We start from the raw sequence: 204,111 nt of genomic DNA, 5'->3' as shown, positions 1-204,111 counted from the left end.
GGGGAAAGGAAACCCTCGCGCCTCAACCCACTCCACCGGCGAGAATGACCCCGTGCGGTACAGAATCCTGGGCGCCACCGAGGCGTACCGTGTTTCACGTGAAACACGACGCCCCGCCGAGCTCCTACTGGGGAAGTCCGCGCCACCCCTCCGGGTCCACCCCGCCCGGCACGGGAGCGCCCGTGTCGTACGGCTCCCGCGTGAAGAAGAACGAGCCGAGGTCGAGATGGCTCACGGACCCGTCCGGCCGCCGCACCGCCCGCAGGATCTCCCCCGCGAAGTAGCCGTCAAGGCCCGTCCAGGTACCGTCGCCGTTCGGCCGGAACCGCGAGCCTCGGCCGCCGCCGGTAAGGGGCGCCAGCCCGACCGCCCCGTCGGCCGCCGGCCGCAGCACGAAGGTGTTCGTCCCCCAGTGCCAGGGCCCCGCAAGCTCCAGCAGAGCCTTGTCCAGCTCGGGCAGCGGCCGCCATGCATCCGGGATGCGTGGCTCGGCCTCGGCAATGATCAGGAGCAGCTCGGCGGCCAGCGAAGTCACGGCAGGGCCGGAGGTGCAGTTGGTCAGCGTGACCGCCACCAGACCTTCCTCCTCGATCGCCCACAGCCCGGCCATGAAGCCCGGCAGCGAGCCCCCGTGCCCGACCAGCGTGCGCCCGTCCACCCGGAGCACCTGCGCGCCGAGCCCGTACGTCGAGTTCCAGTCCCCCGGCGGCGTGGGCGCCGCCGGAGTCCTCATCTCCCGTACCGAATCGGCGGACAGGACACGGTCATCGCCCGCCAGGAGGAAGGCGCCGAAGCGGGCCAGATCCGCCGTCGTGGACCACAGCTGTCCGGCCGGTGCCATGAGACCCAGGTCCTCGGCGGGTTCGGGCATCATCACATCCGCCCACGGATGGACGGCCCAGCCGCCCGCGTGCGGCGCCTGCGGCTGTGCGCTCGTACGGTCCAGGCCCAGCGGCTCCAGGATCTCGCGGCGCAGCACGGCTTCCCAGGAATCGCCCCGGAGCGCCTCGATCAGCGAACCGAGCAGGGTGTAGCCGGGGTTGGAGTAGTGGAATCGGCGCCCGGTGGGGTGCTTGAAGGGCTGCTCACCGAGTACGTCCTCCAGCTCGGGACGCTGCGAACCGGGCGTACGCTCCCACCACTCCCCGGGGGTCTCGGCCGCCAACCCGCTGGTGTGCGCGAGCAGTTCCGCAATGGTGACGTCGCCCGCGGCCGTGCCCGGAAGGTGCTTCTCCAAGGGATCGGAGAGGTCAAGGGCGCCCTCGTCGCGCAGCCGCATCACCAGGACGGCGGTGAAGGTCTTGGTGATCGAGCCGATGCGGTACTGGACGTTCTCGTCCGGCGCGTGCCCCTCGACGCAGGTGCGGCCCTCGGTCCACACCAACTTGCCGTCCCTGAGCACCGAGGCGACAAGGGAGGGAGCCCGGCCCTCCGCCTGAGCGGTGGCGACGCGGTGCAGCAGGGCTCGGCGGGTGGTGGGCAACAGCTCTTCACGGGGTGATGTCATGGCCCTAGTCCACCTATGGAGAGGCCGCGCGTCGAGCGAATTCCACCGGCCGCGCTACGCGGCACGCGTACCCGTGGCCTTGAAGAACGTGTAGTGGAAGGTCCCGTCGTCGTCCGCGGTCCTGCGCAGGTCGGCGATCCCGCGGTCCCAGTCGGCCTCGGTGATGAGCGCCGCGGCCAGCGCGTCCTCCCTGACGGACTCGATCATGGCGGTGAACGTGCTGCGGGTGAAGCCGTCGACCAGCGCGGGGCGGGTCCGGTCCGCGTAGACGGTGCGCGCCCGCACCCGGACATCGTCGTATCCGGCATCCGCGACCAGAGGCAGCAGCTCCCGCCCGATCAGGCCGTTCCCACCACCATCCGCCTGCAACTGGACCAGACAGCCGATCGCCGCACGGGCGTAGGCACTGTCCGGGTGGAAGAACGCCGACGCGTGGTCACCCTCGATCACGGTGAGGCTCCCGCCGGGTCGCAGCAGCCTCCGCAACGCGGCGAGCGCGCGCCGGGGAGCGGCCAGGTGCTCCAGGACGAAGCACACGAAGATGTGGTCGAACGCGGCATCCGCGAAAGGAAGATCGAAGAGATCGGCGCGGCACCACGTCACGTTCGCGTCGGGCGCGTGGGCCTCGACACGGGCGCGGGCCTGTGCCAGCGAGTCCGCCGAGCGGTCGACGGCGACGACGTGCGCGCCGGGGCTGGAGTCGACGAGATGCACGGTCTGGGCGCCGACCCCGCAGCCGACCTCCAGGACCCGGCTGCCCGTGGGATACGCCGTGCCTTCGTGCAGCAGCGTGGCAAGGGTGTCCGCCTGGTCACCGAGCCTGCGGGCCTCGCGGTCCGAGTACCCGTGGACGTAGCCAACTGCCGGGAGGATGGCGGGAGATAAGGGCGTGGGGTTCGTGGTGGCTGTGTGCATGGCCTCAGCCTGCTGTCACTATGGCCCGGTGAACAGGTCCAATGACCATGCTGCCGACCAGTCCATAGCGCCGTCTCCCGGGGCCGACTTCCTCCAGCTGAACATGGACGATGCCCCGCCGGGCGGGCGCGCAGACTGGCTGGCCCGGCGGCTGCGCCTCGCGATAGCGGACGGCCGCCTGCCGGTGGGCAGCAGACTGCCGGCCACCCGGACCCTGGCGGGCGAACTGCGCGTGTCCCGCGGCGTGATCACCGAGGCGTACCAGCGCCTGAGCGAGGACGGGCATGTCGCGGGGCGGGGGCGCAACGGCACCGTGGTGGTCGCCGCGCCCGTGACGGTCCGGTCGGAGGGCGAAGGGGCCGGCGGCGTAGAGAGGGCACGCACGCAGCCGCATCCACCGCCGAGCACCCTCTTCGCCGCCGTGCCCGGCACAGACATCTTCGACGCGCTGCGGGTCGCACCGGCCCGGATCGACCTCTCGCCCGGGGTGCCCGATCTCGCGGCGTTCCCGCGCACCGCGTGGCTCCGCGCCGAACGCACCGTACTCAAGGAACTCCCGGCCTCCGCCTTCGGATACGGAGACCCGCGCGGGGCCCGGGAACTGCGCGTCGCCCTAGCCCACTGGCTGGCCCGCAGCCGGGGCATCCGCGCCGATCCGGACGAGGTCCTCGTCACCGCGGGCACGGCTCAGGCCCTCACCCTGGCCGGTCAGGTGCTGCACGACGACGGGATGCGCGCGGTGGCCGTGGAGGACCCCGGCGCGCTCGGCGCCCGGCAGCATCTGCGCAACGCGCGCCTGGACACCCCGCCCGTTCCTGTCGACGCCGACGGCATCCGCGTCGACGCACTGGAGACCACGGGCGCTCCCGCCGTCCTGCTGACACCGGCTCACCAGTTCCCGACCGGCGTCGTGCTCGGCGGCCGACGCCGACGCGCGCTGATGCGCTGGGCCACGGAGCACGACGGGCTGATCATCGAGGACGACTACGACGCCGAGCACCGCTACGACCGCGCCCCGGTCCCCGCCCTGCGTTCCCTGCTCACCGAGCACGTCCTGTACACCGGCAGCGTGTCCAAGCTGCTCGCTCCGGCGCTGCGCATCGGCTGGGCCATCGCGCCGCCCCGGCACCGGGACGCGCTCGTCGCCGCCAAGCGCTTCGCCGACCTCGGCAGCGCCGTGCTGCCGCAGCTCGTCCTGGCCCAGCTGATGGAATCCGGCGCGCTGGAACGCCAGTTGCGTCTTCTGCGCGGGCGCCATCGCCGCCGCAGGGACGCGATGATCGCCGCGATCAGGAGCCGGCTGCGGGACGCCGTCGTGCACGGCGCCGCTGCCGGCCTGCATCTGACGATCACCTTCGACGCGGCGTTCCGCGACACCGACCTCGCCGCGGCGGCCCTGCTGCGCGGCGTGAAGGTCCAGCCCTTGTCCTGGCACGGCCAGCGCCCGCACCGCCCGGGCCTCGTCCTCGGCTACGCCGCACCCACCGCCACCGACATCGCCGAGGGCATCTCGCTCCTCGGCGACGCCGTGCGGGACTTGGCCTGACTGCGGGTTCTCTGCAGCTGAGCTGCCCCTAGAGGGTTACTGCCGCCGCTGGCCAAGGATGCAGAACTCGTTGCCTTCGATCGCGCACCAGTGAGTTTTCCCCGCCGCGTCGGTCTGTACGTGTGAGACCGACTCACGGAAGGCTGGCGCCATGCGGAAACTGATCTACGGCATGAACCTGACCCTGGACGGCTACATCGCCGCGCCCGGCGACGACATCGGCTGGAGCGTGCCGAGCGACGAGCTGTTCCAGTTCTGGTCCGACCAGTTGCAGGCGACCGACCTGACGCTGTACGGGCGCAAGCTGTGGCAGACGATGAGCTCCTACTGGCCGACCGGCGACCAGCAGCCCAACGCCACCCCGGCGGAGATCGAGTTCGCGCGCCGCTGGCGGGACATGTCGAAGGTGGTGTTCTCCTCGACGATCGACAAGGTCGACTGGAACACCCGCCTGGTCACCGGTGACGCGGTCGCCGAGATCACCCGGCTGAAGGCCGAGGACGGCGGCCCGATGGACATCGGCGGCGCGACGCTCGCCGGGGCCGCCATGCGGGCCGGGCTGATCGACGAGTACGTGCTGGCCACCGCGCCGGTCCTGGTGGGCGGCGGCACGCCGTTCTTCACCGCGCTGGACAACTGGGTGAACCTGAACCTGGTGGAGACGCGGACGTTTCCCTGCGGCGTGATCCTGACCAGGTACGAGACGAGGCGCTGAGCGCCCGTCCGGGAGTCACGGGCCATATGCTCAAGGCGTTGCTGAGGTGCAGCGCCTGCAGCTGACTGCTGTTACGTCTGCGCCATGTCCACGAAGCGCGAGTAGTGGCCCTGGAAGGCGACCGTGATCGTGGCCGTCGGGCCGTTACGGTGCTTGCCCACGATGATGTCCGCCTCGCCCGCGCGCGGGGACTCCTTCTCGTACGCGTCCTCGCGGTGCAGCAGGATGACCATGTCGGCGTCCTGCTCGATCGATCCGGACTCACGCAGGTCGGAGACCTGGGGCTTCTTGTCCGTGCGCTGCTCGGGGCCACGGTTCAGCTGCGAGAGCGCGATGACCGGGACTTCGAGCTCCTTGGCGAGCAGCTTCAGGTTTCGCGACATGTCCGAGACCTCTTGCTGGCGGCTCTCGGCGCGCTTCGAACCACCGGACTGCATCAGCTGCAGATAGTCGATGATCACGAGCTTGATGTCGCTGCGCTGCTTGAGACGGCGGCACTTGGCGCGGATCTCCATCATCGACAGGTTCGGGGAGTCGTCGATGTAAAGGGGGGCGGCCGAGACCTCGGGCATACGGCGCGCGAGGCGCGTCCAGTCCTCGTCCGTCATGGTGCCGGAGCGCATGTGGTGCAGCGCGACACGGGCCTCCGCGGAGAGCAGACGCATCGCGATCTCGTTGCGCCCCATTTCCAGGGAGAAGATGACGCTGGGCAGGTTGTGCTTGATCGAACAGGCCCGTGCGAAGTCGAGGGCCAGCGTGGACTTACCCATGGCGGGACGGGCCGCGATGACGATCATCTGGCCCGGGTGCAGGCCGTTCGTCAGCGAGTCGAAGTCGGTGAAGCCCGTCGGCACACCGGTCATCTCGCCGCTGCGCGAACCGATCGCCTCGATCTCGTCGAGCGCGCCCTCCATGATGTCGCCGAGCGGCAGATAGTCCTCGCTGGTGCGCTGCTCGGTGACCGCGTAGATCTCGGCCTGGGCGCTGTTGACGATCTCGTCGACGTCGCCGTCGGCCGCGTATCCCATCTGCGTGATGCGGGTGCCGGCCTCGACGAGGCGGCGCAGGACCGCGCGCTCGTGGACGATCTCCGCGTAGTACTCGGCGTTCGCCGCGGTCGGCACCGTCTGCACCAGCGTGTGCAGATACGGGGCGCCGCCCACCTTGGTGATCTCGCCACGCTTGGTGAGCTCGGCGGCGGTGGTGATCGGGTCGGCCGGCTCGCCCTTCGCGTACAGGTCGAGGATCGCGGTGTAGATCGTCTCGTGCGCGGGCCGGTAGAAGTCATGGCCCTTGAGGACCTCGACGACATCGGCGATGGCGTCCTTGGAGAGGAGCATGCCGCCGAGCACCGACTGCTCCGCGTCGAGGTCCTGCGGCGGTACGCGCTCGAACGCGGTGCCTCCGCCGTCCCAGCCGCCGCCCTCGCGGCCCCGCTCGTGCTGTTCGTCGCGGCCGCGGCCGCCGTCGCGGCGCCGGGAGGCGGGCAGACGATCGCTGGGACCGCTGTCGGCCCAGGGGTCGTCCAAAGGCTCGGAAATACTCACCGGGCCACCTCCTCCCGTCCGCCGCGCGGACCTCGCCGTGCCCCTCTTTCTTACGGCACGACACTGACAAATGAGTCGCCCAACTCCGGTTCTGACGCGTCGGATCTACCGGGTTTCCGCAGTCGGAAGACGAGGGGGGCGCCGCACCACGGTAGGCCCGTGGCCACCGTCAGCCAATCTGGTTATCCACAGGCGGTGTGGATGACGGGCGCGATGCTGTGGAGAACCCCGCAAAACCTGTGCACGGCCCGGTGGACAGCCCTGTGAACAAGCCCTCAGCCCTCTCCGTAAACCGGCTCTGACCTGCAACGTTCCCATCCACCGGCTGTGCAGAAGAAAAACTTCCCCAGTCGGACCAAGATCGCGACAAACAGTGCGCCATCGAGCGCCCCATCGAAGGTCAAGTAAGGGTCCATTAGCCGTTGCATCTCTTACCTGTGGAAGATTACATTGGTGTCCATGACACAGGCTCCCGCGGCACCCAAGGCCGCACGGCGACGGCATGACCGAGAGATCGTCGCACTCGCCGTCCCCGCCTTCGGCGCACTCGTCGCCGAGCCTCTCTTCGTCATGGCCGACAGCGCGATCGTCGGCCATCTCGGCACCGCACAACTGGCCGGTCTCGGCGTCGCCTCGGCTCTCCTCACCACCGCCGTGAGTGTCTTCGTCTTCCTTGCCTACGCCACCACGGCCGCCGTCGCCCGACGGGTCGGCGCCGGAGATCTCCAGGCCGCCATCCGCCAGGGCATGGACGGCATCTGGCTCGCTCTCCTGCTCGGCGCCGCCGTCATCGCCGTCGTCCTGCCCACCGCACCCGCGCTCGTCGAGCTCTTCGGCGCATCGGACACCGCCGCCCCGTACGCGATCACGTATCTCCGCATCTCCTCGCTCGGCATTCCGGCCATGCTCGTCGTGCTCGCCGCCACCGGTGTACTGCGCGGCCTGCAGGACACGAAGACCCCGCTGTACGTCGCCATCGGCGGTTTCGTCGCCAACGGCGTCCTCAATGTGGGCCTCGTGTACGGCGCGGGCCTCGGCATCGCCGGTTCCGCCTGGGGCACCGTCATCGCCCAGTTGGCCATGGCCGCCGTGTACCTCTTCGTCGTCGTACGCGGAGCCAGACGCCACGGCGCCTCGCTGCGCCCCGACGCCGCCGGCATCAGGGCCTGCGCCCAGGCAGGCGCACCCCTTCTCGTCCGTACGCTCTCGCTGCGGGCCATCCTCATGATCGCGACCGCGGTGGCCGCCCGCCTCGGCGACGCCGATGTGGCCGCCCACCAGATCATCCTGTCCCTGTGGAGTCTGCTGGCGTTCGCCCTCGACGCCATCGCCATCGCGGGCCAGGCGATCGTCGGCCGCTATCTGGGAGCGAACGACGCCCAAGGCGCGCGTGACGTCTGTCGTCGGATGGTGCAGTGGGGCATCGCATCGGGGGTCGTGCTCGGCGTCCTGGTCGTCCTGGCCCGGCCGTTGTTCATCCCGCTGTTCACGAGTGACGCGGCCGTCGAGGACGCGGCGCTGCCCGCCCTCGTGGTGGTGGCCATCGCCCAGCCGATCTGCGGCATCGTCTATGTCCTGGACGGCGTCCTGATGGGAGCCGGCGACGGCCCCTACCTGGCCTGGGCCATGCTCGCCACGCTCGCCGTCTTTGTCCCCGTCGCCCTCCTGGTGCCCACCCTGGGCGGCGGGCTGACGGCACTGTGGGGAGCGATGACGCTCATGATGGCGGTACGGATGATCACCCTGTGGCTGCGATCCCGCTCGGGCCGCTGGATCGTCACGGGCGCCACACGCTGAGGCGTTTCACGACGCTGAGCCGTTTCACGTGAAACATGTGGGGCCGCACCCCGAAGGGTGCGGCCCCACATGTTCGTTCAACTCTGCCAAGCGCAGTGCTTAGGCGGAGACGACCTCGATGTTGACCTTGGCGGCAACCTCGGGGTGCAGACGCACGGACGTCGCGTGAGCGCCCAGCGTCTTGATCGGCGCGTTCAGCTCGACACGGCGCTTGTCGACCTTCGGACCACCGGCAGCCTCGATCGCCGAAGCGATGTCGGCCGGGGTGACGGAACCGAAGAGACGACCGGCGTCGCCGGAGCGAACGGCCAGACGGACCTTGACGCCCTCGAGCTGGGCCTTGACCTCGTTGGCCTGCTCGATGGTCGCGATCTCGTGGATCTTGCGCGCGCGACGGATCTGCGCGACGTCCTTCTCGCCACCCTTGGTCCAGCGGATCGCGAAGTTCCGCGGGATCAGGTAGTTACGGGCGTAGCCGTCCTTGACGTCTACGACCTCGCCAGCGGCACCGAGGCCAGTGACCTCGTGGGTGAGGATGATCTTCATTAGTCGGTCACCCTTCCCTTATCGCGCGGTGGACGTGTAGGGCAGCAGCGCCATCTCACGGCTGTTCTTCACGGCCGTGGCGACGTCACGCTGGTGCTGCGTGCAGTTGCCGGTCACGCGGCGGGCACGGATCTTGCCGCGGTCGGAAATGAACTTCCGCAGCATGTTCGTGTCCTTGTAGTCCACGTACGTGACCTTGTCCTTGCAGAATGCGCAGACCTTCTTCTTAGGCTTGCGCACAGGCGGCTTCGCCATGGTGTTTCTCCTGTGTGATCAAGAAGTGTGGGTACGGCCCACCCTTGGCCCTGAGGCCTAGAAGGGGGGCTCGTCCGAGTAGCCGCCGCCAGAGCCGCCGGAGCCGCCGGAGCTTCCGCCCCAGCCACCGCCGCCGCCCTGCTGCTGGCCGCCGCCGGCCGGCGCACCGGTCGCCCAGGGGTCGTCGGCGGGAGCACCGCCGCCACCCTGCTGCTGACCGCCACCGGAGCCGCCGCCCCAGTTGCCGCCGCCCTGCTGGCCGCCGCCACCGCCGCCGTATCCACCCTGGCCGCCGCGACCGGTGGTCTTGGTGACCTTGGCCGTGGCGTTCTTCAGGCTGGCGCCGACTTCCTCGACGTCCAGCTCGTAGACCGTGCGCTTGACGCCCTCGCGGTCCTCATAGGACCGCTGCTTCAACCGGCCCTGCACGACGACGCGCATGCCTCGCTGAAGCGACTCAGCGACGTTCTCCGCCGCCTGACGCCAGACCGAGCAGGTGAGGAAGAGGCTTTCGCCGTCCTTCCACTCATTGGTCTGACGGTCGAAGGTGCGGGGAGTGGACGCGACACGGAACTTCGCGACCGCCGCACCGGACGGGGTGAAGCGCAGCTCGGGGTCGTCGACAAGATTGCCGACGACCGTGATGACGGTCTCGCCTGCCATGGGGGAACCTCTCGGCGGGTTTGCTGCTGGCTGCTTTTGCTGCTGCTACTCGAAACCCGAGTGCCGCTGAGCTGGGAAGCTCAGTGGGTCTCGGGACGGAGGACCTTGGTCCGGAGGACCGACTCGTTCAGGTTCATCTGGCGGTCGAGCTCCTTGACGACCGCAGGCTCGGCCTGCAGGTCGATGACCGAGTAGATGCCCTCGGGCTTCTTCTTGATCTCGTACGAGAGACGACGACGGCCCCAGGTGTCGACCTTCTCAACCTTTCCGTTGCCCTCACGGACGACGGAGAGGAAGTTCTCGATCAGCGGGGAGACAGCGCGCTCCTCGAGATCGGGGTCGAGGATGACCATCACTTCGTAGTGACGCATGTGGAACCCACCTCCTTTGGACTCAGCGGCCACGGTCGTTCCGTGGCAGGAGGGTCGTGATGCGTACGCAACGGTATCGGCAGCCACTGACAATCGGGCTCCTCGATCGGAAGACCGAGCTGGAGCCCTGCCTGGAGCCTGGGCAGACACCGGTGCAGACGGTACAGAGTACCCGCACCATGGCTTCCGGTTGAAATCCGGCGCCCGACGGGCAGAATCTGTACACATCGGGTGTGTATGGCGCTACGATGCGCCGCCTTCCGCAGGAGGTGCCTCATGGCACAGGCATTGCGACCGAATACCGCCGGCTCTCTCTTCGCCACGGACGGCAAGGCCCATCCACTGCAGGACACGCTCCTCGGCGTGACCCTGGTCCTCGGTGCGATCGCCTTCGTCTCCGCGATGTTCCACAACCTCCACCTGCTCAGCTCCTGGGCCGGCCTGGTGGGAATCGCCACGGGCGCCTGGGGACAGTTCGTCTCCGAGACGACCCGTGAGCGCTTCGGCCTGATCGTCGGTCTCGGTGCGTCGGCGGTCGGATTCTTCCTGGGCATGGCCCACGGCGGCCTCTTCGGCGGGCTCTGGTGACCCGCCCTCGGCACCCCCGCCACACGTAGGCCGGGGGCCGAGTTCCGTACGCCCAGACGGGGCGCTCGCGGGGCACAGTAGGCTTCGGCGCGAGAGCCGGAGCCCCTGTACCCATGGGGACACACCAGCCCGAGGAGCGCCCCGAATGAGTCTGACCCTGAGGACCATCAGTCGCGAGCAGCATCTGGCGTACATCCAGAGCCTGCCGTCGGCAAGTCATTGCCAGGTCCCGGCATGGGCGGATGTGAAGAGTGAATGGCGTTCGGAGAACCTGGGCTGGTTCGACGACTCGACCGGCCAGCTCGTCGGCGCGGGCCTGGTGCTCTACCGCCAACTGCCCAAGCTGAAGCGCTATCTCGCGTACCTCCCCGAGGGCCCGGTCATCAATTGGTACGCCCCGAATCTGGACGACTGGCTGCAGCCGATGCTGGCGCATCTGAAGCAGCAGGGCGCCTTCTCCGTGAAGATGGGCCCGCCGGTCGTCATCCGGCGCTGGGACGCTCCCGCGATCAAGTCGGGCATCCAGAACCCGGACGTGAAGCGGCTGCGCGACGTCGAGGCCTCGCACATCGAGCCGCGTGCCTTCGAGGTCTCCGACCGGCTGCGCCGCATGGGCTGGCAGCAGGGCGAGGACGGCGGGGCCGGCTTCGGTGACGTACAGCCCCGTTACGTCTTCCAGGTGCCGCTGGCCAATCGCTCTCTGGACGAGGTCCTCAAGGGCTTCAACCAGCTGTGGCGGCGCAACATCAAGAAGGCCGAGAAGGCCGGTGTCGAGGTCGTCCAGGGCGGTTACGAGGACCTCGCCGAATGGCAGCGTCTTTACGAGATCACCGCGATCCGCGACAAGTTCCGTCCGCGGCCGCTGGGCTACTTCCAGCAGATGTGGCGGACCCTCAACTCCGAAGACCCCAACCGCATGCGGCTGTACTTCGCGCGGCACAACGGCGTGAATCTCTCCGCGGCGACGATGCTGGTCGTCGGCGGTCACGTCTGGTACTCCTACGGCGCCTCGGACAACATCGGCCGTGAGGTCAGGCCCTCGAACGCGATGCAGTGGCGGATGCTCCGCGACGCCTACGCGCTCGGCGCCACCGTCTATGACTTGCGGGGCATCTCCGACTCTCTGGACGAGACGGACCACCTCTTCGGACTGATTCAGTTCAAGGTGGGCACGGGTGGAGAAGCGGTCGAGTACATCGGCGAGTGGGACTTCCCGCTCAACAAGCTGCTTCACAAGGCGCTCGACATCTACATGTCGCGCCGCTGACCGCGCGGACCCGGCACAATTCGCACAGCCACAAATAGTCTTCATACCTCTGATACACCGCAGCCACGAGAAAGGTTCCGGGATCCGGCCATGGCGCTCACGCTCTATGTCGACACCGCGCGCTGGCGGGCACACCACAAGCACGTGCTGGAGCAGTTCCCGGGCATCGTCCCGGTCTGCAAGGGCAACGGCTACGGCTTCGGCCACGAGCGCCTCGCGGAGGAAGCGACCCGCTTCGGCTCCGACGTCCTCGCCGTCGGCACCACGTACGAAGCCGCCCGGATCAAGGACTGGTTCAGCGGTGACCTGCTGGTCCTGACTCCGTTCCGGCGGGGCGAGGAGCCCGTGCCGCTGCCCGACCGTGTCATCCGCTCCGTGTCGTCCCTGGACGGCGTACACGGCCTCGTGGGGGCCCGCGTCGTCATCGAGGTCATGTCCTCGATGAAGCGGCACGGCGTGAGCGAGCAGGAGCTCTCGCAGCTGCACGCGGCCATCGAGGACGTACGGCTCGAAGGCTTCGCGATCCACCTGCCGCTGGACCGCACGGACGGCTCGGACGCCGTCGAGGAGGTCATCGGCTGGATGGACCGGCTGCGTGCGGCCCGTCTTCCGCTGCACACGATGTTCGTCAGCCACCTCAAGGCCAATGAACTCCAGCGCCTGCAGCAGCAGTTCCCGCAGACGCGGTTCCGCGCACGTATCGGCACGCATCTGTGGCTGGGGGATCACGAGGCCACCCAGTACCGCGGCGCCGTCCTGGACGTCACACAAGTGTCCAAGGGCGACCGCTTCGGCTACCGCCAGCAGAAGGTCGCGTCCGACGGCTGGCTGGTCGTCGTCGCGGGCGGCACCTCGCACGGCGTGGGCCTGGAGGCCCCGAAGGCGCTGCACGGCATGGTGCCGCGGGCGAAGGGCGTGGCCCGTGCGGGCCTCGCAACCGTCAACCGCAACCTGTCGCCGTTCGTCTGGGCCGGCAAGCAGCGCTGGTTCGCCGAGCCGCCGCACATGCAGGTCTCCATCCTCTTCGTGCCATCGGACGCGCAGGAGCCGAAGGTGGGCGAGGAGCTGGTGGCCCATCTGCGGCACACCACCACGCAGTTCGACCGCATCGTCGACCGCTGACCACGTAGCTGACTAGACGACGCTGAACACACGAAGAAGGGCCGGGCGCGACCACATCGCGCCCGGCCCTTCTCGTACGTACCTGTTCGCTCAGGGTGAAATATCGGTCGTCGTCGACCCCCACCGCACGACGGGCCTTTCCGTGGAATGCACCGCGTGCCGGGATGGATGGGCCGCCGGACCGAGGACGAAGACGTCCTGCGCACCGTCCAGGACGCCCCCGGACGGATCGTCGTCGCCGGACCGCCGCACCGGGTCCCGCTCCGGCATGAGGATGTCGCGTACGACCATGGCGCACAGGTACAGGGTCCCCAACAGGTGGATCACGATGACCAGTTGGTAGCCCTCGGTCGGCAGTCCCTTGTGGGCGTCTCCGCTCGTCGTGTACGCGAGGTACAGCCAGATCCCCAGGAAGTACGCGACCTCGCAGGCCTGCCAGATCAGGAAGTCCCGCCAGCGCGGCCGGGCCAGCGCGGCGAGGGGGATCAGCCACAGGACGTACTGCGGCGAGTAGACCTTGTTGGTGAGGATGAACGCGGCGACCACCAGGAAGGCCAGCTGCGCGAAGCGCGGGCGGCGCGGCGCGGTCAGGCCGAGGGCGCCGATCCCCAGGCAGGCCAGGAGCATCAGGGCGGTGGCGAGGGTGTTGACCGTGTCGGTGGACAGCGGGTCGTCCATGCGCTGGGAGAGGATCAGCCAGAAGGAGCCGAAGTCGACACCCCGCTCCTGGCTGAAGGTGTAGAACTTCGCCCAGCCCTCGCGGATGTGGAAGCCCGAGGCATCGTGGTCGATCATCACCGGCAGGTTCACCACGAGCCAGGCACCCACCGCGGCGCCGGCCGTCATACAGAACGCCCGCCAGCGCCCCGCGCGCCAGCACAGGATGAGCAGCGGGCCGAGCAGCAGCACCGGATAGAGCTTCGCGGCGGTCGCCAGGCCGAGCAGAATGCCCGCGGAGAGCATCCCCTTGCGTGCCCACATCAGCATCGCCGCGGCCGTGAGAGCGACGGCGAACAGGTCCCAGTTGATGGTGGCCGTCAGAGCGAAGGCGGGCGCCAGGGCGACGAGCAGGCCGTCCCAGGGGCGGCGCCGGTGGGTGCGGGCGACGCAGACGGCGATGACCGCCGTGCAGGCCATCAGCATCCCGGCGTTGACCATCCAGTAGAACTTCTCCTGGTGCTGGATGCTGCCGCTGCCCGGTGTCAGCCAGGAGGCCACCTCCATGAACACACCGGTCAGCACCGGGTACTCGAGGTACTCCATGTCGCCGGGCAGCTTGTCGAAGTAGGGCACGAGCCCGTCGGCGAAGCCGCGCCCTTGGTAGAGATGAGGGATGTCGGAGTAGCAGGCGTGCGTGTACTGCGAGCTCGCGCCCTGGAACCAGGCGCCGTCGTAGCACGGCATCTTCTGCACCATGCCGAGCGCGAACATCCCGATGGCCACGAGCGCGATGACACGTACGGGAGTCCACCAGGTGGCCGCATACAGCACTCTGCGGCCGATGGGCCCGCCGATCAGCTCGCTGCCGGCCGCCGCGACCTCATCCTCCTTGGTCGGCCGTACGGGCTCCGGCTGCCGCCCGCTCGAGGGCTGGTGCACGCTCGTGCGCGTCGTTTCTGCACTGGGCATGCCGCACATCCTGCCGTACGCGCCTGAGAACACGGAGAGGGCCGCCACACCGTACGGGTGTGGCGGCCCTCTTCATGATCGGCTGTGCGTGTTTCACGTGAAACAGTGCGTTTCACGTGAAACATGCACGCGGGGTGCCTCGGTCAGCCTGTCGGGCCTCCGAAGATGCCTCCGTTGCCGTTGCCGTTGCCGTTGCTTCCCCCACCGTCGGTCGGCTCTTCTGTGACCGGTGGTGACGGTTCGCCGGTGCTGCCATCGGTGGTCCCGCCGTTCCCGCCACCACCGTTGTTGCTGCACTGCCAGTCCCAGTCGGCACAGGACTCACCGGGATCGGGGCTGCCCGACGGGCTCGGGGACGGTCCGGTCTCCGAGGCGCTCGGCGACGGCGACTCCTCCGGCTCCTCGGTCTCCGTCGGAGTCGGGCTCGGCGGCGGGGTCTCACCGACGACCTCACCGATCGGCTCCGGCACAGGGAAGTTCTTCACGGGCTGACCCTTGAGGGCCTGCTCCATGTAGTCCTTCCAGATCTGCGCGGGGAACGAGGCACCGTGGATCTTCTGCTCGCCACCCGTGCCGAACATCTCCAGGAACTCGCGCTTCTTGTTCCCCTCGTTGTCGTCGAGGCGGTACATGCTGATCGCCGTCGACAGCTGCGGGGTATAGCCGACGAACCAGGCGGACTTGTTGCCGTCGGTCGTACCGGTCTTGCCCGCCACCTGGCGGCCGCTCAGCTGGGCCGAGGTGCCGGTGCCCTTCTCGACGACGGTCCTGAGCACGTCGGTGACGTTGTTGGCGACGTCCGGGTCGAAGGCTCGCTTGGTCTGCGACTCGTGCTCGAAGACGGTGTTGCCCTTGTGCTCGACTTCCTTGACCGAGTACGGCTCGTTCTGCTTGCCGCTGGAGGCGAACGTGGAGTACGCGCCGGCCATGCGGATCGCGCTCGGAGAGGACGTACCGAGAGAGAAGGACGGGTAATTGGCGCTGGCCAGGCTGTTCTCCTTGATGCCGGAGGCGATGGCCGCCTCCTTCACCTTGTCCAGGCCGACGTCCATGCCGAGCTGCACATAGGCCGAGTTGACGGACTCCCGCATCGCCTCGCGGAGGTCGATCTGGTAGCTCGGGGCGTTGTAGGACGCGTCACCGTCGTTGGTCTGGAGCCACTCCTTACCTTCCTTGTCCGTCCAGATGCTGCCGTCGTAGTTCTTGATCTTGAGCTTGTTCTTGCCGCTGTAGAGGCTCTTGGGGTTGACGATGGTGCGCTCGCCCTCGCCCTGGTCCGGCAACCCGTCCTTGTTGCGCGTGCCGTCCTTGAAGGCGGCGGCCAGCACGAAGGGCTTGAACGTCGATCCGACCTGGGCACCGGTCTGGTCCGCGTTGTTGGTGAAGTGCTTGGTCGCGTCCTCACCGCCGTAGATCGCCTCGATCGCGCCGTCCTTCGGGTTCACCGAGGCGCCACCGAACTGGACGTGGGTGTCCTTGTCCTTACGCAGCTTGGGCTTGATCTTCGCCTTGCGGACCTTCTCCACGGACTTCTCGAGCTCCTTGACCTTCGTCCTGTCGAAGGTCGTGTGGATCTCGTAGCCGCCCTGCTGGAGGTCATTGGCCGTGATCTTGCCGTCGCTGTTGTTGATCACGTACGCCTTGGCCAGGTCGACCAGGTAACCGATCTGACCGCCGAGCTGGGCGTTGGACCGCGGGTTCTGCAGCTTCGGGAACTTCCTGTACTTGTCCCGCTCCGCGGAGGTCAGGTGGCCGTCCTTGACCTCTTCGTCAAGGATCCAACTCCACCGCTTCGTGGCCCGTGCCGTGTTCGCGTCGCGCGTGGCGGCAGGGTCGACCTCGGGAGAGCCGGCGGGGTCGTAGTACGTGGCGCCCTTGAGGACCGTCGCGAGAAGCGCGCACTGGCTGGGGTCCAGCTCAGTGGCGTCCTTGTTGAAGTACGCGTGGGCAGCGGCCTGGATGCCGTAGGCACCGCGACCGTAGTAGGCGGTGTTGAGGTACCCCGCCATGATCTCTTCCTTGGGGACCGTCCGGCCGACCTTTATGGAGATGAAGAGCTCTTTGAACTTACGCGTGACCGTCTGCGACTGATCATTGAGGCGCGCGTTCTTCACGTACTGCTGAGTGATGGTCGAGCCACCCTGGGTCTCGCCGCCCTTGGCCATGTTGACCAGGGCACGAGTGATGCCCATGGGGTCGACACCCTTGTCGTCCTCGAACGTCTTGTTCTCCGCCGAGATGACGGCGGTCCGCATCGCCTTGGGGATCTTCTCGTAGTCGATGATCTGGCGGTTCGTCTCACCACCGGTCGCGACCATCTGCTTGCCGTCGGCCCAGTAGTACACGTTGTTCTGTGCCTTGGCGGCCTCGTCGACCTTCGGCACCTCCACCAAGGCGTAGGCGATTCCGGCGACCGCCATCAGGCTGCCGAGGAAGCCGACGAACAGGCCGGTGACAAGACGCCAGGACGGGACCCAGCGCCGCACACCTTGCTTGTTCGCGCGCGGATAGTCGATGAACCGCTTCTTGGCCGGTCCCTGACCGCCGCGGCCCCTGCCGCGCCCCGGCCCGGCCGGCCCGCCGGGCCCACCACGCCGGCCTCCGCCACCACCGCCCGAGCGGCCGGCACCGGACCCGTCGGCCGCCCTGCGGCGGCCGCCGCCCGTACCGACGGCACCGCTGCGCTGCGCCGCGCGACGGGCCTCCGCCCGGCCGCCGTAGGAACGGTCCCCGTCGGGGGCACCCGATCCGTACGAGCCGGTTGAGGAAGTGGGCGATCCAGTGGCGCCACGCGGTGCCGCGCGGCGGCCCGACGAATCGCCGGAGACGCCGCGTCTGGTCGCGGCGCGTCCGCCGCCCTGCGGCTGCGGCGGTTTGCGACGGTGCTCGCTCATCGAACGACTACTCCTCGGGCAGGCGCAGATGTCCGCGCCTGGAAACGGCGGCTGGTTTCCGGTCCCCCCGAAGTACGGATGCGCCCATCCCCGCGCTCACCCGCACTACACCAGGGACGACGACGCCCTCAGGCGTCACTTGGTTCCCGGCGGTCTGCATGGCGCACAGACTACGCACCGTCAAAACCCTCGTAGGGCCGAAGTTCACCCCAAATCAGGCAAGTTACTTCCTACGAATCGGTGATGTGACGCCGTTCACCGTTTCCCCTCTTGCCCCGTGAGGAGCGCCGTTCTATCGTCTCGATGTATCGAGTCGATACATCAGCTCGGCATAAAGACCGTGCAGACAGACGCTGGCAGACGGGAGGCGACACATGAGCAGACGCTCCGGCATCCTCGAGTTCGCCGTGCTCGGCCTGCTGCGCGAGTCCCCGATGCACGGCTATGAGCTGCGCAAACGACTCAACACGTCACTGGGAGTGTTCCGCGCCTTCAGCTACGGGACGCTCTACCCCTGCCTCAAGACGCTGGTCGCCAACGGCTGGTTGATCGAGGAAACGGGGAGCACCCCCGAAGACACTCTCGCGGCTCCCCTCTCCGGGCGCCGCGCCAAGATCGTCTATCGGCTGACGGCGGAAGGTAAGGAGCACTTCGAGGAGCTGCTCTCGCAGACCGGCCCCGACGCGTACGAGGACGAGCACTTCGCCGCCCGCTTCGCCTTCTTCGGGCAGACCTCGCGGGACGTACGCATGCGGGTGCTCGAGGGGCGTCGCAGCCGCCTCGAGGAGCGCCTGGAGAAGATGAGCGCTTCCCTGGCCCGCACCCGGGAGCGCCTGGACGATTACACGCTTGAGCTGCAGCGGCACGGAATGGAGTCCGTGGAGCGCGAAGTGCGCTGGCTGAACGAGCTCATCGAGAGCGAGCGGGCGGGGCGGGACCATCAGCGGTCCACCCCAGACGGCTCTGCTCGGCAAGACAGCACATCTGGGGAGTCGGGCGGCCTGCCCCGGCGGCGGGACGTGAACCCGCCGCCGGATCCGTCCGATGACACCGCCAAGTGAGACCCCGCGTTCCGCAGGGTTTCATCCGGAATACACAGATCACACAGGGAGCAACCGGAATGGGTTCGGTTCGCGTAGCCATCGTCGGCGTGGGCAACTGCGCCGCCTCGCTGGTCCAGGGCGTCGAGTACTACAAGGACGCAGACCCGGACACCAAGGTCCCGGGCCTGATGCACGTCCAGTTCGGCGACTACCACGTCGGTGATGTCGAGTTCGTCGCCGCCTTCGATGTGGACGCCAAGAAGGTCGGCCTCGACCTCTCGGACGCCATCGGCGCCAGCGAGAACAACACCATCAAGATCTGCGACGTGCCGAACAAGGGCGTCACCGTCCAGCGCGGCCACACCTACGACGGCCTGGGCCTGTACTACCGCCAGACCATCGAGGAGTCCGCCGAGGCCCCGGTCGACATCGTCCAGATCCTCAAGGACAAGCAGGTCGACGTCCTCGTCTGCTACCTGCCCGTGGGTTCCGAGGACGCTGCGAAGTTCTACGCGCAGTGCGCCATCGACGCCAAGGTCGCCTTCGTCAACGCCCTCCCGGTCTTCATCGCCGGCACCAAGGAGTGGGCCGACAAGTTCACCGAGGCGGGCGTCCCGATCGTCGGCGACGACATCAAGTCGCAGGTCGGCGCCACCATCACGCACCGTGTGATGGCGAAGCTGTTCGAGGACCGCGGTGTCCGTCTTGAGCGCACCATGCAGCTCAACGTCGGCGGCAACATGGACTTCAAGAACATGCTCGAGCGCGACCGCCTCGAGTCCAAGAAGATCTCGAAGACGCAGGCCGTCACCTCGCAGATCCCGGACCGTGAGCTGGGCGAGAAGAACGTCCACATCGGCCCGTCGGACTACGTGGCGTGGCTGGACGACCGCAAGTGGGCGTACGTCCGCCTCGAGGGCCGTGCCTTCGGCGACGTCCCGCTGAACCTGGAGTACAAGCTCGAGGTCTGGGACTCCCCGAACTCGGCGGGTGTCATCATCGACGCCCTGCGCGCCGCGAAGATCGCCAAGGACCGCGGCATCGGCGGCCCGATCCTCTCCGCGTCCTCGTACTTCATGAAGTCCCCGCCGGTGCAGTACTTCGACGACGAGGCGTACGACAACGTCGAGAAGTTCATCAAGGGCGAGGTCGAGCGCTAAAGCTCAGCAGTCGCACTTGTGTTGAGGGTCCCCGGGCAATCCGCCCGGGGACCCTCCTCGTATGTGAGGCTGTGCCCCATGGGTGTCGTCGGTGACCTGCGCGTACTGATGCGCCTGCGGGACTTCCGGCGCCTGCTCGCCGTGCGGCTGCTCTCCCAGGGCGCCGACGGCGTCTATCAGGTGGCGCTCGCCTCGTACGTCGTCTTCTCGCCGGAGAAGCAGACCTCGCCCGGCGCAATCGCCGCCGCGATGGCGGTGCTCCTCCTCCCTTACTCGCTGATCGGCCCGTTCGCCGGCGTGCTCCTCGACCGCTGGCCGCGCCGCCAGGTCTTCCTGTACGGCAACCTGCTGCGGGCGGCGCTGGCCTCGGTGACGGCGGTGCTGATGCTGAGCGGCGTGCCGGACTGGCTGTTCTACGCCTCCGCGCTCTGCGTCACGGCCGTCAACCGGTTCGTCCTCGCCGGGCTCTCGGCGGCGCTGCCGCGCGTAGTCGACGCCGATCGGCTTGTCATGGCCAACTCCCTCTCGCCGACGGCCGGGACGCTCGCCGCCACCGCGGGCGGCGGCCTCGCGTTCGCCGTACGCCTGGTCGTCTCCGACTCGGACGCGGCCGTCGTCCTGCTCGGAGCCGCCCTATACCTCTGCGCGGCGCTCGCCTCGCTGCGCATGGCACGTGAACTCCTCGGCCCGGACCCGGAGCTGGTCCAGCCACGCCTCGGCGCGGCGCTCTCCGGTACGGCGCGGGATCTGCTGGCCGGCGTGCGGCATCTGTCGCAGCGGCGTCCCGCCGCCCGCGCGCTGCTCGCCATGACCCTCATGAGGTTCTGCTACGGCGCCCTGTCGGTCATGGTCCTGATGCTCTGCCGGTACGCCTGGTCGTCCACGGAGTCCGACGGGCTCGCCCTCCTTGGCCTCGCCGTGGCGATCTCGGGGGCGGGCTTCTTCATGGCGGCGGTGGTGACGCCCGCCGCGGTGAACCGGCTTGGCCCCGGCGGCTGGATCGTCGCCTGCGCCGGGGCGGCGGCCGTCCTGGAGCCGGCACTCGGCCTGCCCTTCGAGGCCGTCCCCCTACTCATCGCCGCGTTCCTCCTGGGCCTGACGACCCAGGGGGCGAAGATCGCCACGGACACGGTGGTGCAGTCCGAGGTGGACGACGGCTTCCGTGGCCGGATCTTCTCCATCTACGACGTCCTGTTCAACGTCGCGTTCGTCGCCGCGGCGGGAGCGGCGGCCCTGATACTGCCGCCTGACGGTCGATCGGTTCCGCTGGTGGTCACGGTCGCCGTTATCTACGCAGCAATTGCTGGGGCTATGGCCCATCTTAACTCGCAATAGTTTCTCTAGCTCCATTCTGGGCTTCAGAGATACTTCGCGATGCAACAGAATCGGCGCTCACCGTTTGGCGAGCGCCGAGACTTGGCTTCAACTTCGCGGCACTACTAGCGAAGGTCGAAGCGCCAACTACTCAGGTAGTCCTTTCCCTTACAGAAGGCCTTAGACGTCTTCAGCTTGGGCGTGCCCCAATCGCCGTACACGCTGTAGGCGTCACCGCGGTACGGGTCGCACACGGCTATCACTCGAAATTGCCCGGTACCCTTGCCGCAGGACGCATAGGCGTACATCGGGTAACCGTCGCGATCCCCTCCCACAAGGCAGTTACCCGGTGCCGCGTGCGCCGTCGCGGGAAGGGCAATCATTCCAGCAACCACGCCGATGGTTGCCACCCCCATTGCGAGTACCCTCTTCAACTGATCCTCCTTGAGCAAACGGTCAACTTGCCAAGTTCATCTTCCAATGGGCTAGAACTCGAAGGAGGAATTTTCCCAAAGTGAGGCCTAGATCACTCAATAGAGGTCCGCAAGGCGGTTCTTACTCGTCACCTGCCGCTCACTCCACTTTGAGGGTGAGCATGCGGTCGAGAGGGCTACTTGGCCCCTGCAAGGCTCGCCACTCTTGCCCGCCACCGCCGTGTCCCGCTCCATCACCCCGTCCTCAAGGCGCATCTCATGGCAGGAACTTGTTGGCGTAAGTGTGGTGATGGCCCTACTCATGCTGCCGCCTGACGGTCGATCGGTTCCGCTGGTGGTCACGGTCGCCGTTATCTGCGCAGCGATTGCTGCCGCTATGGCCATATTTGACGCGCAGTAAGTGTCACATCAGTGCCACAGAGCCCCTCTGGACTTCAGAGATCCCACTGCGTCCCTATAGCTTACGGACGTCGTATCCGCGCCATCGCGCTCTCGTTCGAGGGGGACCCCCAAACATGACTACTCCACCGCCCCAGGGCCAGAACCCCTATGGCCAGCCCCAGGGTGGCGCCCCGTATCCGCCCCAGCAGGGCCAACCGGGCGTTCCGCAGCAGCCCTACCCCGCCTTCAACCAGGGCGCCCCTGTCCCTCCGCCGCAGCCGCAGCGCCGCCCCATCAAGACGTACCTGCGCGGCGCGGCCGTGGTGCTCGGCATCATCGTCATCGCGGGTGGCTGGTGGGCGAGCCGGGACGACGCGGACACCGCGGCGGTCGGTGACTGCCTGAAGCCAGCCTCGTCCTCCTCGGACCGCATGGAGGTGGTGGACTGCTCCTCCTCCGAGGCAGAGTCCAAGGTCCTCAAGAAGATCGACGGCCACTTCACCCAGATCAGCGCAGAGACGGAGTGCCGCAAGGTCGATGGCGCCACCGGCTTCTACGCCGAGACAGGGGACGGCGAAGAGTTCCTGTTCTGCACGAAGGGCGCGTGACCTCACGCAGGCTTAGGCGAAAGGGGCACTGTTTCACGTGAAACAGTGCCCCTTCGCATGTCCGGACCCGGCTTCGCATGACCGGACCCGGTGCGATGTTTCACGTGAAACATCGCACCGAACCCCACCTCACTCCTGCGCGGCCCACCACTCCTTGAGCGCCGCGACCGCCGCGTCCCGCTCCATCGGGCCGTTCTCGAGGCGCAGCTCCAGCAGGAACTTGTAGGCCTGGCCGATGACAGGGCCCGGGCGTACGTCCAGGATCTGCATGATCTCGTTGCCGTCCAGGTCCGGGCGGATCGAGTCCAGCTCCTCCTGTTCCTGGAGGCGGGCGATGCGCTCCTCCAGGCCGTCGTACGCGCGCGACAGCGCACTCGCCTTGCGCTTGTTGCGCGTCGTGCAGTCGGACCGGGTCAGCTTGTGCAGCCGGCTCAGAAGCGGGCCCGCGTCGCGTACATAGCGGCGTACCGCCGAGTCCGTCCATTCGCCCGTGCCGTAGCCGTGAAAGCGCAGGTGCAGCTCCACCAGGCGGGAGACGTCCTTCACGAGCTCGTTCGAGTACTTGAGCTCCGTCATCCGCTTCTTGGTCATCTTGGCGCCCACCACCTCGTGGTGGTGGAAGGAGACCCGGCCGTCGTCCTCGAAGCGCCGCGTCCGCGGCTTCCCGATGTCGTGCAGAAGGGCCGCGAGCCGCAGCGTCAGGTCCGGCCCTTCCTCCTCCAGCGCCATCGCCTGTTCAAGGACGATCAGCGAGTGGTCGTAGACGTCCTTGTGCCGGTGGTGCTCGTCACGTTCGAGACGCAGCGCCGGGAGCTCGGGGAGAACGTGCTCGGCAATGCCTGTGTCGACAAGTAGAGCCAGTCCCTTTGCCGGGTACGGCGAGAGGAGCAGCTTGTTCAGTTCGTCACGTACGCGCTCGGCGGAGACGATGTCGATGCGCTCGGCCATCGCCTTCATCGCGGCGACGACCTCCGGAGCCACCTCGAAGTCCAGCTGCGCGGCGAACCGCGCGGCCCGCATCATCCGCAGCGGATCGTCGGAGAAGGAGTCCTCCGGGGTGCCGGGGGTGCGCAGGACGCGCTCCGACAGGTCCTCAAGACCGCCGTGCGGGTCGATGAACTCCTTCTCGGGGAGCGCCACCGCCATCGCGTTCACGGTGAAGTCACGGCGTACGAGGTCTTCCTCGATGGAGTCGCCGTAGGACACCTCGGGCTTGCGCGAGGTCCTGTCGTACGCCTCAGAGCGGTACGTGGTGACCTCGATCTGGTAGCCATCCTTCTGGCTGCCGACCGTGCCGAAGGCGATCCCCACCTCCCACACCGAATCCGCCCACGGCCTGACGATCTTCAGTACGTCCTCGGGGCGGGCATCGGTCGTGAAGTCCAGGTCATTGCCGAGCCGGCCAAGGAGCGCGTCTCTCACCGAGCCGCCGACCAGGGCAAGGGAGAACCCGGCCTCTTGGAAACGGCGGGCAAGGTCGTCCGCGACAGGGGACACGCGCAGTAGTTCACTGACTGCGCGGCGCTGCACCTGGCTCAGTGCGCTGGGATTCTCTTCATTGGCGTTCGGCACAACAGAAAAGGGTACGTGGCCCGCGCACCCCCGGCCGCCCGGTTTTCCGGGCTGCTCCAGCCCCGCGCGCCCCTCCCCGGCCAGGTCTTCCGATCATGTGGAGCAGTCCGCGGCACTTCGCCACAGCGCACCTCGTTACCATGCGTGGACGCACAACCGACGACCACTGACGACGACGAGGACGGGCAACGCGTGGCCGAGGCGGCAGACTTCCCGGGGACCAGTCCCTCACCTGCTCGCCGGTGGCTGCGGCGCACGGCAGCGCTGCTGGCTGGGGCCCCTTTGCTGGCAGGTGCGCTGCAGCTCCCTGCGGCGCCGGTCGCGGATGCCGCCGTGCCCGGCGCGGCGGCCAAGGCCACCGGTTCCAGCACCGTCGACGTCTCGCTGAACTCGCTGACCCCCACCGCCCCGACGGAAGACGACACCGTCACCGTCTCCGGCACGGTCACCAACAACGGCAAGCAGACGGTGACCGGAGCCGAGGTCGGCCTGCGCCTCGGTCCTGCCCTGACCGGCCGGAGCCAGATCGACGCGGCCGCCAAGCGCACCGGCTACCAGCCGGGGGCCGACGGAGCCGAGGTCGGCGGCAAGTACGTCGAGAAGGTCTCCAAGCTGGCGCCTGGCGTCCGCACGGACTTCAGCATCTCCGTGCCGGTCAAGGCGCTGGACCTCGGCATCGATGGCGTCTACCAGCTCGGTGTCTCCCTCACCGGCCGGACATCGGCCCAGCCGTGGTCCCAGGTGCTCGGCTTCGAGCGGACCTTCCTGCCGTGGCAGGCGGAGGACGCCGACACGAAGACGAAGACGACGTATCTGTGGCCGCTCATCTCCACCTCGCACCTCACGGCGGAGACCGGCTCGGACGAGCAGCAGACGCCCGTGTTCACCGACGACGACCTGGCCAAGGAGATCGCCCCCGGCGGCCGCCTCGACCAGATGCTGTCGCTGGGCCGCAAGCTCGACGTCACCTGGGTCGTCGACCCCGATCTGCTGGCCTCGGTCGACGCGATGACACGGAGCTACCGGGTGCAGACCGCCGACGGCAGGTCGACCACAGCGGGCAGGAACCAGGCGGTCGCCAAGCAGTGGCTGAACGACCTCGAGCAGACCGTGCAGGACGAGAAGGTCGTCGCGCTGCCCTTCGCCGACCCCGACCTCGCCTCGCTCGCCCACAACGGCAAGACGGTCAGCGGGTCCCTCGGCCAGCTCAAGGGCGCCACCGACGTCGGAGCCGAGGCCGTGGAGACGATCCTCCACGTCAAGCCGCGGTCGGACTTCGCGTGGCCGGTGAACGGCGCGCTCGACCCGTCGATCGTCGATGTCTCCACCTCCGCCGGCGCCCACACGGTGATCGCCCGCAGCGACAGCCTGCGCGAGACCGGCGGGCTGCCGTACACGCCCAACGCCGCACGGCCCATCGGCGGCGGCACGACCGCCGTGGTGGCCGACGACGGGCTCTCCACCGCCTTCCAGGGCGACATGACGGGGGCCGAGAACTCCACGCTCGCCGTGCAGAAGTTCCTCGCCCAGAGCCTGATGGTCACCCTGCAGGACCCGGACAAGCAGCGGAGCATCGTCGTCGCCCCGCAGCGCATGCCGACCGCCAGCCAGGCCCAGTCGATGGCGAAGGCGCTCACCGCCCTCTCCGAAGAGCGCTGGTCGGAGCCGCAGGACCTGACGGCGGCGGCGAAGGCCAAGCCGGACCCGGCGGCCACGACCAAGGTGCCGTCGGCCGGCTCCTACCCGGCGTCGCTGCGCAAGCAGGAGCTGCCGAGGTCAGCCTTCCAGGACATCCAGGACACCCAGAACAAGCTCAACCGCTTCAAGACGATCCTCAGCGAGCCCGACCGCGTGATCACTCCCTTCGGGCGGGCCATAGACCGCGAGATGTCCACGTCGTGGCGTGGCCGGGCCGCAGAGGCTGACGGGTTCCGCCGGGGCGTGCAGAACTACCTGACGACGCTCACCCAGCAGGTGCGGCTGATCCAGAAGTCCGACGCGAAGCTCTCGGGCCGCAGCGCGACGATCCCGGTGACGGTCCAGAACAACCTGGTCCAGGGCGTCGACCACATGGTGCTGCGCCTCACGTCGCAGAACCCGACGCGACTGAAGATCGGCGGCGAGGCCTACTGGGAACAGCCGGTCAAGATCGCGGGCGGCCACGCCCAGTCGGTGAAGTTCACCACGACCGCCAACGCAAACGGCCCGGTCCCGGTCTACGCCCAGCTCTACACCGAGGATGGCCAGCCGTACGGCAAAGCGGTCCGCTTCGACGTGAACGTCACCGAGATCACCCTCACCGTGATGCTCGTCATCGCGGGTGGCGTCCTGCTCCTCGTGCTCGCCGGGTTCCGGATGTACACCCAGCGCAAGCGCGCCGCCCGGAAGCAGGCCGAGGAGGCCGCAGCCGACGGCTCCGACCACGGACCCGACGACGGCCCGGACGGCGAGTCCGGGGCCGAGTCCGGGGACGACGACCCCGAGCAGCCGAGTGACCCGACACCGGACACCGCTCCGGAAAGCACCGACCCGTCGGACACGGGTGAGAGAGTGGACCGTTGAGCGATGTCGTGGCCGGTGGGCCCGGGGACGATGAGGTGGGGTATCCATGAACGCGCCGTACGACGGTGACCGTGGCCAGGGCGCGGGCGGTTCAGGCCCTCCTGAGAACGGGCAGATGCCACCGCAGCCTGCCCCGGACGTGTACCTCCAGGACGCCTACGACCAGGACCCCTACCGCGCGCAGGACCTCAGCGCCCAGGACCCGGTGACCGAGGCGCTGTACGACCGCGCCGCGCACCCCCCGCCGCCCCCCGGCTACTACCAAGACCCGCAGCCGCTCTACGCCCAGCCGCCATCCCCTCAGCACGCGCCGGACCCCCGCGTGTGGGCCCAGACCCCGGCTCCCGAGCCGGACGGTCCGACCCGGCACCTTCCCTACGGCGACGACGCCCGTACGACCCAGTTCGTGGGCGTCGACGACCTCGTCACCCAGGCCGGCGAGGAGCACCACGAGCCGGACGCCTTCGCCCACCTCTTCCGCGACCAGCAGCCGGGCGGCTACCGCGAACCGCAGGGCGCCGCCTACCAGCAGCCCGGCGGCTACCCGCAGGACGGCTACCCCCAGGGCAACCAGGACGGCTACCAGCAGGGCAACGGCCACCAGCAGCCCGATGGCTACCACCCGCCCGAGCCGCCGGGCGTCCCCGCCCCGGCAGCCCCGGCTCCGGCGCCCGCCCCGAAGTCGAGCAGCGGTGGCCGCGCGTCGAGCCTGCTGAAGTCCAGTGCGGTGATGGCCGCGGGCACCCTCGTCTCGCGTCTCACCGGCTTCATCCGTTCCGCCCTGATCGTCTCGGCGCTCGGCGTCGGACTGCTCGGTGACACCTTCCAGGTCGTCTACCAGATCCCGACGATGATCTACATCCTCACCGTCGGCGGCGGCCTCAACTCCGTGTTCGTACCGCAGCTGGTGCGTTCCATGAAGACGGACGAGGACGGCGGCGAGGCGTACGCCAACCGCCTGCTGACCCTCGTCATGGTGGCGCTCGGCCTCCTCACTGTCCTGGGCATCGTGCTGGCTCCGCAGCTGGTGCGGGTGATGTCCGTGCCGGTCGCCAACGACCCGGCGGCCACCGAGGTCGGTACGACGCTGCTGCGCTACTTCCTGCCCTCGATCTTCTTCATGGGAATCCATGTGGTGATGGGCCAGATCCTCAACGCGCGCGGCAAGTTCGGCGCGATGATGTGGACGCCGGTCCTCAACAACATCGTCATCATCGCCACGCTCGGCATGTTCATCTGGGTCTACGGATCGTCGGCGTCGTCCGGCATGACCGTGACCAGCATCCCGCCGGAGGCTGAACGGCTCCTCGGCGTCGGTGTCCTGCTCGGTCTCGTCGTCCAGGCCCTGGCGATGATCCCCTACCTGCGCGAGACCGGATTCAAGCTGCGTCCGCGCTTCGACTGGAAGGGCCACGGCCTGGGCAAGGCCGCCAAGCTGGCCAAGTGGACGATCCTGTTCGTGCTCGCCAACCAGGCGGGCGCGCTCGTCGTCACCCAGCTGGCCACCGCCGCCACCGTCGACCTGCCGTCGACGAGCGGCATCGGCTTCGCCGCCTACGCCAACGCCCAGCTCATCTGGGGACTCCCGCAGGCGATCATCACGGTCTCCCTGATGGCGGCCCTGCTGCCCCGCCTGTCCCGCTCGGCACAGGACGGTGACACCGGCTCCGTCCGCGACGACGTCTCGCAGGGCCTGCGCACGACAGCGGTCGCGATCGTGCCCGTCGCCTTCGGATTCGTCGCACTCGGCATCCCGATGTGCACGCTGATCTTCGGCTCCTCGGGCAGTGCCCAGGCCACGAACATGGGCTACATGCTGATGGCCTTCGGCCTCGGCCTGATCCCCTACTCCGTGCAGTACGTCGTGCTGCGTGCGTTCTACGCCTACGAGGACACGCGGACGCCCTTCTACAACACGGTCATCGTCGCCGCCGTGAATGCCGCCGCCTCCACGGCCTGCTACTTCCTGCTGCCCACCCGCTGGGCGGTGACGGGCATGGCCGCCATCTACGGCCTCGCCTACGCCATCGGCGTGGGCGTCGCCTGGCAGCGGCTGCGGAAGCGTCTCGGCGGCGACCTGGACGGCGCCAACGTCCTGCGTACGTACGCCCGTCTCGGCATCGCCTCGCTGCCCGGAGCGCTGCTCGGCGGCGCCGCCGCGTATGCCGTCACTCAGGGGCTCGGTCAGAGCGTCCTCGGCTCGCTGGCGGCGTTGATCGTGGGCGGTGCGGTGCTGTTCGGCGTCTTCTTCATCGCGGCGAAGCGCATGCGGATCGCGGAGCTCAACTCCATGGTCGGGATGGTGCGCGGCCGCCTCGGACGGTGAGTTCGGGGGGTCCGCACAACCATCACCGGCCACCGCGTGTCGTGCATAGCGCCGGACTGTGGGCACAATTGGCTTTGGCGTCTGACGAAGCGCAACGGATGGGGAGGCAGGAACGACGGTGGCGGAACGGAGCACGGCTGCCGTCGACGTGGCAGACAACAGCGGCGATGAGCCGCTGACCGCGAAGGCGGAGCAGGCCACGGCCGACGGGGTGGCCCAGACCCGGGAGCGGGAAACGGCAGAAGAAGGCGCAGCAGAGACCGGCGAGCCCACGAGCTCGGGGGCGGCATCACCCCCCGAGCTGCACAGCGGTCACAAGCTCGCCAGACGCTATCGACTCGAAGAGTGCGTCACCCGTCTGGACGGTTTCAGCAGCTGGCGCGCGGTGGACGAGAAACTCCGCCGGGCCGTTGGCGTACATCTGCTGCCCGCCGACCATCCGCGGGCACGATCGGTACTCGCCGCGGCGCGCTCCTCGGCGCTGCTCGGCGATCCCCGCTTTGTGCACGTCCTGGACGCGGTCGAGGAGAACGACCTCGTCTACGTCGTCCACGAGTGGCTGCCGGACGCCACGGAACTCACCGCACTGCTGGCCGCGGGCCCTCTCGAGGCGCACGACGCGTACCAGCTCGTCAGCCAGGTCTCCCAGGCCATGGCTGCCGCCCATCGCGAAGGCCTCGCACACCTGCGGCTGACCCCGAGCGCCGTCCTCAGGACGTCGACCGGCCAGTACCGCATCCGCGGCCTCGCCGTGAACGCGGCGCTCCGAGGCATCAGCTCGGACACCCCGCAGCGCACGGACACGGAAGCGATCGGCGCGCTCCTGTACGCCTCGCTGACCCAGCGCTGGCCCTACGAGGACGATGCGTACGGCCTCTCCGGGCTCCCCAAGGGTGTCGGCCTGATCGCCCCCGACCAGGTGCGTGCGGGCGTGCACAGGGGCCTCTCCGAGCTCGCGATGCGCGCGCTCGTCAACGAGGGTGCGACCGCATCCCGCCAGGAGCCTCCGTGCACGACACCGGAGGAACTGGTGAAGGCCATCGGCGAGATGCCCCGCATCCGCCCTCCGGAGCCCGCGTTCACCGCACCGCCCGAGTACCAGCGCACGACGTACCAGCAGGGCACCTACGGCCGCCCCGCGGCCCGCCCCGGCGTCACCCAGCCGGTGCCGACCCCGCCGCCCCCACTGCAGAGCCGTACGGGCAAGGCCCTCAAGTGGGCCGTGTCGGCGCTCCTCATCGCGGCGCTCGGCCTCGGCAGCTGGCAGCTGGCGGACGCGCTCATGGACCGGGGGAAGAACGACGACCCCGGATCGACGGACACCTCCGACGATGGCGACAAGAACAAGCCGAAGCCCGGGAATCCGCTCCAGATCCAGGACGCGGAGGAGTACGTCGCCGAGGGCCAGGCGCAGAACCCCGAGGGCGTCGACAAGACGCACGACGGCGACGACTCGACGTACTGGCGGAGCAATAGCTTCATAGACGGTCCCAGGCTCGCGCCCTACAAGCCCGGCGTCGGTATCGTCTATGACCTCGGCAAGGAGCAGGACGTGTCGACCGCGTCGATCGGGCTCCGCTACGAGGGCGACCACACGACGGTCGAGCTGTACGCCACGGACTCGATGTCCTCCTCGACGCCACTGAACGCGATGAAGGAGATCGGGACCGCCAGGACCACCGGCCACAGCTTGAAGGTCAAGGCGGAGAAGCCGGTCAAGACGCAGTACGTGCTCGTCTGGCTGACCGATGTACCGAAATCGCCCCGTGATGAGTTCAGCAGCGCGGGGTACAAGCAGGCCATCACGGACGTGAAGTTCACGGGCTGAGGGACTGGGCTCACCGGGGGGAGGGGGTTCGACGGTGGATGACACCACGCACGGCGAGATGAGCGACCAGGACCTCCTGGCCAGCCATGTGGCCGGCGACAAGGACGCCTTCGGTGAGCTCGTCCGGCGCCATCGCGACCGCCTGTGGGCGGTCGCCCTGCGCACGCTGGGGGACCGCGAGGAGGCCGCGGACGCCGTCCAGGACGCCCTGGTCTCCGCCTACCGCGCCGCGCACACCTTCCGCGGTCAGTCCGCCGTCACGACGTGGCTGCACCGGATCACGGTGAACGCCTGCCTCGACCGGGCGCGCAAGGCGGCATCGCGGAAGACCTCCCCCATCGACGACACCGAACGCCTCGAGCAGCTTCTCGAGCCGCACGAGTCGGCATCGGCGCCCGTCGAGCGGGGCGATCTGCACCGCCAGCTCATCGAGGCCCTCGGCACGCTGCCGCACGACCAGCGCGCCGCCCTCGTCCTGGTGGACATGCAGGGCTATCCGGTGGCCGAGGCGGCCCGCGTGCTCGATGTGCCCACCGGCACCGTGAAGAGCCGCTGCGCGCGCGGCAGAGCCAGACTGCTGCCGCTGCTCACCCACCTGCGTACGGAGACGCGTACGCCGAGCGGAGACGGCGGCGAGGACCAGAACGGCAAGAAGCCGGACCCGGGAAGGAACCGGACGCAGGGGACATCCGTCCCACCTGCAGCGGGGCCACGGGAAGCGGGACCAAGCGATTCAGCTGCTGTGAAGGGCGGAGGTGGGCGAGCGTGACGACCACGACCGACTCGGCCGGGCACCCAGAAGTCGCTGAGATCTCCGACCTCACGGAGGGGCTGCTCGCCCCTGCCCGCACCCTCGACGTGCGGCGGCATCTGGACGACTGCGAGCTCTGCGCCGATGTCTATGCGTCATTGGAGGAGATCCGCGGCATGCTCGGCACGCTGCCGGGTCCGCCGCGGATGCCCGCCGATGTCGCCGGCCGCATCGACGCGGCGCTGGCGGCGGAGGCGCTGCTGGACTCCATCACGCCTGAGTCGCTCCCGTCTCAATCCCTCACAGCCGTCACGTCCGACTCGCTCGCGCCCGAGACCGAGACCGATGCTCCCGACACCGCGTCGCCCGGCGCGCGTGTTTCACGTGAAACATCGCCCGGCTCCGCCGAGCCGGCGGTCACTCCCACCCCCGGTCCGTCCGCAGACCGGCCCGCCGGACACTCTCGTGCGGCCACCGGCCCTGGGCGTCGGAGCCGCTTCCGGGGCGCACGTCGGCGCACTGCCGTGCTCGGGGCCGTAGTCACGGCCGCCGCCATCGGCCTCGGAACGCTGTTGATGCAGAACCTGGGCGGCGGCTCGGGCGGGACAGCCGGCACCTCGTCGGACCACACCGACTCCGCATACGCCTTCTCCGAGGAGAGGCTCAAGGGCCAGGTGAACGATCTCCTCGCCAAGAACCCGGCCGCGGAGCCCGAAGGCGGCAAGCCGTCCTTCGACGTGCGATCGAGCCCGGAGTCCCCCAAGGAGAACTCACCGATGCGTGAGGCGGCGGCCTCGGTGCCGGAATGCGTCCAGCGAGGCCTCGGCGCCAGGACGCCGATCGCCGCCGAGGAGGGCACGTACAAGGGGAAGGACGCCTACCTCGTCGTGGCGTCCCATGACTCCGACAGCGCCAAGGTCTCCGCGTACGTCATCGACGCGACGTGCACCGACAAACCGTCGTCGTCCACCGCCGCGGGCAAGATCCTGCTGACGAACTCCTACGCCCGGCCCTGACCTCTCACCGCACCGGCAAGAGGAGCGCGGTCGTGCAAGGGCATGCCGCCGTCCCTGACATGCTTACGTGCGCCCGGACACGTCGGGAATGCAAGCCCCGTAGGATCCGTTGGGTGGGGTGAGAGACCTGAGACAGGCACCCACCAGCAGTACGCAGCAGTCTCCAGAGACGAGGAATCAAGCCGTGACCGACGTCCGTAACGTGATCATCATCGGCTCCGGGCCCGCCGGCTACACGGCGGCGCTCTACACCGCACGCGCGTCGCTGAAGCCGCTGGTGTTCGAGGGCGCCGTCACCGCGGGTGGTGCGCTCATGAACACCACCGAGGTGGAGAACTTCCCCGGCTTCCAGGACGGCGTCATGGGCCCCGAGCTCATGGACAACATGCGGGCCCAGGCCGAGCGCTTCGGCGCCGAGCTGGTTCCGGACGATGTGATCGCTGTCGACCTGAGCGGCGAGATCAAGACCGTGACGGACACGGCGGGCACCGTGCACCGCGCGAAGACCGTGATCGTGACGACCGGCTCCCAGCACCGCAAGCTCGGTCTGCCGAACGAGGACGCGCTCTCCGGCCGCGGCGTCTCCTGGTGCGCGACCTGCGACGGCTTCTTCTTCAAGGACCAGGACATCGCCGTGATCGGCGGTGGCGACACCGCGATGGAGGAGGCGACCTTCCTCTCCCGCTTCGCCAAGTCCGTGACGATCGTGCACCGCCGCGACAGCCTGCGTGCCTCCAAGGCGATGCAGGACCGCGCGTTCGCCGACCCGAAGATCAAGTTCGTCTGGGACAGCGAGGTCGCCGAGATCAAGGGCGAGCAGAAGCTCTCCGGTCTGACGCTGCGCAACCTCAAGACGGGTGAGACCTCCGAGCTGCCGGTGACGGGTCTGTTCATCGCGATCGGCCACGACCCGCGTACGGAGCTCTTCAAGGGCCAGCTCGAGCTGGACGACGAGGGCTACCTGAAGGTCGAAGCGCCCTCGACCCGGACGAACCTGACCGGTGTCTTCGGTGCCGGTGACGTCGTCGACCACACGTACCGCCAGGCGATCACGGCAGCCGGCACCGGCTGCTCCGCCGCCTTGGACGCCGAGCGCTTCCTCGCTGCCCTCACGGACAGCGAGACCGCGGCAGCGACCGTCTGACTTCCCTTCTTCCCCACCGCCCCACCAAGTTAAGGAGCCCGCCGTGGCCGGCACCCTGAAGAACGTGACCGACGCTTCCTTCGAGGAAGACGTCCTCAAGAACGACAAGCCTGTCCTGGTGGACTTCTGGGCCGCCTGGTGCGGTCCCTGCCGTCAGATCGCCCCGTCCCTCGAGGCGATCGCGGCCGAGCACGGCGACAAGATCGAGATCGTCAAGCTCAACATCGACGAGAACCCGGGTATCGCCGCCAAGTACGGCGTCATGTCCATCCCGACGCTGAACGTGTACCAGGGTGGCGAGGTCGCCAAGACCATCGTCGGCGCCAAGCCGAAGGCCGCTCTTGAGCGCGACCTCGCGGACTTCATCGCCGAGTAACGAGCGATGAGTGGCGGGCGCCGACCGACGAGCGCCGCCGCCGCGTGACGTTGTTTCACGTGAAACACGAATGGGCCAACCCTCCGGGGTTGGCCCATTCGTATGACAGGGCTGGGCTCAGAGCGGTCGGAGTACCGGCTCCTTCTGTACAGCGCCGAGCAGTCGGTCGAGCGCCATCTCGACGTCTTCCTTCCAGGACAGCGTCGTACGCAGCTCGAGCCTGAGGCGGGGATACGAGGGATGCGGGCGGACCGTCTTGAAGCCGACTGCCAGCAGATGGTCCGCGGGCAGTACACAGGCGGGCTTCTCCCAGCGGGCGTCGCCGAAGGCCTCGATCGCCTTGAAGCCGCGGCGCAGTAGATCCTTGGCCACCGTCTGGACGATCACCCGGCCGAGCCCCTGGCCCTGGTAGTCCGGCATGATCCAGGCGGTCATCAGCTGCACGGCATCCGGCGACACGGGGCTCGTGGGAAACGCCGTGGACCGGGGCACGTACGCCGGGGGTGCGTAGAGGACGTAGCCCACTGGCACCTCGTCCACGTACACGACGCGGCCGCAGGAACCCCACTCCAGCAGGACGGCGGAGATCCAGGCTTCCTTCTCCAGCTCGGGCGTACCGGCCTTTACCGCGGCCTGGCCGCTGACCGGATCCAGTTCCCAGAAGACGCACGACCGGCAGCGCTTGGGAAGGTCCGGGAGGTTGTCCAGCGTGAGCGGTACGAGCCGACGCCCCATGAAGGCGGTTCCTCACTTCCTTCGCCAGCGGCTTCGCGGGCGGCAGTCAGAGCGCTCCGTTCCTTCAGCAGGCTGCCGACGAATCCGCCGACCGCTCCCAGCCCAAGGCCCGCGGTCATCAGTCCGGTGCGGCTCACCGATCGCATGGCCCCCGCCTCCCCAATGAGGTGCCGTCAGCTGGATGCGCCATACCCGATCGCATCGTATCCACGATGCGATTCCATCGATACCGTAAGAAAGCAAAGAGCGGGCCGTGTTCCGGTACACACCGGACACGGCCCGCTCTGAAGCACGGTTGATGAGGCTCAGGCCTCGCTGTCCTCCGAGGCGTCGTCCTCGATGGCGTCCTCAGCGAGTCCGTTCCTCAGGACCGGACCCTCGCCCGGGGCGAGCGTCGACAGAATGCGCTCCAGGTCCTCCAGCGAAGCGAAGTCGACTACGATCTTGCCCTTCTTCTGACCGAGGTCCACCCGTACACGGGTCTCGAACCGGTCGGAGAGGCGGGTGGCGAGGTTCGTCAGCGACGGCGAAACCCGAGCACCCGCACGCGGCCCCTTGGACTTCGGGGCGCTCTGCGGCCGCGAGCCCATGAGGGTCACGATCTCTTCGACGGCCCGAACCGAGAGGCCCTCGGCGACGATCCGGTGCGCGAGGCGGTCCTGCTCCTCCGAGTCCTCGACGGAGAGCAGAGCGCGAGCGTGACCCGCGGACAGCACTCCGGCGGCGACCCGGCGCTGAACCGCCGGCGACAGCTTGAGGAGACGCAGCGTGTTGGAGACCTGCGGACGCGAACGACCGATCCGGTCAGCCAGCTGGTCGTGCGTGCAGTTGAAGTCCTTGAGCAACTGGTCGTAGGCGGCGGCCTCTTCCAGCGGGTTCAGCTGCGCACGGTGCAGGTTCTCGAGCAGTGCGTCCAGGAGCAGCTTCTCGTCGTCCGTGGCGCGGACGATCGCCGGGATGCGCTCGAGTCCCGCCTCACGGCAGGCACGCCAGCGCCGCTCGCCCATGATGAGCTCGTAGCTCGAGCTCCCCACCTGCCGCACGACGACGGGCTGGAGAAGGCCGACCTCCTTGATGGAGGTCACGAGTTCGGCGAGGGCGTCCTCGTCGAAGACCTCACGCGGCTGCCTCGGGTTGGGCGTGATGAAGTCGAGCGGCAGCTCGGCGAAGTGCGCGCCTACCGGGCTCTCCGGAGCGGCCTCGACCGTCCCCTTCGGCGGCTCCTGCGTTTCATGTGAAACGGAGCTCTGCGGGAGCGCAGCCACCTTCGCGGCCGCCACCCCCCGCTCGGCGGTGAGCACCGGTACTGCGGTGGGGGAAGCCGAAGCCCCACCCGCGGCCTGGGCGGCCGACTTCTCCGTCGGGGCCGCAGGGATCAGGGCGCCGAGGCCACGGCCAAGGCCTCTCCGTCGCTCGCTCACTGCAACCCCTCCGTCGTGCTGTGCTGGTCATTCTGAGCGCCCATGTGGGCGTGCTGTACGTCGTAGCGAATGCCGACGCCGCGGAGCGCGATCTCCCGGGCCGCCTCGAAGTACGAGAGGGCACCGCTCGATCCCGGATCGTAGGTCAGCACGGTCTGTCCGTAGCTCGGCGCCTCGGAGATACGGACCGAGCGGGGAATGCTCGTCCGCAGCACCTCTTCGCCGAAGTGGTTGCGCACCTCGTCCGCCACCTGTGAGGCGAGCCGGGTCCGGCCGTCGTACATGGTGAGCAGGATGGTCGAGACGTGCAGATGGGGGTTGAGGTGGCCCCGCACCAGGTCGACGTTGCGCAGAAGCTGACCGAGGCCCTCCAGTGCGTAGTACTCGCATTGAATGGGGATCAGGACCTCCGCACCGGCCACCAGGGCGTTGACCGTCAGGAGACCGAGCGACGGCGGGCAGTCGATGAGGATGTAGTCCAGCGGCTGCTCGTACGCCTGGATCGCCCGCTGCAGCCGGCTCTCCCGCGCGACCAGCGAGACCAGCTCGATCTCCGCACCGGCGAGATCGATCGTGGCGGGGGCGCAGAACAGGCCCTCGACATCAGGCACCGGCTGCACGACCTCGGAGAGCGGCTTGCTCTCCACCAACACGTCGTAGATGGACGGCACTTCGGCGTGGTGGTCGATCCCCAGAGCCGTGGAGGCATTGCCTTGCGGGTCGAGGTCGATGACCAGGACACGCGCACCGTGCAGAGCGAGCGAAGCGGCGAGATTGACGGTTGTCGTCGTCTTGCCTACTCCACCCTTCTGGTTGGCGACCACCATGACGCGTGTCTGCTCAGGTCGCGGCAGGCCCTCGCCTGCGCGGCCAAGGGCTTCCACCGCCAGTTGGGCAGCACGACCGATAGGGGTGTCGTCCATCGGGCTCGGTGTTTCACGTGAAACATCCTCCCCCGCCGACTCGGTACGGGGACCGGGGACCGGATCGGTCATCGGTCCCGCGATGTTGGCGTCGGACCGCAAGGATTCACTCTCCTCGACTTCAGGCTCGCAATGAACAGAGCCTCCCATGCTTTGAGGGTCGTGAACCAGCGAGGCCCGGTCTTCTGTGGACGAATCCACCTCTGTGGACAACTCGGTGCCCTTATCGAGGGATCCGAGCGGACGACGGTCGCGAGGTTCAGCAGCGCGGCCGCGACTGATGATGCCATGGAGCAGTGAGCGACGTTTCACGTGAAACACGATGCACGGCAACCGGGGTGCCGCAGCTGCGACACCCCGGTATGCGTACGTTTGGCAGGTTTTGTGGAGTACGGCTCGTCGTCAGGACGGATCAACTGCGGCGTAGCCGCCCACCTGCAGCAGCATCGCTCAGCGACGACGCCGGGCCCGTCCCGTGCGCGCCGCCTTGGCCCGCTTGGCGGCGAAGCGTACGCCGCCGGGGCTCTCGCCGACCTCGACCCGCACCACGGTGGACAGCGGATCCACCACGCCCTCTCCGACGTGAAGCACCGAGGTGTTCACCGCGCCGAGCTTGCTCAGGGCGGCCCCCGCGGCCTTGACCTCTTCCTCGGCGGTGTCGCCCTTGAGGAGCAGCATCTCTCCGTACGGACGCAGCAAGGGAACGCCCCACGCGGCGAGCCGGTCCAGCGGCGCCACAGCACGCGCCGTGACCACATGGACCGAAGGCAGCTTGCCGAGGACCTCCTCGGCGCGGCCGCGCACGACCGTCACATGATCGAGGCCCAGCAGCTCGACGACTTCGGTGAGGAAGTTCGTCCGCCGCAGCAGCGGCTCAAGGAGCGTGATCTTCAGATCCGGCCGGACGAGGGCCAGCGGAATGCCCGGCAACCCCGCGCCCGAGCCGACATCGCAGACCGTCACGTTCTCGGGCACGACCTCGGAGAGCACCGCGCAGTTCAGCAGGTGCCGCTCCCACAGCCGGGGCACTTCGCGCGGGCCGATCAGACCGCGCTGCACTCCCGCGTCGGCCAGCAACTCCGCGTATCGGACCGCGTCCGAGAAGCGCTCACCGAATACTGCCCGGGCCTGCTCAGGCGCCGGCGGGAGCTCCGCTGCCTCCGTCACGGGGACCGTCCTTCCGTACCGCACTGGGGTGGCTGACTATCAGGCTGACAAAGACCGGCCCCGCCTGCGAACAGACGGGGCCGGGAGAACGACGTGCGATCAGACGGGAAGCACGACGACGAAGCGCTGCGGCTCCTCGCCCTCCGACTCGCTGCGCAGACCGGCGGCCTTGACCGCATCATGCACGACCTTGCGCTCGAACGGCGTCATCGGCTTGAGGTTCACCGGCTCGCCGGAGCTCTTCACATCGGCCGCCGCCTTGGCGCCCAGCTCGGAGAGCTCCTCGCGCTTCTTGGCGCGGTAGCCCGCGATGTCCAGCATCAGTCGGCTGCGGTCGCCGGTCTCACGGTGCACCGCGAGCCGGGTCAGCTCCTGGAGCGCCTCCAGGACCTCACCGTCACGGCCGACGAGCTTCTGCAGATCGCGGCTGTTCGAGTCGCTGATGATCGAGACAGCGGCGCGGTCGGCCTCGACGTCCATGTCGATGTCGCCGTCGAGGTCGGCGATGTCCAGCAGACCCTCGAGGTAGTCCGCAGCGATCTCGCCCTCCTGCTCAAGGCGGGTGAGAGTGTCGCCGGCCTCGGCCTCGGCTTCGGCGGGGGCGGTGGTGCCTTCCGTCACGGATGGACTCCTTCTACTTCTTGGACGGGTGCTTGGGCCGCTGCTGGCCCTTGCGCTGCCCCGACTTGGCTTGGCGTGCGTTACCTGACCCGGACTTGCCGCCCCCGGCCTTGGGCTTGGCGTCCTCGGGCTCGTCCTTGGTCTTCTCCAGCGACGTCTTGGCGTCCGCGTCCTCGTCCGCGTCGCCCTCCGACTTGGCCGTGCTGTGCGCGGCCGCGGACTGGCGCTGCGACTTGCTCTGTCGCTTGGGCTGCTGCCGCTTGGGAGCACCGCCACCGGCGGCCGGAGTGCCGTCCTCGGTCGCGGTGGCAACCGCGCTCTCGCCCTCGGTCACGGAGCCGTCGGCCTGGGCCGCGAGGCCCGCCTTGGTCAGACCGTTGATGAACTTGCGCTCGAACTCGTTGCGGTCACGGCCCTTGGCGACGATCGCCTTGATGACGTTCGTGTTGCCACGACCCCGCACCTTCTTGTGGTGCGTGACCTGCTTCTGCAGACGCTCGAGGAACGCGGCCTGCGCCTTGGAGCCCGGAGTGGGGTTCCGGCGGATCACGAACATCTGCTGGCCCATGGTCCACACGTTGGTGGTCAGCCAGTAGACGAGGACACCGACCGGGAAGTTGATGCCGAACACGGCGAACATGACCGGGAAGACGTACATCAGCATCTTCTGCTGCTGCATGAACGGCGTCTTGACCGTCGTGTCCACGTTCTTCGTCATCAGCTGGCGCTGGGTGAAGAACTGCGACGCCGACATCAGGATGATCATGATCGCGGTGACGACGCGGACGTCGGTCAGCGAGGCGTTGAGCGAGGCGACCTTGTCGGCGCTGTCGGTGAACTTCGCGGCCAGCGGAGCGCCGAAGATGTGCGCTTTACGCGCGCTCTCCAGGAGCCCCTCGTCGATGACACCGATCGTCTTGCCGGTCGCGATGCTGTTGAGCACGTGGTACAGCGCGAAGAAGAACGGCGACTGCGCCAGGATGGGAAGGCACGAGGAGAGCGGGTTGGTACCCGACTCCTTGTACAGCTTCATCATCTCTTCGGACTGGCGCTGCTTGTCGCTCTTGTAGCGCTCCTGGATCTTCTTCATCTCGGGCTGCAGCGTCTGCATCGCCCGAGTCGCCTTGATCTGCTTCACGAAGAGCGGGATCAGACAGATACGGATCAAGATCACCAGGGACACGATGGCCAGGCCCCAGGCCCAGCCCGTGTCGGGACCGAAAATCTTCCCGTACACAGCGTGGAACTGGACGATGACCCAGGAAACGGGTGTCGTGATGAAGCTGAACAGACTGGCAATCGTGTCCACTAATCAGGCTCCTTGAGCATGGGACGGGGTCTCGGCGGCCGGGCTCGGGGTCTGGGGGGAGATCTCCCCGGAAGGCACGCCAGCGGCGGAGGGCCCGCCCTTGCGTCCGCGCCACTTGGCGCGCAGCATCTCGTGCCACCGCGGACGCTTGCGCGGCGGGACGTGGTCGACACCACCGAGCGACCACGGATTGCACCGCAGGATGCGCCAGGCAGTGAGCGCCGTTCCCTTGATCGCACCGTGCCGGTCGATGGCCAGGTAGCCGTAGCGGGAGCACGACGGGTAGTACTTGCACACCGGGCCGAGCAGCGGACTGATCGTCCACTGGTACAGCTTGATCAGAGCCAGCAGTGGGTACTTCATCGAGCGCCCCCTCCCAGCAGCCGCTGAAGAGCGGCATCCAGGTCTCGGGCCAGCTGTGCATGGTCGGCGTCGCCCGCACCGGGCAACGCTCGTACGACTACCAGGCTACCGGGGGGCAGCAGAGCCACCCGGTCACGCATCAGATGACGAAGCCTGCGCTTCACCGCGTTGCGCACGACAGCGCCGCCCACGGCCTTGCTCACGACGAAACCCGCACGCGTCGGGGGAATGCTCTCCCCAGGCACGTGCGGGTCCGTTGCGCCGCTACGCAGATGGACGACGAGAAGCGGGCGTCCGGCCCGGCGTCCTCGGCGTACCGCGGTCGCGAAGTCTTCGCGCCGCCTCAGCCGATGCTCGGTAGGCAGCACGACGTCATGACCTAATGCGATTAGGCGGAAAGGCTGGCGCGACCCTTGCCACGACGGTTCGCGAGAATGGCGCGGCCGGCACGGGTGCGCATCCGCAGGCGGAAGCCGTGGGTCTTGGCGCGACGGCGGTTGTTCGGCTGGAAGGTGCGCTTGCTCACTCGGGGGCTCCAGAAATGATTGTGTGGTGGCGGGACATCGCCTGGCTGTCACCGTGCGCCCACGAGAAGCTCGCGAATACGCACCGAGTGCACCGCTTCACAATCACAGATCGTGATCTTTGCCCATCGGAGGCAGGCGGCAGCAGCCATCGACAACTCGACCTGGTCACGGTACGCGGGGCTACGCCATCCGGTCAAACCGACCGTCAGGGAGGGACACTGTGCACAGCCTGTGGACAACAACTTGAACCGCAGCCGTTGCCCTGACTACCGTGGCCAAACTCCGATTCATTCCCTTCTCCCTGCCGATCCCGATTTCGGTCCCCAGAACCACACCATCGTGGGACCCCGTGAGAGAGCGTGCCCTGTGGCTGACGTACCTGCCGATCTTGCCGCAGTGTGGCCACGAGTGCTGGAACAGCTGCTGGGGGAAGGGCGTGGGCACGGCGTCGAGGCGAAGGACGAGCGCTGGATCAAGCGCTGCCAGCCGCTGGCACTGGTCGCCGACACCGCACTGCTCGCCGTGCCGAACGAATTCGCCAAGGGCGTGCTCGAGGGGCGGCTCGCCCCCATCGTCAGTGAATCGCTGAGCCGCGAGTGCGGCCGTCCGATCCGCATCGCCATCACCGTCGACGACTCGGTGGGCGAACCGGTGGGCCCTTCCGCGCCCCCCGCCCAGCAACAGCCCGGCCAGCAACAACAGCAGCCCCAGCAGCAGCGTTACGAAGAGCCCGAGCCGCACCAGGGCTCCGGTCAGGGACACGACGCGTACGACGGATACGGCCGCCGAAGCCAGGAGGAGCACCCCCAGGGCTCGCGGCCCGACCAGCTGCCGACCGCACGGCCCGCGTACCCGGACTATCAGCGCCCCGCGCCCGGCGCCTGGCCGCAGCCGCAGCAGGACGACTACGGCTGGCAGCAGCCCCGGCTCGGCTTCCCCGACCGCGACCCCTACGCGACGCCGGTCCAGCAGCCGCAGCACGACTACCGGACGCAGCCGCCGCAGAGCCACTCCCCGTACGAACAGCACCGCCCCGACCGGCAGGACCAGCAGGACCGCCACGACCGGCGTGAGCGGCACGAGCTCTCCGAGCCGTCGTCCGCGCCCGGCTCCGGCGGCCCGTCCGGTCACCGCGGCGGCGGCCACAGCAACGGTCACGGTGTGCACGGCGGCGCCCCCGGCCCGCTGGCCGCGCAGCCGGCCCCCGCGTCGGCTCCCGGCGAGCCCACCGCGCGCCTCAACCCGAAGTACCTCTTCGACACCTTCGTCATCGGTGCCTCGAACCGCTTCGCACACGCGGCCGCGGTCGCCGTCGCCGAAGCGCCCGCCAAGGCCTACAACCCCCTCTTCATCTATGGGGAGTCGGGACTTGGCAAAACGCATCTTCTGCACGCGATCGGGCACTACGCCCGCAGCCTCTACCCCGGCACGCGCGTGCGGTACGTGAGCTCCGAGGAGTTCACCAACGAGTTCATCAACTCCATCCGCGACGGCAAGGGCGACACCTTCCGCAAGCGCTACCGCGAGATGGACATCCTGCTCGTCGACGACATCCAGTTCCTTGCGAGCAAGGAGTCGACGCAGGAGGAGTTCTTCCACACCTTCAATACGCTCCACAACGCGAACAAGCAGATCGTGCTCTCCAGCGACCGGCCGCCCAAGCAGCTGGTGACCCTGGAGGACCGGCTGCGCAACCGCTTCGAGTGGGGACTGATCACCGACGTCCAGCCGCCGGAGCTGGAGACGCGTATCGCCATCCTTCGTAAGAAGGCGGTGCAGGAGCAGCTCAACGCTCCTCCGGAGGTCCTTGAGTTCATCGCGTCCCGCATCTCACGCAACATCCGTGAGCTCGAGGGCGCGCTGATCCGGGTCACGGCCTTCGCCTCGCTCAATCGACAGCCTGTGGACCTCGGTCTGACGGAGATCGTCCTCAAGGATCTGATCCCGGGGGGCGAGGACGCCTCTCCGGAGATCACCGCGCCGGCCATCATGGCGGCGACCGCCGACTACTTCGGCCTGACGGTGGACGACCTCTGCGGATCCTCGCGCAGCCGCGTCCTGGTGACGGCACGCCAGATCGCGATGTACCTCTGCCGCGAGCTGACGGACCTCTCGCTGCCCAAGATCGGTGCGCAGTTCGGCGGCCGCGACCACACGACCGTGATGCACGCCGACCGCAAGATCCGCGCGCTGATGGCCGAGCGGCGCTCCATCTACAACCAGGTCACCGAGCTCACCAACCGCATCAAGAACGGCTGACAGAGAGCCGACAGAGGACGGACAGAGGACGGACAGAGGTCTGACAGACGCTCTCAGCGCCGCTGAGACACACCTCCCGAAGGGCGCTCCGGATTGATTCCGGGGCGCCCTTCGCCGTTGTCCGCAGCCTGTGCACGCGCGCGTGGACCCCGTCGGGGCACGCGCGCTGTTCGATTTCCGCTGCTGAGAGGCCTGTTCTCCACAGATCTGCGGTCTTTTTCTCCTCCACACCCTGGGGACCGGGAAGTTGTCCAGATGCTGTCCACAGGGGAACCTGCTGAGGGATCATCAAGCCAGGTCAGGTGGCTGTGGATTCGTGGACGAAGACTCTCCACAGGGTGTGGATGAAAATCTCGTCCACAGGGTGTGCATGACGTTGTCCACCGGCCGCCCACAGGCGGGGGCCGGTTGTCCCCAGCTTTCCCCAGCTTCTCCACACCGCTGTCCACTGTTCGGCAACGCAACGCGCCCTCTCACCGTGCCGAGTGAAAGGCGTCACACCAAGGGGGTCGGTTGGCCTGTGGGGAAGGTGGGTAAAGCTGGGGACAGGGCTGGGGAGAAGTACCCCTTGCCTGTGCATCGGGTGTGTGTAACTTCCGCCCGTCCACAGAAACCCCCGGTTGTCCACCGGTCCCGCCCACAGGCGCAGTGGATAAAAAACCGGTGCTGACCTGCGCATTCGCGGTTATCCACGGTTTCCACAGGCCCTACTACTACTCCCACTTGGAGTCACCGGGGAATTCGCTTGGAAGGGGGTCCTGTGCACAACTTGCTCTCCGGACCTCCGGCGCCGCTCGTCACGACTTGACCCCGACGGGCACCCACTGTCAGTGCGGTGCGTCAGACTGGTCCCCAGTGCCAGCAACAGCAGGAGGGCGGCTAAGTGAAGATCCGGGTGGAACGCGACGTACTCGCGGAGGCGGTGGCGTGGGCGGCGCGCAGCCTCCCGGCCCGGCCACCGGCGCCTGTCCTCGCGGGCCTGCTGCTGAAGGCCGAGGAAGGCGCACTGAGCCTTTCCAGCTTCGACTACGAGGTCTCGGCGCGGGTGTCCGTCGACGCCGAGGTCGACGAGGAGGGCACGGTCCTCGTCTCCGGCCGACTGCTCGCCGACATCTGCCGCGCCCTGCCCAACCGTCCGGTGGAGATCTCCACAGACGGTGTGCGGGCGACGGTGGTCTGTGGCTCCTCGCGATTCACACTCCACACGCTTCCTGTGGAGGAGTACCCCGCGCTGCCGCAGATGCCGACCGCCACGGGCACCGTCCCTGGTGAGGTCTTCGCCGCCGCCGCGAACCAGGTGGCGATCGCGGCAGGCCGTGACGACACGCTTCCGGTGCTGACCGGCGTACGCATCGAGATCGAGGGCGACACGGTCACCCTGGCCTCGACCGACCGCTACCGCTTCGCGGTCCGCGAGTTCCTGTGGAAGCCGGAGGACCCGGAAGCGTCCGCGGTCGCCCTGGTGCCCGCCAAGACGCTCCAGGACACCGCCAAGGCGCTCACCAGCGGTGACACGGTCACGCTCGCGCTGTCGAGCTCCGGTGCCGGTGAGGGCCTGATCGGTTTCGAGGGTGCAGGCCGCCGCACGACGACGCGGCTGCTCGAAGGTGACCTGCCGAAGTACCGCACGCTGTTCCCGACGGAGTTCAACTCGATCGCCGTCATCGAGACCGCCCCCTTCGTGGAGGCCGTCAAGCGTGTGGCCCTGGTGGCCGAGCGGAACACCCCGGTGCGGCTCAGCTTCGAGCAGGGCGTGCTGATCCTCGAGGCCGGTTCCAGCGACGACGCACAGGCTGTGGAGAGGGTCGACGCCCAGCTCGACGGGGACGACATCTCGATCGCCTTCAACCCGACGTTCCTGCTCGACGGCCTGAGCGCGATCGACTCCCCGGTCGCCCAGCTGTCGTTCACGACGTCGACGAAGCCCGCGCTCCTGAGTGGCAAGCCGGCCCTGGATGCCGAGGCCGACGAGGCGTACAAGTACCTGATCATGCCTGTACGTCTGAGCGGCTGAGCCCACAGGTGTGAGCGAGGGTCCGGGCGTAGGCTCGGACGCGGGTACGAAGGTGCCTCCACGCCACATCGCTACTTAAGGAACCACTGATGGAGCTCGGTCTCGTCGGCCTCGGCAAGATGGGCGGCAACATGCGCGAGCGCATCCGCCGCGCAGGCCACACCGTCATCGGATACGACCGCAACCCGGACGTCGCGGATGTCCACAGCCTCGAAGAGCTTGTGGGCAAGCTCAAGGGCCCGCGGGTCGTGTGGGTGATGGTCCCGGCAGGGGCCGCGACCCAGTCCACCGTCGACGAGCTGGCCGAGCTGCTGCAGCCCGGCGACGTCGTCGTGGACGGCGGGAACTCCCGCTGGACGGACGACGAGAAGCACGCCGAGGAGCTCGCGGCCAAGGGCATCGGCTTTGTCGACTGCGGTGTCTCCGGCGGCGTCTGGGGCCTGGAGAACGGCTACGCGCTGATGTACGGCGGCGACGCCGAGAACATCGCGAAGGTCCAGCCGATCTTCGACGCCCTCAAGCCCGAGGGTGACTTCGGCTCGGTCCACGCGGGCAAGGTCGGCGCCGGCCACTTCTCCAAGATGGTTCACAACGGCATCGAGTACGCGATGATGCAGGCCTACGCCGAGGGCTGGGAGCTCCTCGAGGCCGTGGACTCGGTCACCGACGTCCGTGAGGTCTTCCGCTCCTGGCAGGAGGGCACGGTCATCCGTTCCTGGCTGCTCGACCTCGCGGTCAACGCCCTGGACGACGACGAGCACCTGGACAAGCTGCGCGGCTTCGCGCAGGACTCCGGAGAGGGCCGCTGGACCGTGGAGGCGGCGATCGACAACGCCGTGCCGCTGCCCGCGATCACCGCGTCCCTCTTCGCGCGCTTCGCCTCGCGTCAGGACGACTCGCCGCAGATGAAGATGATCGCGGCGCTGCGCAACCAGTTCGGCGGCCACGCGGTCGAGAAGAAGTAATCCACAGCCTGTGCGCCGAGCACAGGCTTGCCGGGGGAGGTCGGCGCCAACCATGCACGTCACGCATCTGTCGCTGGCCGACTTCCGCTCGTACGCCCGGGTCGAGGTCCCTCTCGATCCGGGCGTCACCGCGTTCGTGGGGCCCAACGGCCAGGGCAAGACGAACCTCGTCGAGGCGGTCGGCTATCTCGCCACGCTCGGCAGCCACCGGGTCTCGTCGGACGCGCCGCTGGTGCGCATGGGTGCCGAGCGTGCCGTCATCAGGGCCGCGGTCCGGCAGGGCGAGCGGCAGCAGCTCGTCGAGCTCGAACTCAATCCCGGCAAGGCGAACCGCGCCCGGATCAACAGGTCCTCGCAGGTCAGACCGCGCGACGTGCTGGGGATCGTCCGTACGGTGCTGTTCGCGCCGGAGGACCTTGCGCTGATCAAGGGCGACCCCGGTGAGCGCCGGCGGTTCCTCGATGAGCTGATCACGGCGCGCTCCCCGCGCATGGCGGGCGTGCGGTCCGACTACGACCGCGTACTGAAGCAGCGCAACACCCTCCTGAAGTCGGCGGCCCTCGCGCGGCGGCACGGCGGGCGCTCCATGGACCTGTCGACGCTCGACGTCTGGGACCAGCACCTCGCCCGCGTCGGTGCCGAGCTGCTCGCACAGCGGCTCGACCTGATCGCCACGCTGCAGCCGCTGACCGACAAGGCGTACGAGCAGCTGGCACCCGGCGGCGGCCCCGTCACGCTGGAGTACAAGCCGTCGGCGCCGGGCGAAGGCCACACCCGCGACGCGCTGTACGAGCAGTTGATCGCCGCCCTCGAAGAGGTCCGCAAGCAGGAGATCGAGCGGGGCGTGACGCTGGTCGGCCCGCACCGCGACGACCTCCTCCTGAAGCTGGGCCAGCTTCCGGCCAAGGGGTACGCGAGCCACGGCGAGTCCTGGTCGTACGCCCTCGCGCTGCGCCTGGCCTCGTACGACCTGCTCAGGGCCGAGGGCAACGAGCCGGTGCTCGTCCTGGACGACGTCTTCGCCGAGCTCGACGCGCGCCGCAGGGAGCGGCTCGCCGAGCTGGTGGCGCCGGGCGAGCAGGTCCTGGTCACGGCCGCGGTGGACGACGACGTACCGGGCGTGCTGGCCGGCACCCGGTACACGGTGTCGGACGGCGCGGTGGAGCGCGCGTGAGCGCCGAAGAGCCCGCCAAGGGCACCCCCAAGGACGCACCGCAGGACACGCCGAAGACGCCCGAACCGTCCGGTGTCGACCTCGCCCGGGTCGCCCTCCGTGCCGCCAAGGAGCAGGCACGCGCGCGTGGCGACGCCGCGCAGCAGAAGAAGCAGGCCCGGCGCGGCGGGCTGCGTTCCGGCGCCCGCGCCGACGGCCGCGACCCGCTGCCGCTCGGTTCCGCGATCAACCGTCTGATCACCGAGCGCGGCTGGGAGACGCCGGCCGCGGTCGGCGGGGTGATGGGCCGCTGGCCGCAGATCGTCGGCGACGATCTGGCCAAGCACTGCGTCCCCCAGCGGTACGACGAGAACGAGCGGGTCCTGACCGTGCAGTGCGACTCCACGGCCTGGGCGACGAACCTGCGTCTGCTGGCCCCGCAGCTGGTCGCGCGCCTCAACGAGGACCTGGGCCACGGCACCGTACGCCTCATCAAAGTGCTCGGTCCCGGTGGCCCCGCACGCCGCTTCGGACCCCTGCGCGCCCCGGGCAGCACGGGCCCCGGGGACACCTACGGCTGAGGCCGCTTCCGGTGGTAGCTCGGGGTTGACACCCCGAAGCGCTGAGTGCCGCTGTGAGCCTCTTAGAGCCCCGGGCCGCATATGGGGAGTCGGTCGAGGCCGGTTCAGGACGGCACATGCGGACTCAGGTACCGGCAAACCCCCATCACTGTCGGCGCTACCGGTAGACTGGAAGCTAATCCCGCCCCACTTGTGGGACGCACCGAGCAACGCTGACTATCGCTGAACGACGCAGCCGCTCCGGCCACCGCCGGGTGCTTGGCTTGTGCTGTGCCAGAAAGGGCGCTTCGTGGCCGATTCCGGCAACCCCAACGAGAACATCCCGTCCACCGAGGCCCTGGCAGGAACCGCCGAGGCCTCAGCCACGGCGTACGACGCCAGCGCGATTACCGTCCTCGAGGGTCTGGACGCGGTCCGCAAGCGACCCGGCATGTACATCGGCTCGACCGGTGAGCGTGGCCTGCACCACCTGGTGCAGGAGGTCGTCGACAACTCCGTCGACGAGGCCCTGGCCGGTCACGCGGACACGATCGACGTCACGATCCTCGCCGACGGCGGCGTGCGCGTCATCGACAACGGCCGAGGCATCCCGGTCGGCATGCACCCCGTGGAGAAGAAGCCGGCCGTCGAGGTCGTGCTCACCGTGCTCCACGCGGGCGGCAAGTTCGGGGGCGGCGGCTACGCGGTCTCCGGTGGTCTGCACGGCGTCGGTGTCTCCGTGGTGAACGCGCTGTCCACCAAGCTCTCCGTCGAGATCAAGACGGACGGTTACCGCTGGACGCAGGACTACAAGAGCGGCGCCCCGACCGCGCCGCTCGAGCGGCACGAAGCCACTCAGGAGACCGGCACCTCGGTCACCTTCTGGGCCGACGGCGACATCTTCGAGACCACCGTGTACTCCTTCGAGACGCTGGCACGGCGCTTCCAGGAGATGGCGTTCCTCAACAAGGGTTTGACGATCAAACTCACTGATGAGCGCGAGTCGGCGAAGGCGACGGCGGGTGCGGACTCGGCCGAGGCGACCGACGACGAGGCCGTCGAGGCCCGCACGGTCACGTACCACTACGAAGGCGGCATCGTCGACTTCGTGAAGTACCTCAACTCCCGCAAGGGCGAGGTCATTCACCCGACCGTCATCGACGTCGAGGCCGAGGACAAGGAGCGCATGCTCTCGGCCGAGATCGCGATGCAGTGGAACTCGCAGTACACCGAGGGCGTGTACTCCTTCGCGAACACGATCCACACGCACGAGGGCGGTACGCACGAAGAGGGCTTCAGGGCCGCGCTGACGGGTCTGGTCAACCGCTACGCGCGCGACAAGAAGCTGCTCCGCGAGAAGGACGACAACCTCACGGGTGAGGACATCCGCGAGGGTCTGACCGCGATCATCTCGGTGAAGCTGGGCGAGCCCCAGTTCGAGGGGCAGACGAAGACCAAGCTGGGCAACACGGAGGCGAAGACCTTCGTCCAGAAGGTCGTCCACGAGCACCTCACGGACTGGTTCGACCGCAATCCGAACGAGGCCGCGGACATCATCCGCAAGGGCATCCAGGCCGCCACGGCCCGTGTCGCCGCCCGCAAGGCGCGCGACCTGACCCGCCGCAAGGGCCTCCTGGAGTCGGCTTCCCTCCCCGGCAAGCTCAGCGACTGCCAGTCGAACGACCCGACGAAGTGCGAGATCTTCATCGTCGAGGGTGACTCCGCCGGTGGTTCGGCGAAGTCCGGCCGTGACCCGATGTACCAGGCGATCCTGCCCATCCGAGGCAAGATCCTGAACGTCGAGAAGGCGCGGATCGACAAGATCCTGCACAACCAGGAAGTCCAGGCCCTCATCTCGGCCTTCGGCACGGGCGTGCACGAGGACTTCGACATCGAGAAGCTCCGCTACCACAAGATCATCTTGATGGCGGACGCCGACGTCGACGGTCAGCACATCAACACGCTGCTCCTGACGTTCCTGTTCCGCTTCATGCGGCCGCTCGTCGAGTCCGGGCACGTGTACCTCTCGCGTCCGCCGCTCTACAAGATCAAGTGGTCCCGTGACGACTTCCAGTACGCGTACTCGGACCGCGAGCGCGACGCCCTGCTCGAGCTCGGCCGCCAGGCCGGCAAGCGCGTCAGGGACGACTCGGTCCAGCGCTTCAAGGGCCTCGGTGAGATGAACGCCGAGGAGCTGCGCGTCACGACCATGGACCAGGAGCACCGCGTGCTCGGCCAGGTGACTCTGGACGACGCGGCACAGGCCGACGACCTCTTCTCGGTGCTGATGGGCGAGGACGTCGAGGCACGGCGCTCGTTCATCCAGCGCAATGCCAAGGACGTTCGCTTCCTCGACATCTGAGTCGGCCCGTACAAGCCGCACCTCGAAAGGACTTTGACCAGCAATGGCCGACGAGAACACCCCGAAGCCCGAAGTGATCCTCGAAGAGGAACCGATCGTTCCTGGCGTGGGCATGCGTGTCGAGCCCGTCGGGCTCGAGACGGAGATGCAGCGCTCGTATCTCGACTACGCGATGTCCGTCATCGTGTCCCGCGCGCTGCCCGACGTACGCGACGGTCTCAAGCCCGTCCACCGCCGCGTCCTGTACGCGATGTACGACGGCGGCTACCGCCCCGAGAAGGGCTTCTACAAGTGCGCCCGCGTCGTCGGCGACGTCATGGGTACGTACCACCCGCACGGCGACTCCTCCATCTACGACGCCCTGGTACGCCTCGCCCAGCCGTGGTCGATGCGGATGCCGCTCGTGGACTCCAACGGCAACTTCGGCTCTCCGGGCAACGACCCGGCGGCCGCCATGCGCTACACCGAGTGCAAGATGGCGCCGCTGGCCATGGAGATGGTCCGTGACATCGACGAGGACACCGTCGACTTCACGGACAACTACGACGGCCGCAACCAGGAGCCGACGGTCCTGCCGGCGCGCTTCCCGAACCTGCTGATCAACGGCTCCGCGGGCATCGCGGTCGGCATGGCCACCAACATCCCGCCGCACAACCTCCGTGAGGTCGCGGCGGGCGCGCAGTGGGCGCTCGAGCACCCCGAGGCCTCGCACGAGGAGCTGCTCGACGCTCTTATCGAGCGCATCAAGGGCCCCGATTTCCCGACCGGCGCACTGGTAGTGGGCCGCAAGGGCATCGAGGAGGCGTACCGCACGGGCCGTGGCTCCATCACGATGCGCGCGGTCGTCGCGGTCGAGGAGATCCAGAACCGCCAGTGCCTGGTGGTCACCGAACTCCCGTACCAGACCAACCCCGACAACCTCGCGCAGAAGATCGCCGACCTGGTGAAGGACGGCAAGGTCGGCGGCATCGCCGATGTCCGCGACGAGTCGTCGTCGCGCACCGGCCAGCGCCTCGTCATCGTCCTGAAGCGGGACGCGGTCGCCAAGGTCGTCCTGAACAACCTCTACAAGCACACCGACCTGCAGTCGAACTTCAGCGCCAACATGCTGGCACTGGTCGACGGCGTGCCGCGCACCCTCTCGCTGGACGCGTTCATCCGGCACTGGGTCACGCACCAGGTCGAGGTCATCGTCCGGCGTACGAAGTTCCGGCTGCGCAAGGCCGAGGAGCGGGCGCACATCCTGCGCGGCCTGCTCAAGGCCCTGGACGCCATCGACGAGGTCATCGCGCTCATCCGCGGCAGTCAGACCGTCGACATCGCGCGCGAGGGCCTGATGGGCCTGCTCTCGATCGACGAGATCCAGGCCAACGCCATCCTCGAGATGCAGCTGCGCCGGCTCGCCGCCCTGGAGCGCCAGAAGATCGTCGCCGAGCACGACGAACTCCAGGCGAAGATCAACGAGTACAACGCGATCCTGGCCTCGCCCGAGAAGCAGCGCCAGATCATCAGCGACGAGCTCGCGGCGATCGTCGACAAGTTCGGCGAGGACCGTCGCTCGGCGCTCGTGCCCTTCGACGGCGACATGTCCATGGAGGACCTGATCGCCGAAGAGGACATCGTCGTCACGATCACGCGCGGCGGCTACGTCAAGCGCACGAAGACGGACGACTACCGCTCGCAGAAGCGCGGCGGCAAGGGAGTCCGCGGCACGAAGCTCAAGGAAGACGACATCGTCGACCACTTCTTCGTGTCGACGACGCACCACTGGCTGCTGTTCTTCACCAACAAGGGCCGGGTGTACCGGGCGAAGGCGTACGAACTGCCGGACGCCGGACGCGACGCCCGCGGCCAGCACGTCGCGAACCTGCTCGCCTTCCAGCCGGACGAGCAGATCGCCGAGATCCTGGCGATCCGTGACTACGAGGCGGCGCCTTACCTGGTCCTCGCCACAAAGGGCGGCCTCGTAAAGAAGACGTCGCTCAAGGACTACGACTCGCCTCGCTCCGGTGGTGTCATCGCCATCAACCTCCGCGAGACGGACGACGGTTCGGACGACGAACTGATCGGAGCCGAGCTCGTCTCGGCCGAGGACGATCTGCTGCTGATCAGCAAGAAGGCCCAGTCGATCAGGTTCACCGCGACGGACGACGCACTGCGTCCCATGGGCCGTGCGACCTCGGGCGTCAAGGGAATGAGTTTCCGCGACGGCGACCAGCTCCTCTCGATGAATGTCGTCAGGCCCGGTACGTTCGTGTTCACCGCAACCGACGGTGGGTACGCGAAGCGCACCAACGTCGACGAGTACCGCGTCCAGGGCCGCGGTGGCCTCGGCATCAAGGCCGCCAAGATCGTGGAGGACCGCGGCGAACTCGTGGGCGCGCTGGTGACGGAGGAGACCGACGAGATCCTCGCCATCACGCTGGGCGGCGGTGTGATTCGTACGCGAGTCAACGAGGTCAGGGAGACGGGCCGTGACACCATGGGCGTCCAACTGATCAACCTGGGCAAGCGCGATGCCGTGGTCGGTATCGCTCGTAATGCCGAGGCCGGGCGCGAGGCGGAGGAAGTCGACGGCGACATCGTCGACGAATCGGCCGACGGCGAGCCGGCCGTCGGTACGGACGAGGGCACGGAGTCCACGGCCGAGTAGCGCAAGGAGAGAGTCATCGTGAGTGGAGCCACGGGCGCCGGAGCAAGTGGAACCGGCTCAGCCGGTACAGACGGTGTCCGTGGCTCCGCCACTGATTCTCACGACTCCGACGAGTCTCATGGATCCCAGGGGGGAACGGTGACGGACACCCGAGGGCCGCAGCCCGCTCAGTCCGCGCAGTACGACGGTGCGTACGCGGCCGGGGCGCAGGGAGCGGCGGGTGCGCTGCCCGGGGAGCGTCAGCCCCAGCAGCAGGCCTCCCAGCCGTATCACCCGCCGCAGGCGTACCAGCAGGGGTCTCAGACGGGTTCGGTGCGCAGGCCGCGCACCGGGGCGCGCACGACGCCGCGTACGCGCAAGGCGCGGCTGCGGGTGGCCAAGGCCGATCCGTGGTCGGTGATGAAGGTCAGCTTCCTGCTCTCCATCGCGCTCGGCATCTGCACGATCGTCGCGGCCGCCGTGCTGTGGATGGTCATGGACGCCATGGGCGTCTTCTCGACGGTGGGCGGCACGATCTCCGAGGCGACGGGCTCGAACGAGTCCAACGGCTTCGACCTGCAGTCCTTCCTGTCCCTGCCGCGCGTGCTGATGTTCACGACGATCATCGCGGTCATCGATGTCGTCCTGGCCACGGCCCTCGCGACGCTCGGCGCGTTCATCTACAACCTCTCCGCGGGCTTTGTGGGCGGCGTCGAGCTGACGCTCGCCGAGGACGAGTAGCCCCTCGGATCCGCCGTTCCCGGTCTCCGGAGCTATCGATTTTGGGACTGGCCCGGACGTGCGCTAATCTTCAGAGGTCAGCGCGCGGGACACACCGCAGCGCGGCGGGGCTATAGCTCAGTTGGTTAGAGCGCATCCCTGATAAGGATGAGGCCACAGGTTCAAATCCTGTTAGCCCCACAGACACGAAGACCCCCAGCCGGTATCGGCTGGGGGTCTTTGGCGTCCGGTGGCTTGTGTGTCCCTGCGCGTCCCCACGCGTCCTCGTGGTCCCGTAGGGGCTGCCGAGGTTCAAGGGGCGGGGTTCTCGCGGGATTCTCGCGGGCTTCGGAGTACCGGTGTCCGACGCGGACGCGAAGACCCCCGGCTGAAACCAGCCGGGGGTCTTTGGTGCTGAGGGTCTGTGGCTGCCGTGGGGGTTACGGCTCCGCGGCCAGGCCGCGTGGTTGGGCGTCGGTCTCGCGGTCCGTCTCGGTGTCGTTCGTGGGCAGGTGCCTGCAGCTGGGGGATGCTCCGTGTGCCTCGGCGCGGATGCGCTGTTTCATCGTGGGCGGCAAGGACCGTTCGAACGCGAGTCGCCAGTAGGTCGCCAGCGGTGTGGGGAGGGTCGTGGCGGTCTCGCAGGATTCCGTGGCCTGCTGTGCCGGCGTCGTGGCCGCCGTGGCCGTCGTGGTGAATCCCAGCGCGGCGAAGAGCGCGAGGAAGGCGGTGATGAGGGTGGTCCACAGCTTCATGGCCTTGGTGCTGGTCACGGCGTCTCACTTTCGGGTTGGGCGATTTGCGTACTTTCCTCATGATGTGTATGTGGGGTCGAGAGTGGTGGACCGACGCTCGTGGCGCGTGGATGTTCTGATGAACACCACCCGGATGGCCGAAAAGGTCCCGGGGAGGGGCCCGGGAGGGGCCTGAAATGGGGCCGGGAGCGGTGAATGTCACAGCGGGGCGGAGGGGCGGCCGGAGCGGCGGGGTCCGTTTCTACTGCTGTGTCCGGTGCGGCAGTTGGGGTGGATCCAGGTCACCGATCGGTATCGATCGGTGTGTATAGTCGGGCTCCAGAGGTCCCTTACGTCAAGAAAGACGAGGTCGCGCGGTGAAGAAGCTTCTCCTGGTCGCACTGGCCGCCATCGGCGGGCTCCTCGTGTACCGCCAGATCCAGGCGGATCGCGCCGAGCAGGATCTGTGGACGGAGGCGACTGACTCCGTGCCCACGGGTTCGTGAGTATCGACAACAGTCTCTTCACAAGGCCCCGGTCGCTGATGCGGCCGGGGTCTTGTGCTGTCCGGTTCTTGTGAGGGCAAGGGTCCGATTGATTTGCACATGCAAGCTTGTTCCTTGCGTCAGCAAAGATTGTCGGGGCTTCGTGCGGGCATGAGTCGCCGGGACGACTGGGTCTCCGGGGAGGGGTGGCATCCAATGAGGCGGCTGGGCAGAGGCCGGGCGACGCTGGCCGCGGGGGCGGCGCTGTGCGCGGTGGCGGCACTGCCGGGACAGGCCGCGGCGGCGGGGGCGCCAGGGCCGTACGCCTACGCCGACGAGGCCGTGGCGGTCGACGGGGCGACGAGCAGTACGGGCAGTGCGGAACTGACGCCCGGATCGACGTACAAGAGCGCCATCACGCGCGGGGGCAAGCTCTACTACCGGCTCGAACTCGACGCCACGCAGAGCGTGTACGTCTCGGCCACCGCTGTTCCTGGGCCCGGATCCAAGGTCGCCTACGGGGACGGCATCGAGGTGTCCCTGCAGGACGCGGACGGCAATGACTGCGACTCCGGAGATGCGCGTTTCGGTACGTCGCAGAGCCCACGGCCCGTCACCGCCTGGGCGGTGCGGACGATCGGCCCCGATGAGAACCGGTGCAAGCCGGCGGGCACGTACTACGTAGTGGTCGAGCGGAACAGCGATCCCGGATCCTCGGGGGAGAGCTGGGGCACGGAGCTGAGCGTCGTCTCCGAGCCGGGGCTGGCCAAGGGTGCTCCCACGACGCCGCCCGAGTCCTGGAACTCCGCCTCGCCCGTGCCGCCGGGCGGTGAGCGTGAACGGCGGGTGGGCGGCACGAGCTTCAACGACGCCCGGGCGCTGCGGACAGGGGTCTGGGGCGACCGGATCAAGCCGGGGCAGACGCTCTTCTACCGGGTGCCTGTGGACTGGGGGCAGCAGGTCTCCGCCAGTGCCGAGCTGGGCAGTTCGAGCGGGGGCGGGGACGAGTATGTGACGTCGGCGCTCGTCATGTCGCTGTCCAATCCCGTACGCGCCAAGGTCGATGACGTGGACACGGCGTACGACGGCAAGCAGAAGTCCACCGCGCTGGACGCGCTGGCCCCTGTCGCGTACGAGAACCGCTATTCGCCCATCGACGACGTGGCCGGGATGCGGTTCGCCGGCTGGTACTACCTCTCGGTCCATCTCAACCCGCGGGTCGCCGGGCAGTTCGGCAAGGATCCGCTGGATCTGACGCTGCGGGTGAGCGTCGAGGGTGCGGCCAAGGCGGGGCCCGCCTACGCCGGATCGGCGCGGCCCGCGGACGAGTTCAGCGTCTCCGGCCAGGACGAGGAGGCCGCGGCGAGCGGCAGGACGGCGGCTGGGGACGAGGCCGGGGACGCGGCGGGGGACGGCGACGGAATGAAGCTGGTCGCCGCCGGGGGATTCGGCGGCGGTGCCGTGCTGCTCGCCGTGCTCGGCGTGTGGACGCTGGTCGCTCGGCGGCGGGCCGCTGCTTCATCCGCGGGGGCGGGGGCGTCGGCTGGGACGCCTTCGCAGTACGGGCCGCCACCGGCTTGGTAGTTGGGGCCGTGAGAGCGCTGCGTCGGGCTGGAAGGGGCGGGGCCTGAGCGTGACGCCGAGCCCCGCGTCGTACATCAGGTCTGGGTCAGGGCCCAGATGCCTACCGCGAAGCACGCCAGCGCGGCGAGCAGCATCGGGATCGCCACCTTTGCGGGCGGTCCGGGCCGGCGCTGCGGAACTGGTCGGCTCTGGAGCGGAACCTGCGGGACGTGAGCGGTGTATGGATGAGTAGGGGTGTAAGTCCCGTGCACGGCGGATGCCATGGCCTGTGAGGGGTCTTGAGCCGCGGCAGCCTGGTGGGGGGAGGGATCGTGCGTGAGTTGATGCGTGGGCTGGTGTGGGGGCGCCTGCGGGGGCTGTGCCGCGTACTGGGGCAGGCTTTGCGGGGTGTGCGGCTGCTGGCCCTGCTGCTGTTCCTGTGGTGGCCGCTGCTGCTCCTGCGATGCCGGTTGCTGTCCCGGCGGCACGTGCTGCGCCGCCGGGGTCGGTGCGGCTGCCGGCGGCGGTGGTGTGGGGTCGAAAGGTGGTGGCGTCGGCTCGAAAGGTGGTGGCGTCGGGTCGAAAGGTGGTGGCGTCGGGTCGAAGGGCGGCGGTGCGGGGGCCGACGGCGGTGGCGTCGGGGCATCGGGCGGTGGGGGCAGTTGGAAGCTTCCGGTCGCCGAGGAGCTGCCCGTATCCGGCGAAGGAGGGTGCGGGGGCGGTACGGGGGTCGGAGCGAGGCCCGGCTGTGGCCCGGCGCCGCGGGCCTGCGTGAGCGGGCCGTCCGGGCCGAACCCGAGGGGGAGCGGGCCCAGTTGGTCGAAGACCTCCACCAGCTCGTCGTCGGGCCCCGGCTCGGGAAGCAGCTCGATGGCCGAGGCCAACGCCTTGCGCGCACCGGTGGCCGTGCGGAACCGCGCCTGCGGATCCGGCTGCAGCAGCATGGCGACGACCTGCCACAGCGGCTCAGGGACGCCCTGCGGGGCCCCTGGCGTGCCGTGCGCGGCAAAGTGCTCGATCAGCGCCTTGGAGTCCGGCCTGGCCCCCTCGAGGAGATACAGCGCCACCAGGCCGACGGCGAAGAGATCGGCGGTGAAGTCCGGCTCGGCACCCATCATCTGCTCGGGCGCGAAGTAACCGGGCGTGCCCACCACGTAGTTGGTCTCGGTCAGCCGCGGCTCGCCCAGGCGCATCGAGATGCCGAAGTCGGAGAGCCGCAGATGCGGACGTCCGACTCCGGTGGCCTCGAGCAGGATGTTGGCGGGCTTGATGTCCCGGTGCACGACCCCCTCGGCGTGCACGGCGGCAAGGCCTGCGAGCAGCTGGTCGAGCAGCGTGCAGCACAGGTGGGGCGGCAGCGGGCCGTAGTCCCCGACCAGATGGGCCAGCGAGCCGCCGGCGACCAGGGCCATGGTGAACAGGACCTTGTCGTCGTCGGCGGCCCAGCTGGCGGGCGCGATCACATGGGGGTGGTCGATCCGGAGCGCCTGTTCCCGCACGAAGCGCAACAACGTGTGCGCGTCGCTCTGTTGCAGGACTTTGGCGGCCACATATCTGCGCCGCCGGTGGTCCCAGGCGCGCCAGACCGCGCCGGCTCCCCCACGTCCGATCGGGTCGACCAGTTCGTACCGGCCGGCGAAGACCTCACCCATGGTCGCGCATCGCTCCCCCTCCGGGCCGCCCGGTGGCCCGGCCGACGGCTCAGTTCTGGTGCGCCTCGTAGTGGGCGACCGCGTCCGCGGTGCGTCCGGCGCCGTACACCCGGAGGAACTCTGCCAGTTCCGGGTGGGTCGGGGCGAGGGCGTCCGCGGCATCGATGATGTCGCCGGCCGCCGCCACCGAACGCAGCAGCGACTGGATCTCGCGCACCACCCGCTTGACCGTGGGAGCGCCCGAACTCGTCGTCGACTGGGAGGTGTTGGTCAGTACGGAGCCGCCCTGGGACTTCTTGATCTCGTCCATGCGGTCGGTCGCCTCCGCGGCACTGACGCTGCCGTCGGCGACCTGGCCCGCGAGCTCCTGGAGGAGCTGGACGCGCTGGACGACCGCGGGGTTGCCGATCTTGGCGCGCTGGCCGCTCATCAGCTGGGACAGCATGGGTGCCGACAGACCGAGGACGCCGGCGAGGCGTGCCTGGTTGAGGCCCAGATCATCGATGAGACGGCGGAAGAGCGCCCCCAGCGGCTCTCCGTACCAGTTCCGCTGGAGCTCCCGTGCTCTCGCGGTTGTCTCTTGTTGTGCGGCGTCCATTGCGTCTCCCCATCGCTTCCCCATATAAACCGTGGTTCGCTGCCGCGAACCACGCCGAGCATCTTACGGAGCGTGGTCGTTCACCGGGACCCCCAATCCTTTTGCGAGATCCGGGGGGAGACCCGGTACTCTGGTCTGCGTTGCTCACCGGAGCGAGTTTCTTCCGGCTGATGCATCGTTCTCGGGGCCTTAGCTCAGTTGGTAGAGCGCTGCCTTTGCAAGGCAGATGTCAGGAGTTCGAATCTCCTAGGCTCCACAGCCGAACGCCGTAGGGCGGGAACCCCAGCTGGGGTTCCCGCCCTACGGCGTTCCTACGGCGTATCTGCGGCGTTCTTACGGCGATCCCGCGGCGCGGATCAGCGCTTCTTGTCGCGCTCCGCGGCTTCCGCCTCGGCCTGCTTGGCCTGCACCTCGGGGTCGAGGGACTGCTGGCCGCTGCCGTCGACCGAGCTCAGCGGGGTGCTGTCCGGGACCTCCGTCGCGGCGGGCGGCTCGACGAGCCAGTCCGGGTTGGCCTGCTTGTCCCACCACTTCCAGGCGGCGATCGCACCGCCCGCGAGGAGGCCGAGCACGACGACGCCCTTGGCGAGGCGCCCGACGCGGGCCCGGCGCTCGTGCTTGCGGACAAGACGCTTGATCTCCTTGGGCGAGACGTCACCGCGCAGCGCGGCGATCGCCGCCACACTGCGGGACGCGGCCTCGTCACGGACGGGCTGGGTCGCGGCCACGGCCTGCTCGATCCGCGGCTTCGAGTACTCGGCGGCCTGCCGGGCAGCCTTCCGTGTCTGCTTGGCGGCCTTGCGCGTACGGACGGCGGCCTCATGCGCGGCGTGGTCGACCTTCGGCGGCACATGCGTACGCGCCTGCTCCACGCGGGGCGCGACATGGGCGCCGTACTGCACACGGGCCTGTTCGGCGGCCTGCGACACCTTGGGCGCCAGCCTTACGCGCACATCGTGGGCGTAGTGAGCGGCCTGGTCCTTGGCCGTGCCGGCGTAGGGGGCCACCGCCTCAGCGGCGTGCCGGACGCTGTCCTTGGCCGAGCCGGTCGCGGCGCGCACGCTGTCGATGCGGGTCACGGGATCCTCCTCCTCGGTGGCGTATAGGTATGTCACCTTTCCACCCTTTCAGGGATCATGCCTTCCGGGTGACCCTTCAGGCATGAGAGGGCGGGCATCCGGGTCAAGCGAGCCCTGCGAGCAACGCGATCAATCTGATCAAATTGATCAAATCGGTACAAGAAGCGTTCTTGGCCGACAATGCCACGGATCGCTTCTGTGCGCGCCCAGTCGGCGGCTACTCGTCGCAATCCGTCCGTGCGAGGATCGGAGCGTCACAGAAGACAACGGAAGGCAGATCGTGGCTGAGCAGCTTTACGCCACCCTGAAGACCAACCACGGCGACATCGAGGTGCTGCTGCACCCCAACCACGCGCCGAAGACGGTCAAGAACTTTGTAGAACTCGCCCAGGGCGAGCGTGAGTGGGTCAACCCCGAGACCGGTCAGAAGACCTCGGACCGGCTCTACGACGGCACGGTCTTCCACCGCGTGATCAGCGGCTTCATGATCCAGGGCGGCGACCCGCTGGGCAACGGCACGGGCGGCCCGGGCTACGAGTTCGCGGACGAGTTCCACCCCGACCTCGCCTTCGACAAGCCGTACCTCCTTGCCATGGCCAACGCCGGTCCCGGCACCAACGGCTCGCAGTTCTTCGTGACGGTCTCGCCGACCGCCTGGCTGACCCGCAAGCACACGATCTTCGGTGAGGTCACGGACGCGGCGAGCCAGAAGGTCGTCGACGAGATCGCGGCCGTGCAGACCAACCCGCGCACCGACCGTCCGGTCAACGACGTGGTCATCGAGTCCGTGGTGATCGAGACCCGCGGCGCCTGACCTCGGCGTACCCGCCAGGGAACCAAACCGCCCCGCCCATCCGTAAGGAAGGGCGGGGCGGTGCGTTGCACGCGTGGGCGCGCAGTGCCTTCGTACGGAGATTGAGGGGACCCCATGGATCAGGCACCAGGCAGCCCGGAAGGGCCGCGGGACGCGCAGCACCTGCCCGGTTGCTTCCGTCACCCGGACCGCGAGACCGGCATCAGCTGTACCCGCTGCGAGCGGCCCATCTGCCCGGAGTGCATGATCAGCGCTTCGGTCGGCTTCCAGTGCCCCGAGTGCGTGCGCGAGGGCTCGGGCACCGGTCACGCGCCCGCGGCGAACCAGCCGCGCACCATCGCGGGCGGCTCGATCGCCGCCGACCCGCGCCTCATCACCAAGATCCTGCTCGGCCTCAACGTGGCGGTGTTCATCGCGGTCCTCGCCGTCGGCGACCGCCTGGTGAACGAACTCGTCCTGGTCGGTGAGTGGCCTCCCTACCCCTTCGTGGCGGAGGACGGCGTCGCCGAGGGCCAGTGGTACCGCCTGGTCACGTCGATGTTCACGCACCAGGAGATCTGGCACATCGCGTTCAACATGCTGGGCCTGTGGTGGCTCGGGGGTCCCCTGGAGGCGGCGCTCGGCCGAGCCCGCTATCTCGCCCTGTACATGCTCTCCGGCCTGGCCGGCGGCGCCCTGACCTATGTCGTCGCGGACGCGAGCCAGGCCTCGCTCGGCGCGTCCGGGGCGATCTTCGGTCTGCTCGGCGCGACCGCCGTCCTGATGCGGCGCCTCAACTACGACATGCGCCCGGTCATCGCGCTGCTCGCACTGAACATGCTGTTCACCTTCACATGGAGCGGCATCGCCTGGGAGGCGCACGTCGGCGGTCTGGTCGCCGGTGTCGCGATCGCCTACGGGATGGTGCACGCGCCCCGTGAGCGGCGGGCGCTCGTGCAGTGGGGGACCTGTGCCGCGGTGCTGCTCCTGGTCCTGGTCGCCATAGTCGTCAGGACCGCCCAGCTCGTCTGAGCCTGTGCGTTCCTCGTCTGAGCCGGTGCGTCCCGCTCACTGTTGTCCACAGCGTGTGGCGGATCTTGTGCATGCTGTGGGGAACAACAGTGCCCCTTGTCGCTGACCTGGGTTTTCCCAGGAAGGACAAGGGGCCTGCGGCGGCTTGCATGGCGATCGGGCAGTCACACCGGCGTCAACACCGAGTGGGTTATCCACAGATCGTCTTTCTTTTTCCCCAGTGTGGATAGCGCTGTGGATAACTCAGGGCAAGGCTTGCTCTCGCCGCTGGGGAATGCGGTGCGGCAGCAGCGCGGGCAGCGCTACTTCCACTGCGTGGAGACGCCGAACCCCGCGGCGATGAAGCCGAAGCCGACCACGATGTTCCAGTTGCCCAGCGGGTCGATCGGCAGCTTGCCGTCGGTGACGTAGAAGACAACGATCCAGGCGAGCCCGATGAGGAACATCGCCAGCATCACTGGGGCCACCCAGCTACGGCTGGTCAGCTTGATGCTCGTCGCCTTCTTCGCCGCGGGCGGCGTGTAATCGTCGGCCTTCTTGCGGATCCGTGACTTCGGCACGAGGGTCTCTCCTGTCGATACGGGGAGCTGAGCCCTCCCCCGGGCGTCCGTTAGCGTAGTGCTTCCGCGGCGCTGAAGGAGATAAGGGTACGTTGAGCAATTCTGCCGACTCCCCCACAGGTCAGGGTCGCCGTCCCCGTTGGCGGCCGGTCCGGTTGCTGACGGCTGCCGTCTTCGCCCTCGCGGGCCTCATCTTCTTCACCAGCTTCAACACTGCCAAGGGTACGAACATTCGCACGGATGCGTCCCTGCTGAAGCTCTCCGACCTCATCCAGGAACGCAGCCACAAGAACGGCGAGCTGGACGAGTCCAACGGTTCGCTGCGGGACGACGTCGAGGCGCTGGCGGAGCGCGACAACGGCGGCACGAAGGCCGACGACGCCCGGCTCAAGGCCCTGGAGAAGAACGCGGGCACCAAGAAGGTCAAGGGCCAGGCCGTCTCCGTGACCCTCACCGACGCCCCGCCGGGTGCCACGGCCAAGCTCCCCGGCTACCCCGAGCCCCAGCCCAACGACCTGGTCATCCACCAGCAGGACCTGCAGGCCGTGGTGAACGCTCTCTGGCAGGGCGGCGCCGAGGGCATCAAAGTCATGGACCAGCGGCTCATCTCCACCAGCGCCGTCCGCTGCGTGGGCAACACCCTGATCCTCCAGGGCCGCGTCTACTCGCCTCCGTACAAGGTGACCGCGGTCGGCGACCCGGAGAAGCTGAAGACGGCGCTCGCCGCTTCCCCGGAGATCCAGAACTACATGCTGTACGTGAACGCCTACGGCCTCGGCTGGAAAGTCGACGACGACGGGGCGGTGACTCTTCCCGGCTACTCGGGCACAGTGGATCTCCACTACGCGAAGCCCGTGGAATAGCGGTGGAGTAGCACCCGGGGAGGGACCGTCCGGTGTCGGTGCGAGTGCTGTTGAGGACGTTCAGCGAACTGTGCATCACCATCGGCGCGTTGATCGTGCTCTTCGTGGTGTACGTCCTGTTCTGGACCGGCGTGAAGGCCGACAACGCCATGGACAGCCAGATCGACCAGCTCCAGGACCAGTGGGCGCAGGGATCGATGTCCACAGGGACGGACGACAAGCCCACTGGCGGCTCCGAAAAGAGCCCTCCGAAGCCGGGCCCCTACGAAGAGGGCAAGCCCTTCGCCGTGATGTACATCCCGCGGCTTGGTTTCACGTGGAACAAGCCGGTGCTCCAGGGCACCGGCACCGACGTACTCAAAAAGGGACTCGGTCACTACGGAGACACCGCTCAGCTCGGCCAGAAGGGGAACTTCTCCGTGGCGGGTCACCGCCGCACCTACGGGGACCCCTTCAAGGACTTCCCGAAGCTGCGCCCGAACGACCCCGTGGTGCTGACCGACGGCACGACCTGGTTCACGTACCGCATCGACAACAAGCCCCTGAAGACGCTGCCCGGCGACATCGGTGTCATCGATCCGGTGCCGCGCAAGTCCGGGTACGAGGGGCCGGGCCGTTACCTCACTCTTACGACCTGTGAACCAGAGTGGGGCCACAGCCACCGGTTGATCGTCTGGGCACACCTTGATGCCACCCAGCCCGTCGAGGCCGGGAAACCGGAGGCACTGCGCCGTTAGTCTGGTGCCGTACGGCTACGGAAGGGACGGCATGTACGGCTGGATCTGGCGGCATCTGCCGGGAAACGCATGGGTAAGGGCACTGCTTTCGCTGGTGCTCGTCTTCGCGGTGGTCTACGTGCTCTTCCAGTACGTCTTTCCGTGGGCCGAGCCGCTTCTCCCCTTCAACGACGTGACGGTGGACGGCCAGTGAGCATCGACGGACGCCCGACCCGCATCCTCGTGGTCGACAACTACGACAGCTTCGTCTTCAACCTCGTCCAGTACCTGTACCAGCTGGGTGCCGAGTGCGAGGTCCTGCGCAACGACGAGGTCGAGCTGCGGCACGCGCAGGACGGCTTCGACGGCGTCCTGCTCTCGCCAGGACCCGGCACCCCCGAGCAGGCGGGTGTCTGCGTCGACATGGTGCGCCACTGCGCCGACACCGGTGTGCCCGTCTTCGGTGTCTGCCTCGGCATGCAGTCGATGGCGGTCGCGTACGGCGGAGTCGTGGACCGTGCGCCGGAGTTGCTGCACGGCAAGACGTCCCCGGTCGTGCACGAGGGCAAGGGTGTCTTCGCCGGTCTTCCGTCGCCGTTCATCGCGACGCGCTATCACTCGCTCGCCGCCGAGCCGGCCACGGTGCCGGCCGAGCTCGAGGTGACCGCGCGCACGGAGGACGGCATCATCATGGGCCTGCGCCACCGTGAACTGCCGGTCGAGGGCGTGCAGTTCCACCCCGAGTCGGTGCTCACCGAGCACGGCCACCGCATGCTCGCCAACTGGCTGGTCGAGTGCGGGGACAAGGGGGCGGTCGGTCGGTCGAGCGGTCTTGCCCCGGTGGTGGGCAGGGCCACGGCGTGACCGCGTTGCGCCCCGAGCGCGATTCCTCCGGAGTTCCGTACGACGAGCAGTACGCGTCGTACGAGGAGCAGGGATCGTACGAAGAGCCCGGGGCGTTCGCGGCGGCAGTCGACCATCTCGCCGATCCGCTGACGGATCCGCTGCCGGGGCAGCATCCGTCGCCGTGGTTCCGCAGCGGGCAGCCCGCTCCGGAGCCGGAGCCGCAGTTCCCTGAGCCGGAGTGGTACGACCCTCAGGGGTACGCCCGTGACTGGTACGGGGCGCAGCAGCGGCCGGAGCCGGAGCCGGCGCGGGAACCGACGTATGAGGAGCTGTACGGCGCGTACGCCCCGCAGCCGCAGCGTCAGCCGCAGCCCCAGCCGCCGCTCGACGACGAGACGGTGGGCCTGCGCACGGCGGACACTCGGCGAATAGTCGAGCCAGAGCCGCAGCCAGAGCCAGAGCCGCAGCCAGAGCCAGGGCGAGAGCCGGAGCGCCCCACAGGAGGCCGGGCCGCCCGCCGCAAGGCCGCCAAGAAGGGCGGCCCGCCGGCCGCCTCCAGAGCCGAGTCCGCCGCCCCCCTCTCCCGCGTCGAGGCCCGTCGCGCCGAGCGCGCCCGGAAGCCCTCCGCGGGCACGGTGATCAGCCGGGGCGTCGGCGAACTCTTCATCACCATCGGCGTCCTGATGCTGCTCTTCGTCACGTACCAGCTGTGGTGGACGAACATCCGCGCCCACCAGCAGGCCAACGGCGCCGCCAACGACCTCCAGGAGGAGTGGGCGAAGGGCAAGGGCAAGCCGGGCGCCTTCGAACCAGGGCAAGGCTTCGCGCTGCTGCACATCCCCCGTCTCGACGTGGTCGTGCCGATCGCCGAGGGCATCGACAAGTCGGGGGTCCTGGACCGCGGCATGGTCGGCCACTACAACGAGGGCGGCACCAAGACCCCGATGCCGGACGCGAAACAGGGCAACTTCGCGGTCGCCGGGCACCGCAACACCCACGGCGAACCGTTCCGCTACATCAATCAGCTCGAACCGGGCGATCCCATCGTCGTGGAGACGCAGGACAAGTACTTCGTCTACAAGATGGCGAGCATCCTGCCGCAGACGAGCCCCGGCAACATCTCCGTGATCGCCCCGGTCCCCGAGGGGTCGGGCTTCACCAAACCCGGCCGGTACATCACACTGACCACCTGTACCCCGGAATTCACGAGTAAGTATCGAATGATCGTCTGGGGCAAGATGGTCGAGGAACGGCCGCGCGGCAAGGGAAAGCCGAGCGCGCTCGTCAACTAGCACGGTGAGAACGGGGCAGATCCAGTGGCAGCGACGACCGACCACGCCGACCACGACGAGAAGCAGGCCGAGACGCCCGCCCCGCGGCCGCGGGGCCGCGGGCCCATCGCCACGGCGGTCAGCGTCTTCGGTGAACTCCTCATCACCGCGGGCCTGGTGCTGGGCCTCTTCGTCGTCTACTCCCTGTGGTGGACCAACGTCGTCGCCGACCGCGAGGCGCACAAGCAGGGCGACAGGGTCCGCGACCGCTGGGCGGGCGGCCCCGGGAACCTGAACACCAAGGACGGCATCGGCTTCCTGCACGTACCCGCGATGGGCGGCGGCGAGGTGCTGATCAAGAAGGGCACCAGCAACAAGATCCTCAACGACGGCGTTGCGGGCTACTACGAAGACCCGATCAAGTCGGCCCTCCCCGAGGACAAGGAGGGCAATTTCACGCTGGCCGCGCATCGCGACGGGCACGGCGCGAAGTTCCACAAGATCGACAAGATCAAGGAGGGCGACGCGATCGTCTACGAGTCCCGGGACAAGTGGTACGTCTACAAGGTCTACGCGACCCTCCCGGAGACCTCGAAGTACAACGTGAAGGTCCTGAACCCGATCCCCAAGGAATCGGGCGCGAAGAAGCCGGGCCGCTACATCACCCTGACGACGTGCACGCCGGTCTACACGTCCAACTACCGCTACATCGTGTGGGGCGAGCTGGAGCGCATCGAGAAGGTCGACAACAAGCGGACGCCGCCGGCTGAGCTTGCCGACTGACCTCGAGCACGACCTCGAGCACGACAGAGCCCCGGTCACCGCTGGCGAGCGGTGACCGGGGCTCTTCTCGTGTACTGCGGAGGGTCAGTCCCTTTCGCTGCGGAAGCCCATGCCGCCTCCGAAGAGGGTGCCTCCGTCGTCTTCCCCGCCGTTGCCTCCGCCGTTGCCCTGGTCGCCGCCCGCGGTGGTCAGGTTGATCGCCGTGCCCGAAGGGACCTGCTCGCCGGCGGCGGGCTGGGAGAGGACGACGAGGGCGTCGTCCTCCTGCGGGCCCGTGATGGTGCCGACCGTCAGATCGGCGTCCTCGATGGCCTTACGGGCGTCCTTGAGCTTCTGGCCGGTGAGGGCAGGCACGGTGGCCTGCTCGGCGGCCTTGGCTACCTGGACGGTGACCGTCGAGCCGGGGTCGACCTGTGTGTTTGCCGCCGGAGAGGTCTGGATGACCTTGCCCTCTTCGACGCTGTCGCTGGCTACGTCCTGACGGGTGGCATTAAGCCCGCTGTCCTCGATCTGCTTCTCGGCGGCTTCCCAGGTCTGGCCACTCACATCCGGGACCGCGACCTGCGACTTCTCCTCGGCGACGGTCAGGGTAATCGTGTCGCCCTTCGCCGCCTCGGTGTCGCCCGCGGGGTCCTGGTCGGTGACCGTGCCGGGGGTCTGCTCGGACTCCTCGTTCTCCCTCTGGACGTCCGTGAAGCCCTTGTCGTTGAGCAGCTTCTCGGCCTTTGCGAAGCTCAGGCCCTGCACGTCCGGAACGAGGATCTTGGGAGCACCAGTGGACACGACCACGTTGATGGTCGAGTTCTTCTCAACCTCGGTGTTGGCCGCAGGGTCCTGACTGCAGATCTTGCCCTTGCTCTGGGCAGCGCATTCCTTGCGCTCGGAGACTGCGATCTTCAGGTCGACGTTCGCCGCCTGTTCCTTCGCTTCCTTGAACTCCTCGCCCACAAAGTTGGGCGCCTTGATCGAATCGCTGCCCCCACCACCCCCGGTGAACGCCCACTTCCCGATCAAAATGGCGCCGACAAGCACCAGCAGCCCCGCCAGAATCAGCAGCACCGTAGACGTACTGCTCTTCTTCTGGCGGCGGCGCGAATGATCGTCGTAGCCGTCGTCCGGGCCGACCGGCGGCATCATCGACGTCTGGGCGCCGCCGGGCTGCGGGCGCAGCATCGCCGTCTGCTGGTCGTCCGGGTGGCCGCCGCCGTAGCCGACCGAGCCCATGGCCGCGGTGGCCGCGACGGGCTGGCCGTCGAGGCAGGCCTCGATGTCGGCGCGCATCTCGTCGGCCGACTGGTAGCGGTAGTCCGGGTCCTTGGTGAGGGCCTTCAGGACGATCGCGTCCATCTCGGGCGTGATCTCGCCGTCGAAGACGCTCGGGGCCTGGGGCTCCTCGCGTACGTGCTGGTAGGCCACCGCGACCGGGGAGTCGCCCACGAAGGGCGGGCGGACCGTCAGGAGCTCGTAGAGCAGGCAGCCCGTGGAGTAGAGGTCGGACCGGGCGTCGACCTGCTCGCCCTTGGCCTGCTCCGGCGAGAGGTACTGCGCCGTGCCGATGACCGCGGCCGTCTGCGTCATCGTCATCCCGGAGTCGCCCATGGCGCGGGCGATGCCGAAGTCCATCACCTTGACCTGGCCGTTGCGCGTCAGCATGACGTTCGCGGGCTTGATGTCGCGGTGGACGATCTGGTTGCGGTGCGAGTACTCCAGGGCCTGGAGGATGCCGATCGTCATCTCCATGGCGCGCTCGGGCAGCAGCTTGCGCCCGGAGTGCAGGAGCTCCCGCAGGGTGGAGCCGTCGACGTACTCCATCACGATGTACGGGATGGAGACCCCGTCCACGTAGTCCTCGCCGGTGTCGTAGACCGCGACGATCGCAGGATGGTTGAGCGAGGCGGCCGACTGGGCCTCGCGGCGGAACCGGGCCTGGAATGACGGGTCGCGCGCGAGGTCAACGCGCAGCGTCTTCACCGCCACGGTGCGTCCGAGACGGGTGTCGTGCGCGAGGTAAACCTCCGCCATCCCGCCTCGGCCGAGCACCTGGCCCAGCTCGTACCGCCCGCCGAGGCGACGCGGCTCTTCCATAGCTAATCCAGCCCTCTCCGTCAGTCCCGACCGCACCCTTGTGTGGTCCGGCGGTGTGCTGTCCGGGCATACCGTACCCGGCTCGCCTTACGTGACCCGGCCGCGACCGTCACCCGATACAGGACCGGTATCGCAACGTGCACTGATGTGAAGAGGCCGTGACGCGGGTCACTTCTTGCTGTCGAGAACCGCCTGCATCACGTCCTTGGCGATGGGGGCGGCGAGACCACCACCGGAGATGTCGTCACGGCTGGCGGCGCTGTCCTCGACCACCACGGCGACGGCCACCGGCGAACCGGAGTCGGTCTTGGCGTAGCTGATGAACCAGGCGTACGGGTTCTCGCTGTTGTCGACGCCGTGCTGGGCCGTACCGGTCTTGCCGCCGACGGTCACGCCGTCGATCTTGGCGTTCCGGCCGGTGCCGTCGTTCACGACGGTCTCCATCATGTCCTGGAGCTTCTGCGCGTTCTCCTCGGAGAGCGGCCGGCTCATTTCCTTGGGCGCGTGCTTCTCGATCACGTCCAGGTTCGGCGCCTGCAGCTCGCTGACCATGTACGGCTCCATGAGCGTGCCGTCGTTGGCGATCGCGGAGGCGACCATGGCCATCTGCAGCGGCGTCGCGGCCGTCTCGAACTGGCCGATGGAGGAGAGCGCGGTCTGCGGCTTGTCCATCTCCTTGGGGAAGACGGAGGCGTTCGAACGGACCGGGACGAACTGCTCGGAGTTGAAGCCGAACTTCTCGGCCGTCTCCAGCATGTCGTCCTTGCCGAGGTCCGAGCCGATCTTTCCGAAGACGGTGTTGCAGGACACCCGCAGCGCCTCGCGCAGCGTGGCGTTCTTGCAGGGGATGTTGCCCTCGTTCTTCAGCTCGGTCTGGGTGTTGGGCATCGTCCAGGGCAGCGGGGACTTGGTGGGAGCGTCGATGTCCTTGTACAGGCCGTGCTCCAGGGCGGCGGCCGCGGTGACGGCCTTGAAGGTGGAGCCGGGCGGGTACGTCTCGCGCAGGGCGCGGTTGAGCAGCGGCTGGTCCTTGTCCTTGTCCAGCTTCTGGAAGAGCTCGCCTTCCTTGCTCGTGATTCCCGCGAAGTCCGACGGGTCGTACGAAGGAGCGGAGGCAAGGGTCAGGATCGCGCCGGTCGACGGGTCGAGCGCGGCGACCGCGCCCTTGCCGCGGCCCTTGAGACCTTCGTACGCGGCCTTCTGCGCGCGCGCGTTGAGGGTCGTGACGGCGTTTCCGCCCTCCTTCTTCTTGCCCGTGATCATGTCCAGGCTGCGCGTGAAGAAGAGCCGGTCGTCGTTGCCGGTGAGGATGCCGTCCTCGATGGACTCGATCTGCGTGGCACCGATGCGCTGCGAGGCGAAGCCGGTGACGGGGGACCACATGGGCCCGTTCTTGTACGTCCTCTGGTACTTGAAGTCGCCGCTGCCGGACTCCTTGGAGCCGGTGATGGCCTTGCCGTCGACGATGATGTCGCCGCGCGGCTGGGCGTAGCGCTCGATGGAGACGCGGCGGTTCTTCTTGTGCTCGGCGAGGGTGTCGGCCTGCACGTACTGGAGCCAGTTGTCCCGGGCGAGCAGGGCGAGGACGAGGAGCCCGCAGAAGATCGCGATCCGGCGCAGGGGCTTGTTCACGGTCGGACCACCTGGGTCATCTCGGCGTCGGGGTTCGGGGCGGGCGCCGGGGCAGGACGGCGTGCGGTGTCGCTGATACGGATGAGGATGCCGATCAGGGCCCAGTTGGCGATCACGGACGAACCGCCGTTCGCGAGGAACGGCATGGTCATACCGGTCAGCGGGATCAGGCCCATGACGCCGCCGGAGACGACGAACACCTGGATGGCGAAGGCGCCGGACAGACCGATCGCCAGGAGCTTGCCGAACGGGTCGCGGGCGGCGAGCGCCGTGCGCACACCGCGCTCCACGATAAGACCGTAGATCAGCAGGATCGCCATGACGCCGGCCAGACCCAGCTCCTCGCCGAAGGTGGCGAGGATGAAGTCGGAGTTGGCGGCGAAGCCGATCAGGTCGGAGTGACCCTGGCCGAGGCCGGTGCCGAGCACACCGCCCGAGCCGAACGCCATCAGGGACTGGGCGATCTGGTCGCTGCCCGTCGAGGCGATGACGGCGTCGGAGAACGGGTTCAGCCAGGCGTCCACGCGCTCTTGCACGTGCGGCTCGAAGGTGGCCACACCCACCGCGCCCACCGAGGACATCAGCAGACCGAACACGATCCAGCTGGTGCGCTCCGTGGCGACGTACAGCATCACGACGAACATGCCGAAGAACAGCAGCGACGTACCGAGGTCGGTCTCGAAGACCAGGATCAGGATGGACATCGCCCAGACCACGATGATCGGACCGAGGTCACGGCCGCGCGGCAGGTAGATGCCCATGAAGCGGCGGCTGGCCAGCGCGAGCGCGTCGCGCTTCACCATCAGATAGCCCGCGAAGAAGATCGCGATGACGATCTTCGCGAACTCACCGGGCTGGATGGAGAATCCGGCGACGCTGATCCAGATTCGGGCGCCGAAGACGTTCATGCCGAGACCCGGCACCAGCGGCAGCAGCAGCAGGACGAGGGCCGCGACCATGGAGATGTACGTGTAGCGCTGCAGGACGCGGTGGTCCTTGAGCAGCAGCAGCACGGCCACGAACAGCGCGATGCCGATGGCCGAGAACATCAGCTGCTTCGGTGCGGAGGCGCTGAACTGGCCGGTGGCGGCCTTGGCGAGGTCCTGCAGCTTCTCCGACTGGTCCAGGCGCCAGATGACGACCAGACCGAGACCGTTGAGCAGCGTCGCGAGCGGCAGCAGCAGCGGGTCCGCGTACGCGGCGAACCTGCGCACCACGATGTGACCGACCGCCGCGAGCAGGCCGAGCCCGCAGCCGTAGCCGAGCATGCCGGACGGCAGCTCGCCGTCGAGCGCGAGACCTACGTTGATGTAGGCGAACAGCGGGATGACGACAGCGAACGCAAGGAGCGCGAGCTCGGTGTTGCGCCGGCTCGGCGCACCGATCGCGCCGATGGTCGACGTGTGTGTAGTGCTACTGCTCATGGTGTGCAAAGGCCCCCAACGGCTGCTTACTGCTTACCGCACAGCGGGACCAGCTTCTTCTCATCCTCGGAGAGGCTGGGGCCGGGTGTGGGAGTCGGTGCGGTCTTGGACTTGTTCTTGTCGGTCGTGCTGTTCTTGTCGCTCGTGTCGCCTGTGTCGTTCTTGTCCGCCGGGTCGGTCGGATCGTCGGTGGGGGCCTTGGCCGCCAGACCGGTCGCGCCGCCCGCCTCGCCCTCGCCGGGCTTGGCGTTCTCCCGCTCGGCCTTGCGGCGCTCCGCGTCCTTCTCGCACGCGGAGGCCTGCAGGCTCAGCTCCTCGATCTTGCTCTGGGCATCGTCGAGGTTGCCCTCGGGGATGGTGCCCTCGACCTGCTTGCGCTGATACGGCGGCAGGTACTTGAGTTCGATCTCGGGGTGGTCCTTCTCCACCTTGGACAGGCTGACCCAGGCAAGGTCCTGGTCGATGCCGCGGTAGAGCGCGACGTGCTCGTCCTTGGTGCCTACGTAGTACTGCGTCTGCGTCCAGCGGTAGCCCCCGTAGAGGCCGCCTCCGATGACCGCGAGGGCCAGCACTGTGTAGAGGGATCTCTTGAGCCACTTGCGGCCGCCGCCGGGCTTCACGAAGTCCTCGTCGCTGAACGCGCCGAAGCTTCCTTCGGGAACGTATCCCGTCGTGTCACCGCTCCCGGGAGGGCCGAAGCCGCCTCCGGAGGGCTGCGGCGGCACCGGACGGCCGAGGCCGGACGCACGGCCCGCAGGCGTCTGCATGGCGCCGTCGTCCTGCGCCTGGAGCTGGTTCTCGGCGACCGCGCCGACGACCACGGGGGTGTCGGACAGCTGCCCCGCGAGGGTGTCGCCGCTGTCGATGTCCAGGACGTCGGCGACGATCACCGTGATGTTGTCGGGGCCACCGCCGCGCAGCGCGAGCTGGATGAGCTCCTGCACGGTCTCCTGGGGGCCCTGGTAGCTCGCGAGGGTGTCTTCCATCGTCTGGTGCGAGACCACACCGGAGAGACCGTCGGAGCAGATCAAGTACCGGTCGCCGGCGCGGACCTCACGGATCGAGAGGTCCGGTTCGACATGCTCGCCACTGCCCAGCGCGCGCATCAGCAAGGAGCGCTGCGGGTGGGTGGTGGCCTCTTCCTCGGTGATCCGGCCCTCGTCGACGAGGCGCTGCACCCAGGTGTGGTCCTGGGTGATCTGCGTGAGGACACCGTCCCGCAGCAGATACGCGCGCGAGTCGCCTACGTGTACGAGGCCCAGGCGCTGCCCCGTCCACAGGAGGGCGGTCAGGGTCGTCCCCATGCCCTCGAGCTGGGGGTCCTCCTCGACCATCAGGCGCAACTGGTCGTTGGCGCGCTGCACGGCCGTGCCGAGCGACGTCAGGATGTCCGATCCCGGTACGTCGTCGTCGAGGGTGACGAGCGTCGAGATCACCTCGGAGCTCGCGACCTCGCCCGCGGCCTGGCCCCCCATGCCGTCGGCGATCGCGAGGAGACGCGGACCGGCGTAACCGGAGTCCTCGTTCCCCTCCCGGATCATGCCTTTGTGCGATCCGGCGGCGAAGCGCAAAGACAGACTCATGCGCACCTCGCCCGTCGGCTCCGGGTACATCCGCACGGTGCCCACCCTCCGGTCGGGAGCGCGCTGGCGTCCACTGTGTGGACCGCGTCGGCTCGCTCGCTCCGCTCGCTCATTGTCGTACTACTTCCGCAGCTCGATGACGGTCTTGCCGATGCGGATCGGCGCGCCCAGCGGAACGGGCGTCGGGGTGGTGAGTCGGGTCCGGTCCAGATACGTGCCGTTGGTGGACCCGAGATCCTCGACGATCCACTGGCCGTCACGGTCCGGGTAGATCCTGGCATGCCTGCTGGAGGCGTAGTCGTCGTCCAGCACGATCGTCGAATCGTGCGCGCGGCCCAGCGAGATCGTCTGGCCCTGCAGGGCGACCGTGGTGCCCGCGAGGATGCCTTCGGAGACGACCAGCTTGCTGGGGGCGCCACGGCGCTGCCTGCCACCGCCCTGCTGCTGGCGCTGGGCAGGCGGCGCGGCCTGCTGTTGCTGGCGTGCGGCCTGCTGCGGTCGCGCGTTCTCACGGCGTGAGCCGCGCTGTGTGACGCGTGTTCCGAACAGGTCGCTACGGATGACCTGGACGGCCACGATCACGAACAGCCACAGAACGGCTAGGAAACCCAACCGCATGACCGTCAGGGTCAGCTCTGACATTGCCCCCGCTTCACCCTTCGGCTTGCCGGTAAACGATGGTGGTTTGGCCCACGACGATCCGCGAGCCGTCGCGGAGCGTAGCGCGGGTGGTGTGCTGCCCGTCTACCACGATGCCGTTGGTAGACCCGAGATCCTGGATCGTCGAGGGCGTTCCGGTCCGGATCTCACAGTGCCGGCGGGATACGCCGGGGTCGTCGATCCGCACATCGGCGTCGGTGCTGCGACCCAGCACCAGCGTCGGGCGGGAGATCTGATGGCGATTGCCGTTGATCTCGATCCAGCGCCGCACCTGCGCACCCGGAAGCGGCCCGGCGCCGGGCCCCTGGGGGCGGTTCGGCACCGGCGCGGGCCCGCCCGCGCGTCCGCCGGGGGGCGGCGCCGCGGGCATGGGAGGAGCGCTGGAGGGCTGCTGCGGGTAGCCGTAGCCACCGCCCGCGGGAGGTCTGCGGTCCGCGGGGCCCGGTCCTGTGGGTGCAGCGGGTGCAGCAGGTGCTGCGGGGGCGCGCTCGGGAGTCTGTGAGGTGCTGGACGCGAGTGTGCGGCTGCGCACCCGGTACAGACCCGTGTCGAGGTCGTCCGCCTTCTCCAGGTGGACCTTGATGGGGCCCATGAAGCTGTAGCGCTGTTGCTTGGCGTACTCGCGCACCATCCCGGAGAGCTCGTCGCCGAGCTGCCCCGAGTAGGGGCTCAGGCGCTCGAAGTCGGGCGCGCTGAGCTCCACGATGAAGTCATTGGGGACGACCGTCCGCTCGCGGTTCCAGATCGTCGCGTTGTTGTCGCACTCACGCTGCAGGGCGCCGGCGATCTCGACGGGCTGGACCTCGGACTTGAACACCTTGGCGAAGGTGCCGTTGACCAGACCTTCGAGTCGCTGCTCGAACTTCTTCATGACTCCCATGGGGCACCTCCTCCGTCGTAGTCATCCTGGTACTGCTTACTGATCGTATCCACGCGCCGGGAAATCGGCTGGTTCCCCCTGTCCGCCCAGTCGATGAGTGTCGCCTCTCACAAGGCTGCCCGCACCAGGGTTCCGGGATCCTTCCGGACTCCTCTATCAGGGATCGTAGAGGGGGCCTCAAACCAGTGTCCCGCACCCGGCTGCGGACCATCGCCGGGTCCGGCCGAAGTCGGACGGCCGGCCCGCGATCCGCCCGGACCACCAGGGCAGGTGCCCCCGAATACGGATGTGAATCCACCCTCGGCAGCGTGCTAATCTTCTGGATGTCGGCAGGCGCTCGCACCACAAGTGAGAGACCCAAAGACAAACACCCATGCGCGGGTGGCGGAATAGGCAGACGCGCTGGATTCAGGTTCCAGTGCCCGAAAGGGCGTGGGGGTTCAACTCCCCCCTCGCGCACCATGTGGAGCGGGTCTCCACCAGGATGAAAGTCCTGGTGGGGGCCCGCTTCTCGCGTTACGTACGGGCTGCGGCCCGGACGCCGACTCGGCAGGGCCTCTGCGGTGAGCTATCTCACGGTTGGGGTCCTGCTCCTGTGAGGTCGGGTGGTCTTCGGGTTCAGAGGCTCGAACGGAGCCGTGGTCGTCGGCGGATTCGGCTGCCGGGCGCTGTGACGCAGTGATCGTGATCAAGCGGATTCGTTCACTTCGGCCGTGGGCATGCATCGGGCGCCCTGCCAGCCCCTGCAAGGAGTACACGCGCGATGTCGCCCACCCCCACTCCCGTCGCCCCCGGAGCGCTTCCCCTGATCGGCCATGGTCTTCAACTGAAGCAGCGGCCGTTGGAGTTCATGAACTCGCTGCGCGAGCACGGTCGGGTGGTGCGAATACAGCTCGCCCGCACCCCCGCCTACGTGGTCACCGACCCGGCCCTCACCAAGGAAGTACTGGTCACTGACGTGACGAGCTTCGCCAAGGGCGGGCGGATCATCGACGCGTTGAAGGTGTTCTTCGGTGACGGGCTCGCCACGGTCGCCGACGGCGACACCCATATGAAGAACCGCCGTCTCATGCAGCCGATGTTCAACAAGGCTCACATCGCGACCCGTGGCGACACCATGATCGAACAGGTGCGGGAGATCGTCGAGGGGTGGGCGGAGGGCGAGTCCCGGGACACGCTCGCCGACATGACGGAGCTGACCCTCGCGGCGTTCCTCACCGCCCTGTTCGGTGCTGATCTGCCCGCTCACCTGCAGCGTGACTTCATCGCGCTGATGCCGCCCATCATGCAGGGGACGATCCGGCAGACCATCCTTCCCGGCTGGGTCACCCGGCTGCCGCTGCCCACCAACCGCGCGCACGCCCAGCGGGTCGCGCAGCTGCGCGAGCTCATCGACCAGGCCATCGACCACCGGGCCGCCGCGCTTGGCCTCGGCGACGCCTCGGACTCGGGGAGCGCTGCGGCTGCGGGATGCCCGCATGCGGCTGGGCAGGCGGACACGGGCCTTTTCGACACCCTTCTCACGGCCGACGACCCGGACACCGGTCCGTTGCCCCGGCGCCAGCTTCAGGACGAGGCCATCACCCTGCTCACCGGGGCGATCGAGACGACCAGCACCACACTGGCCTGGGCGCTGGTGGAGATCGAGAAGAACCCCGAGGTCGGGCGCCGGATGCTCGAGGAACTGGAGACGGTCTGCGCGGACCGTCCCCTTCGTTACGAGGACCTCGACGAGCTCACGTACGTCCGCGCCGTCCTGCAGGAGTCGATGCGGATGTACGGCCCGGCCTGGCTGGTCACCAGAACCGCGACGCGCACGGTCAGCCTGGGCGGACACAGCATCCCCGAGGGCGCGGACGTGATCTACAGCCCGTACCTCCACCAGCACGACCCGTCGGTCTTCCCCGAGCCGGAGCGCTTCGACCCCGACCGCTGGTCCGGCCGGCCCGACGCCGCCACCCGCGGTGCGTTCCTGGCCTTCGGCGCCGGCCGGCGCAACTGCGTCGGCGAGGCCTTCGCCTGGACCGAACTCCTCATCATCCTCACCACGGTCAGGCAGATCTGGCCCCGCCTCGCCCTGACCTCGACCGCACCGAAGCCGCAGGCACTGGTCACGGTCAAGCCGGACGGGCTCTCCATGGCTCCCCATCGGGGCGCCGATTCGAGGGAGAAGGAGACGGAGAAGGAGAGCGGATCGGCGGAGGCCGGGGTTATCCACAGGCTCTGACGCCGATCGGCGCCCGGCGGTACCGTCTTGGCCAGGCGATGTCCGTGGGGGCGACGCCTGGACACGGGGCATGCGGGGGCGAGGCAATGGCGATGGTCGTGGCGGAGACCGGTGGGATGCGGTCCGGCGAGGTGCGGTCCGGTGGGGCGAGGCTGCCGCAGGTGGACGGGTTCGCGCGGTGGCCGTCCCCGGCCTCGCCCAAGCGGGAGGGCAAGGCGTTGCGGGAGCGGGTGAGCCGCGCCTCGCACGCGTGGTTCGCCGAGGACGACGGGCGGCCCGACCCGGTCGCCGCCGTCGAGGAGTCCAACCGCAGCAGGCTGGCCGAGCTGACGCCCATCCGGATCGGCAGGATGGCCGCGACGCCCTTCGCCTTCCTGCGCGGGTCCGCCGGACTCATGGCGTACGACCTCGCGCGCACGCCCGCCACCGGGATCGGCGCCCAGATATGCGGTGACGCGCACGCGGCCAACTTCGGCCTGTACGCGGACGCGCGCGGCGGCCTGGTCATCGACCTGAACGACTTCGACGAGACGGCGCACGGCCCCTGGGAGTGGGACGTCAAGCGGCTCGCCGCCTCGCTGGTGCTCGCGGGGCGCGAGGCGGGGGCGAGCGAGGACGCCTGCGAGGAGGCGGCCTTCGACGCGGTGGGGGCCTACCGCCGCACGATGCGGCTGCTCGCCAAGCTGCCGTCGCTCGACGCGTGGAACGCCATCGCGGACGAGGAGCTCGTCTCGCACACGGATGCCAGGGACCTCCTTGGCACCCTGGAGCGGGTCTCCGAGAAGGCCCGGCAGAACACGAGCGCCAAGTTCGCCGCGAAGTCCACGGAGCGGGTCGAGGGCGACGACGGCTCTCCCGCGGGGTGGCGCTTCGTCGACGCTCCTCCGGTGCTGCGGCGGATACCGGACGCGGAGGCCGCCGCAGTGACGTCGGCGCTCGGCGCGTATCTGGGCACGCTGGCCGAGGATCGGCTGCCGTTGCTCGCTCGGTACGCGATCCAGGACGTGGCCTTCCGGGTCGTCGGCACGGGAAGCGTCGGCCTGCGGTCGTATGTGGTGCTGCTGCTCGACCACCGGGGCGAGCCGCTGGTGCTCCAGGTCAAGGAGGCGCGGCCCTCCGCGCTGCTCCCGCATCTGCCCGTGGCGGGCTTCGACGTGCCCCAGGTCGCGCACGAGGGGCGCAGGGTGGTGCTCGGGCAGAAGCGGATGCAGGTGGTCAGCGACTTCCTCCTTGGCTGGACGACCGTGTCCGGACGGCCTTTCCAGGTAAGGCAGTTCAGGAACCGCAAGGGCAGCGTGGACCCCGCGGAGCTCGCGGCCGACCAGCTGGACGACTACGGCCGGATGACCGGGGCGCTGCTGGCCCGCGCCCACGCGCACAGCGCCGATCCGCGGCTGATCGCCGGGTACGTCGGCAAGGGCGACGAGCTGGACGAGGCGGTGGCGCGGTTCGCCGTGGCGTACGCGGACCGGACGGAGGCGGATCACGCGGAGCTGGTGCGTGCGGTCAAGGAGGGGCGCGTGGTGGCGGAGTCCGGAGTGTGATCCCGGGTGTGAAGGGTGAGGGGTGAGGCGTGAGGTGTGATGGGTGATGAGGGGTGCGGAAGGCTGCAGAGGATGCGGAGGGCTGTGGAGAGATGCGGGCGGTGGCGGCTGGGGCGGTTGCCCGGTGACCTAGGCTGGACCGGGTGACGACCCCGGAAGCCGAGCCGACGCAGCCTGAGACACCTGATCCCGAGTCCGCCGATGCCGACCGCGGAGCTCCTGAGGGGGCTTCTGGCGGGGAGCCGGGGCAAGGGGCCGGTGGGCGGCCCGAGGACCGGCTCGAGAAGGCCGTGCGGGCGGCCGAGCAGGCGCTGATCGAGTACGAGATCGCCGTCGAGACGTTCCGGGTCGAGGTGGAGAACTTCTCCCGGCTGCACCACCAGAAGCTCGGCCCGATGTACGCGCGCCTGGACGAGCTGGACGCGGAGATCGCCGAGGCCTTGGCGGCCCGCAGCGGTGACCCGGAGGACCGGCGCAAGGCGGACGAGGCGCGGGCGCGGGTCATGCCGATGCCGGGCGTCGATGAACTGTTCCACGGCTGGATGGACACGGACGGGCTCTACCCGGAAGCCGCCGCGATGCTGACCGATCAGTCGGTGCGGCCGCCGCAGCGGGTGCGGCCGAGCGACGAGGCCCGCAAGCTCTTCCGCGACCTGGTCCGCAAGGCCCACCCCGACCTGGCGCAGGACGACCAGGAGCGCGCCCGCCGTGATGAGTTCATCACGCGGGTCAACGCCGCGTACGCCCGCGGGGACGAGCCCCTGCTGCGGGAGCTGTCCGACGAGTGGGCCGCGGGGCCGGTGTCCGATGCGCAGCGGCCGAGCCGCAGCGAGGAGCTCTACGCCCGCCTCGAGTGGCTCGCCCAGCGCAAGGAGCTGCTCTCCGTGGTCGCCCGTGAGCTGGAGGAGGGCGCGATCGGCTCGATGCTGCGGATGGCGCCGGACGACCCGGACACCTTGCTCGACGAGATCGCCGAGCAGCTGCTCGCGCAGGTCACCGAGCGCGAGGCGGAGCTGGCGCGGCTCACCGCCTAGGCGGTTGCCCGCGCGGGCCTTCGGGTAGCGTCGGAGACATGGTTTTCGGTTCTCAGGTGCCCACGGTCGTCGTCGACGACCTCGCGAGCGGTGATTTTCTCCTTGACGTCCGCGAGGACGATGAGTGGCAGGCGGGTCACGCCGAGGGCGCGCTGCACATTCCGATGAGCGACTTCGTCGCCCGCTACGGCGAGTTGACCGAGGCCGCGCCGCAGGACGGCAGGGTCCACGTCATCTGCCGGTCCGGAGCGCGCTCGGCGCAGGTCGCCATGTACCTCGGGCAGCAGGGCATCGACGCGGTGAACGTCGATGGCGGCATGCAGGTCTGGGAGGCCACGGGCCGGCCCGTGGTCGACGACAAGGGCCAGCCGGGCACCGTGATCTAGTTCTTCGGCCGCGGTGTCAGCCGCGGTTTCGGTCACTTTCCCAGCCGCGTTCTCAGCCGAGGGGGTGGGCGGCCAGCAGGTCGCCCAGGGCCTCCTCGTGCGCCGCGGCCGGGCCGAGGGACAGCTCCAGCTGCTTGGCCCAGGCGTGGTAGCGGTGCAGCGGATAGTCGGTGTCGGAGCCGAAGCCGCCGTGCAGATGCTGCGCCGTCTGCACCACCCTCCGTACGCCGTCGGAGGCCCAGATCTTCGCGACGGCCACGTCTCCCGTGGCGGGCAGGGCGCCGCTCGCGCCGGTGCTGATGCGCCAGGCGGCCTGCCAGAGGGTGACCTCCATCGCGCGCAGGTCGATATAGCGGTCGGCTGCCTGCACCGCCACGGCCTGGAAGGTGGCGACGGGGAACCCGAACTGCTCCCGTTTGCTGGTGTATTCGCCGGTCATCCGCAGCACGCCCTCGCCGAGGCCGAGAGCAAGCGCGCAGGTGCCGGTGGCGAGCAGATCGCGCAGCCCGTCCCAGGCCCCGTCGGCCTCGATCACGTCGCCGGCGCCGATCCGCACCGAGTCCAGGCGGAGCTCGCCGAGCCGCTCCCCGTTCGTGGAGACCTGCTCGCCGAGGGTGAGGCCCTCGTGCACGCGCGGGATCAGGGCGAGCAGGGACCGGCCGGCGGTCGTGTGGGCGGGCACCACCACGATGTCGGCGTTCTGCGCCCAGGGCACGGCCGTCTGGACGCCGTCGAGCAGCCAGGCTTCGCCGTCCCGCCGTGCGGTGACGGCGAGTTCGGCGGGGTCGTGGCCCGTGCGTCCACTCGCCGCGACCGTCAGGACCAGCTCACCGCGGGCGGCCGGGGCGAGGATGCGGTGCTTCAACTCCTCGCCGCCATGGGTCTGTACGGCGTATGCGGCAGCGCTGCTCTCCAGGAGCGGGACGCGGGCGAGCACCTTCGCCGACTCGCGCAGGACCAGGCAGAGGGCGATCGCGTCCAGGCCCGCGCCGTCGTACTCCGGGTCGAGGAGCAGGCTCAGCAGGTCGGCGTCGGCGAGCTTGGCCCACAGCGCGCGGTCGAAGTCCTCGGCCACCGCTCCCGGAGTGAGGGCGGGACTGGGCACGCCGTCCGGTGCGACGGAGGCGAAGACCGCCTTCGCCGCCTCGACGGCCGCCTGCTGTTCCTCGGTGAAGGTGAAGTCCACTGCTTGTCCCTCCGCGCACCGGTCGACCGACGTGCCGTCGTTTCTGACGGGTCGTCAAGATAGAACAAGTTCTACAGGAAGGGAACAGTGACGGTCCGTGGGCGCCGGAAGACCGTTCGGCGGGGTTGACCGCTCAGCGGTCGAAGTCCAGCTCCACCGTGTCCGTCGCGGGATGCGACTGGCAGGCCAGGACATAGCCGGCGTCGGTCTCCTCGGGCTCCAGCGCGAAGTTGCGGTCCATCCGCACCTCGCCCGAGACCCGGAAGGCCCTGCAGGTCCCGCACACGCCGCCCTTGCAGGCGTACGGCGCGTCCGCGCGGTTGCGCAGCACGGTGTCGAGCAGGGACTCCCCGTCGCGCACCGGCCAGGTGCCGGAGCGTCCGTCGAGGGTGACCGTCACGGTGCTGTGCGCGGGGGCCGTGGCAGGGACGGCCGGGGTCGCGAGGCCGTCGTCCACGTGGAATATCTCCTCGTGGATGCGCTGTCGCGGCACACCGAGGCCGCGGAGCGTTCTCTCCGCACCCTGCACCAGGCCGAACGGACCGCAGAGGAACCAGGCCGATACCTCCTCGACGCTCAGCAGCGCCGGCAACAGGCTGCCGAGCCGCTCCTCGTCGAGCCGCCCGGAGTCGAGCCCCGACTGCTGCTCCTCCCGGGAGAGCACCGTCACCAGCTGGAACCGGTCCGGCCAGCGGTCCTTGAGGTCGGCGACCTCTTCGAGGAACATCGTCGACGCCGCCGTGCGGTCGCTGCGGATGAGACAGAACGTGGCGTCCGGCTCGCGCGCGAGAAGCGTCGTCACGATGGAGAGCACCGGTGTGATGCCGCTGCCGCCCACCACCGCCGCGTACCGCCCGGGCGCCGGTTCCAGGGTGAAGCGGCCTGCCGGGGTCATCACTTCCAGTTCGTCGCCGACGGCGACTTCCTTCATGGCGTACGTCGAGAAGGCGCCGCCCTCGACGAGCCGCACCCCGACGCGCAGAGTGCGGGGCCCTTCGGGGGCTTCAGGATCCGGCGCCGGTGCGCAGATCGAGTAGGTGCGCCGGATCTCGGTGCCGTCGACGAAGCGGCGCACGGCCAGGTGCTGACCCGCGTCATAGCGATACTCCTCGCGCAGGGCAGGAGGCACGTCGAAGGTCAGGGCCACGGAGTCGTCGGTGAGCTGGTCGACCGCCGTTACCCGGAGCTGGTGGAAGCGCGCCATCACAACTCCTTGAAGTGGTCGAACGGTTCACGGCAGGAGACGCACCGGCGCAGCGCCTTGCAGGCCGTCGACGAGAAGCGGCTGAGCAGTTCGGTGTCGGTCGAGCCACAGTGCGGGCAGCGGACCGAGAGGGTGAGGGGGACAGGACCGCCGGAGCTGCCGGGCCCGCCGGTGCTGTGCGGGCGCGGGGGTGCGATGCCGAACTCGGCCAGCTTGCGGCGGCCCTCGGCGCTGATGTCGTCCGTCGACCAGGCGGGAGAGAGCACGGTGCGGACCGATACCTCGGCCATCCCGCGCTCGTGCAGGACCTGCTCGATGTCGGCGGTCATGGTCTCTATGGCCGGACAGCCGGTATAGGTGGGGGTCAGCTCGACATCGACCTTGCCCGGTGCGCGGACATGGACGCCGCGGAGTACTCCGAGCTCGGCCAGGGAGAGCACGGGCAGCTCCGGGTCGGGCACCGACCCTGCGATGGCCAGGAGTTCCTTCTCCAGAGCGGTGGGCATCTCGGGTGCGGTCGGCGTGGTCACCATGACGCCCCCGGGTGGCTGCGGTGCAGATGCTGCATCTCGGCGAGCATCCGCCCGAAGGACTCGGTGTGCAGACCCTCGCGGCCCGCGCCCGCCGTCCAGGCCCCTTCCTGGGGACCGGAGGGCACGGTCAGCGTCGCCTTCTCGATGACCGCGGTCACCGATTCCGTCCAACCCGCGTGCAATGCTTCCCAGTTGACACCGTCCGAGTCGCCGAGGCCCTCTACCGGCCGGAACATCTCCCCGGTGAACCGCCACAGCGCGTCGATCCCGCGCTGCATGCGCTCATGGCTCTCGGCCGTCCCGTCGCCGAGCCGCAGCGTCCACTGCTCGGCGTGGTCCTGGTGGTAGGAGACCTCCTTGACCGCCTTCGCCGCCAGCGGTGCGAACTCGCCGTCCCCGCCTGCCAACTGCCCGTACAGCAGGGATTGGTAGGTGGAGAAGTAGAGCTGGCGGGCGATGGTGTGGGCGAAGTCGCCGTTCGGCTGCTCGACCAACTGGACGTTGCGGAAGGCGCGCTCCTCGCGCAGATACGCCAGCTCGTCCTCGTCGCCGGCCATCGAGAGCAGGATGCGGGCCTGGCCGAGCAGGTCGAGAGCGATGTTCGCGAGGGCGACCTCTTCCTCGAGGACGGGCGCGTGGCCCGCCCACTCCCCGAGGCGGTGCGAGAGCACCAGTGCGTCGTCGCCCAGGGCGATGGCCGTGGCGGCGGCGGTCGTGGAAACGGGCGCGGTCACAGGTGCTTCACCCCCTCCGGGATGTCGTAGAAGGTCGGGTGGCGGTAGGGCTTGTCGCCCGCCGGCTCGAAGAACGAGTCCTTCTCGTCGGGCGAGGAGGCCGTGATCTCCGTGGAGGGAACGACCCAGATCGAGACGCCTTCGCTGCGGCGCGTGTACAGATCGCGTGCGTTGCGCAGGGCCATCTCCGCGTCCGGCGCGTGCAGGCTGCCCGCGTGGGTGTGCGAGAGCCCGCGGCGGGAGCGCACGAACACCTCCCACAGCGGCCAGTCGGTCGAGCTGCTCATGCCTTCGCCTCCCCGTGCTTGGCGGCGAACGCCGCCGCTGCCTCACGCACCCACGCGCCCTCGTCGTGAGCGCTCTTGCGCTGGGTGATCCGCTGTTCGTTACAGGGGCCGTTGCCCTTGAGGACCGCCCAGAACTCCGTCCAGTCGATCGGGCCGAAGTCGTGGTGCCCGCGCTCCTCGTTCCAGGACAGGTCCGGGTCGGGGAGGGTGAGCCCGAGGGATTCGGCCTGGGGGACGCAGATGTCCACGAAGCGCTGGCGCAGCTCGTCGTTCGAGTGGCGCTTGATCTTCCAGATCATCGACTGCTCCGAGTGCGACGACTCGTCGTCGGGCGGGCCGAACATCATCAGGGACGGCCACCACCAGCGGTTCACCGCGTCCTGGGCCATCGCGTGCTGGGCCTCGGTGCCGCGGCTGAGGGCGAGCAGTGATTCGTACCCCTGACGCTGGTGGAACGACTCCTCCTTGCAGATGCGCACCATCGCGCGGGCATAGGGGCCGTACGAACAGCGGCACAGGGGAACCTGGTTGGTGATCGCGGCGCCGTCCACGAGCCAGCCGATCGCGCCCACGTCGGCCCAGGTCAAGGTCGGGTAGTTGAAGATCGACGAGTACTTCTGGCGGCCCGAGTGGAGCTTGTCGAGCAGCTCGTCGCGGCCCGTGCCGAGCGTTTCCGCCGCGCTGTAGAGATACAGGCCGTGTCCGGCCTCGTCCTGCACCTTGGCCATCAGGATCGCCTTGCGCCGCAGGGACGGGGCGCGCGTGATCCAGTTGGCCTCCGGCTGCATGCCGATGATCTCGGAGTGGGCGTGCTGCGCTATCTGCCTGACCAGCGACGCGCGATAGGCGTCCGGCATCCAGTCGCGGGGCTCGATCCGCTCGTCGGCCGCCACCGCGGCGTCGAACGCGGACTCGTACGCCGCTGTGCTCGCGGCGTCCGTCCCGGTCACGCCCGGCTCGGACCGGGCCGTCTGGTGCTCGGCTGCTGTCGCCATCGCGGTCCCCCTCGACCTCTAGCTAGCTACCGACCGATCGTTCGGTTCGTTGAATTCAATGGTGCGGCTCAGCGCCATAAGGTGTCAACCCTGTGGATAACTTCACGGACGCTGTGCCTGGCGGGCAGGCCTGAGTACCGTTCCGGTGCGGAGCGGGCGGTAGTGAGCCGTGTGACGGGCGGACCAGCGGGCGCATCACGGTGCGGGATCGGGAATCGGGGCCAAATGGACGCGAACGACAACGACGCGAGCGAGCCGTCGACCCCACCACGCACCGGCGCCCGATCCGGCACTGACGACGCCCCTGCCGGCACCGACGACGCCCCCGCCATCCCCTCCGCGCCCCCCACCGGAATCGCCGCCCTCTCGCCGCGCTATCAGATCGCGGCCGTCCTCGCGCTGGTGATCGTCGCGGCCACGGTCTGCGTCCACGTCGCGATGCTCTTCCTGCACGTCGCCCCCGCGAACACGATGACCAAGCAGCACGGCGAGGTCGTCGACGACTGGATCTACCCCGAGTTCGAGCAGAACTGGAAGCTCTTCGCGCCCAACCCGATGCAGCAGAACATCGCGGTGCAGGCCCGCGCCGAGATCCGCACGGAGACGGGGACCACCCGGACCACCCGCTGGTACGACCTCTCCGCGCAGGACAGCGCCGCCATCGACGGCAATCTGCTGCCCAGTCACACCCAGCAGAACGAGCTGCGCAGGGCCTGGGACTTCTACGTCGGATCGCACGACGCGCAGAATCGTCCCAGCGGCCTGCGCGGTCAGCTCGCCGAGCGCTACCTCCACCGCATCGCGCTGTGGCGCGTCGACCGTGCCGAGTCCATCGGCAAGGGCGACGCCATCGAGCGCGTCCAGGTCCGCTCCAGGACCACCAACGTGCCGGCCCCGGAGTGGAGCGACGAGAAGGTCGCCGCCAAGCCGGCGTTCCGCCTGCTGCCGTGGTCGTCCGTGATCTCCGAGGACATGCCGTTGGCCAAGGACCCGGAGGACGCCCGATGACGGCAGGACGCCCGATGACCGGAGGACGCCCGATCAATCGCTTCGGCTCCCAGCTCGCCCGCGGTATCGGTCACGTCAGCGGATCGGCGCTCGGCCCCTACCAGACCGCCGTGATCCGCATCGGCTTCGCCGCCACCTGGCTGTTCTTCCTGCTGCGCGAGTTCCCCCACCGAGCGGAGCTGTACGGTCCTGACGGTCCGTGGAACTGGGACATGGCCCAGCAGCTCATCGCCAACAACGAGGCCTTCACAGCCTTGATCTGGTCCGACAGCAACCTCTGGTTCGAGGTCGTCTACGCCGTCGCCGTCATCAGCAGCGCCCTGTTCCTGCTCGGCTGGCGGACCCGCACGATGTCCGTGCTCTTCATGATCGGTGTGCTCTCGCTGCAGAACCGCTCCATCTTCATGGGGGACGGCGGAGACAACGTCATCCATCTGATGGCGACCTATCTGGTCTTCACGCGCTGCGGCCAGGTCTGGTCCCTGGACGCCCGGCGGGCCGCACGCGCGCGTGCGGGGGCCGTGGAGGCGGGCGGTCCCGCGGAGCTCGTCGACCGGGTCGGGCCCGTGCTGTGGTGGGTCCTGGGCCTGGGCCTCTCCGTGGTGACGTTCTTGGGGCACCTCAGCGGCGGCTGGCTCCTTGTCTTCTGGGGGCTGTGGCTGATCCAGGCCCTGTGGTGGGCCGTCGGACGGCGCGCCCCCGGCGGCGAGGCGCGGATGCTGCTCGACGTCGTCGCCAAGCTCGCGCACAACGCCGCACTGCTCGTGATCATGGTCGAGGCGTGTCTGATCTATGCGACGGCGGGCTGGTACAAGATCCAGGGAAACCGCTGGCAGGACGGCACGGCCGTCTACTACCCGCTGCAGCTCGACTCCTTCTCCCCTTGGCCCGCGCTCTCCGATCTGCTCGCGTCGCACGGCCTCATGATCATGCTGGTGACCTACGGAACGGTCGCCGTACAGGTCGCCTTCCCCTTCACCCTCTTCAACAGAAGGGTCAAGAACGTCCTGCTGGCCGCCATGATCTGCGAGCACGCGGTCATCGCGGTCATCCTCGGTCTTCCGTTCTTCTCGCTGGCGATGATCGCGGCCGACGCGGTGTTCCTTCCGACGTCGTTCCTGCGGCGCGTGGGCGGATGGGCGGCACGCGCGCGTGGAGCTGTCTTTTCCCGGGGCGGCACGGTGCCGGCGCAGCGCGTGGCGGATGCGGAAGCGGCCCCGGAAGCCACTGAGCACGCGCGCGTAGGCTTCCCTTCATGACAGGGACGTACGCGGATGACGTGGCAGGACCGGGTGCTGCGGTGCGCGCCTGGCGGGGTCTCGCCGACACGTCCGTGCTGCTCGACGGCTTTCACGCCATCAAGCACGCCCTGCGCTTCGGGGCGCGGATTCCGGCGGCGCTGGCGGGCGACAGGGCCGCCGTCCTCGCCCTTGCCGACGAGCTCGCGCCGGATGTGCGGGACGCTCTCGACGCGCTCCTCGTGCAGGTTCCCGAAGAGAAGCTGCGGGATCTTGTGCCGCGCCTGCACCCGACGGGCGTGGCCGCGCTCGCGGTACGTCCCTCGCGGACGGCCAATCTGGAGGCGCTTGCACGGGTGCCGAGGACCGCTCCGGTCGTCGTCCTGGACGATCCGCGCAATCTGGGGAACGCGGGGGCGGTGATCCGGCTCGCCGCGGGATTCGGGGCGACCGGGGTCGTCACGACGGGCACGCTCGACCCCTGGCACCCCACGGTCGTGCGCGGTGGCGCGGGCCTGCACTTCGCGACGGCCGTCGAGCGGATGGACGTCTCCGAGCTGCCCCCGGGGCCGATGTTCGCGCTCGACGCGGAGGGCGAGGACATCCGCGGTCTGAAGCTGCCGGACGACGCCGTGCTGGCCTTCGGGTCCGAGCGCAGCGGCCTGTCCGCGCAACTGCGGGCCCGCTCCGACCACTTGGTGTCCCTGCCGATGCGGCCCCAGGTCTCCAGCTACAACCTGGCGACCAGTGTGGGGATGACGCTCTTCCACTGGTCGGCGGGCAGGCCTCCGGGCGCGGAGGCCTGAACCCGCCGGGGAGCCTCAGGCGTCCCTGCGCACCTCCACCACGCGGAACCGGTTGGCCACGAACGCGCCGTCGCACAGGGCCGAGTTCGCCGCCGGGTTGCCGCCCGAGCCGTGGAAGTCCGAGAACGCCGCCGTCTGGTTCACATAGACGCCGCCCGTGAGGTTCAAGGAAAGCTGGGCGCACTCCTCGAGGCAGGTCTCCTCCACGGCCTGCGACACCTCGTCCGACGTCGTGTACGCGCCGACCGTCATCGCGCCCTTGTCGCGCACCGTGCGGCGCAGCAGCTCCACCGCGTCCGTCGCCGAGTCGACCGCCACGGCGAAGGAGACGGGGCCGAAGCACTCGCTCAAGTAGGCCGCTTCGGCGTCCGGCTTCGCGCCGTCCAGCTTCACGATCACCGGGGTGCGGACCACGGCGTCCGGGAACTCAGGGTTGGCGATCTCCCGTGAGGGGAGGGCGACTTCACCGATTCCGGCGGCCGCCTCCAGGCGCGCCTTCACATCGGGGTTGACCAGGGCTCCGAGGATGCCGTTCGCCCGGGCGTCGTCGCCGAGCAGGCCGTTCACCGACGCGGCGAGGTCGGACACCACATCGTCGTACGACTTGGTGCCGGCGTCCGTGGCGATGCCGTCGCGCGGGATGAGGAGGTTCTGCGGGGTCGTGCACATCTGGCCGCTGTACAGCGACAGGGAGAAGGCCAGATTGGCCAGCATTCCTTTGTAGTTGTCCGTCGACTCGACGACGACCGTGTTGACGCCGGCCTTTTCCGTGTAGACCTGCGCCTGGCGGGCGTTGGTCTCCAGCCAGTCGCCGAAGGCCGTCGAGCCCGTGTAGTCGATGATCTTGATCTCGGGGCGGACGGCGAGGGTCTTGGCGATGCCCTCGCCGGGGCGCTCGGCGGCCAGGCACACCAGGTTCGGGTCGAAGCCCGCGTCGGCGAGGACCTCGCGGGCGACGCGTACCGTCAGGGCCAGCGGGAGGACCGCGCGGGGGTGGGGCTTGACCAGGACCGGGTTGCCGGTGGCCAGGGAGGCGAAGAGGCCCGGGTAGCCGTTCCACGTCGGGAACGTGTTGCAGCCGATCAGGAGCGCGACGCCACGCGCCACGGGCGTGAAGCGCTTGTCCAGAGCGATCGGGTCGCGCTTGCCCTGGGGCTTGGACCACTCGGCGGCATCAGGGGTGCGCGCCTGCTCCACGTAGGCGTACGCCACCGCTTCCAGGCCGCGGTCCTGGGCGTGCGGGCCGCCCGCCTGGAACGCCATCATGAAGGCCTGGCCGCTGGTGTGCATGACCGCGTGCGCCAGCTCGTGCGTGCGCGCGCTGATGCGCTTGAGGATCTCCAGACAGACCATCGCGCGCACTTCCGCGCCCGCGTCGCGCCAGGCCCGCATTCCGGCCCGCATCGCGGGCAGCAGCGCGTCGATGTCCGGGTGGGGGTACGTGATGCCCAACTCAGGGCCGTACGGCGAGACTTCCGCGCCCACCCAGTCGTCCGTGCCCGGCTGGTCGAGGTCGAAACGGGTGCCCAGGAGGGCGTCGAAGGCGGTCTTGCCCTCCGGCAGGCTCAGGCTGCCGTTCTCTCCATAGGCCTTGGGGTGCTCGGGGTGCGGCGACCAGTACGCGCGCGTGCGGATCGTCTCCAGCGCCTGGTCAAGCGTGGGCCGGTGGGTGGCGATCAGCTGGTGCGCGGTGAGTTCGGCGGCCATGTCGGACCAACTCCTCGTCGTGCCGGCTCTTCGTCGAGCCGACGGGCCGGGCGGGGCAGTGGGCAGGAACAGACGGACAGAGCTAGAGTAACCGAACGATCGGTCGGGACAAGGGGGTCCGCCGAACCTGTGGACAAGTTCTCGCCGGGCACCCCGCACCCTCCGGCGGACACCTCGTGCGGGAGGATCGCGAGCATGACAGCACTTGAGCTCAGCAGCCCCGTTGCCGTCGTCGGCACCGGCACCATGGGGCAGGGCATCGCCCAGGTGGCCCTGCTCGCGGGCCACCCCGTGCGGCTGTACGACGCCGTGCAGGGCCAGGCGCAGAAGGCGGCCGGCGCGATCGCGGCCCGCCTGGACAGGCTGGTCGAGAAGGGCAGGCTGACGGCCGACGACCGCGCCGCCGCCGGTGACCGGCTCATGCCCGTCGAGAGCCTCGCGGGGCTTGCCGGCTGCGGGCTCGTCATCGAGGCGATCCTGGAGCAACTGGACGTCAAGCAGCGTCTCTTCGAAGAACTCGAAGGGATTGTCGCCGAGGACTGTCTCCTCGCCACCAACACGTCATCCCTGTCCGTCACCGCCATCGCGGGCACCCTCGACAAGCCCGGCCGCTTCGTGGGCCTGCACTTCTTCAACCCCGCGCCGCTGCTCCCGCTCGTCGAGGTGGTCAGCGGCTTCGCGACCGAAGAAACGGCCGCCACGCGCGCGTACGAGACGGCGAAGGCCTGGGGCAAGACCCCGGTGCGCAGCGCGGACACCCCCGGCTTCATCGTCAACCGCATCGCGCGCCCCTTCTACGCTGAGGCACTGCGCCTCTACGAGGAGCGGGTCGCCGACCCGGCCACGATCGACGCGGTCCTGCGCGAATGCGGCGGCTTTAAGATGGGCCCCTTCGAACTCACCGACCTCATCGGCCAGGACGTGAACGAGGCGGTCACTCGCTCCGTGTGGGAGTCCTTCTTCCAGGACCCCAAGTTCACGCCCTCGCTCGCCCAGCGCCGCCTCGTCGAATCGCGCCGCCTGGGCCGCAAGTCCGGACAGGGCTGGTACGCGTACGGGGACGAGGCCGTGCCTGCGGAGCCGCACACCGCGGCGCCTGCGAAGGCCCCCGAGTCCGTCGTCCTCCACGGCGATCTCTTCCCGGCGGACGCGCTCGTCGACCTCATCAGGAAGGCGGGCATCCGGGTGGGCCGCGGGAAGGGCGTCCCGAGCTACCCGGGCTTCATCGAGCTCCCCAGCGGCGTGCACCTCGCCCTGGCCGACGGAACCGCGGCCGACGCTGCGGCGGAACCCAGGATCGACTTCGACCTCGCGCTGGACTACCGGGCCGTGACCCGGATCGCCGTCGCCCCGTCGAGCAGGGTGGACGAACAAGCCCTGAAGGAGGCGATCGGCCTCTTCCAGGCGCTCGGCAAGAAGGTCAGCGTCATCGGGCACACCCCGGGGATGATCGTGGCCCGCACGGTGTGGATGCTCGTCGACTTCGCGCTGGACGCCGTGGGCCGTGAAGTGGCGAGCGCCGAGGACATCGACACCGCGATGCGGCTGGGCGTCAACTACCCGCTCGGCCCGCTGGAATGGGGCCGCCGCCTCACCGCGTACCGGGTGGCCGAGTCGCTCGACGTCCTGAACGACGAGTACCCGACGGGGCGTTACGCACCGTCCCAGGCCCTGCGGCGTCAGGCCGTGCGAGAGGAATACTCATGACCACCGCACGGCGGGACACATACACCCCGGAGACGCTGCTCGGCGTGGCCGTGCGGGTCTTCAACGAGCGTGGCTACGACGGCACGTCCATGGAGCACCTCTCCAAGGCGGCCGGCATCTCCAAGTCCTCGATTTACCACCATGTGTCGGGCAAGGAGGAGCTGCTCCGCCGCGCGGTGAGCCGGGCGCTCGACGGGCTCTTCGGGATCCTCGGCGAGGAGCACGCGCGCGTGGGCAGCGCCGTCCAGCGCCTGGAGTACGTCACGCGCCGCACCGTCGAGGTGCTGGTGGCCGAACTGCCCTATGTGACTCTGCTCCTTCGGGTGCGCGGCAACACGGACACCGAGCGGTGGGCCATGGAGCGGCGCAGGGAGTTCGACCAGCAGGTCGCCGAACTGCTCAAGGAGGCCGTCGCGGACGGCGATCTGCGCTCGGACGTCGAGCTGCGCCTCGCCACCCGGCTGCTCTTCGGCATGATCAACTCCATCGTGGAGTGGTACCGCCCGGACGCCCGCGGTGCCTCATCGGGGGAGCAGGTCGCCGACGCCGTCGTCCAGCTGGCCTTCGCTGGGCTGCGCAGCGCGGCCTGACGGCTCAGCTCTCCGGCTCCAGGTCGTCCTCCTCGAAGACCAGCAACGTACGCGTGCTGAGCACTTCGGGGATGGACTGCAGCCGGGTGAGCACCAGCTCGCGCAGCGCGCGGTTGTCCGGCGTGTGCACCAGGAGCAGTACGTCGAAGTCGCCGCTGACCAGTGCGATGTGGGAGGCGCCGGGCAGCGTGCGCAGATGCTCGCGCACCGTGCGCCAGGTGTTCTGGACGATCTTGAGCGTGATGTACGCGGACGCCCCCTGACCTGCCCGTTCATGGTTGATCCTGGCGCCGAAGCCGCGGATCACGCCGTCGTCGATGAGGCGGTTGATCCGCGCGTACGCGTTGGCGCGTGACACATGGACGCGCTCGGCCACAGAACGTATCGACGCGCGACCGTCCGTGTGCAGGATGTGCAGAATGTCCCGGTCGATGGCGTCCAGTGGGCGCGGCAGACCTTGCTGGCGCTCGGGCGACCGCTCGACGAGCCGTTCTTCCGGCTGCTCGCCCGAGCGCTCTTCCGGACGATCGCCGTCGTGTCCGTCGGCCATTCGTTCAGATGCCATGTCCCCCCGCCTCCCTACCATGGACGTACTGCATCCATCCCAGGCTGTGGAGAACCGTTTGTCCACAGCCTGGAGGTGCCTGTAGCCAAAATGTGCCGACGACCGAACAATCGGTAGGTGAGGCGCCTCACATTGCCGCGCCTCTTTTGCCGCTCCCAAGAGGAGACCGCTTCCACATGGAGGTGCCGACATGACGGTCATGGAGCAGCGGGGCGTCTACCGGCCCACCCCGCCACCCGCATGGCAGCTGAGGACCGATCCCGCGCCGCTGCTGCCCGACGCGGAGCCGTACCGCGTCCTTGGCACGGAAGCCGCGGGCAAGGCCGACGAGGAGCTGCTGCGCCGCCTGTACTCGGAGTTGGTGCGCGGCCGCCGGTACAACGCACAGGCGACGGCTCTCACCAAGCAGGGCAGGCTCGCCGTCTACCCATCGAGCACCGGCCAGGAGGCCTGCGAGGTGGCCGCCGCGCTGGCGCTGGAGGAGCGGGACTGGCTCTTCCCCAGCTACCGCGACACGCTCGCCGCGGTCGCCCGTGGCCTCGACCCCGTGCAGGCGCTGACCCTGCTGCGCGGCGACTGGCACACCGGGTACGACCCCCGGGAGCACCGCATAGCTCCCCTGAGCACCCCCCTTGCGACCCAGCTCCCGCACGCCGTGGGCCTCGCGCACGCCGCGCGCCTCAAGGGCGACGACGTGGTCGCGCTCGCCATGGTCGGCGACGGCGGCACCAGCGAGGGCGACTTCCACGAAGCGCTGAACTTCGCCGCCGTATGGCAGGCACCCGTCGTCTTCCTGGTGCAGAACAACGGCTTCGCGATCTCCGTCCCGCTCGACAAGCAGACGGCGGCCCCGTCCCTGGCCCACAAGGCCGTCGGGTACGGCATGCCGGGACGTCTGGTGGACGGCAACGACGCGGCGGCGGTGCACGAGGTCCTTGCCGAGGCGGTGTCCCGCGCGCGTGAGGGCGGCGGTCCCACCCTGGTCGAAGCGGTGACGTACCGCATGGAAGCCCACACGAACGCCGACGACGCCACGCGCTACCGGGGCGACGCCGAGGTCGAGGCCTGGCGTGAGCACGACCCGATCCTGCTCCTGGAGCGGGAGTTGACCGGGCGGGGACTGCTCGACGAGGACGGGAAGCGGGTGGCCCGTGACGCCGCCGAGGTCATGGCGGCCGATTTGCGCGAGCGCATGAACCAGGACCCCGAGCTCGACCCCATGGACCTCTTCACGCACGTGTATGCCGAGCAGACCACCCAACTGCGGGAACAGGCCGCCCAGTTGCGGGCCGAGATCGAAGCATCCGAAGAAGACGACGCGGTCGGCGCGGATGGCGAGGAGAACGCGCGATGAGCACGCTCGCGGCCGAACGGGCCGCCAAGAAGGCCGCCAAACCGGCCACCATGGCGCAGGCGCTGGGCCGCGCGCTGCGTGACTCGATGGCCGAGGATCCGACCGTGCACGTCCTCGGAGAGGACGTCGGGGCGCTCGGCGGGGTCTTCCGGATCACCGACGGACTCACCAAGGAGTTCGGCGAGGACCGCTGTACCGACACACCGCTCGCCGAGGCCGGCATCCTGGGGACGGCCGTGGGCATGGCGATGTACGGTCTTCGGCCCGTCGTCGAGATGCAGTTCGACGCCTTTGCCTACCCCGCCTTCGAGCAGCTCATCTCGCACGTGGCGCGGATGCGGAACCGCACGCGGGGCGCGATGCCGCTGCCCATCACGGTGCGCGTGCCCTACGGAGGTGGCATCGGGGGCGTCGAGCACCACAGCGACTCCTCCGAGGCGTACTACATGGCGACTCCGGGGCTCCATGTCGTCACGCCCGCCACGGTCGCCGACGCCTACGGACTGCTCAGGGCGTCCATCGCCTCCGACGACCCGGTCGTGTTCCTGGAGCCGAAGCGCCTCTACTGGTCCAAGGCCGACTGGAACCCGGACGCGCCGCAGACCGTGGAGCCCATAGGCCGCGCGGTGGTGCGGCGCTCCGGGCGCAGCGCCACGCTCCTCACGTACGGCCCTTCCGTGCCCGTCTGTATGGAGGCAGCCGAGGCGGCCGTCGCCGAGGGCTGGGACCTCGAAGTGGTCGACCTGCGCTCCCTGGTGCCGTTCGACGACGAGACGGTGTGCGCTTCGGTACGGCGGACGGGGCGCGCGGTCGTCGTGCACGAGTCGGGCGGCTTCGGCGGACCCGGCGGGGAGATCGCCGCTCGCGTCACGGAGCGGTGCTTCCACCATCTGGAGGCGCCGGTGCTGCGCGTCGCGGGATTCGACATCCCCTATCCGCCGCCGATGCTCGAGAAGCACCACCTGCCGGGCGTGGACCGGATCCTGGACGCGGTCGCGCGGCTGCAGTGGGAGGCGGAGAGCTGATGGCGCAGGTGCTCGAATTCAAGCTGCCCGACCTGGGGGAAGGGCTGACCGAGGCCGAGATCGTCCGCTGGCTCGTCCAGGTCGGCGACGTCGTCGCGGTCGACCAGGCGGTCGTCGAGGTCGAGACGGCCAAGGCGATGGTCGAGGTGCCCTGCCCCTACGGGGGCGTGGTGACCGCCCGGTTCGGCGAGGAGGGGGCCGAACTGCCGGTGGGCGCCCCACTGTTGACGGTCGCCGTGGGCGCACCGGCCGGGACCCGTGCTCCGGAGGAGCCGGCGGAGCGGGCCCTGCAGGCGGCTGCCGCCGAGGAGTCGTCGGGGAACGTGCTGGTGGGGTACGGCACGGCGGCGGCGCCGGCGCGGCGTCGGCGGGTGCGGTCCGCCCCGCGGGAGAAGGCGGTGCAGGCGGCGGTGCAGGCCCCCGCGCCGGAGCCCGTCGCGCCGGTCGATGCCGGGGTGCGGGATACGCGCCCGCGGGTGGACGGTCCTGTTCCGGTGATCTCGCCTCTCGTGCGGAAGCTGGCGCGTGAGAACGACGTCGACCTGCGCGGACTGCCGGGTTCCGGACCCGACGGGCTGATCACGCGGGCCGACGTGGAGGGTGCCATCGCGGCGGAGCGTGCGATCACGCACGGGGCGGAGCTCACCGAGGGACAGGTGAGCGACGAGGTGCGCGAGGCAGTGACGCAACGGGTCATGGCGCGCAAGGCCGCCGTGCGCGAGGACGACGAGCTCATCCGCGCGGGCCGTGCCGAGTCGCGCCGTCTGGTGGAGGCGGGTGGCGAGCCCGTGCACGCGGGACTGGCCTCGCGGCATCCGCTGACCGGCATCCGCGGTCTTGTCGCCGACAAGATGTCCCGCAGCAGGCGCGAGATACCGGAAGCCACCTGCTGGGTCGACGCCGACGCGACGGAACTGCTCGCGGCGCGCGCCGCGATGAACGCCTCCGTGAAGGAGGGCGACGGCCGCAAGATCTCGCTGCTCGCCCTGTTCGCCCGCATCAGCGTGGCCGCCCTGGCCCGCTATCCGATGCTCAACTCCACGGTGGACATGGAGGCGCGCGAGGTGGTCCGGCTCGCCGACGTCCACCTCGGGTTCGCCGCGCAGACCGACCGCGGGCTCGTCGTCCCTGTGGTGCGGCATGCCCACACGCGGACCACGGATTCCGTCAACGCGGAGCTGATCCGGCTGACGGAGGCCGCGCGCGACGGGAAGCTGACGCCCGGGGAACTGACGGGCGGCACCTTCACGTTGAACAACTACGGGGTGTTCGGGGTCGACGGCTCCACGCCGATCATCAACCACCCCGAGGCGGCCATGCTGGGCGTGGGCCGGATCGTGCCCAAGCCATGGGTGCACCAAGGGGAGTTGGCGGTGCGGCATGTCGTGCAGCTCTCCCTCACCTTCGACCACCGGGTGTGCGACGGCGGCACGGCCGGCGGGTTCCTGCGGTTCGTGGCGGACTGCGTGGAGCAGCCTGCGGTGTTGCTGCGAGGGGTGTGAGGGGCGCAGGGGCAGTGGTGTGAGCCCTGGTGCGGTGGTGTGAGTCCCCGTACAGAGGGGTGGCATTGATCCTTCGTGCGCCCATACTCGGGGGATGACCGCGCAATGGGCTCCAGAGGGCGCCGCATCCGCCCCGTACGACGCCGTGGTGCTGGCGGGCGGCGGCGCCCGACGGCTCGGCGGGGCGGACAAGCCGGGCGTCCGGGTCGGCGGCCGGGCGCTGCTCGACCGGGTGCTCGGCGCGTGTGCCGACGCGGGGGTCACCGTCGTCGTCGCGGGGCCACGTCCGACCGCGCGCCCGGTGGTGTGGGCGCGCGAGGAGCCCGCCGGAGCGGGGCCGCTCGCCGCGCTCGACGCGGGGCTGCGGCGTACGGCGGCGGAGCGGGTGGTGGTCCTCTCCGCCGATCTGCCGTTCCTGGGGGAGCGAACCGTGCGGCGGCTTGTCGCCGCGCTCGGCGAAGATCCCGTGGCGGGCGGCGCGGTGGACGGTGCGGTGCTCACCGATCCCGGTGGCCGGGACCAGCCGCTGGTCGCGGCCTACCGAAGTGCCGCGCTGCGGCGGGAGATCGGTGCGCTCGCGGACGAGCACGGTGGTCTGACGGGGCTTCCGCTGCGGCGGCTCACCGCGCGGCTCGCGCTGACGCGGGTCGCCGATCCCGTGGCGTCGTTCGACTGCGACACCTGGGACGACATCGCCGCCGCCAGGGCGCGCATCAGGGAGCATGGGCACGTGTTGGATGAATGGATTTCCGCAGTCAAGGACGAACTGGGCATCGACCTCGACGTCGACACCGGCCTCCTGCTCGACCTCGCCCGCGACGCGGCGCACGGCGTGGCCAGGCCGGCCGCCCCGCTGACCACGTTCCTCGTGGGGTACGCGGCCGCCGCGGGCGGAGCGGGAGCCGGGCCCGAAGCGGTGGCCGACGCGGCCCGCAAGGCGACGGCACTGGCCGCGCGGTGGGCGGAGGAGGCCGCCGACGGCGGTGCCGAGCCCAAGCCGGGCGCCGGTTCCGCGGAGCCGGACGCCGGGGCCGCCACGCGGCCGGACGCCGGATGAGCGGGCAGCCCCTGCCGGACGCCGAGCTCGACGAGGCTCTCGCCCTGGTGAACGACGACTATGTACGCCGCGGACAAGGCGCCTCCGGCGGTCACGGCGTCCCGGGTGCGCAGACCGCCCCGGACGAGCGGGCACCGGGCGGCGGCGCGCAGCCGGGCGAGGGCAACACTCGGGCCGACGGGGGCACCCCGGGCACCCCGGGCACGCCGGGCGCTTCGAGCGGGGATGGCGCCCCGGCTGGGCACGGCGCCCCCGGTGGGCAAGACGCCCCTGGCGGGCACAGTGCTCCCAACGGGCCCAGCACCCCAAGTCAGCAGGCGCCCCAGGGTGAACAGCCGGGCGGAAGCGGCGCTTCGGCCGGCCGCGGCACCCCGAGCACGCCGCGTACCCCGACCTCACCGGGCACCCCCAGCCAGCACAGCGCTCCCAGCGGGCCCAGCACCCCAAGTCAGCAGGCGCCCCGGGGTGACCAGCCAGCCGACAGCGGCGCCCCGTCCGGCCGCGGCACCCCGAGCACGCCGCGCACCCCGAACTCACCGGGCGCCCCCGGCCAGCACAGCGCTCCCAGCGGGCCCAGCACCCCCAGCCAACACAGTGCCCCGGCCAAGGACGCCACCCCCGCCCAGCCCAGCACCCCCGCCAAGGACGCCACCCCCGCCCAACACACCGCCCCCAAGCGCACCCCCAACCACGCCCCCGTGCACCGCGACATCACCCCCTGGCCCGCCGCCCGTGCTATCGCCGCGCGTGCTCCCCGGCCCGTTCCTTCCGGAGCCGTGCCCGCGTCCGTGCCCCTGGAGCAGGCGCTCGGGCTCGTGCTTGCGTCGGCCGTTGTTGCGCTGACCGATCTGCCCTCCTTCGACACCTCGGCCATGGACGGCTGGGTCGTCGCGGGGCCGGGGCCCTGGGTCGTTCTCGACGAGGGGATTCTGGCCGGGCAGGAGGGGACCGTGTCGCTCGCCGACGGGGACGCGGTGCGGATCGCGACCGGGGCCCGGATCCCGAGGGAAGCCACGGCTGTCATCCGCCGCGAGCACGGACTCATCGACGACAAGGGGCGGCTGCACCCGCAGCGTGACGTCGCGCACGGGCAGGACATCCGGCCGCGCGGCCAGGAGTGCCGCTCCGGCGATCAACTCCTGCCGCCCGGTGCCCTGGTGACCCCGGCAGTGCTTGGCCTGGCCGCGGCCGCCGGGTACGACCGGCTGCCGGTGGTCCCCCGCCCCCGTGCCGAAGTCCTCGTCCTGGGCGATGAGTTGCTGACCGAGGGACTCCCCCACGACGGTCTCATCCGGGACGCGCTCGGGCCCATGCTGCCGCCCTGGCTCCGATCACTCGGTGTCGACGTCATCGGCGTACGGCGGCTCGGTGACGATGCCGAGGCGCTGCGTCAGGCCATCACCACCTCCACCGCCGATCTCATCGTCACCACCGGCGGCACCGCCGCCGGGCCGGTCGACCATGTCCACCCGACCCTGAGCCGCATCGACGCCGAGCTCCTCGTGGACGGCGTCGCGGTGCGCCCGGGGCATCCGATGCTGCTCGCACGGATCCACCCCGACCAGCACCTCGTCGGGCTGCCGGGCAATCCGCTCGCCGCCGTCTCGGGGCTGCTGACCCTGGCCGAGCCCCTGCTGCGCACGCTCTCGGGGCGCCCCGTGCCGGTGCCGTACACGGCTGTCGTACGCGAGGACGTGCACGGGCACCCGCACGACACCCGGCTCGTCCCCGTCACGCTCCGCGGCGACGACGCGCTGCCGTTGCACTACAACGGGCCCGCGATGCTGCGTGGCGTCGCGGTGGCCGAGGGGCTCGCCGTGGTCCCGCCCGGCGGTGCGCGCAAGGGCCAGGAGCTGGAGATTCTCGACCTGCCCTGGGCCGTGCCCGAAGTGGGCGGCTACGCGACCGGGGTGTGTTTCACGTGAAACTTCACGGCCAGGACGCGATCGCCCGCCACCCCGACGAACATCTGGTGACCCACCGGATCAAGCTGCCGCGACGGGTCGTCGAGCGCCCCCTGCGGCAGGTCGGCAAGCGGCTGCTCATGGCGCTCGGGGTGCTCGCCCTGACGACCCTCATCGTCTGGATCGACCGCGGCGGTTACCACGACAACTCGGACGACGGGCTCGACTTCCTCGACGCCGCCTACTACTCCACCGTCACGCTCTCCACCACGGGCTACGGCGACATCGTCCCGTACAGCGACAGCGCGCGGCTCTGCAACATCCTGCTGATCACGCCGCTGCGTGTGCTCTTTCTGATCATCCTGGTCGGAACCACACTTGAAGTACTCACGGAACGTACGCGCGAGGAATGGCGTCTGAACCGCTGGAGGTCCAACTTGCGTGAACACACCGTCGTCGTCGGCTTCGGCACCAAGGGCCGTTCCGCGATCCAGACCGTCCGCGCGACCGGTCTGAAGGCGGAGCAGATCGTGGTGGTCGACCCGAGCGCGAAGGTCGTCGACGCCGCCACCGCCGAGGGGTACGCGGGCGTCATCGGCGACGCGACGCGCAGCGATGTGCTGCTCCGTGCCGAGGTGCAGCGGGCCCGGCAGATCATCATCGCGACGCAGCGCGACGACACCGCCGTCCTGGTCGCCCTCACCGCCCGGCAGATGAACCGCGGGGCGAAGATCGTGGCCGCGGTGCGCGAGGAGGAGAACGCGCCGCTGCTGCGGCAGTCCGGCGCGGACGCGGTGATCACCAGCGCGAGCGCGGCGGGGCGGCTGCTCGGGCTCTCCTGCCTCAGCCCCAGCGCCGGCATGGTCATGGAGGACCTGATCCAGCAGGGCAGCGGCCTCGACCTCGTCGAGCGGCCGGTCATAAAGGCCGAGGTGGGCCTGGGCGTCCGGGAGACAGAGGATCTGATCGTGAGTGTGGTGCGGGGGCACCGGGTGCTCGGCTACGACGATCCCGCCGTCGGGAAGCTGCAGTTGATGGACCGTCTCATCACCATCGTGCGGGCCTCGCCGCAGCCCACGGCGACGTCTGACGCGCGCCCGTCTCCGCCGGGTGGAGGGATCCGCGCCTAGCCGAACCGGCCGGATTCGCCGGGGAGTAGCCTCGCCCGCATGCATGCGATCACGATCCCTGAAGCCGGTGGGCCCGAAGCGCTCGTGTGGGCCGAGGTCCCCGATCCCGTACCTGGTGAGGGCGAGGTTCTCGTCGAGGTCGCGGCCAGTGCCGTGAACCGCGCCGACCTGCTCCAGCGCCAGGGCTTCTACAACCCGCCGCCCGGCTCGTCCCCGTACCCGGGACTGGAATGCTCGGGCCGCGTCAAGGCGATTGGCACCGGCGTCTCCGGCTGGGAGATCGGCGACGAGGTCTGCGCGCTGCTCGCGGGCGGCGGCTACGCCGAGCAAGTCGTCGTCCCCGTGGGCCAGTTGCTGCCGGTCCCGGAGGGCGTCGACCTCGTCACGGCGGCCGCCCTGCCCGAGGTGACCTCGACCGTCTGGTCGAACGTCTTCATGATCTCCCACCTGCGGCCCGGCGAGACTTTCCTCGTGCACGGTGGCTCAAGCGGCATCGGCACCATGGCGATCCAGCTGGCGAAGGCCGTCGGCGCCAAGGTGGCGGTCACCGCGGGCAGCAAGGAGAAGCTGGACTTCTGCCGGGAACTCGGCGCGGACATCCTCGTCAACTACCGCGAGCAGGACTTCGTCGAGGAGATCAAGAACGCCACGGACGGCGCGGGCGCCGACGTCATCCTCGACAACATGGGCGCCAAGTACCTGGACCGCAACGTCCAGACCCTCGCGACCAGCGGGCGCCTCGCGATCATCGGCATGCAGGGCGGCATCAAGGGCGAGCTGAACATCGCCACGCTCCTGGGCAAGCGGGCCGCCATTACGGCGACGACGCTGCGGGCGCGGCCCCTGGAGGAGAAGGCCGCCATCGTGGCGGCGGTGCGGGAGCATGTGTGGCCGCTGATCGGTGCGGGGCATGTGCGTCCGGTTGTCGACCGGACGGTGCCGATGCGGGAGGCTGCGGCCGCTCATCGGGTGTTGGAGGAGAGCGCGCATATTGGGAAGGTGCTGCTCGTTCGCTGAGGGGTCGGTGCCACCTTTTCTGCGGGCCGATTGTGGCTGGTCGCGCAGTTCCCCGCGCCCCTAACGGGGCCCGGTAACGCGGCCCCCGCAAGACCCGATACCGCACGGCCGAGATGCCGGACCCCTCCCGCTATGTGACGCTTGATCCAGCTTCAGTGATCTCTCTCGATCTTGGCGATCCGGTAGCGGGAGGGGGTCAGCGCGGTGACTCCACGACTCAGGCCGTTGGTGGTTTCGGCGGTGTTCCTGACCGCCACCGTCCTCCCCTCCTCGTACGTCTCGTATGCCGCGTACGCCGTCGAGCCCTCCCCCAGCGAGACCTTCGCCGGGAGTGTCCCCGGCGAAGGCAGGGCCAGGCCGGGACGCGCAGAGCCGTCGCCTCCGCCCCCTTCGGCGTCCGTACCGGCCCACCCGCCGCAGCCGAAGCCGCGGCCGTCCCTGGCGCAGCAGCCCGCCACCAAGACCACTGCCTCCGACGCCACCCGGAAGACCGCCGCTGAGCCCGTCGTCCCCGGCCTCAGCGTCCTGCCGCTCGGCAGCGGCCTCGTCCTCATCGGCCTCGGCCTGGGGTTCTTCGCCGTGCGGCTGCGCGGCGGCTGACACGGCCGACGGCTTCGTACACGGTGGATCACCGGCTTATGGGGGCACCACCGATGTGTGATGTACGGGTGCGAGAGAATGGCGGCATGGAGATGCCGAGGAACGAACGGTCGCCGGAGAGCCCCCAAGTCCTGGTTGTCGGACAGGACGGAATGGCGCTCGGCGGCGGCGGAGACGATGACTCCCACGAGGTCCCGGTGACGGAGATGGTCGAACAGCCGGCCAAGGTCATGCGCATCGGCAGCATGATCAAGCAGCTGCTCGAGGAGGTGCGGGCGGCTCCTCTGGACGAGGCGAGCCGGGTGCGGCTCAAGGAGATCCACGCCAGTTCGGTCAAGGAGCTCGAGGACGGTCTCGCCCCCGAGCTCGTCGAAGAGCTGGAGCGGCTCTCCCTTCCGTTCACGGAGGAGACGACGCCGAGCGACGCCGAGCTGCGGATCGCTCAGGCCCAGCTGGTGGGCTGGCTCGAAGGGCTCTTCCACGGGATCCAGACGACCCTGTTCGCGCAGCAGATGGCGGCGCGGGCGCAGCTGGAGCAGATGCGGCGCGCGTTGCCGCCCGGCATGGGCGGTGGCGAGGAGGACGAGGACGGCGGCGTCGCGGGGCGCTCCGGAGGGCCTTACCTCTAGGTCCTCCAGGTCCTCTGGACGGTCGCCAGACACCGAACGAACAACGCGGAGGGCCCGGTCACGAGGTGACCGGGCCCTCCGCGTTGCCGTGGATGATCAGGCGGTGATCAGGCGGGGTTGCCCGTGGAGACGGTGAACTGGATCTCCACGTCGTCCGGGTCGACGTCGGAGTCTCCCTTGGGGGTCTGCGTCATGACGGTGTCCTCCCCGTAGGTGTTCTCGTCCACCTCGCTCTTGTCGTACTCCCAGCCCGCCGCCTGCAGGCACTTCTGCACGGACCGCCAGTCCTTGAACGTGAAGTCAGGGACCTTGATCTTGTTCTCGTCGTTGTACGCCGTGTCGGGCTCGGTGCACTCTTCGGTCTCGATCGTCTGCGTCCGGTCGGGACCGCGGTGCCCCGCCACCGGCGCGTTCGACTTCTTGTCCTTGGGGTCCTTGCCGCCCTCGTCGCCGCCGCCCAGCGAGACCGCCGCGATGACGCCGCCGATGGCCAGCAGTGCGACGACGATCGAGCCGACGACCACAGGCATGTTCTTCTTGCCGCCGCCCGAGCCCGAGCCCGAGCCGCCGCCCTGGCCCTGTACGGACGTCTGCGCCGGCTGCGGCGAGACCGTGTACGGAGGCGGGGTCTGCGAGGCCTGCGGTGCGTACGCGTTCGTGGGCGGCGGGGTCTGGTAGCCGGCCTGCTGCGGGTAGCCGTAGCCCGGGGTCACCGGGGCCGGGGTTGCCGGGCCGTACGAACCGGGCTGGTACGGCGTCTGGACGTTGCCGCCCTGCGGCATCGAGGTGTCGACCGGCGGGAAGACCGCGGAGCCGACGCCCGCGCCGCTCGCGGTCTGGGCGCCCGGCACGATGCTCGGCGCGGCCGTCTGGAAGGACTGGGCGACGCGCAGGCACTCGTCGCGCATCGCCTCCGCGGTCGGGAAACGCTCGTTCGGGTTCTTCTTGAGCGCGCGGGCGACGATCGCGTCGAGCGCCGGCGGCAGCGAGCGGTTGATCGAGGACGGAGCGACCGGCTCCTCCTGGACGTGCGCGTACGCGATGGCCAGCGGCGAGTCCGCCTCGAACGGCAGCCGGCCGGTGGTCAGCTGGAAGAGCATGATGCCGACCGAGTACAGGTCGGAGCGGGCGTCGACGCCGCGGCCGAGGGCCTGCTCCGGCGACAGATACTGCGGGGTGCCGACGACCATGCCGGTCTGCGTCATGGAGGTGACGCCGGACTGCATGGCGCGGGCGATGCCGAAGTCCATCACCTTGACGACGTTGCGCTTCGTCATCATCACGTTGCCGGGCTTGATGTCGCGGTGGACCAGGCCCATCTCGTGGCTGATCTCGAGCGCGGCGAGCACATCGGCGGTGATCTTCAGCGCCTGGTCGGTCGGCATCGCGCCGAACTGGGCGACGGACGCGTCGAGGACGGAGCCGAGCGGCTTGCCCTCCACGTACTCCATGACGATGTACGGCATCGTCGCGCCGTCGAGGTCGTCCTCGCCGGTGTCGAAGACCGAGACGATGTTCGTGTGCGTGAGCTTGGCCACCGACTGGGCCTCGCGGCGGAAGCGCTCGCGGAAGGACTGCTCGCGGCCGAGCTCGGTGTGCAGCGTCTTGATCGCGACTTGGCGGTCGAGTACGGAGTCGTACGCCAGGTGAACGGAGGCCATGCCGCCTTCACCGAGAAGATCGCGAAGCTGATACCGGCCACCGGCCAGCGAACGCCCCGCATACCGTCCCTGTGCGCCGTCCTGGCTGCTCATGTCGTGCGTCCCCCATCGGCGCGGTGTGCCGGACGGCTCCGCGATCGGTGATCGATTCCCGCTATTCCTGGCCAAGTCTGCCCGAGGGCACTGACACGTCAAGCTCGATGCCCGTTCCGTGACCGTACGCGCAAGAAGCGTCTCGGAAGCGTTACAAGTTTGCGCATCAACCCCCATGGCGGGTTTGATGTCCGGTCCACCTCGAACCGACGTGCCGCGTTAAGGCTGTAGCGTGGCCCGGGTTCCCCCAGTACCACCAAGCACCACGACCAGAAACGACGGCGAGGACTGATGGCACAGACGCAGCGCGCTCAGGGCCCGTCCGACCCCGAGGCGACTGGCGGCGGTATGTCAGATGCGCCGGAGTTGTGGGGTAATGGCGGGCTTGTCGGGGACGGCCGATACCGGCTGACCCGCAGACTCGGCCGTGGCGGCATGGCAGAGGTGTTCGCGGCCGAGGACGTACGTCTCGGTCGTACGGTCGCCGTCAAGCTGCTCCGCTCAGACCTCGCCGAGGACCCGGTCTCCAAGGCCCGCTTCACGCGCGAGGCCCAGTCGGTGGCGGGGCTCAACCACCACGCGGTGGTGGCGGTCTACGACTCCGGCGAGGACGTCGTCGGGCCGAATGTCGTCCCGTACATCGTCATGGAGATCGTCGAGGGCCGGACGATCCGCGATCTGCTGATCAACGCGGAGGCGCCGGGCCCCGAGCAGGCCCTGATCATCGTCTCCGGAGTGCTCGAGGCGCTCGCCTACTCGCATCAGCACGGCATCGTGCACCGCGACATCAAGCCCGCGAACGTGATCATCACCAACACCGGCGCGGTGAAGGTGATGGACTTCGGCATCGCGCGCGCCCTGCACGGCGCCCAGTCGACGATGACGCAGACCGGCATGGTCATGGGCACGCCCCAGTACCTCTCCCCGGAGCAGGCGCTCGGCAAGGCCGTCGACCACCGCTCCGACCTGTACGCGACCGGCTGTCTGCTCTACGAACTCCTCGCGCTGCGGCCCCCGTTCACCGGTGAGACGCCGCTCTCCGTGGTCTACCAGCACGTCCAGGACATCCCCGTGCCGCCGTCCGAGGCCTCGGACGTGGCGCCGCCGGAGCTGGACGGGCTCGTCATGCGCTCGCTCGCCAAGGACCCGGACGACCGGTTCCAGACCGCCGAGGAGATGCGCGGTCTGGTCCAGTACGCGCTGCAGATGCTGGGCGAGCAGGGCAGCCACACCGGCACCTGGAACACCGGGCCCGTCGACATCGCGGGGATGCACCAGGGCGGCCACACCCCGGCGATGGGCGTCGCGGGCACCACCGCGATGCAGCACCCGGGCGACTCCGGCACGGCGCAGATCCCGGGCCCGATGCTGCGTCCGCCGGGCGGCGACGACGGCGGCTTCGACGGCGGTCACCGCGACGGGAACGGCCGGGGCGGCCGCGGCAAGATGTGGATCTTCGCCGTGCTCGCGATCATCGCGATCGCGGTGGGTGTCGCGGTCGCGCTGAACGCCGGCGGCGACAAGACGAAGGACAAGGAAACTCCGACGAAGGCGCCGACGAAGCAGTCGGAGTCGAAGGAGCCCAGCAAGAGTCCGGAGGAGTCGACGTCGGAGGAGGAGACCGTGCCGGGTGACGGCTCGGGCGGTCAGGGGGACTACACGCCCCCGGTGACGCCGTCCACCGACCCGACCACTCCGACGACGCCCACGGAGAGCGAGCCGACGGAGCCGACCGGCGAGCCGACGGAGCCGACCGGCGAGCCGACGGACGAGCCGACGGAGCCGACGGACGAGCCGACGGAGCCGACCGACGAGCCGACTCCGCCCACGGGCGGGGTCGACGGTGGCGTGGACGGCGGCGTCGACGGCTGAAGCAGCCGAAGCAGCTGAAGCGGCTTGATCAACGGCACGCGCGCGTGGAGCCCGGAAAGGGCACCACGCGCGCGTGCCGCGTTCTGCCCCTCTGGGGCCCGTCTACCGAAGGTGCTGAAGTCGGCGGTCCCGGCCGCCGTGCAGCGTGTGCACCGTGGCCAGCTGCGGCTCTATGCGGAGGTAGACCGGGTCGTAGAGATCGCCGTCCACGTAGTGCGGGCCCGGACCGAAGAGCTCCAGTTCGTCGTTGGTCGGCTCGATGACCTCGCAGACGCCGACGAACTGCACGGTCCACTGTGCCGTGCGGGAGCTCGCCGAGTTGAGATTGTCCGCTCCGTAGGCGACGACACTGCCGATGCAGGCCTGGTGGTAGCCGTACCCCTTGTGCATCCGCAGCAGGATGCGCCCGTCCACGACGATGTGGCGGGCCGCGGCGAGGAAGGGCAGCGCGCGCATGCTGGTCGCCACTCGGCCGTAGTCGGTGCGGCTGAGCAGTTCGTAGGCGAGCTGTTCGTCCTGTTCATCCGGTTCGTCGGTGGGCATGGCATCCACCCTCGGGCACGGCGAGGTGCCGGGACAGAGGATCCCGCCCCTAGAGGATCGGGACGTAAGTCCCTCAGAGCATGTACGTCCCTCAGAGCACCAGCACCGTCTTGCCCCGCGCCCCGCCGCCCCGGGCCTTGGCGATCGCCCGGGGAGCCTTCTCCAGGGGCACCTCGGCCTCGATCGGGACATCCAGGACCCCTTTGACGACCGCGGCGGCCAGGATGTCGAGCAGTTCCGAGCTGGCCCGCAGGTCGAAGTCGACGACCTCGACGCCGGGCGGCGACTGCGCGGGGTCGGCGGCGGAGCGGGTGGTGAGGGCGACACCGCCGGCCCGGACCAGGGCGGCGTTGGCGGCGAAGGACTCCGGGTCGCCGGAGACCAGGTCGACCATGGCGTCGATGCCCTGCGGGTACTCGTCGCGGACCGCGGCGGACAGGTCCCGCGATGTGGTGTCGATCGTGACGGCGGCCCCCAGGGCGGCCATCCGGTGCCGCTCGTCGCCGCGCACCGCCGCGAGGACACGGACCTCACGGCCCGCGGCGAGCTGGGTGAGCTGGGTGCCCACGCCGCCCGTCGCACCGACGACCAGGAGGCTCGCGCACTCGCGGACCCCCGCGGTCTGCAGGATCTGCGCCGCCGTCATCCCCGCGGTCGGCAGGACGGCCGCGCTCTCCAGGCTCAGGCCCGCCGGGACGGTGGAGATCACCGCGTCCTGCGGCATCGTCACGTATTCGGCGTAGCTGCCCGCGCCGATCGGCGGCCTGGACGCCTGGCCGAAGACGGCTTCGCCCACGTGGAAGCGCTCGGCGCCCGGCCCGACCGCGTCCACCCGGCCCGCGAAATCGACGCCCAGGACGAGCGGGAAGACGTGGGGCGCCTCGCCGTCGAGGAGGCCGTCGGCGGCCTGCCAGTCGTAGGGGTTCAGACAGGCGTAGTCGACCCTGACGAGCACTTCTCCGGGGCCGGGCAACGGATCCGGCAGTTCCATCAGCTCAGGCTCGGCCTTGAACGCCCTGACCGCGACAGCTCGCATGGCGGATCACCCTCCTGGTGGAACAGCCCCCCTGCCGGTGCGCGGGTCCGTTCAGTGGTGCTTCTCCGCCTGCAGGCGTGCCACGTACGCGGCCGCCTGGGAGCGCCGCTCCATGCCCAGCTTCGAGAGCAGGCTGGAGACGTAATTCTTGATCGTCTTCTCGGCGAGGTGCAGTCGCTCGCCGATCGCGCGGTTGGTCATGCCCTCGCCGATCAGGTCGAGGATCTTCCGCTCCTGGTCGGTGAGGTTCGCAAGGCGGTCGTCGCCCTTGGGGTTGTTCCCGTCGCGAAGGCGCTCCAGGACACGGGCCGTCGCCACCGGGTCGAGCAGGGACTTTCCGGCCGCCACATCACGTACGGCGGTGAGCAGTTCATTGCCGCGAATGGCCTTGAGTACATAGCCGGAAGCGCCGGCCATGATCGCGTCGAAGAGGGCCTCGTCATCGGCGAACGAGGTGAGCATCAGGCATTTGATGTCCTCGTTCTGCGAACGGATCTCGCGGCAGACCTCCACCCCGCTGCCGTCCGGAAGCCGTACGTCGAGAACGGCCACATCGGGGCGCGTGGCCGGGATTCTGACCAGGGCGTCGGCCGCCGTGCCCGCTTCGCCGACGACCTCGATATCGGACTCCACGGAGAGCAGCTCATGGACTCCACGCCGGACCACTTCGTGATCGTCGAGGAGGAATACCGTAATTTTTCCGTCTTCGCGCACGGGATCAGTCTCACACACCAGCTCTTTCCGTGCCCGGGTGGACGATCTCTTCCTGTGCCCCGTGAACTCTTCCCGTGCGCGGGGTGGCCGGGATAACGTGCCGGTGTTCCGGCCCCCTGCCAGGCTGTGATCAGTGCTGTGACCAGGAAGTGTTCCCGCCTTTCTCGATTTACTCGGAAATCCAAGCAGTCAGGTACTTGGAAATCCAAGCAAATTCGCAGGTCAGATGGGGTTTCACAGAATTGGGAAGCACTGGGTAACGTGCATTGTGCAGGGCGCTCGCCGGGGCACCTGTCACGCCTGTTCCCGGCCGAGTCGCACCCACCCCGTGCGCGGGCACGGAGCAGGCGAGCCGCGCCCCCAAGCTCTTAAAGAGCAGGGGGACCCCCTGGTTCCCGGTAATCCCGGGGGCCGGACCGACGGAGGAGCACACGTGACCGTGGAGAGCACCGCCGCGCGCACACCGCGCCGCAGCAGTACCAGCGGCGGGAAGCGCGCCAGCGCCAAGAAGGCCGCGCCGAAGAAGAGCACGGAGCCCGAGCTCGTACAGCTGCTGACCCCCGAGGGCAAGCGGGTCAAGAATGCCGAGTACGACGAGTACGTCGCCGGGATCACCGCCGATGACCTGCGCGGCCTGTACCGCGACATGGTCCTCACCCGCCGCTTCGACGCGGAGGCCACGTCCCTGCAGCGCCAGGGCGAGCTGGGCCTGTGGGCGTCGCTGCTCGGCCAGGAGGCCGCCCAGATCGGCTCGGGCCGCGCCACCCGCGACGACGACTACGTCTTCCCGACCTACCGCGAGCACGGCGTCGCCTGGTGCCGCGGGGTCGACCCGACGAACCTGCTCGGCATGTTCCGCGGCGTGAACAACGGCGGCTGGGACCCGAACACCAACAACTTCCACCTGTACACGATCGTCATCGGCTCGCAGACCCTGCACGCCACCGGGTACGCCATGGGCGTGGCCAAGGACGGCGCGGACTCGGCCGTGATCGCGTACTTCGGGGACGGCGCCTCAAGCCAGGGGGACGTGGCCGAGGCGTTCACCTTCTCCGCGGTCTACAACGCGCCTGTCGTGTTCTTCTGCCAGAACAACCAGTGGGCGATCTCCGAGCCCACCGAGAAGCAGACCCGGGTGCCGCTCTACCAGCGCGCGCAGGGCTACGGCTTCCCCGGTGTGCGGGTCGACGGCAACGACGTGCTCGCCGTGCTGGCCGTCACCAAGTGGGCACTGGAGCGGGCCCGCACGGGCGAGGGACCCGCGCTGATCGAGGCGTTCACGTACCGCATGGGCGCGCACACCACCTCCGACGACCCGTCCAAGTACCGCAACGACGACGAGCGCGTGGCCTGGGAGGCGAAGGACCCGATCCTGCGCCTGAAGGCCTATCTCGAGTCCGAAGGTCACGCGGATGAGGGATTTTTCGCGGAACTCGAAGCGGAGAGCGAAGCGTTGGGAAAGCGAGTGCGAGAGGTGGTGCGGGCGATGCCGGATCCGGATCTGATGGCGATCTTCGAGAACGCATATGCGGACGGGCATGCGCTCGTCGACGAGGAGCGCGCCCAGTTCGCCGCGTACCAGGCGTCCTTCGCAGACGAGGGCGGTAAGTGACCATGGGCGTACAGAAACTTCCCCTTGCCAAAGCGATCAACGAATCGCTGCGCACGGCGCTCGAGACCGACCCCAAGGTCCTCATCATGGGTGAGGACGTCGGCAAGCTCGGCGGCGTCTTCCGGGTGACGGACGGGCTGCAGAAGGACTTCGGCGAGGACCGGGTCATCGACACCCCGCTCGCCGAGTCCGGCATCGTGGGTACGGCGATCGGGCTCGCCCTGCGGGGCTACCGCCCGGTGGTGGAGATCCAGTTCGACGGTTTCGTCTTCCCCGCGTACGACCAGATCGTCACGCAGCTCGCGAAGATGCACGCCCGTGCGCTCGGCAAGATCAAGATGCCGGTCGTCATCCGCATTCCGTACGGCGGCGGCATCGGCGCGGTCGAGCACCACAGCGAGTCGCCCGAGGCGCTGTTCGCGCACGTGGCGGGGCTCAAGGTCGTCTCGCCTTCCAACTCGTCGGACGCCTACTGGATGATGCAGCAGGCCATCCAGAGCAATGACCCGGTGATCTTCTTCGAGCCGAAGCGGCGTTACTGGGACAAGGGCGAGGTCGACAAGGACGCGATTCCGGGTCCGCTGCACAAGGCCCAGGTCGTCCGTGAGGGCACCGACCTGACGCTCGCCGCGTACGGCCCGATGGTGAAGGTCTGTCTGGAGGCCGCCGCGGCCGCCGCCGAGGAGGGCAAGTCCCTGGAGGTCGTGGACCTGCGCTCCATGTCCCCGATCGACTTCGACACGGTGCAGTCCTCGGTGGAGAAGACCCGCCGCCTCGTCGTCGTGCACGAGGCCCCGGTGTTCCTCGGTACGGGCGCGGAGATCGCGGCGCGCATCACCGAGCGGTGCTTCTACCACCTGGAGGCCCCGGTGCTCCGGGTCGGCGGCTATCACGCCCCGTACCCGCCGGCCCGCCTCGAAGAGGAGTACCTGCCGGGCCTTGACCGGGTGCTCGACACCGTCGACCGCTCGCTGGCGTACTGAGGGAGAGGGTCGTGACGACGATGACAGACACCGCTCTTGCCGAGTTCAAGATGCCCGACGTGGGCGAGGGACTCACCGAGGCCGAGATCCTCAAGTGGTACGTGGCGCCGGGCGACACCGTCACCGACGGCCAGGTCGTGTGCGAGGTGGAGACGGCCAAGGCCGCCGTCGAACTGCCGATTCCGTTCAACGGTGTTGTGGGGGAGCTGCGCTTCCCCGAGGGCACGACGGTCGACGTCGGCCAAGTGATCATCACGGTCGACGTGTCGGGCGGGGCGGCCCCCGCGGCGCCCGCAGCTGCCCCGGCGCCCGCCGAGCCGGTAGCCGCCCCCGCCGAGGAGCCTGCTGCCGCCGATGAGCCGGCCCCCGAGGGGCGCAAGCCCGTGCTCGTCGGGTACGGCGTCGCCGCGTCCTCGACGAAGCGCCGCGCGCGCAAGGCCGTGCCGGAGCAGGCCGAAGAGCCGCCGGCCGGTACGTACTACGCGGCGTCCGTGCAGGCCGAGTTGAACGGCACCAGCACGTCGGCGCTCGCTTCCGCGCCTTCGCCCGCGCCTGTGCCTTCGCCCGCGGGCGAGCGGCCGCTGGCCAAGCCGCCGGTGCGCAAGCTCGCCAAGGATCTGGGTGTCGACCTGGCGGCCGTCACGCCGTCGGGTCCGGACGGGATCATCACGCGAGAGGACGTGCACGCGGCGGTGGCAGCGGTCGCCCCCGCGCCCGCAGCCCCCGCCCCCGTGGCCGCGCCGCAGCCGGCGGCGACCCAGGCCCCCGCCCCCGCCCCGGCGGCCGCCGTGAGCCCCGACGCCCGCGAGACCCGCATCCCCGTCAAGGGAGTCCGCAAGGCCACCGCCCAGGCGATGGTCGGTTCGGCCTTCACGGCGCCGCACGTCACGGAGTTCGTGACGGTGGACGTGACGCGGACGATGAAGCTGGTTGAGGAGCTGAAGCAGGACAAGGCCTTCACGGGCCTGCGGGTGAACCCGCTCCTGCTCATCTCCAAGGCGCTGCTCGTGGCGATCCGGCGCAACCCGGACGTCAACGCCGCCTGGGACGAGGCGAATCAGGAGATCGTCCAGAAGCACTATGTGAACCTGGGCATCGCCGCCGCAACGCCGCGCGGCCTGCTCGTCCCGAACATCAAGGACGCGCACGCCAAGACGCTGCCCGAACTGGCCGAGTCCCTCGGCGAGTTGGTCGCCACGGCCAGGGACGGCAAGACGTCTCCGGCCGCGATGCAGGGCGGCACGGTCACGATCACGAACGTCGGCGTCTTCGGCGTCGACACGGGCACCCCGATCCTGAACCCGGGCGAGTCCGCGATCCTCGCGGTCGGCGCGATCAAGCTCCAGCCGTGGGTCCACAAGGGCAAGGTCAAGCCGCGCCAGGTGACGACCCTTGCGCTCTCCTTCGACCACCGCCTGGTCGACGGCGAGCTCGGCTCCAAGGTGCTCGCCGATGTCGCGGCGATCCTGGAGCGGCCGAAGCGGCTCATCACCTGGGCCTAGGTACGTCCGAGGGGGCCCGTCGCACTGCGCGGCGGGCCCCCTCGTCGTATCCCCGTGAAGTGGGGCTACTTCTTGAAGCCGTAGTCCATCAGCTTCGTCGCGTCCGTCGTGCGGCTGGCCGCCGAGGTGGACGTGAGGACCGTGCCGATGACCGTCTTGCCGTTACGGGTCGCGGCGAAGACCAGGCAGTACTTGGCCTGCGGGCCCGAGCCGGTCTTCACGCCGATCGTGCCGCTGTAGCTGCTGAGCAGGTTGTTCGTGTTCGACCACGACATGTAGCGGTAGCCGCCGCTCTTCGTCACGACCTTCTGCTTCGTCGACTTCGTCTTCACGACCGTACGGAACGTGGAGCTCTTCATCGCGCTGCTCGCGAGCTTCGTCAGATCGCGGGGCGTCGAGTAGTTGCTGGCGCCGCCGATGCCGTCGAACGAGTCGAAGTGGGTGTTCGTCAGGCCGAGGGTCTTGGCCTGCGCGTTCATCTTGCCGATGAACGACTTCACGCGGGCCGCGCGGGTGGAGCCCTTGCCGAACTTGTCGGCGAGCGCGTACGCGGCGTCGCAGCCGGACGGCAGCATCAGGCCGTACAGGAGCTGGCGGACGGTGACCTTGTCGCCGACGATCAGCCGGGCGGACGAGGCGGTGTTCTTGACGATGTAGTCGCTGTAGGCCTTCTGGATCGTGACCTTGGAGTCGAGGTTGAGGTTCGACTGCGCAAGCACCACCTTGGCGGTCATGATCTTGGTGGTGGAGCCGGTGGACCGGCGGGTGTCGGCGGCCTTGGTGAAGAGGGTCTTGCCCGTGCCGTTGTTCATCACGTAGCCGCCCTTGGCGGCGATGGACGGCTTCGGCGGTGCGGCCGCGTGGGCCGGCGTGGTGAGGGCGCCGCCCGCGAGTACCGCTCCAGCGGTGACGATGACGGCCGATACGCGTCGAATGCCCTTAATGGGGGTGTTCAAGTTCTATGCTCCAAATGCCCCTGGAATGCGGCCACATGAGGGTGCCGCTAGATGGTACGACTCGCAATGGGGGCAGAAGGATGCGCCCCGCAAGGGTGATGTCCGCATCGTGGAATGGACGAGGTGATGCGTACGTGTTGTATCTATGCTGTGCGCATGCCTGCCGCCCCAGCCGTCCCCGCCGCCTCCGCGACCCCCGCCGTCAAACCGCCACCCGCCGCCGAGCGCGTCTACGCGCATGTGAAGCAGGGCGTACTGGACCGCCGCTACGAGGGCGGCACGCTGCTCACCGAGGGCGAGCTCGCCGAGGCCGTGGGGGTGTCCCGCACCCCGGTGCGGGAAGCCCTCCTGAAGCTGGAGGTCGAAGGGCTGCTCCGGCTCTACCCCAAGAAGGGGGCGCTGGTCCTGCCGGTCTCCGCGCAGGAGATCGCCGATGTCGTCGAGACGCGGCTGCTCGTGGAGACGCACTCGGTCCGCAAGGCCGTGCCGGCCCCTGCGGGGCTTATCGGTCGCCTTGAAGAGCTGCTGCGGCAGCAGCGGGAGCAGGCTGCCGCCGGGGACCTTTCCGCTGCCGCTGTGACCGACCGGTGTTTTCATGCCGAGATCGTGCGGAGCGGGGGCAACGAGATTCTCGCGCGGCTGTACGACCAGCTTCGGGACCGGCAGTTGCGGATGGGGGTTGCCGTGATGCAGTCCCATCCCGATCGGATCGCCAAGACGCTGGCCGAGCACGAGGAGATTCTGGACGCCCTGCGGGCCGCGGATGCGGAGGCCGCGGAGGCGGTGGTCACCCGGCATGTCGGGTGGTTTCAGAACCTTGCTCGGGGCGAGGTCCGATGAGGTTGCTCTTTGACGGGTCGCCGTCCGCCGTCGTCGGGATTTCGTTTGCCGCTTCGCGGCATCTTTCCCGCCCGCCCACCCGTTACCCCGCGGCTGATGAGGGTGGGCAGAGCAGGCGTTGTTCCGCGCCGGTGCGAGGGGACCAGAGGTGGTCTTGGTGAGTGCTGCCTCCGCCCCCGTCTCCCTCCCCGGCGACCCGCCCGGTGGCCGCAAGGCTGTCCTCGTCTGGGGTATCGGTGTCTCCGTCTACTTCGTCGCCGTCATCTTCCGGACCTCCCTCGGCGTTGCCGGGCTCGACGCCGCCGACCGCTTCCACGTCAACGCGTCCGCGCTCTCGACCTTCTCGATCCTCCAACTGCTCGTGTACGCGGGCATGCAGATACCCGTCGGCCTGATGGTCGACCGGCTCGGCACCAAGAAGGTGCTGACCATCGGGGTCGTGCTGTTCACGCTCGGCCAGCTCGGCTTCGCCTTCTCCCCTTCGTACGCGATGGCCCTCGCGTCCCGCGCCCTGCTCGGCTGCGGTGACGCGCTGACCTTCATCAGCGTCCTGCGGCTCGGCACCCGCTGGTTCCCGGCCCGGCGCGGTCCGCTGGTCGCGCAGCTCGCGGGGCTCGTCGGCATGGCGGGCAACCTCGTCTCGACCCTCGTCCTCGCCCGGCTGCTGCACTCCGTCGGCTGGACCGCGGCCTTCGCCGGCAGCGCGCTCTGCGGCGTCGTCGTCCTCGTACTGATGACGCTGTTCCTCAAGGACCACCCTGAGGGCCACGAGCCGGAGCCCGTGCGGCACACCGGTGGGGCCTTCGTGCGCAAGCAGATCGCCCTGAGCTGGCGCGAGCCCGGCACCCGGCTCGGCCTGTGGGTGCACTTCACCACGCAGTTCCCCGCGATGGTGTTCCTGCTTCTGTGGGGGCTGCCGTTCCTCGTCGAGGCGCAGGGGCTCTCGCGCGGGTCGGCCGGGGCGCTGCTCACCCTCGTCGTGCTGTCCAACATGGTGATCGGCCTGGTCTACGGCCAGATCGTCGCCCGGCACCACGCGGCCCGTACGCCGCTCGCCATCGGTACGGTCACGGCGACCGCCGTCATGTGGGCGGCCACGCTCCACTACCCCGGCGACCACGCCCCGATGTGGCTGCTCATCGCGCTCTGCACCGTGCTCGGCGCCTGCGGCCCCGCGTCCATGATCGGCTTCGACTTCGCGCGGCCCGCGAATCCGCCGGAGCGGCAGGGCACGGCGTCCGGCATCGTGAACATGGGCGGCTTCATCGCCTCCATGACCACGCTGCTCGCCATCGGCGTCCTGCTTGACGCGACCGGTGACAACTACCGGATCGCCTTCTCGGCGGTCTTCGTCCTCGAGGCGATCGGCCTGAGCCAGATCCTGCGGCTGCGGACGCGTGCCGTCCGCAGGGAGCGGGAACGGCTTGTGGCCAGCCGCGTCGAGGCCGTGCACGTCCCTGTCTGAGGCGGGCACGGGGGCCCTGCCCCCGGACCCCCGGTCCTCAATCGCCGGACGGGCTGGATTTCACGGCGTGACCGCGAACTCCCGCAGGATCGCCTCGCCGAGGCCGTGGTCGCCCTCGATCTTGATGCGGTCGGCCACCGAGGCGTACGAGATACGGCCGCACGCCAGACGGAAGTACGTCTCCCAGTCCAGGCTCAGCGTCGCGAGCGGGCCGAGCGAGGGGGCGCTGTCGACCGTGGCGTGGCCTTCGGCGTCGACGCGGACCGTGCGCAGGAACTCGACGGCACCGCTCACATCGAAGACGACCGCCGAATTCGCGGGCGCGCCCGCCTTCTTGGCGACGACCTTCGGCAGTCCGTGCAGCAGCAGGTCGCGGGCGACGAGCGCGCCGGGCGAGTCCAGGTTGCCGGGCTTCTTCAGCGTCGTACGCAGATCCTGCTCATGCACCCAGACGTCGAACGCGCGCATCCGCGTGGCCAGTTCGAGGGTCTGCTCGCTGCCGAGCGGGCCGCGGATCTTCGTGTCCGGTTCGCGCGACTCGTTCCGCAGCTGCCGCGAGCGGCGGATGATCGTGTACTCGAGCTCGGAGGTCATCTCGGGCGCGGTGTGGTGGCGCCGCACGTCGACCTGCATCTCCATGTACCGCTGGCCCTCGGTCTGTACGTGGTACAGGTCGCGGGGCAGCGTGTGGATGGGGCGCGGGTCGCCCAGCATCTCGCAGTCGAGGCCGATGACATGGGAGACGATGTCCCGCACCGACCAGCCGGGGCAGGGCGTGGCCCAGTTCCACTCTCCCTCGGCGAGCGGCGACACCAGCTCGGATATCGCCGTGACTGAGTGGGTCCAGGCGTCGGCGTAGTTTTGCAGGCTGGGATGGAGACTCACGGGACCCCTCGACGGTCGTACGCGGGCGGTGGGTGTCTGAGACGCTAAGTTACGCTGCCCGCAGGCACCCCGGCAGTGCTTTCGTGTGACGATCGTAGGCCTGCAATGACGGCTCGAATGCCAGGACGGTGGTAGTGTGCGCGCCTCCCTCATCCAGATCGCCGTAGACGAGGACGAACCGGTCAATTCCCGCCGGTCGCGCGTCGCTTCACTGGTACGTGAGGTGAGTGCGCGGGAGGGATCGGATCTCGTCGTTCTTCCCGAACTGTGGACGACCGGCGCTTTCGCATACGAGTCGTTCGCCACTGAGGCGGAGCCGTTGGAGGGGCCTACCTACGAGGCGATGGCCAAGGCGGCGAGTGACGCGGGGGTTTGGCTGCACGCCGGGTCCATTCCGGAGCGGGACCCTGAAGGGCCGCTCTACAACACCTCTCTTGTGTTTTCCCCTGACGGTGAACTTGCCGCCGCCTACCGGAAGATCCACCGGTTCGGCTTCGACAAGGGGGAGGCCGTCATGATGGCGGCGGGGGCGGAGCTGGCCACTGTGCGCCTTCCGTCGACCACCTTGGGGCTCGCCACCTGCTATGACCTGCGCTTTCCTGAGCTGTTTCGGGGGCTTGTGGATGCGGGCGCCGAGATGTTCGTGGTGCCGGCGGGGTGGCCCGCCAGGCGGCGGGAGCACTGGCTGCTGTTCGCGCGGGCGCGGGCTGTCGAGGATCAGGTGTACGTCCTTGCCTGTGGCACCGGGGGGACGCATGCGGGGGTTCCGCAGGCCGGGCACAGTGTTGTCGTTGATCCGTGGGGTGAGGTGCTCTGCGAGGCGGGGGACGGTGAGGAGGTCCTCACCGTCGACCTGGACCCCTTGAAGGTGGGGGTTACCCGGGAGCAGTTCCCTGCGTTGAAGGATCGGTTGCTTGGGGTGGACGCACCGCGGCGCTGAGGTCTCCGCGGGGTGGGCGCCCTGTTGAATCGGTGCCCCGCGGCTTCGGGCTGTGCCCACCCGTTCCGCCGTGCGGAACGCCTGCCCACAGACAGGGCGGCCGGAAGGCCGGGAGTCAGTTCTCGGCGCCCCTCTCCTTCTCCGCCAAGCGGATTACGCAGACCGTTACTGCCAGGAGCAGGGCCGGGTCCGCGTCCTCTCGTGCGACGTGGAGGCCGTAGGTGTCGCGGACGTGGAACCAGCGGCGGGAGATGTCGGCCAGGAGTTCGCCGTCGTACTCGATGGCGAACTCGCGGTCGAGGATCTTGCCGCTGACGTCGAGTTCCGTGCCGTCGACCAGTTCCACGCGGTAGTGGTTGCGCAGGAGCGAGAGGCGTTTGCGCTTGACCCTGGCCAGCGGCTCGCCGTCCCGTTCGATGACCATCGTGTCGCGCAGGGCCAGCATCTTGGCGCGGATGTCGATGAGGACGCGGCCCTGCATGTCCTTCAGCTCGAAGGTCTCGCGCAGCCGCATCGCCTTGCCGTCGACGAGGAAGACCTTGCGGCCCTGGTCGTCCTCGATCCAGTAGTCGTCGCCGATGCCGAACAGCCGGTCGCGTACGAGAAGTCTCATGGCGCCATGACTACCCCGCGGCGGGAACGACACAGCCGGCCCGTGCCACTTGGGGGAAGTGAGGACACGGACCGGCTGTGGGTCATGGGGGAGGCCGCCGTCAGGTGAGGGCGTCCTCGGAGGTGCTCTGCCAGTACGTGACCTGCGAGGAGCTGTCCAGGAGCAGGCCCGCGGGGCCGGGGGAGCCGACCGAGGCGTGGCCGTCCGTGCCCTTGCCTTCCTTCGTGGCGAGCGTGACGTTGAACGTCTTGGTGCGGTGCGTGTCGCCGGACTCCTTCGCCGCGAGGCCGATCGAGGCATAGGCGGACTGGTTCGGCTCGACGCTGACGACGGACTGCGGCCGGGTGTCCTCGGCCACCGGGAGGTTCTTTCCCGCCGTCGGGTCGCTGATGAACGGGGCGCCGTAGACCGAGCAGCGCTTGTCGCCGTTGTTGGTGATCTTGAGCAGGACGACGGGCGCGGAGCCGCCGGTCTCCTGCATGGCGATCTTCGAGGTGGCCAGCGTGCAGTCGTCGGCACCTGCGGGAGCGGCCTCGCCGCCGCCGGACGAGCCGCCGTCAGTGCCTCCGGACGTGTTCTTCGCGGAGCCGGAGGAGTCGGAGGTGCCGACCGATGAAGAGGACCCGGATGCCTTGCCGTCGTCGCCGCCGTCGTCGCTGTTGCAGGCGGTGAGCGAGATCGACAGGGCGGCGACCGCCGCGAGGGCGACGGCAGTGTTCTTGCGGGCCTTGCTGCGCATGGTGGTGACTCCCCCGTGTGACGGTCGGTTCGGGCCTGTGAGGAGGAGCCTGCCGCCCGCCGCTGCCGTCCCGCTAACACCTGGCTAACGTTCCGTTTACGCAGGTCAGCGAGGGGTCGGAGGTCACATGGAGGAGTCCGGGATGGAGCGCCGCAGCTCCTCGGCGCGGCGCCGGTAGTCCGCCCCGCGCTCGGGCCCGTCGAGCACGGATGCCACCTCGCCGAGCTGGGTGAGCGCCCCCGCGGTGCGCGCCGGAAGGTCTTCCTCCTCCGTCACGGTCAGTGCGGTCAGGAGGGCGGCGCGCGCCTCGTGGTGCAGCCCGGCGCGGTGCAGGGCGATGCCGTACGACTCCCAGATCAGCGGCCGCCAGCCGGCGGTCTCGTCCGGCGGCACCGATGCGAGCGCGCGGGCCGCGTGCTCGGCGGCGGCCGCCTGGTCGCCGCCGGCGAGGGCGAGTTGCGCGGCGTGGTGGTGTTCAAGGAGCGCCGCCGTGGAGTGGCCGCTCTCGCGCGCCGTGCGGACGGCCTCCTCCTGGGCGCGCAGGGCGCCTTCCGGGTCGTCGATGTGGATGCGGGCGATGCCGATGAGTACGAGGACCTGGGCGGCGATCTCGGGAAGTCCCGCGCGGTGCAGCGGATCCAGGGAGCGCTCCAGGTGCCCCAGGGCCGCCTCGTGATGCCCGGTCTCGACGAGCAGCACGCCCAGGGTGGAGTGCAGCCGCCCGACGCCCTCGTCGCTGCCGGCCCGCCCGGCCGCATCCAGGGCGCGCTCCAGCGGGGCCCGCCAGCCCAGGTGGGGGCGCCACAGGACCGTCGGCCAGATCAGTACGGCGAGCCGCCAGGCGCGGTCGTCGTCGCCGAGCCCCGCGGCGGCGGCGACCGCCGCGAGCAGCCCGTCCTGCTCGGCGGCGAACCAGCCGCGGGCGGCGTCCCGGTCGGCGAACGCGCGGACCGGGCCCGGCAGACAGTCGGCGGGCAGTGCGCAGTCGCGGTAGCCGGTGGTGTCGATGGCGTGGACCGCGGCGTCGAGGGAGCGCAGCCAGTGGTCCACCAGGCGCAGGTCGGCGTCCGCGGGGCCGTCAAGGCTGCGGGCGTAGAGCCGTACGAGATCGTGCAGGATGTACCGCCCCGGCGACTCCTCCTGGATGAGATGCGCGGCGGCGAGCCGGTCGAGCCCTTCGTGCGCGCCCGGGACATCCGTCCCCGCCACGGCGGCCGCCGCGTACGCGTCGACGTCCCGGGTGAACGCGCGGGCCAGCGACGCGAGCAGCCAGGCGTCGCCGTCCGGCAGCCGGTCGACCGAGGTGCGCAGGGCGGCGGCGACACCGGTGTCCTCGGCGGAGAGCAGCGCCAACCGCCGCTGGCCGTCGGCGAGTTCGGCGGCGAGATCGGCCACGGACCACTGCGGGCGGCCGCTGAGCCTGGCGGCGGCGATGCGCAGGGCGAGCGGCAGGCCGTCGCAGAGGCGGGCGACCTGGCGCACGGCGGCGGCGTCCGCGCCGCCGGTCCGCCCCAGGGCGCGGACGAACAGCTCGGCGGCGTCCCGCTCGCCGAGCACGCCCAGCGGGACGGGGCGCGCGAGGTCCGAGGCGATGAGGCCGTCGAGGCGGTTGCGGCTGGTGACGACGGTGGTCACGTGCGGGGTGCCGGGCAGCAGGGGGCGGACCTGGGCGGAGTCCCGTGCGTTGTCGAGTACGACGAGGAGGTGTCGCTCCGCGACGAGGGAGCGGTACAGGGCCGCGGCGGCCTCGATGCCGCCGGGGACGTCCTGGGGCTGTACGCCCAGGGCCAGGAGGAACTCCCGCAGGACGCACGAGGGTTGGGTGGCCTCGCCTCCGCTGAATCCCCGCAGGTCGGCGAAGAGGGTGCCTTGCGGGTGGCGCTCGGCCGCACGGTGCGCCCAGTGCAGGGCGAGGGCGGTCTTGCCCACCCCGGCGGGGCCGGTGATCAGGGCGATGGAGCCTTCGGGGCTGCTCTCGACGGCGGCTTCGAGCACCGCGAGCTGCTCCTCGCGGCTCACGAAGCTGCGGGGGGCCCGGGGCAGGAGACTGGGCACTCGGGGGTTGGCCTCGGCGTCCCTGCCCTGTACCCCCTGGTCATCGGTGCCCGGCGGTGTGGGCACAGCGGAGGCAGGGGCGGGCTCAGCTGCGGGTTCAGCGGTGGCGGAACCCGCAGGATTGGCGGGCTGCTCTTGCTCACGGGTCGCTGCGGGGTGAACGGGTGGGTGGGTGGGAGGGCTTTTCTTCGGGGAGGCGCCCCCGCCAGAGGCCCGCATCGCCGCCGCCAGCGTCGGATGGCTCCCCGTATCCGGCTCGCCGTCAAGGATCTCCGCGTAGGCCCGCCGCAGCGTCTTCCCCGGGTCGACCCCCATCTCCTCGGCCAACCGCTCCCGCGTCCGGTGAAAGCACTCCAGCGCCTCGGACTGCCGCCCGCACCGCTGCAGCGCCCGCATCAACGCCGCCACCAGCGCCTCACGGAACGGATGCTGCACCGACTCCGTACGCAGCAGCGCCACCGCCTGGCCGTGCGCGCCGAGCCGTCCGTACGCCTCGGCGAGCTGCTCGACGGTCACGAGCCGGCTCTCCTCGAGTCCCCGCGCCGCGGCCAGCATCGGCCCCGTCGGCACGGTGCCGGTCAGCGCGGGACCGTTCCACAGCGCGAGCGCCTCCTGCAGCATCAGGGCCGCGTCGGCCGGGTCCCGCTGCTGCCCGGCGAGCTTGACGAGGTCCTCGAAGCGGCTGACGTCGAGCAGCGTCTCCGGGAACTGCAGGGCGTACGCACCGCCCTGCGTGGCGAGTTCGACCCCGTACGCATCGAGACCCGCTTCCACGAGGAGCGCCCGCAGCCGCGACACATGGCCCTGGATGACCGTGCGCGCGTGCATGGGGGGTTCGTCGTCCCACAGCGCGTCGGTCAGGGCGTCCACCGAGACCGGCGTGCCCGCCCTGAGCAGCAGAGCGGCGAGCAGGCTGCGGCGCTTGGCCGGGCCCAGGGGTACCGTTCCGCTGCCTCCGGCGACTGTCACCGGTCCCAGCAGCTGGAACTCCACCTGGCCTCAACCCCTGTGTCGTTGTGCGTGTTTCGAACACCCCCAGCGTACTCAGCCCTCCAAGAACGCCACCAACGCGTTGGCCAGCATGTGCGGATCGTCCGCCCCGCACAGCTCGCGCACGCTGTGCATGGACAGGATCGCCACACCGATGTCGACCGTCTTGATGCCGTGCCGGGCCGCGGTGATCGGGCCGATCGTCGTGCCGCAGGGCATCGAGTTGTTCGACACGAAGCTCTGGAAGGGCACGCCGGCCTTCTCGCACGCGGCGGCGAACACGGCGCGTCCTGAGCCGTCCGTCGCGTACCGGTTGTTGACGTTGACCTTGAGGATCGGGCCGCCGTTGGCGCGCGGGTGGTGCGTCGGGTCGTGCCGCTCCGCGTAGTTGGGGTGCACGGCGTGGCCGGTGTCGGAGGACAGACAGACGGTCCCGGCGAAGGCGCGGGCCCTGTCCTCGTACGAACCGCCGCGCGAGAACACGGACCGCTCGAGGACGCTGCCGAGCAGCGGGCCGTCCGCGCCGGTGTCGGACTGCGAGCCGTTCTCCTCGTGGTCGAAGGCCGCGAGTACGGGGATGTACGGGAGGGAGCCGGCGTCGTCGGCCGTCGACACGGCGGCGAGCGCGGCCGTGCAGGCGTGCACCGACAGGAGGTTGTCCATCCGGGGGCCCGCGATCAGGTCGCGGTCGCGGCCGAGGAAGGAGGGCGCCTCGACGGGGTGCGTCATCAGGTCCCAGCCGGTTACGTCGCCGGGGGCGAGCCCCTCTTCCTCCGCGACGTAGCGGATCAGGTCGCCGTCGGTCACGTCGTCGCCGAGGCCCCAGATGGGCTGCATGTGCTTCTGCTTGTCGAGCTTGAGGCCGTCGGCGACGACCCCGCGGTCCATGTGGATCGCCAGCTGCGGTACGCGGAGCAGGGCGCGGTCGATGTTCACGAGCCGGGTGCTGCCGTCACGCAGGGAGAGGCGGCCCGCGAGGCCGAGGTCCCTGTCCAGCCAGGAGTTGAGCAGCGGTCCGCCGTAGATCTCGACCGCGACCTGGCGCCAGCCGTGGGCGCCGCTGTCCGGCCTCGGCTTCACCCGCAGGTTCGGGGAGTCGGTGTGGGCGCCGACGATGCGGAAGGGGGTGTGCGGGGTTGCGCTCTCGGGGACGTACCAGGCGACGATGGCGCCGCCGCGCAGCACGTACTTCCCGCCGGTCGAACCGTCCCAGGCCTCGGTCTCCTCGACCTGGCGGAAGCCGGCCTTCTCCAGCCGCTCGGCGGCGGTGGCCACTGCGTGGTACGGGGAGGGGCTTGCCGCCAGGAAGGTCATGAGGTCTTCGGAGTGGCCGCGGTCGAAGAGAGGGGCGCGCGCAGCGGTCTTTGCATGGGCGGCGGCGGGTGACGGGCGGGCGGGGGTGCTCATGGCTTCCAGCCTAGCTAGCGGGGCCGGGCCCTGCGGGGGGCCTTAAACGGGAGTTTCTGTACCCGGGGTCCTCCGTACCACCCTCCGCCTGCGACGCCGCCCCGCTCTGCCCCGCCGCTCCGCGCCGGATCTCCCCCGCCCACCCGCCCGTTTGCCCCGCGTCATCGGGTGACCGCCCTTCGCCTGCGACGCCGCCCTGCTCTGTCCCGGCGCTTCGCGCCGGTTCTCTCCCGCCCACCCGCCCGATTGCCCCGCGGCGGCGTGGGGCGGGCTCTGGTCCTGGCCGCCCTTGGTCTGCGGCGCCGTCCCGCTCTGTCCCGCCCACTCACCTGGTCACCCGGATCTGCAGGGTGAACGGGCGGGTGGGTGGGGGAATCCGGCGCGGAGCGCCGGCGAGGAGGGAGCGGATCCGCAGACGAATGCGCCGACGCCGGGTGACAGTGCTACCTGCGCGAGGTGTCTGGCGCGGGGTGATCGGGTGGGTGGGTGGGGTAATCGGCGCGAAGCGCCGTGAAGGAAGGAGCCGATCCGCAGGGCGACAGTGCGGCCCGTGCGAGGTGCCAGACGCGGGGTAATCGGGTGGGCGGGCGGGAAAGAGCCGGCGCGCAGCGCCGGGATGGGTGGGGTAGCGGTGGGCACCCCGCGGCCTGCCTCCCCGGAGGGGGAAGCCCCCGGGCAGGCAACGCACCGCGGCCCACCCCCCCCCGGGCAGGCAACGCACCGCGGCCCGCCCCCCCGGGCAGGCAACGCACCGCGGCCCGCCCCCCCCCGGAGGGGAAAGCGGGCCGCAGGGAACAGGTCAGGGGCTAGAACGCAGCCTCGTCCAGTTCCATCAGGTCCAGGGAGACGCCCTCGGCGAGCTTCCGCTCCGAGGCGACACCCGGCAGGACGTTCGTGGCGAAGAACTTGGCCGCGGCGATCTTGCCCTGGTAGAAGGCGACATCCTTCGCCGAAGCCGTCTCCAGCTTCTCCGCGGCCACCGCCGCGCCCCGCAGCAGGAGGTAGCCGACGACCACGTCGCCCGAGGCCATCAGGAGGCGGGTCGTGTTGAGGCCCACCTTGTAGATGGACTTGACGTCCTGCTCCGTCGCCGCGAGGTCCGTCAGCATGACGCCGACGATGGCCTCCAGCTCGACCGCGGCCTTGGCCAGCTCCTCGCGGGCACCGGCCAGCGCCTCGCCGCCCGTGCCGACCGCGAGGAACTTCTTGATCTCCTCGGCGAGGCCGTTCAGCGCGGCACCCTGGTTGCGGACGATCTTCCGGAAGAAGTAGTCCTGGCCCTGGATCGCCGTGGTGCCCTCGTAGAGGGTGTCGATCTTCGCGTCACGGATGTACTGCTCGATCGGGTACTCCTGGAGGTACCCCGAGCCGCCGAACGTCTGGAGCGACTGCGCCAGCTGCTCGTACGACTTCTCCGAGCCGTAGCCCTTCACGATCGGCAGGAGCAGGTCGTTGAGGGCGATCAGCGCCGACGCGTCCTCGCCCGCCGCCTCCTTGATCTGGATGTCGTCCTGGACGGCCGCGGTGTGCAGGACCAGCGCGCGCATGCCCTCCGCGTACGCCTTCTGCGTCATCAGCGAGCGGCGTACGTCCGGGTGGTGCGTGATGGTGACCTTGGGCGCCGTCTTGTCCATGAACTGGGCGAGGTCCGGGCCCTGCACGCGCTCCTTGGCGTACTCAAGGGCGTTCAGGTAACCCGTCGACAGCGTCGCGATCGCCTTCGTGCCCACCATCATGCGGGCGAACTCGATGATCATGAACATCTGGCGGATGCCCTCGTGCTTGTCGCCGATCAGCCAGCCCTTGGCGGGGTGCTGGTCGCCGAACGTCATCTCGCACGTGTTGGACGCCTTGAGGCCCATCTTGTGCTCGACGTTCGTGGCGTAGACGCCGTTGCGGGCGCCCAGCTCGCCGGTCTCCCAGTCGAACTCGTACTTCGGTACGAGGAAGAGGGACAGGCCCTTGGTGCCGGGGCCGTGGCCCTCGGGGCGCGCGAGGACGTAGTGGAGGATGTTCTCCGACATGTCGTGCTCACCGGACGTGATGAAGCGCTTCACGCCCTCGATGTGCCAGGAGCCGTCCTCCTGCAGCGTGGCCTTCGTGCGGCCCGCGCCCACGTCCGAACCGGCGTCCGGCTCGGTCAGGACCATCGTCGAGCCCCACTGCTTCTCGACGGCGATCGCGGCGATCTTCTTCTGCGCCTCGTTGCCCTCTTCGTGCAGGATGCCCGCGAACGCCGGACCGGAGGAGTACATCCACACCGCCGGGTTGGCGCCGAGCAGCAGCTCCGCGTACGCCCAGATCAGCGAGCGCGGCGAGGTCGTGCCGCCGATCTCCTCGGGCAGGCCGAGGCGCCAGTACTCGGAGTCCATGAAGGCCTGGTAGCTCTTCTTGAAGGACTCCGGGACCGGTGCGGTGTTGGTCTCCGGGTCGAAGACCGGCGGGTTGCGGTCGGCGTCCGCGAAGGACTCGGCCAGCTCGTTCTCGGCGAGCCTGCGCAGCTCGTCGAGGATGCTCTTGGCGGTGTCGACGTCCATCTCCGCGAACGGGCCGGTGCCGTACAGCTTGTCGCGGCCGAGCACCTCGAAGAGGTTGAACTCGATGTCGCGGAGATTCGACTTGTAGTGCCCCATGGCGACGGCTCCGTAAGCAGAAAAGGGATCAACGGGATCAGTACCAGCTAGTAGCTACGATGATGCTACCCGCCAGTAATAAGAAGCAACCCCTAATGGGTCATCTGTGACTCAGCACTCGCGCGGGCTCAGTACTCTTGCGGTCATGTACGGCTACGACCAGAGCCCTGGCGCCCAGCAGCAGTACGCCCCGCCGGGGGCCCAGCCGCCGCCGCAGCAGCAGATGCCCGGCGGCGCGGGCGGGTACGCCCAGCAGCCCCCGCTCTACCCCGAGCCGTCGCCCCCGTCCCTCGCGGACGCGGTGCGTGCCTTCACCACGGGCTCGATGTCCGCCGAGGACTTCCAGCAGGCCTTCGCGACGTCCAAGGTCTACTGCCCGCGCGGCGACAACCCCGGCTTCCTCGCCCTGCACAACACCCAGCAGCCGGTGATCCCGATGTTCACCTCGCTCAAGGAGCTGCGGCGGTACGCGGGCAAGGAGTCCAAGTACTTCGTGATCACGGGAGCCGAGGTCATCGACCTCCTCCCCACCGGCTACGGCTTCGTGCTCGACATGGAGGGCGAGCACCGCATGGTCTTCGACGCGAAGGCCGTCGAGCAGATGGTCGACTTCGCGATGCGGAGGATGTATGGCTAGCCGCCACTGCTGCGCAGGCGGCTAGCCGCCTCGTTCACTGACACCGCCCTGACGCCCGGAGGGAATGCCCTCCGGGCGTCTCGCGTTCCCAGTGGCAAGAAGTTCTACGTTCAACTAAACTGAGCGTACGAGAAGGAGGCACCGACATGCCCGCAGTGACCGTCGAGAACCCGCTGACCCTGCCCCGTGTGGCCGCGTCCGGCGACGCCGTGGCCCGCCCCGTGCTCGCCGTGACCGACGCACCCAGTGGCTTCGAGGGCGAGGGCTTTCCGGTGCGCCGGGCCTTCGCGGGGATCAACTACAAGTACCTCGACCCGTTCATCATGATGGACCAGATGGGCGAGGTGGACTACGGGGCCGGGGAGCCGAAAGGGACCCCCTGGCACCCGCACCGTGGCTTCGAAACCGTCACGTACATCATTGACGGAACCTTCGTGCACCAGGACTCCAACGGCGGTGGCGGCACCATCACCAATGGCGACACCCAGTGGATGACGGCGGGCTCCGGCCTCCTGCACATCGAGACTCCGCCCGAGTCGCTCGTGGCGTCCGGCGGGCTGTTCCACGGCCTTCAGCTGTGGGTCAACCTGCCCGCCAAGGACAAGATGAAGGATCCGCGCTATCAGGACATCCGCGGCGGTCAGGTGCAGCTCCTGAGCACGCCCGACGGCGGCGCGCTGCTCCGTGTCATCGCGGGCGAGCTCGACGGCCACGAGGGTCCCGGCATCACGCACACGCCGATCACGATGGTCCATGCGACGCTGCGTCCCGGCGCGGAGATCACGCTGCCCTGGCGTGCGGACTTCAACGGTCTCGCCTACGTCCTTGCGGGACGCGGCTCGGTCGGAACGGAGCGCAGGCCCGTGCACCTGGGGCAGACGGCCGTGTTCGGGGCGGGTTCCTCGCTGACGGTCCGCGCGGACGACAAGCAGGACTCCAACCATCCCGACCTGGAGGTCGTGCTCCTCGGCGGACAGCCGCTCAGGGAGCCGATGGCGCACTACGGGCCGTTCGTCATGAACACCCGCGAGGAACTGCAGCAGGCCTTCGAGGACTTCCAGAAGGGCCGCCTGGGGACGATCCCGGCGGTGCACGGGATGTCCGAGGGCGGGCTGCTGTAGGCGCAGCGGCGGGCTCCTGGTCTCTACTCGCCAGGAGCCCGGTACTGGATCTGCTCGGCCTTGCGCAGGGCGTCCAGTGTTTCGTCGACGCTCAGGAGGACGGTCGTCTCGAACGAGCTGAGCGCGCCGCCTCCGCTGATCGCCAGCGCTACCGCGGCCATGGAGACGTTGTCCGGAGCTTCCCAGAGGTTGTAGCCGTCGTGGGTTCCGAAGGCGTACCAGAAGCCGTGGAGCTTCCCGCCGACGGACTCGATGTACGACCGGGCGGCCTGTGAGCGGTCCTCGGGGTTGCCGGTGAGCCTTGCCCAGGTCTCCGGCGTGTAGCTGAACCTCGTCAGGTAGAGCGGCATCGTGTCCCTTTCTTTCGTCTCGTCGTCGTCGTCTCGTCTCGTCCCTTCGCTTCATCGACGATGCCCGCGCCGGGTGGCACAAGGGCCGGGGCCGACCGTGGTTCCCCCGAAGGTGCCCGCCGTGCGCGGCGTGTAGCCGTACCTGACGTGCGGGGCCCCGGCGGCCGTGCTCGGGTAGGAGGGTGAGCACCCTTCTGCCCGAGCACGCGCGCCGCATCGCCGCCTGGTGTGTCGTGCTGCTGCTCGCCACCGGCGTGGCGGCCGTGGCGATCTGGCTCGTCATCATCTTCAAGACGGCCGTCACTCCGGTGCTCCTCGCCCTGCTCGGCACGGCACTCCTCGGGCCCGTCTACCGGTGGCTCCTGAAGATGAAGGTGCAGCGCTCACTGGCCGCCGGTCTCACCTGTGCGGCCGTCGTCGCGGTCGTCGGCGGCGCGCTGTACGTCGTCGTCAAGGCCCTGATCGACACCGGCGACCAGATCATCGCCTCCCTGAAGCAGGCCGCGGCCGACCTGTCGAAGCACTTCGGGGCGGCCGGGACCTCGCTGGAGGACATGGCGTCCAACGCGAAGGACCTGCTCGGCAAGTTCGGCGGATCCGCCGCGTCCGGGGTGATCAGCGGGCTGAGCGTCGTCGGCGAGATGATCGCCATGGCCGTGCTCGCGCTGCTGCTCGTCTTCTTCTTCCTGCGCGACTCCGAACGGGCCATGGGCTCCATCCGCTCGCTCGCCCCGCGCGGCAGCGCCGACACCGTCGAGGCGATGGGCCGCCGGGCCTTCGAGGCGGTCGAGGGCTTCATGCGCGGGACCACCTTCATCGCGCTCATCGACGCGATCTGCATCACCGTGGGGCTGCTGATCCTGCGGGTGCCGGGGGCGTGGGGTCTTGGGGCGCTCGTCTTCATCGGCGCGTACATCCCCTACCTGGGGGCGTTCATCTCCGGGGCCGTCGCCGTGCTCGTCGCGCTGGCCGACCGGGGAGTGTTCATCGCGCTGTGGGTGCTGGGGGTGGTGCTCGCTGTGCAGGTCCTCGAGGGGCATGTGCTGCAGCCGATGATCCAGTCGCGGACGGTGCAGATGCACCCGGCGATCGTGATGCTGGCGATCACCGCGGGCGCCTCGGTGGCCGGAATCCTGGGGATGCTGCTCGCCGTGCCGGTGACGGCGGCGGCGTTCGGGGTGTTCTCGGAGCTGCGGGGGCGGTACGCCGGCGCGGGCTAGGCCTCGCCGGACGGGCTGCCGTTCCCCTCGTGCAGCTCGAACCAGATGCTCTTGCCGTCGCCCCGCGGATCCACCCCCCACGCGTCCGCGAGCAGCTCCATCAGGACCAGGCCACGGCCGGACGATGCCAGCTCGCCGGGGTGGCGTTTGTGGGGCAGGTCGTCGCTGCTGTCGGAGACCTCCGCGCGCAGGCGGCGCGTGCCCGGCTCCCCGATGACCTCGGCGACCAGGAGCGCGTCGCCGTCCGTGTGTACCAGGACGTTCGTGACCATCTCGGAGACCATCAGGACCGCCGAGTCGACCTGATCGGGGTCCGCCCAGTCGTGAAGGAGTTCCCGGACGTGCTGCCGCGCCCCCGCGATCCGCTCCGGCTCGGCCTGCGCGACCGTCAGGACGGTGCGGCGCGCGGCCGTGCGCAGCTCGGGGCGGCCCGTCCTGCGCAGCAGCAGGACCGCTATGTCGTCCTCGCGGCGGTCCGCGAGCGGGCCCGTGGTGTGGTGCGACGAGGGCCCGTGCACGGCCTGTACGAGGGTGTCGGCGAGCTCTTCGAGGCCGTCGCCGCCGTCACCGTCACCGGCGGCGTCGTACTCCTCCAGGATCTTGCGGATCCGGGTCCAGCCGCTGTCCAGATCGTGGCCGCCGGTCTCGATGAGCCCGTCCGTGCAGACCAGCATCGTCTCGCCGGCCTCCAGGACGAGCCGGGTCGTGGGGTAGTCGGCGTCGGGGTCGATGCCGAGCGGCAGACCGCCCGCGACGGGGCGCTGCACGACCGTTCCGTCGGCCATCCGTATCGCCGGCTCCGGGTGGCCCGCGCGGGCCATCTCCAGGACGCCGGAGGCCGGGTCGGCCTCCACGTACAGGCAGGTCGCGAAGCGCGGGTCGGCCCTGTCGCCGGCCGCCTCGCCGCTGGAGCCGCCCGTGATGCCGTCCGTGATCCCGGAGAGGAAGCGGGTCGCACGGGAGAGCACCGCGTCGGGGCGGTGGCCCTCGGACGCGTACGCGCGCAGGGCGATCCGCAGCTGCCCCATCAGGCCCGCAGCGCGCACGTCATGACCCTGTACGTCGCCGATGACGAACGCGATGCGGCCGTTGGGCAGCGGAATCATGTCGTACCAGTCGCCGCCCACCTGGAGCCCGCCCCCGGTCGGCACATACCGCGCGGCCACGCTCATCCCCGGGATCCGCGGCCCGAGCAGCGGCAGCATCGAGCGCTGCAGGCCCTCCGTGAGCTTGCGCTCCGACTCGGCGACCCCGGCCCGCGACAGGGCCTGCGCCAGCATCCGGGCCACCGTCGTCAGGACCGCGCGCTCGTCCGGCGTGAACGAGACGGGGTAGGCGAAGGCCGCCAGCCAGGCGCCCATCGTGCGGCCCGCCACGGTCAGCGGCAGGAACGCCCAGGACTGCCGCTCGAAGCGCTGTGCCAGCGGCCAGGTCGCCGGATAGCGCTCGTGGTACTCCTCCGGCGACGAGAGGTACACCGCGCGGCCCGTGCGGACCACCTCGGCGGCCGGATAGTCGGTGTCCAGCGGCATCGCCATGAAGGGCGTGTCGTCGCCCGGCTTGTGACCGTGGTGCCCGATGACCTTGAGCCGGTCGCCCTCGATCCCGAAGACCCCGAGCCCGTCCGGCGAGAACCCCGGCATCGAGAGCCCGCTCGCGACCCGGAGCACCTCCTCGGTCGAGGTCGCCTCGGCCAGCGCACGCCCCGCGTCGAGCAGGAACGCCTCGCGGGAGCGTCGCCAGTCGCCGGTGACCGGGGTGCGATGGGCGGCGCCCGGCGGGGGCTCGGTCACTTCCTGCAGGGTGCCGATCAGCTCGTACGAATGAGTGGCCGCGTCCACGATCGGCTTCGAGCGGCTGCGCACGATGCGCAGGACCCGCCGCCCCTGCTCGTCCATGATCCGCAGGCGGGCCTCGGCGAGGGTGCCCTCGGCGACGGCGAGCTGGACGATGCCGTCGATCTCGTTCCAGTCGACGGGGTGGAAGCGGGAGCGCACGCCCGCCTCGGTGAGGGTCTGCGCGCGTGCGGGAAGGCCGAGGAGCCGGGCCGCCTCCGCGTCGAGTGTGACGACCCCGGCTGCGTTGTCCCAGCGCCACAGACCGGTCGCGATGGCGGTCAGGACGTCCCGTACGGGAGGCAGGGGATCGTCCCCCGCCTGCTGCGGGGGATCGTCAGTGCGCATTGACCCACTTTAGGAAGATCAGCGGAGAAGGCGCCACCGACGGGGTGCCGGGGAGCCTCCGGAGAGTGCCTCCGGCGGTAATCCGGAAAGCGATCTCCGCCCGGACGGTAGCCTTGGTGCCTGTCTGCTCTCTCCCCTATTCGCGAAGACTGGATGAACGACGATGCATCGGTACAGGTCCCACACCTGCGGCGAGCTCCGCGCCTCTGACGTCGGCTCCGACGTCCGGCTGAGCGGCTGGCTGCACAATCGCCGAGACCTGGGCGGCATCCTCTTCATCGATCTGCGCGATCACTACGGCATCACGCAGCTGGTGGCCCGCCCCGGCACCAAGGCCGCCGAGGTCCTGGACAAGCTCTCCAAGGAGACGGTCGTCCGGGTCGACGGCAAGGCCGTGTCGCGCGGCGCGGAGAACGTGAACCCGGAGCTGCCCACCGGCGAGATCGAGATCGAGGCCGCCGAGGTCGAGGTGCTCGGCACCGCGGCCCCGCTGCCCTTCACGGTCAACGCGGACGACGGCGTGAACGAGGAGCGGCGCCTGGAGTACCGCTTCCTCGACCTGCGCCGCGAGCGCATGCACCGCAACATCATGCTGCGCTCGTCGGTGATCGCCTCGATCCGCTCGAAGATGGTCGCCCTCGGCTTCAACGAGATGGCGACGCCGATCCTCGCCGCGACGTCCCCCGAGGGCGCCCGCGACTTCGTCGTCCCCTCCCGCCTGAACCCGGGCAAGTTCTACGCGCTGCCGCAGGCCCCGCAGCAGTTCAAGCAGCTGCTGATGATCTCGGGCTTCGACCGCTACTTCCAGATCGCGCCGTGCTTCCGCGACGAGGACGCGCGCGCGGACCGCTCGCCGGGCGAGTTCTACCAGCTCGACGTCGAGATGAGCTTCGTGGAGCAGGAAGACGTCTTCCAGCCCATCGAGAAGCTGATGACGGAGATCTTCGAGGAGTACGGCAACGGCCGGCACGTCACCTCGCCGTTCCCGCGCATCCCGTTCCGCGAGTCGATGCTGAAGTACGGCAACGACAAGCCGGACCTGCGCGCGCAGCTCGAGCTGAGCGACATCACGGACATCTTCGCCGACTCCGAGTTCAAGGCCTTCGCGGGCAAGCACGTGCGCGCCCTGCCGGTCCCGGACACGGCGTCCCAGTCCCGCAAGTTCTTCGACGGCCTCGGTGACTACGCCGTCGAGCAGGGCGCGAAGGGCCTGGCCTGGGTGCGCGTCGCCGAGGACGGCTCGCTGACCGGCCCGATCGCCAAGTTCCTGACGGAGGCGAACGTCGAGGAGCTCACGAAGCGCCTCTCGCTGGCCCCCGGTCACGCCGTCTTCTTCGGCGCGGGCGAGTTCGACGAGGTCTCCAAGATCATGTCGGCCGTCCGGGTCGAGGCCGCCAAGCGCGCGGGCCACTTCGAAGAGGGCGTCTTCCGCTTCTGCTGGATCGTCGACTTCCCGATGTACGAGAAGGACGAGGACACCGGCAAGATCGACTTCTCCCACAACCCCTTCTCGATGCCCCAGGGCGGCATGAAGGACCTGGAGGAGAAGGACCCGCTCGACATCCTCGCCTGGCAGTACGACATCGTCTGCAACGGCATCGAGCTGTCCTCCGGCGCCATCCGTAACCACGAGCCCGAGGTCATGCTGAAGGCCTTCGAGATCGCGGGCTACGAGCGCGAGACGGTCGAGCAGGAGTTCGCGGGCATGCTCCGCGCCTTCCGCCTCGGCGCCCCGCCGCACGGCGGGATCGCCCCCGGCGTCGACCGCATCGTGATGCTCCTCGCGGACGAGCCGAACATCCGCGAGACCATCGCGTTCCCGCTGAACGGCAACGCACAGGACCTGATGATGGGCGCCCCCTCCGAGCTGGAGGAGTCGCGCCTGCGCGAGCTGAACATCGCGCTGCGCAAGCCGGTCGCCTCCGGCAAGGGTGAGGCGGACAAGTAAGCCTGGGCTTCGGCCAGTTGGGCCCCGGGACCGGCATGGTCCCGGGGCCCTTCGCGTCCATCGGCCTGCCCGGCCTCCCGGTGATCGGGATCTCCGGTCTGACGTCGAAGTCGTCCAGCAGCTGTGCGGCGGCGAAGGGCAGCGTGAGCCTGGAACTGACCGTCGCGGGCGCCCCGATCACCGCCCCTGACACACCTGGGTACGAGGTCGACCTCGGCCTCGCGGGCAGGCTCGTCGTCAACGAGCAGATCCCGGTGGAGGGCGCGGACAAGGGGCTGACGGTCAACGCGGTCCACCTGACGACGCTGGCCGGTGTGGATGTGGTGATCGGTTCGAGCACCAGCAGCGCGCACGACTGCGCGTAGCGGATGGGCGGTCGCAGGGCCCGGAACCAAAAGGTTCCGGGCCCCTCTTCTCTTTCCGGAGGCGGGCAACTCTCCTTTCGGGGGCGGGCAACCTGATCGGAGGCCCATCGCGTTCCACGGATATGGGAGACCGAGGAGAACGGCGGGGATGCGATGCGAGGTGGCGGCTTCGAGTTCGAGGAGTTCGTCGCCGCCAGTGGGCCGCGGCTGCTGCGGATGGCGTGGCTGCTCACGGGCGACGCGCATCTCGCGGAGGACCTGTTGCAGACGGCGCTCGCAAAGGCCTGGCCGAAGTGGCGGCGGATCGGCCAGGAGCATCCGGAGGCGTACGTACGCAAGATTCTCGTCAACACCCACACCTCGTGGTGGCGCCGGCACTGGAGGGCGGAGGTCCCGCACGGCGAACTGCCCGAACGGGCAGGCGAGTTGGACGCGTACGAGGGGGTGGACCTGGAGCAGTCGCTCGCCGCTGCCGTGCGGCGGCTGCCGCCGAGACAGCGGGCGGTGGTGGTCCTTCGCTACTTCGAGGACCTCGGTGTGGACGAGACGGCCGGAATCCTCGGCTGCACTCCGGGCACGGTGAAGAGCCAGTCGGCGAAGGCGCTGCGCACGCTGCGTGCCGCGCTGCCGGCGAGGGAGGCGGACCGCTGTGAGTGAGGACGCCCAGGACGCCCAGGACGCCCAGGACGGCCATGACATCCATGACATCCATGACGCGTACGACGAGGGCACCCATGACGCGTACGACGAGGAACGCGAGCTGCGGGTGTTCCTGGAGCGTGCGGTGCCGCGCCCGCAGGCGCCCGCCTCGCGCCTTGCCCGCGTGCGCGAGCGTGCCGCGCGCAGCCGCAGGCGCAGGATCGCGGCGGGGGCGGCGGCCTCGGTGGCGGGGCTAGCCCTCGCCGGGGTGCTGGTGCCGCAGGCGCTGCGGCCGTCGGCCGACCCGGAGGTGGTACCGCCGGCGGCGACACCGCCGAGCCGCCAGGCCTCGGGTGAACGGGACGTCAATTACCGGGAGTTGGGCGGCGGCCTGACCCTGCGGCTGCCGGCGGACTGGCAGGCGCTTGCGGTCCCCGCGGACGACAGGACGAAGAGCCCGCCGGTCGGCTTCGCGGGCACGCAGCGGCTCACCCCGTACAAGCAGCCGTGCGAGCCCGACGACCCGGGCGGCTGGTGCAACCCGCTGGACCGCATCGACCCGGAGGACGGCGCGCTGCTCGTACTGCGGACGGAGAAGGAGGGCGGCCTCGACAAGAGGGCGACGAATCCGCCCCGGTTCACGAGCGGGACCTTGCGGAAGTCCTGTGCGCTGGCGGGGGGAGGGCTCAGCTTCACGGCGGTGCTCGAATCCCCGGAGCCGGGGATGGCGATCGTGGCGAGCCTGTGCCTGGCCCCGGGCGACTCGAAGCCCCGCTTGGCCGAGGCGAACCGGATCATCGGGTCGGCGCATTTCGGCTCGGAGGGCTCACCGCCGGCAACGGCCCCGGCGAAGAACTGACGCTCACCGGACACCTCCTCCGCACCCACGCCCGTAACTCCCCCCCCCGCACCCTTGCGCGCGACATCCCAGGAGCCCCGTATGCCTTCATCATCCAGACGCCCTCACGCTGCTGCGTACCCCACCGCGTACGCAGCCGCAGGCGCGGCACTCACCCTGCTGCTCACCTTGCCGCTCACCGCGTGCGGAACCGGCGCGCAGGCCGACGGGAGCCAGAGCGGTGAGGCGGTGACGGTCAGCGAGGCGCCCCGGACGAGCCGCGCGACCCCCGAACGGCCCCGCGAAATCCCGGCGTTGGGGCCGAAGACCCGGTCCCGCATACCCCGCTCCTCGACCCAGGCCCTGGTCGTGACGGGCGAGGCCCCCGACGCGAACCGCGCGACGGCGGTGCTCTACATGCGCAAGTCCCCTTCCGATGCGGCTGGTTGGCGCCCGGTGTCGGACCCCTGGCCCGCGCACAACGGCTTGCGGGGCTGGACATCACGCCATGTGCAGGGCGACCGCAAATCCCCCGTCGGCGTCTACGGCCTGACCGACGCGGGCGGCCTCCTCCCGGACCCCGGAACCCGCTTCCCCTACGACCAGGGCCCGGCGTTCACCGCGCGCGGCACGGGCTTCAAGGGCGAGCCGCTGACCGGCTCCTTCGACTACGTCATCGCCATCAACTACAACCGCGAGCCGGGCAGAACCCCGCTGGACTGGACGCGCCCGCTGGGTGCGGGCCGGGGCGGCGGCATCTGGCTGCACGTGGACCACGGGGGCCCGACGCAGGGCTGTGTGTCGCTGCCGAAGGCGCGGATGAAGGAGCTGCTGCGGAGCCTGGACCCGGCACGGAAGCCGGTGGTCGTGATGGGGGACGCGGGGGCGCTGGGCGCGTAGGCAGGGGCGCGGTCCCTACATCCCCGTGGACCGGTCCTACATCCCCGTAGACCCGTCGATCCGCTCCCTCAGCAGGTCCGCGTGCCCGTTGTGCCGCGCGTACTCCTCGATCATGTTGATCAGGACCCTGCGCAGCGATATCGGCTCACCGGTGGACCTGCGGATGCCCGTCACGTCCAGCGATCCGGCGGCCTCGACGATCCGCCGCGACCGCTCGCACTCGGCGTGCCAGACGGCGAAGGCCTCCCGGGCGTCGCCGGTCAGGTCGCCGAAGTCCTGGTCCGGGTCGTCGTCCGAGTAGTAGAGCAACGGGACGTCCTCGCCCGAGAGCTGGATGCGGAACCACCACCGCTCGACCCCGGCCAGATGCCGCACAAGCCCGTGCAGCGACATCCCGGACGGGGACACCGCCCGCTCGGAGAGCTGCTCCTGGGTCAGGCCCGCGCACTTGAGCTCGAAGGTGGCGCGGTGCCAGTCCAGGGAGGAGGTCAGGGCCTCCCGCTCGCCGCCTGTACCGGGCGGCGGCCGACGGGTGTCGCCGCTCCAACGCGGTGTGTAGTGCAGGGGTGTTGATGCGCCGCTCTGGCTTCCGCTTCCACTGCCCGTTTCGGTCATGCGGCCGAGTCTGGCAGCCGCCACTGACAACGATGCCGGGATTTCTCAGGCGGCAGGTGTCCGTGAGGCGTGGGCTTCGGCCTCGGCCCATTCGGTGACCAGGCGTTCGTACACCAGGCGCTCATCGGGGCGGAGCCGTCCGCCCGCGTGCAGCCAGAGCGCACGGATCTCCTCGTTGACCTCGTCGGCGGTGCGGCGCCGGTCGGGGGAGGGAGTCGTGGCCATACCGTGAAGCCTACGTAGGAAAATGTGAAGACGGCGTCAAGTCACGCTGCCTCCCCGCATGACTTAGATCACCCTGAGTCCCCGTACGCGTTCAGGGCGTGGCACGGCCGAGGCGCACCTCGAGCCCGTCGAGCACGCGCTGGAGCCCGTAGTCGAAGCCCTCGTCGCGGGCCCGCTCCGGATTCCCGACCTTCAGGTCCCCGTCCCCGTCCCCGTCCCCGTCCCCGTCCCCGTCTCCGTCTCCGTCCGCCCCGCCCTTGTCGGACGGCAGGTTCTGTGCGAACTCCTGCTCGCTCACGCCGCTTCGGGCGATCAGCGACAGATACGCGGCCTCGCTGGTCGCCATCCCGATGACGTACGCGATGACGGTGCGCATGGCCTGCCCGGTCTCGTCCGGGGGGAAGCCGGCCGTCGCGTACACGGAGGTCATCCGCTCCGACATCCGCGTCACGTTCGGGCCGAGGTGGATGAGGCCGACCTGGCCGAGCACGGAGGCGACCCAGGGGTGGCGAAGGATCATCGCGCGCAGGCTCTGGGCGCTGCGGGCGGCAGCCGTCCGCCAGTCCGCCGTGTCCGCGGCGGGGAAGTCCAGCTCTCCGTAGACCTCGTCCACGACCAGCTCGATCAGCTCGTCCTTGTTGGCCACGTGCCGGTAGAGCGAGGTGGCGCCCGCGTCGAGGCGGGTGCCGAGCTTGCGCATGCTGAGCGATTCCAGGCCGTCCGCGTCGAGGAGCCGGACGGCCTCGGCCACGATCTGCTCGCGGCTCAGCTGCTCGCGCCCGCGGCGCGGGCGGGTCCAGACCGAGGCGATCGGCTTCTCGGCGGCGGGCATGGGGCCTCCTCGTGTGTTTCCGGCGTCTCACGGTAGCCCGTCGCGCACGCTGTGCGCATCTTGCGTACGGCGATCCTTCATGCGTACAGTCCATGCGCACAGTGTTCGCAACAAGAGCACGCCGTACGCATCAGCCAAGCATCGCCTCGAAGACTCGAAGAGGAGCCCCCATGCCGCACGTGTCGGAGCAGCAGAACGCCCCCGGGAAGAAGTTCGACCTTGAGCGCTGGCAGGCACGCTTCGACGAGCTGCGTGCCGCCCACCACGTGCCGGGAGCGGCACTCGCGGTGCTCGTCGACGGGGAGATCCACGAGCTGGCGAGCGGTGTGCTCCACCGCGGGACCGGCGTGGAGGTGACCACGGACTCGGTGTTCCAGTCCGGTTCGATCGCCAAGGCCTACACGGCGACGCTGATCATGCGTCTCGCCGACGCGGGCGAACTGGACCTGGACGTGCCGGTGAAGGAGATCCTCCCGGAGTTCGAGGCGGCCGACGAGGACGCGACGCGCACCATCACCACCCGCCAACTCCTCTCCCACACCAGCGGGTTGACGTGTGACTTCACCTACGACGCGGGGCGCGGCGACGACTGTCTCGCCCGGTACGTCGAGGCCGCCAAGGGCGTGGCCATGGACTGCCGCCCGGGCACCGCGATCTCCTACAGCGGCATCGCCTACAACGTCCTCGGCCGCATCATCGAGGTCCTGACGGGCCTGACCTGGGACCAGGCCCTGAAGGACCGCCTCTTCGCCCCCCTCGCCCTCGAACGCTCCATGACGCTGCCCGAGGAGGCGCTCTCGTACCGCGTCGCGATGAGCCACCTCGGGGAGCCGGGCCAGGACCCGGACCCGGCCCCCGCCTGGGACCTGATGCCGCGCTCGGCCGGCCCGTACGGCAGGGTCCTCGTGTCCGCCGGTGACGTGGCGCGGCTGGCCAAGATGCACCTCGACGGTGGCACGGCCCCCGACGGGACCCGGCTGCTGAGCGCCCAGGCCGTCGAGGAGATGCAGCGTCGCGTGGTCGACGTACCCGACAAGTGGACGGTCAGCGCGGACGGTTGGGGCCTCGGCTGGACCCTCTACGACTGGGACGGCATCGCGGGCTACGGCCACGACGGCGCGGCGATAGGCCAGTACGGCTACCTGCGCGTCGTCCCGCACGCGGGCGTGGTCGTCTCGCTCCTCACCAACGGCGGCGGCGCCCGCGAGCTCTACGCCGCCCTCTTCCGCGAGCTGCTCGGTGATCTTGCGGGCGTGCGGATGCCGGACGCGTTCGAACCGCCCGCGCAGGCACCGGAGGTGGACTTCTCCCGGTACGTCGGCACGTACAAGCGTGCGGGTGTCGTCATCACCGTCTCCGAGCGCGACGGCGCGCCCCACCTGGTCTACGAGTTCGTGGACGGCATGAAGGACTTCTCGCCGCCGCTGGACGTGGAGCTGTACGCCGTGACGGAGTCGGTCTTCGCGGGTACGGGCGCGGGCCCGTCCTTCAGCGAGGGCTATATGCCGGTGGTGTTCTCGACGCTGTCCGACGGCACGGAGTGCTGCTACATCGGGATGCGGGCGGCGCCGAAGGTCTCCTGACGCCCGGCGTCACGCGCCCGCGGGCATCTCCCACGGCTCCTGGGGCAGCGGACTGCCCGTCTCAAGAAGCGACTTGAGGTTGGAGAGCACGGCGGGCCACCCCGACCCGACGTCCTTCAGGTCCTGCTCGCCCGCGAGGTTCTCGTGGGTGACGGTGAGGCGCACGATGCCGCCGTGCGGCTGGATGTCGAAGGTGACGCGGGAGGGCTCGGCGTCGCGGTCGTTCGGGTCGCCCCAGGTGGTGACGAGCCGTGTGGGCGGCACGCTCTCCACGACGGTGCCGACGACGTCGTCGATGCCCGATCCGTCGGTCCGCCGGTGGGCCCAGCCGGACCCGGCCTTCCACTCCCCGTCGGAGACGTTGCTGTGCCCCCAGTAGGCGGCGGTCAGGTCGGCGTCGGTGAGGGCGTGCCAGACCTTGTCAGGGGTGCTTTCGATGTACGTGACGTACACATACGAGGGCTTGGTGCTGGTGCTGTCGCTGCTCATGGTGGCGTCGTCCTCCGCCTGTCGCTTGATCGCGCCCAGTGCCCGCAGCCGTGGCTGCTCGAACCGGTCGATCCACCGCTCCTGGATCTCGTGGAGCGGCACGGGATTGAGGTAGTGGAGCTTCTCGCGGCCGCGCCGCGCGGTGCTGACGAGATTCGCGGCCTCCAGGATCCCCAGATGCTGGGTGGCCGACTGCCGCGACATCTCGACCCGCTCGCACAGCTCCCCCAGCGTCTGCCCGCCCCGCTCGCGCAACAGGTCGAGCAGATACCGCCGGGTGCGGTCGGCGAGGGCCTTGAAGATCTTGTCGATGTTGGGGCCCGCGCCGCCGCTGGTCGTCTCTTGGCTCACATCTCCATCATGCAGGCAAATGCCTGCATGTCAATCGCGGGCGGCTGCGAACAGGTCCTCCGCGTCGCTGACGACGAGGGCGAGGGCGAACCAGTCGTGGAGGACGTCAAGGTCTGTGCAGGCGGTGATCCGCTCACGGGTGCGGGCCAGGGTGGGGATGCCGCGTGCTTCGAGCGTGCAGAGGATGTTGACGGCCCGCTCCTCGACCCGCCCGGCCTGGATGCCTCGGAGGTAGGGGCCCTCGGCGAGGCTGCCGGGGTCGAAGTTGAGGCCGCTCCGGAGGGGGTGATAGCCGTCTTGGTCGAGGTAATAGCCGGCCAGGAGCGCTCCCCGGTCCGGCCCGTCCCTTTCCGCGTCGTTCCCGTCGACCTCCGTGAACAGCTCTGTTGCCTCGGTGGCGGTGAACGCCTTCTCTAAGAAGCGGTCGAGGACGCGGAGGCTGGTGCAGGCGCGGATCCGCTCACGGGTTTCGTCCTCCGTGGGGATGCCCCGCCACTTCAGCACGCGCAGCACGGCCGAACCCCGCTCGTCGGTCCGGCCGACCGCCACGCCGCGGAGGAAGTTCTCCTCCGACATGGTCCCTCGGCCGGGGAAGTAGCTGCCGATGATGCCTCCCATGATCAGCACCATGTGCTACTCGCTCTGGTCGGCTGCCTCTGCAAACAGGGCGTCGGCGTCGGTGACCTTCAGGGCGCGACCGAACCAGCGGTCGAGGGTGTCCAGGTCGGTACAGCTGGTGACCCGCTCGCGGGCGCTGTCCGGGACGGGGATGCCGCGCATTTCCAGTACGCGCAGGACGCCTTCGGCTTTGCCCTCGGCTTTGCCTTCGGCGAGGCCCGCCTCCTTGCCTTCGAGGTACTTCTCCTCGGCGAGAGTCCCCTGACCGGGGAAGTAGATCGTCACGCCCACCACGTCCCTCCACGTTGCTCTGGCCGGGGTGTCCCCCAGGCCGCGGTCCAGCAGTTGCCAGAAGTAGTCGGCGGACTTGCCATCAGCCGATCTCAGTGCAGTGGCCAGTGCCTCCAGTATGGCCGTGCAGTCGGGGCTGCGCCGATGCATCAACGCGGCGAAAGCGGCGAAGGCGAGGTCCTGCGCGACCTCGTCGGGGTCGACGATCATCGGCACGTTGTCGGGGCCGACGACCATGGGATGCACCGTCAGGGCGGTCCAGTCGTCCACTCCGATCCGGAAGGGCCCCATGGCCCAGGTGGACGTCGCCTTGTCCTGGCACACGACAAGCAGCAGCGCGGGGATGCGGTACTGAGAGTGGAGGTACGAGAGGTAGTACCCCCAGCTCACGGCCTTCTCCGGGTCCCGGCGCTGCTGAGCCTCGATGGCCAGGAGAAATGCGCTGCCGTCCGGCGCGCTGACACGGAGCAGGGTGTCGATCCAACGCTCAAGGGGACGCGTCTCGGTGACGTCCGTCGTGATTACCTCGACGGTCGGCCTCTCAGGAAGCGCTACACCCAGGATCCGGAAGACCGGCGTCAGGAGTTCGGGCCGCTCCTGGAAGATCCGGTGCGAGACCTCGTGTTGCGATGTGACCATGTGCGGAACCTAGGTGGATCAAGGGCCGGGTGTCCCGGCCGGCGGAATGGGATCACTCTTTCGAGTGCGGACGAAACGTTCACGCCGCCTCGGTCAGCTCGCACCAGATGAACTTGCCGTTGCTGTCCGGCAGTTGGGCCGGGCCCAGGGCGTACCAGCCCCACTCGTCCGCGCAGCCCCGCACCAGGGCGAGGCCGCGGCCCGCCTCTGCGAGGGCGGGTGCCAGGGGCTTCGCTTCCGGTGGGGTGGGGTCCGCGTCCCACACCCCGATGCGGAGTACGCCTCGCGCCCACCGGATACGGAGGGCCGCCGGGCCCTTCGTGTGCTGCACCGCGTTCGCGACCAGCTCCGTCGCCACGAGTTCCGCGACTTCGGAGAGGTGGGGGCGGCCGTGCATCGCCAGGATCAGGCGGAGGGTGCGGCGGCAGATCGTGACGGCGCGGGGGTCGTTGGGGATGTAGAGGCTGTACTCCCAGGGTTGGGGGCTGCCTTCATCGGTTTCGGGCATGGGGTAACTCCGGCTTGTTCGGATGGAGTTGGCGTACGTGGCGATCTGCGGGCGGTGGCTGTGTCGCCCGCGCCATGGCAGGGCGGGGCGGTGCGCTTCCGGGTTCCCGGGAATCGCTACGGGTGGTCGACGCATTACTGAACGTAGGGGATAGGGTTAATCCGTCGCAACCTAAAGACGGAGGTTCGACGGAAGTTCGAATGCGCCAACTTGCCTGTGCAAGGCAGGCTTTGGGGGATCAGAGAGGATGTGCTCATGCCGCCGAGGAGCCACCCCACCGCGCGACAGCTGCGCCTGGGCACCGAGCTGCGCAAGCTGCGCGAGGCTGCCGGAATGACCGCTCGGGAGACCGCTGAGCTGCTCGGGGTCAACGCGATCCAGGTGAGCCAGATCGAGTACGGCCGTGCGGGCCTCAGTGAGGAGCGGCTGCGGCGGCTGGCCGCGCATTACGCCTGCGCGGATCGCGAGTTGATCGATGCACTGGTGGCAATTGCGACAGACCGCACGCGCGGATGGTGGGAGGAGTACCGGGGGATCTTGCCTTCGGCCTTCCTGGACCTGTCCGAACTGGAGCACCATGCGCGATCGCTGCGTGTCGTGGCCACGGCGCATGTGCCAGGAATTCTCCAGACGGAGGACTACGCGCGGGCCGTCTTCTCATACATGGTGCCCGAGCTGCCCAGTGGCGAGGTGGACGCATGGGTTGCCCATCGCCTGCATCGCCGCGTCGTCCTGGATCGCGACGAGCCCCTTGAGTACGAGGCGGTACTTCATGAGGCAGTGCTACGCATCAGAGTCGGAGACCGTAAGGCTGCCCATGCTCAGTTGAGGGAGATCCTGGCTCTCGCGGACCACCCCGATATCACCGTGCGCGTGGTGCCCTTTGACGTCGACGGCTTCGGCGGTGCCAACAGTTCGCTGATGTGGGCGGGCGGCCCACTGCCCCGACTGGACACGGTGCACAGGGACACCCCGCAAGGCAGCGCCTTCGTGGATGCGGAGTCCCAACTGGTACGGGCTCGCAAGCTCTTTCGTAGGGTTGAGGGAGCATCCCTCACGCCTGAGGCGTCGCGGGAGTTCATCCACCGGTTGGTGCAGGAACTGTGAGGCAAGGGCATGGCCACCGTGATCTGCTGGCAGAAGTCGTCCTACTCGGGAGGTGCCGAAGGCAACGAATGCTTGGAACTTGCCTCCGTCGACGCCACGTTGCTCCTCCGCGAGAGCGACGACCCCACCCGAATACTCACCCTGCCCCGTGAGGGGTTCGCCGCCCTGCTGCGGGAGATCCAGGAGTCGCGAAGGAGCTGTGAGACGTGATCCAGTGGCAGAAGTCCTCGTTCTCCGGCCCCGGCGACGGCAACGAATGCATGGAACTGGCCGCCCTCGACGGCACGTTGCTCCTCCGCGAGAGCGACGACCCCACCCGAATACTGGCCCCCACCCGGGACGCGCTCGCCGCCCTCCTGCGTCAGATCCGCGCGGCCGAGCGCGCACGTGAAGGACGAGCCTTCGCGTAAATCGACCCTCAGCCACCGGGCGCACCACGGGAATTCAGAGTACTGGGCAGGGTGGTCCCACAAGGGGGCGAGCGTCGCGATCAGACGGTTGTCGTGGACGCCCCCTTCCGCATCACCTCCACCGCCCGGCTGAAGCTGTCCGCCCCGTGCCCGGCGTCCATCACGCGCCGGAAGATCTCGCGGACCGCCTCCGGGAACGCGGTGTCCACGCCCGCGTCGGCCGCCGTGTGGACAACGTGTTCCATGCTGGCCAGGCCCATCGAGGTGCGGTCCACGTCGCCGGCGTGGTTGCCGGCGTCGATGCGCGGTGCGTAGAAGTCGATGAAGTGCCCCATGCCCGCGAAGTTCTCGGCGGCGTACGGGGCGATCTCCGTCGCCGTGATCCCGTGCGCGGCGGCCACGGCGACGGCCTGCCAGTAGGCGATCATCGCCGGCCAGAAGATGACCATGTTGAGCTGGTACATCAGGGCCGCCAGGCCCGGGTCATCGCCGCGGTAGTCGGACTTGCCGGTGATGACTTCGAGCGCGGCGCGGTGCGTGTCGTAGGCCTCGCGCGGGCCGCTGTAGAACGTCGACGCGTCCGGGGTGCCGATCAGGGGCGGCGGTGACAGTACGCCACCGGTGAGGTGCGTCCCGCCGAGCTCGGTCACCCAGCGGGCCCCCGCCCGTGCCTTCTCCGGGGTGTCGGAGCTGAGGTTCACGAGGACCCGGCCCGCGACGGCATCCTTGGCCTGGTCGAGCACGCCGTACATCGCGTCGTAGTCGATCAGGCTCAGGATCACCAACTCATTGGCGGAGATGGCCTGTTCGGGGGTCTTGGCGAGTATCGCGCCGCGCTCTACGAGGGCGTCGGCGCGGGACGGGGTGCGGTTCCAGAGGGTGACGCGGTAGCCGCGGTCGAGGTAGGCGGCGGCCATGGCCTGGCCCATGGGGCCAAGACCGATGACGGTTACGGACTGTGCGATGGAAGGCATGACTCGACTCCATGTAGTTACTAGAACGATCGCTCTATCTAGCGTGTGGGGAAAACGTAGCACGCGGCTAGAACGAACGCTCTACTTAATGGTGGGTAAGGTGAGGCCATGTCCCAGAGCAGCTCGGCCCTCAGTACCCGCGACCGGATCGTGTCCGTCTCCGCACGCCTCATCCAGCGGCAGGGCTATGTGGGCACCGGCATCAAACAGATCGCCAAGGAGGCGGAGGCGACGCTCGGCTCCGTCTACCACTTCTTCCCGGGCGGCAAGGAAGCCGTCGCCGTGGCGGCGATCAAGTACAGCGACGAGGAGTTCGCGGCGGTGCTGCGGGACGCGATGGCGCGCGAGGCGGACCCGGCGGCGGCGATCGAGGCCTGCGCGGTCGAACTTGCCGTGGGGCTACGGGAGTCGGGCTGGGTGGACGGCTGCCCCGTCACGGCCGCCGCCCTGGAGACGCTCGGCACGGACTCGGAGATCCAGCGGGTGTGCGCCGATGCGCTGCGGGGGTGGGAGGGCATCGTCGAGGAGAAGCTGGTGGCGTCGGGCTTCCCCGCCGAGGACGCGCGGGAGGTGGCGACGACCGTGATCAGTGCGCTGGAGGGGGCGGAGGTGACGGCGCAGGTCGCCCGCAGCGAGGAGCCGCTGCGGGCGGTGGGGCGGCAGTTGGCTCGGCTTGTGGGGTCTTACGGGCGGTGAGGCGGGCCGCCGGGTTTCAGTAGGCGGTCAGGCGGGGCCATATGTCCGGGGCCGTGAGGACGTCGAGGGTGGCGGGGTCGGCGTGCAGCAGGGCCGGGAGTGCGGTGATCCAGTCGCTGTGGTGGACCGCCAGGGCGGCGGCCTTGGTCGCCTGGTCAGGGGGCAGGGCGAGGGCCAGCGCGGAGCAGGCCGTTGCGGTGGCCTGCGGGGACGAGGGGCAGGACAGGGCGAGGGCTTCGGCTCGGGCGGTTTCGCCGGACTCGGCGAGGGCTTCGACCAGGCCGGAAAGACCGCTGCCTTCGTCGTCGACCACGTTCCGATGGTCGCGTACGTAGGCTTCGGCGCGGTCGCTGTGACCGGTGGTGACGAGGGCCCGTGCCAGCCGCGCGTACTCGCCGTAGGACTCGTACGAGCGGCTGTGCTCGGCGTGGTCCAGCATGGCGGTCGTGGTCGCGTGGTCGGCGAGGGCGTGCGCGGCACGGGCGATGGCCGCGTACGTGCCGCAGCTTGTCGGGGGCGTCCTGCGCACCGTCGCCATGAGTTGGTCGCGAAGATCCAAGGCCCGCTCCACCTGGTCGCCTCGCGCGAGGCCTTCGACGATCTCGGCCAGTGCCTCCAGACGGAGATTCGCGTCGGACGTGTCGCTCCAGGGCAGGGCGAGTGCGAGGTCGAACTGCCCCTTCCGGGAGTGGTACTTGGCCAGCTCGCAGTGGGCGCGATCGCGGTTCAGCTCTTTGGCGAGACCGGGGACCAGCGCCTGGGCGAGACGTGGCTGTCCCAGGGCCGTCAACTGCCGGATGACGGCCAGCAGTGGGTGGTCCGTGTCGCTCTTGCGCAGGGCGGGGGTCGTCGTCCCGAGCGCCCGCTCGACCTGACCGGCGGCCGCCAGCGCCTGGGCCACGGCGGCGTACTGGACGCTGACGCGAGGAGACAGGAGCGGGGCGGTGAGCAGAGGCGGCAGCCTCTCCTCGATGCCACGGAGGAGCGCAAGTGCCTGTTCGCCGTGACCCGCCACGGCGAGGGCGGTGGCCACGGTGGCCCGTTCGCGGAGTTCGCTGAGCAAGGGAGCGGCGTCGCGGTAGCCGGACTCGGCCTGAGTGAGGACCGCTTCGGCCTCCTCGGCGTGGCCCGCGGTCGCGAGGTCCCGTGCGACCGCGGCAAGACCCACGGCCCGCCAGGCCCATTCGGGGATGGTGCCCGCCAGGCTCCGCGCCGCGTCGGCCCGCCCGACGGCGAGTAGGACCTTGCACTTCCAGGCCAGCTCCACCGGCTCCGGAGCGGCTCCGTCCAAGGGTTCGGCCAGATCGAGAGCGAGGCCGTGCTGACCGGCGTAGGCCAGGGCCAGGGCCACGGAGCCGAGGGGGTCGCGCTTGACGATGAGCCGGCGGGCCGTGCGTACGGCGTCTTCGTGACGTTCCTGGTCTATCAGGGCCTGGCAGAGGCCTTGGACCAGGACGCCGCCGAACGCGATGCCGGGGGCCGGGCCCTCGATCAGCCGCAGGGCGCGCTCCCATTGCCCGACTCGGGCCATGGCTATGGCCACGGCGATCAACGTGCGCTCATAGGGGGCGGAGGAGCGGACCAGGGCCTCGGCGTCGTCGTAGTGGCGCGTGGCGATCAGGACTCGGCAGACGCCCTGCAGAACCGGGACGGCCTGGTCGGAAAGTTGTGCGTGGGCGGCGGCGGTGACGACGGTGCCATCCGCGGTCCCGGCCGGCAGCGCGAGCGCCAGCGCGCCCTTGACGTCCCCGCGCTCGGCGAGCACCAGAGCGATCTCCATGCGGGCGGCAATTTCGGCGAGCCCCATCTCGCGCCAGCCGGGCGGAGCCCCGTCCCCGAGCCCCTCGGCGAACGCAAGGCCACGGTTGTACTCGCCCAGCTCCGCGTACGCCCTGGCGATCTTCCGCAGCACGGCGGCGGAGGGAGGGTGGGGCTCGCCTTCGCGCGCCGCCGCATCCGCCTTGCGGAAGATCTGGTGGGCCCGCTTCCGTGCACCGCCCTTTGCCGCGGCGACGGCCGCCGTGAGCAGCCCCAGCGCACATACATGGCGATTCTGGATCGCGTCGGCGAACTCCTCGGCCAGGTCATACCCACCGCGTTCCGCCAGTGCGGCCGTGACCGGCTGAACAACGCTCTCCAGTACGGCGTCCGAGTCGATCGTGGCTGCGAGGGCCGCCGCATGCTCCACCTCGCCCCAGGCCAGCCATGTCTCCACAACAGCCGTGAAATGCCACGGTTCGGCGACCTGCGATCCGGTCCCCTTCCGCTGCGGCCCCGTCCTGCGGATCGCGGCCTCCGCATGCCGCAGCATCTCGGCGGCACGCTCCCCGTCTCCCCGTCCGCGCAACGCCTTTGCGACCCCGATCAGGGCGTGGACCTGATCCGCGAGCCCCGGAATGCTGCGCGCGAGCGCCTCGGCACGATCCGCGTACCCCAACGCGGCCCACGCTTCCGGGAGTTCGACCGGGACCGCCGCGTTGCGCCGCCGCAGGATGTCCCGCTGCAGGGCAAGCCGCACCACGTCCGCCAACGGCTGCCCGCCCCCCTCCACGATGGCTTCCTCGCCCGCGCGTATCTCCGCGAGCGTGGCCACGTCGCCGCCCGTGTCGCCGTACAGCCGCTCGTGCCGGGCCGGGTCCGTGGCGAGGGCGACGAGGCGGGGGACGTCCCCGTGCTCCCGCAGCATCGCGAAGTAGCCGCGCAGCAGATAGGGCGGTGTCTCCGGTGGCCAGCCGCGCTCCCGGTACTCGCCGGCCCACCTGTGCAGCCGCTCCCGGTACCCCTTGAGCGCCACCTTGCCGATCAACTCCCGTGCCTGGAGGTGCAGTTCCTGGTGCGCGAGGAGGCATGCCCCCTCGCGCACCTCAAAGGTGCGCCCCGATGCCGTACGCAGCATCTCCTGGAGTTGAAAGGGCACGGAGCCGGTCAGATGCGCGAGGTCGTCGATGCTCAGCCCGCCGCCTGCGGCGGTGAGCAACCCCAGCGCGTCGAGGTGATCGCCACCCGCACGAAAGAGCCGCCCCAGCTCCTGCTCGGCCAGGCTACGGACGGTCCCGGCCCACGATGAGGGCTCCAACTGTCGTACGACGCCGCCCATACGCAGCGGATGACCGGCAGGCACATCAGCGGGGAGCGGCGGATTCGGCCGCCCCGCGACGATGACTCGCAACTCCTCGTGCGGAACCCGCGCCACCAGCCCCGCCACGCTATGGGCATCGGGGCCATCGGTGATGCCCCGATCCTCATCGAGCCCGTCCACGATCAGTACGAGCCGCTCGCCCCGACCCCGGCACTCCCGCGCGGCCCGCCCGAAGAGCCGCAGCAGATGCGCCTCCCGGGTCGCCTCCGTCAGCTGCGGCGGGACGGGCTCGCCCACCAGCTCGGCCAGTTGCTCAAGCACGACCTCCACAAAGGCACCGCGGTCGTTCTGAGCGGCCAGCCGTGCGGTGATGAAGAACGGCACGACGCGGACGCCCGCCGGCGGATGCAGCGCGAACCATGCGAGCAGCGCGCTCTTTCCGGCCCAGGGTCCGGCCCGCCACCAGGCGAAGGAGCGCTCGCCCATGCCCTTGCAGAAGGCGGCAAGCTCCTCCAACTCGGCGTCACGATCGTGAAGTTGTGTGGGTGCGATGTTCCGTACGTGCTCCCAGTACGCGGAGTGCGCGGGCTGCTGCCGCGGTCCGGGAGAGTCGCCGTAGATGGTGACCGGCCCGTTGAAGTCCCGCCCTTGGATGACGATGCCTTGCCGCCCGCCGGAGACGGAGTTCTCGACACCGCCGAGCTCACCGGCATCAGGGGCGCCGCTCACAAGTCCTCCCACTTCACCGGGTGTTGGTCGCACCAGGGTAAGGCGGGTGGGCTGCCAAGGGGGCGGTCTCACCCCGCCCATTACTTGCTTGTGCAAGCAGATACCGTCACCGCATGAGTGGACGCATACCGGCGGATGCGGGCAACGCCGACAAGTTCGCGAGTGACGACGAGGACGACCGTTGGTGCATGGCCGTCCGGCTCCTCGGACGTATCGAGCGGCAGTTGGACGTCACCCTGCAGCGGCGCCACGGCCTCCCGCTGTCCGACTATCGCGCCCTGTGCGCCCTCGGCAAGGCCGATTCCAGTGGCTCCATGCGCATGGGGGAACTGGCCGACCGCATCGGCCTGAAGGACAGCACCGTGACCCGGCTCCTCGCCCGCCTGGAGGCGCAGGACCTCGCGGAGCGCGTGGCCGGGCGGGGCGACGGGCGAGCCGTGAGTGCGGCGCTCACCGAGGCGGGGCGGGCACGGTACGCCGAGGCCACGCCCACCTACCGGGCCGCACTCGGAGCCGAGCCCGACGCCGCCCGCCGCAATGTCCACCTAGCAGATCTCGCCACCTGGATACGAGGGAGCTTCGCGTGACGGAACCAAGTGCGACGACGACAACGGCAACGACAACGACAACGACCAAGGCCATCACGCATTACGAGATGCTGCTGGCCGAGCACTTCTCCTGGATGCTCGGCGGCGACATCCCCGCGGCAGCGGCCCAGCAGACCGAGCTGCTCCGTGACCTCGGGGTCACCCCGGCCGGGAACGGAGCAACGGCCGTGGACCTGGGCTGCGGCCCCGGCACGCAGAGCCTGGCCTTGGTGGCGCTCGGGTTCGGCCCGGTCATAGCCGTGGACACGAGTGCGGAGCTGCTGGCTGAACTGGCCGCGTACGTAAAGGAATCAGGCGCCGACATCCGCCCCGTCCACGCCGATCTGCGCACCGCCCTGCGGGAATTCACCGAGCCGGGCACGGTATCGGCGGTCGTCTGCATGGGCGACACCCTCACGCATCTCCCGACCCGGGCCGACGTGACCGCGCTGCTCGCCGATGTCGCCGTCGCGCTCTCCGAGGGCGGCCACCTGGTGATCACCTACCGCGACCTCACCGCACCGCTGCACGGCACCGACCGCTTCTTCCCGGTCCGCGCGACCGAGGACAAGCTCCTGACCTGCTTCGTCGAGTACGCCGACGAGGAGACCGCCACGGTCCACGATCTGCTGCACACGCGCGAGGGCGAAACCTGGCAACTACGGACCGGCAGCTACCCCAAGCTGCGGATCGCCACGCAGTGGCTGGAGTCCCACTGCCGCGAGGCCGGCCTCACCGTACGGAGCAGTGAGATGGGGCAGCGGGGGATGCGGGTGCTGCACGCGGTGCGGGGCGGCTGAGGGGCTATCGCCGCGTGGAAGCCAATGCCGCGCCGGCCCAGGGGACGGCATCAGACAGCAGTGAGCCCCGATGGCCTTTACGGTCGTCGGGCTCACGTCTATTCGGGTGCTGTGTGAGAGATGAAGAGCGAGTTGACAGGGATGGATGGCAGCTCCACCACCCGCCATCCCGGCCAACGCCCGTCAAGGTCCGCTGAGTTCCCGGACGCGGCACCCTTCGGGAACTTGAAGCCACCCTGGCGAGCGAGGTGGCCGACATCCACTGTTAGCCTCATCCGACTCTGACGGCTCTGACCGCTCCTCACCATAAAAGCTAGGGAGATTGAATTGCGCATCAAGCGAATAGTTCAGGGCGGAATGTCCGCACTGGCCATGGGCGCTGTCGCGGTGGCCATGGTGCCGGGCTCGGCGCAGGCGGTGGACTGGGACCACGGACCGCTGTACGACACGGGTAAGCACGCGGCGGCCTACATCGAGGAACGCGGCGACTACCTCAAGGTCTGTGACACCAAGAGCGACGGCAAGAAGGCGTGGGTGAACGTCTTCGACTACTACAGCGGCGACCTCGTGTACAGCCTCACCGACGAGAAGAACGACGGTAAGTGCAGCTACCGGGACGCCTCGGACGGCGGCAAGTACAACCTCGCGGAAAGCCAGAAGTTCGACGTCATAGTCTCGCATGAGCCCTCGAACAATTCGGGCTCCTACCACTTCCAATTCTTCAACGATCACTAATTTCAACCTTTGTGACGGGCCATCAGCGACGCTGATGGCCCGTTGTCTGTCCTCCTGTCGGCGATTTCGTCTTGGACAAGGCCCGTTGAGGGTGACCCCGCGTCACCCTCAACGGGCCTTGTGCGTATCCGCCCGTCCTGGGCGTGGTCGTGTTGATGTGCATTGGTATGTACCAATGGCGTAGGGTCCGGGACGCCTGCGGCGCATAGCCGTCGTACGGCCATGTATCCCTACCAAAGCGAAAGAACCGAGTGAATCAGCGTATACGTACCGCCGTGCGCACTGCCGCGCTCGGCGTCGCGGCGACGGCCGTACTGCTCAGCTCGCCCGGCGTGGCATCGGCGGCCCCCGCGGACCCTGCACCCGTGGAGTCGGCCCCGGCGGCGCCGGAGTCCCCGTCCGTGACTCCGGAGCCCACCACGACACCGGAGGCCACCGGGCCCGCGAAGGCCACCGAGTCCCCGGAACCCACCGGGACTCCGGATGCCGTGCGTTCCCGCAAGGGTGAGGCTGAAGGCGAGGCCGAGGAGACCGGGACGACCCCTTCGCCGACCGCGAGCAAGAGCCCCGACGACGACCTGAAGGCCACCGCGGAGGAGATCGCGGAGGCCAGGGCCGCCGAGGCGTACTGGACCCCGGAGCGCATCGCGAAGGCCGTACCCGCCAACCCCGACAAGGGAGTTGACGGGGCGGGGCCGGGCGGGACCGTGACGCCGGGCGACATGCTGCGCTCCCCCTCCCACCTGGACAACAAGGGCGTCGCCACCGCCGGTGTCTTCCTCATCAACCAGGACGACGACCCGCAGTCGGACCCGGGCAGGCGGGACCAGTTCTGCTCCGCCTCGTCGGTGGCCTCGCCCACCAAGTCCCTGGTGATCACCGCCGCGCACTGCCTCAACGACAACGACCGGTTCCGCAACCTCGCCTTCGCGCCGGGCTGGAAGGCGGACCCGAAGAACAAGGGCAAGGGCATCGCCCCGTACGGCATCTTCCCGATCAAGAAGGGGAAGATCTGGATCGACGGCCGCTACCTCTCCCAGGGCCCGTCGAAGGCCGACGACCTCGACTTCGCGTTCCTGAGGACGGGGCCGAACTCCAAGGGCAAGTTCCTGGAGAACGCTACGGGGATGGGCAATGAGCTCACCACGCTCCCCGCGTCCGGGAACCTGAAGCAGAAGAACGTCACCCTGATCGGCTTCCCCGGCAGCTCCAAGTCGCCGCGCGTGTGCCCCTCGACGTCAACCAAGGCGTACGCGGGCCGCTTCCTGGAGATCGCGTGCGACGGGTTCGCGCCCGGTGTCTCCGGCGGTCCCTTCCTACGGAACTTCGATGGCAAGCGGGGAGACGTCATCGGCGTCATCGGCGGGTACAAGACCGGCGGCAAGCTGGACAACGTCTCCTACTCCTCGCAGTTCGACGCCGATGTCGTACGCCTCTACAACCAGGCCGTGAACGACTACGAGCCGGACAAGCCGTCCGGCAGCGTGGGTATGGGGGACGCGGGGCTCTGGCGCCATGCCACCGCCGCCGCCACCGGCCAGTTCCACACCTCGTCGCAGCGGACGAAGGACGGCGACCTCATCGTGAAGTGGTCCGACGGGGAGATGACCCTCTACCCGGGCGACCAGTCCCAGGGCTTCTACAGCGGGTGCCAGAAGGGCCAGCCGTGCGAGACGCGACTGGCGAAGCCGAACAAGATGTGGGCCGACTACGCCGAGGTCGTCACCGCCGGCGACTACACGGGCTCCAACGCGTACGACCTGATGGTCAAGTGGGTCGACGGCGAGGTCACGATCTACAAGGACATCGACGAGAACACGAAGCTGCCCACCTCCACCTCCGAGCACCCGGCGAACGAGATCAAGATCGCCGACGCGGGTTCGACGTGGAAGTACGCGAAGGGCATCGCGACGGGCAAGTACGGCGGCAACAAGTGGGCCGACGACCTGGTGGTGCGCTGGGTGGACGGCGAGGTGACCAAGTACACCAACGTCGACGGCGGCGGCTTCCACGCCGAGAAGCAGCTGCTCGCCCCGAACGCTCTGTGGAAGCAGCACGCCGACGTCATTGCGGGCGGCGACTTCGACGGGTCGGTCAACTCCGATTTCGACCTCTTCGTGCGCTGGTCGGACGGTGAACTCACCATCTACGAGGACGTCGGCGCCAAGGGGCTCGGCAAGGAGAACCAGCTCAAGGGCCCCAACGGAACGTGGAAGCACGCGCGCGTGATCGTTCCCGGCGAGTTCGGCGGGAACCTCTGGGAGGACGACGTCTTCGTGCGCTGGTCCGACGGCGAGGTCTCCGTGTACGGCAACACCCAGGCCGACGCGTTGGGGCGCGAGTACCAGCTCGTTCCCCCCGGATAGGGTCGTTTCATGCGCATACATCACGTCCTTCCCCTCTGTGCCGTGGTGACCGCCGCGTCCTTCCTGGTCGTCGGCTGTGCCGATGGGCGGGGGGACGGGGGCGGGCCGGGGGAGAAGAGCGCCTCGCCGCGGTCGTCCGAGTCGTCGTCCGAGTCGTCGGCAGCGTCGCCGACTCCGTCCGGCGACGATCGGACCTGGGAGCCGGACGACGCGCTGCGGCGTGCGGACCGGGCCCTGGACGCCTACGCCGACGACGGCACGGACGCGGAGCTCGTCGACTCCGGTACCGCGTACGTCGGTTCGGGCCTGGACAAGACCTTCAAGGCCCCCGGCGACCGGGCGTACCGGCTCGACATCACCTGTGACACGGCCGGGGTCGACGAACTCACCCTGACGCTGTCCCGGGACGGCGCGGAGCAGGCCTACGGAGTGGGGTGCGGGGACCGCGAGGCGGACCAGTTCAACATTCCGCCGGGCACGCCCTTCAAGGCCCGCGTCGACCCCGTGAAGGACGGCACCGGCCTGATCTCGTGGCGTCTGAACAGCATCGCCCCGGGCGATGTGGACGGGTGCGACGACGACATCGACGGGTGTGAGGACTGAGGCAGGACGAGTGAGCGGCACGAGTTAGCGGCACGAGTTAGCGGCACGAGTGAGGGCCCCGGAACCTGACGGTTCCGGGGCCCTCACTCACGTACGGGAAGGGACGAGGCCTGGGCCTACGCCTCCTTCTTCGGCTCCTCCAGGCGCGGGAAAAGCACCGCGCCCTTCGTCACCGTCGCACCCGTGGGGAGCGTGCCCCAGGTGGCGGCGGCCTGGACGTCCTGGTCGGCGAGGGCGCCCAGGAGGGGCTCCGCGCCGAGGGAGTCCCAGAGCTTCTGGGAGGTGTCCGGCATGATCGGGTTCAGCAGGACCGCCACCGCGCGGAGCGACTCCGCCGCCGTGTAGAGGATCGTCGCCAGGCGGGCCTTGCCCTCCGGCGATTCGTCCTTGGCCACCTTCCACGGCTCCTGCTCCGTGATGTAGCCGTTGACCTGCTTCACGAAGTCGAAGATCGCCAGGATGCCGCCCTGGAAGTCCAGCTCGTCGCCGATCTTCCGGTCGGCCTCCGCGACGGCCTTCGCCAGGCCCTCCTGGACCGCCTTCTCGGCGTCACCGGAGGCCGTGGCCTCGGGCAGTGCGCCGCCGAAGTACTTGCCGACCATCGCCGCGACGCGGGAGGCGAGGTTGCCGTAGTCGTTGGCGAGCTCGGAGGTGTAGCGGGCGGTGAAGTCCTCCCACGAGAACGAGCCGTCGCTGCCGAAGGCGATCGCGCGCAGGAAGTACCAGCGGTAGGCGTCCACGCCGAAGTGGGACGTGAGGTCCTGCGGCTTGATGCCCGTCAGGTTCGACTTCGACATCTTCTCGCCGCCGACCATCAGCCAGCCGTTCGCGGCCACGCGACCCGGCACCGGGAGGCCCTGCGCCAGCAGCATCGCGGGCCAGATCACCGCGTGGAAGCGGAGGATGTCCTTGCCGACGAGGTGGACGTTGGCCGGGAAGGTCTCGTCGAACTTGTTCTGGTTCGCGCCGTAGCCGACCGCCGTCGCGTAGTTCAGGAGCGCGTCGATCCACACGTAGATCACGTGCTTGTCGTCCCACGGGACCTTGACGCCCCAGTCGAACGTCGAGCGGGAGATCGAGAGGTCCTGCAGGCCCTGGCGTACGAAGTTCACGACCTCGTTGCGGGCCGACTCCGGCTGGATGAAGCCGGGGTTCGCCGCGTAGAGCTCCAGGAGCTTGGGGCCGTACTCGCTGAGCTTGAAGAAGTAGTTCTCCTCCTTGAGGAGTTCCACCGGCTTCTTGTGGATGGGGCAGAGCTTCTGCCCCTCGTACTCGCCCTCGCCGTCGATCAGGTCGCCGGGGAGCTTGTACTCCTCACAGCCCACGCAGTACGGGCCCTCATAGCCGCCCTTGTAGATCTCGCCCTTGTCGTAGAGATCCTGGACGAACTCCTGCACGCGGTCCGTGTGACGCTTCTCCGTCGTGCGGATGAAGTCGTCGTTCGCGATGTTCAGGTGCTCCCAGAGGGGCTTCCAGGCCTCGGTGACGAGCTTGTCGCACCACTCCTGGGGGGTGACTCCGTTCGCCTCGGCCGTGCGCATGATCTTCTGACCGTGCTCGTCCGTGCCGGTGAGGTACCACACCTTCTCGCCGCGCTGACGGTGCCAGCGCGTGAGCACGTCCCCTGCAACGGTCGTGTAGGCGTGGCCCAGGTGAGGAGCGTCGTTTACGTAGTAGATGGGGGTCGAGACGTAGAACGCCTTTGCGTTCTCGTCCGCTCCCTGCTTCTCGGATCCAGTGGCCGCCATGGTCGAAATCCTAACGGCCGGATGGAGATCGACTCACATCGATTCCAGGGGGTGGACCCGGGGCTTTTGGTGCCACCCCCTGGTCGACGTGCGGTCGTGGGTCTGCGGCTACGGGCGCCAGGCGGCAAGGAGGCCCTCGTACAGCTCCTTGTCCGTGAGCTCCTTGGGCGTGGGGCCCGCGTGGAAGAAGGCGGCGTTGTCCGCCTTCAGCTTGCGGAGGTAGTCGAAGCCCTTTGCCTCGTGGTCGCCGAATGCCACGAACTGGAAGAAGAGGGGGTGCTTGGCCGCGTCGGCGAGGGCCTGGGTTGCGGGGCCCTTGGCGTCGGGGGCGCCGTCCGTCTGGAAGATCACCAGGGCCGGGCTGCCCTTGTGGTCGGACTTCTCGTAGTGGGTGACGATCTCTTCGATGGCGCGGTGGTAGCTGGTGCGGCCCATGTGGCCCGCCGCGGCGTGCAGCTCGTCGATGCGGCCCTCGTGCTCGGGGAGGGTGAGGGTGCCGGTGCCGTCGATGTCCGTGGAGAAGAAGACGACGTGGACCGTGGCTTCGGGGTCCGTGTGGGCGGCCAGGGCGAGAGCCTGTTCGCCCAGGCTCTGGGCGGAGCCGTCCTTGTAGTACGGGCGCATGGATCCGGAGCGGTCCAGGACCAGGTACACGGGGGCGCGGGTCCCCGTGAGGTCCCGCTTCTTCAGGGCGGCGCCGGCGGCCTTGTAGGCGGCGGCCAGTGCCGGGGCCTTGGACTTGAGCTTGGCGGGGGTGGTGGCGGGCTTTTCGCTGGCGGGGGCGGCCTGCGGCTCCGCCGGGGTTGCGGGGGCTTCGGGCTCCGTCTCGGTCACGGGGGCCTCTGTCGCTTCCTCGGCGAGGGCAGCTTCGGGCTGTGCCGGGGTCACAGTCACCTCGGCCACTTCATCGGCAACCGGCGTCTCGGGCTCTGTCTCGGCGACGGGGGGCTCTGCGGCTTCCTCGGCAACCGTGGCTTCGGGCTCCGTCTCGGTCACGGGGGCCGCTGCCGCTTCATCGGCGAGGGCAGCTTCGGGCTGTGCCCACCCGTCCCGCCCAGCGGGACGATTGCCCACAGCGGTGGCGTCGACTTCGGGCTCGGCTTCGATCACCGGCTCGGGCTCGGTCGACTGTTGGGCCGGGACCGATACGTTGTCGAACGCCGCTGCCACGAGCGCGGACGCCTCCGACGGAGTCGGCTCGGAGCTGGGGGCCGGTACCGAGACCTTCTGGTCGGGCTGCTCCGGCTGGGCCTCACGCTCCGGCGTCGCCGCAGCCTCAGGCTCAGCCGTAGCCCCCTTACGTGACGACCGTCCGAACGCATTCCGCAGGACACTCAGAATGCCCATGGGTGCACCCCTTCGCGTGAGTTGATTCCCGATAACCCCTGGCCAGGGCGGACACGTAAGGTTAGCCGCCGCCTTCCGCGATCTTGGCGAGGGTCGCCGTACACCGCCGACACCGTCACCCTTATCACTCACCCGCACGTCAACTGCCCTATGTGCGCCCCCGGTTCACCTCCCGTTCACCCGGCGTCCGCCGCCCTGCACTCCTCCACCCCTAGCGTCGCCGCGGAAACAAGCCACGCCCACAAAACGGAGGAACCGTGCGCAAGCTGCTGCCGATCATCACCTCGCACCAGGGGAGCGGCGGCCGTTCCGCCATGACCTGCCGTTTCCGCTGCGGTGACGCCTGCTTCCACGAGGTGCCCAACACCAGCGACAACGAGTACGTCGGCGATGTCATAGCCGGCGCGCTCAGCCGCCGCTCGATGATGCGCGCCGCGGCCGTCGTGACGGTCGCCACCGCAGCCGGCGGCGCCGTCATCGCCGGTCCCGCCGCCCCGCAGGCCACCGCGGCCGCCCAGAAACCGTCGTCGCAAAAGAGCAAAACGGGGGCGCGCGGACTCCGCTTCACGCCCGTCGCGCCCAACACCACCGACGCCGTCACCATCCCCGACGGCTACGCCCAGAACGTCGTCATCCGCTGGGGCGAGCCCATCCTCCGCGGCGCCCCCGCCTTCGACGCGGACAAGCAGACCGCGAAGGCGCAGGCCGGACAGTTCGGGTACAACAACGACTTCCTCTCGCTGCTGCCGCTGCACCGCGAGCACGGCCGCCAGGTCCTCGTCGCCAATCACGAGTACACGGACGAGATCCTGATGTTCAAGGGGTACGACCCCGAGAAGCCGACCCGCGAGCAGGTCGAGATCGCCTGGGCCGCACACGGCCTGTCGGTCGTGGTCGTGGAGGAGGAGCAGAAGAGCGGGAAGCTCGCCGCCGTCTCCCGCCATCAGCTCAACCGGCGCCTGACCGCCACCAGCGAGTTCCGCCTCTCCGGCCCCGCCGCCGGCAGCGCGCTCGTCCGTACGAAGGCCGACCCGAAGGGCGTCACCGTCCTCGGCACCCTCAACAACTGCTCGGGCGGCACCACGCCGTGGGGCACCACCCTGCACGGCGAGGAAAACTTCAATCAGTACTTCGCCAACGCCGAGAAGGTGACGGACCCGACCGCCGCCGCGCGTCTCAAGCGGTACGGCGTCATCGGCGCCGCCTCCGAGCGCAAGTGGGAGCGGTACGACGACCGCTTCGACCTCGCCAAGGAGCCCAACGAGGCCAACCGCTTCGGCTGGGTCGTCGAACTCGACCCGTACGACCCGGAGTCGACCCCGCGCAAGCGCACCGCGCTCGGCCGCTTCAAGCACGAGGCCGCGCAGCCGCGGCTCACGGACGACGGCCGCCCCGTCGTCTACATGGGCGACGACGAGAAGTTCGACTACTTCTACAAGTTCGTCAGCAGCAAGCGCTTCGACAAGGGCCGCTCGCGCGCCGCCCACCAGCACAATCTCACCCTCCTCGACGAGGGCACGCTGTACGTCGCCAAGCTGACCGGCGACTCCCCGGCCGCCGAGATCGACGGCACCGGCAAGCTGCCCGCCGACGGCGAGTTCGACGGCAGCGGTACGTGGATCCCGCTCGCCACCGCGGGACCGGGCGGAAAGGCCGTCTCGCACGTCGACGGCATGACCGCCGAAGAGGTGTACGTCTTCACGCGCCTCGCCGGTGACAAGGTCGGGGCCACCAAGATGGACCGTCCCGAGGACATCGAGCCGTCCCCGCACACCGGCAAGGTGTACGTCGCGCTGACGAACAACTCCGACCGCGGCAAGGCGGGCAAGGCCGGCGCGGACGAGGCCAACCCGCGGAACCTGAACAAGCACGGGCAGATCCTTGAGCTGACCGAGCGCCGCAACCGCGCCGATGCGACCACCTTCGGCTGGTCGCTGTTCCTCGTCGCGGGCGACCCGAACGACCCGGCGACGTACTTCGCGGGCTTCCCGAAGGACAAGGTCAGCCCGATCTCCTGCCCGGACAACGTCTCCTTCGACCCGCACGGCAACCTGTGGATCTCGACGGACGGCGCCCAACTCGGCGCGCACGACGGCCTGTTCGGTGTCGCGACCAAGGGCGACCGGCGCGGTGAGCTCAAGCAGTTCCTCACCATGCCGAAGGGCGCCGAGACCTGCGGCCCGATCGTCCAGGACCGCCGCGTGATCGTCGCCGTGCAGCACCCGGGCGAGATCGACGGGGCGTCGGTCGAGAAGCCGGCGAGCGTCTGGCCCGACGGACCGGGCAAGCTCGTCCGTCCGTCGGTGGTCTCGGTGTGGCGCAAGGACGGCTGCGACATCGGCGTCTGAGCGGATCAGATTCAGCCGGATGTAGTACGACGATGGGGCACCCCGCAGGCGCGGGGTGCCCCATCGTCGTACTCACGCGATCAGATCAGTCGTTCTGCTTGCGGCGGTACATCGCGAAGCCGAGGCCCGCCGCGCCCAGTGCCGCCATGCCGCCGCCGGCCGCGATCAGCGGGGTGCTCGCGGCGGCCGGGGTGACGCCTTCGGAGCCGGCCTTGACGCCGCCCTTGGGGATGACCGTGGTGGACGTACCGGAGCCGGTCTTGTGCTGGGGCTGCTGCGGCTGCTGGGTGTGGGGCTGCGGCTTCGGGGTCGGCTTGGTCTTGCCCTCGACCCAGGACTTGATGGTGCCGTCCGGGTTGAGGACGACGTACAGGCCGTTGTTCTGGCCGGTCACGGACTTGCCGTTGGCGTCCAGCGTGTCGAGCTTGGCGCCGTGGGCGTAGATGTCGGCCTGGTAGTGGTTCTTGCCGAGCTTGTAGATCTTGGCCAGGGAGCCGTCGGCCAGCTTGGCGCTGCGTACGTAGACACGCTTGCCGTCGGGCTGCGGCTTGGGCTTGGGCTTCGGGGCCGCCTTCTTGGTGATGGTGCCGTCGGCGGAGAGCGTGAAGGTGCAGCCGTCGATCTTGGTGCTCGCCGGGTCGATGTAGGCCTTCAGGGAGCCCTTGGGGGTGCCGTTGAGGGAGATGGATGCCTTGGCGGTGCGTGCGGAGGCGTTGACGTCGACCTTCGCGGCCCAACCGTGGCCGAGGTCGGTCACGCCCTTGGAGACCCAGCCGCCGGGGACGGGCTTGTCCTTGTCCTTGTCCCCGTTGTCCTTGTCCACCAGCTTGGCGGTGACCGTGCCGTCGGGGGTCAGGGTGAAGGTGTTGCCGTCGATGGTGGTGCTCGAGGCGTTCTCGTACGCGGTGAGCGAGCCCTTGGGGGCGCCGTCGAGGGATATGGATGCCTTGGCCGTGCGCGCGGAGGCGTTGACCTCGACGTCCGCGGTCCAGCCCTTGCCGAGGTCGGTCACGCCCTTCGACTCCCAGCCGCCGGGCTGCGGCGTCTCCGTGTCGGTGTCCGTACCCGGATTCGTGTCCTGGTCCTGCCCCGGGTCCTGCGCCTGGTCCTGGCCCTGGCCCTGGTCCTGACCTTGGTCGTCCGTGGCGGCCTGGTGATTCTGCGGGGTGGACGGCGCGTCCGCGGCGAAGGCGGCCGTGGTCGGGACGGCGAGGGCGGCGATCGCTCCGGTGGCGATGGCGGCGGTGCGGAAGGTACGGCGGGTGGCGCGCATAGCGGAGGTCCCTTGGTGCTTGGTGCTGATCGGGCTGGCTGTCCGTCTTTGTGCCCCTTTGCGGTGGCGACAGGCATGAAGCTACGGGCGCTGTGTGTGCGTCATCCGTAGGAAATGTAACAACCGGCCGCATGTCGGGGCGCAAGACCGTAAATCGACCAAAAGTGCAGGTCAAGGGCGGTTTGCCGAAGGTCCTGCCTTGCCCGGGACCAAGGTCACGTCACGTCACGCCGCGGGCGCCGCGTCCCCCGCCCGCCCCGTCCGCAGCAGCCACTCCCCGTACGCGGGAGCCTGCCGCGCCGCCTCCCAGTAGGCGGCCTCCAGCTCGCCGTACACCGCGTCGAGCTCCCGCTCCGTACGCGCCGCCACGAGCAGTCGTACGCCGAGGGGGTCGCCGTGCAGCGGGCGGACCGCCATGTCGGGTCTCGCCCGTGAGGTCGGCTGGCAGACGGTGACCACCTCGCCGGTGGCGACGAGCGATGACGCGGTGAGGTAATCGCCGTGCAGGACACGGGGGTTGATCCCGGCCGCACGCAGGACGCGGAGCAGCCCGTCCCACTCGCCGTCCACGGTCGGGTCGACCATCCACCGGTCGTCGGCGAGATCACTGAGGTGTACGACGGACTGCGCGGCCGCCGGATGGTCGGCCGCGAGGAAGACGAACTGGGGCTCGCGCCGCACGAGCACCCGCGTGCGCAGTTCCTCGGGGAGCCGCAGCGGGCTGCCCTCCACCTCGTGCACGAAGGCGATGTCGAGCTGCCCGTCGGCGACCATGCGCAGCAGCGCGTTCGCGGAGACGTCCATCTGGAGCGAGGTCTCGGTGCCGGGGGGCAGGTGGACGCGGAGCCGGCGCAGCCAGCCCGGTATGGCACGGCTTGCCGTGGAGCCGATGCGCAGCTGCCGGCCCTCGGCGGCGCGGGCGGCGGCCGCCTTGGTCTCGCTGATGAGCGCCCGCATCTCGCTGACGAGGGGGCGGGCGCGGCTGAGGGCGACACGGCCGAGCGGTGTCGGGCGGCAGCCGGTGCGTTCGCGGGCGAAGAGCTGGCCGCCGACGGCCTGCTCGATGCGCCGCAGCTGGGTGGTCAACGACGGCTGGCTCATGCCGAGTTGGCGTGCGGCCTTGTGCAGGCTGCCGGTGTCGGCGATGGCGCACAGCGCGCGGAGGTGCCTCACCTCGAGCTCCATGGTCAGTGAGCGTAGAGCGGCGAGCGGCGGCGCACCAGACTCACAAACCCCACGGGAACCACGCGAGTTGGGCGCGGCGGGAGCGCGGGTGATAGCCCGGCGCTATCGCCGATTGCCATCATCCCCAGACCCCCCTGGCTCCCCGACACTCCCCCTACCGAACCGTTCACCTTTCATCGAACGAGTAGGGAGCCCCCCACATGAACAAGCGTTACCTCTCGGTCGCGTCCGTCATCGGCCTCGCTGTCGCCGGTCTCGGCACGACGTCGGCGACGGCCGCGACCCCCACGCAGGCCTCCCCCTCCACCACCGCCGCGTACTCCCAGTACGCGGGCTCCGGTGAGGAGGCCGCGGCCAACAAGGCGTTCTTCGACGCCGTGTTGAAGTCGGTCGCGGAGAAGCGTGCGGCCAACCCCGGCGCGAAGCAGGTCACCGTGGTGTACGACGCCTCCGGTGCGCCGACCTTCGCGCAGCAGATAGCCAGCAGTACCTCCATATGGAACAGCGCGGTGTCCAATGTGAAGCTCCAGGAGGGGAGTGGCGGTGCGAGCTTCGAGTACCGCGAGGGGAATGACCCGCGTGGTTCGTACGCGAGCACGGACGGCCACGGCAACGGGTACATCTTCCTGGACTACGCGCAGAACCAGGAGTACGACTCGACGCGCGTGACGGCGCACGAGACAGGGCACGTCCTCGGTCTTCCTGACCACTACGAGGGCCCCTGCAGCGAGCTGATGTCCGGAGGCGGCCCCGGCCCCTCCTGCACCAACTCGCAGCCGGACGCGAATGAGCGTGCGCGGGTCGACCAGCTGTGGGCCAACGGCCTGGCCAAGGCCCTGGACAAGCTGGACAAGCTGGACAAGCTGGACAAGCTGGACAAGGTGAGTTGATGTCAACGCCGGAGGGGCCAGAGGGCCCCTCCGGCTCGGCTCCTACCCCTGCGGCGAGGCGATCGCCCTCGCTGCCGCCACCTCCTGACGGAGGGGTTCAAGAACGCTGTCCTTGGGGCCCGTGAAGTCGGCCGCGACCTCCTCCAGGGTCTCGGAGGACCGTATGCCCTGCGCCAACTCCCGTAGCTGGGCGGCGACTTCGTGCACCTCCGGAGGGCCAGGTGCCACCGCCCCATGCCGAATCCGCACCCGCGCGGCGGTGGTCGCGTCCACCACCCGCTCCACGGCGACCATCAGCGGCCACCACGCCGCGGCCCGCGTCCCCACCGGCGGCGGCTCGGTCAGGGCCCGCTGGAACTCCGTACGGATGACGGAGAGATCCCGGTAGAGGCGGCGCCGCATCCGCGCCCGCGCCGCCGGGTCCTCGGTGGCGCCGAACGCGCACTCCACGTACGAAGCCGTATCGGCCACCGCGTCCGCGAGCCGGTCCCCGATCCGGGTGTGCCAGCTCTCCGGCCAGAGCAGATAGCCGGCCACCAGCGAGATCGCGCAGCCGATCAGGCTGTCGACGAGGCGCGGCACGACGAGCCCGAAGCCCTGGCGGTTCAGGACGTCCGACAGGAGCAGGATCACCGGGGTGATCGCGGCCGTCTGGTAGCCGTATCCGCGCGGGGTCAACGCAGGGATGAGGGCCGCGAGGACCATCATCACCGGCACGTCCCACCACCCCCGCGGCACCTCTGCGAGGACGGCCGCCGCCACCACGAGCCCCGCCACCGTGCCGAGCGCCCGCAGCACAGCGCGCGAGAAGACCGAGCCGAAGTCGGGCTTGAGGACGAACGTGACGGTGAGCGCCACCCAGTACGAGCGCGGCACCTCGATCAGGGAGACCAGGGACTGCGCGATGCCGATGCAGAGCGCGAGCCGCAGGCCGTAGCGCCAGGACGCGCCGGTCAGCAGGACGTTGCGGGCCGCGCGGCGGGCGCGAACGCGCAGGGCGGCGGGGCGGCCGAGGCGGTCGTCGACGTTGACGATGCCGTGCGGGTCGGGGTCGTTGAGGGTCTCGGCGACGTGGCGCAGCGCGTGGTCGACGGCGCGGGCGGAGGGGCTTCCCGGTTCCGGGAGCACGGGCTCGGGGACCGTCACGTCGCCGGGCCCTGCGACCGCGTCCGCGAGCCGCCGCACCTCGTCCGGCACTTCCGGCGGCAGCGGCACGCCCGCCTGGTGCGCGGCGGGCGCGGCCTCGACGACCGAGGTGATCGCGTTCAACTGGGCGATCAGGCGCACAAGATCGGGGTTGCGGCCGTGCGAGCGGGTGCGGCGGGCGAGGACCAGGTCGTACGACTGGTTCAGGGAGGCCGTGACGGCGGTGCGCGCATCGCCGTACCCGTCCGTGCCCGCGGCTTCGAGCAGCGCGGCCACGCTGCGGTACGTGCCGGCGACGGCGGCCCGCTCCGGGACGCCGGACCGCAGCGGCCAGGCGAGCAGCGCGAGGGCGAGGACGAGCAGCCCGCCGCCGGCCATCAGGACGGGGGCGAGCCACCAGTCCCCCGGCATCGGAAGTCCCGCACCCACCACGGAGTTGAGCAGCAGGAGCAGTCCCGACACGGAGGCCACGGCGCCGATCGTCGACATCATCCCGGAGACGAGGGCGACGAGCGTGACGACCCCGACCGCGACCCAGCCGTGCCCGAAGACGAGCGAGCCGACGGTGACGCCGAGCGCGCCGAAGAGCTGCGGGACGGCGATGTTGTAGATCCGCATGCGGTAGGCGTCGGCGGTGTCGCCGATGACTCCGGAGAGCGCGCCCATGGAGGCGAGCGCTCCGTAGGCGGGCTTGCCGGCCGCGAGGCCGATGGCGAGGGGCAACGCCATCGCGACGGAGGCGCGGGCGACCGCGGCCCACGGGATGGGCGCGGACTGCGGCTTGAGCGTCCTGGCCAGCCAGCCGGGCGGGGTGAGTGTGCTCAGGGGGCCCGCGGGGCCGGGTGATTCGGGACGGGGCATGCGCCCATTATCGCTGTTTTACGTGATTTGCCCGGACCTCAGCGGTCCTGTTCCTGCCGATGGAGCGTCAGGTCCACCACCAGCGCCCGGTGGTCCGTGTTACCGATCTCCAGGAAGCGGGCGTCACGGGCCGAGAAGTCCGGGGTGGCGAGCACATGGTCGATCTGGGTGCCCAGCGGGGACATCAGGGCGGACGGCCAGCTGGGGGTGCGGGCGGAGCCCGCGAGCCGGGCGGCGTCGCGCAGACCGCCCGCGTCGAGGATGTCGCGGAAGGCGGCGTGGTCCTGGGTGGCGTTGAAGTCGCCCCCGATGATGGTGGAGCCGCCCTTGCCCGCGGCGGCGTAGTCGCGAAGACCGCCGAGCTCGGAGCGCCATACGTGGACCTGCTCGGGCAGCGGCGGCATCGGGTGGGCGAGCTGGACGCGGATCTCGTGGCCGTCCTTCAGCTCGGCCACGGCGCCGGGCATGCCCAGGGTGCCGGGGATGCCGCTGGCCTTCTTCAGCGGGAACCTGCTGACGATGAGCGAGCCCTCCGCGCCGCTCGCCTCGCTGCCGCTGCGGTACGGGTACTGGGAGCGGGGCAGCTTGTCGCGGAGCGTGTCGGAGCAGGTGTAGTCGCACTCCGGGACGAAGAGCAGGTCCGGCTTCTCCTTCCGGACGGCGTCGACAAGACCCGGCGTCCCGCGCCCGAACTCGACGTTGGACGCCATGACGCGGATCTCGGCGACGGCGGGCCCGTCCGGGGCGTCGGCCCGGCCGTAGGGCTCCAGGAACCAGGCGACGCCGCCGAGGGCGAGGACTCCCCACACCAGACCGATGCGCCACCTCGCCAGGGCGGCGAGCAGGAGCGCGGCGACGGTCGGGGCGAGGAGCCAGGGGAGGAAGGCGAGGAGCTGCGGGACGGGGGTGAAGCCGTCGGAGTCGGCGACGCGGAAGCCGAGGAGGCCGGTGACACCGGTCAGGAGCAGTGCGGCGAGGTAGGCGGAGCCCCGGCTCCGGAGCCTGCGCCGCCCCGGCTCGCCGTCCTCCGCCCGGTCCTCCTGCCGCCCTGCCGCTGCCGCCGTCATGCTGTCCAAGGACCGGCCTCTCCGTAGGGGGTGGTTCTCGAATCTTCCCTGAGAGACGGCCGGATGCGGGGAAAGGGTTCCTTTTCTTCCTTTTCCCCGGTCGGCCGGCGCCGGTGCCAGATGGGCCTCAGGTGGCGCCAACTCGCCGCTCAAGTGGCGTCGTGACGACATCGCTGCGGACGTTTCCGCGAGCCAAGACCTCGTCTCCAGAGGTGCTGTTCCCTGCTTTGATACTGAAAAACTCCCAGGTCAAAGGCGTGTTCACGACCGAAGTGCCAATGTGGCTCGCAATGGCGCCGCTAGTGCGCCATCATGGCGTCAAGGAGCTCTCACGCCCCACGTCACGGAGGACCTCATGTCGTACGAGCCGACGGCCACCGGCAGCACCGCCGACGCCGACGAGCCGCCCACCCTGCCCACCGACCGGCACACCGGCTGCCCCTTCGACCCGCCCGCCGGACTCACCGCGCTCAGCGACCGGCCGCTGCGCCGCATGCGCTACGCCGACGGACACCTGGGCTGGCTGGTCACCGGCCATGCCATCGCCCGCGAGCTGCTTGCCGACCCGCGCATCAGCTCCCGCTATGAACTCCTGCACCTGCCGGAGCCGGTGCCGGGCCACACGGGGGACGTACCGCCGGCGCCCGTCGGCGACATCATCGGCCTCGACGCCCCGGAACACACCCGCTACCGGCGGCTGCTCGTCGGCAAGTTCACCGTCCGCAGGATGCGCCGGCTCGCCGAGCGGGTCGAGCAGTTAACCGCCGAGTGCCTGGACGCCATGGAGCAGGCCGGGCCCACGGCCGACCTGGTGGAGGCGTTCGCGCACCCCGTGCCCGCGCTCATGATCTGCGAGCTGCTCGGTGTGCCGTACGCCGACCGGGATCGCTTCCAGCGCCACGTGGCGACCATCTTCGACCAGGCGGCGGAAGCGGAGGCGAAGGGCGAGGCCTATGCGGAGCTGCTCAAGTACCAGGGCGAGCTCGTCCTCGCCAAGCGTGCCGAGCCCACCGACGACCTGCTCAGCGATCTGACCGCCTCCGACCTCACCGACGAGGAACTGGCCGGAATCGGCGGGCTGTTGCTGGCCGCCGGGCTCGACACCACCGCGAACATGCTCGGCCTCGGCACCTTCGCCCTGCTGAGCAACCCCGACCAGCTGGACGCCCTGCGCGCCGACCCCGCACTCGCCGAGCAGGCCGTGGAGGAACTGCTCCGCTACCTCAGCGTCGCCGACCCGATCCTGCGTTCGGCGCTGGAGGACATCGAGGTGGCGGGCCAAGTCATCAAGGCGGGCGAGACGGTGACGATTTCCGTGCAGGCCGCCAATCGCGACCCGCACAGGTTCCCCGACCCCGACCGCCTCGACATCCAGCGCAAGGCCACCGGGCACCTGGCCTTCGGTCACGGCCCCCACCAGTGCCTGGGCCAGCAGCTCGCCCGCGTGGAGATGATGGTCGCGTTCCCCGCGCTGCTGGCCCGCTTCCCCGGACTGCGCCTTGCGGTGCCGCCGGAGGAGGTGCGGATGCGCGAGCACGCCAACATCTACGGTCCGGCAGCTCTGCCGGTCACTTGGACGGATTCGGCGGAGCCGGTGACCGACGGCGCCGCAGCAGCCAGGCGCCAACCGCGGTAGCCAGCCCCACCCCCAGAATCACCCACGCCGCCACCCGCAGCGCATGCGTCAGCGTGTCGTAGACCGCCCCCGCCGCCGCCCTGGAGGCGGTGGCGGGAAGGTCGTCCAGGGCGATGCCGCGGATCACCGTGACGGCCAGGGCGAGCAACGCCCCCGCGAGGGCCGTGCCGAGGGACGTGAGGATGACGGCCCGGCGGCGGCGCAGGGCCAGCAGGATGCCGGCCACGGCGAGCAGCACCGCGGCGAGCGGGAGCCAGAGGCCCGCGACTTGGAGGGGCACGCCGCCAACACAAAGCCCCGGTCACGCGATGCGCGACCGGGGCGACTGCATATGGGGCAAGTACTTCCCGCTCCGGGGCTACTTCCCGCTCCTGAGTTACTTGCCGTTGCTCTTGAGCTACCTGCCGTTGCTCCTGAGCTACTTGCGGTTGTAGAGCCGCATCGTCACCGGACCGAAGACCGCGACGAGCAGCACCGCCCAGCCGAGCGCCCAGACCAGCGACGAGCCCGGTGACGTACCCGCCATCAGATCGCGGACGGCGGAGGCGACATGGGTGATCGGGTTGTTGTTGACGAAGGCCTGCAGCCAGCCCGGCATCGTCTCGGGCTTCACGAAGATGTCGCTGAGGAACGTCAGCGGGAACAGCACCATCATGCTGACGCCCATCACCGACTTCTCGGTGCGCAGCAGGAGTCCGAACATCGTCCACACCCACGAGAAGGCGAACGAGAAGACCAGGAGCAGCAGTACTCCGGCGAGGACGCCGAGGCCGCCGCCGTCCGGGCGGAAGCCGATGATCATGCCGACGGCCAGCATCACCAGGGACGCGATGGCGTAGCGCAGCATGTCGCCGAGCAGGTACCCGACCATCACCGAGGGGCGCCAGATCGGCAGCGTACGGAAGCGGTCGAAGACGCCCTTCTCGATGTCGATGTTCACCGAGACGCCCGTGTACATCGTGATCATGACGACGGACATCACGAGGATGCCCGGCAGCAGGTACTGGATGTACTCGCTCGGCGATCCGGCGAGCGCACCTCCGAAGAGGTACGTGTACATCAGCACCATCATGATCGGGAATGCCGTCACGTCGAAGAGCTGCTCCGGCACATGCTTGATCTTGAGCATGGCCCGCCAGCCGAACGTCAGGGACGCGGCGAACGCGCTGGGGCGCTGCGGCCGGTCACCGGCGATCAGGAGCTCGGCGAGGGACTCGGCCTTGACCGGCGCGAGGTCCTGGGCCTCGGAGGTGGTGGTCGCGGTGCTCATGCCTGTGCCTCTTCCTTCGCCGTGCCGGCCGTTCCGGCCAGGTCCGTTGCGTGATGGGGGGCGCCGGTCAGGGCGAGGAAGACCTCGTCAAGGCTCGGCTGGCCCAGGGAGAAGTTGTCGACGGTGATCCCGGCGTGGGCCAGTTCCGCGAGCGCGCGGGACGCCTTCTCGGCCGCGCCCCTGCCGTTGCGCTCGCCGTTGCCGACGCGGGCGGTGAGCGCGACCGGGTCCGGCTCCAGCTGGACCTCCGCGTCGAGCGCGATCCGCAGCACCTTCTCGGCCTCGGCCCGCTGCTCCGCGTCCCGCAGCCGCACATGCACGGAGCCCGCGCCGACCGACGCCTTCAGCTCCCCCTTGGTGCCCTCGGCGATGACCTTGCCGTGGTCGATGACGGCGATGCGCGATGCGAGGTGATCGGCCTCGTCCAGGTACTGGGTGGTGAGCAGAACGGTCGTCCCGTGCCCGACGACGGCCCGCACGATGTCCCAGACCTGGTTGCGGCTGCGCGGGTCGAGCCCGGTGGTGGGCTCGTCGAGGAACAGCAGATCAGGCGTGTTCAGGATGGATGCCGCGATGTCGATGCGGCGCCGCATGCCGCCGGAGTAGTTCTTCACCTGGCGGGTGGCCGCGTCGCTCAGCCCGAAGGCTTCGAGGAGCTGCGCCGACCTGTCGTACGCCGCTTTCTTGCCATGTCCCGTGAGGCGGCCGAGCAGCACCAGGTTCTCGGTGCCGGTCAGATCCTCGTCGACCGATGCGTACTGACCGGTCAGGCTGACCCTGCTGCGTACGGCGTCGGCCTCGCGCACGACGTCATGGCCGAACACGTGGGCGTCGCCCCCGTCGGGCCGCAGCAGGGTGGCGAGCATCTTCACCGTGGTGGTCTTGCCGGCGCCGTTCGGGCCGAGCAGGCCGTACACGGTCCCGGCCGGGATGGTGAGGTCCACGCCGTCCACGGCGCGGGTGTCGCCGAAGGTCTTCACCAGGCCCGCGGTCTCGATGGCCACGCTGTTCATGTCCGTACGCCCTCTCCAGGTCAGTGCGTTCCGTTACGAGGTCAGACTTGCGCCGCGGCGCAAACTCATCGCCCGGTGGAGCGTCGGTCCGAACGGGTGTTTGCTGGAAGGTGCGTCCCCAGCATCCGCCACATCAGCGGACGGCGACAACCACAATCGCCATCACGCCGTGATCTGGGCCGTCGAGTTGCCTCTCGGCGGGTGCGGGTGTGCCCTGGTACTGGGGCGAAAGAGTCTGGAGGACCCGTCATGGCACATGCGGCACCGACTTCACCCACCTCACCCGCACCGCGGGTACTGGCCGGGACCGGCACGACCCGGGCCGGGGCCTCGGCCGTGGTCATGGGCTTTCTGTACGGCATCGTGGTGGTCCAGCGGGACGCCGGTTCGGTCGCGGACGGCAACGCCTGGCTCGGCATCGTCACCGGTGTCCTCTTCGCCGCCCTCTTCATGGGCATGTACGCGATGGCGCCCCGCCTGCCGCGCGAACTGCGCGCGACGGCGTGGGCGACCTTCGCAGGTGTGACGTTCGGTTGCGTATACAGCCAGGGGATGCCGGGCCCGTCCGTCCTGCGCTCCACGATCATGGCGCTCGGCATCGCGGCGGCGGTGTTCATGGTGACGTTCTACCGCTACTACACGCGCGAGACCGACTGAGCGGGGTCCCTACAGCACCGCCAGGTCCACCGCCCGAGCCATCGCCCGGTACCCCGCGTCGTTCGGGTGCAGGTGGTCCCCGCTGTCGTACTCGGGAGCGATCCGCTCAGGATCAGCGGGGTCCGCAAGGGCCTTGTCGAAGTCGACGTACGCGTCGTACTCGCCCGAACTCCGCACCCAGGCGTTGAACTCCTCGCTCACCGCGGCCGCCCGCTCCCCGTAGTGGTCGGAGCCCCCCAGCGGCAGCAGCGTCGCCCCCACCGCCTTGACGCCCTTCGCGTGCGCCGCACGGATCAGCGCCCGGTGGCCCGCGATGAGCTCCGCCGCGCTGACCTTCGGCGCGGGCTTGTACGTCGGGGTGTCGCTCTCGCTGAAGCCGATGTCGTTCACGCCCGCGAGGACGAGCACCGTGCCCACCCCGGGCAGGTCAAGGGCGTCGCGCCCGATCCGCGCCGTGCCCCGCTCGCCGTACCAGGCGGAGTCGTTGAGGACGAGATTGCCGCCGATGCCCGCGTTGAGCACGGGCCGCGGGGTGCCCTCCTGCGCGAGGCGTTCGGCGAGGGCGTCGGACCAGCGGCGGTTGCGATCGGTGGAGGAGGCGAAGCCGTCGGTGATGGAGTCGCCGAAGAGCACGATCCCGTCCCTGTTCCCGTCCCCGCGGCGGGACTTCTGCCCGCCCACATCCACCCCGGACAGGAAGTACCAGGACTCCGTCGACGCGTCGAACGCCGACGCCCCCGTGTCCCCGGTGTGCTCACCCTCCGCCCGGTAGCTCGTCGCGAACGACTGCGCGTGGAAGGTCGCAGGACCGGTCGTCCGCGCCAGATGCAGCGTGACCGTCACCGAGTCGAAGGCCTTCAGGTCCAACCCGGCCTTGTCGCTGGAGAGTTGGCCGTGCGCCGGGATGGACACCGACCGCCTCCCCTCGAAGGTGAGCCGCCGCAGCGAGCCCTCCTCGACCGCGGCCCCCTTCTTCGTACGCGCGATGGTCGCGCCCGCGATGTGCAGCGGGGACGTGCCGTACGCGTTGGAGAGCCGGATGCGCGCTCTGTCGCCGCCCTCGGTGACGCGGACGACCTGGCGCAGGGTCTGACCGGAGAAGCCGTCCTCCGACCAGTTCGGCTTGAAGCCGGTGCTCGCGCGCTGCGGTGCCGCGGCCCACGCGGCGGTCCAGGCCGCCTCCTTGCGGGGTTCGTGGCCGGCGGAGGCCTGCGCGCCGGTGACGGCGAGGCCCGCCGTCAGGGCGAGGGCGGCGGTGGCGGCGACAGCGGACGTGCGGGTACGCGAAAGCATGGAAATCTCCGGGGAGTTGAGGAAGGAGAAGCGCATTCGGTCCGTGGTGAACCGGACTCCTCAAAGATCCGCCGATGCCACCCCCCGATCAACGGCGATCCATGAAACGATTACCGCGCTCAGGCTTATCGATGCAGGTCAGGCATGGTTCACCGGGAGGGCACGTGGAGCGGCAGGAGCTCGAAACCTTTCTCACGCTCGCCGAGGAGCTGCACTTCGGCCGCACCGCCGAGCGCCTCCTCCTCTCCCAGGCCCGCGTCAGCCAGACCGTGAAGCGCCTTGAGCGCAAGATCGGCGCCCCGCTCTTCGAGCGCACGAGCCGCAGGGTGCAGATGTCCCCCCTCGGCCGTCAGCTCTACGACGATCTCGCCCCGCTGCACAGCGAGATGGAGGCCGCGCTCGCCCGCGCCAAGGGCGTCGCGCGCGGCGTCGACGGCGAGTTGACCATCGGTTTCCTCGGCTCCGGCGCCGGCACGCTGACGAGCGCGATCCTGGAGACGTTCCGCGAGCGCCGCCCACGCTGCGAGGTGCGGATGCGCGAGACCCAGTTCGAGGACCCGCTGGGCGCGCTGCGCGGCGGCACGGTCGACGTCCTGTTCACCTGCCTGCCCGTCGAGGAGCCGGATCTGACGGTCGGCCCCGTCGTCATCAACGAACCCCGCGCGCTCGCCGTGCCGCTCGGCCACCGCCTCGCCGGGCGGGCGAGCGTCTCCCTGGAGGAGCTGGCGGGCGAGACGTTCTTCGGCGTGGTCAACGGCGCACCCGCCTACTGGTGGGACTTCCACGTCCCGCAGCGCACGCCGAGCGGCCGCCCGATCCGCCGCGGCCGCTCCGTCGCCGGCTTCCAGGAACTGATGACGCTGGTCGCGACAGGGCAGGGGATTTCGCCGGTGGTGGCGTCCGTGGAGAAGTACTACGCGCGCCCGGACATCACCTTCGTACCCCTGCACGACGTCCCGTCGGCGGACGTCGCGCTGATCTGGCGCACGGCGGCGGGCTCGAATGAACGCGTCGACGCCTTCATCGAGGCGGTCCGCGACACGGTCGAGGCGAACGACGGCCCGGCCCCCTTCTAGCCCGGTCTGCGGCGATCATTCCGTGCGTGAACGCTCTGAGCTATTCCGCCGCATTCATCACGTTCTTCTCCGTCGTCGGCCCGCCCAAGGTACTGCTCGCCTTCGGCGGCCTCGCGCACAACCATCAGGTCACCGAACTCCGGAAGATCGCCCTCGTCTCGTCGGCCGCCGCCGTACTGGTGGGCCTGGTCGCGGGGTTCACCGCGCCGTGGCTGCTCGACCTCTTCCACATCAGCACGCCCGCGCTCCAGCTCGCGGGCGGCCTCATCTTCTTCATCTACGCCGTGGGGCTCGTCCTCGGAATCCACCTCGGCTCGGACGGCTCGGACCAGGACGCCTCCGATCTCGTCAGCGGCGTACGGCAGTTGCTGATGCCGTACATCGTGAGTCCGCTCGCCATGACGGCCGTGCTCATCGAGGCGGCGGCCCGCGACTCCTGGTCGTGGCGGTCGACGGTCGTCGGCGCGTACGTGACCGTGATCGCCCTGGACCTGGTCTGCGTGATCGTCCTCGCCCGCCTCATGCGCGGCACGCACCACGCGACCGTCGAACTCTTCGGGCGGCTGCTCGGTCTGCTGCTCGCCGCGGTCGGCGTGGACCTGGTCCTCGACGGGCTCTTCGCACTCGGTGTTCCCGGCCTGGAACGCGACTGACCGGCTGACGAAGACCTGGACTCAGGGGGTCACCACGCCAAAGGACCTGTCCGGCTTCGTCGCGTACGACAGCAGGCGGGCAAGCAGCTCAGGATCGCCCTCGGTCCCGATCCCGCCCAGGCCCTTCCCCGCCAGTACGCCCAGGAGTTGGGGCCTGGTGAGGGTCAGCGTGAGCCCCGCCGATGTGTGCGGGAACTCGCCGAACGGGGTGTCCCGGTGGGTGAGCGCGCCATTGTGCAGGGTCAGGCGGTGGCGGTGCTGTTCGTCGGTGAGGACGAGGTCGATGGTGAGGCTCTCGTCCCAGGCGCGCGGTCCGTCGATGGTGACCGCGATCGAGTCGATGAGCTGCTCGGTGGTGAGCGCCATCGCCACCTCGGGGTTGGACAGATCGAGCTCGTTGGAGCCGGGCCCCTGGCGCAGTTCGAGGGCGGACGTCAGATAGAAGTTGCGCCAGGTGCCGTTCTCGGACCCGCGCCCCAGCCGCTCGTACACGCCTGCCAGGGCCTCGCGCGCCGCCGTGTTCCCGGCGTCGGCGAAGACGATGTGATTGAGGAGCGTGGCGGCGAACCGCAGATCACCGGCGTCGATGTACGCCCGGGCCTTGGCAAGGGCCTCATCCACACCGCCCGCCAACTCCACATACCGAACGGCCAGTTCCTCCGGCGGATGCTCCCAGAGATGCGCGGCGTTGCCGTCGAACCAGCCCAGATAGCGCTGGTAGATCGCCTTCACGTTGTGGCTGACCGAGCCGTAGTAGCCGCGCGCGTGCCAGGCCCGCTCCAGGGCGGGCGGCAGCTTCAGTTCCTCGGCGATCTCGGGGCCCGTGAGTCCCTGGTTGATCATCCGCAGCGTCTGGTCGTGCAGATACGCGTACAGATCCCGCTGCTCGGCGAGGAACCTCACCACGTTCCGCCGGCCCCACGTCGGCCAGTGGTGCGAGGCGAAGGCGACGTCGTACGTCTCGTCGAAGAAGCCGATGGCCTCGTCGAGATAGCGGGACCAGACGCGGGCGTCGCGGACCACGGCACCGCGCAGGGTCAGGATGTTGTGCATGTTGTGCGTGGCGTTCTCGGCCAGGCACAGGGCGCGCTTGTCGGGAAGGGAGAAGTTCATCTCGGCGGGCGCCTCGGTCCCCGGCGTGAGCTGGAAGACCATGCGTACGCCGTCGACCACTTCCTCCTGGCCGGTGCGGGTGACGTCCACGGTGGGCGGGATGAGCGTGATGGTTCCGGTCGACGTGGTCATGCCCAGGCCCGCGCCGATCTGCCCGTCGGGCGACTTCGGCAGCCGGTCGCCGTACATGAAGCTCGCGCGCCGTGTCATGGCCGGGCCCGCGTAGACGTTCTCGCTGACCGCGTGCTCCAGGAACCCCTTGGGTGCCAGGATCGGTACGCCGTCGCCGATGCCGCGCGGCAGGACGCCGCGCGAGCCGCCGAAGTGGTCGGCGTGCGAGTGCGTGTAGATGAGGCCGGTGACGCGGCGGTCCCCGCGGTGCTCGCGGTAGAGCGCGAGGGCGGCGGCCGCGCACTCGGCGGAGATCAGCGGGTCGATGACGATGACGCCGCGGTCGCCCTCGACGAGGGTCATGTTCGCCAGGTCGAGGCCCCTGACCTGGTAGATCCCCTCGGTGACCTCGTACAGGCCCTGCCGCGCGCACAGCTGGGCCTGCCGCCACAGGCTGGGGTTGGCGCTGTCGGGGCAGTCGCCCCTGAGGAACCCGTACGCGTCGTTGTCCCAGACGACCCGCCCGTCGTCCGTCCTGATCACGGCCGGTACGAGAGCGCCGAGGAACCCGCGGTCGGCGCTCTCGAAGTCGGCGGTGTCGTCGAAGGGGAGGCTGCTCGCGGGGTCGCTGGCACTGGCGCTGGCACTGGCACTCATGGTGCGGTTCCGTTCGACGGAGCGGCGGGATCAGGGTGCGTAGGGATCGCTTCCGGTGTCGCCCGAGGTCCCGGATCCGCCTGCGCCGGTGCCACCGGGAGTGCCCCAACTGCCAGTGTTCTGAGTCGACTTGGCTGTCGACTTGGCAGCCCTGCCCGCGTCGTCGCGGTCCGAGCGGTCCGTGCACAGCGCCCAGATGACGAAGACGCCGATCGCGATGGAGATGAATGCCCACACGGGCTGGTACGGCAGCCACATGAAATGCATGAGCACCGAGACCGTGGCCACCGCGACACCGGTCGCCTTGCCCCAGGACGTGCCCTTCAGGATCCCGTAGCCGACGACGGCCACCAGGATGCCGAGGACGATGTGGATCCAGCCCCAGGTGGTCAGATTGAACTTGTAGACGTAGTCCCCGATGCGCTCGTACACGTCGTCCTTCGCGACGGCCGCGATGCCTTCGAGGATGCCGAGGATGCCGTTCATGAGCATCAGGACACCGGCGAACATGGTGCCGCCGGACGCCCAGAGATTCTCGGCGCTCGCACCTCGGCGGGGCGCGCCGCCTGCGCCTCCGGACGGGGGATTGCTGGACGCGCTGCCGCTGCTCATGGCCGCCCCTCTTTCTGTCTGTACAGGTTGTGTCCGAGCCTGGGACGGCCGCCGGGGCCCCGCGACCGGGCCCGGGCCGTTGGAGTGACTGGGCTGACGAACCCGGCGGTGGATTGGCGCCGGGGCCGCCCGGTTGTCGTGAGGTTGGCGGTTCCGGGCCGGGTGTAAAGGGCGCTCCGCTTGCGCTGCGCGTCGGCTTCGCCGATTGCGCTTCGCTTCACCCTTGACACCCGTCCCTCCACCGCGAGGAGGAAGACGACCGGGCGGCCACGAAGCGGGGCTCACGGGGACGGGCCCTTGGGGCGTCCGGCTTTCCTGCCGGGTGCGGACTAGTTCGTAGCAGCGCAGCCGAGTGGGAGGGGGGCGCGGTCGGCTCGGGGATGGGTCCCGGCTTCGTCAAGCGTCTGCCGACCGGATCTTCCTCTCCCGGCCGGGAGAGAGGAGGGTGTGGGGAACCTACTTCGGCAAAGTTGCGTTTCGTAGTGCCGCGCGCCCCCCTTGTGCCAGAACACTACTTTTCCAAAGTAGGTCCCCCACCTCCACCTGTGATGCGTGATGGCCACCCCGGAAGTGACGGTCACCTCGGAAGATCCGGTCCGCGCCCGCTTGACGAAGCCGGGACCGATCCCCGGACCGGCCGCGCACCCCTCCAGCCTCACGGCACACTGCTACGAACCAGTCCGCACCCGGCGTTCAAGCCGGATGACCCATCCTCGCCGTCCCGAGAGCCCCGCTTCGTGGCCGCCCGGTCATCTCCCTCGTGCGGTGGAGGGGTGGGTGTCAAGGGTGAAGCGAAGCGTAATCGGCGCAGCCGACGCGACGAAGGAGCGCCCTTGACTCCCAGCCCGGAACCGCCAACCTCAGGACAACCGGGCGGCCCCGGCGCCAATCAACCACCGCCCTGGGACGAGCCGCTGTTCTCCCGGACCTTCGCGGGGCCCGGGCGCACCCTGGCCAAGGGCGAGGTCCGGGACGCGGTGGCCGACGCCGTGACGCGTGAAGCCGAGCCCGATCCCGGAAGTGCCGCGTGATCGTCGTCCGTCCCGGGCTCAGGACACCTCGGCCACGACCCGCGTAACCTCCGCCGCCATCCGGCGGATTCCGGGTGAACGCGTCGGGCAGGGGCGGGACTTGGGTGTTGTCGGTGCCAGGCAGAAGTGCAGGTAGTCGTCCGCCCGGTGCAGCGCCGCGCGGCCAGAATCCGTGCAGTACTCCGGGTGTTCCCGCTCGTACGCCGTGCACGGCAGCTTCTCGACCCAGGTGTATCGGTCCGATGCCGGGGCGACCGTGCCGCCCGCGTCGGCCACGCGCCCGCCGGAGGCCCGCGCCTGCCTCTCGTAGATGCCGTTCACGCGCCGCACGCGGTCCGGCGTGATCGGGTCGGGGCCCTGCAGCACCCACACCACACGGGGCCCGTCCGCCCCTGCCGCCGCCTCGATCTGCGCGGCCAGCGCCTCCGCATCGGTCGCGTACCGCTCGAAGTACTTCTCGCGCTGCTTGTCGTACGTGATGCCGTCCATGCACGGCGTATAGCCCCACGCGTTGCCCCAGAACTGCAGCACAACGACGTCCGGCCGCTCCGCGCGCACCAGGGCGGCCGCCTTGTGCTTGTCGGGGACGAGGGAGTCCTTGCCCGTGTCGTCGAGGTAGTCGCAGAGGGTGGTGCCGGAGTAGGGCGCGCTGCGGTAAGTCGCGCCCAGTTCGTCGCGGAGGAGCCCGCCCAGGACGTTCTGGTTCTCCATGGCGAGGGAGTCGCCGAGGTAGAGCACCTTCGGGGCCTTCGGCCGGGGCTTCTCGGCGGCGCGCTGCTGGGTGGTCGAAGGGGGCGGCAGCTCGGAGGGTTCGGCCCGCGGGGCGTCGGCCGGCGCGGCCCCGGTGCCGGACCCGGGGTCGCCACATGCCCCGAGCAGCAGGACACCGGCAAGAACCCCACCGATCCACGGCTTGCGCATACGTCAACTCCCGCCCCAGCGACCGAAAGGGTCCCTAGGCAAGCACAGTCGCACCCGTGTGAGAAGACACGGGGCAGCGTCCTGGCGCGTTCGTATTACCCCGGACGTAATCGACCCCTGCGCGGCGGCCCGGCAAGCTCAACTCATCGCCACACCAAGCCGGTTGGCTACTCACTCGCAGGAGGCCGATTCCCATGACCGCACACGACACCGCCGCGTACGAGACCGCCGTCGCCCGCTACTTCGAGGCCTGGAACGCCGCGAGCGCCGATGACGTGGCCAAGGCCGTGGCCGCTGCCTGGACCGAGGACGGCAGCTACACCGACCCGCTGGCCGACGTCACCGGGCACGCCGCCATCGCCGCCGTGATCGCCGGGGCGCACGAGCAGTTCCCCGGCTTCGAGTTCCGGCAGACCGGCGCGGTCGACGGCAACCACCACATCGCGCGCTTCGGCTGGGAGCTGGTGTCGGTGGCGGACGGATCCGCTCCCGTCGCCGGTTTCGACGTCATCGCGCTCGCCGATGACGGCCGTATCCGCACCGTGCACGGATTCCTGGACCGCGTCCCGACTGCCTGAACAGATTGCAGTTCGTCCCACGAACTAATATGGTTCGTGGGACGAACTTCTTCTTCTTCGGGTTACCAGGAGCGAGAACCATGAGTCGTGTCAGTCGTGTGAGCAATGGCCGTACCGTCGCTGTGATCGGTGGGGGCTACGGCGGCGCCGCCGTAGCCAAGGCCCTCGACGAAGAGGCCGACGTGATCCTCGTCGAGCCCAAGGACGCCTTCGTGCACGCCGCCGGATCGCTGCGGGCGCTGGTCCAGCCGGACTGGGCGGGGGACAACATGTTCTTCCCGTACGACAGGCTGCTGCGGCGCGGCAAGGTCATACGGGAGCGGGCGGCATCGGTGGACGTCGCAGGAGTCACCCTCGCCTCCGGCGCCCGCGTGGACGCCGATTACGTCGTCCTCGCATCCGGCTCCGGATACCCCTTCCCCGCGAAGACGGACACCGACGTGACGAGCGAGGCGCTTGAGCGTATTCATGCGACGCATGACGAACTGTCGCGTGCGGAGCGGGTGTTGCTTGTCGGTGCCGGACCCGTCGGGCTTGAGCTGTCGGGTGAGATCAAGGCGGTCTGGCCGGGGAAGCAGGTGACGGTCATCGACCCGGCCGAGCAGCTCATGCCGGGATTCCTGCCGGAGGTGCGCGAGGAGCTGCACCGCCAACTCGATGCCCTGGGCGTCGACTTGAGGCTCGGTACCGCGCTCGTCGAGGAGCCGCCGGCGGAGCCGGGCCGTACGAAGACCTTCACCGCGGCGACGACCGACGGCGGTTCCGTCACCGCCGACCTCTGGTTCCGCTGCTACGGCGTACGTGTCAACGGTGGTTACCTCGGGGCCTTCGACACCGCCCGTACCCCGCAGGGCCAGATCCAGGTCACCGAGACGCTGAACGTCATCGGCCACGACCACATCTACGCGCTCGGCGACCTCACCGCCATCGCGGAGGCCAAGATGGCCGGGTACGCGATGAAGCACGCCGAGGTGATCGCGGAGAACATCACCGCCCAGCTGCGCGGCGAGGGCCCCACGGCCACCTACATCCCCGCGCCGACCCCCTCGGTCCTGCTCCCGCTGGGCCCGGACGGCGGCGTGGGTCAGGTGCCGACGCCGGACGGGCCGACCGTCCTGCCGGCCCAGGCGGTCAGCGAGTACAAGGGCAAGGACCTCTTCGCGGGCCGTTTCGCGGAGTTGTTCGGCACGGCGTGACCCCAGGGGGCTGTCTCAGTCGGCGAAGACGGCGGGCACCTTGTTGTCCCGCACCACGCGGGCGAGGAGCTCGACGAGCTTGGCCCGGTCGGCCTCGCTGAAGCCGACCGGCAGCTCGTCGACGCGGCGGCAGGTCTCGGCGTAGAACGGCTCGACGACGCCGCGCCCCTTCGGGGTGAGTACTACCTGGACCGCCCGCCCGTCCCGGGGGTCGGGCTCGCGCCGGACGAGCCCGTGCTGGGCGGTCCGGTCCACGAGCCCCGTGAGGCTCGACTTCGCGAGCCCGAGCATGGTGCCGAGCTCGCTCATCCCGAGCGGCCGGCCCATCAACACGCACAGCAGCTGCCCCTGCTGAGCGGTGATGCCGTACTCCCGGGCGGCCTCCGCGTACACGGCGTTCACCAGGAACGAGGAGCGCACCAGTGCGGTCGCGATCCTCATCTCTTCACCCTCGGAATTCCCCATTGCCTCAGAATACGGCAGGGCGGCGTGATGAGATTCGTACCACGAACTACTTACTGAGAAGGGTGTGCGAGGGGTATGACTGAAATGACACATTTCGGGATCGGCATCAGTACGGCCGTGGACGAGATCGAGGAGACGCTGCGGCTCGCGGTCCGCGCGGACCGGTCGGGCCTCGACCTCTTCACGGTCTCCGACCACCCCTACTACGGCGCCCGTCTCGACGCTTACGCCCAGCTCGGCTTCATCCTCGGCCGTACGGAGTCCATCGCGGGCCTGGTGAGCGTGACGAACCTGCCGAGCCGCCCCGCGCCGATGCTCTCGCGCACGGTGACCTCGCTGTCGGCGCTGTCGGGCGGCCGGATCGTGCTGGGCATGGGCGTCGGCGGGCTCTGGGACGAGATCACCAGACTCGGGACGCAGCGGCTGGGTGCAGGAGCCGCAGTCCGCGCCTTCGAGGAGGCGATCACGCTCGTGAAACTCCTGTCGGGCGGCGGCGAACCGGTCACCTTTGAGGGCGAGTTCTACCAGGTCACAGGCCTGGAACCGGCTGCTGCCGCGGCCGCCCCGGTCTGGACGGGTTCGGTCGGCCCGAAGTCCCTCGCCGCGACCGGCCGGGTGGCCGACGGCTGGATCCCGGGCCACGCGGCGGACTGGCTCAGCCCCCGGTACCGCGAGTCCCGCCCCGTCATCGACGAGGCGGCGGCAGCGGTGGGCCGCTCCCCCGAGGACATCGCCACGGTCTACAACATCCCCGGCGTCATCACCGAGACCCCGCTCGCCACCACCCGCGACGCCGAAGGCCGCTGGCTCGGCGGGTCGGTCGCCCAGTGGACGGAGGAACTGACCGGCGCGATCCTCGAACACGGCGCGTCCGGCATCATCCACTTCCCGGTGGGCGACACCCCGTTGGACGTCTCGCTCGGCCGCTGGGCCGAGGAGATCGTCCCGGCGGTGCGGGCGGCTACCGGGCCACGTACTGCGTGAGGATCGCCTGCACCTCGTAGATGTCGACGCCCTTGGTGAAGGTCTTCTGGATCGGCTCATGGCCGCCCGAGATCCAGATCTTCAGCTCGGCATCGAGGTCGAAGTGCCCGGCGGTCTCGACGGCGAAGTGCGTGATGCTCCGGTACGGGACGGAGTGGTACTCGATCTTCTTGCCGGTTATCCCCTGCTTGTCGACGAGGACGAGCCGCCGGTCGGTGAAGAGCATCGTGTCGCGGATCAGCAGATACGCGGCCTGCACCTGCTCACCGTGGCCGAGCAGCCGCGCGTAGTCCTGCTGCGCCTTGCCCGGATTGATCGTGTGCGCGTTCCCGAACAGTGCCATGACGATCCCCCATGTGGTTGGCCCCGCTGGACCTGATCCAGCGGGATCATCCGACTGTAACGGGGTCAGAAGTCGTACGGCTTCTCGGTGTTCCAGTTGGTGACCTCGGCGGTGTCCCAGGTGAATTCCGAGGGCGCGCCCTTCCCGTCGAAGGCCTCGTTGTCGTAGCCCGGACCGCTGTCGCCGGTCTGGTCGCGCAGGGCGAGGGAGAGCTTCGAGGAGGTGTGGGTCTGGTCACCGTCGGCGAAGAGGGCGACGGCGGAGTAGACCTTGCCGCCGGGCTTGATGGTGACCTCGGCCGTGCCGCCGTCGGCGTCCTTCGAGGTGTGGGGCAGGGCGTCGGTCGTGTCCCCGAGCATGACGGACGGGTACGAGGTGACCCAGCAGGGCTTGGTGCCGGCGTTCACGGCGGTGATGAGGAGGTGCTCGCCCTGTTCCGCCGGGAAGCGGTGCAGTACGGAGTACGACATCTCATCGCCCTTGCACGGCTGGGCAGTTGCGGCAGCGGCTCCGGAGCCCTGGCCGCTGTCGGCTTGGACGGTGCCACCGGAAGTCTCGGCTGATGCTTCCCCGGAGTCCTGCGAGCCCTTCGACCCGTCGACGGTGGTGCCCGCGCTCTTGCCGCTGTCGGCCTTGGCTCCGTCCGAGCCGCTGTCGCTGCCGCCACAGGCGGTGAGGGACAGGGCGAGGGCGGTGGCGGCTGCGGCGAGGACGGTGGCGCGGATTCGGTTGGTACGCATTGTGAGGTTCCCCCGTGCGGTGGTCTGGGTCTCCGCGGCGGTGTCCTCCGCGGTGAACACCACACTGCCGGGGCCCGCTGGCGTCCCACTCACGTCGGGCTGACGTCCCGCTAACGTGCCCCTCCGTGGCTGCGATGCGAACGTCGGGACCGTCGTGTGGCGATGAAGGCCACGTCGGCCATGACGAGCAGGATGGCGATGAACAGGAGATAGAGCATGCCCTCCACCACCGCGCCGACAAGTCCCAGGATGACGGCCACGAGAAGCAGGAACAGGAAGATCGCCATTGCGAGCACCTCCTCTGGCAAGCGGCTCGGGGCGGTCAGCGGCGCGCGAGCTTCCGTTCGCCGTGGGCGCCGGGCTGGTAGGCCATCTCGTAGTGCTTGAAGATCGCTTCTTCCTGCTCGGCGGGCAGGATGTCATCAGTGCCGATGGCCGGCGCCTTCTTCACGACTGCCTTGGCATGCGCGACCTTGACGTAGCCGGGTCCCACGATCGCCTCGTCGAGAGGAACGAAGACCAGGCGCCGGCGGGTGGGCAAGCCGGTGAGGACGGTGGCCATGGCCGGTTCGTCGGTAGCGGTGTTCACGTAGATCGCTTCCAGCGAGCCGATCCTGTGTCCTTTTGGGTCGACGACGTCGCAGTCGCGCCACTCGCGGATTTCGGCTGAATGGATCATGCCCCGCTCCCTGCGGTGCGACGAGGGTGACCCAACGACCCCGGCAGAGTCACGCCGGGGCCGCCCTTCCGGGCGCTGCACGTGAGAGTGCACCGACCCATTCATCATGGTATGCCCCTGGCGCTTCTCCGGCACCGGTGATGTTTCGCGGCGGTATGGGCCACCTGGGGCCCGCGCTGCGTATCGCCGACACTCGCACCGGCCGCCTCGTGGAGATCCCCTCCGCACACCGCCACCTGCTGCGCATCTGCGTCCACCTGCCGGTCATCGACACCGGGATCGGCGCGGTGCATGTGCGGGCGCCCCTGGTCGGTGACGTACTGGCACGCACTGCGGAGCTGCATGGGCTGCAGTCCATCACGGTCCTCGCTACGCCAGACCTGCCGCCTGAGCCGGCCCAGACGCGGCCGCTGCCGACCTGCACGTGCTCGCGTACGGCACCTCCGTGCAGGACGCCGTCGGCGGGTTCCGGATCGACGTGGGCCAGGTCAGCCCGGCACCCCCGGACGCATTCGCCCCGGAGGGGACCGACCCGCTGGCTGTGAGGATGCTGTTGCTCGGCCACGCCTACCGCACGCCGGTCACGGTCACCAGCGCCGCGCTCGCCGAGGCCCGGCGAATGCTGAGGCACTGGCGGCAGCAGGTGGCCGACTGGGCGCAGGAGCCGTCCAGGCCGATCCCCGCCGACGTGCTGCGCGGGCTCAGCCGCGCTCTTCCTCCTCGGCCTCCATGCGGCGGATTCCCTCGTGCGTGAGGGTGACCATCGCGGGCGTGTTGCCCGGTTCCCAGTCGACGGTGATCAGCCCCTCGCCCGCCAGGTAGGTGCAGGCGGCGGCCAGGTCCTGTTCCGGTACGTGGAGGTCGCGTCGCAGCTGTGCTCCGGTGATGCCGAGGAGGCGGTTGCCTTCGACGGCTTCGTACAGGACCTGGAGCACTTGGTCGCGGTAGGTCTTACGTTCACGCAGTGTGGCCATGACCGCGTCCTTTCCCGTGCGGTAGTGGGCTCCGGGGCCCGTGGGGGCTCTCAGATCCCGTCGGAGCGGGCGGGGCCGGCGGGTGTTGCCGTGTGCTTCACGTTGGCGTGTTCCCTTCGGAGTGGGCGGAGAGGTCGGCATCCGCGCGGTGGGCTCGACGTCTGGTGTCGTCCGGCAGGCCGGGAGGTCTCGGCAGGGGGTCGCTGAAGTGGTGGGCCGCGATCCGTGCGTCGTGCTGCGCGTTGAGCAGGTGGATCAGGTGCATTCCCATACCGGTCACCAGGATCATCACCGCGATGAGGAATGGTCTCCATGGAGCTCACCTCCAGCCGTTCCCGGGAAGTGGGAGGGTGCTTCGGTCGATCGGATTCCCGAAGGGGGACATGCAGGCTCCGCCTTCGCTCTCCCAGCCGGCTTCCTGGCGCTGGGCGTCGCGGATGCCGCGCCCGATGGCGGCTTCGTTGGCCATCAGGACGCTCGCGGTGAGGAGGCTGCCGGGGGTCGCGGCGGCGGCCATCAGCCGGGCCGCGGCGGCGGGCTCGGTCTCGGGCGGGACGACGAGAAGGTCCCAGCGGCCCACGGTGTAGGACAGCAGGATCAGCTTGTCGGGGTCCTGTTCGGTGAACCAGCCCACGTGCAGCGTGTGCCCGGCCACGGCAATCGTGTGCGGGATGACGGGCCAGCGGGTGGGGTTCACGGTGACGCGGGTGATGCGCCCCCAGGGCTCTTCCAGGGCGGCGGCCAGCGCGGGGAGCTCGGTTTCGAGGTCACGGGAACGGGGCCACCAGGCGCCGTCCAGCTGGCCTGCGAGAGCGGTCTTGGGCGTAAGGGACAGGCGCGCCGGAACGGCGGGAGCGCCCACGCGGGGCTCGGCGCGGCCAAGGGTCGTAGTCATGTCGCGGACCCGTCCCCGGGCCGTTCGCGAACGGCCCGGTGCAGTGATCGCCGGAAACGACGTCCGCAGCGGAGCGGGTGTGCGAAATACTCCCGGTTCCTTCACCGTACTCCGGTTCGAGGTCCTGGAAGCAGGTTCTGACCAGGTATTTTCCAGCTGCGACGGTTCGGTTGGAGAGTGCTTCACTGCGGGGGCGGACGGAGTGCGGACGGAGTAGCGTGAAACGACGGAGGCACTTCCCCGCTCAAGAGCCTTCCGAGCTCAAGAGCCTTCCGACGCCGCTGCCGGTCGGCCGGACGGGGTGCCGCCGCACCGCGAGACAGGCGGACCCATCATGGCCGCATCCGACACCCCCGTCCCCGTCCCTCTGAAGCTCCTCCCGGACGCGATCCACCAAGCCGTCAAGCCCGGCCCCACCCTGCTTCGGCTGGAGACCACACAGTCCCGCCAAGGGGTCCTCGACGGCGCCTGGTGGCCGCGCTCCCGGGACCTCACGGCCGAGCTGCCCGCCCTGATCACGGCACTGACCGGGCACCTCGGGCCCATCACGCGGGTCGGTCTGGACGCCACCGCCTGGCAGGACATCCCTACCCGCTTGGTCATCGACGACCAGGTCGTGCACCTCGACTCCGACCCGGTCGGCGACGACACCGTGCTCATCACCCGCGGCCACAACGACCACTTCACCCTGCTGGTGGTTCCCCCGGACACCACAGCCGACGCCGCCCGCGACGCGATGGCCCGCGCCGTCCGCGCCGACAACATCGCCCAGGCCGCCCAGATCCTCATCGCCCCCACCACCGCCCCTGCGGACGAGTAGCCCCTCGTTGCTCGTGCAGAGGTGCGGGGTCTGCTGTGGGGGAGGGAGGATGGGAGTCACGGGCAGCAAAGGCGAGGGCAGAAGCAGGCCCGGGACGCCTGGCGCGGGCAGCGGGTGGAACGCGGGCAGCGGGTGGAAGGAGTCCCGGGATGCGCGCAACCGAATCCTTCCCGGCCCACCCAAGCCAGCCGTCGGAGGGTGATTCGCCCGAGCCCGGGGGGCTACTGGATGTCCTGAAGGTCGCGGCCGTGGTGCTCGACGCGGACGGGCGGATCACGTTGTGGAGCCCGCAGGCCGAGGAACTGTTCGGATACACCGCAGATGAGGCTCTCGGCCGGTTCGCGGGCCGGCTGCTGGTCCACGAGCAGCACCTGGAGCTGGTGGTCGAGCTGTTCGCGCGGGTCATGGCGGGCGGGGGGAGCTGGGCCGGCGTGTTTCCCGTGCGGCACAAGGATGGCGGCACGCGGCTGCTGGAGTTCCGGAACATGCGCCTTGAGGACGGCCGGAAAGGTGTCTATGCCCTGAGCCTGGCTACCGACCAGGCGACGTTGCGGCGGGTGGAGCGGGATCTGGCGCTGTCCACTCGGCTGATCTCGCAGTCCCCGATCGGGCTGGCGGTGGTAGACACCGATCTGCGGTACGTAGCCGTCAATCCGGCGCTGGAACGCATCAACGGCCTGCCGGCTGCCGAGCATGTCGGCCGGAACGTCCGTGAGGCATTGCCCTTTTTGGACGTCGAGGCCATCGAGTCCGCGATGTGTGAGGTTCTGGCCGACGGAATTCCGATCCTTGACCGTGAGTCCACGGGGCGCACCCCGGCCGACCCGGACCGTGAGCATGTGTGGTCGGTGTCCTTCTATCGGCTGGAGGCTTCCAACGGGAAGGTGCTCGGCGTCGCGACGTCCGTCGTCGACGTCAGTGAGCGGCATCGCGCCAAGGCCGAGGCCGCCGGGGCCCGGCAGCGCCTCGCGGTCGTAGCCGAGGCCTCCCTGCGCATCGGGACCACGCTCGACCTCGACCAGACCGCCCGCGAACTCGCCGAGGTCTCAGTGCCGGAACTGGCCGACGTGGCCGCGGTGGACGTGCTCGACAGCATCCTGCACAGCCGTGCGGCCGTTGCCGTCCACGAAGGGTCAGCGGTATTCAGGGCCCTGGCCGTGGCTGCCGCGTACCCCACAGACGCGGTGCGTGCGGCCGATCCGCCGGGTGAGGTGGCACGCTACGAAGCCGACCGATTGGTCACCCGGTGTGTGAACACCGGCCGCCCGGTCCGGGTGCCCCACGTGGACGACGATGACCTGATCCGCATCGCCCGCAGTCCCGAAGCCGTCAGAATGCTGGCCGCCGCGGGACTCCACTCCTACCTGGCCGTGCCGCTCATCGCCCGCGGCGAGGTCCTCGGTGCCCTCGACCTCAAGCGCCTGCGCAATCCGGAACCGTTCACCGCCGACGATGAGGTCCTGGCCGGCGAGCTGGCCGCGCGCGCCGCCGTGTGCGTCGACAACGCACGCTGGTACCAGCAGGCACGCAACACCGCCCTCACCCTCCAGCGCAGCCTTCTGCCGCAGCAGCCACCGGACCCGCCCGGCCTTGAGATCGCCTACCGCTATCAGCCCGCCCAAGCGGCGGACGAGGTCGGCGGCGACTGGTTCGACGTCATCCCCCTGACGGGGGACAAGACCGCCCTCGTCGTCGGCGACGTCATGGGCAGCGGCATCAGCGCCGCCGCAACGATGGGCCAGCTCCGCACCGCCACCCGCACACTGGCCGAACTCGACCTCGACCCCGCCCAGGTACTGCGTCACCTCGACCGCCTGACCGACCCCATGGGGCAGACCATCACGACCTGCGTCTACGCCGTCTATGACCCCCACCACACCCGATGCCTCATCTCCAACGCGGGGCACATGCCCCCCGTGTTGATGCGTCGCGGACGGCCTCCCGAACTATGGGAACTGCCCACCGGAGTCCCTCTCGGCGTCGGCGACGTCCTCTTCCACACCACCACGTTCGATCTGCACCCGGGCGACCAACTGGCCCTCTACACCGATGGCTTGGTCGAAACGCGCGACCAGGCCATCGACGAACGCCTGAACGCTCTCCTTGCCCTCCTCGCAAAGCCGCCGCGATCCCTGGAGGAGACCTGCGACATGCTCCTCCACGCACTGCGCCACCCCGGCGATCACGACGACGTCGCCCTGCTCATCGCCCGGGTCAAGACCTGACACTCCCGCGGCCGGGCTCTGGGCGTGTGGGCGAGTGGTGCTCTGGTCAGAGCGTCTCGTCGTGCAGGTCTTCTTCGCGCAGCAGGTCGTCCTCGCGGCGGCGCGAGGTCTCCTCCTGGCCCTGCTTCTGGCCTTGCTTCTGTGCCTGCTCGCGGGACGCCTTGCCCGGCCGGGGGTGCGCGGGGTCTCCGGGGCGATGATGCTCCTGCGCCTCGCGGCCCTGTCCCGGCTCCTTGCGCTTGTCCTGCTCACCGCCCATGACGGCGACTCCTCTTGATGCGTGGGGTACGGATTCCTCTCGGACGACGCTGACACGCACAGTGACGGTCTGCATCATGTCGACTCCGAGGCGAGGCACACGGGTGACGTCCGTGCCTGATGTGGCGGAGTCGGAAGGCGGGCCGTCCCCTCAGCGCCGGGGATGGGGCAGCAGCCCGGTGCCCGCACCCTGCGGCCGCGCAAAGACGGGAAGCGGGCCGTCGCGATCGAACTGCCGAGCGAGAGCGCGCATTCCCTCCGGTACCTGGCCGCCGGTGATTACTGGTTCAACGACGAGAGCGCCGGCGATCAGGACGGCCCCAACAGCCGTCTGCACACCTGATGGACCCAGCGGCGTGACCTGGCACCGGCTGGCGCGGCACGTCGGCCTCACCATGAAAGACGACTGACGGCAGCCGCTCGACATCGAGTAGCGCCCCGGGGCTCAACCTGACGCTTCACGAGGGCACGACGGTTCTGGCGATGATCGCGGCCTCGGTGGCGGCGATGCCGAGGAGGCCGAGTACGTCGGCGGGCCTACCGCCTCGCCAACGACGTCGACGCCCATCTGGACCAGGAGGCCTGGAGAGCAGAGACCTAGCCCGTCACGTGGGCTGCGCGCTCGCGGAGCTCCTGAGCCTCCGGGACTCCGTTGTAGCGGCGCAGGCGTACGCGCATGTCTTGGAGGGCGAGCAGGCGTCGCACACCGCCGCCAACGACGAGGTGCTGCACGGCGTCTGTCCCGGCCGGGTGGAGCTGCTGACCATCCACCCGCGCTATGAGCTTGGGAATCACCCGGCACTTGAGGTCCGCATAGCCGGTGACCTGGGGAAACGTGCTCAGGCGGCCTTCTCCGCGCGGTACTTGGCACGCCCCTGTTGACCGCTGTTCACCGCCTCTACTGGCACGTTGTGGCACGGCCTTCCGCGCTGGCAGCGGCCACCGGCGGCTTCGGGGGCCGGAACCTGCTCCCGTAGTCCTACGAGCGGGACGGCCAGAACTGTTCGAGCTTCCCCTGGTGGAAGAGCTCCGGGCTGACGCTCAGGTCTCCGGCGAAGGGACGGTCGAGAACCACCACGAGGAGCAGGCTGAATCCGATCAGCGCAGCGACCGCTGCGACGAACATCAGCTGCATCTTCCGGCTCCGCGTGCCGTAGAGGAAGGTCATCGGGAGGATCACGAGCGCGCCGCCGAAGACGAGCACCTGGAGGAGCAGCGGCAGTTCCTGGCCGGCGATCGTGAGCCGGGCCCGGCGCTGGGTGGCCATGTCGTCGAGACTGTCGGCCGCCTCCGCGTAGTAGGTCTTCTGCGCTTCTGTGACGGGTTCGTAGCTCTGAAGGGCGTCGTAGATTCCTTGCATCTGCTCCCCCGAGGAGAGGGTCATCCCGCCGGCCCGCATGTTCGCCCACTGCACTTCCACCACGTGGTGGAGGTAGCGGCCGACGGCCTCTTTGACGTGGGTCTGCGCCTGTTCGGGGAACGCGCCCACATCGCGCACGATCACCGCGGCATCCGTGGCCTCGGCGGCGACCACCGCCTGGGTGGTCTCCAGCTGCGTCCACAGGGTCACGATCACAAAGGCGAGGATGATCCCGTAGATCGCGCCGAACATGCCGAGCACCACGCCGACCATCTCGTTGTGCTCACCCTCGGCCAGCCTCGGAAACCGGCGGCGGACCAGCAGGCTTCCTGCCACCGTCAGAAGGACGGTGCCGCCGACGATCAACAGGGTCAGTGCGAGGGTGCTGAGGTGGTTGAGCAGCCACAGGGCCACGGTGCGTCTCCCGGGTCGGAGTCCAGTGGGGCCGGCCGCGAGCCTAGGCACCTCGCGGCCGCCGCCCGGGGCCGTCACGCCTCAGGTCGTGATCATCACCCCCATTGGGGGTCCGGTTCCTCCGGTTGCCCGGGCAGGCGGTGGGTGTCCGCCGGCAGGCCGAGAGGCTCGGCCTGCCGGCTGTGCGTCCATCGCGGCGAGCTGCTCCCGCACGCAGGTCGGGGTCGGGGAAGTTGACGTAGGGTGCCGGGTTTCCAGTGGGTGCCGATGTCGATGACGAAGGTGGCCGCGCGGTGCGGGTAGGCGGTCTGGTCGGGGCGTGGTGCGGAGTTGGCGGCGCCCATGGCGAAGAGCGTGATGTAGCCGGTCGCCTGGGCGGGGCCGGGCTGCCAGGTGCGGGTCCACTCCGTCATGTGGGCGACGGTGTCGGTGGTCAGCCACCGGTCGGGGACGAGGGAGCGGGAGGCGTAGCAGTCCTTCGCACCGGGGGTTTCCATGAGGTGGTCCTGGGCCGCCCAGAAGCCGCGCTCCTCGATGAAGGTCTTGGTCGGCCGGAGTTTCAGCAGCCCGGTGAGATGCGGCGCAGGGCGTCCTCGGGGCCCAGGCGCTGGCCGAGCACCCATACCGCGGTGGTGCCGTCGCCGGCGTGCTTGAAGCCGATGCGTACGTCGAGGTCGCCCGAGGCGTCGGTGTCGAGGAGATGCTGGAGCTCGTCGGCCACGGCAGGTCCGGCGGTGAGGGGGAAGGAGAGGTCGAAGACGGTGGCGCGCTGCCGGTCGACGGGTACGGCGTCGAAGACGAAGGCGGTGTTGATGCCGAAGTTGCCGCCCGCCCCGCCGCGGCACGCCCAGAACAGGTCCGCGTTCTCATCCTCGGTGGCGCGTACCAGGGTGCCGTCGGCGAGGACGACACGGGTCTCGGTGAGCCGGTCGCAGGTCAGGCCCCACTTGCGGTCGTTGAAGCCGAGGCCGCCGCCGAGGGTGAGGCCGGCGACACCGACGCCCGCGCGGCTCCACGTCGTGCATCGGCCGGAGGCTGAGGACCAAGCCGGGCGTGGTGGAGTGGCCGGCGTAGTTGTGGCCGCCGGAGCGGGGTACGAACGGCACCTGGTGCTCGGCGCACCAGTGGACCGCGGTTCGTACGTCGTCCTCGGTGGCGCAGGCGAGGATCCCGGCCGGGCGGACGTCGGCGTACCGCTGGTTGTCGGCCGTCGCCTGGGAGGCGTAGTCCTGGTGGCCGGGCCGGTACAGCCGTGCGGCCGGGCTCAGTTTCCGGCGCAGCTCGCGCCATGCGGCCGGTTCGGCGGCCTGATCCGTACGGGACGGCGCGGCGGCCGCGGCCGGGCGGCCGGCGTATCCCAGAGGCAGCGCGGCCCCGTCGGCGGCGAGCGCACCGGAGCGCAGGACGGCTCGACGAGTGGGAGGCATGATGGGCCTCGTTCCAGCGGTGGTCTGCGGGACGGCCCCGCATCGCGTCGTTCCAGAGTGAGCCGCCACAGGTAGACCGACCTGCCCTGACACTCCGGACGCGTGCATGGTTCACGCAAACGCCCGCCTCATCCCCTTGCCCGTCAGGGCCGAGAGGCGCTGGTGACCGAGGAGAACCCCGCCCTGCGTGAGCGTCCCGTCGGCGACGACGCCGATGAGCAGTACACCCCGCCCGGCGGTGGCGCGGCCCGGCTGCCGCAGCGGGCGGTGTCCCAGACCCCGGTCGTCATCGACATGAGCTTGGGAAGCTCAGTGATCTACGGCCGATTGCTCGCCGTCAACTGATCCGCCGGGCCAGGGAAGCCGCATGGGTTTTCCTCGCCAGTGACTTCGCCACCGTGGCCGCGGTGAGTGAGCAGGAGTATCAGTACGAGTTCTTCGTGGCACGCCTCTGAGGCGTCAGGGAAAGGTGGGTTTCCGCGCGTACCCCGACCGGGTCGTACTCTTCAAATTCCCTTGTAGGAATGGTGGTTGGAGAGGATGCTCTGCCTCACGGCGGACTCTGTCCGCTTCGGGGGAAGGGCTCATCATGGCCAAGCGCACGGTCATTGTTGTTCAAGTGGCCCGAGGAATTCTCTGGGTCGGTGGCGAGGCATATCCGCTGCACAACATCGCCCGGGCCACGACGATCAGGATCGAACCAGACCGCAAGGCCGCCGTGTGGCGTTTCATCAGGTACGCCGTGATCCTGGCGGTCCTGACGGTGGCCGCCTCTGCCGTGAGCGACAGGATCGAATGGCCCGGCGGTGAGTACGGCAACGAGCAGGACGTCATGCGCGGCGTGACCATCGTCGTGCTGGTCCTGGCCGCCGCCTTCACGATCCAGTTGTGCCTGGTCCTCGCGATGCGTACGTACTACGCGTTGGTCATCGAGACTTCGGGGACGCCGCGGGCCGTGCTGGTCAGCGCCGACCCGCGTGAAGTGGGCGGGCTTGTCTACCGAATCACGGATGCGATATCGAATCCGCAGGCCAACTTCCGTACCGAGATCACCAATTTCTACAACAGCCACATCGGCGACAAGATCAATCAGATCGGCGGCGTCGGTAATACGGGGAAGCGGGTGGGAAGTTGAACGGCGGCAATCACTATGGGGACTCCGTCACGCAGACCGGCGGGATGGGAAATGTCGGAATCAACAAGAATCAAGGGCCGGTCGACCCGCAGGCGGCCTTCAGGGAAATGATCCAGGCAATTCAGGTGCTGCGGGGTCAGGTATCGGCCGAGGACCGGCGCGTCATCGATGATTCCCTGGGCACCATCAGCGCCGGCGGCGACGTCGATCCCGGAACCCTGCGGCTCGCCCTGAGCGCCATCGGCGGGGTCGCGACGGTCGTCGGCGAGGTCGGGGCCCCCGTGGTCGCGGCGATCCAACGGGTCCTCGCGCTCATCGGCGGTGCCTGAACTACCTTGGGGCCATGTCCAAGCCCGAGGAGTGGCCCGCCCGCAGTCTGCTGGGGATGCTGTCACCCGCGGCACGGCAGGAACTCCTCGGTCTGGGCACCGAAGTCCGGTTCGACGCCGGTGACGTACTGCTCCGCGAGGGCATGGACGACCGGCACGTACTGCTGCTCCTGTCCGGCTTCGTCAAGGTCACCGCGAGCGTCGAGAACGGCGAGACCTCGCTCCTCGCGGTCAGGGCCGCCGGGGACACCGTCGGCGAGATGGCGGCCATGAACGGCGCCCCCCGCTCGGCCACCGTCACCGCCTGCGGTCCGGTCACCGCCCGGATACTGCGGACCGGCGAATTCCGGGAGCTGCAGCTGCGCCGCCCCGAGGTCTCCATCGCGCTGACCGGCATCGTCGCCGACCGGCTGCGCTGGGCGAACCGGCGGCGTCTCGACTTCCGCGGATATCCGGCGAAGGTGCGCCTTGTCCGGCTGTTGGTGGAGTTCGCCGCGTCCTATGGGGCTGCTCGGAGCGGGGGAGTCGTCATCGGCTGCCGGCTCACGCAGCCCGAGCTGGCCACGCTGGTCGGAGCCGCCGAGACGACCATCCACAAGGTGCTGCGCGAGCTGCGAGACGAGGGCCTGCTGGAGACCGGCTACCGCACCACCACCATCCGCGACCTGCCGAGCCTCAGGCAACTCGGGGATCTGACGGGTGAGTTGCCTTAGCGGCGCGACCGCCGGTGTCACAGCAGTGCCGGCTGCAACGTCACGCTCAGCCCCGCGCTCACACCCATCACGGCCGTGCACACCACCGCCGCCGTCAGCCAGCGGTACTTGCGTACGGCGACATGGGCGAGGAACCGCACGGTGTGCGACAACTCCCGGCGGTCCGCGGCCTCGTCGGGCCGCGCGTCCTCGGCGGTGGGCAGGATGTCGGGGCCCGATGCCAGGTGCACAAAGCTGTACCGGTTGACATCCGTGCCCCGCAGCAGCCGCGGGCTCAACGCCGCCGCCAGGCTCACCGCGCCACCGATCAGACCGCAGACGAACAGGACCAGGAGCGTCCCCGCCACCGCCGCTGCCACCCCGCCCCGCTCCCAGATCTGCACCGCTCGGCCGCTCCACGATCCCGCCGTGACGGCAAGGCCCGCCTGCGCCGCCGAGAGGATGCCTGCCTTGGCGTCCGCGTGCTGATGGGTGGTCTGCAGTGCGGTGAACATGTACTGCGCGGGGCGGTTGCCGGTGATGACCTGCCCGGTCCGTGCCATGGACGTTCCTCCGGTCGGTGAAGGTGTGCTCCCTTGCTTCCTCCAGTACGGGGCTAACTCCCGTACAGAACCAGTCACTTCTGTGGGTTCCGCAATCCGTATTTCCACAGGGTTCACCGCGGGGCGGGGGTGTACGAATGTGTGTAACCCGAGAGGTGTCATGGCAGGGAACGGTCAGGATGGGCGGGGCGGCATGGGAGAGTTCGGGCGCAGACTGCTGCTGGCGGTCGACGCGGAGGGATACGGCCGCGCCGATGTGCTGACGCAGCGCGAGTTCCAGGAGGCGATCGCGCGGCTGTCGGGGGAGGCGGCCGACGCCGCCGGGCTCGATCGCGCGCGATGGGTGACGCAGGAGGGCGGGGACTCGCTGTTCGCGGTCCTGCCGGCGGACCTGGGCGCCGCCGAGCCCGTCCTGGTCGACGCGTTCATGCGCGGCCTGGACGCAGGGCTGCGGGCCTTCAACCACAACCGGGTGCGGCAGGCCTGGCTCCGGCTGCGGGCAGCCGTCCACTTCGGCCCGGCCTCGCTGGGCGCCAATGGATTCGTCGGCTCGGCCCCGGTCGAGATCGGACGCATCCTCGACTCCACGGCCCTGCGCACCGCTCTGGCGGAGGCGTCGGACGCCTGCCTGGCGGTCGCGGTCTCGGCGGTCGTCTTCCACGACGTCGTACGCGGAGAGGCGTACACCAGCCTGCGCAGTGACGAGTTCCGGCAGGTGCGGGTCGAGGAGAAGGAGTACCGGGGAGAGGCGTGGATCTGGGTGCCGGGCGGCGGGGGCGTACGGCGGGCGGGTGCGGAGACGGGTCTGGAGGCGGGGTCGAGCCGGGAGGCGGGTCCGGGCTCGGGCCCGGAGCGGAGTCCGGACCCGGACGGGAAGCCCGGCGACGGCCCGAAGGCGGCCCCTGGCCCGCGGCCGCCCCGGCAGGCGACCGCTAAGGCTGCCGACGCCACCGACGCCACCGACGCCACCGAAGCCGACGGTGCCGACGGTACGCAGCGTGAATCCGCAGCCGCCCTACCCGCAGTCCGCGTCAAGCTCATCGCGGACGACGTCGCGGGATACGCCGCCGGCGTACGCACCGACCGGGCCGTCGGCGGCACCATCGAGAGCACCGCCGAGATCGGCCGCGTAGAGGCCGGCGGAAGCGTCGTCGGCGTCGACATCCGCACCGCCGGAGGCGAGAAGTGACCGCCGACCGCGCCCGGACGGGCGGCGGACGTGCCTTCGAGGACGTGGTCCGCGCCCGGACAGAGGCCGACTTCGTCGAGCGTCAGTGGCTGTACGACGAGATCGAGCGGGCCCTGGAGTCGGAGCGTGGCCAGTACGTCCTGGTGACGGGCGAGCCGGGAGCGGGCAAGACCAGCCTGCTCGCGGGCATGGCCAAGGCCCGTCCCGAGCGGCTGCGCTACTTCTTCCGGCGGGACAGCCGCACCGCGCTCACCGGCGGTGACATCCAGTCCTTCCTCCTGGCCATCGGGCATCAGCTCGCCCGGGTGCACCCGGATCTCTTCGAGCCGGAACGCCTCGCGGTGGCGGTCCAGCAGCACATCGACTCCGTCGAGGCCGAGGGACGCGTGGTCGGGATCAGGATCGAGGACCTGAAGGTGTCCCCGTTCCACCGCACCGCCACCCTGGAGGTGGAGCAGCGGATCGGCGCCGTCGAGGGCACGGCCGTCGGCGTCGAGATCGGCACGGCCCATCTGGAGCCCCGGCTCCTCGACCCCGACAACCTCGCGCACCTCGCGCTGATCGGGCCCGCGCAGGTCCTTGCCGCACAGGACCCCGACGCCAGGATCGTCATCCTGCTCGACGCCCTCGACGAGATCGCCGACGACGACACGACCGAGCCCAGAAAGGGGCTTCTGCGCTGGCTGGCCCGTTCCCCCGAACTGCCCGCCAACGTCAAGGTGGTCATGACGTCGCGGCCGCACTCCGGGCTGCGGCTCTTCCGCTCGGCGCGCGAGGAGCGGCTCACGGATGTCGTCATCGACGCCGGCTCGCCCCAGGTCGTGGGCGATCTCCACACGTACGCGGACCGGGTCCTTGAGACGGATGCCGTCATCGCCGCGGAGAAGGCCAGAGGCAATCTCCCGGGCAGTACGAAGCGGTACGCCGTGCGCAGGGCCGCCGGGAATTTTCTGTATCTGGCCACCTACGCGCGGGCGTTGAACGAAGCCGCCGCCGAACGGGACGAGGATCTTGTCGACCGGCTGCTCGTCTTCAACGGCGTACCGGGACGGCTGACCGGCCTCTACGGATTCTTCGTGGAGCTGGTCCGCGAGGAGCTCACGCCACGGCCCAGGGGGAGAGCAGGCGAGCCGGCCGGCTGGGAAGGGGTCGGGCTGCCGATCATCGGCACCCTCACCGTGGCGCGCGAGGCACTGACGGAGGGGCAGCTCTCCGCCCTGTCCGGTACGCCCGTAAGGGAGGCGCCCGCGCAGAAGGTCCTCGGAAGTCTGCGCTGGCTCCTTGACCGCCGTGGCGATCGGATCGCCTTCTTCCACACCTCGATCGGTGAATTCCTCGTAGGGCAGGAAGCTCGCGAGAAGCACCCGGAGTGCTGGATCGACGAGGCGAGATGGCACGAACAGATAGCGCGGCACTATCGCGACACCGCGCCGAGCTGGGCGGAGGTGGAGTGGGCTCAGGTGGATCGCTATGGCCTGGTCCATCTCGTCGCGCACGTCCTGAACGCCGGGTCGCGCGTCTCCGCCGAGGCCGTCGACCTCGTCTGCCCCGGTCTGCTGCGGGCCGTGAGAAGCGAGTTCGGGGCTGAGGCCAGGTTTCTGGAACTGGTGGACGGAATAGCCCACCACGTGGCGGATAGCGGTTCCGTCGCCACCGGGCTGTCCGTCCTGACGTATCTCGGCGTCGTACGTCACCAGGCAGCGCAAGCCAGCAATGCGCTGCCGCCCCGTGTGATCGGCCTGCTCGCCCGGACGGGACGCCTCAAGGAGGCGCTGGAGCACGCCGCCGGGATCGCGCCCTCGCTGTGGCAGTTCACGGCCTTCGAGGAGATCCTGCGGTACGCGCGTCCCGGCCCCGATGACCCCTCGTACGACGAACTGCTCGACCTGCTCGTCGAGTGCGCGCTGACGATTCCGCTGAGCGGCACCGGCGACCTCCGTGACTTCGACGCACGGGGAGCGATCGGGTCGGCCGCACGGCTCCTCGCCCCGCACGACCTCGAACGCGCCCTGCGGCTCTGGCGGTACGGACAGGAGATGTCGCCGCGGCGGGATTCCGGCACCAAGCCGGACCAGGAGCCGGACGCCGTGTACCGCGCCGCCGCATTCGCCGCCGCCGGACAGGACATGGACAAGGCCCGCACCCTCGTCGACCGGATCGGCGGCGAGCGCTGGGCGGACTACCTGGACCTGGCCGATCGCGCCGACGACCCGGCAACGGCTCTCAAGCTGATGCGCGCGGCCGAGGCGTCGCTGCAGGGCGTGGACGCGGCGAACCGCCTTCTGGCCCTGGCGAGACTGGCCGCGGTGTGGGCGAACCACGATCCGGACACCTGCCGGTGGTTCCTCGCGGAGGTGCGTGCTCAGGTCTTCGAAGCCGGTGAGGAGGACAGGCTCAGGTTCAGCTTCGCCGGTCAACTGGTCAAGTCGGCAGGGGTGTTGGCGGACGTGGACCGGTCCACCGCACGCCTTCTGCTCGCCCGCCTGGACACGGAGGTGGTCAACGGCCATATGGACCGCGCCGCCCTGGACGGGGCGGGGCTGTGGATCCGTTGGGGGGCGCCCGAGCGGGCGCGGGCCCTCGTCGACCGGTACCGCGCGTGGGCGAGCGGCGACTGGGTGCAGCTCGACGTCATGCGAGCCCTCGGGCAGTCGAGCCCGGAGGAGGAACTGCGGATCATCGAGCGCGTCCATGCCGCCGTCCCGGCGCCGCCCGCCGATCCACGGGCGTACGGATGGCGCAGCCGCGAGCGTGACGACGACCTGGCCGGGGTGGCGCAGCGGATGGCCGGGCACGACCTCGGCCGGGCGGCAGAGATGGCACGGGGGATAGCCCGGACCGACTGGGAACGCGGCGGCATCGCAGGGACCACGAGCACGGAGCGGGAGGTCGTCGGTCGGGACCGGTACTCGCTCCTCGCGGACATCGCCCACGTCCACGTCGCCCGAGGCGAGAGCGCCAAGGCCGCCGCGCTCCTGGAAGAGATGCTGAGGAGCGGGGAGCGGCCCGTACCGCTCGGTGGCGGCGGCGGTGACGGTGCGACCTTCGTGAGTTCCTCGCCCGAGTCGCTCGAACCGGCTCCCAGGCACGATCTGGAACGGGTGAACATCCACGGCTTCACGGCCCTGTTCAACCTGAGCCATGACTGGGCCGCCCGTGCGCGGGCCCACTTCTACCGCGATCCGGCCGATGTCGTCCGCGCCGTCGAGATCGGCTCGTACAGCAGCACGGCCCGAGTGATGCGCCGCCTCGCGGTGCGCCTCGCACAGCGGGACCTCGCCCGTGCGGGCGCCCTCGTCCGCGCCATCGCGGACCCCGGAGAGCGGGCCATCGGCTTCGCCGACCTGCACCGGGCCGCGCACGGCCCCGGCAGCGCGTCCCACCACGGCCCCGATGCGGAGGCGTTCTCCAAGGAGATCGATCGCGCGCTCAGCGAACTGCCGCGCTACCGGTGGACGGTTCCCCTCGGGGATGACGCGGACAAGAAGGCATGGGCGTACGTGCGCCCCGACCACCGTGTCTGCTTCGAGCTCGCGGTGCGCGCCCTGGGCTGCCGGGAATCGGACATGCTGGCCGTCGAGGAGCTGCCCTACCTGTCCTTCGCCCATCTGCACTCCAGGCGCGCATGGGCGTCCGAGGTGTATGCCGCCGACGTGATCGAGGGGAGGCGCCCCCCGCAGATCTTCGGCGAGCTCCATCTCCAGAACCTCTGCCCCGTAGGAGAGCTGAACCAGGCCGACGAGATGGCCAAGAGCGCGGCGGCCGCGGCCGCGCACCACGAGCACCGGATCGTCCGCGAGGTGCCGGGACACGCCTTCCGCCCGGCGGGCGTGCGCATCGACGACCCGATCTACGCCGCCGCGATCGACCTGGTGACACCCGCTCCCGGAGCGCCCCTCAGCCCGGCGTTCGTGCGGCGGCTGCGGGACATGCTGGACTCCGGGCCACTGCCCGCGGCGGCCGAACTGCTCGCCTTCGGCGCGGAAGTCAGGCCGGAGAACCGGAACGAACTCCTGGAGCTGGCCGCCGAGGTCGTGGCGAAGGCCGGGGACGGTTCCGCGATCGGCCTTGACGCACTGGCCGCGCTCGCGGCCTCTCCCGGCCTCGGCGACCTGGTGGACCCCGTCGGTCTGCTGCGCGAAGCCGAACGCTGCGAGTTCGCCTGGCCGGGCGAGACGTGGATCCCCCGGGATGCCACCGCCCGCCTGTTCCCCGCCCTGCTCGAGCGCGCACCGGCGGTCGCGCTGCGCAAGTTCTACGAAGTCACCTCGACGAACTGGTCCTTCGCCATGGCGCTCCTCGAACATGTCCCGGACGCCCTGCTCGACGCATGGGACGCCGACGCGGGCGCCACCCTCGGCGCGGCCGTCGCCCGCGGGCTCGCCTGCACATCCCCGCGGGGCGCGGCACCCGAAGTCGTGGACGGCGTACGCCTAGGGCAACTTGCCGCCACCGGCCCCGCGGACCGGAGGCGGGCGTCATGACGCATCCCGTCGACCCCGCGGTGCGGCAGGCGCACGCGGACGTCATCGGCCTGTTCCGCGAGAATCCGGCCGACGGTCCCGCCGAACTGGCAGCCGTATGCCGCGCGGCCAGGGATCGGCTCGCGGCGCTCCCGCCCCTCGACGATCGAGATCCGCGCACTTGGAGCTCGTACGCACTGATCACGAAGGACGTACAGACGCTCATCGGCTACCTGAGCGAGGCGGGCGTACCGAGCAGCGAGCCGGAGCGCTTCCGCGCGTTGCTGATCCGGGTCCTGTGCTACCTCTACGAGGCCGACGACGCGGCGCCCGGCATCCTCCTGGCGGAGATCGTCCACCGCGACTGGGAGGCCAGGATCGGAGAGACGCACCCTGACACCCTCAGGGCCTTGGAACGACTGGCCGCGTGCCTGTTCGCGGGGGGCGACGCAAAGAAGGCCCGGCCCCTCTTCGAGCGGGTGCTGTTCCTGCGGTCGAGGACCTTCGGCGACGACGATCCCGGCACCCTCCTCGCGGCGTGCAACGTGGGCGCGTGCATCACCCAACTCGGTGATGACCGGGCGGCGTTGCGGATGAACGACGACACCGTACGGCGATGTGAGCGATGCCTCGGCAAGGACCACGAGACGACGATCCTGGCCAGTGGAAACCTCGCGAGCAGCCTGCTCCGGCTCGGCGAACTCCGCAAGGCGCTGGCCCGCTTCCGGGACATCCACAAGCGGCGCCGACGGACAGCGGGCGAGAACTCCCTGCTGACGCTGGGCGCCGAGGTCAACGTAGCCATGACCCTCGACAAGCTCGGCGACCACGAGGCGGCCCGCGCCATCAACGCGGCCCTGCTGCCGAAATTCGAGAGCGCGGCAGGGAAGGACCACTCGACCACCAAGCGCACGCGCGGTCGTCTGGAGGCGAACCTGCGGGCGCTGGGGAGGGACGAGGAGGCCGACGAGGTGAACGGAGGAATCCCGAAGTTCTGATCCCTATGACCCCTCTGACCTCTCCGGCGCTCGCCCCGCCACCGCTGCCTGCGCCCGTCAGGCGGGGAGCCGCTCAAGCAGCGCCGCGAAGTCCGTGCCGGGCGGCAGCGTTCCGAAGGCAAGGCCCCGGTCGCCGGCGAGGCGCGATGCGCAGAACGCGTCGGCGACGGCGGGCGGTGCGTGCCGGACCAGGAGCGAGCCCTGGAGGACGAGTGCGGCCCGTTCGATGACGCGGCGGGCGCGCAGGGGTGCGTCCTCGGTGAGGACGAGTTCGCCCTGCAGCGCGCGCCAGGCCGTGTCGAGGCGCTGGTCGGCGCCGGACGCCGCCTCGATCTCCGTACGGAAGGCTTCGAGGGACTCGGGTTCGCGGGCCAACGCCCGCAGCATGTCGAGGGCGTTGACGTTGCCGGACCCCTCCCAGATGCCGTTGAGCGGGGCCTCACGATAAAGCCGCGGCATACCTGACGCCTCGTCATACCCATTACCGCCGAGGCATTCCAGGGTCTCGGCGACGAAGGCGGGCTGCCGCTTGCACACCCAGTACTTGGAGACGGCGGTGGCAAGGCGCAGGAACGCGCGCTCGCCGGTGTCCCCGCGCTGGGCCCGGTCGGCGGCACCGGCGAGGCGCAGGCCGAGCGTGGTGGCGGCCTCCGACTCCAGGCCGAGGTCGGCGAGCACGTTGCGCATCAGCGGCTGGTCGATGAGCTTGGCGCCGAACACCGAGCGGTGCCGGGTGTGGTGCGCGGCCTGTGCGAGGGCCTCGCGGATGTGCCCGGCAGATCCGAGGACACAGTCCAGACGCGTCATCGTCACCATGTCGATGATGGTGCGTACGCCCTTGCCCTCGTGGCCGACGAGCCAGGCCACCGTGTCGTCGAACTCCGGCTCGCTGCTCGCGTTGGAGCGATTACCGAGCTTGTCCTTGAGCCGCTGGATGCGGAACGTGTTGCGGCTGCCGTCGGGCAGCAAGCGCGGGACCAGGAAGCAGGAAAGCCCGCCGGGTGCCTGCGCGAGCACGAGGAACAAGTCATTCATCGGCGCGCTGGTGAACCACTTGTGCCCGCGCAACCGCCATGTCCCGTCGGCCTGTTCGACGGCGGCCGTCGTGTTCGCGCGGACGTCCGTGCCGCCCTGCTTCTCCGTCATGCCCATCCCGGCGAGCAGGCCGCGCTTGCCGGCGGGGGTGCGCAGACCGGGGTCGTAGACCCTGCTGGTGAGCAGGGGCTCGTACACCTTGGCGAGGTCGGGGGCACGCCGCAGGGCGGGGACGACGGCGTACGTCATGGAGACCGGGCACATGTGGCCCTGCTCCAGCATGGTCGCCACCATGAAGGTCGCGGCGCGCGCCACATGCGCGCCGGGACGCTCGTCCGCCCAGGCCGTACCGGCGGCGCCCGCGCCGACCGTGGCCTCCATCAGCGAGTGGTACGCGGGATGGAAGTCGACCTCATCTATCCGATTGCCGTAGCGGTCATGCGTCCGCAGCTCGGGCTCATGGCGGTTGGCCTGATCCGCCCAGGCACGCGCCTCCGCGCTTCCGGCGAACCGCCCGAAACGGTGCAGCTCGTCGAGATGCCACCCGGCGCCTTCCCTGCGCACGCCCTCAAGGAGAACCGGGTCGTCGGCGGGGTCGTGCCCGGTCAACGGCGGCGCCTGGTTGGCCACTTCGTGGGTCACGGCGGTGGGGCGACTGGTCACGGGCATCGGATCTCCTCCGGGGCGGCGGGGTGGGATCGGGTGGTGGGGCAGTCGGTTGGGTCAGTCGGCCGTGGCGGCGCCCGCGCAGCGCAAGGCCGTGGCGGTGAGTTCGGTGAGCAGTTCGTCGGTGGCCTTCTCGTCCGGGGTGCCGAGCGGGTCGACGAGGACCTCGCCGATCGCGCCGGTGAGCGCGGCCGCGGTGATCTCGCCGTCCTGGGCGGGCAGTTGGCCGCTTGCCATGCCCTCCCGCACCACCTCGGCCCACAGCGCGCGGTAGCGGCGGCGGAAGTCGAGGCGCTCGGCGCCGACCGCCGGTTCGGCGGGGGCGGCGAGCAGGGCGTAGGCGAGGCCGCGGTTCTCCAGGGCGCGCCGTGCGAACACCTCGACGCCGCGGACGAGGCGCTCGACCGGGTCGCCGGGGCCGTGCAGCACTTCGCCGAGCACCTCCACCTCGCGTCCCGCGGCCCGCCGGAACACCTCGACGGCGAGTGCGGCCTTGGACGGGAAGTGCTGGTAGACCGAGCCGGCCGCGATGCCGGCCGAGTCGGCGACGGCGGTCACGGACGCCTGTGACCAGCCCACCTCGGCGACGACGGAGGTGGCGCAGGCGATCAGGTGCTCCCGGGCGGCTTCGAGCCGACGGAGCTCGGCAGGGGTCTTGCGGTAGGCCATGCAAGGAGTGAACCAGCATTCAGAATTTCCCGCCAGGGGGCCGGTCGCACCGGCTCTGCGGTGTCGGCGCACGGGGCAGACCAAGGGGCAAAGCAGCGACTCCGCCCCCACAATTCGCCCGCACGGTCCGCCCCCACATGCGGTACGCCGCCACCACCCCGACGCTCGGACCATGCGCACCCGTACCCGTCCGCAGTGGCGGCCCTCCTGCACCAGCAGGACCGCACCCCGGACCAGATCATGAAGGCCATCCGCGGCACGGCGAAGAACCCGGCCGGCCTCGCCAAGCTGGGCCTCGGCGTCGTCGACACGA

The 204,111-nt window shown here is 69.7% G+C and carries 187 protein-coding genes, 3 tRNA genes and 2 pseudogenes (1 of these 192 cut by a window edge); 103 read left to right on the top strand and 89 right to left on the bottom strand.

The features are described 5' to 3' along the window. Nucleotides 1-124: 124 nt before the first annotated feature. Nucleotides 125-1,507: a serine hydrolase domain-containing protein gene (locus AB0G47_RS28650; RefSeq protein ID WP_360775710.1), complete on the bottom strand. Its 1,383-nt coding sequence runs from the start codon at nt 1,505-1,507 to the stop codon at nt 125-127. Between the two features lie 54 nt (nt 1,508-1,561). Beyond that, nucleotides 1,562-2,422: a methyltransferase domain-containing protein gene (locus AB0G47_RS28645; RefSeq protein ID WP_360775707.1), complete on the bottom strand. Its 861-nt coding sequence runs from the start codon at nt 2,420-2,422 to the stop codon at nt 1,562-1,564. 103 nt (nt 2,423-2,525) lie between these two features. On the opposite strand from AB0G47_RS28645, the gene AB0G47_RS28640 reads away from it, so the two are divergent. Next, a complete protein-coding gene (locus AB0G47_RS28640; RefSeq protein ID WP_360775746.1) occupies nt 2,526-3,968 on the top strand; it encodes a PLP-dependent aminotransferase family protein in 1,443 nt (480 codons plus the stop codon). 151 nt (nt 3,969-4,119) lie between these two features. Continuing rightward, nucleotides 4,120-4,683, top strand: coding sequence for a dihydrofolate reductase family protein (locus AB0G47_RS28635; RefSeq protein ID WP_360775704.1), 564 nt, complete (start codon nt 4,120-4,122; stop codon nt 4,681-4,683). A 71-nt stretch (nt 4,684-4,754) separates the two neighbouring features. Here AB0G47_RS28635 and dnaB read toward each other — a convergent pair whose 3' ends face one another. Next, the gene (gene dnaB / locus AB0G47_RS28630; RefSeq protein ID WP_135331201.1) at nt 4,755-6,230 is read right to left on the bottom strand and encodes a replicative DNA helicase; all 1,476 of its coding nucleotides are present in this window, start codon (nt 6,228-6,230) and stop codon (nt 4,755-4,757) included. 459 nt (nt 6,231-6,689) lie between these two features. On the opposite strand from dnaB, the gene AB0G47_RS28625 reads away from it, so the two are divergent. Next, complete coding sequence (locus tag AB0G47_RS28625; RefSeq protein WP_360775700.1) at nt 6,690-8,027, top strand: MATE family efflux transporter; 1,338 nt, start codon at nt 6,690-6,692, stop codon at nt 8,025-8,027. A 99-nt stretch (nt 8,028-8,126) separates the two neighbouring features. Here the strand turns inward: AB0G47_RS28625 and rplI are convergent, their stop codons facing one another. The 4 genes from rplI to rpsF all read right to left on the bottom strand — a co-directional run bounded on the left by rplI (nt 8,127) and on the right by rpsF (nt 9,862). Beyond that, nucleotides 8,127-8,573: a 50S ribosomal protein L9 gene (gene rplI, locus AB0G47_RS28620; protein ID WP_266864498.1), complete on the bottom strand. Its 447-nt coding sequence runs from the start codon at nt 8,571-8,573 to the stop codon at nt 8,127-8,129. A gap of 18 nt (nt 8,574-8,591) precedes the next feature. Beyond that, the gene (gene rpsR / locus AB0G47_RS28615) at nt 8,592-8,828 is read right to left on the bottom strand and encodes a 30S ribosomal protein S18 (RefSeq protein WP_003949403.1); all 237 of its coding nucleotides are present in this window, start codon (nt 8,826-8,828) and stop codon (nt 8,592-8,594) included. A gap of 57 nt (nt 8,829-8,885) precedes the next feature. After that, nucleotides 8,886-9,491, bottom strand: coding sequence for a single-stranded DNA-binding protein (locus AB0G47_RS28610; protein WP_135331198.1), 606 nt, complete (start codon nt 9,489-9,491; stop codon nt 8,886-8,888). Nucleotides 9,492-9,571: 80 nt separating this feature from the next. Further along, the gene (gene rpsF / locus AB0G47_RS28605; RefSeq protein ID WP_006604399.1) at nt 9,572-9,862 is read right to left on the bottom strand and encodes a 30S ribosomal protein S6; all 291 of its coding nucleotides are present in this window, start codon (nt 9,860-9,862) and stop codon (nt 9,572-9,574) included. 276 nt (nt 9,863-10,138) lie between these two features. On the opposite strand from rpsF, the gene AB0G47_RS28600 reads away from it, so the two are divergent. The 3 genes from AB0G47_RS28600 to AB0G47_RS28590 all read left to right on the top strand — a co-directional run bounded on the left by AB0G47_RS28600 (nt 10,139) and on the right by AB0G47_RS28590 (nt 12,839). Beyond that, the gene (locus AB0G47_RS28600) at nt 10,139-10,450 is read left to right on the top strand and encodes a hypothetical protein (RefSeq protein WP_266864494.1); all 312 of its coding nucleotides are present in this window, start codon (nt 10,139-10,141) and stop codon (nt 10,448-10,450) included. Nucleotides 10,451-10,595: 145 nt separating this feature from the next. Further along, nucleotides 10,596-11,717: a peptidoglycan bridge formation glycyltransferase FemA/FemB family protein gene (locus AB0G47_RS28595; RefSeq protein ID WP_266864493.1), complete on the top strand. Its 1,122-nt coding sequence runs from the start codon at nt 10,596-10,598 to the stop codon at nt 11,715-11,717. A 90-nt stretch (nt 11,718-11,807) separates the two neighbouring features. Further along, a complete protein-coding gene (locus AB0G47_RS28590) occupies nt 11,808-12,839 on the top strand; it encodes an alanine racemase (RefSeq protein ID WP_266864492.1) in 1,032 nt (343 codons plus the stop codon). A gap of 90 nt (nt 12,840-12,929) precedes the next feature. On the opposite strand, the gene AB0G47_RS28585 is transcribed toward AB0G47_RS28590, so the two are convergent. Together AB0G47_RS28585 and AB0G47_RS28580 are read right to left on the bottom strand one after the other, a co-directional pair. Continuing rightward, entirely contained in the window at nt 12,930-14,477 is a 1,548-nt protein-coding gene (locus AB0G47_RS28585; RefSeq protein WP_360775744.1) for a glycosyltransferase 87 family protein, read from the bottom strand. Between the two features lie 134 nt (nt 14,478-14,611). Then, nucleotides 14,612-17,362 (bottom strand): transglycosylase domain-containing protein, encoded by a 2,751-nt coding sequence (locus tag AB0G47_RS28580; RefSeq protein ID WP_360775693.1) that lies wholly within the window; start codon nt 17,360-17,362, stop codon nt 14,612-14,614. A 374-nt stretch (nt 17,363-17,736) separates the two neighbouring features. Between AB0G47_RS28580 and AB0G47_RS28575 the strand changes: the two genes are divergently transcribed. The 4 genes from AB0G47_RS28575 to AB0G47_RS28560 all read left to right on the top strand — a co-directional run bounded on the left by AB0G47_RS28575 (nt 17,737) and on the right by AB0G47_RS28560 (nt 22,302). Then, nucleotides 17,737-18,423: a PadR family transcriptional regulator gene (locus tag AB0G47_RS28575; protein ID WP_360775690.1), complete on the top strand. Its 687-nt coding sequence runs from the start codon at nt 17,737-17,739 to the stop codon at nt 18,421-18,423. A 59-nt stretch (nt 18,424-18,482) separates the two neighbouring features. Then, nucleotides 18,483-19,565, top strand: a complete 1,083-nt coding sequence (locus AB0G47_RS28570; RefSeq protein WP_360775687.1) for an inositol-3-phosphate synthase — start codon at nt 18,483-18,485, stop codon at nt 19,563-19,565. A gap of 78 nt (nt 19,566-19,643) precedes the next feature. Continuing rightward, nucleotides 19,644-20,900 carry an MFS transporter gene (locus AB0G47_RS28565; RefSeq protein WP_360775684.1) on the top strand — a complete coding sequence of 419 codons (1,257 nt, stop codon included), beginning with the start codon at nt 19,644-19,646 and terminating at the stop codon, nt 20,898-20,900. A 928-nt stretch (nt 20,901-21,828) separates the two neighbouring features. Next, on the top strand, nt 21,829-22,302 hold the full coding sequence (locus AB0G47_RS28560; protein WP_360775681.1) for a hypothetical protein: 474 nt from the start codon (nt 21,829-21,831) through the stop codon (nt 22,300-22,302). Between the two features lie 129 nt (nt 22,303-22,431). Here AB0G47_RS28560 and AB0G47_RS28555 read toward each other — a convergent pair whose 3' ends face one another. Beyond that, a complete protein-coding gene (locus tag AB0G47_RS28555; RefSeq protein WP_360775678.1) occupies nt 22,432-23,874 on the bottom strand; it encodes a CCA tRNA nucleotidyltransferase in 1,443 nt (480 codons plus the stop codon). A gap of 192 nt (nt 23,875-24,066) precedes the next feature. Between AB0G47_RS28555 and AB0G47_RS28550 the strand changes: the two genes are divergently transcribed. From AB0G47_RS28550 to trxA, 7 genes are all read left to right on the top strand, one after another. After that, on the top strand, nt 24,067-26,436 hold the full coding sequence (locus AB0G47_RS28550; protein WP_360775741.1) for a DUF6049 family protein: 2,370 nt from the start codon (nt 24,067-24,069) through the stop codon (nt 26,434-26,436). Nucleotides 26,437-26,482: 46 nt separating this feature from the next. After that, a complete protein-coding gene (murJ, locus tag AB0G47_RS28545; protein WP_360775673.1) occupies nt 26,483-28,762 on the top strand; it encodes a murein biosynthesis integral membrane protein MurJ in 2,280 nt (759 codons plus the stop codon). A gap of 118 nt (nt 28,763-28,880) precedes the next feature. Continuing rightward, on the top strand, nt 28,881-30,590 hold the full coding sequence (locus tag AB0G47_RS28540; RefSeq protein WP_360775671.1) for a protein kinase family protein: 1,710 nt from the start codon (nt 28,881-28,883) through the stop codon (nt 30,588-30,590). Nucleotides 30,591-30,624: 34 nt separating this feature from the next. Further along, the gene (gene sigM, locus AB0G47_RS28535; protein WP_135332068.1) at nt 30,625-31,359 is read left to right on the top strand and encodes an RNA polymerase sigma factor SigM; all 735 of its coding nucleotides are present in this window, start codon (nt 30,625-30,627) and stop codon (nt 31,357-31,359) included. Beyond that, nucleotides 31,356-32,357, top strand: coding sequence for a hypothetical protein (locus AB0G47_RS28530; RefSeq protein WP_360775668.1), 1,002 nt, complete (start codon nt 31,356-31,358; stop codon nt 32,355-32,357). Before sigM ends, AB0G47_RS28530 begins: the two co-directional genes overlap by 4 nt. 184 nt (nt 32,358-32,541) lie before the next feature. Further along, on the top strand, nt 32,542-33,501 hold the full coding sequence (gene trxB / locus AB0G47_RS28525; RefSeq protein ID WP_360775665.1) for a thioredoxin-disulfide reductase: 960 nt from the start codon (nt 32,542-32,544) through the stop codon (nt 33,499-33,501). Between the two features lie 43 nt (nt 33,502-33,544). Beyond that, on the top strand, nt 33,545-33,877 hold the full coding sequence (gene trxA / locus AB0G47_RS28520; protein WP_135332065.1) for a thioredoxin: 333 nt from the start codon (nt 33,545-33,547) through the stop codon (nt 33,875-33,877). Between the two features lie 117 nt (nt 33,878-33,994). Here the strand turns inward: trxA and AB0G47_RS28515 are convergent, their stop codons facing one another. The 9 genes from AB0G47_RS28515 to rpmH form a co-directional block, all read right to left on the bottom strand. Beyond that, entirely contained in the window at nt 33,995-34,612 is a 618-nt protein-coding gene (locus tag AB0G47_RS28515; RefSeq protein WP_266864471.1) for a GNAT family N-acetyltransferase, read from the bottom strand. A 305-nt stretch (nt 34,613-34,917) separates the two neighbouring features. Continuing rightward, on the bottom strand, nt 34,918-36,033 hold the full coding sequence (locus AB0G47_RS28510; RefSeq protein ID WP_360775661.1) for a ParB/RepB/Spo0J family partition protein: 1,116 nt from the start codon (nt 36,031-36,033) through the stop codon (nt 34,918-34,920). Continuing rightward, nucleotides 36,030-37,106, bottom strand: a complete 1,077-nt coding sequence (locus AB0G47_RS28505) for a ParA family protein (RefSeq protein ID WP_266864468.1) — start codon at nt 37,104-37,106, stop codon at nt 36,030-36,032. Before AB0G47_RS28505 ends, AB0G47_RS28510 begins: the two co-directional genes overlap by 4 nt. Nucleotides 37,107-37,406: 300 nt before the next feature. After that, the gene (rsmG, locus tag AB0G47_RS28500; RefSeq protein ID WP_360775659.1) at nt 37,407-38,123 is read right to left on the bottom strand and encodes a 16S rRNA (guanine(527)-N(7))-methyltransferase RsmG; all 717 of its coding nucleotides are present in this window, start codon (nt 38,121-38,123) and stop codon (nt 37,407-37,409) included. A 99-nt stretch (nt 38,124-38,222) separates the two neighbouring features. Beyond that, complete coding sequence (locus AB0G47_RS28495; RefSeq protein ID WP_360775657.1) at nt 38,223-38,744, bottom strand: R3H domain-containing nucleic acid-binding protein; 522 nt, start codon at nt 38,742-38,744, stop codon at nt 38,223-38,225. Nucleotides 38,745-38,757: 13 nt separating this feature from the next. Continuing rightward, the gene (yidC, locus tag AB0G47_RS28490; protein ID WP_360775654.1) at nt 38,758-40,053 is read right to left on the bottom strand and encodes a membrane protein insertase YidC; all 1,296 of its coding nucleotides are present in this window, start codon (nt 40,051-40,053) and stop codon (nt 38,758-38,760) included. Nucleotides 40,054-40,056: 3 nt separating this feature from the next. After that, entirely contained in the window at nt 40,057-40,416 is a 360-nt protein-coding gene (yidD, locus tag AB0G47_RS28485) for a membrane protein insertion efficiency factor YidD (RefSeq protein WP_360775651.1), read from the bottom strand. Beyond that, nucleotides 40,413-40,784 (bottom strand): ribonuclease P protein component, encoded by a 372-nt coding sequence (gene rnpA, locus AB0G47_RS28480; RefSeq protein ID WP_266864461.1) that lies wholly within the window; start codon nt 40,782-40,784, stop codon nt 40,413-40,415. The genes yidD and rnpA overlap by 4 nt, the downstream gene beginning before the upstream one ends. Nucleotides 40,785-40,804: 20 nt before the next feature. Next, nucleotides 40,805-40,942, bottom strand: coding sequence for a 50S ribosomal protein L34 (rpmH, locus tag AB0G47_RS28475; protein ID WP_006381191.1), 138 nt, complete (start codon nt 40,940-40,942; stop codon nt 40,805-40,807). A 367-nt stretch (nt 40,943-41,309) separates the two neighbouring features. On the opposite strand from rpmH, the gene dnaA reads away from it, so the two are divergent. The 9 genes from dnaA to AB0G47_RS28430 all read left to right on the top strand — a co-directional run bounded on the left by dnaA (nt 41,310) and on the right by AB0G47_RS28430 (nt 53,809). Then, nucleotides 41,310-43,202, top strand: a complete 1,893-nt coding sequence (gene dnaA / locus AB0G47_RS28470; protein WP_360775647.1) for a chromosomal replication initiator protein DnaA — start codon at nt 41,310-41,312, stop codon at nt 43,200-43,202. Between the two features lie 883 nt (nt 43,203-44,085). Then, a complete protein-coding gene (gene dnaN / locus AB0G47_RS28465; protein ID WP_360775644.1) occupies nt 44,086-45,216 on the top strand; it encodes a DNA polymerase III subunit beta in 1,131 nt (376 codons plus the stop codon). A gap of 89 nt (nt 45,217-45,305) precedes the next feature. Beyond that, nucleotides 45,306-46,181: a phosphogluconate dehydrogenase (NAD(+)-dependent, decarboxylating) gene (gene gnd, locus AB0G47_RS28460; protein ID WP_360775641.1), complete on the top strand. Its 876-nt coding sequence runs from the start codon at nt 45,306-45,308 to the stop codon at nt 46,179-46,181. A gap of 52 nt (nt 46,182-46,233) precedes the next feature. Continuing rightward, complete coding sequence (recF, locus tag AB0G47_RS28455) at nt 46,234-47,355, top strand: DNA replication/repair protein RecF (RefSeq protein WP_360775638.1); 1,122 nt, start codon at nt 46,234-46,236, stop codon at nt 47,353-47,355. Continuing rightward, the gene (locus AB0G47_RS28450) at nt 47,352-47,915 is read left to right on the top strand and encodes a DciA family protein (RefSeq protein ID WP_266864452.1); all 564 of its coding nucleotides are present in this window, start codon (nt 47,352-47,354) and stop codon (nt 47,913-47,915) included. The genes recF and AB0G47_RS28450 overlap by 4 nt, the downstream gene beginning before the upstream one ends. Before the next feature lie 319 nt (nt 47,916-48,234). Continuing rightward, on the top strand, nt 48,235-50,256 hold the full coding sequence (gene gyrB, locus AB0G47_RS28445) for a DNA topoisomerase (ATP-hydrolyzing) subunit B (RefSeq protein ID WP_360775738.1): 2,022 nt from the start codon (nt 48,235-48,237) through the stop codon (nt 50,254-50,256). Between the two features lie 43 nt (nt 50,257-50,299). After that, on the top strand, nt 50,300-52,909 hold the full coding sequence (gene gyrA / locus AB0G47_RS28440) for a DNA gyrase subunit A (RefSeq protein ID WP_360775634.1): 2,610 nt from the start codon (nt 50,300-50,302) through the stop codon (nt 52,907-52,909). An 18-nt stretch (nt 52,910-52,927) separates the two neighbouring features. Next, complete coding sequence (locus AB0G47_RS28435) at nt 52,928-53,629, top strand: DUF3566 domain-containing protein (protein WP_266864448.1); 702 nt, start codon at nt 52,928-52,930, stop codon at nt 53,627-53,629. A gap of 106 nt (nt 53,630-53,735) precedes the next feature. Next, nucleotides 53,736-53,809, top strand: a tRNA-Ile gene (locus AB0G47_RS28430). Between the two features lie 239 nt (nt 53,810-54,048). Here the strand turns inward: AB0G47_RS28430 and AB0G47_RS28425 are convergent. Then, nucleotides 54,049-54,381, bottom strand: a complete 333-nt coding sequence (locus tag AB0G47_RS28425) for a DUF6344 domain-containing protein (RefSeq protein ID WP_360775632.1) — start codon at nt 54,379-54,381, stop codon at nt 54,049-54,051. Between the two features lie 338 nt (nt 54,382-54,719). On the opposite strand from AB0G47_RS28425, the gene AB0G47_RS28420 reads away from it, so the two are divergent. Both AB0G47_RS28420 and AB0G47_RS28415 read left to right on the top strand, forming a co-directional pair. Then, a complete protein-coding gene (locus AB0G47_RS28420; protein WP_003999697.1) occupies nt 54,720-54,848 on the top strand; it encodes a DLW-39 family protein in 129 nt (42 codons plus the stop codon). Between the two features lie 195 nt (nt 54,849-55,043). Further along, complete coding sequence (locus AB0G47_RS28415) at nt 55,044-56,411, top strand: hypothetical protein (RefSeq protein ID WP_360775629.1); 1,368 nt, start codon at nt 55,044-55,046, stop codon at nt 56,409-56,411. 74 nt (nt 56,412-56,485) lie between these two features. Here AB0G47_RS28415 and AB0G47_RS28410 read toward each other — a convergent pair whose 3' ends face one another. Together AB0G47_RS28410 and AB0G47_RS28405 are read right to left on the bottom strand one after the other, a co-directional pair. Further along, nucleotides 56,486-58,042: a serine/threonine-protein kinase gene (locus tag AB0G47_RS28410; RefSeq protein ID WP_360775626.1), complete on the bottom strand. Its 1,557-nt coding sequence runs from the start codon at nt 58,040-58,042 to the stop codon at nt 56,486-56,488. A 49-nt stretch (nt 58,043-58,091) separates the two neighbouring features. Next, complete coding sequence (locus AB0G47_RS28405) at nt 58,092-58,640, bottom strand: DNA-binding protein (protein ID WP_360775623.1); 549 nt, start codon at nt 58,638-58,640, stop codon at nt 58,092-58,094. 183 nt (nt 58,641-58,823) lie between these two features. On the opposite strand from AB0G47_RS28405, the gene AB0G47_RS28400 reads away from it, so the two are divergent. Next, nucleotides 58,824-58,896, top strand: a tRNA-Ala gene (locus tag AB0G47_RS28400). A 100-nt stretch (nt 58,897-58,996) separates the two neighbouring features. Here AB0G47_RS28400 and AB0G47_RS28395 read toward each other — a convergent pair. Next, nucleotides 58,997-59,719, bottom strand: a complete 723-nt coding sequence (locus AB0G47_RS28395; RefSeq protein ID WP_360775735.1) for a DUF5324 family protein — start codon at nt 59,717-59,719, stop codon at nt 58,997-58,999. Between the two features lie 280 nt (nt 59,720-59,999). Between AB0G47_RS28395 and AB0G47_RS28390 the strand changes: the two genes are divergently transcribed. Together AB0G47_RS28390 and AB0G47_RS28385 are read left to right on the top strand one after the other, a co-directional pair. After that, nucleotides 60,000-60,533: a peptidylprolyl isomerase gene (locus AB0G47_RS28390; protein WP_360775620.1), complete on the top strand. Its 534-nt coding sequence runs from the start codon at nt 60,000-60,002 to the stop codon at nt 60,531-60,533. Nucleotides 60,534-60,647: 114 nt separating this feature from the next. Beyond that, complete coding sequence (locus tag AB0G47_RS28385; RefSeq protein ID WP_360775616.1) at nt 60,648-61,544, top strand: rhomboid family intramembrane serine protease; 897 nt, start codon at nt 60,648-60,650, stop codon at nt 61,542-61,544. 302 nt (nt 61,545-61,846) lie between these two features. Here AB0G47_RS28385 and crgA read toward each other — a convergent pair whose 3' ends face one another. After that, the gene (gene crgA / locus AB0G47_RS28380) at nt 61,847-62,104 is read right to left on the bottom strand and encodes a cell division protein CrgA (protein WP_266864426.1); all 258 of its coding nucleotides are present in this window, start codon (nt 62,102-62,104) and stop codon (nt 61,847-61,849) included. A gap of 92 nt (nt 62,105-62,196) precedes the next feature. Here crgA and AB0G47_RS28375 point away from each other — a divergent pair, with 92 nt between their 5' ends. The 6 genes from AB0G47_RS28375 to AB0G47_RS28350 are packed head-to-tail and all read left to right on the top strand — an operon-like array spanning nt 62,197 to nt 66,583. Further along, on the top strand, nt 62,197-62,967 hold the full coding sequence (locus AB0G47_RS28375; RefSeq protein WP_360775613.1) for a DUF881 domain-containing protein: 771 nt from the start codon (nt 62,197-62,199) through the stop codon (nt 62,965-62,967). Nucleotides 62,968-63,005: 38 nt separating this feature from the next. Further along, on the top strand, nt 63,006-63,704 hold the full coding sequence (locus AB0G47_RS28370) for a class E sortase (protein WP_360775733.1): 699 nt from the start codon (nt 63,006-63,008) through the stop codon (nt 63,702-63,704). Then, entirely contained in the window at nt 63,655-63,897 is a 243-nt protein-coding gene (locus AB0G47_RS28365) for a hypothetical protein (protein WP_266864422.1), read from the top strand. The genes AB0G47_RS28370 and AB0G47_RS28365 overlap by 50 nt, the downstream gene beginning before the upstream one ends. A 2-nt stretch (nt 63,898-63,899) precedes the next feature. After that, nucleotides 63,900-64,547: an aminodeoxychorismate/anthranilate synthase component II gene (locus tag AB0G47_RS28360; RefSeq protein ID WP_360775730.1), complete on the top strand. Its 648-nt coding sequence runs from the start codon at nt 63,900-63,902 to the stop codon at nt 64,545-64,547. Next, a complete protein-coding gene (locus tag AB0G47_RS28355; RefSeq protein WP_360775609.1) occupies nt 64,544-65,821 on the top strand; it encodes a class E sortase in 1,278 nt (425 codons plus the stop codon). Before AB0G47_RS28360 ends, AB0G47_RS28355 begins: the two co-directional genes overlap by 4 nt. A 24-nt stretch (nt 65,822-65,845) precedes the next feature. After that, nucleotides 65,846-66,583 (top strand): class E sortase, encoded by a 738-nt coding sequence (locus tag AB0G47_RS28350; protein ID WP_360775607.1) that lies wholly within the window; start codon nt 65,846-65,848, stop codon nt 66,581-66,583. An 84-nt stretch (nt 66,584-66,667) separates the two neighbouring features. On the opposite strand, the gene pknB is transcribed toward AB0G47_RS28350, so the two are convergent. The 6 genes from pknB to AB0G47_RS28320 form a co-directional block, all read right to left on the bottom strand. After that, on the bottom strand, nt 66,668-68,668 hold the full coding sequence (gene pknB, locus AB0G47_RS28345; protein WP_360775604.1) for a Stk1 family PASTA domain-containing Ser/Thr kinase: 2,001 nt from the start codon (nt 68,666-68,668) through the stop codon (nt 66,668-66,670). A 168-nt stretch (nt 68,669-68,836) separates the two neighbouring features. After that, the gene (locus tag AB0G47_RS28340; protein WP_360775602.1) at nt 68,837-70,300 is read right to left on the bottom strand and encodes a penicillin-binding protein 2; all 1,464 of its coding nucleotides are present in this window, start codon (nt 70,298-70,300) and stop codon (nt 68,837-68,839) included. Further along, nucleotides 70,297-71,724, bottom strand: coding sequence for an FtsW/RodA/SpoVE family cell cycle protein (locus tag AB0G47_RS28335; RefSeq protein ID WP_266864412.1), 1,428 nt, complete (start codon nt 71,722-71,724; stop codon nt 70,297-70,299). Before AB0G47_RS28335 ends, AB0G47_RS28340 begins: the two co-directional genes overlap by 4 nt. A 26-nt stretch (nt 71,725-71,750) precedes the next feature. Next, nucleotides 71,751-73,307, bottom strand: a complete 1,557-nt coding sequence (locus tag AB0G47_RS28330) for a Stp1/IreP family PP2C-type Ser/Thr phosphatase (RefSeq protein ID WP_360775599.1) — start codon at nt 73,305-73,307, stop codon at nt 71,751-71,753. Nucleotides 73,308-73,427: 120 nt separating this feature from the next. Next, entirely contained in the window at nt 73,428-73,949 is a 522-nt protein-coding gene (locus AB0G47_RS28325) for an FHA domain-containing protein (protein ID WP_135332252.1), read from the bottom strand. A 10-nt stretch (nt 73,950-73,959) separates the two neighbouring features. Continuing rightward, complete coding sequence (locus tag AB0G47_RS28320; RefSeq protein ID WP_360775595.1) at nt 73,960-74,847, bottom strand: DUF3662 and FHA domain-containing protein; 888 nt, start codon at nt 74,845-74,847, stop codon at nt 73,960-73,962. A 375-nt stretch (nt 74,848-75,222) separates the two neighbouring features. On the opposite strand from AB0G47_RS28320, the gene AB0G47_RS28315 reads away from it, so the two are divergent. From AB0G47_RS28315 to AB0G47_RS28295, 5 genes are all read left to right on the top strand, one after another. Further along, nucleotides 75,223-75,309 (top strand) — tRNA-Leu (locus AB0G47_RS28315). Between the two features lie 301 nt (nt 75,310-75,610). Continuing rightward, nucleotides 75,611-77,074 carry a cytochrome P450 gene (locus AB0G47_RS28310; protein ID WP_360775592.1) on the top strand — a complete coding sequence of 488 codons (1,464 nt, stop codon included), beginning with the start codon at nt 75,611-75,613 and terminating at the stop codon, nt 77,072-77,074. Between the two features lie 92 nt (nt 77,075-77,166). Next, on the top strand, nt 77,167-78,618 hold the full coding sequence (locus AB0G47_RS28305; protein WP_360775727.1) for a DUF2252 domain-containing protein: 1,452 nt from the start codon (nt 77,167-77,169) through the stop codon (nt 78,616-78,618). A 143-nt stretch (nt 78,619-78,761) separates the two neighbouring features. Further along, nucleotides 78,762-79,652, top strand: a complete 891-nt coding sequence (locus tag AB0G47_RS28300; RefSeq protein ID WP_360775589.1) for a J domain-containing protein — start codon at nt 78,762-78,764, stop codon at nt 79,650-79,652. A 56-nt stretch (nt 79,653-79,708) separates the two neighbouring features. Then, nucleotides 79,709-80,038 carry a rhodanese-like domain-containing protein gene (locus AB0G47_RS28295; RefSeq protein WP_360775724.1) on the top strand — a complete coding sequence of 110 codons (330 nt, stop codon included), beginning with the start codon at nt 79,709-79,711 and terminating at the stop codon, nt 80,036-80,038. Nucleotides 80,039-80,090: 52 nt separating this feature from the next. Here the strand turns inward: AB0G47_RS28295 and AB0G47_RS28290 are convergent, their stop codons facing one another. The 6 genes from AB0G47_RS28290 to paaA all read right to left on the bottom strand — a co-directional run bounded on the left by AB0G47_RS28290 (nt 80,091) and on the right by paaA (nt 84,977). Further along, complete coding sequence (locus tag AB0G47_RS28290) at nt 80,091-81,224, bottom strand: acyl-CoA dehydrogenase family protein (RefSeq protein WP_360775586.1); 1,134 nt, start codon at nt 81,222-81,224, stop codon at nt 80,091-80,093. A gap of 133 nt (nt 81,225-81,357) precedes the next feature. Continuing rightward, entirely contained in the window at nt 81,358-82,428 is a 1,071-nt protein-coding gene (locus AB0G47_RS28285) for a 2Fe-2S iron-sulfur cluster-binding protein (protein WP_360775584.1), read from the bottom strand. After that, a complete protein-coding gene (gene paaD / locus AB0G47_RS28280) occupies nt 82,428-82,961 on the bottom strand; it encodes a 1,2-phenylacetyl-CoA epoxidase subunit PaaD (RefSeq protein ID WP_360775581.1) in 534 nt (177 codons plus the stop codon). The genes AB0G47_RS28285 and paaD overlap by 1 nt, the downstream gene beginning before the upstream one ends. Beyond that, nucleotides 82,955-83,695 carry a 1,2-phenylacetyl-CoA epoxidase subunit PaaC gene (paaC, locus tag AB0G47_RS28275; RefSeq protein ID WP_360775579.1) on the bottom strand — a complete coding sequence of 247 codons (741 nt, stop codon included), beginning with the start codon at nt 83,693-83,695 and terminating at the stop codon, nt 82,955-82,957. Before paaC ends, paaD begins: the two co-directional genes overlap by 7 nt. Beyond that, the gene (paaB, locus tag AB0G47_RS28270) at nt 83,692-83,982 is read right to left on the bottom strand and encodes a 1,2-phenylacetyl-CoA epoxidase subunit PaaB (RefSeq protein ID WP_135336541.1); all 291 of its coding nucleotides are present in this window, start codon (nt 83,980-83,982) and stop codon (nt 83,692-83,694) included. The genes paaC and paaB overlap by 4 nt, the downstream gene beginning before the upstream one ends. After that, complete coding sequence (gene paaA, locus AB0G47_RS28265) at nt 83,979-84,977, bottom strand: 1,2-phenylacetyl-CoA epoxidase subunit PaaA (RefSeq protein ID WP_266864357.1); 999 nt, start codon at nt 84,975-84,977, stop codon at nt 83,979-83,981. The genes paaB and paaA overlap by 4 nt, the downstream gene beginning before the upstream one ends. Nucleotides 84,978-85,202: 225 nt before the next feature. On the opposite strand from paaA, the gene AB0G47_RS28260 reads away from it, so the two are divergent. Genes AB0G47_RS28260 through AB0G47_RS28250 form a run of 3 tightly spaced genes read left to right on the top strand, consistent with a single transcriptional unit; the run spans nt 85,203 to nt 88,029 of the window. Beyond that, nucleotides 85,203-85,985 (top strand): DUF5819 family protein, encoded by a 783-nt coding sequence (locus tag AB0G47_RS28260; RefSeq protein WP_360775575.1) that lies wholly within the window; start codon nt 85,203-85,205, stop codon nt 85,983-85,985. A gap of 14 nt (nt 85,986-85,999) precedes the next feature. Further along, nucleotides 86,000-87,244, top strand: coding sequence for an HTTM domain-containing protein (locus tag AB0G47_RS28255; protein WP_360775572.1), 1,245 nt, complete (start codon nt 86,000-86,002; stop codon nt 87,242-87,244). After that, on the top strand, nt 87,241-88,029 hold the full coding sequence (locus tag AB0G47_RS28250) for a TrmH family RNA methyltransferase (RefSeq protein ID WP_360775570.1): 789 nt from the start codon (nt 87,241-87,243) through the stop codon (nt 88,027-88,029). Before AB0G47_RS28255 ends, AB0G47_RS28250 begins: the two co-directional genes overlap by 4 nt. Before the next feature lie 15 nt (nt 88,030-88,044). Here AB0G47_RS28250 and paaN read toward each other — a convergent pair whose 3' ends face one another. Further along, nucleotides 88,045-89,736, bottom strand: coding sequence for a phenylacetic acid degradation protein PaaN (gene paaN, locus AB0G47_RS28245; RefSeq protein ID WP_360775567.1), 1,692 nt, complete (start codon nt 89,734-89,736; stop codon nt 88,045-88,047). A 195-nt stretch (nt 89,737-89,931) separates the two neighbouring features. Between paaN and AB0G47_RS28240 the strand changes: the two genes are divergently transcribed. Together AB0G47_RS28240 and AB0G47_RS28235 are read left to right on the top strand one after the other, a co-directional pair. Then, on the top strand, nt 89,932-91,443 hold the full coding sequence (locus AB0G47_RS28240; RefSeq protein WP_360775564.1) for a 3-hydroxyacyl-CoA dehydrogenase: 1,512 nt from the start codon (nt 89,932-89,934) through the stop codon (nt 91,441-91,443). Continuing rightward, nucleotides 91,440-92,033 (top strand): TetR/AcrR family transcriptional regulator, encoded by a 594-nt coding sequence (locus AB0G47_RS28235; protein WP_360775561.1) that lies wholly within the window; start codon nt 91,440-91,442, stop codon nt 92,031-92,033. The genes AB0G47_RS28240 and AB0G47_RS28235 overlap by 4 nt, the downstream gene beginning before the upstream one ends. A gap of 4 nt (nt 92,034-92,037) precedes the next feature. On the opposite strand, the gene AB0G47_RS28230 is transcribed toward AB0G47_RS28235, so the two are convergent. Further along, nucleotides 92,038-92,598, bottom strand: a complete 561-nt coding sequence (locus AB0G47_RS28230) for an Lrp/AsnC family transcriptional regulator (RefSeq protein ID WP_360775559.1) — start codon at nt 92,596-92,598, stop codon at nt 92,038-92,040. A gap of 190 nt (nt 92,599-92,788) precedes the next feature. Here AB0G47_RS28230 and pdhA (AB0G47_RS28225) point away from each other — a divergent pair, with 190 nt between their 5' ends. The 9 genes from pdhA (AB0G47_RS28225) (at nt 92,789) to AB0G47_RS28185 (ending at nt 102,816) form a co-directional block, all read left to right on the top strand. Further along, nucleotides 92,789-93,952 carry a pyruvate dehydrogenase (acetyl-transferring) E1 component subunit alpha gene (pdhA, locus tag AB0G47_RS28225; RefSeq protein ID WP_360775556.1) on the top strand — a complete coding sequence of 388 codons (1,164 nt, stop codon included), beginning with the start codon at nt 92,789-92,791 and terminating at the stop codon, nt 93,950-93,952. Further along, nucleotides 93,949-94,977: an alpha-ketoacid dehydrogenase subunit beta gene (locus tag AB0G47_RS28220; protein WP_360775554.1), complete on the top strand. Its 1,029-nt coding sequence runs from the start codon at nt 93,949-93,951 to the stop codon at nt 94,975-94,977. The genes pdhA (AB0G47_RS28225) and AB0G47_RS28220 overlap by 4 nt, the downstream gene beginning before the upstream one ends. Beyond that, a complete protein-coding gene (locus AB0G47_RS28215) occupies nt 94,977-96,479 on the top strand; it encodes a dihydrolipoamide acetyltransferase family protein (RefSeq protein ID WP_360775551.1) in 1,503 nt (500 codons plus the stop codon). The genes AB0G47_RS28220 and AB0G47_RS28215 overlap by 1 nt, the downstream gene beginning before the upstream one ends. A gap of 94 nt (nt 96,480-96,573) precedes the next feature. Next, nucleotides 96,574-97,536, top strand: coding sequence for an NTP transferase domain-containing protein (locus AB0G47_RS28210; RefSeq protein WP_360775547.1), 963 nt, complete (start codon nt 96,574-96,576; stop codon nt 97,534-97,536). Continuing rightward, nucleotides 97,533-99,461: a molybdopterin-binding protein gene (locus AB0G47_RS28205; protein ID WP_360775545.1), complete on the top strand. Its 1,929-nt coding sequence runs from the start codon at nt 97,533-97,535 to the stop codon at nt 99,459-99,461. The genes AB0G47_RS28210 and AB0G47_RS28205 overlap by 4 nt, the downstream gene beginning before the upstream one ends. Continuing rightward, the gene (locus AB0G47_RS28200) at nt 99,458-100,570 is read left to right on the top strand and encodes a potassium channel family protein (protein ID WP_360775542.1); all 1,113 of its coding nucleotides are present in this window, start codon (nt 99,458-99,460) and stop codon (nt 100,568-100,570) included. Before AB0G47_RS28205 ends, AB0G47_RS28200 begins: the two co-directional genes overlap by 4 nt. A 39-nt stretch (nt 100,571-100,609) precedes the next feature. Continuing rightward, on the top strand, nt 100,610-101,587 hold the full coding sequence (locus tag AB0G47_RS28195) for an NAD(P)H-quinone oxidoreductase (RefSeq protein WP_360775539.1): 978 nt from the start codon (nt 100,610-100,612) through the stop codon (nt 101,585-101,587). Between the two features lie 204 nt (nt 101,588-101,791). Next, the gene (locus AB0G47_RS28190) at nt 101,792-102,187 is read left to right on the top strand and encodes a hypothetical protein (RefSeq protein WP_360775536.1); all 396 of its coding nucleotides are present in this window, start codon (nt 101,792-101,794) and stop codon (nt 102,185-102,187) included. A gap of 86 nt (nt 102,188-102,273) precedes the next feature. Next, nucleotides 102,274-102,816, top strand: coding sequence for a bacterial proteasome activator family protein (locus AB0G47_RS28185; RefSeq protein ID WP_360775533.1), 543 nt, complete (start codon nt 102,274-102,276; stop codon nt 102,814-102,816). Between the two features lie 107 nt (nt 102,817-102,923). Here the strand turns inward: AB0G47_RS28185 and AB0G47_RS28180 are convergent, their stop codons facing one another. Beyond that, on the bottom strand, nt 102,924-104,570 hold the full coding sequence (locus AB0G47_RS28180) for a protein kinase (protein ID WP_360775530.1): 1,647 nt from the start codon (nt 104,568-104,570) through the stop codon (nt 102,924-102,926). Nucleotides 104,571-104,861: 291 nt separating this feature from the next. Here AB0G47_RS28180 and AB0G47_RS28175 point away from each other — a divergent pair, with 291 nt between their 5' ends. Beyond that, nucleotides 104,862-106,442, top strand: a complete 1,581-nt coding sequence (locus tag AB0G47_RS28175) for a protein kinase (protein WP_360775527.1) — start codon at nt 104,862-104,864, stop codon at nt 106,440-106,442. A 102-nt stretch (nt 106,443-106,544) separates the two neighbouring features. Here AB0G47_RS28175 and AB0G47_RS28170 read toward each other — a convergent pair whose 3' ends face one another. The 3 genes from AB0G47_RS28170 to AB0G47_RS28160 all read right to left on the bottom strand — a co-directional run bounded on the left by AB0G47_RS28170 (nt 106,545) and on the right by AB0G47_RS28160 (nt 108,735). Further along, nucleotides 106,545-106,985, bottom strand: a complete 441-nt coding sequence (locus AB0G47_RS28170) for a pyridoxamine 5'-phosphate oxidase family protein (protein WP_360775524.1) — start codon at nt 106,983-106,985, stop codon at nt 106,545-106,547. Nucleotides 106,986-107,076: 91 nt separating this feature from the next. Then, on the bottom strand, nt 107,077-108,021 hold the full coding sequence (locus AB0G47_RS28165) for an NADP-dependent oxidoreductase (protein WP_360775521.1): 945 nt from the start codon (nt 108,019-108,021) through the stop codon (nt 107,077-107,079). A gap of 51 nt (nt 108,022-108,072) precedes the next feature. Next, complete coding sequence (locus AB0G47_RS28160) at nt 108,073-108,735, bottom strand: response regulator transcription factor (protein ID WP_323178597.1); 663 nt, start codon at nt 108,733-108,735, stop codon at nt 108,073-108,075. Nucleotides 108,736-109,168: 433 nt separating this feature from the next. Between AB0G47_RS28160 and pdhA (AB0G47_RS28155) the strand changes: the two genes are divergently transcribed. The 3 genes from pdhA (AB0G47_RS28155) to AB0G47_RS28145 are packed head-to-tail and all read left to right on the top strand — an operon-like array spanning nt 109,169 to nt 112,832. Beyond that, the gene (gene pdhA, locus AB0G47_RS28155) at nt 109,169-110,347 is read left to right on the top strand and encodes a pyruvate dehydrogenase (acetyl-transferring) E1 component subunit alpha (RefSeq protein WP_360775518.1); all 1,179 of its coding nucleotides are present in this window, start codon (nt 109,169-109,171) and stop codon (nt 110,345-110,347) included. Between the two features lie 2 nt (nt 110,348-110,349). Continuing rightward, on the top strand, nt 110,350-111,330 hold the full coding sequence (locus AB0G47_RS28150; RefSeq protein ID WP_360775515.1) for an alpha-ketoacid dehydrogenase subunit beta: 981 nt from the start codon (nt 110,350-110,352) through the stop codon (nt 111,328-111,330). Between the two features lie 11 nt (nt 111,331-111,341). Then, nucleotides 111,342-112,832 carry a dihydrolipoamide acetyltransferase family protein gene (locus AB0G47_RS28145; protein WP_360775512.1) on the top strand — a complete coding sequence of 497 codons (1,491 nt, stop codon included), beginning with the start codon at nt 111,342-111,344 and terminating at the stop codon, nt 112,830-112,832. A gap of 65 nt (nt 112,833-112,897) precedes the next feature. Here the strand turns inward: AB0G47_RS28145 and AB0G47_RS28140 are convergent, their stop codons facing one another. Continuing rightward, a complete protein-coding gene (locus AB0G47_RS28140; protein ID WP_360775509.1) occupies nt 112,898-113,788 on the bottom strand; it encodes a serine hydrolase in 891 nt (296 codons plus the stop codon). Between the two features lie 156 nt (nt 113,789-113,944). On the opposite strand from AB0G47_RS28140, the gene AB0G47_RS28135 reads away from it, so the two are divergent. Then, the gene (locus AB0G47_RS28135) at nt 113,945-114,628 is read left to right on the top strand and encodes a GntR family transcriptional regulator (protein WP_360775507.1); all 684 of its coding nucleotides are present in this window, start codon (nt 113,945-113,947) and stop codon (nt 114,626-114,628) included. A 154-nt stretch (nt 114,629-114,782) separates the two neighbouring features. Next, nucleotides 114,783-116,093: an MFS transporter gene (locus AB0G47_RS28130; protein WP_360775504.1), complete on the top strand. Its 1,311-nt coding sequence runs from the start codon at nt 114,783-114,785 to the stop codon at nt 116,091-116,093. A 60-nt stretch (nt 116,094-116,153) separates the two neighbouring features. On the opposite strand, the gene AB0G47_RS28125 is transcribed toward AB0G47_RS28130, so the two are convergent. After that, nucleotides 116,154-116,978 (bottom strand): maleylpyruvate isomerase family mycothiol-dependent enzyme, encoded by an 825-nt coding sequence (locus tag AB0G47_RS28125; protein WP_360775501.1) that lies wholly within the window; start codon nt 116,976-116,978, stop codon nt 116,154-116,156. Nucleotides 116,979-117,114: 136 nt separating this feature from the next. Between AB0G47_RS28125 and AB0G47_RS28120 the strand changes: the two genes are divergently transcribed. Continuing rightward, nucleotides 117,115-117,918 (top strand): carbon-nitrogen family hydrolase, encoded by an 804-nt coding sequence (locus tag AB0G47_RS28120; RefSeq protein ID WP_360775498.1) that lies wholly within the window; start codon nt 117,115-117,117, stop codon nt 117,916-117,918. 115 nt (nt 117,919-118,033) lie between these two features. On the opposite strand, the gene AB0G47_RS28115 is transcribed toward AB0G47_RS28120, so the two are convergent. The 5 genes from AB0G47_RS28115 to AB0G47_RS28095 all read right to left on the bottom strand — a co-directional run bounded on the left by AB0G47_RS28115 (nt 118,034) and on the right by AB0G47_RS28095 (nt 126,355). After that, a complete protein-coding gene (locus AB0G47_RS28115) occupies nt 118,034-118,531 on the bottom strand; it encodes an LURP-one-related family protein (protein WP_360775495.1) in 498 nt (165 codons plus the stop codon). A 100-nt stretch (nt 118,532-118,631) separates the two neighbouring features. Next, a complete protein-coding gene (locus AB0G47_RS28110) occupies nt 118,632-119,270 on the bottom strand; it encodes a DUF4232 domain-containing protein (RefSeq protein WP_360775493.1) in 639 nt (212 codons plus the stop codon). A 123-nt stretch (nt 119,271-119,393) separates the two neighbouring features. Further along, nucleotides 119,394-122,294, bottom strand: coding sequence for a BTAD domain-containing putative transcriptional regulator (locus tag AB0G47_RS28105; protein ID WP_360775490.1), 2,901 nt, complete (start codon nt 122,292-122,294; stop codon nt 119,394-119,396). A gap of 75 nt (nt 122,295-122,369) precedes the next feature. After that, the gene (locus AB0G47_RS28100) at nt 122,370-123,722 is read right to left on the bottom strand and encodes a M18 family aminopeptidase (RefSeq protein WP_360775487.1); all 1,353 of its coding nucleotides are present in this window, start codon (nt 123,720-123,722) and stop codon (nt 122,370-122,372) included. Nucleotides 123,723-124,528: 806 nt separating this feature from the next. Beyond that, the gene (locus tag AB0G47_RS28095; protein ID WP_360775485.1) at nt 124,529-126,355 is read right to left on the bottom strand and encodes an acyl-CoA dehydrogenase; all 1,827 of its coding nucleotides are present in this window, start codon (nt 126,353-126,355) and stop codon (nt 124,529-124,531) included. Between the two features lie 145 nt (nt 126,356-126,500). Here AB0G47_RS28095 and AB0G47_RS28090 point away from each other — a divergent pair, with 145 nt between their 5' ends. Continuing rightward, entirely contained in the window at nt 126,501-126,992 is a 492-nt protein-coding gene (locus AB0G47_RS28090; RefSeq protein WP_360775482.1) for an SseB family protein, read from the top strand. 146 nt (nt 126,993-127,138) lie between these two features. Next, a complete protein-coding gene (locus AB0G47_RS28085; RefSeq protein WP_360775479.1) occupies nt 127,139-128,113 on the top strand; it encodes a pirin family protein in 975 nt (324 codons plus the stop codon). Between the two features lie 23 nt (nt 128,114-128,136). Here the strand turns inward: AB0G47_RS28085 and AB0G47_RS28080 are convergent, their stop codons facing one another. Beyond that, complete coding sequence (locus tag AB0G47_RS28080) at nt 128,137-128,463, bottom strand: GYD domain-containing protein (protein ID WP_360775477.1); 327 nt, start codon at nt 128,461-128,463, stop codon at nt 128,137-128,139. 182 nt (nt 128,464-128,645) lie between these two features. Between AB0G47_RS28080 and AB0G47_RS28075 the strand changes: the two genes are divergently transcribed. Continuing rightward, nucleotides 128,646-129,683 (top strand): AI-2E family transporter, encoded by a 1,038-nt coding sequence (locus AB0G47_RS28075; RefSeq protein ID WP_360775474.1) that lies wholly within the window; start codon nt 128,646-128,648, stop codon nt 129,681-129,683. Here AB0G47_RS28075 and AB0G47_RS28070 read toward each other — a convergent pair. Beyond that, the gene (locus tag AB0G47_RS28070) at nt 129,680-131,866 is read right to left on the bottom strand and encodes a SpoIIE family protein phosphatase (protein ID WP_360775471.1); all 2,187 of its coding nucleotides are present in this window, start codon (nt 131,864-131,866) and stop codon (nt 129,680-129,682) included. The genes AB0G47_RS28075 and AB0G47_RS28070 overlap by 4 nt on opposite strands. Nucleotides 131,867-132,029: 163 nt before the next feature. Between AB0G47_RS28070 and aspS the strand changes: the two genes are divergently transcribed. From aspS to AB0G47_RS28045, 5 genes are all read left to right on the top strand, one after another. Next, nucleotides 132,030-133,814: an aspartate--tRNA ligase gene (gene aspS, locus AB0G47_RS28065; protein WP_360775468.1), complete on the top strand. Its 1,785-nt coding sequence runs from the start codon at nt 132,030-132,032 to the stop codon at nt 133,812-133,814. Between the two features lie 35 nt (nt 133,815-133,849). Then, the gene (locus AB0G47_RS28060; protein WP_360775466.1) at nt 133,850-134,179 is read left to right on the top strand and encodes a choice-of-anchor P family protein; all 330 of its coding nucleotides are present in this window, start codon (nt 133,850-133,852) and stop codon (nt 134,177-134,179) included. A gap of 153 nt (nt 134,180-134,332) precedes the next feature. Then, nucleotides 134,333-134,836, top strand: coding sequence for a SigE family RNA polymerase sigma factor (locus AB0G47_RS28055; protein WP_360775464.1), 504 nt, complete (start codon nt 134,333-134,335; stop codon nt 134,834-134,836). After that, the gene (locus AB0G47_RS28050) at nt 134,829-135,677 is read left to right on the top strand and encodes a hypothetical protein (protein WP_360775461.1); all 849 of its coding nucleotides are present in this window, start codon (nt 134,829-134,831) and stop codon (nt 135,675-135,677) included. Before AB0G47_RS28055 ends, AB0G47_RS28050 begins: the two co-directional genes overlap by 8 nt. Nucleotides 135,678-135,758: 81 nt before the next feature. Next, complete coding sequence (locus tag AB0G47_RS28045) at nt 135,759-136,556, top strand: L,D-transpeptidase family protein (RefSeq protein WP_360775458.1); 798 nt, start codon at nt 135,759-135,761, stop codon at nt 136,554-136,556. A gap of 36 nt (nt 136,557-136,592) precedes the next feature. On the opposite strand, the gene AB0G47_RS28040 is transcribed toward AB0G47_RS28045, so the two are convergent. From AB0G47_RS28040 to AB0G47_RS28030, 3 genes are all read right to left on the bottom strand, one after another. Continuing rightward, nucleotides 136,593-137,171 (bottom strand): DinB family protein, encoded by a 579-nt coding sequence (locus tag AB0G47_RS28040; RefSeq protein ID WP_360775455.1) that lies wholly within the window; start codon nt 137,169-137,171, stop codon nt 136,593-136,595. 45 nt (nt 137,172-137,216) lie between these two features. Beyond that, nucleotides 137,217-137,396 (bottom strand): hypothetical protein, encoded by a 180-nt coding sequence (locus tag AB0G47_RS28035; protein ID WP_360775453.1) that lies wholly within the window; start codon nt 137,394-137,396, stop codon nt 137,217-137,219. A gap of 91 nt (nt 137,397-137,487) precedes the next feature. Further along, a complete protein-coding gene (locus AB0G47_RS28030) occupies nt 137,488-138,228 on the bottom strand; it encodes a TetR/AcrR family transcriptional regulator C-terminal domain-containing protein (RefSeq protein ID WP_360775451.1) in 741 nt (246 codons plus the stop codon). Between the two features lie 170 nt (nt 138,229-138,398). Between AB0G47_RS28030 and AB0G47_RS28025 the strand changes: the two genes are divergently transcribed. After that, nucleotides 138,399-139,811, top strand: coding sequence for a serine hydrolase domain-containing protein (locus tag AB0G47_RS28025; RefSeq protein ID WP_360775448.1), 1,413 nt, complete (start codon nt 138,399-138,401; stop codon nt 139,809-139,811). Nucleotides 139,812-139,820: 9 nt separating this feature from the next. On the opposite strand, the gene AB0G47_RS28020 is transcribed toward AB0G47_RS28025, so the two are convergent. From AB0G47_RS28020 to AB0G47_RS28005, 4 genes are all read right to left on the bottom strand, one after another. Next, a complete protein-coding gene (locus AB0G47_RS28020; protein ID WP_360775721.1) occupies nt 139,821-140,612 on the bottom strand; it encodes a metalloregulator ArsR/SmtB family transcription factor in 792 nt (263 codons plus the stop codon). Between the two features lie 69 nt (nt 140,613-140,681). Continuing rightward, a complete protein-coding gene (locus AB0G47_RS28015) occupies nt 140,682-141,269 on the bottom strand; it encodes a hypothetical protein (RefSeq protein WP_360775445.1) in 588 nt (195 codons plus the stop codon). Between the two features lie 15 nt (nt 141,270-141,284). Continuing rightward, the gene (locus tag AB0G47_RS28010; RefSeq protein ID WP_360775442.1) at nt 141,285-142,199 is read right to left on the bottom strand and encodes a hypothetical protein; all 915 of its coding nucleotides are present in this window, start codon (nt 142,197-142,199) and stop codon (nt 141,285-141,287) included. A 79-nt stretch (nt 142,200-142,278) separates the two neighbouring features. Beyond that, nucleotides 142,279-142,707 (bottom strand): ATP-binding protein, encoded by a 429-nt coding sequence (locus tag AB0G47_RS28005; protein ID WP_360775439.1) that lies wholly within the window; start codon nt 142,705-142,707, stop codon nt 142,279-142,281. 255 nt (nt 142,708-142,962) lie between these two features. On the opposite strand from AB0G47_RS28005, the gene AB0G47_RS28000 reads away from it, so the two are divergent. From AB0G47_RS28000 to AB0G47_RS27990, 3 genes are read left to right on the top strand one after another with little or no spacing between them, the layout of a single operon-like run. Then, on the top strand, nt 142,963-143,814 hold the full coding sequence (locus AB0G47_RS28000) for a helix-turn-helix transcriptional regulator (RefSeq protein ID WP_360775436.1): 852 nt from the start codon (nt 142,963-142,965) through the stop codon (nt 143,812-143,814). Between the two features lie 9 nt (nt 143,815-143,823). After that, the gene (locus AB0G47_RS27995; RefSeq protein ID WP_360775433.1) at nt 143,824-144,024 is read left to right on the top strand and encodes a DUF397 domain-containing protein; all 201 of its coding nucleotides are present in this window, start codon (nt 143,824-143,826) and stop codon (nt 144,022-144,024) included. Then, nucleotides 144,021-144,224 (top strand): DUF397 domain-containing protein, encoded by a 204-nt coding sequence (locus tag AB0G47_RS27990; protein ID WP_360775430.1) that lies wholly within the window; start codon nt 144,021-144,023, stop codon nt 144,222-144,224. The genes AB0G47_RS27995 and AB0G47_RS27990 overlap by 4 nt, the downstream gene beginning before the upstream one ends. Nucleotides 144,225-144,304: 80 nt before the next feature. On the opposite strand, the gene AB0G47_RS27985 is transcribed toward AB0G47_RS27990, so the two are convergent. Beyond that, on the bottom strand, nt 144,305-145,198 hold the full coding sequence (locus AB0G47_RS27985; protein ID WP_360775427.1) for an NAD(P)-binding domain-containing protein: 894 nt from the start codon (nt 145,196-145,198) through the stop codon (nt 144,305-144,307). A 108-nt stretch (nt 145,199-145,306) separates the two neighbouring features. Between AB0G47_RS27985 and AB0G47_RS27980 the strand changes: the two genes are divergently transcribed. Next, on the top strand, nt 145,307-145,894 hold the full coding sequence (locus tag AB0G47_RS27980; RefSeq protein ID WP_360775424.1) for a TetR/AcrR family transcriptional regulator: 588 nt from the start codon (nt 145,307-145,309) through the stop codon (nt 145,892-145,894). 16 nt (nt 145,895-145,910) lie between these two features. Here the strand turns inward: AB0G47_RS27980 and AB0G47_RS27975 are convergent, their stop codons facing one another. Beyond that, nucleotides 145,911-149,702, bottom strand: coding sequence for a hypothetical protein (locus AB0G47_RS27975; protein ID WP_360775422.1), 3,792 nt, complete (start codon nt 149,700-149,702; stop codon nt 145,911-145,913). Between the two features lie 113 nt (nt 149,703-149,815). Here AB0G47_RS27975 and AB0G47_RS27970 point away from each other — a divergent pair, with 113 nt between their 5' ends. The 5 genes from AB0G47_RS27970 to AB0G47_RS27950 all read left to right on the top strand — a co-directional run bounded on the left by AB0G47_RS27970 (nt 149,816) and on the right by AB0G47_RS27950 (nt 154,793). Further along, nucleotides 149,816-150,289, top strand: coding sequence for a MarR family transcriptional regulator (locus AB0G47_RS27970; protein ID WP_360775419.1), 474 nt, complete (start codon nt 149,816-149,818; stop codon nt 150,287-150,289). After that, nucleotides 150,286-151,089 (top strand): class I SAM-dependent methyltransferase, encoded by an 804-nt coding sequence (locus AB0G47_RS27965; RefSeq protein ID WP_360775416.1) that lies wholly within the window; start codon nt 150,286-150,288, stop codon nt 151,087-151,089. The genes AB0G47_RS27970 and AB0G47_RS27965 overlap by 4 nt, the downstream gene beginning before the upstream one ends. A gap of 327 nt (nt 151,090-151,416) precedes the next feature. After that, a complete protein-coding gene (locus tag AB0G47_RS27960; RefSeq protein WP_360775413.1) occupies nt 151,417-151,824 on the top strand; it encodes a hypothetical protein in 408 nt (135 codons plus the stop codon). Nucleotides 151,825-152,099: 275 nt separating this feature from the next. Continuing rightward, entirely contained in the window at nt 152,100-154,190 is a 2,091-nt protein-coding gene (locus AB0G47_RS27955) for a trypsin-like peptidase domain-containing protein (RefSeq protein WP_360775411.1), read from the top strand. 9 nt (nt 154,191-154,199) lie between these two features. Then, complete coding sequence (locus AB0G47_RS27950; RefSeq protein WP_360775408.1) at nt 154,200-154,793, top strand: hypothetical protein; 594 nt, start codon at nt 154,200-154,202, stop codon at nt 154,791-154,793. Between the two features lie 116 nt (nt 154,794-154,909). Here the strand turns inward: AB0G47_RS27950 and metG are convergent, their stop codons facing one another. Continuing rightward, nucleotides 154,910-156,541: a methionine--tRNA ligase gene (gene metG / locus AB0G47_RS27945; RefSeq protein WP_360775405.1), complete on the bottom strand. Its 1,632-nt coding sequence runs from the start codon at nt 156,539-156,541 to the stop codon at nt 154,910-154,912. Nucleotides 156,542-156,649: 108 nt separating this feature from the next. Next, on the bottom strand, nt 156,650-157,888 hold the full coding sequence (locus AB0G47_RS27940) for a VWA domain-containing protein (RefSeq protein ID WP_360775402.1): 1,239 nt from the start codon (nt 157,886-157,888) through the stop codon (nt 156,650-156,652). Between the two features lie 257 nt (nt 157,889-158,145). On the opposite strand from AB0G47_RS27940, the gene AB0G47_RS27935 reads away from it, so the two are divergent. Beyond that, the gene (locus AB0G47_RS27935) at nt 158,146-160,236 is read left to right on the top strand and encodes a PhoX family protein (RefSeq protein WP_360775399.1); all 2,091 of its coding nucleotides are present in this window, start codon (nt 158,146-158,148) and stop codon (nt 160,234-160,236) included. Nucleotides 160,237-160,321: 85 nt separating this feature from the next. Here the strand turns inward: AB0G47_RS27935 and AB0G47_RS27930 are convergent, their stop codons facing one another. Further along, nucleotides 160,322-161,509 (bottom strand): hypothetical protein, encoded by a 1,188-nt coding sequence (locus AB0G47_RS27930; RefSeq protein WP_360775398.1) that lies wholly within the window; start codon nt 161,507-161,509, stop codon nt 160,322-160,324. Between the two features lie 225 nt (nt 161,510-161,734). Further along, complete coding sequence (locus AB0G47_RS27925; RefSeq protein WP_360775395.1) at nt 161,735-162,694, bottom strand: LysR family transcriptional regulator; 960 nt, start codon at nt 162,692-162,694, stop codon at nt 161,735-161,737. Nucleotides 162,695-162,894: 200 nt separating this feature from the next. Here AB0G47_RS27925 and snpA point away from each other — a divergent pair, with 200 nt between their 5' ends. Beyond that, nucleotides 162,895-163,584 (top strand): snapalysin, encoded by a 690-nt coding sequence (snpA, locus tag AB0G47_RS27920; RefSeq protein WP_360775392.1) that lies wholly within the window; start codon nt 162,895-162,897, stop codon nt 163,582-163,584. Between the two features lie 42 nt (nt 163,585-163,626). On the opposite strand, the gene AB0G47_RS27915 is transcribed toward snpA, so the two are convergent. Beyond that, nucleotides 163,627-165,591 (bottom strand): FUSC family protein, encoded by a 1,965-nt coding sequence (locus AB0G47_RS27915; protein ID WP_360775390.1) that lies wholly within the window; start codon nt 165,589-165,591, stop codon nt 163,627-163,629. Nucleotides 165,592-165,629: 38 nt separating this feature from the next. Further along, nucleotides 165,630-166,658: an endonuclease/exonuclease/phosphatase family protein gene (locus AB0G47_RS27910; RefSeq protein ID WP_360775719.1), complete on the bottom strand. Its 1,029-nt coding sequence runs from the start codon at nt 166,656-166,658 to the stop codon at nt 165,630-165,632. 355 nt (nt 166,659-167,013) lie between these two features. Here AB0G47_RS27910 and AB0G47_RS27905 point away from each other — a divergent pair, with 355 nt between their 5' ends. Continuing rightward, entirely contained in the window at nt 167,014-168,294 is a 1,281-nt protein-coding gene (locus AB0G47_RS27905) for a cytochrome P450 (RefSeq protein ID WP_360775388.1), read from the top strand. Here AB0G47_RS27905 and AB0G47_RS27900 read toward each other — a convergent pair. The 3 genes from AB0G47_RS27900 to AB0G47_RS27890 all read right to left on the bottom strand — a co-directional run bounded on the left by AB0G47_RS27900 (nt 168,227) and on the right by AB0G47_RS27890 (nt 170,577). After that, entirely contained in the window at nt 168,227-168,574 is a 348-nt protein-coding gene (locus AB0G47_RS27900; RefSeq protein WP_360775385.1) for a hypothetical protein, read from the bottom strand. The genes AB0G47_RS27905 and AB0G47_RS27900 overlap by 68 nt on opposite strands. A gap of 138 nt (nt 168,575-168,712) precedes the next feature. Continuing rightward, nucleotides 168,713-169,564, bottom strand: coding sequence for an ABC transporter permease (locus tag AB0G47_RS27895; protein WP_360775382.1), 852 nt, complete (start codon nt 169,562-169,564; stop codon nt 168,713-168,715). After that, nucleotides 169,561-170,577: an ATP-binding cassette domain-containing protein gene (locus AB0G47_RS27890; RefSeq protein ID WP_360775379.1), complete on the bottom strand. Its 1,017-nt coding sequence runs from the start codon at nt 170,575-170,577 to the stop codon at nt 169,561-169,563. Before AB0G47_RS27890 ends, AB0G47_RS27895 begins: the two co-directional genes overlap by 4 nt. Nucleotides 170,578-170,826: 249 nt before the next feature. Here AB0G47_RS27890 and AB0G47_RS27885 point away from each other — a divergent pair, with 249 nt between their 5' ends. Further along, the gene (locus tag AB0G47_RS27885) at nt 170,827-171,234 is read left to right on the top strand and encodes a hypothetical protein (RefSeq protein WP_360775376.1); all 408 of its coding nucleotides are present in this window, start codon (nt 170,827-170,829) and stop codon (nt 171,232-171,234) included. Between the two features lie 9 nt (nt 171,235-171,243). On the opposite strand, the gene AB0G47_RS27880 is transcribed toward AB0G47_RS27885, so the two are convergent. Next, the gene (locus tag AB0G47_RS27880) at nt 171,244-172,527 is read right to left on the bottom strand and encodes an SGNH/GDSL hydrolase family protein (RefSeq protein ID WP_360775375.1); all 1,284 of its coding nucleotides are present in this window, start codon (nt 172,525-172,527) and stop codon (nt 171,244-171,246) included. Nucleotides 172,528-172,691: 164 nt separating this feature from the next. Here AB0G47_RS27880 and AB0G47_RS27875 point away from each other — a divergent pair, with 164 nt between their 5' ends. Both AB0G47_RS27875 and AB0G47_RS27870 read left to right on the top strand, forming a co-directional pair. After that, on the top strand, nt 172,692-173,603 hold the full coding sequence (locus AB0G47_RS27875; protein ID WP_360775373.1) for a LysR family transcriptional regulator: 912 nt from the start codon (nt 172,692-172,694) through the stop codon (nt 173,601-173,603). A gap of 26 nt (nt 173,604-173,629) precedes the next feature. Further along, entirely contained in the window at nt 173,630-174,256 is a 627-nt protein-coding gene (locus tag AB0G47_RS27870) for a MarC family protein (protein WP_360775371.1), read from the top strand. Between the two features lie 21 nt (nt 174,257-174,277). On the opposite strand, the gene AB0G47_RS27865 is transcribed toward AB0G47_RS27870, so the two are convergent. Beyond that, complete coding sequence (locus AB0G47_RS27865; protein WP_360775368.1) at nt 174,278-176,137, bottom strand: alkyl sulfatase dimerization domain-containing protein; 1,860 nt, start codon at nt 176,135-176,137, stop codon at nt 174,278-174,280. Nucleotides 176,138-176,308: 171 nt separating this feature from the next. Next, nucleotides 176,309-176,647 (bottom strand): annotated as a pseudogene (locus AB0G47_RS27860) (hypothetical protein); the annotation flags it as partial. A gap of 935 nt (nt 176,648-177,582) precedes the next feature. On the opposite strand from AB0G47_RS27860, the gene AB0G47_RS27855 reads away from it, so the two are divergent. Then, the gene (locus AB0G47_RS27855; RefSeq protein WP_360775749.1) at nt 177,583-177,780 is read left to right on the top strand and encodes a hypothetical protein; all 198 of its coding nucleotides are present in this window, start codon (nt 177,583-177,585) and stop codon (nt 177,778-177,780) included. 18 nt (nt 177,781-177,798) lie between these two features. Here the strand turns inward: AB0G47_RS27855 and AB0G47_RS27850 are convergent, their stop codons facing one another. Beyond that, a complete protein-coding gene (locus AB0G47_RS27850; RefSeq protein WP_360775366.1) occupies nt 177,799-178,701 on the bottom strand; it encodes an SGNH/GDSL hydrolase family protein in 903 nt (300 codons plus the stop codon). 194 nt (nt 178,702-178,895) lie between these two features. On the opposite strand from AB0G47_RS27850, the gene AB0G47_RS27845 reads away from it, so the two are divergent. After that, nucleotides 178,896-179,279, top strand: coding sequence for a nuclear transport factor 2 family protein (locus AB0G47_RS27845; protein WP_360775363.1), 384 nt, complete (start codon nt 178,896-178,898; stop codon nt 179,277-179,279). Between the two features lie 80 nt (nt 179,280-179,359). Next, a complete protein-coding gene (locus AB0G47_RS27840) occupies nt 179,360-180,475 on the top strand; it encodes an FAD-dependent oxidoreductase (RefSeq protein WP_360775360.1) in 1,116 nt (371 codons plus the stop codon). Between the two features lie 15 nt (nt 180,476-180,490). Here AB0G47_RS27840 and AB0G47_RS27835 read toward each other — a convergent pair whose 3' ends face one another. After that, nucleotides 180,491-180,916, bottom strand: coding sequence for a MarR family transcriptional regulator (locus AB0G47_RS27835; RefSeq protein ID WP_360775357.1), 426 nt, complete (start codon nt 180,914-180,916; stop codon nt 180,491-180,493). A gap of 99 nt (nt 180,917-181,015) precedes the next feature. Between AB0G47_RS27835 and AB0G47_RS27830 the strand changes: the two genes are divergently transcribed. After that, nucleotides 181,016-181,924: an LLM class flavin-dependent oxidoreductase gene (locus AB0G47_RS27830; RefSeq protein WP_360775354.1), complete on the top strand. Its 909-nt coding sequence runs from the start codon at nt 181,016-181,018 to the stop codon at nt 181,922-181,924. Here AB0G47_RS27830 and AB0G47_RS27825 read toward each other — a convergent pair. The 7 genes from AB0G47_RS27825 to AB0G47_RS27795 all read right to left on the bottom strand — a co-directional run bounded on the left by AB0G47_RS27825 (nt 181,902) and on the right by AB0G47_RS27795 (nt 185,555). Further along, nucleotides 181,902-182,267, bottom strand: coding sequence for a PH domain-containing protein (locus AB0G47_RS27825; RefSeq protein ID WP_266864213.1), 366 nt, complete (start codon nt 182,265-182,267; stop codon nt 181,902-181,904). The genes AB0G47_RS27830 and AB0G47_RS27825 overlap by 23 nt on opposite strands. A gap of 65 nt (nt 182,268-182,332) precedes the next feature. Next, the gene (locus AB0G47_RS27820; RefSeq protein WP_360775351.1) at nt 182,333-183,007 is read right to left on the bottom strand and encodes a DUF4232 domain-containing protein; all 675 of its coding nucleotides are present in this window, start codon (nt 183,005-183,007) and stop codon (nt 182,333-182,335) included. 110 nt (nt 183,008-183,117) lie between these two features. After that, nucleotides 183,118-183,294 (bottom strand): hypothetical protein, encoded by a 177-nt coding sequence (locus AB0G47_RS27815; protein ID WP_360775348.1) that lies wholly within the window; start codon nt 183,292-183,294, stop codon nt 183,118-183,120. A gap of 35 nt (nt 183,295-183,329) precedes the next feature. Then, a complete protein-coding gene (locus AB0G47_RS27810; protein WP_360775345.1) occupies nt 183,330-183,686 on the bottom strand; it encodes a PRC-barrel domain-containing protein in 357 nt (118 codons plus the stop codon). A 701-nt stretch (nt 183,687-184,387) separates the two neighbouring features. After that, a complete protein-coding gene (locus AB0G47_RS27805) occupies nt 184,388-184,660 on the bottom strand; it encodes a hypothetical protein (RefSeq protein WP_360775342.1) in 273 nt (90 codons plus the stop codon). Nucleotides 184,661-184,757: 97 nt separating this feature from the next. Further along, nucleotides 184,758-184,931 (bottom strand): hypothetical protein, encoded by a 174-nt coding sequence (locus AB0G47_RS27800; protein ID WP_360775339.1) that lies wholly within the window; start codon nt 184,929-184,931, stop codon nt 184,758-184,760. A gap of 48 nt (nt 184,932-184,979) precedes the next feature. Then, on the bottom strand, nt 184,980-185,555 hold the full coding sequence (locus AB0G47_RS27795) for a DUF5994 family protein (RefSeq protein WP_360775337.1): 576 nt from the start codon (nt 185,553-185,555) through the stop codon (nt 184,980-184,982). Nucleotides 185,556-185,889: 334 nt separating this feature from the next. Here AB0G47_RS27795 and AB0G47_RS27790 point away from each other — a divergent pair, with 334 nt between their 5' ends. Then, entirely contained in the window at nt 185,890-186,375 is a 486-nt protein-coding gene (locus AB0G47_RS27790; protein WP_360775334.1) for a DUF5994 family protein, read from the top strand. Nucleotides 186,376-186,524: 149 nt separating this feature from the next. Further along, the gene (locus AB0G47_RS27785) at nt 186,525-188,600 is read left to right on the top strand and encodes a SpoIIE family protein phosphatase (protein WP_360775332.1); all 2,076 of its coding nucleotides are present in this window, start codon (nt 186,525-186,527) and stop codon (nt 188,598-188,600) included. Between the two features lie 46 nt (nt 188,601-188,646). Here the strand turns inward: AB0G47_RS27785 and AB0G47_RS27780 are convergent, their stop codons facing one another. After that, nucleotides 188,647-188,859, bottom strand: coding sequence for a hypothetical protein (locus AB0G47_RS27780; protein WP_360775329.1), 213 nt, complete (start codon nt 188,857-188,859; stop codon nt 188,647-188,649). Nucleotides 188,860-189,021: 162 nt separating this feature from the next. Between AB0G47_RS27780 and AB0G47_RS27775 the strand changes: the two genes are divergently transcribed. Then, nucleotides 189,022-189,201 carry a hypothetical protein gene (locus AB0G47_RS27775; protein WP_360775326.1) on the top strand — a complete coding sequence of 60 codons (180 nt, stop codon included), beginning with the start codon at nt 189,022-189,024 and terminating at the stop codon, nt 189,199-189,201. A gap of 338 nt (nt 189,202-189,539) precedes the next feature. Then, nucleotides 189,540-189,740, top strand: a complete 201-nt coding sequence (locus AB0G47_RS27770) for a hypothetical protein (protein ID WP_360775323.1) — start codon at nt 189,540-189,542, stop codon at nt 189,738-189,740. Nucleotides 189,741-189,837: 97 nt separating this feature from the next. Here AB0G47_RS27770 and AB0G47_RS27765 read toward each other — a convergent pair whose 3' ends face one another. From AB0G47_RS27765 to AB0G47_RS27750, 4 genes and pseudogenes are all read right to left on the bottom strand, one after another. After that, nucleotides 189,838-190,632 carry a DUF4239 domain-containing protein gene (locus AB0G47_RS27765; protein WP_360775321.1) on the bottom strand — a complete coding sequence of 265 codons (795 nt, stop codon included), beginning with the start codon at nt 190,630-190,632 and terminating at the stop codon, nt 189,838-189,840. 95 nt (nt 190,633-190,727) lie between these two features. Beyond that, entirely contained in the window at nt 190,728-191,129 is a 402-nt protein-coding gene (locus AB0G47_RS27760; protein ID WP_360775319.1) for a hypothetical protein, read from the bottom strand. 62 nt (nt 191,130-191,191) lie between these two features. Next, a complete protein-coding gene (locus tag AB0G47_RS27755) occupies nt 191,192-191,353 on the bottom strand; it encodes a hypothetical protein (RefSeq protein WP_360775316.1) in 162 nt (53 codons plus the stop codon). Nucleotides 191,354-191,705: 352 nt separating this feature from the next. Beyond that, nucleotides 191,706-192,059 (bottom strand): annotated as a pseudogene (locus tag AB0G47_RS27750) (FAD-binding protein); the annotation flags it as partial. Nucleotides 192,060-192,221: 162 nt separating this feature from the next. Between AB0G47_RS27750 and AB0G47_RS27745 the strand changes: the two are divergent. The 4 genes from AB0G47_RS27745 (at nt 192,222) to AB0G47_RS27730 (ending at nt 194,236) form a co-directional block, all read left to right on the top strand. Continuing rightward, nucleotides 192,222-192,404, top strand: a complete 183-nt coding sequence (locus AB0G47_RS27745) for a hypothetical protein (RefSeq protein ID WP_360775313.1) — start codon at nt 192,222-192,224, stop codon at nt 192,402-192,404. Between the two features lie 244 nt (nt 192,405-192,648). Further along, on the top strand, nt 192,649-193,194 hold the full coding sequence (locus AB0G47_RS27740) for a DUF6232 family protein (RefSeq protein ID WP_360775310.1): 546 nt from the start codon (nt 192,649-192,651) through the stop codon (nt 193,192-193,194). Beyond that, nucleotides 193,191-193,523: a hypothetical protein gene (locus AB0G47_RS27735; RefSeq protein ID WP_360775307.1), complete on the top strand. Its 333-nt coding sequence runs from the start codon at nt 193,191-193,193 to the stop codon at nt 193,521-193,523. Before AB0G47_RS27740 ends, AB0G47_RS27735 begins: the two co-directional genes overlap by 4 nt. 14 nt (nt 193,524-193,537) lie before the next feature. Beyond that, the gene (locus AB0G47_RS27730; RefSeq protein ID WP_360775304.1) at nt 193,538-194,236 is read left to right on the top strand and encodes a Crp/Fnr family transcriptional regulator; all 699 of its coding nucleotides are present in this window, start codon (nt 193,538-193,540) and stop codon (nt 194,234-194,236) included. Between the two features lie 17 nt (nt 194,237-194,253). Here AB0G47_RS27730 and AB0G47_RS27725 read toward each other — a convergent pair whose 3' ends face one another. Beyond that, nucleotides 194,254-194,778 (bottom strand): Pycsar system effector family protein, encoded by a 525-nt coding sequence (locus AB0G47_RS27725; protein ID WP_360775301.1) that lies wholly within the window; start codon nt 194,776-194,778, stop codon nt 194,254-194,256. A 193-nt stretch (nt 194,779-194,971) separates the two neighbouring features. Between AB0G47_RS27725 and AB0G47_RS27720 the strand changes: the two genes are divergently transcribed. The 3 genes from AB0G47_RS27720 to AB0G47_RS27710 are packed head-to-tail and all read left to right on the top strand — an operon-like array spanning nt 194,972 to nt 201,428. Further along, the gene (locus tag AB0G47_RS27720; protein ID WP_360775298.1) at nt 194,972-195,967 is read left to right on the top strand and encodes a hypothetical protein; all 996 of its coding nucleotides are present in this window, start codon (nt 194,972-194,974) and stop codon (nt 195,965-195,967) included. Next, the gene (locus tag AB0G47_RS27715) at nt 195,964-200,451 is read left to right on the top strand and encodes a hypothetical protein (protein WP_360775295.1); all 4,488 of its coding nucleotides are present in this window, start codon (nt 195,964-195,966) and stop codon (nt 200,449-200,451) included. Before AB0G47_RS27720 ends, AB0G47_RS27715 begins: the two co-directional genes overlap by 4 nt. After that, nucleotides 200,448-201,428: a tetratricopeptide repeat protein gene (locus AB0G47_RS27710; RefSeq protein WP_360775293.1), complete on the top strand. Its 981-nt coding sequence runs from the start codon at nt 200,448-200,450 to the stop codon at nt 201,426-201,428. The genes AB0G47_RS27715 and AB0G47_RS27710 overlap by 4 nt, the downstream gene beginning before the upstream one ends. 57 nt (nt 201,429-201,485) lie before the next feature. Here the strand turns inward: AB0G47_RS27710 and AB0G47_RS27705 are convergent, their stop codons facing one another. Continuing rightward, the gene (locus AB0G47_RS27705; RefSeq protein WP_360775290.1) at nt 201,486-203,132 is read right to left on the bottom strand and encodes an acyl-CoA dehydrogenase family protein; all 1,647 of its coding nucleotides are present in this window, start codon (nt 203,130-203,132) and stop codon (nt 201,486-201,488) included. A gap of 54 nt (nt 203,133-203,186) precedes the next feature. Further along, a complete protein-coding gene (locus tag AB0G47_RS27700) occupies nt 203,187-203,798 on the bottom strand; it encodes a TetR/AcrR family transcriptional regulator (RefSeq protein WP_360775287.1) in 612 nt (203 codons plus the stop codon). Nucleotides 203,799-203,993: 195 nt separating this feature from the next. Here AB0G47_RS27700 and AB0G47_RS27695 point away from each other — a divergent pair, with 195 nt between their 5' ends. Next, nucleotides 203,994-204,111, top strand: the 5' portion of a protein-coding gene (locus AB0G47_RS27695) for a hypothetical protein (protein WP_360775284.1). Its footprint extends 32 nt past the window's final position; only the first 118 of its 150 coding nucleotides appear in the window; its start codon is at nt 203,994-203,996; its stop codon lies off the right edge, out of view.

It is taken from the genome of Streptomyces sp. NPDC021622 (assembly GCF_040640795.1).
GTDB lineage: Bacteria > Actinomycetota > Actinomycetes > Streptomycetales > Streptomycetaceae > Streptomyces.
The sequence above is the reverse complement of the archived record's forward strand: the minus strand, read 5'-3'. Positions and strand labels throughout refer to the sequence as shown.

Excerpts from the sequence above, each read along its gene's own strand:
- AB0G47_RS28650 (WP_360775710.1), bottom strand. The coding sequence starts at position 1,507 with ATGACATCACCCCGTGAAGAGCTGTTGCCCACCACCCGCCGAGCCCTG.
- AB0G47_RS28645 (WP_360775707.1), bottom strand. The coding sequence starts at position 2,422 with ATGCACACAGCCACCACGAACCCCACGCCCTTATCTCCCGCCATCCTC.
- AB0G47_RS28640 (WP_360775746.1), top strand. The coding sequence starts at position 2,526 with ATGGACGATGCCCCGCCGGGCGGGCGCGCAGACTGGCTGGCCCGGCGG.
- AB0G47_RS28635 (WP_360775704.1), top strand. The coding sequence starts at position 4,120 with ATGCGGAAACTGATCTACGGCATGAACCTGACCCTGGACGGCTACATC.
- AB0G47_RS28625 (WP_360775700.1), top strand. The coding sequence starts at position 6,690 with ATGACACAGGCTCCCGCGGCACCCAAGGCCGCACGGCGACGGCATGAC.
- rplI (WP_266864498.1), bottom strand. The coding sequence starts at position 8,573 with ATGAAGATCATCCTCACCCACGAGGTCACTGGCCTCGGTGCCGCTGGC.
- rpsR (WP_003949403.1), bottom strand. The coding sequence starts at position 8,828 with ATGGCGAAGCCGCCTGTGCGCAAGCCTAAGAAGAAGGTCTGCGCATTC.
- AB0G47_RS28610 (WP_135331198.1), bottom strand. The coding sequence starts at position 9,491 with ATGGCAGGCGAGACCGTCATCACGGTCGTCGGCAATCTTGTCGACGAC.
- rpsF (WP_006604399.1), bottom strand. The coding sequence starts at position 9,862 with ATGCGTCACTACGAAGTGATGGTCATCCTCGACCCCGATCTCGAGGAG.
- AB0G47_RS28600 (WP_266864494.1), top strand. The coding sequence starts at position 10,139 with ATGGCACAGGCATTGCGACCGAATACCGCCGGCTCTCTCTTCGCCACG.
- AB0G47_RS28595 (WP_266864493.1), top strand. The coding sequence starts at position 10,596 with ATGAGTCTGACCCTGAGGACCATCAGTCGCGAGCAGCATCTGGCGTAC.
- AB0G47_RS28590 (WP_266864492.1), top strand. The coding sequence starts at position 11,808 with ATGGCGCTCACGCTCTATGTCGACACCGCGCGCTGGCGGGCACACCAC.
- AB0G47_RS28585 (WP_360775744.1), bottom strand. The coding sequence starts at position 14,477 with ATGTGCGGCATGCCCAGTGCAGAAACGACGCGCACGAGCGTGCACCAG.
- AB0G47_RS28580 (WP_360775693.1), bottom strand. The coding sequence starts at position 17,362 with ATGAGCGAGCACCGTCGCAAACCGCCGCAGCCGCAGGGCGGCGGACGC.
- AB0G47_RS28575 (WP_360775690.1), top strand. The coding sequence starts at position 17,737 with ATGAGCAGACGCTCCGGCATCCTCGAGTTCGCCGTGCTCGGCCTGCTG.
- AB0G47_RS28570 (WP_360775687.1), top strand. The coding sequence starts at position 18,483 with ATGGGTTCGGTTCGCGTAGCCATCGTCGGCGTGGGCAACTGCGCCGCC.
- AB0G47_RS28565 (WP_360775684.1), top strand. The coding sequence starts at position 19,644 with ATGGGTGTCGTCGGTGACCTGCGCGTACTGATGCGCCTGCGGGACTTC.
- AB0G47_RS28560 (WP_360775681.1), top strand. The coding sequence starts at position 21,829 with ATGACTACTCCACCGCCCCAGGGCCAGAACCCCTATGGCCAGCCCCAG.
- murJ (WP_360775673.1), top strand. The coding sequence starts at position 26,483 with ATGAACGCGCCGTACGACGGTGACCGTGGCCAGGGCGCGGGCGGTTCA.
- AB0G47_RS28515 (WP_266864471.1), bottom strand. The coding sequence starts at position 34,612 with ATGGGGCGTCGGCTCGTACCGCTCACGCTGGACAACCTCCCGGACCTT.
- AB0G47_RS28505 (WP_266864468.1), bottom strand. The coding sequence starts at position 37,106 with ATGGGAGGCTCTGTTCATTGCGAGCCTGAAGTCGAGGAGAGTGAATCC.
- yidD (WP_360775651.1), bottom strand. The coding sequence starts at position 40,416 with ATGAAGTACCCACTGCTGGCTCTGATCAAGCTGTACCAGTGGACGATC.
- gnd (WP_360775641.1), top strand. The coding sequence starts at position 45,306 with ATGGAGCTCGGTCTCGTCGGCCTCGGCAAGATGGGCGGCAACATGCGC.
- recF (WP_360775638.1), top strand. The coding sequence starts at position 46,234 with ATGCACGTCACGCATCTGTCGCTGGCCGACTTCCGCTCGTACGCCCGG.
- gyrA (WP_360775634.1), top strand. The coding sequence starts at position 50,300 with ATGGCCGACGAGAACACCCCGAAGCCCGAAGTGATCCTCGAAGAGGAA.
- AB0G47_RS28415 (WP_360775629.1), top strand. The coding sequence starts at position 55,044 with ATGAGGCGGCTGGGCAGAGGCCGGGCGACGCTGGCCGCGGGGGCGGCG.
- AB0G47_RS28410 (WP_360775626.1), bottom strand. The coding sequence starts at position 58,042 with ATGGGTGAGGTCTTCGCCGGCCGGTACGAACTGGTCGACCCGATCGGA.
- AB0G47_RS28405 (WP_360775623.1), bottom strand. The coding sequence starts at position 58,640 with ATGGACGCCGCACAACAAGAGACAACCGCGAGAGCACGGGAGCTCCAG.
- AB0G47_RS28385 (WP_360775616.1), top strand. The coding sequence starts at position 60,648 with ATGGATCAGGCACCAGGCAGCCCGGAAGGGCCGCGGGACGCGCAGCAC.
- AB0G47_RS28365 (WP_266864422.1), top strand. The coding sequence starts at position 63,655 with ATGCCACCCAGCCCGTCGAGGCCGGGAAACCGGAGGCACTGCGCCGTT.
- pknB (WP_360775604.1), bottom strand. The coding sequence starts at position 68,668 with ATGGAAGAGCCGCGTCGCCTCGGCGGGCGGTACGAGCTGGGCCAGGTG.
- AB0G47_RS28335 (WP_266864412.1), bottom strand. The coding sequence starts at position 71,724 with ATGAGCAGTAGCACTACACACACGTCGACCATCGGCGCGATCGGTGCG.
- AB0G47_RS28330 (WP_360775599.1), bottom strand. The coding sequence starts at position 73,307 with ATGAGTCTGTCTTTGCGCTTCGCCGCCGGATCGCACAAAGGCATGATC.
- AB0G47_RS28325 (WP_135332252.1), bottom strand. The coding sequence starts at position 73,949 with ATGTCAGAGCTGACCCTGACGGTCATGCGGTTGGGTTTCCTAGCCGTT.
- AB0G47_RS28320 (WP_360775595.1), bottom strand. The coding sequence starts at position 74,847 with ATGGGAGTCATGAAGAAGTTCGAGCAGCGACTCGAAGGTCTGGTCAAC.
- AB0G47_RS28310 (WP_360775592.1), top strand. The coding sequence starts at position 75,611 with ATGTCGCCCACCCCCACTCCCGTCGCCCCCGGAGCGCTTCCCCTGATC.
- AB0G47_RS28305 (WP_360775727.1), top strand. The coding sequence starts at position 77,167 with ATGGTCGTGGCGGAGACCGGTGGGATGCGGTCCGGCGAGGTGCGGTCC.
- AB0G47_RS28285 (WP_360775584.1), bottom strand. The coding sequence starts at position 82,428 with ATGGCGCGCTTCCACCAGCTCCGGGTAACGGCGGTCGACCAGCTCACC.
- paaD (WP_360775581.1), bottom strand. The coding sequence starts at position 82,961 with ATGGTGACCACGCCGACCGCACCCGAGATGCCCACCGCTCTGGAGAAG.
- paaB (WP_135336541.1), bottom strand. The coding sequence starts at position 83,982 with ATGAGCAGCTCGACCGACTGGCCGCTGTGGGAGGTGTTCGTGCGCTCC.
- paaA (WP_266864357.1), bottom strand. The coding sequence starts at position 84,977 with ATGGCGACAGCAGCCGAGCACCAGACGGCCCGGTCCGAGCCGGGCGTG.
- AB0G47_RS28260 (WP_360775575.1), top strand. The coding sequence starts at position 85,203 with ATGGACGCGAACGACAACGACGCGAGCGAGCCGTCGACCCCACCACGC.
- AB0G47_RS28255 (WP_360775572.1), top strand. The coding sequence starts at position 86,000 with ATGACCGGAGGACGCCCGATCAATCGCTTCGGCTCCCAGCTCGCCCGC.
- AB0G47_RS28250 (WP_360775570.1), top strand. The coding sequence starts at position 87,241 with ATGACAGGGACGTACGCGGATGACGTGGCAGGACCGGGTGCTGCGGTG.
- paaN (WP_360775567.1), bottom strand. The coding sequence starts at position 89,736 with ATGGCCGCCGAACTCACCGCGCACCAGCTGATCGCCACCCACCGGCCC.
- AB0G47_RS28240 (WP_360775564.1), top strand. The coding sequence starts at position 89,932 with ATGACAGCACTTGAGCTCAGCAGCCCCGTTGCCGTCGTCGGCACCGGC.
- AB0G47_RS28235 (WP_360775561.1), top strand. The coding sequence starts at position 91,440 with ATGACCACCGCACGGCGGGACACATACACCCCGGAGACGCTGCTCGGC.
- AB0G47_RS28230 (WP_360775559.1), bottom strand. The coding sequence starts at position 92,598 with ATGGCATCTGAACGAATGGCCGACGGACACGACGGCGATCGTCCGGAA.
- pdhA (WP_360775556.1), top strand. The coding sequence starts at position 92,789 with ATGACGGTCATGGAGCAGCGGGGCGTCTACCGGCCCACCCCGCCACCC.
- AB0G47_RS28220 (WP_360775554.1), top strand. The coding sequence starts at position 93,949 with ATGAGCACGCTCGCGGCCGAACGGGCCGCCAAGAAGGCCGCCAAACCG.
- AB0G47_RS28215 (WP_360775551.1), top strand. The coding sequence starts at position 94,977 with ATGGCGCAGGTGCTCGAATTCAAGCTGCCCGACCTGGGGGAAGGGCTG.
- AB0G47_RS28210 (WP_360775547.1), top strand. The coding sequence starts at position 96,574 with ATGACCGCGCAATGGGCTCCAGAGGGCGCCGCATCCGCCCCGTACGAC.
- AB0G47_RS28205 (WP_360775545.1), top strand. The coding sequence starts at position 97,533 with ATGAGCGGGCAGCCCCTGCCGGACGCCGAGCTCGACGAGGCTCTCGCC.
- AB0G47_RS28195 (WP_360775539.1), top strand. The coding sequence starts at position 100,610 with ATGCATGCGATCACGATCCCTGAAGCCGGTGGGCCCGAAGCGCTCGTG.
- AB0G47_RS28185 (WP_360775533.1), top strand. The coding sequence starts at position 102,274 with ATGGAGATGCCGAGGAACGAACGGTCGCCGGAGAGCCCCCAAGTCCTG.
- AB0G47_RS28180 (WP_360775530.1), bottom strand. The coding sequence starts at position 104,570 with ATGAGCAGCCAGGACGGCGCACAGGGACGGTATGCGGGGCGTTCGCTG.
- AB0G47_RS28175 (WP_360775527.1), top strand. The coding sequence starts at position 104,862 with ATGGCACAGACGCAGCGCGCTCAGGGCCCGTCCGACCCCGAGGCGACT.
- AB0G47_RS28170 (WP_360775524.1), bottom strand. The coding sequence starts at position 106,985 with ATGCCCACCGACGAACCGGATGAACAGGACGAACAGCTCGCCTACGAA.
- AB0G47_RS28165 (WP_360775521.1), bottom strand. The coding sequence starts at position 108,021 with ATGCGAGCTGTCGCGGTCAGGGCGTTCAAGGCCGAGCCTGAGCTGATG.
- AB0G47_RS28150 (WP_360775515.1), top strand. The coding sequence starts at position 110,350 with ATGGGCGTACAGAAACTTCCCCTTGCCAAAGCGATCAACGAATCGCTG.
- AB0G47_RS28135 (WP_360775507.1), top strand. The coding sequence starts at position 113,945 with ATGCCTGCCGCCCCAGCCGTCCCCGCCGCCTCCGCGACCCCCGCCGTC.
- AB0G47_RS28115 (WP_360775495.1), bottom strand. The coding sequence starts at position 118,531 with ATGAGACTTCTCGTACGCGACCGGCTGTTCGGCATCGGCGACGACTAC.
- AB0G47_RS28110 (WP_360775493.1), bottom strand. The coding sequence starts at position 119,270 with ATGCGCAGCAAGGCCCGCAAGAACACTGCCGTCGCCCTCGCGGCGGTC.
- AB0G47_RS28100 (WP_360775487.1), bottom strand. The coding sequence starts at position 123,722 with ATGAGCACCCCCGCCCGCCCGTCACCCGCCGCCGCCCATGCAAAGACC.
- AB0G47_RS28095 (WP_360775485.1), bottom strand. The coding sequence starts at position 126,355 with ATGGGGCACTACAAGTCGAATCTCCGCGACATCGAGTTCAACCTCTTC.
- AB0G47_RS28090 (WP_360775482.1), top strand. The coding sequence starts at position 126,501 with ATGTACGGCTACGACCAGAGCCCTGGCGCCCAGCAGCAGTACGCCCCG.
- AB0G47_RS28085 (WP_360775479.1), top strand. The coding sequence starts at position 127,139 with ATGCCCGCAGTGACCGTCGAGAACCCGCTGACCCTGCCCCGTGTGGCC.
- AB0G47_RS28080 (WP_360775477.1), bottom strand. The coding sequence starts at position 128,463 with ATGCCGCTCTACCTGACGAGGTTCAGCTACACGCCGGAGACCTGGGCA.
- AB0G47_RS28070 (WP_360775471.1), bottom strand. The coding sequence starts at position 131,866 with ATGCGCACTGACGATCCCCCGCAGCAGGCGGGGGACGATCCCCTGCCT.
- aspS (WP_360775468.1), top strand. The coding sequence starts at position 132,030 with ATGCATCGGTACAGGTCCCACACCTGCGGCGAGCTCCGCGCCTCTGAC.
- AB0G47_RS28060 (WP_360775466.1), top strand. The coding sequence starts at position 133,850 with ATGGTCCCGGGGCCCTTCGCGTCCATCGGCCTGCCCGGCCTCCCGGTG.
- AB0G47_RS28055 (WP_360775464.1), top strand. The coding sequence starts at position 134,333 with ATGCGAGGTGGCGGCTTCGAGTTCGAGGAGTTCGTCGCCGCCAGTGGG.
- AB0G47_RS28045 (WP_360775458.1), top strand. The coding sequence starts at position 135,759 with ATGCCTTCATCATCCAGACGCCCTCACGCTGCTGCGTACCCCACCGCG.
- AB0G47_RS28040 (WP_360775455.1), bottom strand. The coding sequence starts at position 137,171 with ATGACCGAAACGGGCAGTGGAAGCGGAAGCCAGAGCGGCGCATCAACA.
- AB0G47_RS28035 (WP_360775453.1), bottom strand. The coding sequence starts at position 137,396 with ATGGCCACGACTCCCTCCCCCGACCGGCGCCGCACCGCCGACGAGGTC.
- AB0G47_RS28030 (WP_360775451.1), bottom strand. The coding sequence starts at position 138,228 with ATGCCCGCCGCCGAGAAGCCGATCGCCTCGGTCTGGACCCGCCCGCGC.
- AB0G47_RS28025 (WP_360775448.1), top strand. The coding sequence starts at position 138,399 with ATGCCGCACGTGTCGGAGCAGCAGAACGCCCCCGGGAAGAAGTTCGAC.
- AB0G47_RS28015 (WP_360775445.1), bottom strand. The coding sequence starts at position 141,269 with ATGGGAGGCATCATCGGCAGCTACTTCCCCGGCCGAGGGACCATGTCG.
- AB0G47_RS28010 (WP_360775442.1), bottom strand. The coding sequence starts at position 142,199 with ATGGTCACATCGCAACACGAGGTCTCGCACCGGATCTTCCAGGAGCGG.
- AB0G47_RS28005 (WP_360775439.1), bottom strand. The coding sequence starts at position 142,707 with ATGCCCGAAACCGATGAAGGCAGCCCCCAACCCTGGGAGTACAGCCTC.
- AB0G47_RS28000 (WP_360775436.1), top strand. The coding sequence starts at position 142,963 with ATGCCGCCGAGGAGCCACCCCACCGCGCGACAGCTGCGCCTGGGCACC.
- AB0G47_RS27995 (WP_360775433.1), top strand. The coding sequence starts at position 143,824 with ATGGCCACCGTGATCTGCTGGCAGAAGTCGTCCTACTCGGGAGGTGCC.
- AB0G47_RS27985 (WP_360775427.1), bottom strand. The coding sequence starts at position 145,198 with ATGCCTTCCATCGCACAGTCCGTAACCGTCATCGGTCTTGGCCCCATG.
- AB0G47_RS27980 (WP_360775424.1), top strand. The coding sequence starts at position 145,307 with ATGTCCCAGAGCAGCTCGGCCCTCAGTACCCGCGACCGGATCGTGTCC.
- AB0G47_RS27970 (WP_360775419.1), top strand. The coding sequence starts at position 149,816 with ATGAGTGGACGCATACCGGCGGATGCGGGCAACGCCGACAAGTTCGCG.
- AB0G47_RS27950 (WP_360775408.1), top strand. The coding sequence starts at position 154,200 with ATGCGCATACATCACGTCCTTCCCCTCTGTGCCGTGGTGACCGCCGCG.
- metG (WP_360775405.1), bottom strand. The coding sequence starts at position 156,541 with ATGGCGGCCACTGGATCCGAGAAGCAGGGAGCGGACGAGAACGCAAAG.
- AB0G47_RS27940 (WP_360775402.1), bottom strand. The coding sequence starts at position 157,888 with ATGGGCATTCTGAGTGTCCTGCGGAATGCGTTCGGACGGTCGTCACGT.
- AB0G47_RS27930 (WP_360775398.1), bottom strand. The coding sequence starts at position 161,509 with ATGCGCGCCACCCGCCGTACCTTCCGCACCGCCGCCATCGCCACCGGA.
- AB0G47_RS27925 (WP_360775395.1), bottom strand. The coding sequence starts at position 162,694 with ATGGAGCTCGAGGTGAGGCACCTCCGCGCGCTGTGCGCCATCGCCGAC.
- snpA (WP_360775392.1), top strand. The coding sequence starts at position 162,895 with ATGAACAAGCGTTACCTCTCGGTCGCGTCCGTCATCGGCCTCGCTGTC.
- AB0G47_RS27915 (WP_360775390.1), bottom strand. The coding sequence starts at position 165,591 with ATGCCCCGTCCCGAATCACCCGGCCCCGCGGGCCCCCTGAGCACACTC.
- AB0G47_RS27910 (WP_360775719.1), bottom strand. The coding sequence starts at position 166,658 with ATGACGGCGGCAGCGGCAGGGCGGCAGGAGGACCGGGCGGAGGACGGC.
- AB0G47_RS27905 (WP_360775388.1), top strand. The coding sequence starts at position 167,014 with ATGTCGTACGAGCCGACGGCCACCGGCAGCACCGCCGACGCCGACGAG.
- AB0G47_RS27895 (WP_360775382.1), bottom strand. The coding sequence starts at position 169,564 with ATGAGCACCGCGACCACCACCTCCGAGGCCCAGGACCTCGCGCCGGTC.
- AB0G47_RS27890 (WP_360775379.1), bottom strand. The coding sequence starts at position 170,577 with ATGAACAGCGTGGCCATCGAGACCGCGGGCCTGGTGAAGACCTTCGGC.
- AB0G47_RS27885 (WP_360775376.1), top strand. The coding sequence starts at position 170,827 with ATGGCACATGCGGCACCGACTTCACCCACCTCACCCGCACCGCGGGTA.
- AB0G47_RS27880 (WP_360775375.1), bottom strand. The coding sequence starts at position 172,527 with ATGCTTTCGCGTACCCGCACGTCCGCTGTCGCCGCCACCGCCGCCCTC.
- AB0G47_RS27865 (WP_360775368.1), bottom strand. The coding sequence starts at position 176,137 with ATGAGTGCCAGTGCCAGCGCCAGTGCCAGCGACCCCGCGAGCAGCCTC.
- AB0G47_RS27850 (WP_360775366.1), bottom strand. The coding sequence starts at position 178,701 with ATGCGCAAGCCGTGGATCGGTGGGGTTCTTGCCGGTGTCCTGCTGCTC.
- AB0G47_RS27845 (WP_360775363.1), top strand. The coding sequence starts at position 178,896 with ATGACCGCACACGACACCGCCGCGTACGAGACCGCCGTCGCCCGCTAC.
- AB0G47_RS27840 (WP_360775360.1), top strand. The coding sequence starts at position 179,360 with ATGAGTCGTGTCAGTCGTGTGAGCAATGGCCGTACCGTCGCTGTGATC.
- AB0G47_RS27835 (WP_360775357.1), bottom strand. The coding sequence starts at position 180,916 with ATGAGGATCGCGACCGCACTGGTGCGCTCCTCGTTCCTGGTGAACGCC.
- AB0G47_RS27830 (WP_360775354.1), top strand. The coding sequence starts at position 181,016 with ATGACTGAAATGACACATTTCGGGATCGGCATCAGTACGGCCGTGGAC.
- AB0G47_RS27825 (WP_266864213.1), bottom strand. The coding sequence starts at position 182,267 with ATGGCACTGTTCGGGAACGCGCACACGATCAATCCGGGCAAGGCGCAG.
- AB0G47_RS27820 (WP_360775351.1), bottom strand. The coding sequence starts at position 183,007 with ATGCGTACCAACCGAATCCGCGCCACCGTCCTCGCCGCAGCCGCCACC.
- AB0G47_RS27815 (WP_360775348.1), bottom strand. The coding sequence starts at position 183,294 with ATGGCGATCTTCCTGTTCCTGCTTCTCGTGGCCGTCATCCTGGGACTT.
- AB0G47_RS27810 (WP_360775345.1), bottom strand. The coding sequence starts at position 183,686 with ATGATCCATTCAGCCGAAATCCGCGAGTGGCGCGACTGCGACGTCGTC.
- AB0G47_RS27805 (WP_360775342.1), bottom strand. The coding sequence starts at position 184,660 with ATGGCCACACTGCGTGAACGTAAGACCTACCGCGACCAAGTGCTCCAG.
- AB0G47_RS27800 (WP_360775339.1), bottom strand. The coding sequence starts at position 184,931 with ATGGGAATGCACCTGATCCACCTGCTCAACGCGCAGCACGACGCACGG.
- AB0G47_RS27795 (WP_360775337.1), bottom strand. The coding sequence starts at position 185,555 with ATGACTACGACCCTTGGCCGCGCCGAGCCCCGCGTGGGCGCTCCCGCC.
- AB0G47_RS27790 (WP_360775334.1), top strand. The coding sequence starts at position 185,890 with ATGGCCGCATCCGACACCCCCGTCCCCGTCCCTCTGAAGCTCCTCCCG.
- AB0G47_RS27785 (WP_360775332.1), top strand. The coding sequence starts at position 186,525 with ATGCGCGCAACCGAATCCTTCCCGGCCCACCCAAGCCAGCCGTCGGAG.
- AB0G47_RS27780 (WP_360775329.1), bottom strand. The coding sequence starts at position 188,859 with ATGGGCGGTGAGCAGGACAAGCGCAAGGAGCCGGGACAGGGCCGCGAG.
- AB0G47_RS27775 (WP_360775326.1), top strand. The coding sequence starts at position 189,022 with ATGGGGCAGCAGCCCGGTGCCCGCACCCTGCGGCCGCGCAAAGACGGG.
- AB0G47_RS27760 (WP_360775319.1), bottom strand. The coding sequence starts at position 191,129 with ATGGAAACCCCCGGTGCGAAGGACTGCTACGCCTCCCGCTCCCTCGTC.
- AB0G47_RS27740 (WP_360775310.1), top strand. The coding sequence starts at position 192,649 with ATGGCCAAGCGCACGGTCATTGTTGTTCAAGTGGCCCGAGGAATTCTC.
- AB0G47_RS27730 (WP_360775304.1), top strand. The coding sequence starts at position 193,538 with ATGTCCAAGCCCGAGGAGTGGCCCGCCCGCAGTCTGCTGGGGATGCTG.
- AB0G47_RS27725 (WP_360775301.1), bottom strand. The coding sequence starts at position 194,778 with ATGGCACGGACCGGGCAGGTCATCACCGGCAACCGCCCCGCGCAGTAC.
- AB0G47_RS27720 (WP_360775298.1), top strand. The coding sequence starts at position 194,972 with ATGGGAGAGTTCGGGCGCAGACTGCTGCTGGCGGTCGACGCGGAGGGA.
- AB0G47_RS27710 (WP_360775293.1), top strand. The coding sequence starts at position 200,448 with ATGACGCATCCCGTCGACCCCGCGGTGCGGCAGGCGCACGCGGACGTC.
- AB0G47_RS27705 (WP_360775290.1), bottom strand. The coding sequence starts at position 203,132 with ATGCCCGTGACCAGTCGCCCCACCGCCGTGACCCACGAAGTGGCCAAC.
- AB0G47_RS27700 (WP_360775287.1), bottom strand. The coding sequence starts at position 203,798 with ATGGCCTACCGCAAGACCCCTGCCGAGCTCCGTCGGCTCGAAGCCGCC.